Raw genomic sequence first — 230686 nt, forward strand, 5'->3', positions numbered from 1 at the left:
CAGATACCATTTAAAGTTGGATAATAATCGTCAAAAATTGGTCGCTAGAATTTTTGGAGGAGTCGGTCAACCTCTAGGAACCACTGAGTCACTCCCTTTTGTAAAACAATATTTTTCTGGAGGTCCTTATAGTGTAAGAGCTTTTAGAATTCGCTCGTTAGGACCAGGAACCTATTCTCCAGAGGATGGATCTAACTCTTTTTTCGATCAATCTGGAGATATTAAATTGGAAGCCAATTTGGAATATAGGTTTCCTATAACTGAATTTCTTAACGGTGCCTTTTTTGCAGATGCAGGAAACGTATGGCTTATGCAGGAGAATGAAGCTATCCCAGGAGGAAGGTTTTCTTCAAGTTTTATGAATGAGTTGGGAGCTGGAATAGGCTTTGGGTTAAGAGTAGACATCCAAGGCTTTGTAATAAGGCTAGATTTAGCCTCTCCAATAAAAGAACCCTCTACATCTTGGAATTTTGAGTCTTCAAGCCCCGTTCTCAATTTTGCTATAGGATACCCTTTTTAAAAAACTAAAGTTAATACTGTTCCTGATCGCTAGGAAACTTTGCAGCCTTTACATCGCTGTTATACTGTTGGATAGCGTCTGTCATTACCGTATTTAAATCGGCATAGCGACGTAAGAATCGAGGGTTGAATTCTTTATTCATCCCCAGCATATCATGAAGAACGAGAACCTGGCCATCTACTCCAGCTCCAGCACCAATGCCTATAACAGGGACTTGAACACTTTTAGCAACTTCTTCAGCTAACTTGGCAGGAACTTTTTCAAGAACTATCGCAAAACAACCTATTTTTTCAAGCATTAAAGCATCTTCTTTTAGTTGTTGCGCCTCATATTCTTCTTTAGCTCTAACGGTATAAGCACCAAATTTATAAATAGATTGAGGTGTTAATCCAAGATGTCCCATCACAGGAACCCCAGCTTTTAAAATGCGTTTTATGGAATCTTTTATTTCACCACCTCCTTCCATCTTGACAGCATGGGCTCCACTTTCCTTCATAATTCTTATGGAGGAACGCAAAGCCTCTCTAGGATCACCTTGATAACTTCCAAAAGGAAGGTCTACGACTACCAAAGCTCTTTTAACTCCGCGAATTACTCCAGAAGCATGATAGATCATTTGGTCTAAGGTTATTGGTAAAGTAGTCTCATGACCAGCCATCACATTAGAAGCAGAATCACCCACCAAAATTACATCGATTCCTGCCTGATCCACAATTTGGGCCATGGTAAAATCATAAGAAGTCAACATAGAAATTTTCTCAGCATTCGCTTTCATTTCTATTAAGGACTTTACAGTAATTCTCTTATATTGTTTCTTGGCTACTGACATAATTTTCATTTTATTTGAACAGCTAAATTAGTTATTTTTAACCTCACGCTCAAACGATTTCTTAACTTGGTTTAAAACCTTTTACCTATGAATTATATTCTCTTTGACGATCATCTTCATCAACAGTTTTTACCCTTAACTTATACTAGACCAATATCAGAGCTTCGTTTGGGAATTCATACCCTTAAAGAAAAATGGGAACACCACTTAAAGGCCTCAACTTCTTATAAAACAGAAGCCTATTTGGCCTCAAAATACACTGAACATATAGAGGATGAAAACGTGTATATAAACTCTCGATATTTGCCTTCAGTTGCATTGTTAGCGGCTATTAAAAATCTTAAATTAGGTGAAGCTTTAAAGCACGAAGACATCGTTATAGCCTATTTATTGAAGAAAGAGGGGAGTATTGATCTGTCTACTTTTATAGGCGTCCAAGCCGATTTTGATGTAGATTGTATTCAAACTGTTACGGACCTGTTTTCAAAAAACCATGCTGCAATACACTCAGATTTCAAATTAGTGACTGAAGGGAGAACGTCACAGCCTATCCCGGATACGGTGACCTGCTTTAACAAAGAACAAATTTTTATAGAAGAAGGAGCAAAGCTTTACAATGGAACATTAAACGCAACCGAAGGTCCAATTTACATCGGTAAAAACGCAGAAGTAATGGAGAATTCAGCCATTAGAGGACCGTTTGCACTTTGTGAACATTCCACTATAAAAATGGGAGCAAAAATTTATACAGGAACTACTGTGGGTCCACATTCCAAAGTAGGAGGGGAGGTGAGTAATTCTATGATTCTAGGCTATTCTAACAAAGGCCATGATGGATTTTTGGGCAATTCTGTTATTGGTGAATGGTGCAACCTCGGCGCGGATACCAACACATCCAACCTCAAAAATAATTATACGACTATTAAATTATGGGATTACCAAAATTCTAGGTTTAAAGACACTGGACTTCAGTTTTGTGGATTGATTATGGGAGACCATTCTAAGTGTAGTATCAATATGATGTTTAATACAGGAACTTGTGTTGGCGTGAGTGCCAATATTTTTGGATCTGGATTTCCACGTAATTTTATACCTAGTTTTAGTTGGGGCGGAAGTCAGGGGACTATGACATATAAATTGGAGAAGGTGTTTGAAGTTGCAGAACTAGTGATGCAGAGACGCAGCATACAATTGTCTGAAGTAGATAAAGGTATACTAAAGCATATTTTTATGTCTACTAAAGTACATAGAAGAGATTAGTTTAGTTATTTTCTGGATAAATGAAGATTTTCTTAAACTGACAATTTGGGTATAGGATGGGTTTTACTATTGATGATAAGCACCGATCAATAGTAAATGAATAAAAAAATAAAATCATTTTTAAGATTAAAGTATTCTAAAATTTTAGTAGATGCTGTAAAGGATTTCACGTCTAATGAGTCTATGAATTTTGCAGCAGGAACAGCTTTTTATACCAATTTAGTTTTTAAATGTTATATCAAAAATTTGAATTATACTACGACGTAGCTCAGCGCAGGTTTTTTAATTAGTTGAGGAAAAAAATACAAGCAAAGCAGTAGTTGTGGTTCTATTTTATGACCATTAATAAGTGAAAAAAAAACTGATTTTACCGGGCATTATAGGTTTAACTTGGTATTCTGTAGCAGAACAAATAGGCAAAGGGGTATTGCTAAAGCTCAGGCTGTAAAAGTTAAAGAAATAGACGTTGAAGATTAATTTTTAAAATCTTTCCCTAAACTTTTGGTTATCAAAAAATTGCTGTATTTTTGCAAGCCTTTTCAGTGCAATACAGGAAACATTTAAAAGGTTGATTTTAAACAATTTAATCTCTTCTGCGAGTTTGCTTGAGTTTCTTGGACAAACAGAATACAAATTTTTAATCAGCATATGGCTGAAGATAAACAAACTAACGAGCAACAATCTGTTGCAGATTCAGATGAGCAAACCCAAAACGTAGCTCCTTCTGAACAACAAGAAAATCCAAAACAATTTCTTGAAGATTTCAATTGGCATAAATACGAAGAAGGTATTGATGAGGTTGATGACGAGCAATTGATGGAATTCGAAAAATTGGTTGAGGAAAACTTCGTAGACACTTTACACAATGAAGTTGTTGATGGAACAGTCGTCCACTTAACCGATCAAGATGCTATTATTGATATCAATGCAAAAAGTGAAGGTGTAATTTCTCTTAATGAGTTCCGTTACAATCCAGATCTTAAAATTGGTGACAAAGTAGATGTTCTTATCGATATTAAAGAAGATGCAGAAGGTCAACTTATTCTGTCTCACAGAAAAGCGAGAGTTATTCGTGCTTGGGAGCGTGTTAATAAAGCTCAAGAAGACGGTACTATCGTAAATGGTTTAGTCAAATGTAGAACTAAAGGTGGAATGATTGTCGATGTTTTTGGCATCGAAGCTTTTTTACCAGGTTCTCAAATTGATGTTAAGCCTATTCGTGATTATGACGCTTATGTAGGAAAGAGCATGGAATTCAAGGTGGTTAAGATTAACCATGAATTCAAAAATGTTGTTGTTTCTCACAAAGCGCTTATCGAAGCGGATATTGAAGAGCAGAAGAAAGAAATCATCGGTCAATTAGAAAAAGGACAAGTACTAGAAGGTGTTGTGAAAAACATCACTTCTTATGGAGTCTTTGTTGATCTTGGTGGTGTTGATGGATTGGTCCACATTACAGACTTATCATGGTCTAGAATTAATCATCCAAACGAGGTGGTTGAACTTGATCAAAAATTAAACGTTGTTATTCTTGATTTTGATGAAGATAAAACAAGAATTCAATTAGGTTTAAAACAATTACACAAACATCCATGGGATGCCCTTGATGAAGGTCTGAAAATAGGTGATGTTGTAAATGGAACTGTAACTGTAATCGCAGATTATGGTGCATTTATCGAAGTTGAAGAAGGTGTTGAAGGTTTAATCCACGTTTCAGAAATGTCTTGGAGTACTCACTTAAGATCAGCTCAAGATTTCGTTAAAGTTGGTGACAAAGTAGAAGCTAAAATCCTTACTCTAGATAGAGAAGACAGAAAAATGTCATTGGGTATCAAGCAACTAACGCCAGATCCATGGACAGATATTACTACTAAATATCCTGTAGGTTCTAAGCATGTTGGACAAGTAAGAAACTTCACAAACTTTGGAGTTTTTGTTGAACTTGAAGAAGGAATTGATGGGTTAATTTATATTTCTGACTTGTCTTGGACTAAGAAAATTAAGCATCCATCAGAATTCTGTAAAGTTGGAGATCAACTTAATGTTGTTGTCTTAGAATTAGATGTTGATGGACGTAAATTGAGTTTAGGACATAAACAAACCGAAACTAATCCTTGGGATAAATATTCTGATGAGTTTGCAGTAGGGTCTAAACATACAGCATCTGTTACAGATCTTGTAGATAAAGGGGCTACAGTAGATTTTAACGAAGATGTGACCGCATTTGTACCGCAACGTTACCTCGAGAAAGAAGATGGAACGAAACTGGCCAAAGGCGAAGCTGCAGAATTTATCGTAATTGAATTCAATAAAGAATTCAAACGTGTTGTAGCATCCCATACATCAGTCTTTAAGGAAGAAGAAGCTCAGATTGTGAAGAAGGCTGCTAAGAAGTCTGAAGATGAATCTAAGAAAACTACTTTCGGAGATGCTAATGCTGAATTACAAGCATTAAAAGATAGAATGGAAAACAAATAGTTTTAAGTTTGTTACATACTTAATTAAGCCTGCTCTTTTCGAGCAGGCTTTTTTTTTTGCTTAGGGTTAAATTTTTTTAAATTTAAATCTAACTTTTACCATTTTCTTTATATTACATAAAAACAGAATTATGTCCGATTTAAACACATCATCTTTAGAAAAGTCAATGGCAATTAAACTATCCTACAGCGATTATGGCAAAGGGCAGCCTGTTATCCTTATCCATGGTTGGCCATTAAACCAAAAGATGTGGGAATACCAGGTTGAAGCTCTAGTCCATTCTGGCTATAGAGTCATAACTTACGATCGAAGAGGCTTTGGCGAGAGCTCTAAGCCTTGGGAGAAGTACGATTATGATTCTCTTGCTAAAGACTTAAAGGATTTGATAGAAACGCTTAAACTTAAAGACAGTATACTCGTCGGGTTTTCTATGGGTGGAGGAGAAGTTGCCAGGTATATTGGTAATTATGGCACTTCATCTATCGCCAAAGCTATCCTTGTTTCTTCTGTAACACCATTTATGATGGATACTGAAGATAATAAAGGTGTCGATAGCTCTGTCTTTGAAGGAATGAAAGAAGGAATATCTAAAGATAGACCTCAATTCTTTAAAGATTTTGGTAAAAATTTCTATAATTACGAAACCTTTAAAGGGGATAGAATAAGCGAAGCAATGCTGGATTTTACTTGGAATTTAGCTATGCAAGGTTCACGAAAAGCTACTTTGGATTGCGTAGATAGTTTTGGTAAAACAGATTTTAGAGAAGATTGTAAGAAATTTGATGTGCCCACCTTAATTGTTCATGGAGATGCAGATCAAATAGTTCCTATCGAAGTTTCTGCTAAAAAAGCTAAAAGTCTGATTTTTAATGCTCAGCTAAAGGTTATAAAAGAAGCACCACATGGACTTGTAATTACTCATCATTCTGAGTTCAATTCAATTCTGCTCAATTTTCTTAAAGGAGAGTAAATTTAATTTGGTATCACAAAAAGATCGATAAAATGCCGCACTATTAGCGGCATTTTTTATGAATTAAAATTTGAAATTTAACTTCAGACTTAGGTTTTACCAACTCATGTAAAAACATAAAGATTCCTCGTCGAAGCAAAAAGGCTTCTCTGTCGGAGTGACAAAACGCTGCCTGCCGTTCTGAAGGAGCTTTTCGCAACTGAAGAATCTCCCTTTATCGAAAACACAAAGATTCCTCGTCGAAGCAAAAAAGCTTCTCTGTCGGAATGATAAAAAGATTCCTCTTCGAAGCAAAAATAGCATCTCTGTCGGAATGACAACATGCTGTCTGTCATTCTGAAGGAGCTTTTGGCGACTGAAGAATCTCACTTTATCGAAAGCATAAAGATTCCTCGTCGAAGCAAAGGGGCTTCTCTGTCGGAATGACAAATAGATTCCTCGTCAAAGCAAAAGAGCTTCTCTGTCGGAATGACAAAACGCTGCATGTCATTCTGAAGGAGCTTTTGGCGACTGAAGAATCTCTCTATCGAAAATGCAAAGATTCCTCGTCGAAGCAAAAAACTTCTCTGTCGGAATGACAAGGAGATTCCTCGTCGAAGTAAAAGGGGCTTCTCTGTCGGAATGACATCGCGCTGCCTGTCATTCTGAATGAGCTTTTGGCGACTGAAGAATCTCTTCCTGTCGAAAACACAAAGATTCCTCGTCGAAGCAAAAATGCTTCTCTGTCGGAATGACAAGGAGATTCCTCGTCGAAGCAAAAGGGGCTTCTCTGTCGGAATGACAACACGCTGCTTGTCATTCTGAATGAGCTTTTGGCGACTGAAGAATCTCATTCTATCAAAAACAAAAAGATTCCTCGTCGAAGCAAAAAACTTCTCTGTCGGAATGACAAGGAGATTCCTCGTCGAAGCAAAAAAGCTTCTCTGTCGGAATGAGAACACGCTACCTGTCATTCTGAAGAAGCTTTTTGCGACTGAAGAATCTTTCTCTTTCGAAAACACAAATGTTTCTTGTCGGAATGACAACACGTAACTTGTCATTCTGAAGGAGCTTTTCGCGACTGAAGAATCTCTTTTTATCGAAAACACAAAGATTCCTCGTCGAAGCAAAATGGGCTTCTCTGTCGGAATGACAAGGAGATTCCTCGTCGAAGCAAAAGGGCTTCTCTGTCAGAATGACAAAACGCTGCATGTCATTCTGAAGGAGCTTTTGGCGACTGAAGAATCTTTCTCCATCGAAAACACAAAGATTCCTCGTCGAAGCAAAAAGGCTTCTCTGTCGGAATGACAAGGAGATTCCTCGTCGAAGTAAAAGGGGCTTCTCTGTCGGAATGACAAGGAGATTCCTCGTCGAAGCAAAAAGAGCTTCTCAGTCGAAATGACAAATAGATTCCTCGTCGAAGCAAAAAGAGCTTCTCTGTCGGAATGACAAGGAGATTCCTCGTCGAAGCAAAAAGGCTTCTCTGTCGGAATGACAAGGAGATTCCTCGTCGAAGAAAAAAGGCTTCTCTGTCGGAATGACAAGGAGATTCCTCGTCGAAGTAAAAGGGGCTTCTCTGTCGGAATGACAAGGAGATTCCTTGTCGAAGCAAAAAAAAGCTTCACTGTCGGAATGACAAAACGCAGCTGTCATTCTGAAGAAGGCTTTTGACGACTGAAGAATCTTTCTTTATCGAAAATATAAATGTTTCTTGTCGGAATGACAAATAGATTCCTTGTCGAAGCAAAAAAGCTTCTCTGTCGGAATGACAAGGAGATTCCTCGTCGAAGCAAAAGGGCTTCTCTTTCGGAATGACAAAGAGATTCTTTGTCGAAGCAAAAAGAGCTTCTCTGTCGGAATGACAAAGAAATCACTTGTTTTTTTAGCGCTCAGATTTAGGTTTTAGCAACTCCGGAAATCTAACTTTGAAATTAGTATACCTCGGTACGGATACATTCCTTATATAAGGGTTATTAGGATTGTTTATTTTATAATCTTGATGGTATTTTTCTCCCATCCAAAATTTTTCAAAAGCCATAACCTCAGCGGCTATTGGTTTGTTATATTCTTTGGAAAGAGATTCGATTTTAGTGTCGATAATCGCTTTTTGATCCTCGTTTTTATAGAAAATAATAGAACGGTATTGCGATCCAATGTCAGGGCCTTGTCCATTTTGCTGTGTCACATTTTGAGATCCAAAATACACATCTACAAGAGTTTTAAAGGATACCATTTTTGGATCATAAATAACTTCTATAGCTTCAGCATGACCAGTTCTACCTGTATTGCTAGACTCGTAGGTTGGGTTTTTAGTATTCCCTCCAGAATATCCAGAAAACACCTCCTCTACACCATTTACGCTCTCATAAATGGTTTCTACACACCAAAAGCAACCACTTGCAAAGTAAGCTCTATCAAAAGTATCATCAGAAAAACTTTCTGAAGTCAGTTTACTTGTCGTTTGAGAATTCTGAGCTTTTCCACAGCTCACAAATAGAATGGAAAGAAGAATTAAACTATAAAATGATTTCATTTTTTTTGATTCAAAAATAGGGTTTATAACTAGGATTGTTTTTAAGGTCTCGTTAAATTTTGACATAAAAAAAGCCCAAGATATACTTGGGCTTTTTGATATAAGGTAAGTTTTAAATTACGACAATTTTGTAAACATCTTTTGCATTTTCTCCTCTTCTTCTCTAGCCAATTCCTGATCTACAAGAATTCTTCCACTGTGTTCATCGATAATTACTTTACGTCTAGCAGCAATTTCAACTTGAACTTGTGGTGGGATGGTAAAGAAAGAACCACCAGAGGCCCCTCTTTGTATGGTCACAACGGCCATACCGTTTTTGACATTTTTTCGAATTCTAGTATAGGCTTTTACCAAGCGCTCTTCGATGTCTTTCTTAAACTTATCTGATTTTAATGCAAGAGCATCTTCTTCTTTTTCAGTTTCCTTTAAGATATTGTCTAACTCAGATTTTTTGTGGTCTAAGTGATTTTGTCTTTCTGATAATTTTTCTTTAGCGTCTTGAATCACAACTGTTTTATGTTCTATTTGAGCATAAAATTCTTTGATGTGTTTTTGAGCCAATTCAATTTCTAATTCTTGAAATTCAACTTCTTTAGTCAATGCATCAAACTCCCGGTTGTTTCTTACGTTGTCCTGCTGTCCTTTGTATTTTTTGATCATAGCTTCAGCTTCTACGATGGACAGTTTTCTATCTTTTATTTTTTCTTCTGTAATCTCAAGATCAGATTCTAACTTTTCAATCCTTTTTGTAAGTCCAGCAACTTCATCTTCCAAATCTTCAACTTCAAGAGGTAATTCTCCTCGCATATTTCTAATCTCGTCAATACGTGAGTCTATTAACTGTAAATCATATAAAGCTCTCAATTTCTGCTCTACTGTAACCTCTTTTTTCTTAGCCATAATCAAAAATATTGAATCGGGTTGGTATTATTATTTGATAAAACGAGTGCAAAATTAAGAAATTTTTCCGTAAGATAAGCATGTATTAATTCTTTTGTAAACTGCTCGCTTTCATAATGCCCAATATCTGCTAAAATGATGCTATTTTCAGCTTTGTAGAAGTCATGATATTTTAAATCTGCGGTGATGTAAAGGTCTGCTTTCGCCGCTTTAGCTTGATCAATAGCAAAAGCTCCGCTGCCCCCTAAAACCGCAACGCGTTTTATGTCTTTAGAAATGAACTGGGAATGACGTATGCTTGTGGTCTTGAATACAGACTTCACATGCCTTAGAGCTTCCTCGGCAGTTTTAGCTATTTCAAATTCGCCTATCATACCTATCCCTCTCTGTTGATCTACGTTTTCTAAAGTTTCAATTTCATGGGCGACTTCTTCATAAGGATGACTCTTAAAAAGAGCTTTTAAGAGAGAAGATTCAAGATGAGATGAAAACATCATATTAATTTGGACTTCTTCTTCAAATTGTGTGACTCCAGGTGTTCCAATTGTCGGGTTGGAATCTTCATTTCCATTAAAAGTACCAGTCCCGTTTATATTAAAACTGCAGTAATTGTAATTTCCTATATTACCTCCGCCAGCGTCAAATAAGGCATGTCTTACGACTTCTGCATTTGCTTTTGGGACATAGGTGGTAAGCTTTTTGATTGTTTTGGATTTTGGAATTAAGATCGAAGTGTTTATCAATCCAAGTTTTTCACACATCATGCCATTCACCCCGTTATAAACATTGTCTAAAGCGGTATGCATGGCATATATAGCGATATCATTTTTTATAGCTTTGTGGACTACACGCTCTACATAGTTTTTACGGTTCAATTTCTTTAAGCCAGAAAAAATAATAGGATGAAAACTAATAATCAAGTTGCATTTTTTTTCAATAGCTTCATCAACTATAGTTTCAAGCGTGTCTAGAGTGACTAAAACACCGGTCACCACTGTAGTGAACTCTCCTATAAGTAGGCCTGTATTATCAAAATCTTCAGCATAGTAAGAAGGGGCTAGTTCTTCTATAGCATTCGTAAAATCTTTTACAATCATATGAAATTTATTTAATGTCTAAATTTAAAAATTATAATTTTGCAATCATGAAATACTTTAGATATTTCCTTTTTCCATTATCTGTCCTTTACGGCTGTATTTTATCTGTTCGTAATTTTTTATTTAATTATAGTTTTTTAAAGTCGAAGTCTTATTCGGTTCCTGTTATCTGCGTGGGAAACCTAAATACAGGAGGCACAGGGAAAACGCCAATGATTGAGCTCTTGGTAAGGATCTTAGGTGAAGATTATAGCTTAGCAACCTTAAGTCGAGGGTATAAGAGGACTACTAAGGGATTTATAGAGGTTAACGCTAATCATTCTTCATTGGACGTTGGTGACGAGCCTTTGCAATTTAAAAAAAACTTTCCAGACTTAAAGGTTGCCGTTGATGGTGATCGGCAGAGAGGAATTTCCAATTTGCTAAGCGTTTACCCAAGCCTGGATATGATTCTTCTGGATGATGCTTTTCAACATAGAAAAGTCAAACCAGACTTTTCTATACTCCTCACCACTTATAAGGATCTTTACGTGAGAGATTTTGTACTTCCCACAGGAAATTTAAGAGAGTTTCAAACGGGTGCAAAACGAGCGGACATGATCATAGTCACCAAGTGTCCAAAGGATTTAAGTAAAACAGAGCAAAAAGATATTGCTTTGCAATTGAGGCCTAAGCCTTATCAAAAGTTGTTATTCTCTTCGATTTTCTATTCTGAATTTGTAACGAATACACTTCAAAAAATAGATGTCAATAGTTTTAATAATTTCACCCTTGTTACCGGTATTGCTAATCCAAGCCCTTTAGTTCGTCATTTAAAAGCTTTGGATAAAGAGTTTAGCCATGAAAAATCCCCAGACCATCATGAATTTTCTGCTGCGGAAATACAAAGACTTCAAAAGTTACCTTTACTATTGACAACCCAAAAAGACTATATGAGGTTAAAAACGGAGTTCTCACCTGAGAAATTATTCTATCTACCAATTGAATCTCGTATCCTAGATGATCCAGATTCACTGAAATTAAATATAGAAAAGCAACTCTTTGAAAATTTGGAATAGATAGTTACAAACATTTCGAATATTTGCTTGTTTAATAGATTCTTTTATTTAAATTTGCAATCTGAATTAATTTAGTAAAGACGATACGATGAGAAAAGGAATACATCCAGAAAATTATAGATTAGTAGCGTTTAAAGATATGTCCAATGATGATGTGTTTTTAACAAAATCCACAGCTCAAACTAAAGAAACTCTTGAAGTTGATGGGGAAGAATATCCTCTTATAAAACTTGAAATTTCAAGGTCATCACACCCCTTCTATACTGGCAAAACAAAACTTGTTGATAGTGCGGGTCGTATTGATAAGTTTAAAAGCAAATACAAGAAGTTCAAAAAAGAAGATAAAAAGGCGTAGCTCTTTTTTAGTATATAATAAAAACTTTCAATGCAAATTGGAGGTTTTTTTTGTTTTTAAATTCTAATGACAATGAAGTAAAAAAAAAGCCTCAAGAATTTATTTCTTGAGGCTTTTTTTAATAAATCACACCAAATTAAATTTATAATGTCATGTGAATAAATTGATGAAAATCAGACATAAAAACGATTTATTGCAACATTATAGGTTTAACTTGATGTTAAAAGTTCCAATTCAATTATTTAGTATCAATAATTGAATTTAATGTCGAACTTGGTCTCATTTGTTTGGCGACTAAATCTTCATCTGGAAAGTAATATCCGTTGATATCGTTTTTCTGACCTTGAGCTTTTAGTAACTCATCATTGATTTTAGATTCGTTTTCCTCCAAGAAATTAGCCACCTTTTCAAATTCAGATTTCAAATCTGCATCATCACTTTGATCAGCAAGCTCTTTTGCCCAGTATAAAGCTAAATAGAAATGTGTTCCTCTATTGTCTATTTCATTGACTTTTCGAGAGGGAGATTTATCATTTTTCAAGTATTGACTATTTGCTTTATTCAATGTTTTGGCAATAACTTTTGCCTTTGCATTATTGGTTCTGTCTGCAATATCTTCAATAGAGACTGCAAGAGCTAAAAATTCTCCTAAAGAGTCCCATCTTAAATGGCCTTCTTTTAAAAATTGTTGGACATGTTTTGGGGCAGATCCACCAGCGCCAGTTTCATACAATCCTCCACCAGCAAGTAATGGAACAATAGAAAGCATCTTTGCACTTGTGCCCAATTCTAGAATAGGGAAGAGATCTGTTAGGTAATCTCTAAGAACGTTACCCGTTACAGAGATAGTGTCTTTACAATCTTTTACTCTCTCTAGCGTGTATTGCATCGCTTCTTCTGGACTCATGATTTGCACATCCAAACCAGTTAAATCAAGGTCTTTTAAATACGTATTAACCTTAGTGATAAGATTTGCATCATGAGCTCTATTTTCATCCAACCAAAAAACAGCAGGATTCCCTGTTTTTTTAGCTCTTTTAACTGCTAAGCCTACCCAATCTTTAATAGGTAGATCTTTGGTTTGACACATTCTCCAAATGTCACCTTCTTTAACATCATGAGTCGTTAAAGCTTTATGGTTACGGTCTAAAACCTCTACACGTCCCTCTTTAGGTATGATAAACGTTTTGTCATGAGATCCATATTCTTCCGCCTTTTTGGCCATTAATCCAACATTGGAAACATTACCCATGGTAGTCACATCAAAAGCTCCATGTTTTTGACAGAAATCAATCACTTGTTGATATATTCCAGCATAGCTTCTGTCTGGTATAACAGCTTTCATGTCTTGAGTTTGATCATGCTTATTCCACATCTTACCCCCAGCTTTTATAGCGGCGGGCATAGAAGCATCAATAATAACATTACTTGGGACATGCAAGTTGGTGATACCTTTTGAAGAGTCTACCATCGCTAAATCCGCTTTACTAGCATATACGTCTTCAAGCTCTTTGATAATGGTTTTAGCTTTTTCTTCTGGAAGTTTAGAGATTTTAGTATAAACATCTCCCAACCCATTGGTGGGGTCTACACCAATTTGATCAAATTCTGATTTGTATTTATCGAAAATTTCTTTAAAATAAACGGTTACAGCATGACCAAAAATTACAGGATCTGAAACTTTCATCATGGTTGCTTTCAAGTGTACAGAAAACAAAACATCCTTTTCTTTGGCGTCCTTAATTTCTTCATCCAGAAATTCACGAAGGGCCTTTTTACTCATGACAGAAGAATCTATAACTTCTTTATCCTCAAGTTTTGTGCTGTCCTTCAAGACAGTTTGGTTGCCATTAGCATCTGTATGAACAATTTTCACATCATCTTCTGAGGTAAGAACAACAGACTTTTCACTTCCATAAAAATCTCCATCTTTCATTGTTGAAACATGGGTTTTAGACTCTTTGCTCCATTCATTCAATTTATGAGGATGATCTTGAGCATACTCCTTTACTGGACCAGCCACTCTTCTGTCTGAATTACCTTCCCTTAAGATAGGATTGACAGCACTTCCCAAGACTTTTGCAAATCTATTTTTTACATCTTTTTCCTTGTCGTTTTGTGGATCTTCAGGATAGCTAGGAATTTTATAGCCTTTGTCTTGTAGTTCTTTAATAGCTTCGGTTAGTTGTGGAACAGAAGCGCTTATGTTTGGAAGCTTAATGATGTTTGCTTCTGGAGTTTTGGCCAACTTTCCAAGATAAGTTAAGCTATCATCAACTTTTTGCTCTTCAGTTAAGTAATCACTGAAACTAGTCAAAATTCTTGCTGCCAGAGAGATGTCCTTGGACAGTATATTTATACCGGCGCTTTCTGTAAATCGCCTTATAATTGGTAAAAAAGAGTAGGTGGCTAGAGCTGGTGCTTCATCTGTTTTTGTATAGATGATTTTTGTACTATATTCTTCCATGAATTATAATTTATATTTAGAAATTGTTTAACCCTCAAATATAAAGATTTGAAATCTAAAAACCTTGCTGAGAGGGTTATAAGGCTGTTAAAAACTAAAAAAACCTTCTATTGAATTCAATAGAAGGTTTTTTTAAAGATCGAAAAAATAAACTAGTTGGTTCTTTTTTCTTTAATTCTTGCTTTTTTACCAGTAAGGTTTCTGAAATAATAAATTCTAGCGCGTCTGACACTACCTCTTTTATTAATTTCAATTTTTTGAATAGCAGGCATGTTAATTGGAAAAATCTTCTCAACTCCTACAGTTCCACTCATCTTACGAATAGTGAAGGTTTTTGATACTCCAGGTCCTTTAATCTGAATAACGACTCCTTTATAAAACTGAGTACGTGTTTTTTGACCTTCCTTAATTTCGTAGTATACTGTAATAGTATCACCAGCAGAAAATTCTGGAAAATCTTTCTTTTCGACAAATTCGTCTTGTACAAATTTTACTAAATCCATTGTATTGGGTTTTAATATAACCTAAACCAACATTCACGCATTTCGTCAGAGGTTGAATTAGCGATTGCAAAAATACATAAAAAATCGTTTTATGCAAATCTAAATTTAATCTTCCTTCAATAAGTCTGGTCTGAGCTCTTTGGTTCTTTCTAGGGCTTTTTCATCTCTCCATTCGTCGACTTTTCTTTGGTGTCCGCTTAATAAAATCTTTGGAACTTCTAATCCTTTGTAGGTTGAAGGTCTTGTATAAATGGGCGGAGATAGCAAATCATCTTGAAAAGCATCGGTTAGAGCAGAGGTTTCGTTTCCAAGTACACCAGGGATAAGTCTTATGATGCTATCACACAAGACTGCTGCTGCCAACTCTCCTCCAGAAAGGACATAGTCACCAATAGAGATTTCTCTTGTGATAAAGAGCTCCCTTACGCGTTGGTCTACTCCTTTATAATGGCCGCAAAGCATTATTAAGTTGCCTTTTAGGGAGAGCGTATTTGCCATGGCTTGGTTTAAGACTTCTCCATCTGGGGTGAGGTAAATGACTTCATCATAATCTCTTTCACCTTTCAATTTAGAAATGCATTTGTCGATAGGCTCCACCATCATCACCATTCCTGCACCGCCACCATATTGGTAATCGTCAATCTGTTTATAACTGAGAGTGGTATAATCTCTAAGATTATGAATATGGATTTCTACTAGTTTTTTTTCAATGGATCTCTTTAGGATAGAAGCCTCAAATGGGCTCTTTAGTAAATCCGGAACTACAGTAATAATATCTATTCGCATTTCTTAAACTTTTTTGAGTTTGTAGCTCAATGTTATACAGGCGACCAAAAGTAAAAGGAAAAACCAAAATTGATAGGCTAGTCCAAAATGTTTTGCAATAAGGCCGAATGAAGCAGCTACTATGGTAAATAATCCAATTAATGTGTTTGCAACAGAAACATATGTTGGCCGCTCTTTTTCTGGGGCATAGTCTATAATGTACGTTTTTCTGCTCAATCTTGCTCCAGAATAAGCAACGCCATTAATAAATAAGACTGGCATAAAATAGTAAAAATTGAGGGTTTCATTATCAAAATAAACAAAAACCAGCGCATATAAAATACTCAATATAGACAAGCTAGCTGAAATTCTCATAAGCTGTAAACTAGATCTATCTGCCAATCTCCCCCAAATAGGACTACTTACTATTTGTGCTAGACTACCAATGACAATGATATAGCCTAAATAGTTCCAGTTTCCTTTGCTTACATCTTTTGCAAGCAGGATAAAAAATGGGTCTAATAGAGGAATTGCCATTAACAATGCTCTGGTAATGATGAAATTCCTGTACGATGAATCTTTCTTTAATAGGGAAACTCCAGTTTTTATTTCTTCTAAAGGGGTTCTTCCTCCCTCTGTAGACCCCGGTTGTTCTTTAATAGCTGAAAATAAAATTGAGGCAAAAATCCAAAGTACGGCAGCACAAGCAAATAGGCCAACGTATAGCCACTTGCTATCTTCTCCTTTTAGAAAAAATACTAAAGAGCCTCCAGCAATAAGAGCTAGAGACCCTCCAAATGTAGATCTATAACTCAACATTTGACCTCTTTCTCCTTTGGGGACAGTTTTTCCAGTGACGTCTTTGAAGCTTACAGAGCCAACTCCTGAAGCTATACTAAATAGAAGTAATAAGAAGACAATAGCATAACTTACGAAGGTCTGGTTATCGATAAAGGCAAGTAAGATTGCTGAAACAAGTAAACATAAGCCTTGAGTAAATCCAGCAGCAACCCAATACGGTTTTCGTTTTTGTTTTTCTCTTATCTTTCCGCTCACAAAAAGCTGTGGCAAAAGAGATCCTATGTCTTTTATAGGGACCAACATACCGATAAGAAAAAGTGGTGCTCCAAGAAAACTCAATATCCAAGGTAGAGTAAGCCCTGGGCTTATTAATTTTTCTGCAAATTTAGTAAGGCTACCATTAAAAATATTTAATATGAAGTTTTTTGGAAGATGTGTGCATTGGTCGTCCGGAATGGATTCGCAAATTCTAGCATCGGTATCCTCAGTCAAAAATTCATAAAAATCTTCGGTCTTGGCCATTATTTTTGATTGCCCTTACTCAATTTCTGAACTTTATTTTTTTCGTCTTGAAGTTCTCTTCCCAATTTCTGTTGCTTTTCTAAAGAGATGCGTTTATAACTTTCATGGTCTGCATCTAGATTTTTTAAATTCTGCTTAGCTTCTTTGGTAAGAAGATTACTCCTGTTGTATTTAAAAATAAATAAGAATAACAAAATAATGAGAACAGCCATGATAGACCACGTTATCGTTTTATAATTTGATTTTGTTAAAGGCATCTCTAAAAATACAATTTCATCTTTTTCGTTTTGAAGACCAGACAATTCTTTATTCAGGCCAGATACTTCTGTGATTAAACTTTGAATTTGTTTGTCTTGAGATTGAATACTGTCTTTTAGACTAGAGATATCTGTTTTCAATAAATCAAAAGCAGTAAAAACTTTCTTAATTGCAGCATTGATTTCAACTTTTTCTACAACCTTGTATTGCTGGTAATTATTAGACTTATCTACTAAAGTTTCAAGATTTTTTATTGCTGAAGGCTGCTGGTCTTGTTCTTTATTCTCTTTGTTTTGAGAAAAAGATAGGCTTGTGCAAAAAAAAGCAATAGCTAAAAGGTATAAGGGTTTCATACTAATTTAATTTTGAAGCAAAAGTATTTAAAATGCATCTAATAAAATCAATATCAAAAATAAAAATCCTTGAAGTTCAAGGATTTTTATGGGAAACTAATAATAGGTGAATCGCCTGACTTCAGAAATGTATTTTGCCAATCGTATGACTTGATGGCTATATCCAAATTCATTGTCATACCAAATATAAAGAACTACAGAATTGGTGTTCTCATCTACAATGCTCGCATGACTATCGAAGATAGCTGGGGCAGAAACTCCAATAATGTCCGAAGAGACGAGTTCATTATCTATAGAATATTTGATTTGTTCTACGAGTTCACCATTAAGAGCGTATTCCTTTATTTTAGAATTTAGCTCCTCTTTAGTGACTTTGTTCTTTAAATTTAAATTCAATATAGCTAAAGAACCGTTGGGCACTGGAACTCGTATTGCATTAGAGGTTAGTTTACCCTCCAATTGAGGAAGGGCTTTAGCAACTGCTTTTCCCGCTCCAGTTTCTGTGATTACCATGTTAAGAGCTGCTGCTCGGCCCCTTCTGTACTTGCTGTGCATGTTATCCACCAAGTTTTGATCATTGGTGTAAGCATGAATAGTTTCTAGATGACCATGTTCCAAACCAAAACTATCTTCTATGGCTTTCAAGATGGGAGTAATGGCATTTGTAGTACAAGAGGCCGCAGAATAGATAGAATGTTCTTTGGGGTCATACTCCTTATGGTTGACGCCATGAACGATATTAGGAATTCCTTTGGCTGGAGCGGTTAATAAAACTTTTGAAACTCCTTTAGAAGTCAAATGCCTTTCTAAAGCGTCCTTATCTCGAAAAGCACCAGTGTTGTCAATGACTAAAGCGTCTTGAATACCATAGGCTGTATAGTCTATATCTTCTGGTTGCTGAGCAGAAATTATTTTTACCGTAGTATCATTAATTATAAGGGAAGAATTTTCTAGGTCTACACGGACAGTTCCATTAAAATCGGCGTGAACAGAGTCGTTTCTTAATAATGAAGCTCTTTTCTCTAAAACGTCCTGAGTGATTTCTCCTCGGGTAACGATAGCTCTTAGCCTTAATTGATTTCCTTTACCAGTTTTGGCCATCAGTTCACGAGCTACCAGACGTCCTATTCTTCCGAAACCGTAAAGCACAACATCTTTGGGTGTGATCGCATTAAAATTTTGAGAGTTTTTCAGTTTATTGGAAAGAAAACTCATCACATCCTGATCTTCGTTTTCATTTTGAAGATATTCAAAAGTCAGTTTTCCAATGTCTAATTTGGAGGGGGGGAGATGAAGGTTTTTTATCCCCTCTGTGATTTCTGTAGAATCGAAAATAGAAATAGGCTTATTGACAAATGCACCAGCGTATTCGTGGAGCTTTAAAATTTCTCCAACATTTTTATTGATAAGAGAATTTTTAAATAAAACGAGTTCGATGGACTTTTCATACCATAAGTCGTTAACAATACTAATAAACTTTACAGAAGCGCGTCTTCGGTCTGCTTGAAAAGAAAGTTCCTTTTCGTATACTTGTGATGGAGTCATTGGAAGAATTGATTTTTAAAGTTTCGACAAAAGTATAGATTTCAATCGTTTTCGTTAACTGTTTTTAAGAAAAAAAAGCACATTTTTTAAAGTTTTTTGTCAAACTTTATTCTCTTTAAAATTTGAGTAAAAAACTTAACTTAAAGTTTGAATTATACGTATTGAAAATCAGAAAATTCAAAATACTTTTGCAAGATTTAAAATTGAACTTAATTCGTTACTAATGACTGAATTGATAGCCTTTGGGATTCTCTCGTTCACTACTTTTTTTACCATCATAAACCCTTTGGGTGTGATGCCCATATTTATGACGATGACTTCTGAATTGGATAAAGAAAGTCGAAAAGCTACAGCCAAAAAAGCAATATTAGCCTCTTTTGTTACCGTTATTATATTTGCATTTACGGGTCAGATCCTTTTTAAATTTTTCGGAATATCGGTGAACAGTTTTAGAGTAGTAGGAGGGATTATTTTTCTCTTGATGGGGATGGATATGTTGCAGGCTAGACTTGGTAAAGTGAAAGTTCAAGAGTCGGAGATTAAAACCTATGTTAACGATATTTCTATTACTCCCTTGGCTATCCCAATGATATGCGGTCCGGGAGCTATTACCAATGCCATTGTGATGATGGAGGATGCTAAAACGGTAGAAATGCAAGCAGTGTTAATTGGAGCTATTATTGTAGTTCTTGGTATTACGCTAGCTATCCTCTTGAGTGCGGGCAAAATTATAAAACTATTAGGGCAAACAGGAAATAATGTACTGATGCGTTTAATGGGCCTTATCGTTATGGTGATCGCTATAGAATTCTTTTTGAGCGGGTTTAAACCTATCTTTCAGGAAATTATTTCTGGACAATGAGCTAATAAGCGATTTTTACTAAAATACCATTTGCATCTGTATGGTTTTCATCTTCAATAAACCTTAGGTTGTTTGTTTCACTTTTTGAATTTGAGAGGCAAAGAACCATGGCATCGAGTATATCGTCTGGTTTTACTTTCGATTTTGGATACGTAGATGTGATAGAGTGATAGAGCTCTTCGAGTTCAGGAGCCAAGCTTATCAGAAGTTGAAAACGCTCTTGAAATCCTTCTTTAGTAGACTTTTTGGAGCTGATCACCTTAGATCCGTTTAAGTATTTGAAATCAATTTCAGGATGGCTTTCATAAATTTCTAAGGCGTTTGATTTCTCCTTAAAAAATTGATCGATTTCTTTTATTTTTTTGGAAATATTATGGCTTTGAATAGAGATGCTCTTTCCTAAAACCCTTTTGTTGATTTCACGAGCCTCGTCATAATTTTTGGCATAAACAGCTTCTCGGCAGGCCGGTGTAAAAATCGTAGACGCTCTTTTTTCCAATTGCTTTCGCATAGAACTTTCCACCGTTCTACAGAAATTTTCAGAAGATAAACCGATGGGAATATCTATAAATACACGTTTTAGATCGGAGTGTAAAGCGATCAATTCTGAAAATTGAGTGACGGCCAAACTAGAAAATTTGTTTTGGTCTTGTAAAATCACAATCCAGCCCAATGGACAGGAATCTATACCAGCTATTTTCATTTTTTAAAAAGGCTTCAGATGATTAATACCAAATTAAATTTATAATGTCGTATAAATAAATTGAATTATTTTTTGATTGATTGAAATAAAAAATAATTAGCATAGCCTTAGTTATGGTAATTATTTTTGATAAAAAGCAGGCGAAAAAGAAACGATTTATTGCTACATTATAGGTTTAATTTGGTATGATATGTAAAACAAAGTTACAGCTATTGAAATTAACGTTTACTCAAGACGGGGCTTTAAATCAAGAATAGCTAGAAGCTTCCTGTCTTCAAACTTGAGATTGACGTTAACAAAATCAGAATAAAAAAACCGATATATTTCTATACCGGTTAGTTTGGTCCTTATGGAAGGTTTAAATATGTAAAGCCCTATTACCTGTCGCGGCAAGCGCTGCTTCTTTTACAGCTTCTGCATAGGTTGGGTGAGCGTGACTCATCCTGGCTATATCTTCTGCACTAGCTCGGAATTCCATAGCTGTTACCGCTTCTGCGATAAGATCGGCTACTCTGGCGCCAACCATATGTACTCCGAGAACTTCGTCTGTCTCTTTATCTGAAAAAATCTTTACAAACCCGTCTACATCGCCACTAGCTCTAGATCTTCCTAGCGCACGCATCGGGAATTTACCAGTGTTATACTTGATGTTATCTTCAATGAGTTGTTCTTCGTTTTTACCGACAGAAGCTACTTCTGGCCAAGTGTAAACCACATTTGGAATAAGGTTATAGTTGATATGAGGTTTCTGACCTGAGATGACTTCAGCGACGAATGTACCTTCTTCCTCAGCTTTATGAGCAAGCATAAGGCCATCAATGACATCTCCTATGGCATAAATGTTATCTGCCGTCGTTTGTAATTTCTCATTCACTTTCACCTTACCATTTTCATTGATTTCAATACCAGCTTTATCGGCATTTAGACCGTCAGTAAAAGGTCGTCTTCCAACAGAAACTAGGCAGTAGTCTCCTTTAAATTCTACTTCTTTACCATTTTTATCATCAGCCTTCACCGTGATTTCATCTCCGTTGCGCTCGACGGATTTCACTTTATGCGAAAGCATAAATTTAGCTTTTTGTTTTTTCATGGCTTTCATCAATTCCTTGCTTTGATCTTTGTCCATGCCAGGTATGATGCGATCCATATACTCTAAGACAGTAACTTCTGCCCCTAGTCTTTTATAGACTTGTCCTAGCTCAAGACCAATCACTCCACCACCAATCATAATGAGGTGTTTTGGAATTTCTTTCAAGGAAAGAGCTTCTGTAGAGGTGATAATTCGTTCTTTATCAATATTGATAAAAGGTAAGCTAGAAGGCTTACTTCCTGTAGCAATAATGGTGTTTTTAGCTTCAATTACAGTCTCGTTGCCTTCACCATCAGTAATGATGATGTGTGTTTTGTCTTTAAAAGATCCAATACCTTGGTAAGACTCTATGTTATTTTTTTCCATCAGAAAATCAATTCCTTTGGTGGTTTGATCCACAACACCAGACTTGCGTTTCATCATATTTCCCAGATTAACCTTGACCTCTCCAGAAATATCTATCCCGTGTTCTTCAAAGTTTTTTATGGCGTCCTCGTAGTGATGTGAAGAATCTAGCAAAGCTTTAGAGGGTATACAGCCTACATTAAGGCAAGTTCCACCTTTGGTTGCATATTTTTCAATAATGACGGTTTTCATGCCTAATTGTGCACAGCGAATGGCTGCTACATAGCCTCCAGGTCCAGAGCCGATTACGGCTACATCGTATGTATTCATATTACGAATTTTAGTTTCAAAATAAAGTATTACAAATTTACACCTTCTTCATTAAAGGACAATTACTAGGCTAGAAAACCTTGTTAAATTATTGATAGTGATTTTGTTTTTGATAGCTTGACGCAAATTAGAAACACATTAAGAAAACGAGACTAGAAAAATAAACAACCTATTGAAAACAAGGCTATTGATTATCTAATGTTGATAAAACTCTACTTTTTTATTGTGAAATAAGTCACAAAATTGTAACATTACGTTCATTTTAAATTCTAAACATGAGTGAAGCTTCAAACGATACTGAAGAAATTCAGTCCAATTCCAAGATAAGATTAAGTATTTGGCAAGCCCTTATTCCAATTATAGCATTAATAGGTATGCTTGCTTATAATGTATTTATATATGGAGATGATTCCTTAGGAGGTTCTAATCAGTTCATTTTATTGATGGGTGGAGCCGTCGCCGCTATCGTTGGTGTTGTTAAAGGGGTTAAGTTTGAGGTGATGATAGAGGATGTGGCTAAGAATATTAAGGCGACTGCCGAGCCTATTCTTATTTTATTAATGGTTGGATCACTTGCAGGGACTTGGCTGCTAAGTGGTATTATTCCAACAATGATTTACTATGGATTACAAATCCTAAACCCTACTATATTCTTGGCAGCTACCGTAGTAATTTGCTCCGTGATCTCGATTGCAACAGGGAGTAGTTGGACGACTTCGGCGACCGTTGGGATTGCCTTAATTGGTATAGCTGAAGCGCTTGGAGTATCTGTCGCCATGACTGCTGGGGCTGTCCTCTCTGGCGGATATTTTGGCGATAAGCTATCTCCCATGAGTGATACGACAAATTTGGCTCCTGCCATGGCGGGTACAGATTTGTTTACTCACATTAGGTATATGACTTTAACTACAGTTCCTACAATAATAGTTACCCTTATTGCTTTCATTATTATAGGTCTTAATTTAGACACCTCTGGACAAACCAATCCTGAAGAAATTTTGGGTTCTATTGACGCTTCTTTTAATATTACTCCTTGGCTGTTTGTAGTTCCCGTCATAGTGATTGCTTTAATTATAAAAAAAACACCTCCACTTATTGCATTGCTTTTAGGAACATTATTAGCTGCTGGAGCTGCACTTATTTTTCAGCCAGATCTCGTTCAAATGATTGGAGGAGGGGAGACCTTGAACTTTGAAACCGCCTATAGAGGAATTATAAACGCAATTACTGTGGAAATTACCATCCCTTCAGAAAACGAATCTTTACAAGACTTATTTTCTGCTGGAGGAATGGCTGGCATGCTAGGGACTATTTGGTTGATTATCTGCGCTATGGTATTTGGTGGAATTATGGATGCAATTGGAGCTTTGGAAAGGATAAGTGAAGCCCTCTTGAATTTATTTACATCTATTTTTGGTTTGTTTTTTAGTACGGTTACTAGTTGTTTAGTTTTGAATTTAACCGCCTCTGATCAGTATTTGGCGATTGTTGTCCCTGGGAAAATGTTTGCCAAAGCTTATGAGAAAAAAGGGCTAGCCCCTGAAAACTTAAGCCGAACTTTAGAAGATTCTGGAACTGTGACTTCTGTTTTAATTCCTTGGAATACCTGTGGAGCATATCACAGTGGAGTACTTGGAGTTCCTGTAGCGGATTATTTCTTTTATGCGATTTTTAACTATTTGAGCCCATTTGTCACTCTAATTTTTGCAGCTTTCAACATTAAGATTAAACAATTGACGAAAAAGTAAACTATGAAATTAGATATATTAGCAATAGGAGCACATCCAGACGATATAGAGTTGAGTTGCTCTGGTACCTTAGCCAAAGAAGTTGAAAAAGGAAAAAAGGTTGGGATATTAGACCTTACTCGCGGCGAACTTGGAACTCGTGGAACTGCAGAAACACGCGACCAAGAAGCTAAAGATGCTGCTGGAATTCTTGGAGTAAGGATGAGGAAAAACCTAGAATTCAGTGATGGTTTTTTTTCAAATAATACGGCTCACCAATTAGAAATTATCAAAATTTTGCGCAAGTATAGACCTGAAGTTATCCTATGTAATGCTATACATGATAGACATATAGATCATGGGAAAGGAAGCAGGCTTGTGAGTGATGCCTGTTTTTTAAGTGGCCTAAAAAAGATTGAAACGGTTTATGAAGGAAACTTTCAAAAGGAATGGAGGCCAAAACATATTTATCATTATATACAGTGGTACGATATAGAGCCAGATTTTGTTGTAGATATTTCTGGTTTTATGGAGAAGAAGCTAGAGAGTGTGAAAGCTTACAAAACTCAATTTTTTGATCAAGGTAGCAACGAACCAAACACTCCAATTTCAAGCTCTAATTTCATTGACAGTGTGACTTACAGAGCTAGGAATTTAGGTCGAATCATAGGTACCGAACATGGAGAAGGGTTCACCGTTGAACGCTATCCAGCAGTTGACTCAATTTTAGATCTTATCTAGATAAATTTAAACCAAAAACGAATCACCCAAAAGTCGATAGATCGGCTTTTGGGTTTTTTATTTATAGATAATTTCATAATAATATCTTGCTAATTTGATATATTTATGCAAAATTAATATATATGGATTTTTGCCCTCAATGTCAATCTGATGAAATAGTGAAAAGTGGTATTGTAAATGACCGTCAACGCTATAAATGTAAATCATGCAATTACTTTTTTACTGTTAATAAATTAGGAAAAAAAATTGATCAGTATTATGTTACTAAAGCGCTTCAGCTTTATTTAGAGGGGCTCACTTATCGTGAAATTGAACGTATTTTAGGAATTTCTCATGTGAGTGTGATGAACTGGGTTAAGAAGTATAATATTCAAAAAGTTCAGAATTTAGATTTTCATCCTACATACAAAATTTTAAGTCAAAGCGAACTTGGAAATTACTTTTCTCTACCAGAGAATACAAAGGGATCTGGTGTTATTGTCACAGAGCTTGGAGACAAATTCATGATCATAAAATGGGAGCGATTTAAAGAATAGCTATACCAGTTACCAAAAATATATATTTAATTTTAATTAACAGATTTATTATTTGAAGTTCGTGTCAAGTTATTAGCAATAAAAGGTTTAAAAAATTAAAAACTTGACACATAATGAGACATTATATTACACTCTTCGTATTGTTAGCCTTAGTTTTTAGCAACAGTGCATTCTCTCAAGGCTCACCTAATTATAAGGGAGGCTTTAAAATTAAGTTTGACGATAGCGATAATAAGTATGTTAGAATTTTAACTTGGGTTCAAACGCAAGCTAATTTTTCAGACTCTCGTCCAGACGACCAAGCCGATGTTTCTTTTCAATTAAGACGTGCACGATTACTCGTTTATGGTCAAATAACAAAAGACTTCCTAATTCTAACTCACATTGGTATTAATAGCCTGAATGCTCAGAATATGGATCCTCTAGGAGCCGATGGTGCTCCTCAAGTTTTTATGCATGATGCTTGGGCACAATACGATATTTCAGATCAGATCACTGTTGGAGGAGGACTTCATTATTGGAACGGTTTGTCGAGATTGAACTCTCAAAGTACTTTGAATTTGATGACATTAGATAACAATAGGTCATCTTGGGCTACTTTAGGACTTACAGACCAGTTTGCCAGGCATGTTGGTGTATTTGCTAAAGGTAATTTTGGAAAGCTTCAATATAACGTTGCAATCAATGAAGCAATTGTAAATGGTCTAGACACCAATCCTTTATCTGATACTAATGCGGTTTACCAAGGTGCTAATATTCTGGGGACTGCTGAAGCTGGAAAAACGTACACAGGTTATTTTGCATATAATTTCCTCAATCTGGAATCCAACTTCCTCCCCTATAAAGTAGGGACTTACTTAGGCACTGAGCGTATTTTTAATGTAGGTGCTGGGTTTTTCCATCATCCAAATGGTGCCATCATACTTAAAGAAAATCAATCTGTTGGTGAAAATGTGACCCTTTTTGCTGCAGATTTATTTTATGATGCACCCATAGGAGAAAATGGAGCTTCTTTAACAAGTTATGCCGTTTTTCAATCCAATGACTATGGGACAAATTATTTTTTAGGACCCTATTCTTCCGGCGAAATGCTTTACGGGCACTTTGGCTATCTTTTGTCAAGTACAAAATCTACAACTCGTTTTCAACCCTACGTTTCCTATAACTACACTTTTATAGATGCTTCAGATCAGGATAGAACTAGTTTAGGATTGGGGATAAACGCCTATCTCAATGGTCATAATTCAAAATTAACTTTAGAGTACAAATCAGAATCATTCGGAACTATAAACCAGAACACCCTTAGCCTTCAGGCTATGATATACTTATAACTATGGATAAACAAACTGACAACAAACAGAAACACGCCTCCGCTTATTGGAGAGAAAACCTCAAATATCTTGCTATACTACTCCCCATTTGGTTTTTTGTATCCTATGGAGCAGGTATAATTTTTAAAGACTGGCTAGACCAATTTCAGATTGGAGGCTTCAATGTTGGCTTTTGGTTCGCACAACAAGGATCTATCTACGTATTCATCATATTGATATTTGTATACGTAAGGTTAATGAACAAATTAGATAAAAAATACGGATACGATAAATAAATAAACTATGGATTCTCAATTACTTACTTATATTTTTGTTGGCGTTTCATTTGCTCTATACATCGGAATAGCGATTTGGAGCAGAGCTGGATCAACTAAAGAGTTTTATGTTGCTGGTGGAGGGGTTTCACCTTTAGCAAATGGTATGGCTACAGCTGCAGATTGGATGTCTGCGGCATCTTTCATATCGATGGCTGGTATTATCTCATTCATGGGGTACGATGGTTCGGTTTTTTTGATGGGCTGGACAGGTGGCTTTGTTTTATTAGCACTATTGCTAGCTCCTTATTTGAGAAAATTTGGAAAATTCACAGTACCTGATTTTATAGGAGACCGTTACTATTCAAAAACAGCTCGATCTGTTGCCGTTATTTGTGCATTGATTGTTTCTTTTACCTATATCGCTGGCCAAATGCGGGGAGTAGGTGTTGTCTTCTCAAGATTTTTGGAAGTAGAAATTGAAACAGGAGTTATCATTGGGATGATTATAGTCCTTTTTTACGCTGTTTTAGGAGGTATGAAAGGGATTACTTACACTCAAGTCGCTCAATATTGTGTTTTGATTTTTGCTTTTTTGGTTCCTGCAATTTTTATCTCCTTTCAAGCGACAGGAAATCCTATTCCAATGTTTGGGATGGGAGATACGCTTACTAGTCAACCAGACACTTTCATGCTAGACAAGCTAGATGGTTTAAGTGAGGAACTTGGTTTTAGTGCTTATACTGAAGGGTCTAAAGATTTAATAGATGTTATTGCAATTACTCTTGCCTTAATGGTAGGTACTGCTGGTTTACCTCATGTTATCGTAAGATTCTTTACCGTTAAACGGGTTAAAGATGCAAGAAAATCTGCAGGATATGCATTGCTGTTTATTGGTATTTTATACATTACAGCCCCCGCTGTTGCTTCTTTTGGAAAACTTAATTTAATAGAAACAGTAAGCGAGAAAAAGTATTCCGAAATGCCAAAATGGTTTACGACTTGGGAAAACTTGGGTTTACTCGCTTGGATAGATAAGGATTCCGATGGTAAAATTCAATATTTAGGGGTTGCTAAAGATGGGGGTAATGCCTTAACAGGAATTCCGATATTTTCAGAAAATGAAAGAGGTAAAAATGGAGAACGTTTAGTTGAAAACCCTTCAAGCAACAAAAATGAGCTTTATGTAGATCGCGATATAATGGTTCTAGCTAATCCAGAAATAGCAGATTTACCAAACTGGGTAATCGCTCTTGTGGCGGCGGGCTGTTTGGCTGCTGCATTATCCACTGCTGCTGGACTTTTATTGGTGATCTCCTCTTCCGTTTCTCATGATCTTATCAAGAAAATGATCAAACCAGATATCTCTGATAAAGGAGAATTAGTCGCTGCGCGTTTAGCAGCTGTAGCAGCTGTAGTTGTAGCAGGTTATTTTGGTATAAATCCACCAGGTTTTGTGGCAGCAGTTGTTGCTCTGGCCTTTGGCTTGGCCGCAGCCTCTTTTTTTCCAGCCATAATTTTAGGCATATTTTATAAGCGAATGAATAAAGAGGGTGCAATAGCAGGTATGGTAGTAGGAATCTGTCTGATGTTATTTTATATGTTGAAATTCAAATTTGACTTTTTTGGAGGAGGTACCTCAGAAGATTGGTGGTTTGGTATTTCTCCGGAGGGCTTTGGATCTGTTGCTATGTTCGTTAACTTCTTTGTTTCGATAGTGATAAGTAAGTTTACACCAGAACCTCCACTTGAAGTTCAAGAAATGGTTGAAAGTGTAAGAATACCAGCTGGAGTAGAAGAAGCTTCAGATCATTAGGTTTTAGATTAATTCTCAAGAGAAAGTTAATAGAAGCTCATTCTCTTGAGAATTTTATTTAAATTATGTCCCAATTTAGAGTCAATGAAAAAGAGACATCAACAGAAACTTATTTTTTTAAGCTTGAGTTTAATTGTGCTCATTAATATACCGTTTGTCCTCGCTTATAATTCTGATGTTTCGGTTTTTGGATTTCCTTTATTCTACTTTTTCATTTTTATGATTTGGTTGATAAGTGTTGTCATCTCATTTTCAATCCTTAAAAAATATTCAGATTAATGAGTAAAACTGGACTCATAGCTCTCATATTTACTTATTTAGGAATTTTGTTTCTCATTGCTTTTTTTGCTGAAAAAAATAAAGGGTCAAAGTTAGTTTCACATCCAGCTATTTACGGACTTTCACTTGCGGTTTATTGTTCTGCTTGGACTTATTATGGTAGTGTTGGGATGGCTGCAACGTCTGGAATAGAATTTCTTACTATATACCTTGGTCCGGTCATAGCCGCCCCATTATGGATTGTAGTACTCAAGAAAATTATACAACTATCCAAAGCTTATAAGATCTCTAGTATTGCAGATTTTATATCTCTACGGTATGGAAATAGCCGGTCACTGGGTGCTCTGGTTACTTTAGTTTGTCTTGCGAGTATAATTCCTTATATTTCTTTACAGCTCAAAGCGATTTCTGAAACTTTCGAAATTGTTTCTACCTCGACAATAGGGATTGAAGGGACATCTGTTATCACAGATTCTACTTTTTATATCGCTCTCATTTTAGCAGTTTTTGCTTCATTCTTTGGAACTTTATCTCTAGATGCTTCTAAAAACAGAACAGGGGTTATGTTTTCTGTCGCTGCTGAATCTATTCTGAAACTTACATTTTTCTTAGTCGTAGGTATTTATGTTACCTTCTATGTATTTGATGGGACTGTAGACCTTTATAAACAAGCTAATTTGGACTTAAATCTGAATAAGCTTAGCACCATAAATGGTTTAAACGGAGGTATAAACTGGTACTTTAGTATTGCACTTTCCTTTTTAGCAATTTTTCTATTGCCTCGACAGTTTCAGACTTCAGTGGTAGAATTCAACAACCGCAAGCAACTTAAAATAGCCATTTGGTTGTTTCCTTTATACTTATTGCTTTTCAATGTTTTTGTAATTTTTATAGCTTGGGGTGGTTTGTTGATTCTAGGAAATGAAGCTAACGCAGATTATTTTACGCTTCTTATTCCCTTGCATTTTGGTGATAAGTGGCTTGCCGTTTTAGTCTTCTTAGGGGGACTTTCAGCCGTGATTTCTATGGTCGTGGTTTCCACAGTTGCGTTGTCTACCATGTTGAGTAACAACCTCATTATACCCTATGGTTTTTTAAAAAGATTTACCAATAATAAGTCCTTGAACAATGAGAAAACCATTAAAAACATAAGGCGGCTTTGTGTTTTTAGCTCAATAATCCTTGCTTATTTACTTTATTCGATGTTCAATCCACAGATATCTCTATTTTCGATTGGGCTCATTTCATTTTTAACTATAGCCCAGCTAGCTCCAAGTTTTTTTATAGGAATGTTCTGGAATAGGGGCTCTGCTTTAGGATCCAAAGTTGGAATCTTACTTGGAATGAGTGTCGTCGTTTTTACCTATTTGCTGCCTTTTTTTACTGAAAATATTTTGAATAATAATAAATTTGTAGAGGAGGGGTTCTTAGGGATAGGAGTTTTAAAGCCTTACGCTCTTTTCGGAATCGAACTACTGAACCCTGTAAATCATTCTTTATACTGGAGTCTACTTCTGAATACAGGAGTTTATCTAGTGTTGTCTGTCATCAGAAAAGGTAATTATAGAGAACGCAATTATGGTGAGATGTTCGTGAATAGTGAAGAAGTCATTCAACTTAAAGAGAATGCTTTTGTTTGGAAAGGAGAGGCCTACGTGAAGGATATTCATAATATTTTAATTCGTTTTCTTGGGCAAGAAAAAGCTGACAAGGCCTTAAGAGTCTTTAGAAAGAGATACCGTGTAAATCCAGAAGAAAAGTTGGCAGATGCAAGATTTATAAACTTTTCAGAACGTCTGCTCACCGGAGCAGTAGGTAGTGCTTCAGCCAAAATATTGATTTCTAATGTAGCAAAGGAAAAGCCAGTCTCATTGGTCGAAGTGCTCAATATACTTGAAGAAAATAAAGAAACCATTTCTGTAAATAAATCTCTGGAAGAACAATCTCAAAAATTGATAAAGTTAACTTCAGATTTAAAATTGGCCAATGAAGAACTTAAAATTCAAGATCAATTGAAGGATGACTTTTTAGATACGGTTGCGCATGAGCTCAAAACACCAATTACCTCTATAAAAGCCAGCTCAGAAGTTCTATCAGATAACGATGACATGCCGATGGAGCTTCAGCAAAGATTTTTGGCTAATATCATTCAAGACACGGAGCGTTTGAATGTGCTGATTAATGATATTTTAGATTTAGAAAAAATGGCCTCAGGGAGAGATATGTTAACCTTAAAATTCCATCGTCTTGACGAATGCGTTCAAGAGGCTATACATGGAATAAGTAGTATTGCTCAAAGGCAGAATATCGATGTCAGATTTCAACCTGATTCAAATGTAGTATTGGAATTTGACTACAGCAAAATCTTGCAAGTTTTTACTAATTTGCTTTCTAATGCTTTAAAATTTGTCCCTGACAATAAGGGAGTTATTGAAGTTTTTCTAGAGCACAATTCAGAAGAAATAGTGTGTATAATAAAAGATAATGGGAAAGGAATTCCAGAAGGGGATAAACACTTAATTTTCAAGAAGTTTTACCAGTCTAAAAATCAAACTTTCAAAAAGCCAACAGGAAGTGGTTTTGGACTAGCCATATGCCAGCAAATTGTGGAGATGCATGGAGGAGAAATTTATGCAAATCCAAAGCTAAAGACAGGTGCAGAAATTATAATCAAACTACCAAAATCCAAGTCATGAAAAAGATACTACTAGTAGATGATGAACCCAACATCATTATGGCGTTGGAGTATACTTTGAGAAAGAATAACTATAATATCTTTATTGCAAGAGATGGAGAAGAAGCTATTTTGCTTTCAGAGAAGCTACAACCCGATCTCATTATTCTGGATATCATGATGCCTAAGGTGGATGGTTATGAAGTTTTAGAGTATTTGAGACAACACGAAACCTTAAAATATACAACTCAAACTATTATTATAAGTGCTAAACAAAAAGAAACCGATGTCCAGAAGGCTTTAAGTCTTGGAGCAAAAGAATATATCAAAAAGCCATTTTCAATGAAAAAGCTTTTGAACACAGTCACTGATTTATTAACACCAAACCAATAAAATATAGCATTATGGATTATAAAGAAGTATATCTAAAAAGCATTGAACACCCAGAAGAATTCTGGCTGGAAGAGTCTAAAAAAATAAAGTGGTTTAAAGCTCCAACCAAAGCCTTTGAGCAGACTTCAGAAGGGATTTACAATTGGTTTCCAGATGGAGAGACCAACTTGAGTTATTTATGTTTAGACCAGCACGTTGAAGATGGATATGGTGATGAGATAGCTCTTATATATGATTCTGCAGTAAGGCAGAAGCAAGTCAAGTATACCTACAGCGAAGTTTTAGAAAAAGTATCTAAACTTGCCGGTGGACTAAAAGAATTGGGTGTTGAAAAGGGAGACCGGGTCATCATTTATATGCCTATGATTTCTCACTCTTTATTCAGTATGCTGGCATGTGCTAGGATAGGAGCTATACACTCTGTAGTTTTTGGAGGTTTTGCTCCAGATGAATTGGCGATAAGAATAGATGATGCGAAACCAAAAGTTATTATAACTGCCACTTCAGGTATAGAAGTCGATAGACTTATTGCCTATAAACCAATGCTAGATGAGGCGATTGAAAAGGCAAAGCATAAAGTTGAAAAAGTAATCGTCTTCAACAGGAAATTAGGTGTCGAATTTGAGGAAAAACCTTACGATATAGATTACTTAGAATTGATGGAAAAGGCTAAGCCAGTAAATGCAGTAGCTTTAAAATCTCAAGACCCCTCCTATATTCTATACACATCTGGAACTACTGGTTCACCAAAAGGAGTGGTAAGAGACATTGGTGGTTATGCTGTTGGTCTTAAATTTTCAATGGAAAATATCTATGGCACCAAACCAGGAGACACCTTTTGGGCTGCTTCGGATGTAGGGTGGGTCGTAGGACACAGTTATATAGTCTATGCCCCGATGATTCAAAGAAATACGACTATCATTTATGAAGGTAAACCTGTAAAAACACCAGATGCTGGCGCTTTTTGGAGAGTGATAGAAGATCACAAAGTGAATGTTATGTTTACAGCACCCACTGCGTTTAGAGCTATCAAAAAGGAAGATCCACATGGTGAATTTATAAAAAAATATGACATCTCTTCTTTGAAATATCAGTTTTTAGCAGGAGAGCGATGCGATGAAACCACCTTGAAATGGGCACAGAATCACCTAAAAATTCCTGTAATCGACCATTGGTGGCAAACAGAATCGGGATGGCCTAATGTTGCCAATTTTATGGGAATGGATGCTTTACCAATTAAGCTGGGTTCCTCGGGCAAGCCTGTTCCAGGATATGATCTTGTCATACTTTCTGAAGAAGGCGAGGTCTTACCAGCTAATACAGAAGGTTACATCTGTTCTAAACTACCACTTCCTCCTGGATTTATGCAAACGCTTTGGGATAATCACGAGCGTTATAAAAATGGCTATTTGAGTAAGTTTCCTGGGTATTATTTTTCTGGGGATGGCGGTTTTATAGACGAAGAGGGTTACGTATTTATAACTGGAAGAATTGATGATGTTATCAATGTTTCTGGTCATCGTCTTTCTACTGCTTCTCTCGAGGAAGTGGTGTCTCAACACCCTTCTGTTGCTGAATGTGCAGTAGTTGCCCTACAAGATGCCCTTAAAGGTGAAGTCCCTTTAGCTATTGTCGTTCCAATATTGGGCGATGAAGATTATGAATCTTACAAAATGCAAACTGAAATCGTGCAACTGGTAAGGGATAAAATTGGACCTATTGCAGCATTAAAAAATGTAGTCATCGTTAAACGACTTCCGAAAACAAGAAGTGGTAAAACCTTAAGAAGAACACTTAAAAAATTGGTGGCTGGAGAACCCTACAAACTCCCATCTACTATCGAGGATCCGATGGTAATAAGTGAGATTATAGAGATTTTTGATCAACAAAAAATCGGTGCATTTAGTTTTAATAAAAATCAAGTTACACAATCTCTAAAAGCGCTTACCACTAGTTATTATAACATCGATTCTTTAGCAAAATATATCGATGTCTACAGGATTTCTCAAAATGATCCAGAGAATTTCTGGAATACCATTGCAGAAAGAAACTTTGTATGGAGAAAAAAATGGGATTCCGTATTAAAATGGAATCGCGAAAAAGCAGAGGTAAGTTGGTTTGAAGGAGCTCAACTCAATATTACCGAAAATGCTATAGATAGGCATTTAAAGACTAGGGGGAATAAAACGGCGATTATTTGGGAACCTAACAATCCAGATGAAGAAGCTCTTCATATCACTTATAATGAGTTGTCTAAGCGCGTCAATAAAATGGCGAATGTGTTGAAAAGAAATGGTGTCCTAAAAGGAGATCGCGTATGCATTTATTTACCTATGATTCCAGAGTTGGCTATTTCAACCTTGGCTTGTGCTAGGATTGGAGCAGTTCACTCTGTTGTATTTGCAGGATTTTCAGCGTCTGCACTCTCTTCAAGAATTAACGATTCAGATTGTAAGATGGTCATCACTTCCGATGGGTCATACCGCGGTTCTAAAACTATTGATCTAAAAGGTATTGTAGATGAAGCTTTGGAAAGCACGCCTTCAGTAGAATGTGTTTTGGTAGCTAAGCGAACGTTTTCTAAAATTGAGATGACAGAAAATCGAGATGTCTGGCTTCATGAAGAATTGAAAAAAGTAGATGATAAATGTGAAGTAGAAATCATGGATGCTGAAGATATGCTTTTCATACTCTATACTTCAGGTTCTACGGGAACTCCAAAAGGGATGGTACATACGACAGCTGGATATATGGTATATACTGCGTTTTCATTTAAAAATGTTTTCCAATACAAAGAAAATGATGTGTACTGGTGTACAGCAGATATAGGGTGGATTACTGGCCATTCTTATATTGTTTATGGTCCCCTTCTTAATGGAGCAACAACCTTGATGTTTGAAGGTGTTCCGTCTTATCCAGATTTTGGAAGATTCTGGGATATCATAGATAAATATAAAGTGAATCAATTTTACACCGCTCCTACAGCAATTAGAGCATTGGCTAAGCAGGACATTAAGTTTGTTAATCAATACGATTTATCATCCCTGAAAGTTTTAGGAAGTGTAGGAGAGCCTATTAATGAAGAAGCTTGGAATTGGTACAATGAAAATATTGGCAAAAAGAAGTGCCCCATCGTAGATACGTGGTGGCAAACTGAAACAGGAGGTATTATGATTTCTCCAATTCCTTTTGTAACTCCAACTAAGCCTACTTATGCCACGCTTCCTCTACCAGGTATACAGCCTTCTTTAATGGATGAAAAAGGAAATGAAATTAAAGGGAATAGCAGTTCTGGACGACTTTGTATTAAGCATCCTTGGCCAAGTATGGCAAGAACTGTTTATGGAGATCATCAACGGTATATCGACACTTATTTTTCAGCTTATGAAAATATTTATTTCACTGGAGATGGGGCTCTCAGAGATGAGGTGGGTTACTACCGTATAACAGGTAGAGTAGACGATGTCATCATAGTGTCTGGTCATAATTTAGGAACTGCACCAATAGAAGATGCTATCAATGAGCATCCAGCAGTTGCAGAGTCTGCTATTGTGGGATTTCCTCACCAAGTGAAGGGAAATGCTTTAGCTGGGTTTATCATTTTGAAAAACGATGGAGAATCCAGAAATAGGGAAAATTTAAGCAAAGAAATCAATCAATTAATTTCAAGTAAAATAGGCCCTATAGCCAAGTTGGATCGTGTTCATTTTGTTTCTGGTTTACCTAAAACTCGAAGTGGAAAGATCATGAGAAGAATTATGAGAAAGGTATCTTGCAACGAAGCAGATCAAATAGGAGACGTCTCAACGTTGCTTGATCCTACAATTGTTGATGAGATAAAAGAAAAGGTAGCCCCTTTTTTATACGAATAAGGGGTTGAAATTCGATTTAAGCTGATTTAATGAAACTCATAACCTGTTCACTTAAAGGGAATTGATTCGGTGATGAGTTTCATTTTTTTATTTTTTTTGTTATTTATTGAAATCCTTTTGTAGAATGCAATATTATATTAAATTTGCAGTGTCTTAAAAGACAACTGGTGGATGTAGCTCAGTTGGTTAGAGCACTGGTTTGTGGTATCAGGGGTCGTGGGTTCGAGCCCCATCTTCCACCCAAAAAAGTCCTATCGTTTTCGATAGGACTTTTTTATTTAGGTGCTTTTATCTCATGATTTTTGAAGGAAAGACGACTGCGCTTTCATGACCATTTTTTCCAATCGCTGCTACTCCAAAGTAAAAATTATCGATAATAATTCCTTTTAGAGTCACTTCATTCACATTTTCAACATATCTAAAATGATCCCACGTAGGAGAAGTTGTCATTCTCCAGTAAATCTTATAGCCTTTAATATCTTTAGCATCTCTCTGTTTCCATGCAAGTTTTACAGAGGGTTCTACAATACCACCGATCTCTACCTCGGTTGGGGCAGGAGGAGCCCATGCTAAACTAGCCATAGAGATAGCATTTACAGCCGTTAATTTTTTATGATAGTCAAAATTGACATGGTCGATGACATCGCCATATTCAATACCATCTTCTGTTCGAATATCTTGATGCTGCCGATTATAATTTTCATGAGCTTCCATGATCCGTATCCCTGGGAAACCTAAATCATTAAAAGGTTTATGGTGACCTCCACGACCAAAACGGTCTAACCTGTATACCATCATAGGATTCATTTCTGGCATATAGGTTTGCGTTGTTTTATGAACATATCTAGCAAGTTGTCTAGAACTTCCATCTACTTCTCCACCATAAAAACGCTTCATTTGTCTCTCCCTGTCAGTTTCAGTTGGATTGTAAGCTTCACTAAAGATCCTAAACGTGCGGTTGTCGATAACTCCATCCAAACCTTCAATATTTCCTATCATATCGTTATTGAGGACTCCAATGATATTCCATTCATTTTCCTTAGCATAGTTAGCCAAAAACTGTCCGCCATACAAACCTTGTTCTTCTCCACTCAAGCCGACGTAAACAATACTATGGTCAAACTCATATTGACTTAGAACTCGGGCAGCTTCCATAGCCCCGGCAATTCCAGTAGCATTGTCATTGGCTCCTGGAGCGTCTGTTTTAAAATCTTGAGTGTCTGACGCTCTAGAATCGATATCACCGCTCATAATAATGTATGAATTTGGATATTTCTTTCCTTTTTGAACTGCTACGACATTAACTATTTCTGCAGTTTTAGGTATTCGATTTCCCATTTCTGGCGTAACGGTTTCACTTTGATAGAAAACAGTAAGGCAATCACCACAGTTTTTTGAAATACGTTCGAACTCTCCTTTGATCCATCGTCTAGCTGCACCAATACCACGAGTATCGCTTTCTGTTTCACTAAAGGTGTTTCGGGTTCCGAAATCAACTAGGTTTTGAACGTTGTATTCAAGTTTTTCAGCTGATACTTCATCCACAATATCATAAATTCTAGTATCTACTTGGCCGTAAAACAGACTTGCAAATCCTAAAAAGGCAATCGTAATAACTTTTCTCATTGTATTTATTTTAAAATTCAATTTACCATAATTTTAGAGGAATAAAAATTTTAAGAGCCAAGGCGGTTTGTTATCTTTGCGCCTCTATAAATATAAAGTATGAAGATTTCTTTCAATTGGTTAAAACAATTCATCAATACAAAATGGTCTGCAGAAGAGACTGAAGTTTTACTTACAGATTTAGGTCTTGAAGTAGAAGGCATTGAAGCATTTGAATCTATAAAAGGTAGGCTAGAAGGTATCCTTGTGGGTCGTGTAGAATCTTGTGAATCCCATCCTAATGCTGACCGGCTGAAGTTAACTAAAGTCAATATTGGTACAGATACATTACTAACTATTGTTTGCGGAGCTCCAAATGTTGCTGAAGGTCAATTAGTTCCTGTTGCAACCATTGGTACTACTTTATATGATGATAAAGGCCAACCCTGGACTATTAAGAAAGGCAAGATAAGAGGAGAAGTAAGTGAAGGTATGATTTGTGCCGAAGATGAAATAGGCCTTGGTGGAAGTCACGATGGAATAATGGTGTTGGAAGATGCATTAATACCTGGAACACCCCTAAATGAAGTATTTCCGGTTGAAACTGATGAGGTTTTTGAAATTGGTTTAACACCCAACAGAGCAGACGCTATGTCTCATTGGGGAGTAGCAAGAGATTTAAGAGCTGGATTAATTCAAAATGAAATCAACTTACCTATTGACACCCCTTCTGTGAGTAGTTTTCATGTTGAAAACAGAAGCAACAGAGTGTCTATAGAAGTGAAAAAACCCAAATTGGCCCCAAGATATTGTGGAGTTACTGTTTCGGGTATTGAGGTAAAGGAATCACCAGACTGGTTAAAAAATAAACTAAAAGCTATAGGAATAAATCCTAAAAACACTATTGTAGATGCCACAAATTATGTGATGCATGAGTTAGGACAACCTCTGCATGCTTTTGATTTAGACAAAATTAAAGATCGAAAAATTCAAGTTAAAACTTTAAAGAGTGGGACTAAGTTTACCACTTTAGACGGGATAGAAAGAGAACTTCATGAGGACGACTTAATGATTTGTGACTCACAAAAACCACTTTGTATAGCTGGGGTTTTCGGGGGTCTAGAATCTGGGGTTACAAAAAACACGTCTAGCATATTTCTAGAAAGTGCTTACTTTAATGCTGTAAGCATTCGTAAAACTGCTAAAAGGCACGGTCTCAATACAGACGCTTCTTTTAGATACGAAAGAGGTATAGATCCTAATATTACAGAATTCGCTCTTAAAAGAGCGGTTTTATTAATTCAAGAAATTTCAGGAGGTCATGTCACTAGTGATGTAGATGATTTTTATCCTAAGAAAATTGAAGATTTTCAAGTGTTTCTAACTTTTGATAAAATAAATCATTTGATAGGACAGGAAATTGATTCTGGGGTCATTAAAACAATTCTCACCTCTCTGGACATCAAGGTAAACAATGTTTCGGAAAGTGGATTGGGACTTACTATCCCCGCTTATAGAGTAGATGTGCGAAGGGAAGTGGATGTTATTGAGGAGATTTTGAGAGTATATGGGTATAATAATATTGAATCTGATAGCAAGTTCAATGTTTCTGTTGCCAACTCATCTCCTTACGACGACTATAAAGTCCAAAATAAAATAGCAGACCAACTCGTGTCCCAAGGTTTCTATGAAACGATGGCTAATTCTTTGACGACCAAATCCTACGTAGATTTAATCGACGACCTTAAGGAAGAACATAATGTAAATATTCTCAACGCTTTAAGTTCCGATCTTGGCGTTATGAGACAATCTATGCTATGTTCTGGCTTGGAATCTCTAAGCTATAATATCAATAGAAAAAGTACCGATTTAAAATTCTTTGAATTTGGTAAAACCTACCACAAATTCAACTCAGATTATAAGGAGCTTAAGCACTTGTCTTTATTTCTGACTGGTTTTAAATCTTCTAAGACTTGGATTAGACCTCAAGAAACGACTAGCTTTTTTGAACTCAAAGGAATCTTAGCAAGTATTTTCGAAAAACTTGGTATTACAGATCTTTCCTTTCAGACTGTAGAATCTTCATTGTTTTCAGAAGGTCTTATGGGTAAAATAAAAGCTCAAACCATTGTTGAATTTGGAAGAGTAACCCCTCATATTTTAAAATCTTTTGATATTGATCAAGAAGTTTTATATGCAGATGTTCACTGGGATGCCGTCTTAGAGGTCATTCAAAATCATCAATTAAAAATAAAAGACATACCTAAGTATCCTTCTACTCAAAGGGATTTTGCATTACTTTTAGATAAATCGGTGAAATTTGATGATCTTAAAACATCAGCCTTCAAAACAGATAAGACTATTCTTAAGGAGGTAGATTTATTCGACGTTTATGAAGGAGACAAGTTACCTGAAGAAAAAAAGAGCTATGCGCTTAGGTTTAAATTTATAGATGAAGAGAAAACACTTACCGATAAGCAGGTGGATAAAGTCATGACTAAACTCCAAAATCGATTTGAAACTGAATTCGGCGCTAGTTTAAGATAACTTGACTTTAGACGATATTTAAAATTAATAACGGTTTTATATCGAGACGTTTTCTATTTTTAACGAAAATTAAATTCAAATGGATTTACAAGACGACTTTGTAAAGCGAATGATTGAAGATTTTGTACCAATCCATAAATTCTTAGGTTTACAAGTGTTGGATATCAAGAAAGATTACGTCAAAGTAAGAGTTCCTTTTAGAGCTGAAGTGGTTGGAGACATAAGATCCAACCGATGGCATGGAGGTATTATTACGACGGTTATGGATTCAGTAGGTGGGATTGTAGGAGGAACTCATCTAAGCTCTATAAAGGATAAGATGGCCACCATAGATATAAGAGTTGATTTTTTAAGTCCTGTTCATGGCAAAGCCATAATTGTAGAAGGAAAGACTTTGAGGTTAGGATCTAGAATTTTTGTTGCTAACATGAAATGTTGGCTAGAGGAAGACCCTAATAAGGAGGTTTTAGCAGAAGGAAGAGGAGTCTATAATTTCATACGTTTACAAAAAGGCTGATTCTTGATTGAATATATACTTATTACATGTTAAAATTTAGAGATGCAATTGTTTGAACTCAACTTAGTTATTACATTTATAACCAACGATGTAAATGATATATGATGTTTCCAAGAACAAACCTTAAAGATCAACTCGATAGAGTAAAATTTAAAAAGACTTCCAATGAAAATATTTTAAAGGAAGTTGAATCAATTTTCAGCAATGTTGATGCTGAAAACACTATTATTTTGAATAAAATAGCCTCTGGTGACGATATAAATTTCAATAATTTTAATACCGACAAGCTAGAGTCAAGTAAAATTTACCATATTAACCAGATTGAACAAATTTGTATCAATTACAGATTGAGGTTTTTAGATTCTAAATATTTCAAAGGCAAATTGCCATACGAAGCTATCTCTAAAATTAAAACTTTAGAAGAAGAGCATGAGACAGATTTAAAGGGTTTTAAGATTATGGCGCCTTCAAAATTGTTTAAACTTGAAAATGCAGATGATCCTTTATTATTTGCGCCCATTGGAAATGATTATTATTATTTAATCCATAAATGGGGAAACGATTTAAGTCCATTTCGTCGTATAATGATGTGGCCTTTTAAAACTTTCGAAAACTTTATATTTTTCGCTTTGTTTTCAGCCTTGGTCTGTACATTCTTAGTTCCTAGTGGTTTCTTTATGGATGAAGATAACCTTACAACTGAGTTTATATTGCTTTATTTGTTTATGTTTAAATGGATAGGTGGGGTTTCTATTTTCTACGGTTTTTCAAAAGGCAAAAATTTTAACACTGCAATTTGGAGAAGTAAATATTATAATGCTTAAAATTGCAGTATGATTATTTTACAATTTATAAAATATCAATTATCACCCGCAATGTTTTGCGGGTTTCTTCTTAAGTCCTACAAAATGAGACTTAAAACAATTCTGTTTTCCAAAAAACCACAACGTAAACACTGCAAGATTTCAAAGAAATGCACTTTGAAGTCTATGATAGCAGGGTAATTTCAATTCAACTTATATCTACTATCTAGATCCGATTAAATTAATTTTAACCGCAAAACCCTTATATATTTAAATTTTACTACAAATGACACATGCAAATCTTTTAGAAGTCACCCAACAGTTTGGGAGTCCTGTTTACGTTTATGATTCAGAAACGATAATAAATCAATATAAACGCCTGACAGAAGCATTCAAAAAAGTAAAACATTTGCGTTTACATTATGCAGTTAAAGCCCTTTCAAATTTAAGTATTCTCCGTTTGTTCAATCAGTTGGGAAGTGGTTTAGATACAGTCTCTATACAAGAAGTGAAGCTTGGTATAGCCGCTGGGGTAAATCCTAAAAAAATTATATTTACTCCCAATGGCGTTTCTATAGGAGAATTGGAAGAAGCTGTAGGTTTGGGAGTTCAAATTAACATAGATAATTTGCTTATTTTAGAGCAATTTGGAACAAAACATCCAAAAGTTCCTGTTTGTATTAGAATAAACCCACATGTCATGGCTGGTGGAAACACCAATATTTCTGTAGGTCATATAGATTCTAAATTTGGTATTTCTATACATCAAATGCCTCATGTATTACGTATTGTTGAAAATACAGGAATGACTATCAATGGCATTCACATGCATACTGGTAGTGATATTTTGGATATTGGGGTTTTTCTTTATGCAGCTGAAATTTTATTTGATGTTGCCGCTAAATTTCAGAATCTTGAATTCTTAGATTTTGGAAGTGGATTTAAAGTTCCTTACCATGAGGGAGATATCGAAACAGACGTAGAAGAATTAGGCACAAAATTGACAAAACGTTTCAACGAATTTTGTAAATCCTACGGTAAAGATTTAACCTTAGCCTTTGAGCCAGGTAAATTTTTGGTAAGTGAAGCTGGTTTCTTTTTGGCCAAAGTTAATGTTGTTAAGCAAACAACCTCTACAGTGTTTGCTCAGATTGATTCTGGTTTCAATCATTTAGTTCGGCCTATGTTTTATGGTTCTAACCATGATATTATAAATATATCCCACCCAAAGCGCAATAAAAGATTTTATTCAGTTGTCGGTTACATTTGCGAAACTGACACCTTTGCCAATAATAAAATGATTACTGAAATAAGCGAAGGTGATATTCTAGCTTTTAAAAACGCTGGTGCCTATTGTTACTCGATGGCGAGTAACTATAATTCTAGATTTAGACCCCCAGAGGTTTTATGGCATAAAGGTAAAGCTCACCTGATTAGGCAGCGAGAAACCTTTGATGATATCGTAAGAAACCAATTGGAAGTAGCACTTTAAAGAGATTTTATTTTATTAACACATGAGAAAAAGGTAGAGATTTAAACTCTATCTTTTCTTATTTTCGAAATTCTCTAAACCTTGTATCAACCAGCTAAGATAGGCCTTGGAGGAAGATTCATAAGCAATCGTTTTATTTAAAACGTCTAGTTTTGGAGATAATAAAACATAATAAGGTTGAGAGTTGTTCTTAAAATTAAGCGTTTGAAAGGTGGCCCATTTATCTCCAATGGTTCTTATTTTTTTAACAGTGCCATTCTTTCTTTCAAAGTTGAATTGGTCATCATCACTGAGTTTAGCTTTGTCGTCTACGTAAAGGGAAATCAGTATATAGTCGTTTTTGATAGTTTCGTAAACTTCGGGAACACTCCAGACTTGTTCTTCCATCTTCCTACAATTTACACAGGCCCAGCCTGTAAAGTCAAGTAAAATAGGCTTATTCTCTTCCTGAGCAACTTTTAAGCCTTCATCAAAACTTTTATAGGCTTTTAGCCCTAGTGGTCCATCAGTATCTTTTTCATAGACGCTATAAAAGAGTGGAGGAGGGAACCCACTGATTAATTTCAGATTGGCAGAAGGTGAATTGGTTAACCCCGGAATTAGATAAACAACAAAAGCTAATGTAAGGATACCTGCAAATAATCTGCCTTTGCCCAATCTTTGTATAGGGCCATCGTGAGGAAACTTTAGTTTTCCAAACAAATACAACACCAAGCCAATACCTATAAGAATCCAAATCCCTATAAAAACTTCTCTTCTTAAAATTCCCCAATGTTGTACGAGGTCTGCATTGGATAAAAACTTAAAAGCAAGTCCCAATTCTAGAAACCCAAGAACAACTTTTACAGTATTCAGCCAGCCACCGCTCTTTGGTAACGAATTAAGCCAATTGGGAAATAAGGCGAATAGAGCAAAAGGAAGGGCGAGCGCCAAGCCAAAACCTCCCATACCAAACGTGAGCATAGTAGCTCCACCATCTGAAGATAGAGAACCTCCCAACAAGGATCCTAAAATAGGGCCCGTACACGAAAAGGAAACTAAAGCTAAGGTGAGTGCCATAAAAAATATTCCTACAACACCTCCAACACTTGTTGCTTTCTGGTCTAGGCGGCTACTCCAAGAATTGGGAAGTGTAATCTCATAATAACCAAAAAAGGAAAAGGCAAAAATCATAAAAATGACAAAAAATGTCACATTCAAGTAGGGGTTGGTTGAAATATTATTTAAAATTTCAGGATTTACAGAATCGAGAAGATGAAAAGGAATACTCAATAGTAGATAAATCAAAAAAATAAAAGCTCCATATAATATAGCATTGATCAATCCTAACTTTTTGGTTTTTGCTCCTTTGGTAAAAAAGGAAACAGTGAGCGGAATCATAGGAAATACACAAGGAGTGAGCAAAGCTATAAGTCCACCAACAAAGCCTAGAAGAAATATGGTAAGATTGGAGTCATCGGGTTCATCTGAATTCAGTTTATAATCGCTTTTGCCTAAAAGATTTAATTTTAAGGCTTCGGCATTAACTTTATCCTTTTCTTTTACCTCTATGGATTTGGTCTCAGCGAGTTGTAAAATAGAATTTTGCACCTTAAAATTAAAACGTTGCTGATCTTGCGGCAAACACATTACATCATTACAGATCATAAAAAGGATCTCCAGATTTAGAGTTGCAGTTTCAGCTTTAATCCTGAAATCTTGTTCAAAAACAGCCCTGTCTTTAAAGTAGGTGAGATTGGTTTCAAAGATTTCGTCAAATTTTGTAATGCCTTGAGGCTCTTGTATAGATCCTAACTTTTCAAGTTTGTCGGCATCATATTCAAAATTAAATTCAGTAGGGATAGGGCCATTTTCATCTTCCCCGAGTTCTTTTTGAGATGGTAAATGCCAAGTTGGGTCCATAGTCGCTACTACCGAAACCGTATAAACACTATCTGAAGTTTTTTTAACAGAAGCCTTCCACTTTGAAGGGTTTTCGGTAGCCACTTCTAATGATAAACCAAATTGAGCCCATGTGGTTGAGCTGATGAACAAAGCCAAGGCTAAATACGAAATCTTTTTAATCATTCTTTAAGTTCGATTTTAAGGATGTTTTGAGTGTTTTTTTCTACTTTATATCTGTGATCTGTTCGCAAATTTAGTACCCAAATAATATCACCATTATAATTACAAAGGACAAGTTGAGAGGATTTATCTACAGGACTTATTTTTTCATCTTTAAGAAAATCACTCAGTTTTTTCTTTCCTTTCATTCCAAACGGATAAAAATAGTCTCCATTTTGAATTGGTCTTAGACTTAAGGGAAACTTAAGTTTTGACTTATCAAAATAAGCAAATTGTTTCCCTGTTTCTTCCAATTTTTTGTGGTCTTGAAACTCGAGTTTTGAGTTGATTATACGCACAACTTTGTCGCTTTCTTCAATAGTAATGGGTTTAATTTCCTCTGTATATAATGCTGCTACAGTTAATTTATTTCTGTCTTTTACAAGTTGATGTGTAGGAGATTTTACGATTTTTCCAGTTTGTGCATCCAATAAATGATAGACATCTTCCCATTGTGTAAATCCAAAACCCTCTAGCAACTGATATAAAATTCCACGTGGATTGGGATGCGTTTTTAGTTTTTCTATATCAATATTAAAGCGGTTAGCTTCTTCACTTACCAAGCTTTGGTGAAGTGAAGCCGTATAGTCTTTAATTAAGTGTTCGGTTTGTTTCAATTTTTCGAGAGTAGATTCAAAACTCTCAAGGAATTGAGAGTTTAATTCCAGTAATGAGGGAACAATTTTATGTCTAATTTCATTTCTCAGGTATTTTGTAGATGCATTACTCTGGTCCTCTCTCCAGTATATGTTATGTTTTATGGCATACTCTTTTAGCTCAGCTTTAGAGAATTTTAAAAGCGGTCTTAGAATGTGGCTATTTCGTTGTGGAATACCTGTTAGCCCTTTTAAACCTGTACTTCTACTTAGATTGATGATGAACGTTTCTAGATCATCATTTAAATGGTGTGCGGTAAGTAGATAGTTATGGGAAGTAGTTTCAATCAATTCCTGAAACCAATCGTATCGTAATTTTCTAGCGGTAAGTTGAATAGAGGATTTACTTTCTTTGGCAATGCTTTCTGTTTGAAAAGTCTTAATAAAAAATTCACATTTTAAGCTAATCGATAGATTTTCTACAAATTCTTCGTCCCTAGTGCTATCTAATCCTCTAAGTTGAAAATTACAGTGTGATAAACCAAAATCTAAATGTAAAGAGTTACACAAATGCGCAAGAACCACACTGTCTAAACCACCGCTTATCGCAATGAGAAAAGGAGTAGTGAGAAGTTCTGGAAATTCAGATTGAATATGGGATTTAAATCGATCTTGCATGACATAAAAACTTTAAAATTAAGCTTTATTAGTCTACTTTTCAGAAACAGCGGAGGCATTAACAGCATATTGTAATGCTTTGCCTTTCAACAAACACTCTTCGTATTCCTGTTCTGGATTGGCCAAGCTTGTGATGGCACTGCCTACCATATAAGAAAGGTATTTCTTTTCAGAATTATACAGCAAAGTTCTTATAACGACATTAAAATCGAAGTCACCTTTGGGAGTGATATAACCAATGGCACCACTATAGAGTCCCCGTTTGGTAGATTCATTATGCTCTGCTATTTCCATAGCAGATAGTTTAGGGGCTCCTGTCATACTTCCCATTGGAAATAAAGATTTTAGGATTTCCGCTGTAGAAAATTCTGGCTTTACTTGGGAACTTAGTGTAGACATCATTTGGTGGACTTGCTCATAAGAATAGACTTTACACAATTCTTCAACCTTAACTGAAGCTTTTTGAGCTGTTTTGGACAAGTCATTTCTGACTAAGTCAACAATCATCACGTTTTCTGAAATCTCTTTGGGATCGATTTTAAGTTGAGCTTTCAACTCTTCATCTTCTTCACGTGTGTTTCCTCTTCGAGCTGTTCCTTTGATAGGTTGCGAAATCAATTGTTGATTTTCTTTCATCAAAAAACGCTCAGGACTGGCTCCCATCGCATAGTAATTTTCCAATTTAAGATAGCTTGAAAACGGGGCTTTAGAAATAGAATTTAAACTTTGAAAAGTCTTTACAGGATCAATATTTGAGTTTTCAGCATAGAACTCTTGACAAAAATTCACCTCATAAATATCTCCTCTTTGAATGTGTTTTAAAATGGATTTAGCCTTTTCGATATAGTCCACTTTGTTCCATCTCGGTGTAAACACAATAGGGTCTAAATAGTTCTCTTCAACTGAGTCAAAATTTAAGATAGATTGTAGATCTGCCTCTATCTCATCATCGACAAGTTTGAGATAATGAGCTTCTATAGTTTCTCCTTTTAAAATCCAGATTTTCTTAGGCTGAATGAAATACAATTCTGGAAAGTTGAGTTGATCTTGATTCTGAGAAGTCAGATGTTCAGTATCATTCTTCAAGTCATAACTCATATAACCAAATAACCAATCTTGAGTAGTGTGTTGGTATTCGTATAGCCTTAAGAAGGCTTCATTGTCATCAGATTTAATGGCAGTGAAGGCTTCAACTGCCATTAAAGCCTCAAAATTTTGATGCTCTTGCTGATTTTGATTAGAGTCCAGATAGATAGCTTCTTCAAACTGATTTCCCCAAAGCATCAATTTGTTTTTAAAATCTTGTGGGATGGATATATGAAAGGTCTTTAGTGTTCTCAAGCTGGGTTTAAATCGTTTTCAAAGTTAGATACAGAATCCTTTAAGGCCTTAGCAAAGTCTGCACTTAAGCCAGATTCACTAAAATTATTTTGAAAGGACGGTAAGCTAAAATGATCTACAATAACTCCACCGAATTTTTCAAAGTTATTTTTTGTGTAGTCCAAAGAAAATTTAGCACCTCCTTGTCCAGGGGATGTCCCTATTAACAATATTTTTTTGTCTTTGAGATACTTAGGATCTGTTCTCGACAGCCAATCTGTTATGTTTTTAAAAAAAGAAGACATTGTTCCGTTGTGTTCGTTAACAGACACAATAAGAGCAGAGGCGGCATCAATTTCAACTTTTAAAGATTTAATATCATCTGGGATACCAGAAGATTTCTCAATGTCTTCTGAAAAAATGGGAATAGACAGCTTTTTTAAATCGATATAATCGACACTCTCTTTTACCAAAGAGTTTAGTGTGTATTGAAGTAATTGATCGTTGATTGAGGTGGACGAATTCGAGCCTGTAAAAGCTATAACTTTACTCATAATATTTTTTTTTGTAAAAGTACATATAAAAGAAAAATCCACTATTTCATTTTCAAAAATAGTAGATTCTATAAGTTTTGTTTAAAAGTTAATTAAGATAAATCAAGCATCGTCTCAAAGATGGATTCTTTTGCATTAAACTTAAAATAAAATCTTTAAGTTCTATAAGTTCATAAGGCAGTAAACGCTCTGTTGCCTTTTTAAGTTCTCTACAAAACAAATTCGTATCAAAACTCACTTTTTTTAAGACCTCTTTGGTGTATTCAAACATGGCTCTTGGCATGGTAATATGTTTAAAAGTTAAGTAGATTTATATCATATAATTTTATTTATTTAAATATAATATTTTTTGAAATAGCATATCTTAAAATTTAAATCTAAAAATGTTATTTAATATATAAATTTTATTTTTTTCGTAGGGTCCATAGGAATTTGAATTCAGAAACAATATCCCCATTTTCATTTTTAGCGATAGAAGTCATCCAGAATTTTTGTCCCTCAGGTTCAGTGGCACATTTATCTACACTACTTCTTACCAAATCACCATCTAAACAGGTAAATTCTATTCTTCCAGTTGCTTTTTTATGAAAAGCTGATGTGTTTTCTGCGACTAGCATAGAAATTTTAAGGTTACTTTCATTAATCTCTTTCATCACAATTGCTCCTGTACTTAATTCTGCTGCCATGGCTTGTACTGCAAAATACATGCTTCTAAAGGGATTTTGATTAATCCATTTGTGAGTGGCAGTTGTTACACAAGAGGTATCATCAATATGTTTTAATCGCACGCCACAAAACCATGCAGATGGTAATTTGGTGAGTAAGAATAAATTGATTTTAGAGGGAGTAAGTTTCATTTTATAAATTTTACACTCTACAATTTACCTAAATTAATTTCCTTATCATGATTTATCATCTTTTTATTTCTGACTTCGTTGTATTTTTTTTTAATCTTTCAATGTGCTAAAAATGAAGGTATTGAATAAGATATTTTTCAACTAATTTCACTTTTAAATTTTCCTAAAAGTTAAAATAAAGTTAATATATAATACTCTGTATAGCATAGTAGTGTTTAAAAGATATATCTTTGTCCTATACTTTTATATTTATGATCAAATGAAGATAGAAAACACAAAAGCTCAAATGCGAAAGGGAGTTTTGGAATATTGCATCTTATCGGTGTTAAGTCATAACGATGCCTATGTTGCAGAAATTCTAGACACTTTGAAGTCCGCAAAACTGTTAGTAGTTGAGGGAACAATTTATCCACTACTAACTCGATTAAAAAATGCCAATTTATTATCTTATAGGTGGGAAGAATCCACAGGAGGACCACCGAGAAAATATTATGGATTGACAGAAGATGGAAAGGAATTCTTAGACGAACTCTCAACCACATGGAATGAACTTAACTACGCAGTGATAACAATTACTTCTAAAAAAAACACGGACAATGAATAAAACAATAAACATCAACTTAGCAAATGTGTTTTTTCATATCGATGAAGACGCCTTTAAAAAACTCGATAGCTATCTAAAAGCAATTGAGCGCTATTTATCTAAAGAACAAAGTAAGGATGAAATTTTGCAAGATATAGAAGCTCGTATTGCAGAGTTATTTACAGAGTCAACGGCTCAAGTTAATCAGGTGATTACAATGTCTCAAGTAAATGCCATGATTGGTATAATGGGAGAACCAGAAGCTTATATGATGGAAGATGATGAAGAACCTTCTTCATCTGCGTCACCAAAATTTAAAGCATCTAGAAAACTTTATAGAGATCTAGAACGGAAATATGTTGGAGGAGTTTCCGCAGGTCTCAACCATTATTTAGGAATCAACACACTTTTAATTAGACTTTTTTGGGTGATTTCTGCTTTCTTTTCAGTCGGAGGTACAGTCGCTATTTATGTGATTATTTGGATATTGATTCCAGCCGCTAGGACTACGGCTCAAAAGCTGGATATGCAAGGAGAACCTGTGAATTTGTCCAATATAGAGCGTAAAGTGAAAGAAGGATATTCCAAATTTGCTGATAAGGTTGGAGATATCGATTACGAGAAATATGGACAACAGACCAAATCCGGACTGACTAAATTTCTAGATGGCTTAGGCGAAGTTTTGAGAGCTTTAGGGGTTTTCTTATCTAAATTTTTGGGAATCGTTCTTCTGCTCATCTCAGGGCCTGTTCTTATTGGTTTGTTGATTTTTTTATTCAGTTTTGGAACCATATCCGTATTTGAATTGGGAGATTTTTCACAAATAGAAATTTTTGTTCTGGGCATTCCCAATTGGATTCAAATTGTTTTGTTCTTTTTAGTAGCTGCTATTCCCTTTTTCTATTTGCTTATTCTAAGTTTGAAATTGATTTTTTCTAATCTAAAATCAATTGGTAAAGCAGCTCATATCACCTTAATTGGTATTTGGGTCTTATCCGTAATAGTCATCACAACATTAAGTGTGAAAAAGCAACTAGATGTGAGTTATGATGCTGAAGTTATAGAGGTTATTGATTTAGACATCTCATCTGGTGATACCTTGCAAATAAGAATGAATCCTAATCTTATGTTTTCTGAAATTTTAAATCAAAGCAAAAAATCTAAGATTGTCAAAGATGAATTTGATAATGAACGCTTATTTAATTCAAATATTCACGTGAATTTTAAATCGACTTCCGATGATGAATTAAAATTAAGGTTAACCAAAAAAAGTTATGCTTCAAGCAAAGCTAGAGCTAGAGAAGGAGCCTCTTTCATCGATTATAAATACAATCTGGAGGATAATGTTCTAAAACTTGATAGTTATTTACTTTCCAATCCTGAACCGACGGAGCGGAACGCAAAAGTAGAAGTAACTATCTATATTCCAGAAAATCATGTCATTTACCTAGATGAAAATTTAAATAATTTTAATAACCGTAGAAATCTCGATCGATCCAAGTACAATCATTATCTAAACTATAAAAATGATGATTGGGAATGTCTAGATTGTATCACTACAGCAGATACTCTTTCAACTCAAAACTAAATCACTATGAAAACTATTTCCATTTTATTTTTCGCTGTTTCTTGCTTATGCATGACAAGCTGTAAATTCAACATTAATTACCCAGGCGGAATTGAAGGCGAAGGGGATGTGATCTCAGAACGCTTCGATCTGAAAAGCTTTAACAATCTAGAATTAGAGCGTGGTTGGGAAGTTATCATCATTCCTTCTTCAACTAATTATATGCTAGTTGAAGCTAATGAAAACCTTTTTGAGGCTCTCGAATTTGAGACCGATTCAGGAACACTTAAGATAGGAGCTTCTAAGTCTATTGGAAAAGCAGAGGCTAAACTCATTACACTTTATTTTTCTGAAAATCTAGAACGATTGGAAGTTTCCAGTGGAGTTAAGCTGACATCTATAGATGACTTAATATTTAAGAATTTAATAATGGAATTATCCAGCGGATCCAATGTCGATTTATCTCTAGAATTGAAGAGTCTCAACTTGCAAACATCAAGTGGGTCTGAGGCATCCCTTAACTTAAACTCAGACGACTTATCGGTACAAAGTTCTAGTGGTTCTACGGTTTCCATAGAAGCTAATTCCATTACGACAACGGCGAGTGCTTCTTCGGGTTCTTCGATAACCTTAAGAGGAGAAACTAACCAATTGGATGTAAATTCATCCAGTGGGTCTCGTATAAATTCCAAAAATTTTGAAGCGAATAGCATTGTAGCTAAGGCAAGTTCAGGTGCTAACATTTCTATTTATCCTCTAGAACGATTGGAGGCGAATAGCAGCAGTGGAGGGTCTATTTCTTATTACAACACACCTTCTGAAAATCTCATCGTTAACGAATCCAATTCAGGGGGAAGTATAAAATTAAAGCGATAAATAGTCATTTAAAAACAACATATTATGGTAACCATTTTAAAATTTATTATAATTCTAGTCCTTAATTATCTAGATTATATTTAATCCTTCTCATAGTTTTCATTAAAGGCTGAAGGTAGCAATTGAGGGATAAATTTAATAATAATCGGTAATAGAACACCACCACCTGGAAGAGCAAAAATAGCTAAAGACGGGATGCTTTTAAAGATATCATAAAGCTGAGCCTTAACTTTTACTTTTTCTTCAGAACTGAGTTCTCTTTTAGTAGATTGTGAGATTAAATAAACCAGTTCTTTACTTTGCATGATTTCCTTGGATAATCGATTCTTGTTGCGAGAAAGTAACAATTTGACCGCCTTTTGATTGTTCTTATAGAAATGATTTAAAGGATTACTGAAATGGAAATAAGCAATATTTTTTTTGTGGATAAATACAAATTCAAAGAGAAACTCTACCGCTGTCTCTATATGATGATCTTTTAAATTTAATTGAGGCCCAAGTTTAGATAAAAAACTCAATTCATCAACTTCAACTTTTTCATCGCTATAGATAGCCATACACGTTAGATCAAGTAAATACAAACTTCCAATATGATCTAATGTTTGACTGTATTGGATGTCCTCAATCTGCTTTGTGTCTTTTTCAGTTTGGAAATTATACCTTAAGGAACTTTGTAATAATTTCAGGATAAGAGTATCGTAAGAGGTCTGAGAGACTTTTTGACCTAAGGCAAGATAAACCGTAGACATAATGAGATACTCTAGAGATTTCGCATACTCACTTGGGGGTGTTGAACCAATTAAGGTTTTGTTATACGTTAATACATCAGTAAATATCAATGCGTTAGTGATAATATGACTGAAATTTTTCTGAATTAATCCCTCGTTGGTTTGAACTCTTTTGTGAATAAATTGTTCCAGTTTTTGTTCAGGTTTAGATTTTAACTTGAAGATAGATCTTAAATAATTTCTTTGCGAATAGATGGATTCATAAAACCCCGTTATTCTAATGATAATTTCATTTGAGGGTTCATCACCAAAAGCCTTGTGGTCAATATAAACCAGCGCCACAAAAAGATTAATTTTTGCAAGTTCTTGCTGAGTATACTTGAGCTTACTATTTAAAGGGATTAAAGCAGTCTGACTAGAACCATAAATAAATCCAGATCTTCTTAGAGCTTCATAAAAGCAATCTGGATCTAGCGAAAGTAAATCGCTTTCCGCAATGCTATGTAAGCATTTAGTAAGCCAACCTGATGCAGAAGGATTCATGTGACAAAGGAACTATAAATTGATATTTAATCGTAGACTTTAAGTAAAAAAGAGTCCAATTGGACTCTTTTAAATTAATTAATATTTTAGTGTCATACTTTAATTGGAGTAAATTTTATTGTAAAGATCCATATATCTTTCTTTTATAACTCTTCTTTTCAGTTTCATAGTAGGAGTAAGGTGTTCTTTTTCGATGCTCCAAACATCAGGCGTAAGTTCAAATCTTTTGATCTTCTCCCAGTTTCCAAATTTCTGATTGTAAAAGTCAATTTCTTCCTGTATTCTGTCAATTAATTCTTGGTGTGTTACCATTTCTGACAATGTACTGCCAAGATGAAGATTTTTACGTTCTCCCCATTCTTTTGCAAACTCTTCATTCAATTGTATAAGAGCAGCAGGCATTTTTTGACCTTCACCAACGACCATAATTTGTTCGATAAATCGAGATTGTTTCATCACATTTTCGATAATCTGTGGCGCAACATATTTACCACCAGAGGTCTTAAACATTTCCTTCTTACGATCGGTGATTTTTAAGAATCCTTGTCTATCTACTTCACCTATATCTCCAGTATGGAAAAAACCATTATTTATGACTTCGTCTGTTTTCTTTTTGTCTTTATAATAGCCCATCATGACTTGAGGACCTTTAACTAGAATTTCACCATCTTTTGCAATTTTAACTTCAGTTTCTGGGAGGGGAAGACCTACCGTACCAATTTTGAAACCACCATTTCTCATATCGTTAACAGCAACGACAGGTGAAGTTTCAGTCAATCCATATCCTTCCATAACACTCATTCCAGCAGCATTGAAGACTCTGGCTAGACGCGGTTGTAAAGCTGCACTCCCAGAAGCAATAACTTTTAGGTTTCCACCTAAGGCTTCTTGCCATTTGACAAAAATTAATTTCCTGGCTAGTTTGAGGCGCGTTTCGTACCACCAGCCATTAGCACCATAGGGTTGATATTGTAAGCCTAGTTCAACGGCCCAGAAAAAAAGGTTTTTCTTTATCCCCGTAAGATCGGTTCCTTTAGCGATAATCTTATCGTATACTTTCTCCAAAAGTCTTGGCACAGCAGACATTACATCTGGTTTAATTTCTTTTAGATTATCACTTATAGTTTCAATTGATTCGGCAAAGTAAACACTCACACCGCTAAATTGATACATATACTGAAGCATTCTCTCGTAAATATGGCAAACTGGTAAAAAACTTAAGGCTTTTGCAGTTCCCAAGTCTAAAGGCAGACGGGTTGAGCTATGGAGGGCATTGCTAGCAATATTTTTGTGAGAAAGCATTACACCTTTTGGCCGACCTGTGGTTCCCGACGTATATATTAAAGTTGCTAAATCGTTTTCGGTCACTTTGTCCATAAGAGATTGAACTTCAGATTGATTACTTTCGTCGGTTCCAAGTTCCAAAACCTCAGACCAATTTTTAGCGCCATCAACGTCATCAAAAGTATAAACTTCTTTTAAGGATTTTACTTGTCCTTTTATGGCCATAACCTTGTCATACACCTCTTTATCGGAGACAAAGCAAAATTTAGATTCACTATGATTTAAAACATAAGCATAGTCTTCTTGACAAATAGTGGGATATATAGGCACATCTTGAGCACCAAGTTGCATTATTCCAATATCCATGATATTCCACTCTGTTCTGTTGTTGGTAGAAATAAGGGCTATTTTATCATTGGGTTGCACACCAAGTCTCAGTAAACCTCGGCTTATTTTATTGAGTTGAGCAACATACTCTTTTGAAGAAGTAGATTTCCATTCGCCATTGTATTTCGTAACAAGAGCATCTTCTAGATTAAATTTTTCTAATTGATAGTATGGGAAATCAAATAAACGTTTAAGTGATGACATATTTTTATATTTAAGGCAATGCAAAATAGAAATTTTTTAAATCAAATTCTATTAAATTCTTCTTTTAAACCAACTAAAATTTAGAATTCTCTAATAAATTATATAATGTATTGATAATGAGCAAGTTTAATATTTTCGTTTTAATCATTTTCATATTAAAAGCTTAAAACTGCATCATCACCTCTATAATCGGCACCACCTTCCAAACGACCAGTTGGAAGCCTTAAGATGGCATCTCCCTTTCCTAGAATCTGAATTGGTGTATAGCCTTTTAGCCGTGAAGAGTCCAATAATTTAGATTGAAATTCTTTGGTTTTAAAGACTAATTCGTCTGGCAACTATTTAATATGAAATTAGGGCGCGTTAATCGCCCCTTGTATAGTGATGTCAAATTAATGAACATTTAAGATGGTTTGTGGACTACCTAGAAAATTTGTGACTATTTCATTAAGCTACTTTTTCAATAATTTCTCTCAATTTTATTTTCACTTGTATAGGTGAGAGATATCTTATGCCAAATTATATGTCTAATTTGGTATTAAACTAGAAAATAATTTTTCGGTATCATACCAATGAATATAATCTTCAAAAGACTCTTGTAATTGATTATTTGATGTAAACCTAAATCGATATAGCCGTTCGCATTTAAGTGTCTTAAAAAAGCTTTCAGCTATGCCAGTGTCACAAAAATCAACCTTTCTACCGATACTTTTAGTTATTTTAAGATTAAAGTTGTTGAGGTTTGTCATTTTGTTTGAAGCATACTGGACACCTCATTAAAAAAAGCCTTGATAGGCGGAATATCAACTATTTGACGGGATTGTTCTTTCTGTGGAGAAAAGTTTTTAAAGCGCTTCCACAAGAAGTACAATAATCGGGTACTAATTCTATATTCTGTTCGGGATGAGTTGTCATCTCTAAAGTTTTTCTTTTTTCATCTTTTCTGAATGCTTACTTTTCGATCAGATGATTTGCGTAAACTTTGATTGGGTCTAGGATGGGTTTTCATCCTTTGAAGGGGCATAGAGCTTTTGCGACTGTTTTTTGGATTTTCATAGGTAAATAATTTATCCTTTAACTGTCTATTCTCTTTTAACAGTAGCTGATTTTGCTTCATGATACCTCGGTTCTCTTTAATTAATCTTTGATTCTCTTGGATCAATGCTTAGTTCTAATTTGCCAAGCCTTCAAGTTCATTTACCCGTCTAGCGAGAGAAATAAACGTTGCATACAACTCTCGATATGTTGGTTTTATTGACAAAAATAGTATTATTTAGGGTGGTTACAATACAGCTAAAATAGCAGTGTAAAAAACCACAAGTTATCAAGAAAACAAAAGAAGTTGTGAACTGATATGGATAAAATCAATGTTTTTCCAATTTAAAAAAGAACAGAAGCAAGATCTTGTTAATAAGACAATTGAAAATGTTAATAACCTAAGGACTTCATAAAATAACCTCCAGAAACTTGGTACTGATTAGTTACAAAAAGTTTTATAAAATTATTTATTGTTTTTTATTCTCGCCTTCATGGTCTTTCACGACTTCTTCATCGCGATACTTACAACATTCGTGTACAGAATTGTATTGTTCCTCTGTCGCTTTAATTTCTTTTGTGTCGTGACCAACTGCTGCTAGACATTCAGAAATTGTTGTTACATTGGTTTTACGTTCGTCAAAAATGAGTTTTAACTCATGTGTATCTATACTCCAAACGGCAGATTTAACCCCTTTGGTTCTAATAGCTGCTTTTTCAATACGCTCTTTACACATGCCGCAAATTCCGTCTACTTCCATAGAAACGCGTGCATTTTTGTTTTGTGAGAATGCAAACATTCCAAAACTTAATAGTACTAGTACAATTACTTTTTTCATTTTATTCTGAATTTATTTTAGGATTTCATTTAGTGAAATTCTGTTTTATGGTTATTTTATTTTTCTGTCTTTTCAAGCGAAATCGAGACCTAAAATAGTTCTAGACTGCGCTCAAACAAGCAGATATTTTAATTATTAATTATAAGATTTCTGCTTTTGCAGAAATTGGTCACTTTATTTTATAACGTAACCCTGCATAATACAAGCTTCCAAAAATTGGACCATATACAAAGTTACTGTCAAAATTTGAACCAAATGGATTGTCTGCACTAAGTATTGGGTTTGGCTGACGCACATTGGTTACATTTTCTCCACCTAAATATATTTCAAATTTTGGTGAAAATACCTTAGTGACTTGTAAATTTAACGTTCCAATGGTTGGCGAAAAATCATCTAACTGAAATTGTGGCGTGCTTAAATCTGTACTCGGAAAGCGCTGTGCACTTATCCAATTGTATGTCGCATCAAACTTCCACTGTGTTCCTTTATCCGTTCGATGCGTTTCATACCCCGCATTTGCGAACAACCGGTGTTTTGGTACTAAGGGTTTTTCTAAACGACCACTGTTGAAATCAGTTTGAATATCGTAGTATTTGTAAGCCAATCGTAAATCGAAACCTTCAAACGTATTGTGATTAAATTCAAACTGAAAACTATTCGCAAAACTTTGCCCTTCAAGATTATAAAAATTAATTTCAAAAGGATTTTCCCAATCTACAACCACTTGATTTTGAAAATCGGTTCGGTAAAAATCAAACGTGACGTCAGCATCTCTTCCAAATAAATTAAAACCTTGAAGATAACTCACACCATAATTCCAGGCTATTTCTGGGTCTAATCCGTAAATATTTCCTCCGTCGTTTAGAATATTAATCTGTCTTGAACTTGCAAACAAATTCATATTTTCAGCAAAAATATTAGCACTTCGTTTACCGCGACCTATGGATGCTCTAAATGCAGATTTTCCCCAAGGCGTGTATCGTGCATGTAACCTAGGTGTTACAAAAAGACCTAGTTTATTGTTTTGATCAACACGAACACCAGCGGTCATTGTGAGTTTATCTAAATCGTCATAAGCATATTCAAAAAAACCACCAAAAGAGTTCTCTATACGTTCAAAATTCTGAGTTTTTACAAGCTCTTCAAACTGATCATACGTAAAACTTAAACCTGTTTTTATTTTGTGACGCGAGTCGGAAATAATAGTGTTATACATCACATTAGAGTAAAAGCTATTGTGCTGAATGTCATAAATATTTAACCCAAAATAAGAGTCTTGTTTATGGTGGCTAAACGCCGTTTGAAAGCCGATACTTTGATACGGAATTTCAGGATTTACGTAACCTAGCTTGGTACTAACTTCAAAACGTTCGGTATTAATTTGGCTTCCCCAATTGTTTGTGGTTAGTTTATCTGTATCAGGATTAAAGGCGACTTGTCCAGCTTGTTTTTCGTCATTAAGATATCTCAAATTTATAAAACTTACAACACCTTTTTCTAAGTTGGTATATTGCCAGCGGTTCATTACATTAATTTGATTGTAAAGTGGCATATCTAAAAAGCCATCATCATTAACATCGTGTTTTTGTTGTTGTGTATTGCCATGTAAATACAACCCAGTACTCCATTTATCAGATACCTTGGTATTAAAATGTGTATTTAATTCTACCCGTTCATTTGTGGCGGCGTACAGATTTACAAAAATCCTATCATCCGTAGTGGGTTTAACCATCTCCACATTAATTTGGCCTGCAATGCTTTCAAAACCATTAACAACACTACCGGTTCCTTTTGTTATCTGAATGCTCTCCACCCACGTACCGGGAATAAAACTCAATCCAAAAGCTTGTGACGCACCACGAATTGCAGGTATATTTTCAGTAGCAATTAAAATATAGGGTGTGGTTAAACCTAGCATTTTAATTTGTCGCGTTCCTGTAACAGCATCTGCAAAATTAACATCAATAGAGGGATTTGTTTCGAAACTCTCTGCCAAATTACAACATGCTGCCTTTAGCAATTCCGTACTTGTAACCGTAAAGGTGTTTGTAGCTTGAATATAAGATTTTACAGTGGCTTGTTTTCTAGATGTCAGAATAACGGCATCTAAATCATTACTAACTTGCAGAATATGGTCGATGTACCTGTTTTCTGTTACGGAAATAGTGTCCGTTTTAAAGCCAATATAACTGATTACTAATTTACTATACGAAAATTTGTAAGGCAATGAAAATGTACCATCTTCACCAGTAATAACGCCAACCGATGAATCTAACCAATACACACTCGCGCCTGGCAAAGGCAGTTCTTTCCCTATACTTGTTTCTAAAACACTACCTTTTAGTTGTTCTTGTGCAGTTACTATTAGCGACAAAAACATAAAACTTAATATTAAATATTTTTTCATTTATTTGATTTATAGGTATGACTATTGGCACATAAATGTGTGCTTCTTTCTTAACTAAGGGTCGTTATTAAATCAAATAAGGTAAGTTTCATCTAACACCTGAATGTCTTCGATGAGTACAGGTGGGAAATAATCTTTATGCGGAACAAGCAAGGTTGTAAAATCCGCAAAAAGACGGATGTAGGAATAGGTATAAGCAAATAAAACGTTTTGTTGAATTGTTTCTAAATCTTCAAATGACTTTAAGGTAACTTCAGAAAGTCCCTCAATCACATCAATTTCATCTTTGCAACAATTTATTTTTACGATATCAGAATGCTTCTGTTTAGAAAATTCTGCATCTCCACATTTTTCACTCTCAGAAAATATAGCCACATCAATTAAAACATCTCCACAAAAATGCTTCTCTATCGTTAATGATAATGTCGAAAACAGCACCAAAAGTGATAACGCAATAGAAATGGTTTTATGTATGTACGTAAATTTCACAATACAAAGTTACAAAAATTCTTAATTTGTGAAAATAGTATTATTCAACTATTAATGATATAAATTATGGTAAGAAAATCCGAATTCAATACCGATTAATTGTTGTTGTGAGAAAAGAATAATACGAACTAATTTTAGGTTGATCAGTAAATAAACCTTTTATTCCTGAGGCTACATTTTCTTATTCCAACGCTGTTGGGTTCTTGCACTAATGTTTAAATAATCTTTAATACCAAATTAGACCTATAATGACGCAATAAATCGTTTTACCGAAATGAATTCGGCACAGGCTTTTTTCGCCTGCTTTTCGTCAAAAATAGTTACCGTAGCTAAGGCTATGCTAGTTAATTTTTATTTCAATCACTCAAAAAACCTGTGCTGAGCTACGTCGTAGTATAATTCAATTTATTCATACGGCATTATAAATATAATTTGGCATAAGTTCGTTTCTAGTTTTAAAACGCTTGGTAAGGATAGATCCTAGCCGGATTATTCGTTTCTCAAGCCTATGACTCTATTGCTTTTTTCGAAGTGATTTTAATTCAAACACATTTTCTATTATCTATAATTCATAAATTTTTGCCCTTAATAATCAACAAAAATAACGACTTCAACTATTTTAATTGGTATTAGAGTTTTAAGACCAAGTTTGTAAACTTCCTCTCGAGCAGAAACCACGATTGCAGAATCTGCTGAATTTATTTTTTAAGCTTAGGTCCCTGAGTTTTTAAAATTCGGCAAGCTACGGATAAGCTTAAAACATCTAAACATCTAAACAGCTTAAGAAGCTAAATGATGCTGCTGAAGATATCTCCATTGTTTTTAATCGCCAATATGATCCTTTACAATAAGTAAAGGGATTTTAAGATCTCTATTAAATAAATCTTCCGTAATGCTACCTAAACTCAGGTTTGAAAAAGTATTGGAACCTTTGTCGGCGACCATTAACAAATCAACATCATTTTTATAAGCTTCATTTTTTAATTTAGAAGCAATATTAGCTTCTCGCCCCAATATTTTATATTGTTTGATTTCTCCAGAGTAATTCATTTTATTGAGAAATTGATCAAACTTCTTATCTACGTAGCGACTCAGTTTAGGCTCTATTTTAGAGTCTGAGACGTAGGGAGAAAAATGAATGGGCAAACTATACACATGGACGGCTTCCAAACTAAAATTTTGTTTTGATTGGATATACTCAGCAAAAGAAAAGCATTTTTTTGAAGCACTAGAAAAATCTGTACCAATCCATACTTTTTTCAATTTTGTTTTCATGGTGGAAGGAACCCACAAAAATTCACATTTTATAGTCCTAAGTAATTTAAACCCGAGAGTACCAGACCCGTTTTTATTATTCTTATTCCCTAAAATAAGCAAGTCGATACTATATTTATTTACGATATAGCTCATTAAGGATTCTGTGTAAGGATCATCAGAAATCAGTACTTCCCACTCCACTTTTGCCGTAAAGTTTGCTTCTATCATGTCTTTGAGTTCCTCTGTAATAATACTTTCTAGATCTACATTTTCGATTTCTTTTTCAAGGACTTCAGAAATTTCGTATCGCTTAATATTATGAACAAAATACACTTTTTTAACGTCGGTTAATTCAGTAAAAAAAGAACTGTAGGCGATTAATTGTTCGTCAATATCAGATAAGTCTAAACCGACTAGCACTTTATTTAATGTCCTCATATTGATTCATTTTTATTGCGTTTTTTAATAATTTTTCTTACAATTTCTTCATAATCTTCTTTCTGTACAACCTCTTTGTAGCGTTCGTGTTTTTTGACTTCATCTTTCAATCCTTTGTACAAGGAATAGCACATGACAAGAAGAATGATGGCGAAAGGCAATCCAGAAGCAATTGCTGCAGTTTGAAGCGCCCCGAGTCCTCCACCTATGAGCAAGACTGCTGCAACAGCTCCTTCGGTAATCGCCCAAAAGATCCGTTGTCCTACAGGGGCGTCAATTTTACCACCAGAGGTAAGGTTATCTATCACTAGAGATCCTGAATCTGAAGAGGTTATAAAAAAGCCCATAATCAAAATAATAGCAACTATATTAAGACCCATGGTGAAGGGAAAGTCCTCAAAAAAGACAAATAAAGCTGTAGCTACATCATTATCTACCGCCACAGAAACTGCATCATTACCATTCATAACCATATCTAATGCAGAACTTCCAAAAGCTGTAACCCAAAAAAATGTAATCAAGGTAGGAACTATTAAAACTCCAAGGATAAATTCTTTAATCGTTCTCCCTTTGGAAATTCTGGCAATAAAAGTTCCAACAAAAGGAGACCATGATATCCACCAACCCCAATAAAAAATCGTCCAATTATTTTGCCAATCTCCTCCCGTAAAACTTTCATTCCAAAGTGAAATTTCTACTACACTGCTAAAATAATTCCCTAAATTTTCTAAATAACTTTCAAAAATAAAAAGGGTAGGACCTAAGATCAAAACTAAAACCAATAGTAAAACTGCTATCCTGATATTCCACTCACTTAAGACCTTAACCCCTTTGTCAACTCCAAGCACCACCGAAATTGTAGCTATTAAGGTAATACCTGCAATAAGTAATACTTGGGTTGTCGTTCCGCTGCTTAATCCGAAGACCTGTTCTAAGCCTGCTGCTACTTGTTGTACTCCAAACCCAAGTGAAGTCGCCAGACCAAACAAAGTAGCCAAGACTGCAAAAACATCAATAATATCCCCAATAACTCCGTAGATTTTATCACCCAAAAAAGGATAAAAAACACTTCTTATCGTTAGTGGTAAGCCTCTAGAATAAGTGAAAAAAGCTAAGGCTAAACCTACTAAAGCATAAATAGCCCAAGGGTGAAATCCCCAGTGTAGAAAACTAAAATTCATAGCTTCCTTAGCTGCTGCAATCGTATCTGCATCAGCATTGGGTGGTGCACCAAAATGGGTTACAGGCTCAGCGACACTCCAAAATAAAAGACCTATTCCCATACCAGCGCTAAACAGCATTGAGAACCAGGATACGGTCTTAAACTCTGGTTCAGCATCCTTTCCTCCAAGCCTTATCTTACCAAACTTGCTGAAGGCTAAATAAGTAACAAAAATCAGGATAAAATTTACGCTAAACACAAATAACCAGCCGCCATACTCTGCCACTTGGTTTTGAACAGTGCTGAAAAACTCTTCAGTTGATTCCTTATAAATGAGAGTTAGAGCAATTCCTATGGTGATCAAAATTATGGAAGAAAAAAAAACGGGACCGTTGACCTCAAGTCCAAAAATGGATTTCTTTTCATCACTTCTAGTAACTTTTTCTGGCATAACTTTTATTTTAATCCTTCTTTGAAGGTTTTATTTTTCGAGGGCTTTTCTCGAATTTTTATAACTAATTTCTTAATCCCCACCTCATTGGTTTGCACTAGAGGTTTTTTATTTTTGAATTATCTGGATTTGTTATCCGTTAAAAAGTAATATCCAAAATTTATATTGAATCTTGCTTCCCAGCCTAAGTTTGGTTTTCCTTGGCCTAATTCGTTAGTAAAATCTCCACCAAACCAAGAATGGTTATATCCTGCGGCATAATCTACATAAATAAATACATCCCCAGCGCTCACTAGCATGCCAGTCACATTCATAGCTGAGTTTTTGAACCCCTGAGCACGCTTATCCATATACCCAAAATCATTATAAAATTTCAGGTTGCTAATGGGGCCAATATCAACGGGGAGATCATATGAAACAGCAGCGGTATACATCTCAAAATCTGAAGCTACGTCATAAGGAAATCCATAAGCTCCCATGCGAACAATATCTCTGCTTTGTCCATCAGCATTCATGGGATTGTGACCCACTGTAAGCAGTTCTGTCTTTAAATTCCAGCGTTTATAAGATACCTCATGATGGAGCCCTAAAGCATGATGGTCTCCAGTTTCTTTAGTCTCAATGTTATACAAGCCACCATACTGAGCAGAAAAACCGATGCGATGCTTAAACTCCTCACCAGTTTTGTAGATAAATTTTCCGTTAAATTGATTGATCTCTTTATTTTTACCCACGATATCATATGCATACCGATTGGAACTTACTTCATTGGAGCCCCCTAAATCGAACAACTCAGAGTTTTTGAAAAAAGCTAGCTGGTATTCAAATTTATCTCCTATGTTCATATATTTTATTCCCATATCATGGCCGTCTTCTAGACCTACATAATAGGTCAAATTAAAAAACCAATTATTGGAGTTATAAGTTTGAATCCCAAAGGGAACTTGAGTTAAGCCAATTTGAATATCTTCTTGTTCGCTTAACGAATATCCCATCCAACCTTGTTTTAAAAAACCTCCCCCAAAGGAATCAGAATATTCTCGGTACTCAACATTAAGATACACATCTTTGTATCTTGCTTCTGCATTTATTCGAAAAATATCATAGATAAAGTCACCACCAATATCTTTTTGGTCAGAATTCCAGGAACTGTATAAATAATTATAACGTAAGGCTCCGCCAATATTTACTATAGGTTTATCTTGGCTATAAGTAAGAAAGGGAATCCAAATAAGGAGTAATATTTTAGTCATATTTTGGTTTCTGGTTGTGAAAAGACAAAATCCAAAATGTAATTTGGGATTTTATTAAACTTCTTTTCACCTTTTAAATGATTTCATCAACCTCGAATGGATTGAAATGCGAAGAGATAACAACAAGTTGTTCTCATGTATAAGTTGATTTTTTTCTGAAAATCGGACTCATAGCCATGTTGTTTCTCGTTTTTGCAAACTGTTAACAAGGTGAAAAAATCTAATTTCATCACTATGTTAATTAAAAAATGCAATCTAAGAATTAAAAACTGAAAGGCTCTATAAATCTAAAAATTATCATAAAACATGAATACGCTAGTGTCTTTTGCCTTTCCAAGTTCCCCCATATTTATAATGCGTTTCAGTCTGTTTTTTTTCAACACAAGTTTTGCAAGCGAATAGCCATGCTTTTCCCTTTTTGATCTGAATTCTATACAAGACTCCAAAATCGAGACCACAAATAGCACAAGTCTTCGTTTTCAAAACAAGTTTAAATTATCGGGTGAGCTTTTGTATGATCTCTTTGTGTTGAGGGAATAGCTGTTGAAGTTCTTGTGGTTCTGCTAGGTTGAAGTCGTCAAAATCGAACCCTGGAGCGACTGTACACCCTACTAAAGCAAAGCTATCTTCAGTTTTGATTTCCGCGGCAAACCAGTGCTGAGCGGGAACTACAAACTGAGGGGTTTCTTTTTGACTAAAGTCGTTTCCAATGCTTACTTGAGAATAGTTACCTTCAGGTGAAACTATATGAAGTGTGATGGTTTTCCCTAAATAAAAATGCCAAGCTTCATCTTGATTTACTTTATGAAAAGCTGAGAATTCATCTGAGGTGAGCATAAAATAGATGCATGTACTTGCATGTCTGCCAGAAGTAAATTCAGAAGGTAAAGCAGATTCAGGAAGTAGGGTTTCACTTCTATAAGTCTCTTTAAAATAGCCTCCTTCAGGATGTTTTTCGAGCTGTAGTTTATCGATGAGTTCTTCTTTTCTAAGCATGTTTTAGTGTTTATTTAACCAGTATTTTGCATTTTGAAAGGCTTCAATCCATGGTGAAACCTCATCTTTTCTATCTTTTGGATAATGGGCCCAGTTCCATGAAAAAGTGGAACGTTCTAAATGAGGCATCATTACAAGATGTCGTCCTGAATCGTCACATAACATAGCAGCATTGTAATCTGAACCATTTGGGTTACAAGGAAATTCTTCTCTGAAGTATTTTGCAGGAATGGAATATTTAGATTCTTCTAAGGGTAAGTGAAATTTACCCTCACCATGTGCTGCCCAGATTCCTAAAGTAGAACCTTCAAGGCTTTTTAGCATAATGCTATTGCTATCAGCAATATCGACCGCGGTAAATCTACATTCAAATTTTCCAGAGTCATTATGAAGCATTTTAGGTTTTTCCTTATGGTGAGGAGTAATGAGTCCTAGTTCTATGAACAGTTGGCAACCATTACAAACTCCTATAGATAAAGTGTCTTCTCTATCGAAGAAATTACGCAGAGCCAAATTAGCATTTTCATTGTATTTAAAAGTGCCTGCCCACCCTTTAGCACTGCCTAAAACATCAGAATTGGAAAAACCGCCTACCGCTGCTATAAACTGAACATCTTCAAGGGTTTCCTCACCAGACATTAAATCTGTCATGTGAATGTCTTTCACATCGAATCCAGCTAAGTGCAGGGCTCTAGCCATTTCTCGTTCACTGTTAGATCCCTTTTCTCTTATAATAGCTGCTTTAACTCGTTGGCCTTTTACAGCTTTTAGTGTTCCATCAAAATGCTCTGGAAACTTAAATTTTAAAGCATTATGTTTAAAATTATCGTGACGTTCTTTGGCTTTTTTCTCACCACTTTGGTGCTTGTCGAATTCATAAGAGGTTTGCATCCAATGCGTTCTGTACATATCGATATCAAATTCTAAATTTTGATCTTTATGAGAAATCTTGAGTGCCCCAGAGGCATTAACTTCCCCTAAATATAAAGGCTCAATACCAAGTTCTTTAAACTCATTTGTGATCTCGTCATTGACTTGAAAGACAATACCAGAATTTTCTGAGAACAGAATTTTAAAAATATCTTGTTCTTTAAACTTTGAAAGCTGGATATCAGCTCCAAGATCATTGTCTGCAAAACACAATTCAAGCAGCGTTGTTATCAAACCACCAGAAGAAATATCATGTCCACTCGCTATTTTATGATGTTTAATTAAGGTTTGAACAGCATTAAACTTCTTTTTAAACTCATCATCCTTATGAATCCCAGGTGCTTTAATTCCTAATTTACCTAAGGTTTGAGCAAAAGCAGAACCTCCTAATTGCAAGCTATGCTGAGATAAATCTAAATAGTAAATAGAACCACTATTTTTCTGAAACATAGGTTCCACAACATTTGTAACGTCATTACAATTTGCTGCGGCAGATATAATAACGGTGCCAGGGGAAAGCACCTCTTTATCTTTGTAGCGTTGCTTCATCGATAAGGAATCTTTTCCGGTAGGGACATTGATTCCTAAATTAATGGCAAATTCTGAAACGGCCTCTACAGCATCATACAATCTCGCATCTTCACCAGGATTATGACATGGCCACATCCAGTTGGCAGATAATGACACTGAAGTGAGATTGTCTTTTAGGGGAGCCCAAATAAGGTTCGTGAGGGCTTCAGCAATAGAATTTTTGGCACCAGCAACAGGATCAATAAGTCCAGAAATGGGGGAGTGACCAATAGAACTGGCAACCCCCTCTTTGCCGTTGTAATCTAAAGCCACCACTCCACAGTTGTTGAGAGGAACTTGAAGCGGGCCAAGGGTTTGCTGCACGGCAACTCGTCCAGTCACACAGCGATCTACTTTATTCACTAGCCAGTCTTTACAAGCTATAGATTCCAGCTGAAGCAGTTTTTCTACGTAGCTGTAAATATGGTCTGGATTATAGGTTATGTCACTATACTCTCTATGTACTCTTTGATCTTTCATGAAGGTCTTTGGAGAACTTCCAAACATATCTTCAAGCTTAAGATCTAGAGGTTTTTCTTGAGTTTTAGAATTCTTAAAAACAAATTGATGATCGTTAGTGACCTTCCCAACTCTGTACATTGGCGACCGTTCACGCAAGGCAACTTTTTCTAAAAACTTAGAATCTTCTTCACTAATGACAAGTCCCATGCGTTCTTGGGATTCGTTACCAATAATCTCTTTTGCGGAAAGCGTTGTGTCTCCTACAGGAAGTTTGTTGATATCGATATGGCCTCCTGTGTCTTCTACCAATTCGCTTAAGCAGTTTAAATGTCCACCAGCGCCATGATCGTGAATGGAACGAATAGGATTATGATCTAGCTCCACCATGGCTCTAATAGCATTGGCTGCTCTTTTTTGCATTTCAGGATTAGACCGTTGTACAGCATTTAATTCAATATTACTGTTAAATTTACCAGTGTCCGAAGAAGATACCGCAGCACCTCCCATTCCAATTCTATAGTTGTCTCCACCAAGAATAACAATATCATCATTTTCTTGAGGCAATTCTTTTATAGCCTGATTGGCCTTGCCGTATCCGACACCTCCAGCTAGCATAACGACTTTATCGTAAGCTAAAAGTCTGTTGTGTTCTTCGTGTTCAAAGGTGAAAAGAGAACCATTGATGAGGGGCTGCCCAAACTTATTACCAAAATCTGAAGCCCCATTGGAGGCTTTAATCAAGATATCAAGCGGACTTTGATACAGCCAGTCTCTTTCAGCACTTACTTTTTCCCAGGGTTTATCATCTTTTAATCTTGGATAAGCAGTCATATACACGGCAGATCCAGAAAGAGGCAAAGATCCTTTTCCTCCAGCTAGCCTGTCTCGTATCTCACCACCGCTTCCCGTTGCTGCCCCGTTGAAAGGTTCAACAGTAGTTGGAAAATTATGAGTTTCAGCTTTTAAGGAAATGACAGAACTGAAAGTTGAGTTTTTATATTCTGAAGCTATGTCTGGTCTTTGCGGAGCGAATTGCTCAACGTGAGGCCCTTCGATAAAAGCGACATTGTCTTTGTAGGCAGAAACGATTGTATTGGGATGCGTTTCAGAAGTTTTTCTAATCAGTGTAAAGAGGGATTCTTTTTGCTCTTCTCCATCAATAATAAAAGTACCATTGAAAATTTTATGACGACAATGTTCCGAGTTGACTTGAGAAAAACCGAAAACTTCAGCATCGGTAAGACGACGATTCAATTTTTTGGATAACTTTTCTAAATAATAGACCTCCTCGCCATTAAGCGCTAAACCTTCCTTTTGATTGTAAGCGGCGATGTCCTCAATTTCTAAAACTGGTTCTGGTTCTATATGGATTGTAAACAGATTTTGATCCAATACACTATACTTTTGAAAAAGCATTTTATCAAAACGCGTTTCCTCAGAAGTTACTTCATGAAATTCTTCAATCCTTGAAATTCCTTCAATTCCCATGTTTTGAGTAATTTCTACTGCATTGGTACTCCATGGAGTGACCATAACTTGTCTAGGCCCTATATATTGACCCTCCAAATGTTTTTTATCAACAAACTGAGCATCGCCGAAGACCCATTTTAGTTTTTTGATAGTTTCGTAATCTGGTCGTTTATCTATGGAAACAGCGAAGCGATGCGTCGATTCAGCCTTGAAGAAGATTATCATTTCTTGATGAATTAAAGATGTGTTTTGACGCCCTCAAAATTACGATAAATATGTGAGTATTTTTAGAATTTGATTAAGTTTGACCTAAGTGTAGAATTACAGATTTCTAGATCGCTAAAAATTAATTTTAAAATTGAATTCTTGAGAAACACCATCCTAAAGTTACTGGCTATTTTTTTCCCAATTCAATTGCTTTTTATTTATATCCTTAAGGGATTTCCCGATTTGGTAGAAACCTATTACAGCCAGTCTTTTTTTGTTTATATCTCCCAATTACAACACTTTTTAACGTCATGGATTCCTTTTTCTATCGGCGACCTATTTTATTCAGCTATGGTATTAATCATTCTGGGATGGCTTATTAAGCTTATAAGGCGAAAAACTAAAAGTCTAAAGACGATGCTGCTAGAAGCTTTTGCATTTGTCTCCTTAATCTATTTTTTATTTCACGTATTTTGGGGGTTTAATTATTATAGGCTTCCGCTTCATGACTCTTTAGGAATTTCTACGGAATATAACAAAGCAGACTTATTGGAATACATTTGCGATCTCATTCAACAAACCAATACTCTACACTCTCAATTGGTGAGTGAGGACAGTTTGAAGGTTGACTATGATTTTACACAAAAAGAAGTTCAAGATCTGGTATTTAAGGCTTACCAAAATACAGATAATACCGATCTAAAAATTTCTTATCGCATAGAAAACCTAAAGCCTTCTTTGTTTTCGTTGCCGCTTTCCTACGCAGGATTTAGTGGATATGTGAATCCATTTACGAATGAAGCTCAGTACAATTATAAGATTCCTACGTATAAATTTCCAACAACGATGGCTCACGAGATCGGACATCAGTTGGGCTTTTCTAAGGAAAATGAGGCTAATTTTATAGCCTCAATAATTACTATGGAAGACAGCAATAAATTTTTACGTTACTCAGGTTTAACTTTTGCTTTAAAGTACAGTCTTAACGATATGTATAAAAAAGACCCAGTCTTATCAGGGGTTCTAATCTCTGATTTGCATCCTGGTATTCTCAAAAACTACCAAGAAGTTCAAAACTTTTGGGAAGCTTATTCAGGTCCAGTAGAGTTAATTATGGAAAAAATATATGGCAATTATTTAAAAGTCAATAACCAGCCCCAAGGCATAGAAAGTTATAGCTATGTTGTCGCGTTACTGGTTAATTATTATAAACAACAATCTCATTAACCATAAAATTTAATCTCAATGAAACAAAATGTCTTCTTATTATTTTGCTTATTTAGTTTGAGTCTTTTTGCTCAGGATTATTTTCCTGACAATAAGGCTGTAAAAACTAGATCCAGCAATTATATCGCCTTGGAATCTGCGATTATTCATATTTCTCCAACAGAGACTATCGAAAATGCAACTCTTCTGATCAAGGATGGAAAAATTGTAGAGGCTGGTAAAAATGTAAAATTACCTCAGAATACAGTTAAAATTGACGCCAATGGAAAACACATCTATCCGTCATTTGTTGAAGTCTACTCAGATTTTGGAATCAAGGATATCCAAAAAGCGCCAAGTTCTAGTCAGCCACAATATGAGCCTAATAGAAAAGGATACTATTGGAATGATCATGTAAGACCAGAGCAATCTGCAAAATCTCATTTTAAATTTGACGAAAAAACTGCTGCAACTATGCGTAAAGCTGGTTTTGGAGCAGTAAATACGCATGTTACTGATGGATTCATAAGAGGAAATGGTGCTTTAATGGCATTAGTGGAGGGTGATAACTTCAACAGTAACCTGCTGAATGAGAATTCAGGTATGTATTATGAATTTAGCAAAAGCAAACAGTCTAGACAAGCTTACCCAAGTTCTATAATGGGATATACTGCTTTATTGAGACAATTTTATCATGATAGCAAAGCTTATCAAAACAAAATTATAGAAGAGAAAGATCTTGCTATTGAAGCGTATCTTGCTAAGAAAAGTCTACCCCAATTATTTTCTGTAGACGATTATCTGGATGCTTTACGGGCCGATAAGATTGGAGATCAATTTGGAGTGCAATACACCATCATTGGATCTGGAGATGAATATAAAAGAGTAGAAACCATAAAAGCGACCAACGCTCATTTTGTGCTGCCTTTAAAATTTCCAGATGCTTTCAATGTTGAAGATCCTTTCCTAAGAGATTATCTCTCTTTGGGGGAGATGAAACACTGGCAGTATGCTCCAGTGAATGCTAAAATCCTTTCAGAAAATGGAATAGACATATCATTTACAACTAAGGGTCTAAAATCACCAGAAGATTTACTTAAAAATCTAAAAAAGTCAGTTGACTTGGGCTTGGATAAAACCATAGCTTTTGCAGCTTTAACCACTCAACCTGCAAAAGTTATCGGTGCTTCAGACCTTTTAGGAACTTTGGAGAAGGGTAAAATTGCCAATTTTATTATCACGTCTCATGAATTATTTGAAGATGAATTTAAAATTCATGAAAACTGGGTTCAAGGTCACCGCCATAGTTACGAGCCTTTGGATGTTGTGGATATTTCAGGCAACTATGATTTGGTTTTTAATGGTGAAACTTTCGATATGGCCATCAAAAACAAATCTGGAAAATTCTCTGTTGAAGTTGTAAAAGATACTTTAAAATTAGGAACTAAACTCAATTATGAAGAGGACTGGATGACTCTAATTTTGAATGATACTGACAAATCAAAAGAAGAGTATGCTATTTTATCTTCAAAAATAGAGCCTTTTCAATCTAGTTTCAGTGGTAAAGTTATTTTAGCAAATGGGGATACAACAGGTTTTAAAGCAACGCAAAAAACAGAGGAATCTTCAGAAAATTCAGAAAAGAAGGATGAAGAGGAGGAAGAAGAAAGCATGGAAATGCTATCGATGTCTTATCCTAATCTGGCTTATGGAAGAGATGAAGCCTCTACAGAATCAGAGCGTTTACTGATTAAAAACGCCACAGTGATTACTGGAGAATCTGAAGGAACGCTGGAAAATACAGACGTTTTACTCAAGGACGGAAAAATCGATAAAATTGGTAAAGACTTGAGTGATAGAGGTGCAAAAGTTATTGATGGAACTGGTAAGTTTTTAACGGCAGGAATAATAGATGAGCATTCTCATATCGCGGGAACTTCCATAAATGAAGGAGGGCATAATTCCTCTGCAGAAGTCACTATGGAAGATGCCGTAGATCCTGATGATATAAGTATTTATAGAGCAATTGCAGGTGGAGTCACCAGTATACAATTGTTACATGGATCTGCAAATCCAATTGGTGGACGTTCTGCTATTTTAAAATTGAAATGGGGAGAGAACGCAGAAGATCTTATTTATAACAATTCACCAAAATATATAAAATTTGCCCTTGGGGAAAATGTAAAACAATCCAACTGGGGTGGTAACTCAAGATTTCCACAAACTAGAATGGGGGTGGAGCAAGTGTTTAGAGATTACTTCTCTAGAGCTAAAGCTTATGGCGAGAAAAAAGCTACAGGTGAGCCTTATCGATACGATGATGAAATGGAAACTCTACTTGAAATTATCAATGGAGAGCGATTTATCAGTTGCCATTCTTATGTTCAAAGTGAAATCAATATGCTGATGAAAGTAGCCGAAGAATTTGATTTTAAGGTCAACACATTTACCCATATCTTGGAAGGTTATAAGGTGGCCGATATCATGAGAGAACATGGAGCAGGTGCTTCTACCTTCAGCGATTGGTGGGCTTACAAATACGAAGTAAAAGATGCAATCCCCTTCAATGCCTCTATCATGCACAACCAAGGTGTTACTGTAGCCATAAATAGTGATGATGGCGAAATGATAAGACGCTTAAATCAAGAAGCGGCTAAAAGCATGAAATATGGTGGAGTGTCTGCTGAAGACGCCTGGAAATTTGTCACGCTTAATCCTGCAAAACTTCTTCATCTAGACGATAGAGTAGGAAGTATAAAAGAAGGAAAAGATGCAGATGTTGTCCTTTGGAATGCAGATCCTCTTTCCATTTACGCGAAACCTGAAAAAACGATTATAGAAGGGGTTGTGTATTTTGATATCGAAAAAGATAAAGTGATGCGCGATCAAATTCAGAAGGAAAGACAATTCTTAATCCATAAAATGATGAAAGCTAAAAATAAAGGTTTAAAAACTCAGCCTATTCAAAAGAAAGAGAAAGCCTTTTTACACTGCGATAGTTTAGACGATATTAACCACATACACGAATAAGATGAAATATATACATATACTATTAAGCTGTGTCGTTGCACTGGCCTCTACACAATTTATAAATGCTCAACAAACCCCAGCCCCACAGCAAACTGAAACTATTTCGATAGTGGGAGCGACCGCTCATATTGGTAATACGGATGTCGTTGAAAATTCTGTAGTGGTTTTTGAAGATGGAAAAATAACTTATGTCGGCACAGATACCTCACAAGCAAAAGGGAAAACCATCGATGCTAATGGGAAACATGTCTATCCTGGCTTTATAGCTCCCAATGCTACTTTAGGCCTTGTAGAGATTGATGCTGTTGCCGCTACGGACGATAAAGATGAAATGGGTAAAATGTTACCTCACGTTAGAAGTTTAATCGCCTACAACGCTGAAAGTCAAGTCGTAGAAAGTATGCGTCCCAACGGTGTGTTGATGGGCCAGATTACACCACAAGGTGGGCGTATTTCTGGAACTTCTTCTATTGTTCAATTTGACGCTTGGAATTGGGAAGATGCGGTTATTAAAGAAAATGATGCTATTCACTTAAATTGGCCTAATGGGTTTAGCAGAAGTGGAAGTTGGTATGATACGGATAGAGTTTGGGAGAAAAATAAAGAGTACACCCAAGAAATAGATGAAGTGGTGGCTTACTTTAAAAATGCTGAAGCCTATGTTCCTGGCTCTAAAGAAAAAGACTTGGAATTTGAGGCCATGGACGGATTGTTTGACGGTTCAAAAGGTTTATTTATCCATGTGGATGGCGAAAAGGAAATCAAAGATGTGATTAGCTTTAAAAGAAAAATGGATCTAAACAGAGTGACTATTGTTGGTGGATATCACGCTTATAAAGTAGCTGCCGATTTAAAAGCTAATGGTATTTCTGTATTGATACAACGGACACATCTCAATCCAAATTTTGAAGATGATGATTATGATTTACCCTATAAATTGCCGAAATTACTTAGTGATGCTGGCGTTTTAGTAGCCTTGGAAGGAAGTGGGCGTATGGAACGTATGAATTCTCGAAACCTACCATTTTATGCAGGAACTGCTGCTGCATTTGGAGTGGATAAGGAATTGGCATTACAGATGATCACCCTTAATACAGCAAAAATTCTTGGCATGGAAGATCAAATTGGTTCTCTTGAAGTGGGAAAAGATGCTACCCTTTTTATCAGTGAAGGCGATGCCCTCGATATGCGAGGAAATATTTTAACCAAAGCTTTTATACAAGGAAGGGATATAAGTTTAGAGACTCATCAAACGGAATTGTACAAAAGGTATTCAAAAAAATACGAAGACTAGTTTTTAAAAGTTTATCATAAAAGAAGCTGCCCTGAATAGGCAGCTTTTTTTTATGATAAACTTTTGGCTTCGACGAGGAATCTCAATGTCATTCCGACGGAGAAGCTCTTTTTGCTTCGACGAGGAATCTTTTTGTTTTCGAAAGGGGTAGATTCTTCAGTCGCGAAAAGCTCTTTCAGAATGACAGCAGCATCTTTTCATTCCGACAATAAGAGGAATCTCAATGTCATTCCGACAGAGAAGCTCTTTTGCTTTGACGAGGAATCTATGTGCTTTCGAAAGGGACAGATTCTTCAGTCGCAAAAAGCTCCTTCAGAATGACAGTGGCGTCTTGTCATTCCGACAGAGAAGTTTTTTGGCTTTGACGAGGAATCTCAATGTCATTCCGACAGAGAAGTTTTTTTGCTTCGACGAGGAATCTTTTTGTTTTCGAAAGGGATAGATTCTTCAGTCGCCTATCGGCTCCTTCAGAATGACAGCGGCGTTTTGTCATTCCGACAGAGAGGCTCTTTTTGCCTTGACGAGGAATCTTTTTGTTTTCGACAGGGATAGATTCTTCAGTCGCCTATCGGCTCCTTCAGAATGACAGCTGCGTTTTGTCATTCCGACAGAGAAGTTTTTTTGCTTCGACGAGGAATCTCAATGTCATTCCGACAGAGAGGCTGTTTTTGCCTTGACGAGGAATCTCAATGTCATTCCGACAGAGAAGCTTTTTGCTTCGACGAGGAATCTTTAGTTTTTCGACAGGGATAGATTCTTCAGTCGCCGAAAAGGCTTCTTCAGAATGACATCAGCGTCTTGTCACTCCGACAGAGAAGCTTTTTGCTTCGCCGAGGAATCTCAGTGTCATTCCGACAGAGAAGCCCTTTTGCTTTGACGAGGAATCTTTTTGTTTTCGAAATGGATAGATTCTTCAGTCCCCGAAAAGGCTCCTTCAGAATGACATCAGCGTCTTTTCATTCCTACGATAAGAGGAATCTCAATGTCATTCCGACAGAGAAGCCTTTTGCTTCGCCGAGGAATCTCAGTGTCATTCCGACAGAGAGGCTCTTTTTGCCTTGACGAGGAATCTTTTTGTTTTCGACAGGGATAGATTCTTCAGTCGCGAAAAGCTCCTTCAGAATGACAGTGGCTAAATATCTTTTCAAGAGAAAGGCTTTTTTTATGTATGAAATTCAAATTTTAGCAAAATATATTATATTCGTATTATGGACGCAAAAACCCTACAAACACCCATCGAATACTTAAAAGGTGTTGGGCCCAATAGAGCAGATTTATTGAAAACTGAACTGCATATCCATAGTTTTCAAAATTTACTTGAGTTTTTCCCATTTAGATATATAGATAAGTCTCGCTTTTATAAAATATCTGAGTTGCAGGATAATTCTGCTGAAGTTCAAATTATCGGAAAGATAACAGGGGTGCGGACTCTTCCTATGAAACAGGGTAAGCGGGTGGTTGCAAACTTTCAAGATGATACTGGCAGTATAGAGTTGGTTTGGTTTCGAGGTCACAAATGGATTTTGGAAAACGTGAATACGAATGCGCCTTATGTCATTTTTGGTAAATTGAATAATTTCAATGGTAGTTTTTCGATGCCACATCCTGAAATTGAAGAGTTGGAAAAAGCCAAAACAAAGTCTAACGTTAAAATGTATCCGGTATATCCTTCTACTGAAAAATTAAGCAAAAGAGGGATTTCCAATCGTATGATAAGCACCTTGATGTTTGGGTTGCTTGAACAATCAGGTAATTTTAGCGAAACCTTACCCTCTTCGATCATAGCGGATCTAAAGTTAATATCGAAGACAGAAGCCATGATTAATGTCCATTTTCCTCAATCTTCAGAGCTTTTGGCAAAAGCGCAATTCCGACTCAAGTTTGAAGAGTTTTTCTACATCCAATTGCAGTTACTTAGAAAAAATGCGGTTCATAAATCAAAAATTAAAGGCTTTAGGTTTAAGCAAGTGGGTGAGTATTTCAATGCGTTTTATAACACTGTTCTTCCATTTGAACTTACTGGTGCTCAAAAGCGAGTACTGAAAGAAATACGCAAAGATCTAGGAAGTAATGCTCAGATGAATCGCTTATTACAGGGTGATGTAGGCTCAGGAAAAACCATAGTGGCTCTTATGAGTATGTTGATAGCTATAGATAATGGATTTCAGGCCTGTTTGATGGCACCAACCGAAATTCTGGCTTCACAACATTATGAGGGCATTTCAGAATTATGTGAACCTATAGGCGTTCAAGTGGAGATCTTGACAGGTTCCACCAAGAAGAAGGATAGAAAAGTATTACATGAACGCCTTCAAAATGGCGAATTGCATATTTTAATCGGTACCCATGCGCTTATTGAAGATACCGTAAAATTCAAAAACATCGGTCTAGCCGTTATCGATGAGCAGCACAGATTTGGAGTTGCACAGCGTGCTAAACTATGGAAGAAAAATACGTTACCTCCTCACGTACTAGTAATGACAGCCACACCTATTCCTAGGACTTTGGCTATGAGTCTGTATGGCGATTTAGACATATCTGTGATCGATGAATTGCCGCCAGGAAGGAAACCCATCAAAACCGTACATCGCTTCGATAGCAATCGCTTAAAGGTTTTCAAATTTATAAAAGATGAAGTCCATAAAGGTCGCCAAGTGTATATCGTTTATCCACTAATTGAAGAATCTGCCAACTTTGACTATAAAGATCTAATGGACGGCTATGCAAGTATAGAACGCGAATTTCCAAAACCCAAGTATCAAATTTCAATTGTTCATGGCAAGATGAAGCCTCAAGACAAAGCTTACGAGATGGAACGCTTCGTTAAAGGAAAAACACAGATCATGGTCGCCACCACTGTTATAGAAGTTGGCGTTAACGTCCCTAATGCCAGTTTGATGATTATAGAAAGTGCTGAGCGTTTTGGCTTATCACAGTTACACCAATTGAGAGGTCGAGTAGGGCGAGGGGCAGAGCAGAGCTATTGTGTTCTCATCACAGGGAAAAAATTAAGTGCTGATGGGAAAACTCGGATGGAAACCCTGACGGGAACCAACGACGGATTTGAAATCGCTGAGGTAGATTTAAAATTGAGAGGCCCTGGTAATCTGATGGGAACCCAGCAAAGCGGCGTTCTCGAATTAAAAATTGCTGACTTGGTTAAGGATAATCAGATTTTAAAAATTGCTCGGAGCTATGCCCACCATGTTATCAAGGCCGATCCTAATTTCAAATTAGAGGAGCACCACATGATCAATGTGGCCTTCAGAGCCCTATTTAATGATAAGACGATTTGGAATTATATAAGTTAGAGTTTGTCCTCGTCGAGGAATCTCTTTGTCATTCCGACAGAGAAGCTCTTTTGCTTTGCCGGGGAATCTCAATGTCATTCCGACAGAGAAGCTCTTTTTTGCTTCGTCGAGGAATCTCAATGTCATTCCGACAGAGAAGTTCTTTTGCTTTGACGAGGAATCTTAATGTCATTCCGACAGAGAAGTTTTTGTCTTCGACGAGGAATCTATGTACTTTCGATAAAAAGAGATTATTCAGTCGCTGAAAAAGGCTCCTTCAGAATGACAGTAATGTGTTGTCATTCCGACAGAGAAGTCCTTTTGCTTCGACGAGGAATCTATGTGCTTTCGATAGCTAAGATTCTTCAGTCGCTGAAAAGGCTCCTTCAGAATGACATCAGCGTCTTGTCATTCCGACAGAGAAGTTCTTTTGCTTCGACGAGGAATCTTAATGTCATTCCGACAGAGAAGTTTTTGTCTTCGACGAGGAATCTATGTACTTTCGATAAAAAGAGATTATTCAGTCGCTGAAAAAGGCTCCTTCAGAATGACAGTAACGTGTTGTCATTCCGACAGAGAAGTCCTTTTGCTTCGACGAGGAATCTCAATATCATTCCGACAGAGAAGTTTTGTCTTCGACGAGGAATCTATGTACTTTCGATAAAAAGAGATTATTCAGTCGCTGAAAAGGCTCCTTCAGAATGACAGCAGCGTCTTGTCATTCCGTCAGAGAAGTTTTTTGCTTCGACGAGGAATCTATGTGCTTTCGATAAAAAGAGATTCTTCAGTCGCTGAAAAGGCTCCTTCAGAATGACAGCAGCGTCTTGTCATTCCGTCAGAGAAGTTTTTTGCTTCGACGAGGAATCTATGTGTTTTCGACAGCTAAGATTCTTCAGTCACCAAAAAGGCTCTTTCAGAATGACAACAGCGTCTTGTCATTCCGATGATAAGAGGAATCTCAATGTCATTCCGACAGAGAAGCTTTTTTGCTTCGACGAGGAATCTATGTGCTTTCGACAGTTAAGATTCTTCAGTTGCGAAAAGCTCCTTCAGAATGACAGCAGCATCTTGTCATTCCGACAATAAGAGGAATCTCAATGTCATTCCGACAGAGAAGTTTTTGTTTTCGACGAGGAATCTATGTACTTTCGATAAAAAGAGATTATTCAGTCGCTGAAAAAGGTTCCTTCAGAATGACAGGGAGTAGCCTGAGATACCTTCTTCAGAATGAACTGTGATTAAAACAAGCTTTTGATTGATGATTTTTGTTATATATTAACGCTATTTTTAATAATTTCTCACACAAAGTTTTTCCTTAAAAAATATTTCAATATCAAATTTTACTTTCCAATACAGAAATTAGCGAATATATTCCCAAGCAATTCATCATTGGTGACTTCTCCTGTAATCTCTCCAAAATGGTATAAAGCCTGTCTTATATCTATCGCAAGTAAGTCTGTGGTTAAGTTCTCATTAAGTCCTTCTTGAACTTTATTGATCTCTTCCAAAGCCAATAACAAAGCATTGTAATGTCTTGAGTTGGTCACAATGGTATCATTATTCCTTAACGCTCCATCATCTACAAAGCTGAGTAATCGAGTTTGGATTTCTTCTATGCCCGTTTTATCCTTGGCTGAAATAAAAAGTAGATCCTCAAATTCTTTGGTTAATAAATCTTTATTCTCTGGGGAAAGCAGGTCGGCTTTATTTGCCAGTAGGAGGAAAGAACGTTCTGGAAAGTCGGTTTCCAACTGATGTATATCTGCTTTAATGCGTTTCCATTCGGTTGTTCTTAACTTTTGCTGGTCATCAAAAAGTTTGGGGCTGTCTATCAACTTAATAATGACTTGGGACTGTTTAATTTTTTCGAAGGTTCGCTGTATACCCAGTCCTTCAATAGTGTCTTGTGTTTCACGAATGCCAGCGGTATCTATAAATCTAAAACCTATACCTCCCATAGAAATCTCATCTTCTATGGTATCTCGAGTAGTACCAGCAATTTCACTTACAATTGCTCGTTCTTCATTGAGCAAGGCATTCAATAAAGTAGATTTGCCCACATTAGGTTCACCAACAATAGCAACTGGGATACCATTTTTAATGACGTTTCCCACAGCAAATGAATCGATAAGCCGTGATAAAACTTTCTGTATTTTTAGGACCAAAGCTTGAAATTGCTCGCGGTTGGCAAATTCAACATCTTCTTCAGAAAAATCGAGCTCAAGTTCCATTAAAGAAGCAAAATCTAAGAGTTCTTGTCGGAGTTCTTGAATTTGGTTTGTAAATCCACCACGCATTTGTTGCATAGCTAGCTGGTGACTTGCAGCATTATCGCTAGAGACCAAATCGGCCACTGCTTCAGCCTGACTCAAGTCCATTTTACCATTTAAGAAGGCTCTTAATGTAAATTCTCCAGGCTGCGCGGTTCGGCATCCTTTTTTAATTAATAATTGAATGATTTCCTTTTGAATAAAAGAGCTCCCGTGACAAGAAATTTCAACAGTGGGTTCACCAGTATATGACTTATAACCTCTAAAAACGCTCACTAAAACTTCATCTAATATGCGTTGCCCGTCTTGGATAGTCCCCAGTTGCAACGTATGACTTTTTTGGTCTAAGATGGAAATTCCACTTTTAGCTTCAAATAGAGGAGAGCATAACTCCAAGGCTTCGTTTCCGCTCACACGAATCACTGCTATAGCCCCATTTCCAGAAGCAGTTGCTAGAGCAATTATGGTATCATTATTTATCATGATGCAAATCTACAGTCTGTTTCTTTAATAAACATATAATTTGATTTAGAATTAAGACCTTGATGATTTGTATCTTAAGATTTACTTGTTAAAATTTGTAACGAATTTGAAAAGAAGCAGTCTTATACTAAAACAATGATCCATGGAAGCATATCAAGACCCATTATTAAGAGAGGATAGACAACTCTTATTGTTTACACACCTTTCGCAATTACTCAACCTCATTACAGGTTTTGGTGGATTTATTGTTCCTTTAGTGATTTGGCTGACCCAAAAAGATAAGGTAGAGCATATGGACCAGCAAGGGAAAGATATCTTAAATTTTCAGTTGACAATGATTATTTTGAGCCTCATATCTATTCCACTTATGTTCATCATAATTGGATTTATTACTATAGCCATTGTTGCCTTGCTAACTATAATTTTTCCTATCATAAATGCTATAAAAGCAAATAATGGTGAACCGACGTATTACCCTTTTAGCATTAAGTTTTTCAATTAATAGAACTGTCATAAATAAGTCTTCGTAAATACAAAATTTCTCTGTATTAAAAAAATAGGTTTTTGTTTGTTTGAATAACAAAAGCCTCCAATTTGGAGGCTTTTGTTATTTTATAAAATGATGGAATTAATTATTGATTCCCTAGCATAACTGGCATGACAAGCATGGTGATGTGTTCGCCTTCTTCCAAGCCATCTACCGGAGTTAAAATTCCAGCTCTGTTTGGTAAACTCATTTTTATTTTGATATCCTCCGAATTTAAGTTATTCAACATTTCTGTTAGAAACTTAGAATTAAATCCAATCGTTAAGTCATCTCCTTGGTAATCACAAGTTAAGCGCTCTTCTGCTTTATTAGAATAATCTAGATCTTCTGCAGAAATATTTAATTCTGCTCCTGCTATTTTTAAGCGGATTTGATGAGTGGTTTTATTAGAGAAAATCGAAACTCTTCTCACAGAACTTAAAAATAAAGAGCGATCTATAGTTAACGTGTTTGGGTTTTCCTGTGGGATGACGGCTTCATAATTGGGATATTTGCCATCAACCAATCGACAGGTTAACTCTAAATTTTCAAAACTGAATTTTGCATTAGATTCATTAAATTCTATTTGAACATCCTCTTCACTCCCTAAAAGTACACCTTTCAAAAGGTTTAAAGGTTTCTTAGGCATGATAAACTCGGCTGGCTTGTCTGCTTTTATATCTGTTCTAGAATATTTTACAAGCTTATGAGCATCTGTACCTACAAAAATTAAAGCTTCTGGTGTAAATCTGAAAAAGACACCGTTCATCACTGGTCTTAAATCATCATTTCCTGTAGCAAAAATAGTTTTGTTAATAGCTGTCGCTAAAATATCACCAACCAAAATAGTTTGACTAGGATCCTCAATACTCACAGGAGAAGGAAAGTCTTCTGCATTCGCATAGGCTAAAGCATACTTTCCTTGTTCAGAACTTATTTCAATAGTATGATTGTCCAGTTTGTGAAAGGTTAGTGGCTGTTCTGGAAACGATTTAAGCGTATCTAGCAATAACCTAGCAGGAACAGCAATTTTACCTTGGTCACTAGATTCTACATCTAAGGCAGAACACATAGTGGTTTCTAGATCTGAAGCTGATATCTTTAGGGAATTATGATCCAATTCGAATAAGAAATTATCCAAAATAGGCATCGTATTATTGTTGTTGATCACACCTCCAAGAGTCTGAAGGTTTTTCAACATATATGTACTAGAGATAATAAATTTCATATGGCTCGATTAAATAGTCAATGCAAATATATTTTTTTCTGATGAATAATCCCTGTTTATATAAGTTACAACTTACATTTTCTAGGGTAAACTATCTGTAACGAGTTCTTCTTTAAATTCCCACTGGCTTAAACCTCCTTTTAAGTCGTAAACTTTTTTAAATCCTGCTTTCTTTAAAATAGTGGAACATTCTTCAGATTGTCTTCCAGTTTTACAATAGACCGCCACAGGTTTTGATTTATCAAGTTGGCTTATTTTATGAGCAAAATCATTATCATAAATAAGATTTTGTGCACCTTTAAGATGCCCTTCCCTAAATTCCTTTAAAGATCTAACATCAATCAATTGTATAGTATCCATTTCCATTAACTTTTTCATTTCTTCAGAAGATACCAATGTAGGACTAGATTCATATGGAGATTGACATGAGGAAGCGAAAAGAAAAATAACAGCTAAAAGTGTGAGAAATTTCATGCTATTTTTTCAAATTACCTGTCCAATCCAATATTCCACCTTGTAAATTATAAGCATTTTCTACACCAGCTTTTTCCATGATTTGGCAAGCCATTTCACTCCGTCTTCCAGATCTGCAATAGACATAGTAGTCCTTGTCTTTCTCAAGTTTTTCGACCTCTGCCATAAACTTACTAGAGTCTTGGATATTCAGTAAGCGAGCTCCTTCAATATAACCGTCGTCAAATTCATCTGGAGTTCTTACATCAATTATTTCTGAATTGGAAGAGGCTTTAAGACCTTCATACCATTTTTTTTCATTTAAATTTTCCATGATTAAATTTTATCTTAAGTTGTAAAAATACATTATTCCTAACAGCTAATGTGACTACAGCTTAAAATCGTTTAAAATTTACACTCATAAAATTTATTGGTAATTTAACAAAGAATTAATTTTTTCCTTTCATGAGGAGTCTTACATTTGTATGTACAAATATTGTTACAACATGATTATCGAAAAAGAGTTGAAAATTTCAAAAGAGCCACCAGAATCTAAGCGAGCCTTACTTAATCTTCTTTTTACAGGAAGCTGGGTAACTGATGAAATCACTTTTGCTTTAAAACCATTTGATATCTCTACACAACAATTTAATGTCTTAAGAATATTAAAAGGTATGAAAGGCAAGCCAAGTTCTCTTCAAACTATTCAAGATAGAATGATTAATAAAATGAGTAATACCACTCGTCTAGTAGATAAATTAATAAAAAAAGGTTTCGTAGAAAGAGAGCAATGCGAAACAAACCGGCGAAAAGTAGACATAACGATTACTTCTCAAGGGATTGAAAACTTAAGTATTATTAATACTGCGGTCGATAATGCTGAGATGAATATTATAGACAATTTGTCTTCTAAAGAATTAAGAAATCTGAACTTATTATTAAACAAACTAAGAAATTAATATATGAATAAATACATTGAGAATTTACATTGGCGGTATGCTACAAAAAATTTTAATCCCGAAAAACAAGTGTCTAAAGACGATTTGGAAACCTTGTTAGAAGCTATTCGTTTGTCTGCATCTTCTTATGGATTACAACCTTATGAGGTGATGGTGATAGAAGATCCTAAAGTTAGGGCTAAGTTAAAACCAGCAGCATTTGGTCAACCTCAAATTACGGATTCTTCCTGTTTGTTGGTTTTTGCTTTTAACACCAATGTTGATGAACACTATCTTGAAGAGTTTATTAAAAATAATAGCGAAACTAGAAATAAACCAGTAGAAGACTTTCAGGATCTAAAAGAAATGATTCAAAATTCTGTGTTGACATTTACTGAAGAGGCTAAACACAACTGGGCATCTCGCCAGGTTTACATCGCCTTGGGAAATTTGCTTTCTGCGGCTGCAGACCTTAAAATAGATGTTTGCCCAATGGAAGGATTTAATTCAGCTGAATTTGATGAACTATTGGATCTAAAATCCAAAAACCTTAAATCAGTTACTTTAGCAACTGTTGGTTATAGAAGTGAAACCGATCAGTTGAAAGATGCTTTAAAAGTAAGAAAATCTAAAGAAGAATTATTTACTAGAATTTAATATTAACACAAACCCTAAATTTAAAATTATGAAAATGAATGTTTTAAAAGGCGCTTTAGCCACAACAATTATCTTAGGCTTGGTCGCTTTTACCAACACGGTTGAAAAGAAACAAGTGGATGTCAAAGAAAGTACTATCCTATGGGAGGGAGAAAAATTAACGGGTTCTCACTCGGGAACTATCAATTTGAAAGACGGTTTTTTCTTGATGGAGGATGGAAAATTAATCGGTGGTGAATTTACTGCTGATATGACCTCTATTGACGTTACTGACTTAGAAGGAGACAGTAGAGAAAAACTGATGGGACATCTTAAATCAGATGATTTTTTTGGTGTAGAAACTCATGAAACTGCAAAATTTGTCATTACGACAGTAGCCAAAAAAGGCGATGTATATGGTGTTTCAGGAGATCTTACTATTAAAGGAAATAATAATCCAATCGCGTTTGATTTAACTATGACTGAAAATTCAGCAACTACAAATCTTACTATTGATAGAACTAAATACAACGTGAGATATGGTTCAGGAACCTTCTTTGACAACTTAGGTGACAAAACTATTTATGATGAGTTTAATCTTGCGATCAACTTAAAGTTTTAATATTGATTAATTTTGTTTTGATTAAGTCAAACCTGCCAGAGATGGCAGGTTTTTTTATGCAAAATTATTTTCAAAACTCTCTAAGAAAAACAAACGGTGGGTATCTCACTTTTGAACATCAAATTGGTATAATACCAAATTATATTTATAATGCCGTATGAATAAATTGAATTATACTACGACGTAGCTCAGCACAAGTTTTTTGATTGATTGAAATCAAAAAATAACTAGCATAGCCTTAGCTACGGTAATTATTTTTGATGAAAAGCAGGCGAAAAAAAAACGATTTATTGCGTCATTATAGGTCTAATTTGGTACAAATTCATTTCTCCGATGTTTTAAACTTAACTTGACTTAGTCCTTGTTGAAGTGGTCCCACGTTATTTTTAGTCCTTCTTCTACATTAAATTTAGGCTCATATCCTATTAATTCTTTTGCTTTATTTATATCAGCTAAAGAATCTTTTACATCGCCTTGTCTTGGTGGACCATAGATTGCTTTTAAAGAACTACCAGACGCTTTTTCTAAAGCCGACCAAAGCAGATTTAAGCTGATGCGGTCGCCACAAGCTACATTGTAAACTTCATTGGTTGCTTTCTTATCTGCAAAGGAGGCTTTTATGTTGGCTTGTACTGCATTTTCTACAAACGTAAAATCTCTGGTTTGCTCACCATCACCGTTCATGGTTGGTGAATTTTGGTCTTTTAACGATTGCATAAATAAAGGAATGACAGCAGCATAGGCGCCTTCTGGACTTTGTTTAGGTCCGAAAACGTTGAAATACCGGAGGCCAATAACTTCAAGTCCGTAGGTTTTAGCAAACACATCGGCATATAGTTCATTGACATATTTGGTCACAGCATAAGGGGACAAAGGCTTACCTATAGTGTTTTCAACTTTGGGTAAAGTAGGACTATCGCCGTAAGTTGAGCTTGAAGCCGCATAAACAAAACGTTTTACAGTTTTAGAATTTTTACAAGCGACCAGCATATTTAAAAATCCAGAGACATTCACAGAGTTACTTAAAATGGGATCATCTATAGATCTCGGTACAGATCCTAAAGCAGCTTGATGAAGAACTATATCGATATCTTCAACAGCTTGCTCACAATCCTCAATTTTTCTGATATCACCTTCTAAAAATTCAAAGTTAGATTCTGATTCAAATTCTTTGATGTTGGTTCTGTAGCCATTAGATAAATTGTCTAAAACTCGGACGTGTTTTGCTCCAAATTTCAATAGGTATTCAACGATATTAGAACCTATAAATCCAGCTCCCCCAGTCACTAAAAATCGAAACTTAGATAAATCTTGTGTATGGTATTCTGTTTTGTACATCATAATCGGCCGTCAATTTTATCGGTTGGTAAAAAAGATTTCACATCAAAAATAACTGCATTTTCATTTTTTAAAGCCTCAAAATCTAAGTTTAAAAACTCATTGTGAGATACAGCTAAGATTATAGTGTCATAGGTTAATTTGAGATCTTCACACCTCAATAAGTCAATATCAAATAAAGTCTTCACCTCTTGTTTATCAGCCCAAGGGTCACAAACGTCTACATCCATATTGTATTTTTTCAATTCTTCTATCACGTCAATTGCTTTGGTATTACGAGTATCTGGGCAGTTCTCCTTAAAGGTGACGCCTAATACTAAAGCCTTTCCGTTTTTTATTTTTGTTTCTTTATTGAGCATTAATTTTATAACCTCACTGGCTACATATTTCCCCATCCCATCGTTTATTCGACGACCAGATAAAATAATTTCAGGATTATAGCCTACTTCCAAAGCCTTTTGAGCTAGATAATATGGATCTACACCTATACAATGTCCACCTACTAAACCAGGAGAAAACTTTATAAAGTTCCATTTGGTCGCTGCAGCCTCTAGCACATCGTTAGTATCTATATCCAGTAGTCTAAAAATTTTCGACAATTCGTTTACAAAAGCAATATTGATGTCTCTTTGCGAATTTTCAATCACTTTGGCAGCTTCCGCTACTTTTATGCTAGTGGCTAAATGAGTTCCTGCTGTAATAATCGAAGCATATAAATCGTCTACTCTTTTTGCAATTTCTGGAGTAGACCCTGAGGTGACCTTCAGTATAGTAGTAATTGTATGTTCTTTATCTCCTGGATTAATTCTTTCAGGAGAATAGCCTGCAAAAAAGTCTTTGTTGAAGGTCTTACCAGAAAATTGTTCCAAAACAGGAACGCAGACTTCCTCCGTTACTCCCGGATATACTGTAGACTCATAAATAACAATATCACCATCTTTAAGAATGCCCCCAATGGTTTCGCTGGCTTTTATTAAAGGGGTTAAAACTGGTTGCCTGTTTTTGTCTGTTGGAGTGGGCACAGTTACAATAAATATGGTCGCTTCTTTCATGTCATTCGACTCTGTAGACAACTTCATGACAGGAGAATCGTTGTTAGTTAGCGCCTCCTTTAAATCCTTATCTGAAACTTCTAAGGTATGATCGGTGCCGCTATTTAATTCATCTACTCGAGATTGATTTATATCAAAACCCACCACAGGATATTTTTTAGCAAAAGCCACAGCTAGGGGGAGTCCTACATATCCTAAGCCAATAATTGCAATTTTTGGATAACTCATAATTAGTTTTTTATCAATAATTTAAATATATTTAGTAATTCTTAATTTAGCCTTTTATTGTAAGTTTTTCATTTCAAAATAATCGTTTTTGCTTTTTCCACACTTATGCTTACTCTGAATGTAACGGTTTACGAGGTGTGAGTTTTCAACCTTATTTCACCATGTCTGTCTTCAAGGAATCTATCAAAATAAATTACTTCTTCTGGGGTTTCCATCGATTTTTCTGAATTACCAATAGGGTGAAACATACTTGCTGATTCTTGGTTCAAAGCTTTTACTCTTACATTTAACAAATCGCTAATTCCCACTCTATAAGATCTTTGTGTTTTTTGAAAAGAAATCAAATTATCTACTTGATTATTTTTGTCTTCAGCTAAGTAGGTTAATCGCTTCATGCTAATACAAGACATAAGTGATAATAAGTAAGACAGTTAGTAAAGGATTGAATTTCATTCAATGGTCAATTATTAATGGCAAATATAGTTTTTGATTTATAAACTGAAACCTAATATCTTATTTTATATGTGATCAATATATTGAAATCGGATCTAGTGTATATTATGAGCATAATTTTCTGGTAAATTTTGTCTTTTTGATTTTATACTCTTCATCTATTTCCGAAAAATTGTTTTGTAAAAATAAAATATTTAACATTTGTAATTTTAGTTTATGCATAATTATTTTCTGGTAGATTATAGGGTTTCATCTTGTTTTTGATATCACATTTCTTTCTCTATTTTTGTATTCCCTAACACTCTTAAGATAACTTTTTTCAGACATGATCAAGCAAAAAAAAACCAATCTCAAGAGCTCCATGACAGGAGAAAAAATGCAGTTGCTAACAGTTTTGGCGTGTTTAATACAGCTACTGCTAAACATGCAAAGGGTGCAATTATTACAGATGTAGACGGTAATGAATTGATGGATTTTGCTGGGGGTATTTTGAATCATTTAGAATTGTAGAAAAAGCAGGACTAGCTTGTATTCATTTCGCACTTTATGAAGTGAATAATTACAAACATTTCTTTTGAAGTTTCTAAAGACCTGGAACATAATCGGTTATACCATCTCTTTTTGGAGATCTGGGTCACACGACTTTTTTATTTCCAATAGAGAAGATTATCTGGAGGATGTAGATGAAATTGAAGATGAGAAAGAAGTGAAAATAATAAAGCATATTTGCTGTCGATGAACGGCTAATGGAGCTTGTGTGACCACACACGGAACCAACTAGCGCCACAAATGTTGGAGCTAGTTGGTTTCAAACAATTAACATCTTATGAAGTAAGCTGGTGTGGTAACGAAATCTATTCTGATGCGTTTACTCTAGAATTAAGGAAAAAGGCAGTAGAATTATTTATTCAACTTTTTGGAAACCATTTGAGAGAGGAAGGCTATAAGGGTTATTTCGAGCTTTGTTTTCTTATAGATTAAAACAACGGCTAAATTTATTTTGGAGAATTCAATACCAGAGTGACTGAAGTAAGCTCAATTATTAACCATGCTATTTTTTACTTGCTGATGCCCCTCTTTTTGTTTCTTATAGTTTAGAGTGGATGAATATGTATAATACCTTGGATATTGAAAAACTGAACAAGCATTGGGCAAAACAATAAAATATAGAACGTTCCTTATTTCTAAAAAATCTTTTAAAAGAAGAGGGTCTTTCAGCTTCTGGTTTAGTAATTTTTTTATTTGAAAACCATTATATAATGAATTTTAAGAAGGGTTTGGTACTTTATTTACAGCTGGATACCTATCAAAACAGGTCAAATAGATCTATACTGGCGCGGTAAAAAAAGGAATCAAAGTTTTGATTTTTTCCAAGAATATAAGGACTATATTTAGTTTCTACAACTTAAAAAACGTAGTAAATTTTTGCTTTACCGTTTCAAGGTTTTACATCTAATAAGGTCACTTATTCAAAACCTTCTATAAAATGAATAGACTCCAGAAGAGATAACTGAGCATTTTTTATCTGAAGTTTGTTCAATTGTAGAATATGATTCTTGGAAGACAACATTTAAGTTTGAGAAAAATTTAATTTTAATGAAGATCACAAATCGCATGTACCAATGATATTTAAAAGCACCAACCCCTATAACGATGAAGAAGTAGGAGAATATTCAGCTCTTACTTCAGAAGAATTAAATCAAAAATTAAGTGATTCTAGTTCAGCATTTAAAGAATGGAGTCAAAAACCCTTATCATATAGAATGAAGCTCATTAAAAAAGCAGGTGATGTTTTAAGAGATAATAGGGATGAATATGCTCAAATGATAACTTTAGAAATGGGTAAACCAATATCAGAAGCAAAATCAGAAATTGAAAAATGTGCTTGGGTCTGCCATTATTATGCAGAACATGCCCAAGAATTCCTTTCTGATGAACATATAAAAACTGAGGCTTCAACCAGTTTTGTGCGTCATGATCCTATGGGAACTATTTTTGCCGTTATGCCTTGGAATTTTCCATTTTGGCAAGTTTTTAGATTTGCAGCACCTACCTTAACTTCAGGGAACACAGGTCTATTGAAACATGCTTCCAATGTGTTTGGGTGTGCTCAAAAAATAGAAGGCGTTTTTACAAAGGCTGGATTTCCAAAAGGAGTATTTCAAAGCTTAATTGTAGGTCATGATGTCACCGAAAAAATAATATCTCACGATGGGGTAGGAGCAATCACTTTAACCGGTAGTGAGAAAGCAGGTTCAGCAGTTGCTCAAATCGCAGGTAAACACCTTAAAAAAAGTTTGCTAGAGCTAGGGGGGAGTAATTCTTTTATTGTCCTAGAGGATGCCGATCTAGATTTGGCAGTTAAAACAGCTGTTAAGGCTAGAATGCTTAATAGTGGTCAAAGCTGCATTGCCGCTAAACGTTTTATTATTCAAGACTGCGTTTATGAGGAATTTGTATTGAAATTCACTGAAGCAGCGCGTCGACTAAAAGTTGGAGATCCAATTTTAGACGATACACAAGTTGGGCCTTTGGCTAGAAAAGATCTGGCGGATGAACTACAACGACAAGTTAAGGAATCCATAAAACAAGGTGCAAAATTACTACTAGGCGGACATCAAAATAAGTGTTTTCATGAACCGACCGTACTTGGCCAAGTCACTCGTGACATGCCAGCTTTTAGGGAAGAAACTTTTGGACCCTTGGCAGCCATGATAAAAGTAAAAACAATAGAAGAGGCTTTTGAGTTGTCTGAAGAGTCTCAATTTGGACTTGGCGTCAGTTTGTTTACAAAAGATACTTTAAAGGCGCAAGAGTATGTTAGTAAGGTAAGCGATGCTGCACTGTTCATTAACGAATTGGTAAAATCTGACCCAAGGTTACCTTTTGGTGGGACCAAAAAGTCAGGATATGGAAGAGAACTAGCAAAAGATGGAATGATGGAATTCATTAACCGGAAAGTGGTTTATGTCAAATAATAGTTAAACTAATTTGGCTTTTAAGTGTCGTGAAAGAATTTAAATTATTTTTTGCTCGCATGATTAAAAAAAGCTGAAAGAGGATATCAGCTACTCCTTTTTAGCTTTTTAATTTTGAGATAGTTTTTATATTTCTAACTCGTTAACCCTGGGATGTCAGGCATTCCTTCTTTAGCAACAGCAGAAACCTCAGTATCATTTACATCACTAGCTTTTTGGATGGCTTTGTTAAGTGTTAAGATTAAATAATCTTCAAGCTGTTTTTTATCTTTTAATAGTTCATCATCTATTTCAATAGATTTTAGTTCTCTATTGGCAGTAATAGTTACCTTCAATAAGTCATCATTGCTCTTTTCTGCAAGCATGACGGTATCTAGTCGCTTTTTAGTTTGCTCTAATTTTGCTTGGGTTTCTTTGATTTTATTCATCATACCCATCATATCTCCAAACATAATTTTAATTTAAAAGTAAAAAACAAATTCAGTATATTGTATCATTATTAAACGTTGTGAAAGATTAATAAAAAATTTCAGACTTATGAAACACTTCCTCCCATTTCTAGCTCTAAGCTTTATATTTGTTGCATCTTGTAAAAAAGATAATTCCGACATATTGAAAACAGATACAAAAGCTCCTACTGCTGAAAAGCAACCAAAAACTCTTTCTATTCATAATGATGATAGAGTTGATAATTATTATTGGATGAATGATAGAGAAGACCCTAAAATCATTGACTATCTTAATTCAGAAAATGACTATTACCAAGAATCTACTGCACATACCAAAGCTTTTCAAACCGATCTCTTTGAAGAGATGAAAGCAAGAATTAAGGAAGATGATTCTTCTGTACCTTACAAATTGAACGGGTATTGGTATCAAGTTCGTTATGAGACAGGTAAAGATTACCCTATTTATACCCGAAGGAAAGGATCTTTGGAAGCCGAAGAAGAAATCATGTTCGACTGTAATAAAATGGCGGAAGACCATGCTTACTTTAGTCTAGGGGGTATAAGTATAAGTCCAGATAATAAATATGCCTCTTTTGGAATAGATACGGTGAGTCGAAGAAAATATACGATCCAAATTAAAAACTTAGAGACAGGTGAATTATTTCCAGAAAAGATTGAAATGACTACAGGGGGATCTACTTGGGCTAATGATAATAAAACTCTTTTTTACACTAGAAAAGAAGAGCAAACATTAAGATCTAATCAGATTTTTAAACATAAGCTTGATAATTCTGCAGAAGACGATGTCATTATTTTTGAAGAAGGCGATGAGACCTTTAATGTGTACGTCTACAAAACAAAATCTAGAGATTACATTATCATTGGGTCATCTAGTACGATGTCTGATGAATATCAAATTCTCAATGCTAACACACCAGACGCTGACTTTAAATTGTTTTCTGAAAGGAGAAGGGGTTTAGAGTATGATTTAGCTCATTATAAAGATGATTTTTTCATCCTCACCAATAAGGATGAAGCTCAAAACTTTAAACTGATGAAAACCTCTATTGGGTCAACGTCAGAATCTGATTGGGAAGAAGTAATACCTCACCGAAAGGATATTTTGCTTGAAGGAGTTGATATTTTTAATAATTTCTTGGTAACCAGTGAGCGTTATAATGGTTTGAGTAGAATTCATGTACAAAGTTGGAATGAAAGCGATGATTATTATTTGCCCTTTACAAGTGAAACTTACTCAGCAATTACGACGACTAATGTTGATTTTGATACCAATAAGTTGAGATACTCCTTTAATTCTCTAACGACGCCAGCGTCGGTTATTGAATTTGATATGGTCGATAAAACTGAAAAAGTTCTTAAAGAACAACAAGTTCAAGATCCGAGTTTTGATAAGGATAATTATATGTCGGAGAGAATTTGGGCAACTGCAAAAGATGGTACAGAAATCCCCGTCTCTTTAGTGTATAAAAAAGGTATTAAAAGAGATGGAAATAATCCCCTTCTTCAATATGGATATGGAAGTTATGGAGCGACAATGGATCCTTACTTTTCCACAACTAGACTTTCCCTCTTAGATAGAGGCTTTATTTACGCCATTGCTCATGTGAGAGGTGGCGAATATTTAGGAAGAGATTGGTATGAGAAAGGGAAGCTTTTTCACAAGAAAAATACATTTACAGACTTTATTGACGTATCTGAGTATCTAATAGACCAGAAGTACACTTTACCAGAGCATTTATATGCTATGGGAGGATCTGCAGGCGGACTTCTAATGGGAGCAGTTATCAATATGTCTCCAGAACTTTATAACGGAGTCATAGCGGCAGTGCCTTTCGTAGATGTCGTTACCACAATGCTAGATGAGAGCATTCCTTTAACAACTGGTGAATATGATGAGTGGGGAAATCCTAATGAAGAAGAGTATTATAAGTACATTAAGACCTACTCACCTTATGATAATGTTGAAGCTAAAGAATATCCAAACATGTTAGTGACTACAGGGCTTTACGATTCTCAAGTGCAATATTGGGAACCTGCCAAATGGGTGGCAAAATTAAGAGAACTTAAAACCGATCAAAACAAATTGTATTTAGATACGAATATGGATGCAGGACACGGTGGAGCCTCTGGCCGATTTGAGGCTTTAAGAGAACTTTCTAAAGATTTTGCTTTTTTACTTGATTTGGAGCAAATTTCAAAGTAATCGAAAAAAAAATTCGTAATTTGGCGCTTATCGTTTATTTTAAAAACATTATTTACGTGAAAAGACGTTGGCTTTATGCATAAAAAATTGAATGTTCACGATAACTTGCTATCAATGGTAGGTTGTACACCACTAATAAGACTTAATAATATTACTCAACATTTTAAAGGAGAATTTTTAGCTAAATATGAAGCTCAAAATCCAGGATTATCCTCTAAAGACAGAATAGCACATTACATCATTGAAAAAGCTGAAAAAAACGGTGATATAAAGCCTGGAGATACCATTATAGAAACTACATCAGGCAATACTGGTTTTAGTATTGCAATGATTGCTGCTATAAAAGGATATAAGTGCATTCTTGCAGTGAGCTCCAAATCTTCCAAGGATAAAATATCCCTTTTGAAAACAATGGGAGCAGATGTAACTGTTTGTCCTTCGAATGTGGCCCCAGAAGATCCGAGATCTTATTACGAAGTAGCTAAGCGAATTTATAATGAGACACCAGGTTCTATTTATATCAATCAATACTTTAATGATTTGAATATTGATGCCCATTATTTAACTACAGGTCCAGAGATATGGGAACAAACACAAGGAAAAATAACTCATCTTGTAGCTTGTAGCGGTACAGGAGGAACCATTTCTGGAACTGCAAGGTATCTGAAAGAGCAAAATCCAGATATTAAAATTCTAGGTATAGATGCCTTTGGATCCGTTCTACAGAAATATCATGAGACGGGAAAATTTGATAAAAGTGAAATTTATCCTTACAAAATTGAAGGTTTAGGAAAAAACTTGATTCCAAGTGCTACAGATTTTGATGTTATTGATAAATTCACAAAAGTAACCGACGAGGACAGTGCTTATATGGCAAGAGATATAGCCAAAACTGAAGGCATGTTTGTTGGTTATACAAGTGGTGCAGTGATGCAAGGCATAAAACAATTGGCTGCAGAAAACGAATTTAATTCCGAAAGTAAAGTCGTTGCTATTTTTCCAGATCATGGATCGCGGTATATGAGTAAAGTTTTTTCTGATGATTGGATGAAATCTCAAGGATTTACCAATTACCCTGGATTAGAAGATGAACAAAACCAAAGCAATTTGAAAAAAGTCCACATCACAAACATCAATTAGTTGAGATGAGGTAAATTTAAAAAATAAATATATAGAGAGCTTATGAAAGATTTATTTGCAAAAATTTATAGAGATAAAGGTCCTTTAGGTAAATGGGCAGATCAAGCTGAAGGTTATTTTGTTTTTCCAAAATTGGAAGGGCAAATCAGCAATAGAATGCAGTTCCAGGGTAGAGAAGTTATCACTTGGAGCATCAATGATTACTTAGGGCTAGCTAATAATCCAGAAGTGAGAAAAACGGATGAAGAAGCTGTAAAAAAATGGGGTAGTGCCTACCCAATGGGTGCTAGAATGATGAGTGGACACACAAGTCTTCACGAACAACTTCAAGAAGAATTGGCAGATTTCGTAAGTAAAGAATCTGCATATGTACTCAATTTTGGTTACCAAGGCATTTTATCAACAATAGACGCCCTAGTTAGTAAAGATGACGTTATAGTTTACGATGTAGATGCTCATGCCTGTATTATTGATGGTGTCCGTTTACATATTGGTAAGCGATTTACCTACAAGCATAACGATTTAGACAGTATAGAGCTAAACCTAGCTAGAGCTGAAAAGATAGCAGAGCAAACTGGAGGAGGCGTTCTTCTTATTTCTGAAGGGGTTTTTGGAATGAGAGGTGAACAAGGTAAGCTTAAAGAAATTGTTGAGTTAAAGAAAAAGTATAATTTTAGATTACTTGTTGATGATGCTCACGGTTTTGGAACTTTAGGTAAAACAGGAGCTGGAGCTGGAGAGGAGCAAGGTGTTCAAGATGACATAGATGTTTATTTTGCAACCTTTGCAAAATCAATGGCCAGTACAGGAGCCTTTATTGCTGCAGATAAAGAAATCATCGATTATTTAAAATATAACTTAAGATCACAGATGTTTGCTAAATCTTTGCAGATGTCCTTAGTAGAAGGTGCACTTAAACGTTTAGAATTGATGCGTAATTCGACTGCTTTCAAAGATAAACTTTGGGAAAACGTCAATGCGCTTCAGAATGGTTTAAAAGAAAATGGATTTGATATTGGTACAACCACAAGTTGTGTTACACCAGTTTATCTGAAGGGAAGTATTCCCGAAGCGATGGCACTAGTAAAAGATCTTCGTGAGAATCACGGGATCTTCTGTTCAATAGTCGTGTATCCAGTAATTCCAAAAGGTTTAATTCTTTTAAGGATGATACCCACAGCAACACATACTATGGAAGATATAGAGTTAACTCTAACAGCTTTTTCCGCGATAAGAGAGCGCTTAGAAAATGGAACTTACAAAAAGTTATCGCAAGCCATAATGGAAGAAATGGATAAATAATCAAAACATATGTTTAGTCCTAAATAATTGATACAGATTATTAAAGGATTAAATTTATAACTTAAGGCTTAACGATGCCAGCATCGTTAAGCCTTTTTTGATTTGTAATGTTTTCTTTTGAGTTTGTTTTGTTTGTGAATTTCTACAGGTGTTAGCATGTGGTTTGATAAATGTTGTCTAAAATTATTGTAGGTGCTCACTGCGCTTTTGATGAGCTGTTTCTTTAAATCTATGATCTTAATATTTCTGGCAATTCCAAACTCTTGCATGAGTATACCATTGATTCTTTCTGCAATGGCATTCTCATAAGGATCGTATTTTTCAGTCATACTTGCTTTAATATTATTATCCCTAAGCAGTGCTTGATAATCATTTGAACAGTATCTGTAAACATTTCTTTCCAGTTTACTTTAGAAATAGATAGCGTATCACTTTCTAGCTGGTCTGTTCTATACTTTATAGGGTCGATCTCTTCTTCTGGTCTTTCGTAATCTTTAGCTACAAAACAAAACAGGACTGGACTGTAGCTAAACAACAAATAACAAGTATGGATTTGATAATCTATTTCATAATCTATTTCATAATCTATTTCATAATCTATTTTGAGTCTTTAGAATTAAGTTGATTTTGTTCTGCACGAGCTCGGCTTGATGGACTTACTTTTTCTTGTAACCATTGGAAAATCACAAAAAGGACAGGGATAACAATAATACCTATCACAGTTCCAACAAGTAATCCACCTGCTGCTGCAGTTTCAATTGAATTGCGATGATTATCTGTGCAAAAGTGGTTTAGATTATAGTCTTATGAGATTTGGTTCACTCACGGATGAAAACGGCAAAGGCAAGATTGAACTCGGTTCCAAGTTGAGCAAAAGCGGTAGTATTTCAGGATATGATGTTTCCAAAACAGGCGTTGCCGTTCTGGAAAGCGGAATAGGCAAAAAGTTAATTTTTGTAATTTTGGAAGGTGACATTCTTATTAAAAAGTGGTTCAAACAATTTTGTAAGATAGCTTATTAATCTCTAGATGAGTGACAATAGCACTGACACTTCCTCTTTTATCAAAGTATGCGATGAAAGGGGAAGTGTGCAATTATTTATTTCGGCATAAAATAGGATTGCTTTTTTATTTAACAATTTATTAACTTCGTTTAGTTCGGTTAATTCCGAACTAAAAATACCTTTGCGTAGAATTTTACTATAAATAGATTTTTTATGATCAGTATTCAGAACAAAATAATTATAAAATGAAAGAAAATATCTGTAAGGAAAAAATGGCTTTAGTCGAAAAACTAGGAGTTCATTTAGAAAACACAGAACAGCTGGCACCCGTTGCAGCTCGTATACTATCCTACATTATTCTTACTGGTAAAAAAGGAACCACTTTTGAAGATATGGTATCCACTCTTTGTGCTAGTAAAAGTACTATTTCTAATCACCTTAGTCATTTACAGGATTTAAAAGAAATTCAGTACTACACAAAAACAGGGGATCGTAAAAAATATTTTATTATAAATAAGGATACCATCATTCAACATGTCGATAAAATGATAAATGTTTGGAAAGAACTACGTGAATTACACTCGGAAATAAAAAACTATAAAGAGGACCAAAACAAACACAAAATCGAAAATGAAAAAGAAAAATTCGATTTAAGTTTTCATAATGATTATATAAAATTTATCGATGGGGCTTCTGCTTCTATCGAGGAATTAAGACTAAAAATAACAGACAATCAATTCGATATTTAAACTAAGAAAAAAAATGAAACATAAAAAAATAGTAAGGTTACTCGCTCTAAGTGTATTTCTAATCATTTTAAGTTGTGGTAACAAAGAAGAAAATTCAGCAGCAGCACAAGAAGCGGCACCTGCAACTTTTCCTGTAACACAGATACAACTTAAAACAGTGACAGGATATCAAGAATACCCAACAAGTATAGAAGGCGTGGTCAATAGTGATGTAAGAGCTAAAACGTCTGGATACATTCAAAACGTATTAGTAGATGAAGGTCAAAAAGTAATTAAAGGTCAAATATTATTTGAATTAGAAACACAATCTTTAAGTCAAGATGCTGGTGCAGCAAAAGCACGAATTAATGTAGCACAAGTAGAGGTAGAAAAATTAATTCCGCTTGTAGAAAAAAACATTATCAGTTCTATTCAATTAGAAACGGCCAAAGCTAATTTAGCTCAAGCAAAAGCTAATTATAGTGGTGTTGTTGCAAATATAGACTACGCAACTATTAAAAGTCCTATAGATGGTTATGTTGGAGCTATTAATTTCAGAGAAGGTGCTTTAATTAGTCCAAGTGATGCCACACCTCTAACAAAAGTGAGTGAAATTAGTAAAGTATATGCCTTTTTTAGTTTTAACGAAGCACAATATATAGACCATTTACAAAGATCCGAAGGAAAAAGCAAAGCAGAACGTATTGAAAACGCACCAGATGTAAGCTTAGTTTTACCTAATGGAAAGATTTATTCTGAAACTGGACGTATTCAAACTAGTACAGGTCAAATCAATCAAAACACAGGGACTATAAAAATAAGAGCAGCTTTTAACAATCCAAACGAAATTTTAACGAATGGAAATAGTGGTAAAATTAGAATTCCTATAGACTATAAAGACGCTATTGTTGTGCCTCAAGCAGCAACGTTTGAGCAACAAAAGGATATCTTAATTTACACATTAGATAAAGATAATAAGGCGAAACCTACTTTAATAAAAGTACAAGGCACGGTTGGTCATTTATATGTTATAGAATCTGGACTTAAAGAAGGTGATAAGATTATTATTTCTGGAGTTGGTAAACTAAGAACTGGAACCCCAATTTCACCACAAGAAACATCTTTTGAAAACGCTATTAAACCAATAACTACCTCTTTTAAAAATTAGTAACTAACAACTATACTTGTCATGTTAAAAACATTTATTGAGAGACCTGTTCTTTCAACCGTAATATCTATCATCATAGTGATGCTTGGAGTTTTAAGTATCACAAATTTACCTGTAGAGGAATACCCAGATATCGCACCGCCGACTATTAAGGTATTAGCGTCTTACCCAGGAGCCAATGCAGAAACTGTATTAGAGAGTGTAATTATCCCTATTGAAGAACAAATTAATGGTGTAGAAGGTATGACCTATATTACATCAACAGCATCTAACAATGGTACCGCTGAAATTACTGTTTACTTTGATCAAAATACTGATGCAGATATCGCTGCAGTTAATGTTCAAAACCGTGTTGGTAGAGCAAATCCATTGTTACCACAAGAGGTAAGACAAACTGGTGTTACTACTCAAAAGCAGGAAACAAGTGCATTAATGTTCTTATCTATGTATACAGATAGTGAAGATTATGACGCTACTTTTATTCAAAACTATTTAAAAATAAATGTCATACCTGCTATGCAACGTGTGAAAGGTGTTGGTGATGTTAGTGTCTTTTCACAACAAGACTACGCTATGCGTGTGTGGTTAAAACCAGAAAAACTAGCCGCATACAATTTAATCCCATCAGACATTACAGCGGCTTTACAAGAACAGAATTTAGAGGCAGCAGCAGGTTCTTTAGGACAAAATAATGGTGAAGCGTTTTCTTATATTTTAACCTATAGTGGACGTTTTAAAGAAGCAAAACAGTACGGAGATATTGTCATCAAAGCTTTAGGTGACGGAGAGTTTTTACGTCTAAATGACGTGGCGACTATAGAACTTGATGCACAGTCTTATTCTTCGAATGCAGAAAGTTTAGGAAAACCCGCTGTGTTTATGGGTATTTTTCAAACCAAAGGTTCTAACGCCCAAGAAATTATTGAAGATATTAAAACCACTTTAGAAACGGTTGAAAAAAATTTACCAGAAGGATTACATATTTTTGTGCCTTATGATACTAGTTTATTTTTAAACGCTTCGATTGATAAAGTAGTTACAACCTTACTTGAAGCCTTTTTACTAGTATTCCTAGTCGTATTTATCTTCTTACAAGATTTACGTTCTACTTTAATTCCTGCAATTGCCGTCCCCGTTTCTATTATTGGTACTTTCTTTTTCTTGAATGTTTTTGGGTATTCTATTAACTTATTAACGCTATTCGCATTAGTTCTTGCTATTGGTATTGTCGTTGATGATGCCATAGTCGTCGTTGAAGCCGTCCATTCGAAATTGGATGAAGGTGAAAAAAATCCAAAAAAAGCAACGCTAAAAGCAATGAACGAGATTTCTGGGGCTATTATATCTATCACATTAGTCATGGCTGCGGTATTTATTCCCGTCACTTTTATAACAGGTCCAACAGGGGTCTTTTATGAGCAATTTGGAGTTACGTTAATTATTGCAATTCTTATTTCGGCTGTAAATGCCTTAACATTAAGTCCGGCGTTGTGTGCTTTGTTGTTAAAAGCACACAAAGATGATGAAGTGCTCAAGGGTAAAAATCCATTACAACGTTTTTACACATTATTTAATAGAGGATTTAATGCTACCTTAAGTAGATATGGCCAATCTCTTCATGTCTTATACAAAAGAAAATGGATATCAGCAGTATTATTACTAATCGTAATAGTAGGAATTTTTTGGGCCTCAAAAACGACACCTACTGGTTTTGTACCCGATGAAGATAGAGGAATTATATTTGCAAATATAGAATTACCTCCAGGAGCTTCTTTAGATAGAACAAATGCAGTAACTAAAGATTTATACGCAAAAACGAGGGAAATCTCAGGAGTCGATGGTGTATCTTTTGTAAAAGGAAGTAGCTTAATTAGTGGAGATGGTAGTAACTATGCCATGGGATTTTTAAAACTTGAAGATTGGAGTGACCGTAAAGACGCTTCATTATCGTCAAAAGCGATCATAGGGAAACTATTTGGTATTGCTTCAACCATACCAGAAGCAAATATTATTTTCTTTGCACCACCAAGTATTAGAGGATTTGGGAACTCTGCTGGCTTCGAAGTGAACTTATTGGATAAGTTTGGAGGGGAATTTAGTGATTTGGATAAAGCAAATCAAGAGTTTAGTATGGCGTTGATGAAGCATCCAGAAATTCAATATGCACAATCCTCTTTTAATACCAATTATCCACAATATGAAATGGATATAAATGTCCCTTTAGCAAAAGAAAAAGGGGTGCCTATTAATAGTATTTTCTCAACGTTGCAGGGATATATTGGAGGGGTTTATGCATCAGATTTCTCAAGATTTGGAAAACAATTCAGAGTTTATATTCAATCCTTACCAGAAGATAGAGCAGATGTTGACGATTTAAACAGTATGTATGTTAGAACCGATTCGGGAGAAATGGCACCAATCACCGAGTTTTTAAGTCTTAAGCGCGTGTATGGTCCACAATCTGTAACACGATTTAACTTATTCAACTCAACAACCATTACAGGGGCAACCAACCCAGGGTTCAGTACTGGTGATGCCATTAGAATTATTGAAGAAGAGGCTAAAAATCTTCCGAGTAATTACACTATTGCGTATTCAGGTCTAACACGTGAAGAGGTAAATGCAGGAAGCCAAACGACGTTTATCTTTGTCTTGAGTATTCTGTTTGTTTACTTTTTATTAAGTGCTCAGTATGAAAGTTACTTGTTGCCATTTGCAGTTATATTATCGCTTCCATTTGGGGTTTTTGGTGCCTATATAAGCACGAAATTTTTTGGATTGGAAAATAATATCTATTTCCAAATTGCCTTAATAATGCTTATTGGATTACTCGCTAAAAATGCGATTTTAATAGTGGAATTTGCCATACAAAGACGTGAAAACGGGGAAAGTATTGTTGAAGCCGCTATAAATGGAGCAAAAGCACGTTTACGTCCGATTTTAATGACCTCGTTTGCCTTTATTTTAGGATTAATGCCATTGGTGTTAGCCACAGGTGTAGGTGCTGAAGGAAACAACTCTATTGGCACAGGTGCCGCAGGAGGAATGCTTATAGGAACACTTTTAGGAGTCTTTGTAATTCCTATATTATTTATCTTATTTCAGTGGTTACAAGAAAAAGTATCAAGTAAACCAGCAACACAAACTATTGAAGAATAAAAACTATGAAATTTACAAATAAATATAAATTTTTCAGCAAAGCTATTCTCGTTTTATTGATCTCGCTAACATTACAAAGTTGTTTTGTAGCTAAAGATTATGAAAGACCAGAATTAGTAGAAACAGAAAACTTGTTCAGAACAGATAATTTGCCAACAGATAGTGTATCTATTGCAGATGTATCTTGGAAAACATTATTCACAGACCAATTTCTTCAACATTATGTTGAAGAAGGTTTGCGAAATAATATGGATGTTCGCATTGCAATTCAGCAAATGATAGCTGCGGAAGCTTATGCAAAACAAGGAAAAGCAGGTTATTTACCATCGGTTGGTATAGGTGCAAATGCTACGTATCAAGAACTATCTGAAAATAGTCAATTTGGGTCTTTATTTAACGAAGCAATAGATCAGTACGATGTTACTGCGAATTTATCTTGGGAAGCAGATATTTGGGGAAAAATAAGAAGTAATAAAAGGGCAACACAGGCGGCTTACTTACAAAGTGTCTCAGGACATCAAGCCGTAAAAACACAGTTAATTTCTAGTATTGTAAATACCTACTACAATTTATTAGCATTAGATGCACAATTGGAAGTCACGAAAGAAACCATTACAACCAGAGAAAGTAGTGTAGAAACTATTAAAGCGTTAAAAGATGCAGGTCAAGTTACGCTTGTTGCAGTGGACCAAAACGTAGCACAATATAATAATGCTAAAGCTTTACAAGTAGATATTGAAATTGCTATTTTTAAAACAGAAAACACACTCAGTATTTTATTGGGGAAAGCTCCACAACATTTTGAAAGAAGCAGTTTAGATAAACAAAAAATAGAACAAGATATAACACTTGGTGTGCCAGCAACATTACTTAGTAACAGACCAGATGTTATGGCTGCGGAGTATAGTTTAATTCAGTCTTTTGAGCTAACTAATGTGGCTATAAGCAACTTTTATCCGTCGTTAACATTAACAGCTTCCGGAGGTTTTCAGAGTTTAGAATTGGATAATTTGCTGAGTGTAAATTCATTATTTGCAAATATTCTAGGAGGCTTAACACAGCCACTTTTTAATCAGAGAAGATTAAAAACGCAAAAAGAAGTTACTCTAGCACAACAAGAGCAATCCTTACTTCTATTTAAGAGAACGTTGTTAGTTGCAGGAGGTGAAGTGTCCAACGCTTTATTTTCCTATAAATCTGAAACTAAAAAATTCGAATTTAGAAAGAATGAAGTAGAAGCCTTACGCGCAGCCGAATCCAATTCTGAAGCCTTACTTAAAAACGGTTATGCGAACTATTTAGATTTATTAACAGCAAGAGAGAGTGCTTTAACAGCGGAGCTTAATATTATAGATAGTAAACTACAGCAATTAGTAGCTATCGTAGATTTGTACGAAGCACTTGGTGGTGGATGGAGATAATATTTTATAGGTTAACATCTATTAATAACTCAAGTTTCGCCCCCGTTATTTACAGGGTTTAATTGGAAAAAATAGCATAAAAACCAAGGGGAACCCTTGGTTTTTATGCTATTTTTAAGTTACCAAACACAAAGTACAAAACATGCTACAACACTAAGATATTGCAAAAGTTCAAGAAATAAGAGGGAAGTTTAATAAGGTTTAGCTTAATTCACACTACTTACGGGCACATCTGAATATTTTAGGCTTCAGTAGAATAAAAAAACAATTCAGTTGGTGCAAAAAGGCGGGTTTTTCATTTGAGGATTTGATCGCTACGCTCTTGATTTTGCCCCTTATTGGAATTTTTTTTTATAGAGGTAGCTACTTAAATACATATTAATTTGGATTGATATAATTTCGGTTTTTGCATCATTCTAGAAACAAGGTTATGAAAGATGGTTTTCTTACTTCTAGACCTATTCAATCGATAACAAAATTCATCAAAATATCCACTAATATGGAAAGAACTTACATATGAATAGGTAGTTCTAATCCATGATTTGATTTGATGAATCATAGTGTGTAATATTTTGAAGTTTTTCCCAGAATTACTAGGTATCTGTTCGATATTATATTCTTTAGCTATAGGTCTATATCCGCGCCACAAATCCGTGTTGATACTTGCCGTTTTTGAGATATGCTTATCAAATATTGGACGTAATTCTTTAGCAGAAAAGTCATTTATTTGATTCACGTACATTCTTTTCACTTTTCCATTTTCTGTTAATTCAAGGGCTACTACAGCTTTTTATTTCTTGGTATTATAGCTTCTCCCAACCTTACCATCTTCTTTTCCACCTACCACAAATTCGTCTACCTCAACGCGATTCATCATTGGAAAGTTCTCACTAGACTTCATAGCATCACGAACCTTGTACATGAACATTCGGGCAGTATAAGGTGTAACTCCTACTCGTTTTGCCAAATAACTTGCTGATAAACTACGAGTAGTCGTTGCCATTTCAAAACAGATGATAAAAGCCTTATCTAATCCAAATTTTACTTTATGAAAAAGCGTGTTTGCAGATGCTGATTCTGTATGACTACATTTATTACAGGTACGATCATAATTGGAACGAATTTGACAAGCACTATGACTACATTTTACACATTTGAAACCATTTTCCCATTTTATTTCTGATAGGTATTCCTTACAAGAAAGCACAGAATTGAACCGAACATAAAACTCTTGGGCATTTTGCCCTTCAAAATTAATCATACAACTCTTATTTTATTCACATATAAGATACAAAAAACTATGAAACTAAATAGCTACCTCTATCAATTTATTCATACGGCATTATAAATATAATTTGGTATTACAACTGACAAAGATCCAGAACTTAATAAATGTGGAAAAGATTCATACTATCGAATCTTGGCAAATCAAAAAATCAATTGGAGAGCTTTTTTGGCTCAGTTTGTAAAGCAATATTTATTGAAAGATGAACTCTTCACGCCCTCAGCAGACCCTACAAGATGCTTGATCTTTGATGATACTGATCTTTCAAAAACAGGAAAGACTATTGAAGGAGTCTCAAAGATCTACAACCATGTGTCAAAAACCTACTATTTAGGTTTCAAGCTACTTGTGGCTGGGTATTGGAATGGAAGTGTTTCTATCCCCATTGATTTTAGTCTGCACCGTGAGAGCAAAACATCAAGATTAAAATATGGTCTAACCGCAAAGCAGCGTAAGGCTCAAAAGAAGACACCAAGATGTAGTAAAACAGTTGCGGCAAAGAGGTATAGGGAACTCAATAAAAAGAAAACAGACCTAGTAGTGCAAATGTTTTCCAGGGTTGTAAAGCGTAAAATTCCTGTAGACTATATTTTAATAGATACCTGGTTTACAAGTGTGGGATTACTTAAAAAGTTACGAAGTATTTGCAGTTCGACCCCTATTATTGGGATGTACAAATACAATAGTAAAATTGAAGTCAGATCAAAGGTCAAAACTTTAGCACAACTTAAAAAACAGAAAGCAAAGCCCAAGCGCTGTCGTAAATTCAATTACTACTACCATCATTACATAGCTGAAATTGATGGGCTCAAGGTTGCTCTCTTTATTTCAAAGCGTGGGAAGTACGGCAAATGGCACACCTTAATAACCACTGATACATCACTCAAATTTGTAAAAGCAATTGAAGTATATAGTATTCGATGGTCAATTGAAGTCTTTTTTAAAGAAGCCAAGCAGCTCTTTGGCCTTGGAAAGTGTCAGTCTACCAATTTTGATGTCCAGATTGCACAAATAACAATTGCAATGACCCAATATCTGCTTACAAGTATTCGGTACAGAATGGAGGCTTATGAAACCATAGGCGGATTATTTAAAGATTTAAAACAGGATTATATTGAAAATAAGCTGAATATCAGAATATTGGCAGTTGTCAACTTAATTTTAACCAATTTGGAAAAACTAGTAGAATCAATTGATATTGAACTTATTACATCCAAAATAATAGAGGATATTGAGAGTTATGGGTTTCTAAAAAATACTCATATCTTTAATCATCAAGGTGTTAAGTGAAATTGATTAGGTGCGAAACTTGAGTTCACACTAAAATTAATTTTCATTTTGTTGACTATTTTGACAAAAAAGAATATAGTATTAAACCCAGCGATATATTAGCCAATAATGATTAATTAGAATTAACAAAAAATTATAGTGTGAATCAGTATTGTTTAAGGTTTTTGAAATATTTTTGAACAAAATAAAACATAAAATATGAAAAAATTAATTTTAAGTTTAAGTGTAATTGCAATGATTGCATTTACTTCTTGTAAGAACAGCGAAACTGAAGAAAAAGAAGTAGCAGAACAAGAAGAGGTTGCAGTTGAAACTGAAACATCTACTGAAGGTATGATGGAAGAGCCGCAAACTATTGTAGAAATTGCAGTTGGAAATGAAAATTTCAGTACGTTAGTTGTTGCTTTAAAAGCTGCAGGTCTTGTAGAAACTTTAAGTAGTGAAGGTCCATTTACAGTTTTTGCACCTACCAATGATGCTTTTGGAAAATTACCAGAAGGAACAGTTCCTACTTTAGTTATGCCAGAGAATAAAGAAAAATTAGCTGGAATCTTAACTTATCATGTAGTTTCTGGTGAATTTATGGCAGCTGATGTTGTTAACGCTATTACTGAAAACGATGGAAGTTTTACGATTCCAACAGTACAAGGTGAAGAATTAGTTGCAACTTTAGAAGGTGAAAGTGTAATTTTAACTGATGCTAATGGTAATAAATCTACTGTAGTTATTGCTGATGTTGATGCTTCTAATGGTGTCATACATGCTATTGATTCAGTTGTGATGCCTAAGTCATAATACAATACAACCACAATAATTTATTATACAAAACCTCTCAGCAATGAGGGGTTTTTTAAATATTAGACGTTGAGATTAAAACTTTTCTGGAGTCAGTTTTTAATGCTTTCAGCTAAATAGAGGTCATATCTTAGTTTTGTTTAAAATAAAAACTCCAAAAGGCTATAATTTTTAAAACTGATTTTATTCATATTAAACCTTTAATATCGCAATAAATCGTTTTACCGATACGAATTCGGTACAAGCTTTTTTCGCCTACTTTTTACCAAAAACAATTACCGCAACTAAGGTTATGTTAACTATTTTTAACCTCAATCAATCAAAAAACCTGTGCTGAGCTACGTCGTAGTATAATCCAATTTATGTATACAACATTATAAATTTAATTTAGTACTATTAGTTGATTTTATAGAAGCTATGGAATAGTCTAAGTCATTAGATCAAGAGTATTATAGCAACGCAAACTAAATATTTAAAATCCAAATTGGATGTATGTTGTGTTTATTCAAAGTGAGAGCTTAATACATCTGCAAGGTTTCTAATAAACTTATAAATTATAGTTGACATCAGAACTATTTTGCGATTAGAACTTGTTTGTTAACAAACGAGGATGTTTTACATATACCAATGTCAATTCTGTATTGTTTATATTCCAAAAGAGATATGTTCATTTCTTAATCTTTTTGAATAACTGCAGTTATTGTGCTTTCGTCCTTAAATTAGTTTGTGAAAAATCTTCTTTTTTAAAATTATTATCTACCATCTATTGGATTTGTAGAGGATAACGAAATAGTGAAGAGAGCATGTCAACCCGAATTGAAAGAAGAAACGGGTTTATAAAGACGAATACACACTTTTTAATCTATCGATTATTTTGATAATCTTAAAAGAGATTCCAGTAGTAGAATCCTTTTTTTAATTTTTGGAGAAATTTAGAAAGACCTTCGAGAGTAGAAGGTAATGACGATGCCAAAAATCTGAATGGATATGTCTCGAAAAATATCTAATTTTGCCTTCGATCATTTTGATAGTATTCAAAAATAAAAACACAAAATTTAAATTATAAAATTTAAGCCTATGCGATTTCATACCAGAAAGTGGATAAAACCTGAAGACCTTAACCCTAACGGAACTTTATTTGGCGGAAAACTTTTAGCCTGGATAGATGAGGAGGCTGCTTTATATTCTATCATACAATTGGAAAACCAAAACACGGTAACCAAGTACATGAGCGAAATTGATTTTAAAAGTTCTGCGACTCAAGGTGATATTATTGAAATTGGCATTGAAGTGGTGAAATTCGGAAACGCTTCTCTTGCTCTCAAATGTGAGGTTAGGAATAAAATGACTAGGCAAACCATTATAAAAATCGATAAAATAGTAATGGTAAGTCTCGATAAAGAGGGGAATACGAAGCCCCATGGAAAAATAAAAGTTGAATTTGTAAAAGACAGATTAGGAGATAGCTGATTTAGGATTTTGGAAGATACCTTCGTTCAACAACGAATGGTCCAAAGGGTAAAATTGAGCTTAAGAATACAATAAAAAGTGTCTTTACAGACCAGTTGAGTTTTTTGAACATCCAGAACCCACCAAGCAAATAAAGGATGAATAGTATACCATGAGCCATACCGATAATCCTTACGTATTCTGGTATTTCCCAGATATATTTTAGGGGCATAGCGATGAATAATAGCACTAAAAAGGAAATGGCTTCTAAGGTGCTTATCCATCTAAAAATTTGAATGCTGAGATTATCTGTGGTCATAACTATTTTTTTTTGTAAAAATAATAGTTTCAAAATCCTTAAACTCGAATTTTTTGTAATTTGCACTTCAATTTTAATAAAATTAACTAATGAAAATTCTAGTGACTGGTGGATTGGGTTTTATAGGTTCACATACCGTTGTAGCCCTCCAAAATAAAGGATATGAAGTTATAGTAATAGATAATTTATCTAACTCTTCTTTGAAAGTTATAGAGGGGATTACAAATATCACTTCAATAACACCAGATTTTTATAAACTGGATCTAAGGGATAAATTAGATGTCAATGAGTTTTTTAAATCTCATCAAGATATTAGTGGAGTTATTCATTTTGCTGCTTCTAAAGCAGTAGGGGAGAGTGTTAAAAACCCTCTTTTATATTATGAAAATAATTTAGCAGCACTTACGTATTTGTTGCAGAACATTGTAAAACTTCCCCATCAAAACATTATTTTCAGTTCTTCTTGTACTGTTTATGGTGAAGCAGACCAATTGCCGATTTCTGAAGATGCTTCCATTAAATCAGCTATTTCTCCCTATGGTAATACCAAACAAATCGGGGAGGAAATTATTTTAGATACGTGTAAAGCCTTTGGTAAACTCAAAGCGATTTCCTTGAGGTACTTCAATCCTATAGGAGCTCATCCTTCAGCAGAAATAGGGGAATTACCTCTAGGAACCCCTCAAAATCTCGTTCCTTACATCACTCAGACAGCTATAGGCATGCGAGATCATTTATCTGTTTTTGGCGACGACTATCCCACAAATGATGGAACTTGCATAAGAGATTATATTCATGTGATGGACCTTGCTGAAGCTCATGTGGTTGCTTTAGAACGATTGATGTCTTCAAAAACCGACACTAATTTTGAAATTTTTAATCTTGGAACGGGCATAGGCTCCTCTGTGCTTGAAGTCGTCAATGCTTTTGAAAACGCTTCCGGAGAAAAGTTGAACTATTCCATAGTAGATAGACGCGCTGGAGATGTTGTTGCAGCTTATGCCGATACAGAAAAAGCAAACAAAATAATGGGGTGGAAAGCTAAACGATCACTTGAACAGGCTTTAAAAGATGCTTGGGCTTGGGAAAAGAGTCTGACTGAAAAATAAAGAGTATTGCAATGATATAATTTAGGCTATGAAGATTTTAGGGGCTTCCCAATTGGCAGAACTTGACCAACTTAGTATTGATCGACAAAATATAAGCTCATGGGATTTGATGGAACGTGCTTCAAGATTGGTTTTTATGCGTTTAAAATCAATTTTACCTAAATCTCTTTGCAAAGTTTATATTCTAGCCGGTCCTGGTAACAATGGTGGTGATGGCTTAGCTATTGCTAATTTTCTGACTTTAGAGGGAGTCGATGTTGAAGTTATTTTAGTCAACTTTACAGAAAAAAGATCTGAAGATAATCAGCGTAATTTACATCGATTAAAAGACGCTAAGGTTAAAATTATAGACTTCAATACAGCTAGCAAATTATCTAAAATGACTTCCGAAGATGTTGTTATAGATGCTATTTTTGGTGTTGGTCTAAATCGATCGATGCCCGATTTTGTTCAAGATTTAATTCAGTATATCAATTCAATGTCGCCGTTGTCTATCTCTATAGATGTTCCTAGTGGGATGTTTTTGGATAGAATTCCCACTGCAAACGAGCAGGTCTTTCAATCTGACTTTACGTATACATTTCAAACTCCAAAATTATCTCTTTTTCTACCTGATTATGCAAATTCGGTAGGGCATCTAGACATAATCGATATTGGTCTTGACAAAGAGTTTTTAAATTCCTTATCCTCCAACTTGACTTATGTAGATTCAAAAGCGGCTAAAAAGCTCTACCGCTTAAGGTCTAGGTTTTCACATAAAGGAACATATGGCCATGCCGTTTTGGTAGGGGGTAGCCATCTTATGTTGGGAAGTATTATTTTGGCAGCAAAATCATGTATGCGATCTGGAGTAGGAAAAACAAGTGTTATGATGCCTAATAAAGCTCATCTAACGATGATTCAACATCAACCAGAAGTCATGTTGATTGAAAACTCTTCATCAAATTTTATTTCTTATCAATCTTTAGAGTTTAAACCTGATTCTGTTGGTATTGGAGTTGGAATAGGAACATCAACCGAAGCTTTTGAAGCTTTAAAAAGTTGGTTGGTAAATTCAAAATCACCATTGGTTATAGATGCAGATGCCTTAAATTTAATAGCCAAGCATAAAAGCTTGTTGGATTTCATTCCGAAGAAATCTATCCTCACGCCACATCCTGGAGAGTTGAAACGACTAATAGGCGAATGGAAAGATGACTTTGATAAGCTTAAAAAAATCAAGTCTTTTTCTAAGAAATTAAATGTAATTGTATTAGCCAAAGAGGCTTATAGTCTTTGTGTTTATAAAGATCAAATTCATGTAAATTCTACGGGTAATTCCGGGATGGCGACAGCAGGAAGTGGAGATGTTCTCACAGGATTGATCACAGGACTATTAGCTCAAAAGTATTCCAGTATGGAATCTGCAATTTTAGGAATGTTCCTTCATGGTCTTGCAGGAGATCTAGCATTGAAGTTGATGTCTGAGGAAAGTTTAATCGCTTCAGACTTGATAGACCAACTTGGTCACTCCTTCTTAAATCTTAAAAACTAAACAAGACTTAAAATTTAATAAATGTTATCTTTGAAATCAAAGATAATAACATGCAGAATACCCACTATATCGATACTTGCGTTTTAAGTTTATTTCAAATTGAAACTATTATTGATAATAAGTACAAATTAGCCTTAAGTGAAGAAGCTGTCTTCAAAATCAATAAAGCTCGTCACTATCTCAATGCTAAGCAGAAAGAAAATACAGCTCCAATTTATGGTGTAAACACTGGCTTTGGATCGCTTTGTAACATCAAAATAGATGATGATAAGTTAACGTCTTTACAAGAAAATCTAGTCATGTCCCACGCCTGCGGTACGGGTGATAGGGTGAAGGATGAAATAGTGCAATTGATGCTACTTCTTAAGATACAATCTTTGAGTTACGGATATTCTGGTGTAACTGTTGACCTTGTTCAAAGGCTTATAGATTTTTTTAATGAAGGAGTTTATCCCCTTATCTATGAGCAAGGATCCCTTGGAGCATCGGGAGACTTAGCTCCATTGGCTCATATTTCATTACCATTAATAGGAAAAGGTGAAGTTTCTATAAATGGTGAAGTCTCGGCTTCCTCTAAACTAGAACACCATTTCGGTTGGAAACCTTTAGTTCTTCAGTCTAAAGAGGGTTTAGCTTTGCTTAACGGGACTCAATTTATGAGTGCTCACCTTTTGTATAATATTTTGAAAACGAATAAATTACTGAAGTGGGCAGACACTATTGCTTCTATTTCTATAGATGCTTTCGACTGTAATATGTCACCATATGACGATTTGGTTCATCAGTTAAGACCTCATAAAGGACAGATAGAAACAGCGAGTAACATTCGCAGGATTTTAAAGGATAGTGAAATTGCTAAAAATTATAAGCAAAATGTGCAGGATCCGTATTCATTTCGTTGTGTACCACAAGTCCACGGTGCTAGTCGAGATGCCCTTCGCTATGTTGAACAAACTCTTTTAACCGAAATTAATAGTGTAACAGACAATCCTAACGTTTTTGTAGAGGACGATAAAATCATTTCTGGAGGTAATTTTCACGGTCAACCCATGGCAATATCCGCCGATTTTATGGCTATAGCCATGAGTGAAATTGGTAATATTTCAGAAAGACGTATTTATCAATTGGTTTCTGGTCAAAGAGGCTTGCCTACTTTCCTTATAAACTCTCCTGGTCTCAATAGTGGTTTTATGATTCCACAATATACAGCGGCAAGCATTGCTAGCCAGAACAAGCAGTTGTGCACACCTGCAAGCGTAGATTCTATTGTTTCATCAAATGGCCAAGAAGATCACGTAAGTATGGGGGCAAATGCTGTAACCAAACTTTCAAAAGTGGTAGATAACGTCGAACGTATTTTGGCTATAGAATTATTTAATGCTTCACAAGCTATCTATTTTAGGGCTCCTTTACCTAGTTCTCCGGTCGTGATGGAATTGTTGTCTCATTTTAGAAGCAAAGTACCCATCGTTAGAGAAGATAAAATTATGTCTACCGAAATTCAAGAAGCAATACTCTTCTTAAGAAATCATAAAATATAAACTAAGCTCTAGCTTAACCTTAAGTTTGTATCGAATTTTAAACTGACTTTTACGCTAAATAAAAATATTACTTTTTCTAGCAGCTGTTCTTAAACTTGTTGTTTCGCCTTGCGCTAAAAAGTAATTTTCCAATTTCAAAAGTTGCACCTGCAGCAGACGTAAATGCTAAAGTAAAAAGAGATCTAACGGAAACTTCAAAATTGATCTTAAAGTTGAAAACTCGATCTCTCCGGATCGCTTAAATCCTCTAAGGGAAATTATGTGGTTTTGATTGAAACAGAATGAGGGACTCGTAACTTATGACAACTCAACATGTCTGGTGGAATGTTCTCATCAACAAGGAAGAGCTTTTCGAGTACAACTTCAGCTTTTCAATCTAAATGGATATTGACATCTGATGGAAATGTACCTACTAACGATGAACTGAGTATTTATGCCAAATTAAATTTATGATGTCGTATAAATTAAATTATACTACGACGTAGCTCAGTACAGGTTTTTTGCTTAGCTGAGGAAAAAAAATATAAGCATAGCGGTAGTTACGGTTCTATTTTATGACGATTAATAAGTGAAAAAGAAACTGATTTTATACGACATTTGAATGCCTAATTGGTATAAGTTATTATTGAGTTTGAAATTTAAGAAAAAGTACAAATTAAAAGAGCCACGCTGAAAAGCCTGGCTCTTTTAATATAGTATAATTGAAAGTTCTTTACTTCTCTAAAGTAATAGTTCGTGTAACGGTATTAAATGGACCAGGAATAGGTTTAAGATCTTTATCGACTAATGTCAATTGTATTTTATTCTCTCCCATTGGTAGTCCTTCAATAACTTGTGGTTTCCATTCTGTTAACAAAAATTCTTCTCCATCGTTAATAACAGCTTTTACTTTGTTGCCATCAGGACTTATTTTAGTTCCAACTAAAAAGAAGTCTAAAAGTACTTTTTCAGTATCCTTTCCAGAGTAAGTTCCCTTTGGTCTGCTATAAAACATATGTTCAGCAGAAAAATCAACATCCATTTGTTGATCTTCAGAAGGATCACCAGCTCTTATTTTCTTAACAATAAAAGAGGTTGGATTTTTTACAGCTTCGTGGTAAGATCTTGACAAAAAAGCTAATAACACATGATCACCTTCTTCTATATCTTTACTAAAATCACTTTCGTAATGGGCAGAATAAGGTCCATTGTCAAGGATAAAATGAATATGTTGACCCTTACCAGAATTTGCTAATCCATTTTTTCCCGCATTAGCAGTTTGTGTACCTAGCTCGTAATTTTCTACTGCAAAATTAAAATCCACAGATCCTGCAGGCACCTCTATAACATCCCCTCTTGGGTGAGTTAACGTAGCTTCAGTATACTCTGGAGACCCCTCCAAAGGTGTTAGAGTTACAATTGAGTCTGTAACACCAACAGCTTTCACCTCTTCTTTTTTATCGTCTTTATTCTTAGTTTCGTTACAACCAACAAGCACAAGTAGGCTTAAGGTTAATGTTAACAAACTTATCTTTTTCATAATTATTATATTTAAATTAATCGTAAATGTACAGCTTAAAGCAAAGCTACTCAAAATCAGGGATTACCTTAACACAAGTTTTACGATATGAGTTCAGAAGATATTTGGACGTCAGAGTGTAACGTCTTATGAATTGGGCATCTATCTCCAATCTCAACCAATCGTTTCACTTGGGATTCATCTAAATTTCCTAAAATTTCAATTTTCTTGGTTATAACATCTTGTTGGATTGTATTTCCTTCTTTCTGCTCTACTTTCTTTTTCTCGTGGTCGACGTGAACTTTAACTTCCTGCAAATCCCATTTTTTATGTTTTGCAAAAACATGAAGTGTCATAGCAGTGCATTCTGCAAGTGCAGCTGTTAAGAAATCGTAAGGGGTGGGACCATAATTATTACCGCCATAGTCTATAGGTTCATCTCCAATATAGCCGTAGTCACCAATTTTTAAATGCGTGGTAAACTTATTTTTTAACTTTAAGATAGCAGACGATTGACTTTTAGATTTTAAAGCTGGGTTGTCTTCTTCCTGAAGACTTAAATAGGCTGCTGCCCAATTTCCTATTAAATTACCTATATAACGAGCATCGATATTTTCGTTTAAGAGATGATCTGCTTGATTAAGACTTATAAAACTTTTAGGATGATGTGCCCATTGGTAGAGTTCTTCAGCATTTTTAATGCTTACAATTTTATCTAACGGAGAATGCATCACTAACAGCGGCTTTTTCAAATCGCTTAAGAAATCTTTGGTACCATTAGCCTTAATATCTTCTAAAAATTGCTTTTTAATCGTAAAATCTCTACCGCCTATATTTACTAAAGCTTCATTGTTCTTTTCAATTTCCTTAACACTGCTTTTAATTAAATTTTCAACGTGAGAGGGTTGAGATGGACTTGCTATAGTTACAATAGCTTTAATGTTTTGGAGTTTTTTAGCTGCAAATAGAGCAGCAGTACCCCCTAAAGAGTGACCTATCAAGAGCGAAGGAGCCGTATAATTTTCTTCCAGAAATTGAGAAGCCTGAATCAAGTCTTCTACGTCATGAGAAAAATTAGTATTGGCAAAGTCTCCTTCACTCTGCCCTAAGCCAGTAAAGTCGAAGCTTAAAACACCAATCCCTAAATTAGTAAGAGCTAATGAGATTTGTTTTATGACCTTCAGGTTTTTTCCACAGGTAAAACAATGTGCAAAAATAGCGTAAACCTTGGGATCCTGTGTTTTTGGTAAGACCAATTGACCTTTGAGCTCTTCTCCTTTATTATTTTTAAAAGTAACTTTCTGAGGCTTCATATATTTTATCTTAGAATTATTTTTTGAATAAGTTCTCTCCCTAAACTTTCATTCAATCGTTTAATAATTTTAGCTTTTCCGTAACTTAGTTCTTCCCTTAGAGTAGAAGACGATAAGTGAACCGTGAGAATGTTGTTCTTAAAACGAATAGTGTCCGTATAATTTTTCATAGCTGGACCTAGTTCATTCATCCATGCTTTTTCGACATCGACCTTATCCAATCCAGGATTCAATTTGTGTTTTTGTTTAAAAATGTCCATTAAATCTTTCATAGACTGTTCTTCATTAGCTCTTTTATTCTTCATCATCAAGGTTAATTTTCGAATTTTTATGTCGCTTGTAAGTGTATGTGAAATCCTCATCATTTTTCACTACAAACTTATCTTTTTCAATGCTCAATAGTGTTTCAGTCCAAGTGTTGTATTGATTTTCGTAAATCAAGACTAGACTATCACCTGCGTCGTGAATTGTAAAGTTTTCACGATTTTGAGAGGATTTATAATTGCCCAGAAAACTCGGTTGCATTTTTTTTCTAAATCCTTCAGTGTTTTCTACTTGGATATAATCCACCATTAGATTTATCTTATACGATTTTGTTTCGTATGGGGTCTCGGCCTTCTCAATTTCCCAAAAGCCATTGAGATAATGAACGTCTTCTAAGGAGGGTTTTGTGTTGCAAGAGATCATACAACAAAAGCATACTATTAATAGACTAAACTTCATATTCAAGATTTATCATTTTATAGTGATCGGTATTCTTTTTTACAACATTTTCAGTTCTTTCAGGGTGGGTGTCACTTATACACATTTGTCCAAGTTCTGTATCGGTCACCATTTTTACTATTTTAGAAACACGATCTTCATCTAATTTATCGAATATATCATCTAAAAGCAAAATTGGTTTTACACCATAATGAGATTTTAAAAAATCATACTGAGCAAACTTTAAAGCGATAAGGTAAGATTTTTGCTGACCTTGAGATCCAAATTTCTTAACAGAATGGGATTTAATTTTAAAAATCAAATCATCTTTATGGGTTCCGAAATTCGAAAATTGACGTTGCAAATCTGTTTTTAAGCCAAACTTAAGTACTTCCTTAAAGGACTCTCCATTGTTAAATTGGCTTTTGTAGGTTAAACTGATGTCTTCTCTAGAGTTGCTAATTTCCTGATACCTTTTCTTTAGGATAGGCTTGAACTCCTTGATGAATTGTTGACGTTTTTCGAAAATGATTTCGCCAAATTCAATGATTTGGTCATCGTAAACTTCCAAACTGGTTTCATCAAACGTTCTATTGACAGCAAAATACTTAAGCAGTGCATTTCTTTGAGATACAATTTTGTTGTACTTCAGTAGAGTATTTAGGTATAATTTGTCGCCTTGAGCAATGACACCATCCATAAATTTTCTTCGGGTTTCGCTTCCCTCAAGAATAAGGTCACGATCTGTTGGGGATATAATCACCAAAGGAATAGTACCTATATGATCGCTTATTTTTTCATATTCCTTTCCGTTGCGCTTTATTAATTTCCCCTGGCCTCTTTTAAAAGAAGTGATAATTCTCTCTTCCTTCTCTCCATTTAAAAATTCTCCTTCAAGCATAAAAAACTCTTCTTCATGCTTAATATTTTGGCTTGTTACTGGGTTGAAGTAACTTTTCCCAAAGGCTAAATGATAAATAGCGTCTAAAACATTTGTTTTACCAATGCCATTTTTACCGACAAAGCAATTAATTTTAGAATCAAATTCTAATGTCAATTGTTCAAAGTTTTTATAGTTGATAAGAGATAGTTTTTTGATAATCATAAGATCAAGTCAAGTTCTAGCAGCTTTAATTCGTTGTAATTTTTCTTTTGAATTCACTAAATGTTCAGATGTAAAAATATCAAATAAATAGTGTATTCTATATGGATAAAAATTATATTTTTGCCACCTGAACTAAACACAATTATGGCAACATATAGAAAAAGAGGTTACAAACCAAAGAACAAGGCTGAACGCGAAAATCAGATTGAAAGTGAATCGACAACTGCTGAAGTATTTAATACTTTAGATGAGGGCGCTAGTAGTACTGAAGAGTTTTTATCCAAATACCAAAAACCAATCTTTGGGGTAATTATAGCTGTAGCTATAGTGATATTCGCCATTATCGGGTATCAGAAATTTATTCAGGATCCTAATGAAGTAGAAGCTGCAAATGAGATGAATCAAGCTCAGCAATTTTTCGACTCTGCAATTGAAGCTTCAGGAACAGAACAAGACTCTCTATTTAAGAGATCTTTAAAAGGGGGTAACGGTAAATTTGGATTTGAAGACATTTCTTCTAATTATAGCGGTACTAAATCTGGTGAGCTATCCAATTACTATGCGGGAATCTCTCATCTTAACATTGGTAACTATCAAGAAGCAATTGAATATTTGGATAAATTTAAGGCTGAAGATGAAATCTTGACGCCTATTGCCAAAGGATCTATTGGTGATGCTTTCTTGCAGCTAGACCAACCAGAAGAAGCTCTAGATTATTTCGTTGCTGCTGCAAACCTTCGCACTAATGACTTTACAACTCCTAAGTTTTTGATGAAAGCTGCGGTCACTGCAATTAGCCTTAAAGATGGTGAAAAAGCAGAAAAATACCTCAATCGTATCAAGGATGAATATCCTAACTCTATTGAAGCTAAAAATGCTGATATTTATTTAGGACAAGCAGAAGCTCTGTAATATGGCAACTTCAGAAAAAAATCTTTCTGTTTACGATAAGGAATCCTTACCGAACTGTAAGGACATGAAAATAGGCTTTGTAGTATCGGAATGGAATGAAGATATCACTCAAAATCTTTTTCAAGGTGGATTTGATGCTCTTATAGATGTTGGAGTTCTTAAGGACAACATCGTAAGGTGGAATGTTCCTGGTAGTTTTGAACTTCCTTACGGCTGTAAAAAAATGCAAGAAAGTTTCGATATGCTCGATGCTATTGTTGCTGTTGGGAACGTTATTCAGGGTGAAACTAAGCACTTTGATTTTGTCTGCCAAGGATTGACCCAAGGGATCATGGATCTCAATTTGAAAGGTGACATCCCCGTCATTTTTTGTGTATTGACAGATAATACGAGAGCTCAATCTGAAGCTCGATCTGGAGGAGTTCATGGCAATAAAGGCACGGAAGCTGCAATTGCTGCTATCAAAATGGCTCAACTGAGAAAAGATGCAAAATTTTATAAAGCTTAGCGGTTTTTTCTTTAGACTTAAATTAAGTTTTTAAGTCTAAAGAATTCATTGATTTTCTCTAATTTTGTGATTCTAGATAAATAACATGTTTAAACTTAACTCTCTTAAATTAAGAAAGAATTCAAGGTATAACTATACCCCACGTTATTACAAGGGAAAAGATACCGGTAATCCTTATAAGTTTGATTCTAAGTTTTCCAAATACAAAGAGACCCATAATTCTATAGACTTCGGTTCTCATTGGGCTGAAGCTCGTGAGAACTCAAGGAATAGAGGAAACAGAGGGGTAAATCGGACCGTGATTTTGATAGTCTTAATCCTTACATTCATATTTTTGTGGATCATAGATTTTGATCTTTCAATTTTTTCTTCCCAGTAATCCATGAGCAATATTATCCAGTTATTACCAGACCATGTTGCGAATCAAATCGCAGCAGGAGAAGTAGTACAACGTCCAGCATCGGTTGTTAAAGAACTTATGGAAAACGCTGTAGATGCTAATGCTACTTTAGTGTCTTTAATTATTAAAGAAGGAGGGAAGACACTCATCCAAGTTGTAGATAATGGTTCGGGAATGACCGATACTGATGCTCGTTTATCGTTCGAACGTCATGCCACCTCAAAAATTAAAGCGGCTGAAGATTTATTCCATTTGCATACTAAAGGCTTTAGGGGAGAAGCTTTAGCTTCAATAGCTGCAGTTTCTCATGTTGATATGAAAACTAAAACAGAAGTCGAAGAGGTTGGAACTCATCTTATGGTTGAAGGTAGCCATATTACTCAACAGGAACCTTGTGTTACCCCTATAGGGACTTCTATTTCTGTCAAAAATCTTTTTTTTAATATTCCTGCGCGACGTAACTTTTTAAAATCTGCAAGTGTAGAACATAAACACGTCATCGATGAATTCCAAAGGGTTGCCCTAGTTCATCCGTCTGTTGCTTTTAAATTTATTCATAACGATAGTGAATTGTTTAATTTACCAGTAGCAAATTTCAGACATCGTATTGTTGGAGTGATGGGGTCTAAAATGAATGAAAAATTAGTTCCCGTTAAAGAAGAAACTGATTTGATTCAACTTTATGGTTTTGTAGGTAAGCCTGAATTTGCAAAGAAATCACGTGGAGAACAGTTTTTCTTTGTTAACGACAGATTTATAAAGCATCCTTATTTACACCATGCGGTCTCTAGTGCTTTTGAAGGTTTATTAAAAGATAAGGCTTATCCAACCTACTTCCTCTATTTACAGGTAAATCCAGAGTCTATAGATATAAATATTCATCCTACAAAAACAGAAGTTAAATTCGATAATGAGCACGCTATTTATTCAATTTTGAGAAGTAGTGTAAAGCATAGTCTTGGTCAATTCAACGTATCGCCAGTCTTGGACTTCAATAAGGATGCAAGTATGGAAACAGGCTATGATCAACATAAGCTTGGAGCTAAAATTCCTTCTGTTGTAGTCGATCGGAACTTTAATCCTTTTGAAGCTGAATATAAATTTAGCTCAACATTTAAGTTGCCATCTTCAAAACGCAATACACCCAATCCTAGTTGGGAAGCGCTTTATACAAATCTTGAAGGGCAGGATGATGATTTATTGAATATCGAGGTAGATAGTGAACAAGTCTCTGGCTCGTTGTTTCAAGGAGAACACACTCAGCATAAATCGTCTGGGACGTTTCAATTTCAAAGAAAATATATCATTACTTCAACTAAATCTGAAATGCTTATTATAGATCAACATAGAGCGCACTTCAGAATTTTGTACGAAGAGCTTCTAAGGAACATTACAGCCAAGCCAGCCTTAAGTCAGCAGTTGTTATTTCCATTAAAACTTCAGCTAGACACCAATGAGATAAGTGTTTTTAAAACCTTAAAAGAGTCTTTAACCAATGCCGGGTTTTCAATTTCGGAAATCGGAGAAGACTTTGTGAAAATAAATGGAATTCCTAATCGTTTACCCGAGAGCGAAACTTCGATTTTACTAGATCAACTCTTGTCAGATTTCGAGAGTGATATTCCAGATTCCGGATTTGATCAAACAGATAGGTTGGCCAAATCCTTGGCTCAAAGCATGGCTATTAAAAATGGAGCTGTTTTGCATAAAGAAGAGCAAACAGAACTTGTAAATCTGTTATTTTCTTGCAAAGAACCAATGCTAACTCCTTTAAATCGCTTAGTTTTCGTGAAACAATCAGCATCAGACTTCGATAAAAAATTTATGTAAATGGGAAGGATTACCGACACTGTAAAAGTCTTATTAATAGCCAATATTTTATTCTTCTTTGGAGCCAATTATTTAGGTGATTATGCCTATAAAATTTTTGCACTTTGGTTTCCCGAAAACCCAAATTTTGGAATTTGGCAAATCATTACGCATATGTTTATGCATGGCAGTTTTTCTCATATTCTTTTTAATATGTTTGCTTTGTATATGTTTGGAAGTTTATTGGAGGAATACTTAGGTCAGAGTAAATTCATATTTATCTATTTCTCAGCTGGACTTGGAGCGGCAGGTCTTCAGATATTATTTAGTTATATTGGTTTTAATGAAGCTTATCAAGCCTATATTGAAGCAAATGTAAGTCCAGACGAGATTTCTAAAATATTTGAAAGCGTGAGATCCACAGGAGAATATAGAGTATATCCGTCTATACCGAAAGAACTTAGCAACCAGCTTTTCAGTAATTATTTGACTCCCATGGTTGGTGCTTCTGGAGCTATTTTTGGAATTTTAGCAGCCTTTGCTGTTGTTTACCCTAACTTACCTTTATTTATAATTTTTATCCCTATTCCTATTAAGGCAAAATATTTAATAGGTGGATACTTTTTGATGAATTTGTTTTCTGCTGTTACAGGTGTTACCTTGCTAGGCCCCTCTAATACTGCTTATTGGGCTCATATTGGAGGTGCGGTTATCGGGTTTATTACTATGTGGTACTGGAAAAAGAATTCATTTGACACTAATAGATGGAACTAATATGGATTGGAAGCAAAAATTAAAATATAAGTACAATACAGCTGATACTTTAGAAAAACTGATAGGATTGAATGTCCTTCTGTTTATACTCACATTTGTGTTTAGAACTCTTGGGTTTTTATTTAAAATCCCCACTGATTTTTTTATAGAATGGCTAGTATTTCCTAAAGACCTTCTAGAGTATGCCTATAAACCTTGGACGATAATCACTTATGCCTTCATGCATTCGGGGATATTTCATGTTTTATCTAATATGTTGATTCTTTATTTTTCTGGTAAATTTTTTCTTACTTATTTTTCAGGTAGGCGAATGCTGAATCTCTATTTATTAGGAGCTATTTGTGGAGCTCTAGTCTACGCTTTAAGTTATAACCTCTTACCTGCTTTTAGCGGTACTGGGCGTTCCTATCTTATCGGTGCTTCTGCATCTGTTATGGCTACGCTTGTAGCGACAGCAACTCAGGCTCCCAACTTACAAGTGCGACTTTTTTTTCTGGGCAATTTAAAATTATGGTGGATAGCCGCTTTTTTAGTAGTTTTAGATGTGGTTCAGATCCCTTTATCAAACCCGGGAGGACATCTGGCTCATTTAGGTGGAGCTTTTATTGGATACCTTTATATTGTTCAACTTAAAAAGGGTAACGATATTGGGGCTTGGTTACAAAGTACTACAAACTGGTTAGCAGAATTGTTTGTGCCCAAAGCGAGAAAGAGCAACATGAAAACGGTTCATAAAACATCTGCAAATAAATCGGATAAAAATTCTTCAAACCGTTCAGAAAAGCAAGTAAAAATTGATATAATTCTTGATAAAATAAGTAAAAGCGGATATGATAGTCTCTCTAAAGTAGAGAAAGATTTTCTATTTAAAGCTGGCAAAGACATGTAATTGTCATGAAGTCACCACTCAGTTTTTTTCAAAAGGTAGGTTTTGCTTTGAATGTATTTTTTGCAATCTGTTTGCTTATAGCTTATATTCTCCCCTTTGTACCACCAAAATTCTCAGCCTTTTTATCTATTTTGAATTTGGGCTTGCCCGTATTTATACTTATCAATATTGGCTTTGCATTTTATTGGCTATTAAAACTTAAACTACACTTTATTGTATCGGCCTTATTAGTAGTGGGAGGTTATTCGTATTTCAGCAAAATCATTGTTTTTAATGATAACTCATCAGTAGAGATTAAGAATTCTCTAAAAGTTATGAGTTATAATGTCAGACTTTTTAACTTATACAACTGGATCGAAAAAACTGAGGTTGGTGAAAAAATTTCAGATTTTATAAAAGTTGAGACTCCGGATATTGTTGCTTTTCAAGATTATTATAAAGCAAATGATTTAGATATGAGTTCTTATCCTTATGTGTTTGAAAAGTATAAATCCAAATCCTCTAATGTTGGGATTGCTATTTTTAGCAAATATAAAATTATCCATAGAGGTTCTGTAGATTTTCCAAACACTCATAATAATGCCATTTACGCAGACATTGTTGTGAAAAAGGATACTCTTCGGGTTTATGCTGTCCATTTAGAGTCTTTAAAGATTATTCCTGATGTCCTAGAATTGCGAAAAGAAGACCGCCAACAATTGATTAATAGAGTAGGGAAGTCTTTTGTAAAGCAACAGGAACAAGCAATTTTGCTGTCGAAAAGCTTTTCTTCTACAAGCCTTCCGAAAATCGTTTGTATGGATATGAATAACACAGCATTTTCTTACGTGGCTAGTCAGTTATTAAAACACAATTTAAAAGATGCTTTTGTGGAGTCTGGATATGGGCTAGGAAAAACATTCGATTTCGATTTTTTACCCTTTCGTATAGATGTTATTTTTAATGAAAAGAGTCTTAAAAATGCTAACTTCAAAAATTACAGCCTTAAACTTTCAGACCATTATCCAATAATGGCTAGTTTTAATCTTTCTGAATAAAGGTTTGTGAGTCTAGATATCCTAATGCTGAAGGACCCGTATTGAACAATAAATCCAATATACTCAAATTAGGGATATACCTATATTTAACTTGAAAAACTTGAATGTACTCTTCAAGATTTGCTACTGATTTTCGCTTTGAATTGACTAAATGTCTTTGGTCATTATAACCGTCTGGTTCTAGTTCAAATTCTTCAGTAATTTTAAAACTAAAATCTAGCTGTAAGCACTCAAAAACTATTTTTGTTGCCATCAAATTGAAATCCATTAAAAAATTAGCTTTTTTTTCAAATAAAGGTGCAAACTCATCTTCATAAAATTCAAAGAAAGGAGACGTTTTATAGGCTGCTTCCAAAGATTTCCAGTGAAGGGGTTGCCATTTGAAGGCATTTTCTATCCTGATGTCTTTGTACTTTTGATGTTGATCTGTCTTGTTTTCTCTGTGTTTTACGGGGATATTTAACAAGAGTTCTCCATTAGCCCCATAGATGTATTGCCGTGTTCTATAGGTCTGTTTCTGATAATTATCCTCCTTTTCGAAAACGAAAGAATCTGCTTGCACTAGTGATGCATACATGTCGATAGGACCAAAGTAGCAAGGATGTAGTAGTATAGGTTTCAACTTTTATTTTTTCTTTTTAATAAAGTAATTATACCCTATTATTAAAACAATACCAATAAGGAAGTACACAAGATAGGAAGTGGGTTTTCCTTCGCCACCTACCGTTGTAAATAGACGTTCCCATCTTATTTTGTCTACTAAATTACTTGCATTACCGTCTAGACTCATCCAAATAAAAACTGGCTTGCCAACCACATGATTTTGTGGTACATATCCCCAATACCTACTGTCTTCACTATTATGGCGATTGTCTCCCATCATCCAATAGTAATCTTGTTTAAAGGTATATTCTTCTACAGGTTTTCCATTAAGATAAACTTGAGTGCCTTTCACCTCCAATTTCTGTTCGATTCCCATTTCTTCCCCCTCATAAACTTCAATGATTCTTCTGTACAATGAAAAGCTTTCCAAATCCAGTTGTACTGTTCGACCAGATTCAGGAATATAAATAGGGCCAAAATTATCTTTATTCCAATCTACTTTTCCATTGTTTGGAAAAATACCAGAATCAGCTTTTCCTTTTGGGGAAATAATGCGTTGAACCGATTTTACATTGGGATGATTTTTAAATTTTGCTAAATTATCTTCAGTAATCGCATTAACCTGATACAGGTCTCTCTCTCTGTCAATCCATTGCAGCCCATCTGTAATGCCATATATTTCGACCAGACTTCTCATGTTGAAGCCTTGACCTTTACCTTGTACTAAATATGAATATTGTGGTTTAGCTCTTTCTGAAAGTTGTAGAGGGGTATTATTAACCAAAATTTTACCGTCTATAATTTCTAGCGAATCCCCAGCGACACCTACCGCTCTCTTTACATAGTTAGACTTCTTATCTATAGGCTTGTCGTAATGTTTGCCGGAATCGTCTCTAAACATTCTTACGGTATCTACAGGCCAGTTGAAGACTACAATATCGTTACGCTGAACATTTTGAAAACCTGGCAATCTCATATAAGGTAATTGGGGGGCCTTGGTATATGATTTTACACCAGCCAAAGGAATGGTATCATGAACCATAGGAAATGAAATCGCTGTCTGTGGAACTCTTGCACCATAATGAAATTTACTTACAAACAGAAAATCACCAACTAGCAAAGTTTTTTCTAATGAGGAGGTTGGTATGGTAAAGGGTTGCATAATATAAGTATGAACTATGGTTGCAGCCACAATAGCAAAAAGGATTGCACTTACAAAATCTCCCGATTTTGACTTCGCTTTTAAACTTCTATCCTCAATGTAAGTATGTGAGGTAAAATAGTTTATATAATAGGTATAAAGTCCAAGAGTTAAGATCTGAAGAATGGTGTCTGTGGTCTTGTTTTTACCAAAGCTTCTAGCAGTTTCTATCCAAATAACCGGAAACATAATTAGGTTAACAATTGGAACGAATAGAAGAAAAACCCACCACCATGGTCTATTTATGATTTTGAAAAGCACAATTGCGTTGTAAACGGGGATAGCAGCTTCCCACCAATGTCTACCAGCACTTTGGTATAATTTCCAGGTGCCTAAAAAGTGTAGGACTTGTATAAATAAAATAAAAAGTAATAAATCAAAAAATGACATAATGAATAGCGTTAAGTTGTAGAGTTGAGTTGAAGGACATCCTTCATAGAATATACCCCGTCGTTTTGTTTAAATATCCATTCTGCTGCGACCACTGCCCCATGAGCAAAGCCTTCTCTGGATTTTGCGTTATGAGAAATGGTTATGGTATCAATATCAGAATTATAAGTCACATCATGAAAACCAAAAACTCCCGCTTTTCTTTCAGCCTCGATTGGGATTAAATTTTTTGAATCTTCTGGTGGATAAGACCAATTTGTATACTCGGTTTCTTTTATAATATGATCAGCAAGACTAATGGCGGTACCGCTAGGGGCGTCTTTCTTTTCCAAATGGTGAACTTCCCTTAGCTTAACATCATACTCTTTCAATCCAGACATCATTTTAGCAAGTTGAGAATTCAATTCAAAAAAAACATTTACTCCTATACTAAAGTTGGAGGCATACAAAAACTTACCAGCCTGTAACTTACAAAGTTTAACCGCATCCTCAAATCGATTTAGCCACCCTGTAGTTCCAGACACTATGGCTATGTTATTTTCCAAACAAGTTGTTATATTAAAATAAGCGGCTTCAGGTGTACTAAAGTCTATAGCAATTTCTGCTTGTTTTAAGCGGTCTATGTCTATATCATCTGAGGTCTTATAAACAATATCGTGACCTCTGGAGGTCGCGATATTCTCTACGGTTTTACCCATTTTACCATAGCCAAGTATAGCGAGTTTCATTTAATTCAATTTAAAATTCAAAGTTAGACCATAGTCGATATTTCCACTCATGAAATTAGGCTCAAAATTTGGTCTAAGCGTAAGATCTTTAGAAACATCAAACTGCTTTAAGTGCGCATCTACGTTTGCGTCTACAATATTGAATAAATAAAAAGCTACAGTTGCCAAAATAGCAAATTCTTTGTTCTGTCTAAATTGCTTCTGAGCGTTAATCAAACCATCATTCTCAAGAATATTTTGAAATTCATCATCTTGAAAACCAGCTAATCTTCGTTTATAGGCATCTCTGTAGCGTTGGTACTCCGTGTCATTTTGAAGCACTAAATATAGACTTGTTCCTATGCCAGCATAGACCAAAGGAATTTTCCAATAACTGCCATTATAAGCTTGTCCCAATCCCGGCAAAATAGCTGAGTAAAAAGCTGATCTAGCGGGGGCTAAAGGATCGTATAGATCCAATTTGAAAGCGTTTTTGGTAGAAGTCATTGTGGTTTCAACTGTCAAACTATCTTGTTCTTGACTAAAGGAACACGAACACCAACCTAAGAAAAATATGGAAGTGAAAAAAAATTTACGAATCACCTTGTATTAATTTTTTGATTCTTTGGAAATCCTCATCTGAAGAGAAGGGAACAATAAGTTTTCCATTTCCTTTTTTGTTGACTTTAAGTTCGACTTTAGCGCCAAAGTAGGAAGAGATTTGTTTTAAGGATTTTGACTTTTTTTCATCAACCCTCAGCTCTTCAGAGGAAGGCTTAGAAGTGTCTTTGTTTTGTTGCATGTGTCTCACCAAGTTTTCTGTATCTCTTACAGAAAGCTTATTTTTAAGAATACGCTCGTAAACCTGAAGCTGAATATCAGTATTGGTAATGTTTATAAGTGCTCTACCATGGCCCATACTCAAAAAACCGTCCCTCATTCCTGTTTGAATGATAGGGTCTAACTTTAAAAGGCGGAGGTAATTTGCAATTGTAGATCTATTTTTACCAACTCTATCGCTCAATTCTTCCTGAGTTAAATCAATGTCATCCATCAATCTTTGGTAAGACAAAGCGATTTCTATTGGATCGAGGTCTTGGCGTTGTATATTTTCTACCAAGGCCATTTCTAAAGACTCTCTGTCATTCGCTATCCTTATGTAGGATGGAATAGTCTCTAGGCCAAGCATTTTGGAAGCTCGGTAACGGCGTTCTCCAGAAACTAGCTGGTACTTGTTAAATTCAAGTTTTCTAACCGTAATGGGCTGGATCACACCAAGTTCTCTAATGGAAGAGGCTAATTCTTTTAAAGTATCTTCACTAAAACTCGTTCTAGGTTGAAATGGATTTACCTCAATAGCCCCAAGGCTTAATTCCACTATACTACCTACAACCTTATCTGCATTCTTATCTTCTGTAGATTTAATATCATTATCTGGGTCGTTCAATAATGCCGATAAACCTCTACCGAGAGCTTTTTTCTTTGTCGTTTTCGCCATTGATTTCTAATTTGACTTCTTAATAATTTCTTCAGCTAAACTTAAATAATTACTGGCTCCTTTACTGGTTGCATCGTATTTAATAATGCTTTCACCATAACTAGGAGCTTCGCTTAAACGCACATTCCTTTGGATGATTGTTTCAAAAACCATATCATTAAAGTGTTTTTTCACTTCTTCCACCACTTGGTTGGATAAACGCAGTCTAGAATCATACATAGTCAGTAACAAGCCTTCAATGCTTAACTGATCGTTATGAATTTTTTGCACACTTTTAATAGTATTAAGCAATTTACCTAAACCTTCTAAAGCAAAATATTCACATTGAATAGGAATTAATACCGAATCTGAAGCAGTCAATGCATTTAATGTTAATAAGCCTAAAGAAGGAGCACAATCGATAAGAATATAATCAAATTTAGACTTAATAGGTAGCAAAGCTTCTTTAAGCATGTATTCTCTTCGCTCAACATCTACAAGCTCAAGTTCAATGGCAACCAAATCAATGTGAGAAGGAATCAACTCCAAGTTTGGTGAATCAGTGTCCATAATGGCTTCTTCTGCTTTTTTGGTATGTTCTAAAATTTGGTAAGTTCCTATTTCTACTGTTTCAATATCAATGCCGAGTCCAGAGGTAGCGTTGGCTTGAGGATCTGCATCGATCAATAGTACTTTTTTTTCCAAAACACCTAATGCAGCAGCTAGATTTACAGCTGTTGTAGTCTTACCTACACCGCCTTTTTGGTTTGCAATTGAAATTATCTTTCCCATAAAGTTTTTCGAATTTTCTGATGTAAAATTACAATTAATTGTAGCATGTCAACTTGCTCCAATTAATTATTATAACGATAGAAAGTTAGCAGTTATTTCTTTTTTTGAGAGCGAATCATTGCTTCTAATTGGTCCCACATCTCAGGTGTCACCATTTCCAAAAGATTAAATTGACCAGCGCCTTTTAGCCACTCACCACCATCAATGGTGATCACTTCTCCATTAAGGTAATGTGCAAAATCTGAAACTAAATAAGCGGCAAGATTAGCTAATTCTTGATGATCACCAACACGTTTAAGCGGTACTTTTTTAGCAAGATCAAATTTTTCTTTAAGATCTCCTGGTAATAATCTATCCCACGCCCCTTTAGTAGGGAATGGTCCTGGAGCAATCGCATTAAATCGAATTCCATATTTAGCCCATTCCACAGCCAATGATCTCGTCATGGCCAATACACCTGCTTTCGCAGTGGCGCTTGGGACAACATAACCAGACCCTGTCCAGGCGTAAGTGGTCACTATATTAAGGACTGTTTTATTAGTTTGTTTTTTATCTATCCAATATTTACCTAAGGCAAGCGTACAATTTTTACTGCCCTTCAAAACAATATCAATGATAGTATCAAAGGCGTTTGTAGACAATCGTTCTGTTGGAGAAATGAAATTTCCCGCAGCATTATTTAAAAGAATATCAACTTCACCAAAAGTGGTATGCGCTTGTTCTATCATATTCTCAACTTCATCATAGAGCCTCACATCACATTGAACAGGTAAACACTTACCGCCAGTTTCTTCTTCTAGAGTTTTTGCACTAGTCTTAAGTTTTTCTAAGTTTCTGCTGGTGATGACAACATTAGCTCCAAGCTCTAGAAAATAACGGGTCATAGACATACCCAGTCCGCTTCCACCTCCAGTTACTATAATTGTTTTGCCTTCTAAGGCATCATCTCGTAACATTTTCTTTTTAAAATCCATCAAATATTTTTTATCAATTTACGAATTAAATCATCAAATTCAGTTTTTCCAATACTGCTTTCGGTTAAAATTCTAAGAATACTATCCAAAATAAAATAAAACCAAGTGCAAAGGTACTTAAAGCTACTTTTTTTAATTCAGGATCTAAGGTTTTAGGATCCGTATAGTGGTATATCTTCCTAAGATGAATTGCTAAAGGAACGAAGGCTAGCAAAGGTAGTAATATTAAATAGTAACTAGAATAGGAGTCTAGATTAAGAAAAATTACCATACATATGAAAGCCACAAGAATCAATGAGAAATGATAAATTTTTGCAAATTTTTTCCCGCCTTTAACTACTAGAGTCATTTTTTTTGAATTGCGGTCACTCAATTCATCTCGCATATTGTTCAAATTCAAAACTGCGCTACTCAATAAACCTATGCTAATTGCTGGTAAAAATAGCCAAACGTCTAATTGTTTTGTCATCAGAAAATTAGACCCTAAAACACTTACGATTCCAAAAAAAAGAAAGACAAATATATCTCCTAAACCTTTATACCCATAAGCAGAATCGCCAACCGTGTACTTAATAGCGGCAATAATTGCAGAAACTCCTAAGCCAACAAATAGCAAACTCAGTAAAAAGTTTTCTTTTCCGAAACTAGTATAAATTAAGCTCAAGGCTAGTATGGCTGTTATAATTGCTGTTAAAATGATACCCTTCTTCATCTCCTTAGCAGAAATGGCTCCGCTTTGTAAAGCTCTCACAGGGCCAATTCGTTCATCGTTGTCGGTTCCTTTAATTCCATCGCCATAATCATTTGCGAAATTCGATAAAATTTGTAACCCCAAAGTTGTTGCAATGGCTAACCAGAAAATATATGTATCAAATTGATTGGACGGCAAAGCAAGAGAAGTCCCTACCAAAATTCCAGATATGGATAGTGGTAAGGTTCGTAATCTAGCTGCTGAAATCCAAGCTGCTGTTTTACTCATGTTTAAATTCCTGTATAATTGGAAGGCGTAATGGCTTTAAGTTCAGCCTTAATAATTCCAGATACGTCAAGTGTATCAATGAAAGATAAAATGCTTTTTTCGTCAATTTTAGAATGAGTTCTAGTCAATCCTTTTAGAGCTTCATAGGGATTTTCGAAACCTTCGCGTCTTAAAATCGTTTGTATAGCTTCCGCCACAACCGCCCAGTTGGCATTCAAATCTGCTTGTATTTTATCTGGATTTAAAACTAATTTATCGAGTCCTTTTCCTGTGGATTGAAGTGCAATAAGCATATGACCTAGAGGTACCCCCAAATTTCTTAAAACTGTACTGTCTGTCAGGTCTCTTTGAAGTCTACTTATAGGTAGTTTTGCAGAGAGATGCTCTAGTAGAGCATTGGCAATACCTAAATTACCTTCAGAATTTTCAAAATCAATTGGGTTTACTTTGTGAGGCATTGCTGAAGATCCAATCTCACCTTTTTTTATCTTTTGTTTGAAGTAATCCATTGAAACATAGCTCCAAATATCCTTATTCAGATCTAGTAAAATAGTATTAATTCGTTTCATAGCGTCAAAAGAGGAAGCCATGTTATCGTAATGTTCTATTTGAGTTGTTGGAAATGAATGTTTTAACTTAAGACGTCTTTCTACGAAATCTTTTCCAAAAGCTTTCCAATCAATATTTGGATAAGCTACTTTATGCGCATTAAAATTACCTGTAGCTCCGCCAAATTTGGCAGACGATGGAATAGTTTTCAGTTGATTTAACTGTTCTTGAAGTCTCACTTCAAATACTTCAAACTCTTTGCCGAGTCGAGTAGGGGAGGCGGGTTGACCATGAGTTCTTGCCAGCATAGGGATATCTTTCCACTCTTTTGCTTTTGTTTTAATTTTTTCTAAAATATCTTCCAATTGTGGAATATATACGTCCTGAACAGCCTCTAGCAAGGTTAAGGGGATAGCTGTATTGTTGATGTCCTGAGAGGTTAATCCAAAGTGAATAAATTCTTTAGAGGCTTTTAAATCTAAATTATCCATTCGATCTTTGATAAAATATTCTACAGCTTTTACGTCATGGTTGGTAATGCTTTCAATGGACTTAATTTTTTGAGCATCTTCTATACTGAAGTCTACATAAATTGCTCTTAATTTTGGATATAGGGAAGAATCAAAGCTTTTTAGCTGTGGAAGTGGTAGTTCACATAGCGCTATAAAATACTCTATTTCTACCCTTACTCTATATTTTATTAAAGCATGTTCGCTAAAGTACTTTCGGAGAGATTCAGTTTTGTTGGCATACCGGCCATCTATTGGGGAAATTGCATCAAGCGAATTCATGTAATATTATTTTATTTCGCTAGCAAATATAAGCTTTCATAATCATATTTTTATGGAATATAGGCTTACTTTTTATGGCTTTTCAAGTTATAGAATTCGAGTGTATGCTATTTAAGCTAAAAGCTTTCGAACCAATTTATCTACTCCTGTGGTTGCTTTTTCAGCGTATATATGTACATCAGTTGATTCTGATATGGAGGGATTGGGATCTATAAAATAAATAGGGGTAGAGGAGGGAGCGAAATCGATAAGTCCAGCGGCTGGATAAACCTGCATGGAGGTTCCAATAATGATAAGGAGATCAGTTTGTTTTAAAATGTCAATTGCTTTTTCCATCATTGGTACGGCTTCTCCAAACCAAACCACATGTGGTCTTAATTGGTGATGGTGTTCACAAAAATCTCCAAGATTTAAATCCTTCTTCCAATTATAAATAAGATGATGGTCAAAGGTGCTTCTGACTTTCATAAGTTCACCATGAAGATGAGTTACTTGGGAACTTCCAGCACGTTCATGAAGATCATCTACATTTTGAGTAATGATATCTACCTTAAATTTCGTTTCAAGATCTACTAAACGCTGATGTGCTAAATTGGGTTGAACAGCTAGTAATTGCTGCCTCCTTTTATTATAAAAGTCTAAGACTAAACTAGGGTTTTTTTCAAAGGCTTGTGGTGTAGCAACTTGCATAACATCATGACCTTCCCAGAGTCCGTCGTGGTCTCTAAAAGTCTTTACACCACTTTCTGCACTTATACCTGCTCCAGTAAGTATGCTGATGTGTTTCAAATTATTATCTATTAATGGCTCTGTATTCCTCGAAACAATTGCTTACAGCATCAAGCACTTGCAAATCGTTTGCAGTGGTAATAAAGTCTCGAGAATAATTGCATTTTTCCAAAACTTGATCTATGTCGTCTCTACTGATTTGTAAAACTGCGGAAAGGGTTTCACGGTCAAATTTATCTTGAAGGATATCCTTTATACTTTCGTTCATTTTCATTTTTCGTAAACGTCGCATTTGCTTTTCTTTACTGCTAAATGTTTTGTAGAGTAAATCTGCAGGATTGGAAATAGATTGAAGTACTTTAGAAATAGCGCTTTTTTGGTAGTTGCCGCCTTCGTATGCATAATCTAAACCTGAAATACTGTATCTATAATTATCGTAGATAGGAATATTTCTGGCATCGATCTCCAAATAACCAGTCAATTGGATTTCTTGAAGTTTTACTTCCTGAAGTGCGATTGCAGATTCTGTCATCTTGATTTTTACATCACCAAACTTAACCCAATCTTCAGTAATTTTTACTTGAATAGATCTAAAACCTAAATAAGAAAGATAAATCGTATCACTAATATGAGCTTTCACATTAAATTGACCATCTTTATTAGTAATAGACCCTCTTACCGTATTGATATTTACAATATTTACGTTTTCCAAAGGTTTATCATTGGCAGCATTCATCACAATACCTGTTATGGTTTGAAGCTCTTTTTCTTGGCTACAAACTAAAGTGGTGAAAGTGATAATCACCAATAAACTTAAAATAGTTTTGAATCTCATACTCATAAAAATAGTCATTTTGAAGCGATTAGACAGCTTCAAAATGACTTTTTTAGACCCTAAATTTAGTTCTTTTTTCGTCTTCTTTCAAAAGAACTCTTAACGTTTGATCCTCCTGGTTTTTTACCTTTAAAATCGGAAGAATTATTCTTGTCAAATCGTTTTCTAGGTTTGCGATCTCGTGACTTATCGCCACCTTTTCTACCACCGCCACCACCGCCGCTCTTTTGATCTTTGGTGATCTCAACATTTACATGTCTACCTTTTAACATAAAGCTTTCAAAAACGCCCTCCACTTTTTCAACATCATCTGTCGCAACATTGAAGAATGAAAAGGTGTTTTTAACATCAACCTTAGCAACTCCATCACGATCTAGTTCCAACTGATCCTTTAGGAAGTCCTTCATCGACATCCAGTCGAAACCATCTTTCTCACCAATATTTATGAAAAATCGAGTTTCATCTCCGTAATCTTTTCCTGAGGAATAAGACTCATCAGCAGAGTGTTGAACTACTTTTGGAGCATTCTTATAATAATTATGAAATCTTGAGAATTCAACAGAAAAGAATTTTTTAATAATATCTTCCTTGCTTAGTTCTTCAAATTCAGCTTCTAGATTTGGGATAAAAGGATCTATTGCATGATTGATCTCAGTCTTTTTAATCTCGTCTGCCAAATGAAATAATTGACGTTTACAGATCTCATCTCCAGAAGGTAATTCCTCTTGAGTGAATTTCTGTCCGATCATTCTTTCAACTTGCTTAATCTTTCTCACTTCACTTTTAGTGACAATGACTAAAGATTTACCTTCTTTACCAGCACGACCAGTTCTTCCACTTCGGTGAGTGTAAATTTCAATTTCGTCAGGGAGTTGGTAATTGATCACGTGTGTGATATCGTCTACATCAATTCCACGAGCAGCAACATCTGTTGCTACTAACATTTGGATTTGCTTTCTTCTAAAACTGTTCATTACCATATCTCTTTGAGCCTGGCTCAAATCTCCATGTAAAGCAGAAGCGCTGTACCCATCTTCTATGAGTTTTTCAGCCACTTTTTGAGCGTCTCTTTTGGTTCTACAAAAGACAACAGCATAGATGTCTGGATTGGCATCAACCACACGTTTTACCGCGCTATAACGATCTCTACCACCCACGATAAAATACTCGTGACTTACAGATTTTGTAGAGATATTTTTCTGGCCAACAGTGATCTCCTTTGGATTTTTCATGAATTTTTTAGCGATAATCGATACCTCTTTTGGCATCGTTGCACTAAATAACCATGTGTTTTTTTGATCGGAAGAATGGGACAGAATTTCTTTTATATCTTCAAAGAAACCCATGTTCAACATTTCATCCGCCTCATCCAAGATACATATACTGATATTTGAAATATCAATAATGTTTCTCTGGATCATATCTTTCATACGTCCAGGAGTCGCTACAATAATTTGTGCCCCTTTTTTAATTTGTCTGGCTTGATCAGTGATGCTCGCGCCTCCATATACAGCAACAGTACTTAGGTTTTGGTAGTATTTTGAATACTGTTTTAGCTCGTTGGTGATTTGCATACACAATTCACGAGTTGGAGACAAAATTAAACCTTGTGTTTTTTTGGAATTGAGGTCAATGTTCTGAATGAGAGGAAAACCGAATGCGGCTGTTTTTCCTGTACCTGTCTGGGCAAGTGCAACCATATCGGTTGACTCTTCGAGTAAAACAGGAATTGTTTGTTCCTGTACTTCACTCGGGGACTCAAATCCTAAATCTTCGATTGCTCTCAAGATTTCAGGGCTTAAGCCTAATGATTCAAATGTAGTCATATATATTTTAAAAATAAATGCAAAGGTATGTATTCCTATATTGGTAATGCCAATTTATTGTATTTATTTTATGCTTTCAAAAATTCTATAAGCTGTTGGAAGGCTAAACTCCTATGACTTATTTTATTTTTCTGATCCGATTGCATTTCAGCAAAAGTTTGTTTGTACCCTTTAGGTTTAAAAATAGGATCGTACCCAAATCCATGGTTTCCAGACTCTTCTTTCGTAATTTCTCCTTCACAAATCCCTGTAAATTGGTGTTCTACCCCTTGGTTTTTATAGTAAATAACTGTTTTAAACCTTGCCGATCTGTCTTTAAATTGTTCTAGATCCTCAAGGAGTTTTCTTTTGTTGGCGTCATCGTTTTTATCTTCTCCAGCATAGCGAGCCGATTTTATCCCAGGTTTACCGCCCAAGGCTTCCACTTCCAATCCTGTATCATCTGCAAAACAGGGATAATTGTATTTCTTCACAATTGCCTCAACTTTAATTTTTGCATTAGCTTCCATGGTACTTCCATATTCTTCAATGTCTTCCACATATCCTATATCGATTAGTGATTTAAGCTGAATGTGCTCAGGTAACAAGGCTTGAATTTCTTTTACCTTGTTTGGATTATGTGTAGCGAAAATAAGTGTCATTTATAAAAGTCCTTTTGCTTTGATTTCTAAATATTTGTTGATAGTGTTTACAGATAGATCTTTAGGTTTTGTCAAGATGGCTTGTATGCCATTTTTTTCCAATTCCTTTACCATAAGCTTTTTGTTGTAAACGAATTCTTGAGCAATTGTTTTATCGTAAATCTCACTCACTTTGCTTGTTTTAAGTGAAGCCATATCCTCCAATTCAGTATTTTGAAAGAAAATAACCACCAAAAGGTGAGATTTGGCAATAGCTCTAAGGTAGGGCATTTGTCGTTTTAAACTGGTAATATGCTCAAAGTTTGTGTACAACATCAATAAACTACGCTGCGCAATCGTTCGTTTACAATTGGCATAGAGTCGATTAAAGTCAGAAACCGAAAAACCAGTATTTATTCCATATAAGGTTTCCAAAAGTGTATTTAAATGTGTTTTTTTGGAATTGGCAGGAACATAGTTACGTACTGTTTCTGCAAAAGTAAGCATCCCTACTTTGTCGTTTTTCTTTAGGACGATATTACTGAAGGCAAGTGAAGAATTTATCGCATAATCCAATAAAGATAAACCTTCAAAGGGCATTTTCATCACACGGCCAACATCAATGATGTTATATATGGGCTGTGATTTTTCATCTTGATATTGGTTTACCATCAAACGTCTATGCTTGGCTGTGGCCTTCCAATTGATCGTGCGAATATCGTCGCCTGTCACATAGTTTTTAATTTGCTCAAACTCCATGGTATGACCAATCTTCCTGATCTTTTTCATCCCATATTGGCTCATTTTCTGATCGATAGCCATAAAATCTAATGCTCTCATCTGCATAAAGGAAGGGTATACTTTTACCAAAGATTCATTTTCAAACCTAAAGCGCCTTTTGACTAACCTTAACTTTGTACTCACATAGCAGTTGAGAAAACCAAATCTATATTCACCCCTTTGAACTGGTGTTAAGGTATAAGAGAATTTATCTTTTGAGTCTGCCTGTACAGTCCAAGATTTTAAGAAATCTCTCTTTTGAAATTGTTCCGGAATTTCATCTATAATATCCGTGTGGATTGTAAATGGATAAAGATTGGTAAGTCGAATACGGACAGGATTGGCATCGCTATTCGAAAATTTATGAGCGACTTCCCGAGAAGCATAAAAACCATTTCTTCGGTAAAGTCTGTAAAGATCTATAGCGAAGACAATACTAAATACTACTATAAGTATAGTGCTAATGGTGAAGAGGCTATGAAACCAAAACGAAAGCAAATACAGCCCCGAAAAACCATAAAGGATTTTGAAGAAAGTTTGACCGAAATAAAGAGATGAAAAAAATTGACGCACTATCTAGGGATTTCTATAGTATTTTGGATTAAATCAATGACTTGCTCTGGTGTAGTCCCTTCCATTTCTTTTTCTGGAGACAGAATAATTCTATGGTTTAATACCGGTTTAAGGCTGGACTTTACATCTTCGGGGGTTACAAAATCTCTACCTTGTATAGCGGCAAATGCCTTTGCTGCTTTCAATATAGATAATGAAGCTCTAGGAGAACCTCCTAAGATGAGATGGGGATGAGATCTAGTTTGTAAGACAATTTCTGCCACATAATCGAAGATTTTATCCTCTACAATAATATCGTGTATTTGATCTCTGAATTTTAAGAGTGTTTCAACATCCATGACGGCTTTGACCTCATCCATGGGTGACTTTGACTTGCGTAAATGATGAGATTTGAGAATTTTCACTTCTTCTTCTAAGTTTGGATAGTCGATTTTTAACTTGAATAAAAAGCGATCCAGTTGAGCTTCAGGCAAAGCGTAAGTACCTTCTTGATCTATAGGGTTTTGTGTAGCTATTACCATAAATGGTGGTCGCATTTTGTACTCAACGCCATCCATAGTAATCTGTTTTTCTTCCATTACCTCAAACAAAGCGGCTTGCGTCTTAGCAGGAGATCGGTTAATTTCATCAATCAAGACAATATTAGAAAAAATAGGGCCTTTTTTAAACTCAAAATCAGAGTTATCAGTTTTTAATACAGAAGTACCTAAAACATCACTAGGCATTAAATCTGGCGTAAATTGAATTCTGCTAAAACCGGTATGAATGGATTTAGCAAACAATTTGGACGTTATAGTTTTGGCAATCCCTGGCACACCTTCAATGAGAACATGGCCATCGGTTAGTAAGCCTACAATGAGTAATTTTATAAAATCTTCTTGACCTATAATAACTTTAGCCAGTTCACCTCTTATGGCTTCAACTGAATTTTTTAATTCATCTAAGGGTATTCTATTATTGAATTCTAGTGGGTTTTCTTCTTGCATAATTTAATAGTTAAAATGGGATATTTTCTGATCCAAATTTATGAGTTCTTTTTCACTAATGGTTTCTGAGGTATTTATAAATTCAATATATTTAAATAATTCCTCTAAGTCTTCATAATTCTGATTTGTTTTTTGCGACAGATCTTTTAGAAACCTAGCATCCACCTTTTGAGTTGATAGTCCATAACGATTTCTGATTTTATCTAGAAACGACTGAATTTGTTTTTGGGCGATAGCTTTATGGTCTTTTTTATCTAAATACATACCAGCAATGGTTTGTGCAAATTCCCGAGATTTATTTTCGACTAAAGCTATAATTGGGATAGGTCTTTGTTTTCTTTTACCACCAAATAAAATAAATAAAATCGAGGATATGATAATTAAATAGTAGGCCGTTTTCAAATAGATATTGGAGAGTAAATAATATAAAGGATTTGTTATTTTTTCCTTGCCTGCCTTATAGTAATTATCCCAAAGAATAGGTTCATCAAAATCAATATAATTTAAGATTCTTGCTGTATAATCACTATTGGATCCATCTACCATAAAATAGTTGGTAAAGGTTTGGGGAGCTAGGTGACATAGAAAATAGCCATCACCCCAGCTCACCTTTATAAAATTGATATGACGAGCATTCTCATCTTCACTTTCTTTTAATGTGGATTGAGCTAATCCTAGAGATTGAGTTTTTGCTGAATCTATTTCAGAAAAGTAAAGATATTCAAATGCCTTTCTGGACTTTTTGGCCGATTCTAATTGAAGGTGTTCTTCTACTAAATTGAAGCTTGGCTGATATTCTATTTGAGAATTGCTCAAGTAAAAACTTATGTCAACACCTAAAGTATCCAAAAGGGATTTAGGAATTCCCTGAGAGGCTATAAAAGCTGTATTTCCATGATCCACCCATTCCAAAAGTTGATCGATTTCTTCTTTGGTAAAATTGATATATTCGTTCAAGAAAAAATAAGTACCCTTTTGTTGAACGCTATCTTGAAAGCTCTCAAAGGGAGATTTTTCGACATGTTGAATATCGGTGTCTAAAGAAGATAAGCTTTTGTAAAAGACCTCTGTTCCTAAAGCTCTATTGTCTGTATGCACATAACTGGGAAACCAATCTACAGGTTTTTCGGTGGTAGCATCAAGGACAATGATTAAAATGATAACTCCAATTAATCCGATGATTAAGCCTTTGTTGCGTTTATCCATCAGCTTTTAGATTTTTAAGGTTGATGATTAAATTTTCAGATCGGGATTTGATTTTTTTGAAATCAGATACATTCAATTCAAAGTCTCCATACCAGACAAATTCATATAATCGAGACAGATAGTTAAAGTCTGTTTTGATTATATCTTGAGTGATTTCAGATTTATAATCAGAATTGGTTTTTTGAAATTGATAGTCAATTATTTTTTTCTCCCTTAAATGTTTCAAGGTATTTAGAAATAAATAGCGAGAAGCTAACCTGTAATTTTCATTCTGCTCGGCTTCTTCCACCAAACTCAATAGGTCTTTTTGTCTTAAAAGCTGTTCCTCTTCAGATAAGTTGACCAGGTTTTGATGTTGAGCACTTGTTTTTTGTCTAGAACTATAGTATTTGCTAAACAACCAAATAATGAGCACACCAATACCTATAATAACGAGAATTTTTAAAATTAAAGCCACGTAATTCCAAAGGTTTCCCTCTTCTATACCAGACAGCAACCAATTCAAAAATTTATTCCACTGTAAGTTTAGCCAATTTTTAAATTTATCCCATGCTGAAGGCTCAACGATCGTTTTGAAGTAATTATAATTATCATCAGTCTTATAGGACTCTATAATACTTTTATCAAATTCGATAGGTGTAGTATCGAGTTGAAGGCTTTCTTTCTGTAAAATAGGTGCAGAGTATAGTGCAGGAGGTAAGCCTCCTAACTTCAAAAAGAGGAGTAAAAACACGAATAGTCTAATGGCTTTTGTTTTAATTTCCAATGCCGTCTATATCTTCTAGAGTACCAGTTTTGTTGTGGATCTCATTCAAATTAAAATAAATTAAAGCCAGTGAAATAAGAGTGATTAATCCTAAGATATATTGAGCAATGGAAGCGAATATATACAAGCTAAGGTATAGCCAATTATTTCCTAAGCCTAGAACCCCAGTTGTATCACCACCTTCTTCAAGTGACGTAAATGTTTCTACAGCACTTAATATGACTACTGGAAGTTGAAATATTCCGCCTATAACTGATACTAATATACTTATGACTAAAATGGTTGCAAAAGTAATCCACCAATTTTGTTTTATGAGTTGAAAACATTCAGAAAATGCATCAGAAAAGGATTTCTCTTGAAAGACGATTATCGAAAAAATTAAGGATAAAGGCACCACTAAATATACGCCTGGTAGAAAGCATAATAAAAAACCAATAAAGCAAAGGATACCAAAGACGAATAAACTAAGAAGGGTTTGACCAAAGAAACGTCCAATATTTAAACTCACCTCCTCATCCTTGATCTCTCCTTTATTATCGACATAGCTTTTGATAATACTATTGATCGTAGTTAAGCTCATTGCTGTGTAAGCTATGGAAGTTAAAAAAACGAGAAGTAAGGAAAATCCAGTATTCTGAAACGTATTGAGTAAAAAGGCTTCGGCGCCATTTTCTAAAAGCAAATTGGCAGAGTTCAATGAAGTATACTGATAATAGGTGCCAGTCGCAACTGCAAGGAGTAATAGCCATCCCACGTGTTTTAAATATAACCTGAAAATAGTTTTATACTCTTGCCTTATGAACTTAAAAGTATCTGAGATAATGGCACCAAGATCTCGTTGTTTTTTAAAGAGGATGTAATTGTTCAGCATGTTTTTTATAAATTATGTGTGGTAAAAAGACGTAATAATAGAGAATAAGAGCTAAAGACGATATAATAATTAATATAGCCAACCAATCTGGCATGCCAGTTAAACGGGTAACAAAACCTTCTAAAAATCCAGCTATGATGAAAAAGGGTATCGTGCTTATAACAATTTTGAGCCCAGCTTTTACTCCTTGAATAAAAGATTGGAGTCTTGTGTAGGTTTTTGGAAATAGGAGACTCTTTCCCATAACTAGGCCAGCGCAGGCAGCAACGATAATAACAGAAATTTCTATAGTGCCGTGAATCCAGATGGTTCTTGCAGATTCCCATAGCAAGCCTTGGTCATAAAAAAAATACTGAAAAGATCCAAGCATAATTGCATTTTGTAAGATGATGTAGACGGTACCTAACCCAGCAAAAATACCCGCAATAAATGCATAAAGAGCCACTTTTATATTATTTATAGTAATGCCAAGAAACATATCTGTTTCGTTGGATTTTTTGTACACTGCCATAGGGTCCCCGTTTTGGATATTATCGATAGTGGAGTTGACATAGGCATCTCCCAGAATTAATCTCACAAAGGCATCGTCGGAGGATGCAGAATAAGCTCCTATAGCGGTAAAACTCGCAAAAAGAATAAAAGCGAGTAAAAGCATCGAGCGGTGCTTGTGAAAAAAAAGTGGAAATTCTTTAAAGTAAAATTGAAATATTTTGTTCTTGGATTCCTTTTTGGTTTTATAAATCTTCTGATGAGCTCCTACAGAAAGCTCGTTGAGATAAGCTAAAGTTTCACTGTTAGCGTAAAAAGTTTGGGCGTAATTTAGATCTTCGTTCAGTTCCACGTAGAGTTGAGATATCTCATCTGGTAAAATATGAATATTATTTACTAGAACTCTTTCGAATTTTAACCATTTGTCTTTATTTTGCTTAACAAAAGCGGCCTCACGCATCTTTATTAAATTTATTCAAAGAAACGCAATTCATGAGTCATTTTCAAATAGAAACTGCACAAAATGTGAAGATTCAACAAAATGTAGCTACAGTCTGGGATAGGATTCTAGCTTACATCATAGATTTTACTATTATCCTAGCTTATGTATTTGCTACTATCGCTGTGATGAGTGGGCTAAACGTCTCTCCTTTTGAGGGTTTTGCCACCTCTCTTGTCATCGGTTTGCCTCCGTTTCTATATCATTTATTGATGGAAACTTTTCTAAATGGACAAAGCGTAGGTAAAGCATCCATGCATTTGCGAGTAGTCAACCTAGATGGCTCAAAGCCTCAATTTTCTGGATATTTAATTCGTTGGTTATTTAGGATTATAGACATAAGCTTGGTGAGTGGTGCTATTGCGGTTTTGGTTATTTTGCTAAATGGTAAAGGACAACGGCTTGGCGATCTTGCTGCGAAAACAGCAGTGATTTCTGAACGAAGGAAAACAGGCTTTGATAAGATGTTGAATTTCGAAATTGAAGAGTCTTACACTCCCCGCTATCCACAAGCAGCCTCGATGACAGACAAAGATGTGAGGAAAATTAAAGCTGTTTTTGATAAAGCTCATAGAAAATCCGATCACTTTATCATTATAAAACTCAGTGACAAAGTAGCCTCTCAATTGAACATTAAACTAGACCAATCTCCACAAACATTTATACAAACCCTGTTAAAGGATTATCACTATTATAGTACTCGCTAATGGATTACATTTTAATTTTAGACATTTTAGGAGTTATCGCTTTTTCTATATCGGGTGTATTGTCCTCGTTAAGAAAGCGAATGGATGCTTTTGGTATTTTGATTATTGCTTTTGTGACTTCGGTAGGAGGGGGAACTTTAAGGGATGTTCTACTAGGTCTTCCAGTCATGTGGATGCAAGATATGACTTACGTGTATGTGATTATAGTGACAACAGTTCTGGCTGTGATTTTTAGAAAAAAATTATCTTATTTAAGAAAATCACTTTTTCTTTTCGATACTTTGGGAATAGGTTTATATACGGTTGTAGGGGTCGAAAAAGGTATTTCTCAGGAGCTACCTGCAATCATTTGTGTAGCCTTAGGCACGATGAGTGCTTGCTTTGGTGGAGTTATTCGGGATATTTTATGTAACGATATTCCCCAGATTTTCAGAAGGGAAATTTATGCAACTGCCTGTATTTTAGGTGGATTGAGCTATTTTGTTTTTCTAAAACTCAACTTCCCAGAGAGCCTGATTTTTTTCATTTCAGGATTGGTCGTTATTATTGTTAGACTCTCTGCGGTGATCTTTAAAATATCTCTGCCTTCTGTCTACAAAAAAGATGAGGATATTAGGGATTACTGGTAAGTTTACCGAATCACTTTCATGTCTAGGCCTACGTTGGTGAGTGGCCATTCGCTTCCATCGGTTTCCATATCGTCTATTTTTTCTATCACTTCCATGCCTTTTATTACTCTCCCAAAGACCGTATGATCTTGGTCTAGATGATAAGCGCCATCAAGTTTTGTGACAATAAAAAATTCAAAAGGAGAAGAGGCATTACTTATATTTTGCTCCGCATATTTTGCAGCGGATAAAGTACCATAATCGTGTTTATGCCGACTTATAAATTCATTGGGTATTAAAAAATTGCCTAAAGCATTTCTAAAGTCGTATGTGCCCATTCTATCGCTATTTCCACCTTGTATCACGAAATTATTAGCGACTCTATGAAAAACAGTGGTGTCAAAATATCCAACTTTAACCAGTCTTATAAAATTCGCTCTGTGTAAAATAGGCTCAGCATAAAGCTCTACAGTAAAGGATCCCTTATCGGTGATCACCTCAACAATAGTTTCAGGATTGTCTTCGGCGTAGGCCTTTAGAAATGGTATTAATTCTTCTTGTGTTATTGTTTTGATTTTTGATAAATCTCGATCACTTTGTCCATTAGAGGGAATATTGACTTCAACTTTCTTTTCAGTCATTTTTTTCTCAAGGCTGCTTTGTATAGTTGAATTATCTTTGTTTTCTTTACAAGATGTAAAAACGAATACTATACTTAGAATTAAAAATGGAATTTTCATCATTAGAATATTTAATCACAAAATTAAAGAAAATAGAGCTTCCTGGCGAATCTTTTCATTACCAACTCGCGCCTTTATTTCGTCAAAAAGAATTGGAAACCTTAAGTGAGAAACGAAAAAACGCCAATTATGCTGGGGTAATTTCGCTATTATACCCTAAAAATGGTGAAATACATATGGCTTTCATCTTGAGGAAAACTTACAAAGGGGTGCATTCAAATCAGATTGGATTTCCTGGTGGGCGCTATGAAGAGGTTGATTTGAATCTTGAACGAACAGCCTTAAGAGAAACGGAAGAAGAAATTGGAGTAGAGGCAAACAAGATTAAATTGATAAAGCCACTTACACAGCTTTATATACCACCTTCCAATTTTTTGGTTTATCCATTTCTGGGCTATGTTGATTTTGAACCAAGTTTCGTTTTACAGGAAAGTGAAGTGGAAAATATGATAGAAATCCCTCTGTCCATTTGTTTAGATAAAAACAATTTGAATACAGAAATCATTCAAGCTTCTTACGCTAAAAATGTAGAAGTACCTGCTTTCAATTTTAACGGTAATGTGGTTTGGGGAGCTACTGCTATGATTTTAAGTGAAATAAGAGAACTCTTTTCTAGGATAGCATAAGCCTATAAAACCGTATATTTGAAAATTAATTTTTTTGAGATATGGGCTTATTAAAGAAAAATCCTTTTGGACATTATCTGTTTTTAAAAAAGTGGATAATAAGGATTATGGGTGGAATGACCCATCAACGTTATCGAGGTTTCAATGATCTCCAAATAGAAGGATCTTCCATTTTAAAAAATTTGCCCGATAGAAATGTCTTGTTTGTATCCAACCACCAAACTTACTTCGCAGATGTGGTTGCTATGTATCATGTGTTTAATGCTTCCTTAAGCGGAAGAGATGACAGTATTAAAAACGTAGGCTATTTATGGGATCCTAAGTTGAATATTTACTACGTCGCAGCTGCTGAAACAATGAAGAAAGGTTTCTTGCCAAAAATTCTAGCCTATGCAGGATCCATAAGTATAGATAGAACTTGGAGAGCTGATGGGCAAAATGTAAATCGCCAAGTAAAAATGAGCGATATTTCTGATATAGGAAGAGCTTTAGATGATGGTTGGGTCATCACCTTTCCTCAAGGCACGACGAAACCCTGGAAACCAATAAGAAAAGGAACAGCCTTCATCATAAAAAAATACAAACCTATTGTTATACCTATAGTTATAGATGGCTTTAGACGTTCTTTCGATAAAAAAGGAATCCGTATCAAAAAGAGAAATATTCTTCAATCTATGGTCATTAAAGAGCCACTAGATATAGATTATGATACTGAAGGAGTGGATAGCATTATAGAAAAAATTGAATATGCTATAGAGCAACATCCCTCGTTCCTTAAGGTGATTCCAGAAAGTGAAATTGAAGCTCACGAGTCGCTAAACGAGAAGCGTCGCTATAGCGCCGATACCAATAAAGATAAAGATTTGTAGTTAAAACTAGTTTAAACCCAAACTTTGTTTTTGTTTTCAGTATCTCCAAAACTCTACTTATATAAAATAATACTTATGAAAACTTTGCGATACACTAATTAACGATGAGATGGATGCCATTGGTTTAGGAACCTGGAAATCTGAACCCAGTGCTGTCAAAAAAGCTGTCAAACACGCCTTAAAAATCGGTTATAGGCATATCGATTGTGCAGCAGTTTATGGAAACGAAAAGGAAGTGGGCGAAGCTCTAAAAGAGGTTTTCGATGAAGGGACTATTTCCAGACCTGAGGTTTGGATTACTTCAAAATTATGGAATACCAACCACAAAGAAGAAGATGTAAAACCAGCTTTGGAACGCACATTGAAAGATCTTCAACTAGATTATATCGATTTGTATTTAATTCATTGGCCAGTAGCTTTTAGACCTGGATTAGAAGGCTTCCCTTCTTCAGATGATGATTTTCTATCCCTAGAGGAAGTTCCTATAAAAGAAACTTGGGAAGCTATGGTTCAACTAAAAAATCAAAGTCTTATAAAACATATTGGTGTATCCAATTTCAGCAAAAAGAAATTAGAAGAGTTAATGTCCAACTCAGAGGTGATTCCAGAAATGAATCAAATTGAATTACATCCTTATCTACATCAAGACGATCTCGTAAATTTTTGCCATAAACAGGGTATTAACGTTACGGCATTTTCACCTTTGGGCAGCCAAGATAGAATCGAAGCCATGAAAGCAGACAATGAACCTTCTCTATTGGAAAATAAAGTGGTCACTGCCATCGCCAAAAAGCATGATGCTTCTCCTGCACAAATACTTATCCAGTTTCACCTTGAAAGAAATGTAGCTACTATCCCTAAATCCACCAATAAAGAAAGAATTCAAGAAAACTTAGATAGTCAAAAGCTTAATTTAGATGAAGATGACATGAAGGGTCTAAAATCTATTGATAATCATTACCGATACGTCAATGGGAAATTTTTCGAAACTTCAGATGGAAAGTATTTCAATATTTACGATGAGTAACATATACCAAATTATCATCTAAATGACGTATAAAATCAGTTTCTTTTTCACTTACTAATCGTCATAAAATAGAACCATAACTATGCTTATATTTTTTTCCTCAACTAAGTAAAAAACCTATGCTGAGCTACGTCGTAGTATATTTCAAATTTTTAATACAGCATTTAAAAACTAAATTGGTATAAAATAATAACCCCTGAAAATGCAAGTGTATTTTCAGGGGTTATTATTTTTCATCTTAAGCTAAATCAAGTCGATTACCAACCGTGTACCGAAGTTCCAGATTGAAATGACTCTAGTATTTTTGCCTCAAAATCAAGTAAGTCCGACCACTTTTGATTCACTTCGGCTTCATCATGGTATTGCCTTGCAAACTTCAAAAACATAGTATAGTGCCCTGCTTCACTTATCATTAATTTTCTATAAAAGCGCCTTAGCTTTTCATCGCTTAACTCTTCAGACAAGAGGCGGAAACGTTCACAGCTTCTAGCTTCAATAAGTGCAGCATAAAGTAAACGATGTGCCAATTGCGTTTGTCGGCTTCCTCCTTTAGGGAAAAAAGTGATAACTTTAGCTACATAAGCGTCCTTACGATCTCGTCCCAAAGTTACATTTCGTTCTTTCAAAAGATCGTGAACCATTTTAAAGTGACTCATTTCCTCCTGGACCAATCCAGTCATCGCTGTGATTAACTCGGTATACTCAGGGAAGGAAACAATTAATGAAATAGCCGTAGATGCTGCTTTTTGCTCGCAATAGGCATGGTCTATCAAGATGTCATCAATATTTTTTTCAGCAATATTTGCCCATCGTGGATCTGTTGGTAATTTTAGTCCTAGCATAATTATTAGATATCTAAATCAAACGTTTTTCTTAGTAATTCTAAATTTGGATTTTTCTCATTCAATTTTTCAAATTTCTCTCGCGGTGTATACACATACTTCTTTTCAGACTTATGATTTATAGTAATATCGAGACTGATTTGAGTATTCTTTAGTCTGTCTTTCAAAAAATTCATTAAATCGCCTTGGTCTTGGAGCAAATTCAACTTCATAGACTCATTGGGCAACTGTACTTTTATCTGTTTTCCCTCCAATATAGGCTCATCTGTAGACATCACCGATGACACGATTTTACTTCCTCTTTGGTTTAGAATTTCAATATAATCTTTCCATGCTTTCTTCAAGTCGACCTCCGTAAAATGCCCAGTGAGTTCAGTATTTTCAGGCTTATTCTTCTTAAGCTGTTCCTTTAATTTTTTCTTTTCCTGAATGCTCTTTATGGAAAGGCTATTCACTTTTTTTGGCCTATCCTCAAGTTTGGGAGTCAGTTTTTCTGCCTTTCTCTCAATTTCAACAGGTACATCTTCTTTTTTTTCTTCTGAATTTGCTCCCGTTGATGTGTTGTCCTCGACAGCAGAAACTTTAGATTCCAAGGTCTTGGTTGGTGCGTCTGGGGTTTTAGGCTTCTCTGAATGTTTATCTGCAGATTTAAGATGACGATCTTTTGAAGCATTTTGGACACTGGGCTTATCATTTATTTCAACTTCAGAAGTCTTGGAATAGTGTCCGGCTTGCTCTTGAACCTGTTGAGGGCTTAAGATCTGGTGTTCAGTCTTTTTTTTTTGAGACGAGTCTGGGTCGGTTAATGAAGCCAGTTTCATCAAGCACAATTCAACGTGCAAACGTTGGTTTTGACTCAACTTGTAATTAAAGTCACAGGTATTGGCTAAGTCGATACCTTCCTGTAGAAAGGAATACGAAGTCGCTTGCGACTGCTCAAAGTATTTTGTTTTTGAACGCTCTCCAACCTCGAGAAGCTCTATAGTTTTTGAATACTTAGATACCATTAAATCTCTAAAGTGAGAGGCCAATCCCGCAATAAAATGTTGTCCATCAAATCCCTTGGAAAGGATATGGTTAAAATAAACCAGAACTTCAGGGATATTATTTTCTAAAAGTAAATCTGTTGTTTTAAAGAACGTGTCATAATCTAAAACATTTAGGTTTTCGGTAACAGCCTCCGTAGTAAGATTTTTACCGCTAAAACTCACAACTCTGTCGTAAGTAGAAAGAGCATCTCGCATGGCTCCATCTGCTTTTTGAGCGATGATATGAAGCGCATCCTCATCGGCTATAACGCCTTCTTTTTCAGCAATTTTAGCTAAATGTTCTTTGATGTCCCCAACGGTGATTCGTTTAAAGTCAAAAATTTGACAACGCGATAATATGGTGGGGATAATTTTATGCTTCTCTGTTGTTGCTAAAATAAAAATAGCATGTTTTGGAGGCTCTTCCAACGTTTTTAAAAAGGCATTAAAGGCTTGTTGAGAAAGCATGTGTACCTCATCTATAATATAAACTTTATATTTTCCAGTTTGAGGTGGAATTCTAACTTGGTCGGTTAGATTCCTGATGTCGTCTACAGAATTATTGGAAGCGGCATCCAATTCAAAAATATTGAAAGCGAAGTCCGTATTTTCATTGTCTGTGGCTTCTTGATTGATTTTCTTGGCCAAAATACGAGCACAAGACGTCTTTCCCACACCCCTTGGGCCAGTAAACAATAGGGCTTGAGCCAAATGATCGTTATTGATTGCATTAAGAAGTGTGTTGGTGATTGCTTTCTGACCTACAACATCTTCAAAAGTTTCGGGTCTGTATTTTCTAGCAGAGACAATAAAATGTTCCATGATACAAATATAGTTTTCTGAAATTTATACTGCAAAGCTAGTTTGAATTTAATTTGGAATATAAACTTTGATAGTCTTAAAAGCCTATTCAATGTTATCATCAGCTATTTTATCTTCTTCAGGACTAGCTTCAAGTTCCTCTTGTTGAGTTTCAACTTTTTTATTTAGGTCCATTTTGATGTAAATAGGAAAATAATCGAACTCCATTTCAGGTAAGACTTGCATTTTGGTGAGGCTAAACTCTTCGCTATGAAAAAGTGATCCAATTGCAATCTTAAAAATTTATATGGCGCATGAAAACTACTGTAGGGACCCCGACCTCCTCTTGAATTTAATAATCCACTTATTTTTCTAAATAATAATGGACTCACAGACCAAGCTAAATCCTTCAAATCCTCAAAAACAATAACAGGATTTTTCATTTTTTTTACACGATCTGTAGCTAAAATTTATTTTGAAGCTCAGTTGGTCGATGTTTTGTATCAGTTTACTCTGCTGTATGAGTTTTACCTTAATTGAAAATTACCTTATAAAGGAATTAATGTTATGACTTTATTGAAAACTAAATCTGGCTTGAAAGTGGGTTATGTTGTAGATGCTCGCCTGGGTTCTTAATTTATTCCTCAATAATTTAATGACTTTCTGTGATTGGTATCTTTACTTTCAAATAAACACAAACTCTAGAAATCTAATTTTAAGCTGTCAATAAGTGTATTCATTTATAAAACGGTTAAATTTAAAATCAATGACTATTTTATGAAACTATTTTGATGCGAAAACCAAAGTAGATTTAAACTTTACTTCAGCGAGAGATAAGTATCATAAATGTGATAATTGTTTTTAAATATTTTGAAATAAAAAATGGTGTCACCATTATCTTAGCAGAAAGGCACGCTTTATATTTTTTTAGAGTAAGTCAAATAAAAAAGGAGCAACGCCAGTTGCTCCTTTTTTATATTTTAAGAACTCGAATTCATTATGCAAACAATACTGATTTAACATTTACAAATTCTTTGAGTCCAAAGCCCCCGTGTTCTCTTCCATAACCTGACTCTTTAACACCTCCAAATGGCATATTAGGTTTTGCAATTCCAAAGGAATTAATAAATACCATTCCCGTATCAAAATGCTTTTGAGCCAATTCTTTAGCCTTATTTTCATCTTTGGAAAAAATTCCTCCTCCAAGACCATATTTGCTATCATTAGCAATTCTCATCGCATCATCGGTATCTTTTGCTTTTATAAGAGAAGCTACAGGTCCAAACAGCTCATCATCATAAGCGGGTTGTCCAGGCTTTAAGTTGTCTAGAATAGTGGCAGGATAATAGTATCCTTCGCCCTCTGGAATTTTACCACCACATAGTATTTTCGCCCCTTTTTCAACACTTTTCTCGACCTGCTCATGTAATTCATCTCTAAGATCCTTTCTGGCCATAGGTCCAAGTTCACTGTTTTCTTGTGTAGGATCTCCGAGTTTGATATTCTTCATCTGCTCTATAAAAGCATCTCTAAATTTGTCATATACCGCCTCTACAACGATAAATCTTTTTGCTGCAACACAGGTTTCTCCATTATTATAAAGTCTTCCGATAACGCAGGTTTTAACTGCTAGTTCAATATCAGCATCTTCTAATACGATATAAGCATCGTTACTACCAAGTTCCAATACAGTCTTTTTTAAAGCTTTGCCAGATTTTTCACCAATGATTCTCCCTGCTCTTGGGCTTCCGGTTAAAGTAACACCACGCACATAATCATTTTCGATTACTGCATCACTTTGATCGTGAGAGATCAATAATACTTTAAATAAATTTTCAGGTAATCCTGCTTCCAAATATATCTTTTCTATTAGCAATGCACTTCCAGTAACGTTTTCAGCATGTTTTAATAGGACTCCGTTACCTGCCATAAGATTAGCAATAGAATATCTCACTACTTGGTAAGCAGGGAAATTCCATGGCTGTATTCCGTAAATTACTCCACTTGGAGAATAAGTAATAAATCCTTTGCCACCTTCCGGTAATGCTCTTTCCTCATCTTTAAGACTCTCTGGGCCATTTTCGGATGTATAATCACATATTGCTGAACAAAGATCGACCTCTTGTTTTCCTTGCTTTTCTAATTTCCCCATCTCCTGAGTCATTAATTTGGCAAGTTCGTCTTTATGTTCGGCTAATTTTACCTATATTTTTAATGATTTTTGCTCGATCTTCCGTTGGCATCATTTTCCAGTCTAAAAAGGCTTCATGACAAGTGTCTACAGCATTATTCATTTCACTATCAGACATTAGATCATAGTGTTTGATATTTTTACCCGTTGCAGGGTTTATAGTTTTAAGCTTAAAATCCTTCGACATAGTATTTTATTTAATAATTTATTAGTTTTATCAATATAGTTTATATCTATAGAATTCATCGTAATAGGGCGTTAAATCCTTAGTGCTCATGCCCCATTAATAATTAAAGTTTTAATAAAATAGCTCACGAAGTCATTATATTTCAGATAAACTTTTAACAATTTTTTCAAATCGGCAAGTTATTTTCTTGATAATCTTACTAATTTTTACTGCTAAATAGAAATCGAAAGGCAGCTAACGTCTTTTTTGAAATTTGAAATTAATATGATTGGCATTGCTTCTTGTGAATAGAGAAGGGCCAAAAATGAAATTGAAAGCATGTTCTAATCCAAGAGAATATATGCCATATTAAAGAAATTTATAGTCCACAAAAATTTATAGATTTTGACTTCATAATTTCATAAGTGCTTTCTTATTTTAGCTTAAGAGTCATGCTATAATGAAGAATTTTATGTGTAAACTAAAATTTAATGATCTCTTAAAATACCAAATCTGGTCTGCAAATTAAATAAGTCAACTATTTTCATAAGATTTCTAACTTACTCTTTAATAATTTTATGGGTCTCGGCTGTTTGACGACCTCTTTTTTTAAAAATACAGTGCAGGGAATTAGTTTTATACAATGAAAGATAATAGCTGGTGTCACCATACCCATACATCTCAATATAGAATCAAATTGAAGTAAAACAGCAAGAAAACAAACCCAAAAGGCTCAAAGCTAAACTTTGGGAAAATCAAATAACCTTATCACCCAATGCTCTATCTTGATGAGGGTTATAAATGAGAATAAACACACTAGGACGTAGTAAATAATAATGGTGGTGAACATAATTGCTACTTATCGTTTTTAGCAATAATCCATACAGCATGCATAATCCCTGGAACAAAGCCTAAAAGTGTTAATAAAATATTCAGCCAAAAGGCCCCTCGAATCCCAACGGTTAAAAATACACCTAGTGGAGGCAAAATGATCGCAAATAGGATTCTAAGGAGACTCATGTAAATATATTTTATAATTTAACTAAGGTATTTTTTTAAGAATTCTAATTTAACCTAATAAGTTAATTTAGTTATTCATTTATACTAAAAATTTGAAGATAAGGTTTTTATAAATGCTATAAGTGCAGATTTTTCTTCATCAGATAATCTCAGATTTCTTAGAACAGTAGAGGTTTTTGGTAAAGTTCCTTTATGCTCTTTTAAAACCTTTTTTTGAATTGGTGAAGGATTACCCAAATTATAGTAATCTATGATTTCTGTTAAAGTCAAAAAATTACCATTGTGCATCCAAGGACCAGTTTCATTGACTTCTCTTAGACTTGGGGTTCTAAATTTACCCATATCTAAGCTATCCTTTGTTTTTTCAAATAATCCTAAATCTTGATGGCTGGAGCCAAAAAGAGATTGACCATCATTATGAAATTGGTTGTCACTGAAAAGAGGAGTATTGTGACAACTTATACAATTAGCTTTAGTTCTATAAATATGTAAGCCTAAAACTTCTTCATCTGTAAACAGATTAGTTTCACCATTTATAAACTTATCGAATTTACTGAATCCACTTGTTTTAGTTCTTTCAAAAGTAGCAATAGCTTTAGAAATGAGTTCTGCAGTAATGTGCTTGGTACCAAAAGCATTTTCAAATTTTTCGATATACCCAGAGGCATTTTTTATGTTTTCTACAGCTAGATCTAAGGACAAATTCATTTCTCTAGGGTCTTCTATAGGAAATTTCACTTGTTCTTCTAGGGTTTCTACTCTGCCATCCCAAAATAATTTTTTTACATAGGCGGTATTTAAGATACTCATAGAATTTCTGTTTCCTTCCAATCCATTGTGACCTTTAGATTTTCGATTGGGATCTGCCCAGGCGTGAGAGGGATCATGGCAAGATGCACATGCTATTTGTCCACTTTGGGATAAGCGTTTTTCAAAAAAAAGTTGTTCACCAAGTTCAGCCTTTTCCTTGGAGTAAGGATTCGACTCTGGAAATTCTACTTCAAGTAAGGTTCCAAGGTCTTGGAATTTATTTTCATCGATACTAGGATCCAATACGGGTTCTGGCCATAGAGTCTGGTCTCCACTGCCATATAACTTTCTTAACTCGTCATAGTCATTATAACTTGCACTTTCATTTTTATCATTGGCTTTAAAAGCTAAGACTATAAAAATTAAACCTGCAAGTATTAAAAATGAATAAATGTGTTTAATTTTCAATGTCATAAAATTACTTGTGTTCCGCACTCAAAGCCATTTAGAGGCTCTGGATCTTCGCCTACATTTTCATTATAAATATAAAGAAATTTTTCAACGCTTGGGTTACCGCTAATCTGAGTTTCGTCGGTGATAAAAGTTAAAAAAATCTCCCAGCGGTCGTTTTCACTATCATAAGTATAAGTTCCATTTCCACATACAGGTATATTGATAGTTTCTCCATTCACTAAAAACTCTAAATTTTGAATGCTCAACTTCACACTCCCTCCAAATTCATTTTCTGGAAAAAATTCTAAAGATTCCATTTGTGAGAAAGCTGGGGAAAGGACTGATGCTCCATCATAAAAACGTCTTAAGTTGAAGGGGTTGGTACCTATTATATCCCCGTTTGGATTTCTAATGATATTTCTAAAGCCTATTTTGTACTTGTGAAAGCCTGTGCCATTATCAAATTCACTGCCAGATTCAACTTCTACAGGTCTAGTAAAACTCTGGAAATTTTGCCACTGACATTCATTATCAGTTTCATCAAAAGCCCAAGCTTTACCAAAAGTTCTGTAAAAACGATTGGAAACATTATAAAACGATGCTGCAGGATCTCCAGATCGTATAGGCACTTCACCAGATTTGAAAAATTGAATGAGGTTTTGTCCTTGTCGAGTAAAGTTTATGTCCTCTATATCTTGCAGTCTTATATTTAAACTGGAAGGAATATTTTCGAAATTTTCTAGAATTTCAATTGAATACCTCAATTTTTTACTAGGAGTTTCAAGAGTTTGAATTTCAAGATTAAAGTCGAAATTGAAAGTCACTTCATCAGAGCAAGAATTTTGAACAAAATCACTATCAAGCCAGTTTAAGTTATTGACATTTTCTGAATTCACTATTTGATCGAATTCAATATCGATAAAGTAATTTTCATCCTGAACCCCTTCAATTTCTACACTAGAAGTATCAAATTGATAGGTGACTGGCTCAAAATTGACTAGGCTAAGACTGAATCTATCTAGTGGATTTAAAGTATTTGGATATCCAATGTTAATACTTGAATCCGATATCGAATTTATCTGGAAATCAATTGAAGCATTGCTTAAGTTTTGTAATCTTTTATTTGGGACAATATAAATGGTGTCTGAAAGCTGATTTTGATCAAATTGAAGTTTACCACTTGTCGTAAAAATTGAAAAGTTAGACTCATCTACATTATTGTATTCAGTTTTGAAGACGACTTCAATATTTGTAATTGAGTTTGGAGTAGTTAAAACTAAAGGAAGTTTGATAGTGTCGCGTTTTGAGAGAGTAAAACCAGAGCGTTCCTCTTGGTTATTTCCGAAATTTGGAAATTGTAGAGGTTCGTTATTAGAATCAGTCTGAAAACTAAATCTTATAAATGAGACGTCTAACCTTGCTTCAGACCCAGGTTTATCATTTTCACAAGATAACATAAGTCCACAAATTAATGTTAAGAATACAAATTTGAGAGTAAAACTAATATCCTTCATTTTGAATCATGTTTTGATTTATAAGTATAGAACTCTCAGGGATAGGCAATACAAATCTTGGGTTTGGATAACTAAGCGTACAAGCTGAAATTGTGCACCCATCATTTCGAACTATATTTTTGTTATTTCTAGCCAAATCAAAAAACAGATGACCCTCAAAGGCAAGTTCTCTTCTTCGTTCTACTAAAATTTCATTTACAAGTTCATCTCCATTTGAAAATAAGAGCTCAGCATCAGGATTGGCTCTCAATTTTATTCGATTAAGGTTGTTTAAAGCTAAATCTTGCTGCCCAGTCTTAGCATAAGCTTCAGCTAGATTCAAATAGATTTCGGAAAGTCTAATGACTATTGCACCATCCTGTTCTGTAAATTTCTGAGTAAAGTTGAAGGGTAAATCTTGGAGACCAGACGATGTTTCGGTAGGTATAAAATAAGTTTTGAGTAGGCTATTTGTCCCCCTTATATCATTCTCGGCATAAAGAGACGATAAATCTCTAGAGGTTGCGTAGCGTTTATTTTCTAGAATACTTCCTTCTGAATTTGTGATGACTTGAAAATAAGTGGAAACTGAGGATCTAACTGACCCATCATCTAAGCTCCTAGGAGGAACAAGTTCTAATAAGGCCTCGGATATAGGGAGAAAGCTGAGCCATTCTTCAAGCAATACATCTCTAGAGGTAAGTTCTGGACCTTCAGCAATAACTTGATCGGAATAGACAATTACATTTTCCCATTGTCCCATGTAAAGGTAAAGTCTGGATAACAAAGCCTTAACGTTTAGAGAATTCATATAATAAACCAAGGGTTCATTCGGGTTTTCAGATGCGTTTTCAAAAAACTCTATAGCTTGAAGATAATCTGCTTCTGCTAAAGCATAAGCTTCTGAAACAGAGAGCCGACTTGGAAAATCCACACCAATATCTATGGGTTCTGTATTATAAATAATTCCCAAATGTTCAGCATTCAATGTAAAATTATAGGGTTGTGAGTAAAGTCTAAGAAGGTCGGCATGGAGGTAGGCTCTCATAGCTAAAGACTGCGCTCTTATAATATTTTTATCGGCTTCACTACCATCTACATCATCTATTCTAGCTAAAATTAGATTGACAGCGTTTATAATTTGGTAAGAATTTAAGTAAACAAATTTAAAATTACTATCATCTTCGACTTCTTCAAAACGATATGTCCTTTCAAAAAGTGGATCAATTGAGACTAATCTTTGCGTATTAGGAGCAAACTTCACATTTCCAGCTAGAGCATCAGCGTATACAAACTTGAGACTAGATCTCAACTCTTCAAACTTTGTATATGCCCCTTCTAAAGCTTGGTAGTGACCTTCGAGGGTTGAGAGTTGTTCGTTGAACGAAATTTGTTCTACGGGTTCTCTATCCAAAAAATCATCACACGAGGTTAGAATTAACACTAAACAAATAAGGCTATATTTTTTCATATTCCTAAATTTATTCCTGCTGTTATTGTTCTCATTTCAGGATAAACAAAACGCAATTCTGCAATCCCATTATGTCCTTCACTGCTTCCGTTTTTATACCAATATCCTATGTTGTCTGCATTTATAAATATATTGGCATTTGAAATATTCAAGATCTCTAAGAATTTAGGACCAATTTTATAATTGAGGCTAAAATTTTGAAATTTGATGTGAGTATTGTCGTAGACGTATTTTGTAGAATTACTAACGATAGGTTGTCCAGGTGATGGTTTAGAATTTCTAGCAATGTCTCCAGGTTCTTGCCAATAATTTAACAAATTTACGATCATATTACGGTTTGGTAATAGTTGGTCTGTAGATTCAAAATTTCTATTTACAAGAATATCTCCACCAATATTATACACGAACCTAGCTGTTAGACTCCACTGATTAAAAAATTGAAAATTGGCTTGTAATCCGCCGTAGACTTCGGGCAATCGATCACCTATAACCTCCCAATGACTTGAGTCAAAATTTTGGCTAACATAATTGCCTGAAAAGATTTGACCATCCACACGATATAAATCTTGACCATTTGCTGGATCTACACCAATCCATTGATAACCCCATATTGCACTAGTGCTTTCACCAACTCTCAAAGCTGAGGCCCGTTGAGAAGCAGAAAACTCTGAGCTTAAATTTTCTATATTCAGGACAGTATTTCGATTTCTAGACAAATTAAAATTTAGATTGAATTTGAATTGGTCTTTATCTATAATCTCAGAAGACAAGGAGAACTCAATCCCTTTGTTTTCCATACTACCAGTATTGGCTTGAACATTAATAAATCCGCTTTCGGGGACTGCATTAGTAGATGATATAATATTGGTTATTTTATCTCTATAGAAATCTACACTAAATTTAAATCTGCTCAAAAGATTGAAGTCGATACCCATATTGAATTTGATATTGCGTTCCCATCCTAGATCTGGATTAGGAGCAGTAGAAGGAAACGTGGCTGAGCCAAAGTTGTAACCTCCAGCAATTGATTGTACATTGGTATTATATAGTCCTCTAGCACTAAAACTTCCTATTCTTGAGTTTCCAGAAGACCCATAACTGATGCGGTACTTTAAGAAATATACGGCATCAATTTTAAAAAAATCCTCTTTGCTTAATATCCAACTTAATCCCACAGCACCATTATATGCGGCGTTAATATCTCCTCCAAAAGCAGAGCTTTTATCTTCCCTAAAGCTAGTCGTTATAAAGTATTTTTTTAAAAAGTCATAATTGAGCTGAGTAAAAAGAGAAGTCCTCGCATTTTCTGAGGTGAAAGAATTGAAGACGACCTCATTTGCTTCTTCCAAACTGTTATCCCTATTTTGCAAAATGTATCCCCTCCCAAAAAAGCGTTCAGCTTTAATACTTTCCTCTCTGACTTCTGTTCCCAGTATGCCATCAATAGAGTGATCTCCAAATTGCTTATTGTAGCTTAAAACAGCGTTGAATTGGTAAGATTCTACGCTTCTATTTTGAATCAGTTTTCTTCCCCAGTTTGGGAATGTTACTTCATCTACTTCAAAGGTTCCAGAAAATCGACCACTAGAATTATTACCTGAAAAAAAATTATCTTGTTCTTTATCTGTAAGATCGGCTCCTACAATTGTAGAAATCGACCAATTTTCATCAACATCATACTTAAGGTTAAGTGTGGTTAATAATCCAATAGTTTTTGATGTAGCCTTATTTTGATTTAATACTGCAAGAGGATTACCTATAGATCCTTCACCTATAATATTAAATTCACCATTTTCATCTCTTGGAGATATATTAGGTCGCAAGGGAAAACTAAAAAGAGTATTTGGATTATTTTTAATAACATAGGAAGGAATAAATCTCAAATTGGCTTCTAGTTTTTCGTTAGAATAGCTGAAGCTAACCGACCCTCTTATGTTTTCATATTGATTATTTATTTGCACTTCATCATTATTTAAATAAGATACATTGGCTCTATACCCCAATTGCCCTGTAGATCCTTCAAAATTGAGCTGAGATCTTGTAAAGGTCCCGGTTTCGTTAGTTAGGTCAAACCAGTTGGTGTTTACACTATTAGATCCAGCCAGAGCACTCGCATTGCTTGGACTTTCACCACTATTAATATAATAATCTGTTAGTATGGAATGGTATTGTGGACCATTCAAATAAATAATAGGGTTGATAGGCGTGGAGAAGCCTGCTTGTTGTGAAAAGTTAATTGAAAAATCAGTTTTCCCTGCCTTTTTTGTGGTGATTAAGATTACCCCATTTGCCCCATCGGCTCCGTATATACTTACAGCAGAGGCATCCTTAAGTATAGAAATGCTTTTTATATCTTCTGGAGGGATCTTGGCAAGTGGATTTAAAAACTGTTCGCTAAACCGACCTCCACCATCAAATAGATTATCATCAAATCCATTTTCTTCAGATAGGATTACTCCATCTACAATAATAAGCGGCTGAGCAGATGCATTTAATAGATTACCATTGAGAGGCGTAAATGTGCCTTGACCCCTTATATTAATTCGTGTTGAAGTTCCTAGTTGTGAATTCCCTTCTATTTGCACTCCAGGTGCAAGGCCATCTATCATTTTATCGATAGTCTCAAAACTTTGATTAACATTAAGATCCCTTTCATTGATTTGAGAAATACTCGCGACTGCTTCCTCCTTTAGCTTCGTTGTGCCATAAGAAGTTGTGATAATAACTTCATCTAGATGGTCTGTTTCAGGCTGAAGATAAATTGTAAAATAATTTTGGCTTTCTAATGCTATAGTTATAGTTTTAAAACCTAAATAGTTAAAAACTAGCTTTTGACCACTAATTGGCTTTTTTTTTACGGTATAAAAAAATCTGCCACCTAAATTGGTTACTGCTCCAGCATTGGTGCCTTTTATGATGATGTTAACACCAGGAAGAGGAATACTATCCTTGGCATTATAAACTATACCAGAAATATCCCTTCCGTTTTGTGAAAGGGATATCCAATTGATACTTAATAAAATGCAGAGAGAAATTAAGCGTAAATTCATCAATTAGTTTGAAATGATTTTAAAACTTTTCTGCTTTTGATCTATAGTAACATTCAAAATTAAAGTGCCCTTAAATGATGAAAGATTTATGGAATTGTTTTCTATAACACCATTATCAATAAGTTGTCCTTTTAGATTGTATAGATTGTATTCTACTCCATTAAGGTTATTGGTAAATCTAACAAGATCTTGAGTTGGGTTTGGATATAATTTCAACTCAGCAAATGGATTTTCAGATTGTATAGAAAGTGTATTAGGATCGAAAGAAAACAACTCATTTCCTGTAATACCTTCCTCATTGGCTCTAAAGAAAATTCTATTGTCAAAAATTTCTAGCTCGGAAACATCAATAAAGGTTTCATTAAGTTGTTCTACGTTTGTACCGTTGGTTCTCCATAAATGGGTTTCAGAATCAGTTTCATCTTCTGCAGAATAATAGATGAAACCATCAAATACGATATAGTCACCTGGATCATGATTCATATTTTCTCCAGTATTGTTGCTCAATTGTATAACTAGTTCGTTTTGTGGATTGTATTTCCAAAGTTGATCTCCACTTCCAGCATCTCCTTCAAAATATAAATCTCCATTCCAAGCAAAAAAAGCTCTCGTATTATCTATTCCAGCATTTGCGATACTTTCAATTAATACAGTTCCTTCGTTACTACCATTAGTTTTCCAAACTTGAGATTCTGCTTCAAAATATACATCTCCGTCTAGTTTTATAAATTCACTTATGCTAGAGCTCCCAGTACCTTCATCGATATCCTTAATAAGACTAAATTCTGATGAGTCTAAATCGTAAAAGAATAATTCTATGCCTACATCTAAATTATCAGATGCCATATATAACAAAAATCCATTATTGTAATCTATAAAATTGCCTCCAACGACAGATTCTGATCCAGACCCTGAAACTTCACCACCAGTCGTTCCATCATACTCTATAAATTTGTTTGGAGTAAAATTGGAATCAAAACCAACAAAATAAATTTTTCCATAAGCTACTATTGGGTTAAAAAGACCTGAGAATTGATTAGGGTATAAACCCTCACTGTTGGCAGATGTTCCATTATAAGAAAATAAATCTACTCCACCTTTGTTAGTATCAAAAGCTGTAAAAAACAATTTATTATTGTAAACTACTAAATTATTCGGTGAGCTACTTCCTTCAGGTCTCAGATCTGTAATGAGTGAAGCGCTACCATCTGTTGTAAATCTGAATAATTCTCTTCCACTCCCTCCGTTGTCTGAATCTCCATTAGTTGCTCTAAATATCAATTCATCATTAAAATTTGTAAGATTTGTAGGACCGGAGTTTTCAATCCCAGAATTGATGTCTGCCTCAAGAATTACTTGAGCTCTTAGACCAATTGAAATGATCATTAACATTGATAATAAGTAAATGTGTTTCATTGTATAATTTTTTGCAAACATAGTTATTTATATTAAGTCTAAATAAACTTAAGCGTTTTTTTTTGAAATTATGTCATTAAAATTTAATTTCTAAAATCTATAGCCTAGTACATAGTTGGGATTGGTATAATACTTATCGATTATAAGATTATGAGTGCCGAGTTGTTTAAACGCATTTTTAACGTAAAATTTAATTGTTTTGTATTTTCAATTCAAACGTATAGTTATATATGAATTATATTATTTTTCATAAGTTTTCTTATTAATCTTGATCCATAAAATAGCTCTAAAAGGCGGAGACACTCAACAAGAAGAAGCCTTAGATCCTCTAAATACTCAGGAATTTAAGATGAAACCTGAGCTAGAAGCCCCTGTGAGGTGGAAGCTACCAAAAGGGTATGATAAGAATTAATGGAGCCAAAATAACGCTAATCACAAAACGCAAAAGAAGCTTCTTTTGCGTTTTGTGATTTCTTTTTATAAAAACTTATAACAATTTCAACATCACGAAATTGGGATTGGAATATTGGTCACTTATTTTGAAGTTATGAGTGCCAATGATTTTAAAATCATTTTTTTTATAAAACTTAAGTCCATTCTCATTTTCAGTCCATACGAATATCCAAAAGGCTTTTTGTTGATGTGTTCTAGCAATTTTTATATCGTGTTTTAGAAACTCTTTGCCAAGTCCAAGGCCGTAAAATCTTTTAAAAGATAAAGCCTTTCAAATTTAGCTATTGGCGAGATATCGGTAAGAGGATGAGGTTTGTTTACTGTTAATTTGGAATAACCAGCTAGTTGGTTGTCAAAAAGTATTTTATGGAAGTAGATATTGAAGTTATTAAGAGCTTTTAATAAAGTTTGGGTGTTGAACTGATAATAAACATAGTTTTGAATATCAGTTTCAGTGGCGCTATGTCCATGGGATTCTTAAAATGTCTTTTGGCTTAACTCTGCGAGTGATTCAACTTCAGAGGAACTAAAAGGTTTAATACTTATCTGCATCTTTTGATTTTTTGCAAATAAAAGCAATAGCACCAATTTAACGTCATAATAAAAGTTGAATTATCATTGAACATCGAGTCAATTAAAAATAAAATCAGAATAATGACATATCATCACCTTAGAGATGCTACTTCTGTTATCGAAACAGAAACTGAGCATATCTATCGTGCGTTTAGCGGAGTGGGAAGTATAGAATCATTTACTTTTAAACACTTTCCGCCTCTTATGAATTCTTTAGTCGCTTTACCAGATCAAGCCTCAGACGTATTAGTTAAAACCACGAAGGCCTTGATTACTCACCAACAAAGAGACCACTTGGATGAAGCTGGAATCGATTTCTTAAAAGAAAGACAAATCCCTATAACTTGCAGTAAGTTGGATGTGGATGCTCTAAAGTCCAAAGGTTTACATGTTGTCCAGGAATTGGAGCATAACAAAGCCGTTTCTTTTTCAGACTTTTGGAGGTTTGTAATGTCATAACCATTTAAAAAACCAAATCTTATCCACAAATTAAATAAGTCAACCATTTTCATAAGATTTATAACTTATTCTTTAATGATTTTATAGGTCTCGGTTGTTTGAGGTCCTCTTCTTTGTAAGAAGTATATCCCCGGCGACCAATTTGAGGTGTCGATACTTGTGCTTTGAGAGTAGAGGACAAAATTATTAATAAGTTGACCTAGAAGATTATATATAAAGACTTCTTAACCGATAGCCTGCTTTGGAGAATGGATAGTGGTTTGATTTTGAGCAGGGTTTGGAGAAAAAGTTTATTACTGATCAGAAATAGATGATGTGAGTAATAGTTGGAGCTGCGATTTAAAATCCGAATAATAAATCAAATTACTTTTTATAAAAAAATCAATATTAAAAGTTATGATGCCCATTAAGATCAGATTGTTTTTTGAGCAAGGTGGTTGCTTAAATACATTAGACACTAAGAAAAATTCAATCTAATAATTAGACCTATTTGAGATGCCAAATGTTAAATAGGAGACACCTATGAGGAAAAACCAGAAAGGATATGTTCAGCAATCGCATGTTTTAATAAAATTTAGAAAATGAAATCGAGACTCTATTTTTACAATTTTGCGACCAGATTATGATAAGGAGTAATCATACAGAACTATTCAAAGGATTTTAAAAAAGAGTATTAGTGAAAATAATAGATATGACAGAAGTAACATAATAAATACATCATAAAATTAACAAAAATTATTTTTTAAAGATTATTTATGTTAATAATTTTAACTACGTTAGTTTAAATTATCTAGGATATTCTAGAAATTAACAAGTAAATTAAAGTTCTAAAAATGAAAAAAATTACATTTTTACTAACACTTCTAGTGTTTGCATTTGGCTTTAGTCAATCTCCTAGTCCAACTAATACGGACAATAATGGATATGTTCCAACAAAGGGACAGGCTGTGAGTCAATCTGAATCTATTATTTTCGGAGATGTTAACATGCTGGAAAGCGCTTCTCTTGGTAGTTGTATTACAGAAAATTTTGAAACATATAATCTCCCTAGTGGGTTAGCGGCTATCTTGACCGATGTTTCAATGCTACTGTTGTAAATGGTCAAGGACCAGGTCTTGTAGAAGATGGTTGTGTTTATATATCGCCGAACGGTCCAATCCAATGGAATGGTGAAGGTTATTTTGGTCAGGCAGATCAAAATATCAATTCCAACAGTCTCGATGGTGTACTTATAATGCGATATGATCTAACAGTAGATGCTATTGACTTTAACTTGAGTGCATATGATGGTTTTCCAGAATCTGTTACAATAGACATCTTTAATGATAGCGGTGTCTCACTAGGGACACTAGGACCAATAGATGTGCCAGTAAGCACACAAGTTCCAGTTTCTATAGCTGCTACGGGTATCAAATCAATAAGAATTATGGGAATCAATGGTGGCCCAACTGGTTTTAGCCCTCTTATTAATGACCACGTGTTTTGTCCTGATGGTAGCGTCCCTACCAATGACCTTTGTACAGACGCAGTTGCAGTTGTTTGTAATGATACTTTTACAGGTAATACTTCTGTTGCCACAGATACAGGTGGAAACTCTACACCAGATGTTTGGTACTCATATGCTGGAACTGTTGCAGGACAAGTTGTTACTTTTTCATTGTGTGGTGGAACAGGCTTTGATTCTGTTTTAAGAGTATTTGATGCGTGTGATGGTGCAGAAATAGATGTGAATGATGATTTTTGTGAAGCCCAATCTCAACTTACATTAACATCTGATGGTTTTTCTACATACTTAATTATGGTAGAAGGTTCTGGTAGTGCTAGTGGTGAATTTAGCTTAACTGTTTCATGTGATCCAGATAACCCAGCTGAAAACGATTCATGTGATGGTGCAATTCCAATTACGTGTAGTGAAACTGTATTAGGAGACACATCATCTTCTACAGACACAGGTGGAAACATTGCACCAGATGTTTGGTATTCATTTACCGGCGATGGTGTAGAACGACCTATTACTTTGTCATTATGTGGTGATGGAACAGACTTTGATTCTGTTTTAAGAGTATTTGATGCGTGTGACGGTACAGAAATAAATGTGAATGATGATTTTTGTGGAGAACAATCTGAACTTACATTTTTATCTGACGGTACTTCTACATACTTGATTATGGTAGAAGGTTCCGGTAGTGTTACTACTGGTGGTGCATTTAGCTTATCTGTTTCATGTACACCAGATAACGATCTTTGTGAAGATGCAGTCCCATTAGTATGTGGCGAGACTTATAGTGGCAGTTCTTTATATGCTACAAACACAGGTGGAGAACCTTCATCAGACGTTTGGTATTCATATACTGGATCTGGAATTATGGAAGATGTCACTGTGTCTATAAGTGAAGGCAACACCCAGGGCGAACGCATTAAAAAAAGTTTAAGTTAATTGGGTAAAAATGAGTGTTAATCACTTAAAATTCATCATATTATTTGTTGTTTTTTAGTTTAAAATATTGTATATTATATTGATAACCAATACTTTATACATTTTGAAAACTACCCAAAAGCTAAAGACCATATTTGGTCAAATACCCGACTTTAGACGTTCTCACAAGCAACTTTACGATTTAGAAAGCATCCTTCTCATCGGGATTATTTCAGTGATTTGTGGAGCAGATTCATGGAATGAAATGGAAAACTACGCCAACTCAAAAGAAGAATTTCTTCGTAGCTTCCTTGATTTGCCTAATGGTATCCCCTCGCACGACACATTTAATCGCGTTTTTTCTAATATTGACAGTAATCAATTTGAAAAATGCTTTATACAATGGGTTAGTGCTCTTGCACAACTACAGCCCAGAGAAATCATTGCTATAGATGGTAAAACAATTAGAGGTGCTAAAGCTGGTGGTAAAAAATCCCCAGTACACATGGTTAGTGCTTGGGCAAATGACAATAATTTGGTTTTAGGACAAGTGAAAGTTTCCCAGAAGTCAAATGAGATCACTGCCATTCCAAAATTATTAAAAGTCTTATCCATAGAAAATACTATTGTAACTATTGATGCTATGGGATGTCAAACTAAAATAGCTAAGGCCATCGTTAAAAAAAATGCAGACTATATCTTGGCTGTAAAAGAGAATCAACCTCAGTTACTAGAGCATATTGAAGATGAATTTAGATTTGGAAAAACTATGGAATCAAACCTTAGCCAAGAACTAGACCATGGCAGAATAGAAACCAGGACGTGCAGTGTAATCAGCAACTTTAAGTTTATTTTAAAAAACAATAACTGGGAAAACCTAACAAGTGTTATAAAAATAGAAAGCAAACGTGAGTTTAAAAACTCACAAAAGCCTGCACAACACGCTATACGATATTATATTTCAAGTATAAAGGCTAGCTCCCAAGATTTTCAAAAAGCCATTCGTTCTCATTGGTCTATAGAAAATAAGTTACACTGGACTTTAGATGTTGCTTTTTCAGAAGATGCTTCTAGAAAAAGAACAGGTAACTCCACTCAAAATTTCTCCATACTCAATAAAATTGCATTAAATTTATTGAAAAATGAAAAATCATTAAAAACAGGGGTGAAGAGCAGAAGACTTCAAGCGGGATGGGACAATCACTATCTGATAAAAGTGCTGAATCTAATGAAAGTTTAATGCGTTTGCCCTGAGGCAACACCTCTTTTCTTGAAGGATTTAGAATGTTTGACAGTTGCGGCGGTTTTGAAACCCTAGCAATTCAGTTTACACCTTCAATAACATTTACATCTGACGGGACTTCAACCTATTTTATTATGATTGAAGGTATAGGGAATCAATCTGGGGATTTCAACTTAGAGGTGACGTGTGAAGTTGCTTTTCCAGACAATAACGAATGTGTTGATGCAACCCCACTCGTATGTCGTGAAGCTGTAACTGGAGATACGTCACAAGCAACGAACTCTGGCGGTAATTCTTCACCAGATGTTTGGTACTCATTTACAGGTCTAGAAGGCATAACGCAGGAGGTTACTGCATCATTATGTGGGAGTAGTTTTGATACCGTACTCCGTGTATTTGATGCATGTGACGGAAATGAAATTACCCTAAATGATGACTCGTGTGGAGCGCAATCTGAACTCACATTTACGTCTGATGGAACATCGACATACCTTATTCTAGTAGAAGGCTCAGGCTCTAATGCTGGTGAGTTCACTTTAGAGTTAAGCTGTAGCCCAGACGATCCAATAAATTATGACAATTGTCTTGATGCAGTTGATATCAACTGTGGTGATACTTTTGTAGGTGAAACAATAACGGCAACAGACTCTAACACCAGTTTTGGAGGAGATGTATTTTTCTCTTTTACAGGTGAAGGTGTTATGCAGGAGATTACGGTTTCATTATGTAACGATATTACAGACTTTGATACAGAACTTTTAATTCTTGATGAATGTGGTGGAAACATAATTGCTGAAAATGATGACTTTTGTGGAGACCAATCTCAACTTACATTTACATCTGATGGAACTTCTAGATATATCATTATGGTTGATGGAGGCTTTTTTGCTTCTGGTAATTTTAGCTTAAGCATTTCTTGTAGTCCAGGTGATCCAGGATCAAACGACAATTGTGAAGATGCAGCACCTGTTGGTTGTGGAAATAATGTAATTTTAGGTGACACTTCTATAGGGACTGATACAGGAGGAAATGCTGCTCCAGACCTTTGGTATTCATTTACTGGAAATGGAAATGACCAAGATGTAACTTTATCACTATGTGATGGCGGAACAGACTTTGATTCAGTGATCAAAGTATTTGATGAGTGTGGCGGTACTGAAATTGCAGTGAATGATGACGCATGTGGATTACAATCTGAACTTACATTTACATCTGAAGGGACTTCAACATACCTTATTATGATAGAAGGTTCTGGTTCTAGTGCAGGTGCATTTAGCTTAGCAGTAAGCTCTATTGCTTGCCCTGTTCCCTGTGAAAATCCAATCCTTGAGATTAATCAAGATGCTGGAGATGCATGTTTGGCTTTTCTTTTTCAAGCAGATGTTATACAGTCTTATCAGCCTGTTGAGGCCATAAGCTCTGGAGCAGGTTTCCAGTTTTTAAGTGCGCCAACCGCTGGCACAAATTTAACATTAACACTATATGATGCTCTTCCTAGTGATGGAGGTGTTGCTTTAACTAGTGGAACTGCTGTTGCTGATGGAACGGCTGTATGGTTAGATGTATCATGGACTGTAGCTTCTGTTGTTCCTGGAGACACCTACTTTATTGGACTAACGGGAACAGCTGGCCAATGTGTAAGTGGATCAACTAGTGATTTGTATCCAGGCGGGAACTTTTTTGTTGGTGGTAATCCTTCTCCAGATGCAGACCTTATATTTAGAACCTACAGTTGTAAGGCCCTCGATGCTATAGCAAACGACGATTGTTCAGATGCTATTCCGGTTGATTGTGGCGTAACTGTTACAGGAAGCACATTAGATGCCACCGATTCTGGAGGAAATGCTGCTCCAGACCTTTGGTATTCATTTACTGGAAATGGAAATGACCAAGATGTAACTTTATCACTATGTGATGGCGGAACAGACTTTGATTCAGTAATTAGAGTATTTGATGAGTGTGGCGGTACTGAAATTGCAGCGAATGATGACGCATGTGGATTACAATCCGAACTTACATTTACATCTGAGGGGGCTTCAACATACCTCATTATGATAGAAGGTTCTGGTTCTAGTGCGGGTGCATTTAGCTTAGCAGTAAGCTGTGTTGTTCTTGGAGATTCCTGTGACGATTCATCGCTTGAGATCAATCAAGATTTCGGAGACGCTTGTATAGCTAATATTAGTCAAGGAGCTATTACACAGTCTTATCAGCCTTTTGAAGCAGAGAGTTCTGGTGCAGGTTTCCAGTTTACAAATCCGCCAACCGCTGGTACAAATTTAACATTAACACTATACGATGCTCTTCCAAGTAATGCAGGCGTTGCTTTAGCTAGTGGAACCGCAGTTGCTGACGGAACGGCAGTATGGTTAGATGTATTCTGGCCTATAACTGATGTTGTTCTTGGAGATACTTACTTTATTGGAGTAACGGGATCAGCTAACCAATGTTTAAATGGAGTACTTAGCGATGTTTATTCAGGCGGGAAGGCTTTTGTTGGAGGGAATACTTTTCCAAATTTCGACTTTACATTTAGAACGTACAGTTGTAACTCCACCGGAGGTGTAGTCAATGACGATTGTACGGATGCTATCGCGGTTGATTGTGGTGAAACTGTTACAGGAAACACAACAGACGCTACTGATTCTAGAGGAGAACCTAGTGGAGACGTATTTTATAGCTTTACGGGAACAGGAATTCAAGAGGAAGTAACACTGTCGCTTTGTGATGGAGGCACCGACTACGATTCTATTTTATACGTATTTGATGATAGTTGCGGGTCTTTAAACGAGATTGCATTTAACGATGACTTTTGTGGCACGCGGTCTGAAGTAACATTTATCTCCGATGGAACAACTACTTACACTATTATGGTAGAAGGTTTTGAATCTAACACAGGAGATTTCTCAATGTCTGTTTCTTGCGGAAATTTAGGAATTGATGATATTGATTTTTCTCAATTTAATTATTATCCGAATCCTGTAAACGAGACTATCAACTTTAGTTCTCAAGTAAATATCGATAGCATCACTATCTATAACATTCTTGGGCAACAAGTAGTGGCTCAATCAGTAAATGCTATTTCTGGCCAATTGAATGTTTCTAACTTACGAACTGGAATTTACTTTATGAAAGTATCAGTTGGTTCTAAATCAAAAACATATAAAGTGATCAAGAGATAATAATCTATTAAAATATAATAAATTAAAGTTAGTATATAATTAGATGTTAAAGCCGTTCCTGTTTTATAGGTGCGGCTTTTTCTATTGGGATGAATCTAGGCACTTGTATCAAGAAAGGAAAGACTAATACCAAATTAGACCTATAAAGGGATCAAACACTATTTTAGGGGAGCAGTCCCGATTAAGCAAATAATTTAGTTAATCTATATAGAAAGAATTTCACATCTCTAACGCCTCTAAACTGAGCTCTGAACTCTTTAATTTTCGCATTAAAAGATTCTGCTGAAGCCGTTAGTGCTTCTATTATTCATTTGCCTAAATTGTTATAAAAAAATGATTTATTTCACTCTTTTTTTGTGAAGAAAATATTTGGTGATATTAGTGAGTTGCGACTCATGTAGTTCGAATCTCTTTGCCTCTGCAAATACCAAAACCCAAACGAAGCTTAGACCTTGTTTGGGTTTTGGTATTTGCAGGCTGTCTCGAGGTAGGACAGTGGCCACGGTAAACTTGATAATTTAGTTATTTTGAGATTCTGATTTTATAGCTCTAGAGCCTTAGCTAACTACTCCTTACAATCATTTGAAGGAGTCAGTAACGCTAGACTTTTTCCTTTGGGAAGAGCGTACACAACCTCGACACATTTATTAATATCACTTAAATATCTGCTGTATGTAACTCGAAATTTGAACTCAACAGCCCTATCTCCTTTTGGTCTGTCTCCACCAATAAACACATCCATTAGTACACTAGTACCTGGAAAAACAGTTAGACTAGTTTTCTCAACAGCTTCAGAACTATCATGCATGTTTAAAGCTGTATATTCTGTAATACTTATTGGTACAGAACTGTAATTTTTGGCTCTTATTTCTACCTTACCTGATAATGCAACTTCATCAAAACCTCTGAAATTATCTACAGTTAAGTAAAGGATTGGCTCTTTTTCAATTTCTGTCAATCCTACAAGTCGGTTGTTGATTTCGATTTGCTTCTGACCTATCCATACAGCCATGATTCCAGTAAATAAAACCACCAGCACTCCAACAACACTAATACCAATCTGCCATTTCTCAAAATCTGTCATAAATTTTATAAATTATCTCGAGCTAGATCGAGGATGATGCGGAGAGTGATCCACTTATTAAATGTATTAATGCGAATCAAGAGTTAAACAATAGTGTTATAAATGCTGCTGCCAGTCGACCATAAACATGTAGATTTAAGCCTTTAGTAGATCTTACTTTGCTAGCTTTTTGTATGTCTGATTTTTCAATAAGCCAACTAAATAGCGCTTCAATTGGTTGTCTAATTTTGGATACAGCTCTTGAATATAAATCGTTTGCAGCGCGATCAAACTTTTTTAAAACATCGGGCATTCCTTTTACAGCCTTCACTGGTGTTAACATTTCCGAATTAAAATTAGCATACATATCTGTGAAAAAACTTTTAGATTGATATATTTTATCCCCAAAAAACGTTCGATTTTCTTTTTCTGACCAAGCTTCTTTAAATAGCGCAAAGTCGTTTACAGAAGCCGCAGTAAATATAATTTGTTCTGGATGTGGTAATTTAGTTGGGTTACAAAACCCTAAAGCATGCAATTTCATTCCATAATAATACATGCTTTTTGTGGAGCAAAATCCTTTATCTGTAATATCGGGTGCAACTTTACCCGAGCGTTTTCCAGAGCAAGTGACAATAGGCATTGAATCTAATACGCTAAATTTTGTCGAACATTCCTTTGGTGTAAATTCGGTTAAAATCATCCCTACAAGAGTATTCATAACATTAGAAAGCCTATTTATTCTGCGGTTAAAAGCTTGATAGCTAACTAAATCTGGAAACCAACTCAATAAATACTCACTTGCAAATTGATGTATTTTATTCATTTTAAAAATCCCTTGATGCTCCATTACAAATAGATAAATCGTGACGATTTCTTGATCTGTAAGTTTTGGAGTATTATTATTGCTAAAACGCATAGATTCGAATTGTAGCTGTTCATCAAACTTTTTACATACATAATCATATAATTTTACTAACTTATAATCCTTGTTATTGTTCTTTGTATTCAAAATAATCTCGTTGAAATTGACTATTAAGATACTGAAAATCAATAACTTAAACAAGTTTAAGAGGCTGATTTTCAACTAATTAAACTTGTTTTTTATCTTTATTTCAAACCTTGATTCGCATTGTTATTAAAAATATAGGTTAATCCTTGTGCTAAATTGTATGCTTTTTCAATGGTTGGGTATAATATAAATAGAACCTCAGCTCTTTCTCTCTGTTCTAGAGTCCATTTTGTTTTGGATTTGAATAATAAATATCTGCTTCTAGCGAGTAGTTGTTTATGCGTATCTCCATTGCTCGGAAGTTCTTACTTATATGTATTTCCTTTCTCCAGAGCCTTTATTATATCGCTATTTTTCTGCTCTAATATCTCCTACCTTAATCTTATACGCTCTTCTTGTACTGCTTCTGAGGCTAATTTTTGGACATGAAATCTATCAGCAACTATTTATGTTTTAGGAAAACATTTTTTAGCAATTAAATTCATGCTACCTGCCATATCAACTGTAACTTCTTCTACCACATTTCGTCTCTCTAGAGGGATCTTATGGAGTATATTAATGACATCAATGGTTATAGTTCCTTTTACAATAGGAATTATACTCGCTTTTTTACCCTGAGCATTCTTGTTGTTTAAGATGGTGTATAGCTCACCTTTAGATAAGGGGGTTTCGTCTAGACTTAAATAGGTGCCGATATTCTTGGCGAAGAGTAGCCAATCTTATGCATGTTCTAATCCAAGAGAATAGAAACATAGTATAGAAATTTATAGTTCACGAAAATTTATAGATTTTGATTCTACAATTTCAGAACTACTTACTTATTCTAACTAAGATTCATCCTCTAATTTAGAATTTTTTATAAAAGCTATAATGTCACAACCATTTAAAAAGCCAAATCTCGTCCACAAATTAAATAAGTCAACCATTTTCATAAGATGTCTAACTTATTCTTTAATGATTTTATAGGTCTCGGTTGTTTGAGGTCCTCTTCTTTGTAAGAAGTATATCCCCGGTGACCAATTTGAGGTGTCAATACTTGTGTTTTGAGAGCGGAGAACAAAATTATTAATAAGTTGACCTAGAAGATTATATATAAAGACCTCTTGTCCGAGAGCCTCCTTTGGAGAATGGATAGTGGTTTGATTTTGAGCAGGGTTTGGAAAGACGTTTAGTTTCACTTCTGAGTTAACTTCACTAATCCCTAAGTTACTTTCTTGGTATATCCTTACATAATCTATTTCCATAGTGCTTTGCGTAAAGTTAGGATCTATAATGGATTGGATTGCCGTGTTTAATAAAATGTATTGATCCTCATCAAAAGGCCAAGTCTCGTCGTTTTGTACATCAGGCTGATAAGTATAATGCACATTTCCGTCTACACTGAACACCATGCGGTCTGGATACCAGTCTAGAACGTAATTATGAAAAGCTGTTGAAGCCGTTTGAATAATTTGACCTCCAAAATTAGATGTGTTTCCAAAGCTAGAAGGGGTGTGTAATGCACTTGAGATATAATTCTGGTTATCGCCCCAATGCTCCATAATATCAATTTCCCCACAGGCAGGCCATGGGGTGGTTCCAAAGCCTTCGTTATCCCAATATCCACCAGTCTCCTGGATATTTTGACCCAGTAGCCAGATAGCAGGCCAAGTACCAACACCTGTAGGTAATTTCGCTCTCACTTCAACCCGTCCGTAGGTAAAAGCAAATTTGGAGTTGAGTCGGGCAGAAGTATACTCTTTAGTCACTCCTTGGTCTGTAAAGGTTTCATTTTTAGCAACCAAGTTTAAGTTGTCATTTTCAACAAACGTATTCTCAATTCTATCTGTATAATGCTGTATTTCTCCATTGAACCAAGAGTCACCTTGAGGTAATTTAGTTTGATGGAACCATTTATTTGTATTTATGGCACCGTCTGTATCAAACTCATCAGACCATACTAATTCGTCGTAGACAGGATCATTTGGATTTCCAGGTTCATCTTCACTATCTCTGCCTTCAAAATAAAAATCATCTATAAAGGCAATTACTTGGTCGGTATTGTTTTCTCCATTAAGTTGAAGCACCACTCGATTGAAATCGGTCCTCATTAATGGATCTGGAGAATTAGAGTCCAAATTGATAAATTCATCTTGAGAAAAACTGAAACTTACAGTTTGCCATTGATCCAATTCTAATGTTTTTATAATTTCACTTTGGGTGGACCATGGAGTTGACTGATTTCTATTTTGAAGTTTCAAAGAAATTTGATTGGTTTGATTTCCTGTTAGTTCTGAGGAGAGAACATAAAGTTTTAAGCTAAATGTTGAATTCTGGTCTAAAAGGATAGCAGAAGAACTATCAAACCCAATATTTGCAAACAGTCCGCCTGCATCTTCATATTTCAATACTGCTTCAGAAGGGTTGGAGGAATCTATAAATGGATTACTAAAGTTTATATCCATCAAAGCTTCGTCTTCATACCATGTGGATATGGTCGAATTCCCTTCAAAATCATCTTCTAAAATCTGTGAAAATCCTGTAAAACTTGTGAATAATAGCAATGAGGAAAGTAAAACTTTAAGCATGTTTTTTTTATTACAATATATTCATTTGCGTAGTATTAATAAAACATGTAATGTTAAACTTAATAAACTTAATAAACTTAATAAACTTAATAAACTTAATAAACTTGATTTAACAAAAAAAAATATTTGAAAGTTACTCATAGTTTTTATAAATTTAATGTCAACTATTATCACAAACTATGAAAAATAAATTATTAGTGCTGTGCACCCTTTTGCCTTTAATAGGCTTTAGTCAATTGGATTTAAACTACCAACTACCACACAAAAACATACTTGAACTTGCAGATGCCCCTATGCCACCATCTATGAGTATAAATCCCAATGGGAGTAAGGCTTTGCTTATTTACAGGAATCAATACCAAACTATTGTAGATCTAGCTGAAGATGAGTTAAGATTGGCTGGTTTAAGAATAAATCCTAAAACAAATATCTCAAGTCGTACCCGTTTTTATGTGGATTTAAAATTATTTGATCCAAGTAAGAAAAAAGAATTTGAGATTCAAGATTTGCCTTCCAATCTTAAGATTTCAAATATCAATTGGTCTCCAAACTACAATTATATAGCATTCACAACTACTCTACCTACAGGAAATGAATTATGGGTCATCGATTATAAAAAGAAATCTGCTAGTCGGTTGACTTCTGCTGTGGTTAATGGAAATTTGGGAACTACATTGGCATGGTTGCCAGACGAATCTGGTATTTTGGTTAAGACTTTACCAAAAAAGCGGCAAAACCTCATTGATGCTGATAATAAAGTTCCAACGGGACCTACAGTTTCCGTTAATGAAGCAGGTGTTGAGGCTCAAAACCGAACCTATCAGGATCTTTTAAAGAATAAAGTTGATGAATTTAATTTTGAAGTTTTGGCAACTTCAGAAATTCATAAAGTAGATTTAGAAGGCAACCAAAGTCTTTGGAAAACAGCGGCGATGTATGGAAGTATGTCTATTTCTCCAGATGGTAATTATGTGATGGTTTCAGAAATTAAAAAGCCATTTTCTTATATAGTTACTTACGGTAGATTTCCAACTTCACACACAATTTATACGGCAGATGGTGACTTAGCTCACCTTATTGCAGATATCCCCCTTATGGAAGAAATGCCCAAAGGATTTATGTCTACCAGAACAGGCCCTAGAAATATGTCTTGGAGAGATGACCAACCAGCAACCCTAGTTTGGGTAGAAGCTTTAGACGGTGGAGATGCCGATACCGAAGTAGAGTTTAGAGATGAAGTGTATCAATTAAAAGCCCCTTTTACTGCTAAAAAAGAGGATTTAGCCAAAACTAAATTGCGTTTTTCTGGAATAACTTGGGGAGATAAAACTACCGCTGTTTTAAGTGAATATTGGTGGAATACGAGAACCTTGAGAACGAGTATTTTTAATCCCTCCAATTCAGAAGTGGAGTCTGTCCTTTTTAACGAAAGAAATTATCAAAATACCTACGATGATCCAGGGAGTTTTGTAACCACAAAAAATAAATTGAATCAATCTGTCTTGCAGATCTTGAACGGAAAACTAACGCTTACTGGACAGGGGTATTCCGAAGAAGGAAAATTTCCTTTTGTAGATGAATATGATTTGAAATCTAAAACCAGTAAACGCCTTTTCCAAGTTAAAGAGTCTGACTATTTAGAGTCTTTTGTGAATATGATCGATGCTAAAAAAGGCTTGATTCTAACTAGATTAGAAAGTAGTAATGAGTTTCCAAATTACTACTTTAGAAATTATAAAACCGGAAGTCTAGAGCAAATTTCCAACTTCGAAAATCCATTTAAGGCCATACAAAATGTAGATAAAGAAGTTATTACTTACAAGCGTGATGATGGTCTTGAGCTTTCTGCTACCTTGTATCTTCCAGTAGGCTATGATAAAGAGAAGAAGGAAAAAATGCCAATGTTGATGTGGGCTTATCCACGGGAGTATAAGGATAAAAATAGTGCTTCTCAAGTGACCTCTAGTAGCAAAGAATTTACTTATCCATACTATGGCTCCCCAATTTATTGGGTCAACAGAGGTTATGTCGTTTTGGACGATGCTGCTTTTCCTATCATTGGAGAAGGGGAGGAGCAACCCAATGACAGCTTCAAAACTCAATTGGTCGCCAATGCCAAAGCAGCTATCGACGCTGTGGATGAGCTAGGATATATCGACAGAAATAAAGTAGCTGTTGGAGGGCATAGTTATGGTGCGTTCATGACCGCCAATTTATTATCACATTCAGATCTTTTTGCGGCAGGTATCGCTCGTAGTGGAGCTTACAACCGTACGTTAACCCCCTTTGGTTTCCAGTCTGAAGAACGCAATTAATGGGAATCACCCGAGGTTTATAACACGATGTCTCCTTTTATGAATGCGCACAAGATGAAAACACCCTTATTGCTTATTCATGGACAAGCCGATAATAATTCAGGAACCTATCCTATGCAAAGTGAGCGCTATTTCAACGCCTTAAAAGGGCTTGGTGCTCCCGCAAGATTGGTTATGTTACCAAAAGAAAGTCACGGCTATGCTGCGAAAGAAAGTATCATGCATATGTTATGGGAGCAAGATCAATGGCTAGAAAAATATGTTAAAAACAGAGAACTGGAGGAATAAAATTTCTTCTGAATTTGCTTATAGAAAAGACTAGAAGTTATCTTCTAGTCTTTTCTATTTCAGGATAATCTCAAGCCTTCAGAATGACACTTGCGAAATATCATTCCGACGTTCGTTAGGAGAAATCTCCTTGTCATTCCGACAGAGAAGCCCTTTTGCTTCGACGAGGAATCTTTTTGTCTTTAGGGAGAGATTCTTCATTCGCGAAAAGCTCCTTTAGAATGACAGTAGCGTGTTGTCATTCCGACAGAGAAGTTTTTTACTTTGATGAGGAATCTTCTTGTCATTCCGACAAAGAAGTTTTTTACTTCGACGAGGAATCTTCTTGTTTTTAGGTAGGGAGATTCTTCAGTCGCGAAAAGCTCCTTCAGAATGACAGTAGTGAAATGTCAATAAAGCCAACATATCAAGAGTTGTATGCGACGTTTACTTCTCGCGCTAGACGAGTAAATGAACTTGAAGGCTTGGCAAATCAGGACAAAGAATTGATCCAAGAGAATCAAGAATTAATTAAAGAGAACCGAGGTATCATAAAGCAAAATCAGCTACTGTTAAAAGAGAATAGACAGTTAAAGGATAAATTATTTACCTACGAAAATCCAAAAAACAGTCGCAACAGCTCTATGCCTCATTCAAAGGATGAAAACCATCCTAAACCAAATCAAAGTTTGCGCAAATCATCTGATCGAAAAGTAGGCGGTCAAAAAGGACGAAAAGGTAAAACTTTAGAGATGACAGCTCATCCCGATGAGATTATAGAATTATACCAATTTAGTTTTTAAATGTTGCATTAAAAATTTGAATTATACTACGACGTAGCTCAGCACAGGTTTTTTACTTAGTTGAGGAAAAAAAATAAGCATAGCAATAGTTACGGTTTTATTTTATGACAATTAGTAAATGAAAAAGAAACTGATTTTATACAACATTTGAATGCTAAATTGGTATTAGTTACGAAGAATTAAACTACGGGTATTTTTTCTTCTCTTTTAAGAAACACGGGGGCTATTGAAAATGGCAAACTGGAAAAGGATTTCGGCAAACTTTTAATTTCTTCTGAAAATATTGAAGTTGGATTCAAGTTGATTTGGGATACCTTTATTTTTATAAATAAGTGGCTTATCATTGTTGATGTTCAGTGGCTTACATGTAAAAAAATCGAATATTTTTCAGTAAACTATAGAAGCATTCTGGTTTAGCATAGAAACTGCCGAAAGTTTTGATCAGGCGGCAGAACTAAAGATTTGGATCTCCGGGGGAACAAACGCTTTCTGTGACAAAGAAATTCAACAAAAGTGTCGACATATATGAAGTTCAGAAGGTATTGGCATAATTTACACTATAAATCCTTCTCCCGGAACTGCTTAAAAAGTAGTTCCGACCTCTCCGAATGAGAGGTGAAGGAAATCTCTGAGTCGTCGTGGAATTTATAATTGGAAATAACAGTCGGAGTTAATCGGGCTGTTATTGTATTAGGTTTCTTTGAAACTTGTGGATTAGATATCAGTGTTGTGTAAAATTTTATCGGTGAAATTTATCCCCCTTAAGATTGTATGTTTTCTTGTGAATATGTACATTTCAACTGCAAGGATATTTTCACCCAAATAGGTAGAAACAATGGAAAGGGAAAATACTGTGAAGAATTGTTTTTATTGACTTTTTCCACTTTTTTATTAACAATTACTTCCAGATTTAAGGTTTAATATTACTTTGCAGCCTTATCAATTTGAAATACCAATAAATTAAAATTTAAATGAAGATTCTTTATTACAACGACCTTGACTTTTCCAAAGTAAAGAAACAATTTGAAAAAACATTGGGCTTTCTCCGCAATGGGGATTTCAAATCGGCGGAGATAAAAAAAATGCAGCCCACACCCTATTACAGGTCAAAACTTGATGTTGAAAACCGTTTGCTTTTTAAATTTGCGTCTTATGAAGGTAAAACCTATATACTTTTACTGGAAGTGATCCTCAACCATGAATACGAGAAATCACGTTTTTTGAGGGGAGCTGAAGTGGATGAAGGAAAAATCAAAGCATTGCCATCAATAAAGGAAGTACAGCAGGAAGATATCCTTTCCCTTAGCTATATCAATTCCAAAGCTACCAGTTTCAACCTGTTGGATAAAGCTATCTCTTTTGATGAAAGTCAGGAGATTATTTTTCACAAGCGCCCCCCCGTTATCATTATTGGGTCGGCCGGAAGTGGAAAAACAGCACTTACATTGGAAAAGATCAAGATGCTCAAAGGAAAGATTCTATATATTACTCTTTCGCCCTATCTCATAGAAAATTCAGCAAAACTCTATTATTCGTACGAATATGATAATGATAAACAGGAAGTGGAATTCCTGTCCTTCCATGATTTCATCCAAAGCACCCGTGTTACACAAGGAAGGGAAATAGATTACAAAACATTCGAAAATTGGTTCAACAAGTTCCGTAACATCGCAAAGATCAAAGATTCACATAAGCTTTACGAGGAATTCAAAGGAGTGCTCACGGGGCTCAATGTAGAAAAGGAATTCCTGAGCAGGCAGGAATATGAAGCATTGGGCGTAAAACAATCTGTATTTCTCGCCGGCGAAAGATCAGAAGTATATTCTTTTTTTGAAAAATACCTGCAATTCCTGAAAGAAAGCAATTTGTACGACATCAACATAATTTCACACCAATGGTTGCCTTTGGTCAAACCTATCTATGATTTTATCATCGTGGATGAAGTACAGGACTTTACCACGGTGCAGTTGCACCTTATCTTAAAATCCCTGAAAAAACCTGAGAATTTTATTCTTTGTGGAGATTCCAATCAAATTGTCCATCCAAATTTTTTCTCCTGGTCAAGTGTCAAGTCTTATTTGTTTAAAAGTGAGCTGAAGGGCAAGGAAATCAATATCCTCAAAACAAATTACCGAAATGCTCCTGCCGTTACTGACCTAGCCAACAAACTACTTAAAATCAAAACCAGCAGGTTTGGTTCCATTGACAAGGAGAGTGCTTACCTAGTCAATTCCATTAGCAAAAAAAATGGGGAAGTGGTGTTTTTGCAAAGCAACGATAAGGTTAAAGCTGATCTGAACCAAAATACCAAAGGCTCCACAAAATTTGCGGTCATTGTGATGCGGAATGAAGACAAAGCAGAAGCTAGGAAAATATTCAAAACCCCCTTGCTATTTTCCATTCATGAAGCAAAGGGTCTGGAATACGACAATATTATCCTGATGAATTTTATCAGTAACAACCATAGGGAGTTCCGTGAAATTACGGATGGTGTGGATCCTTCCGATATTAGCGATGCGCAAGGCATCAAATTTTCCCGCGGGAAGGACAAGACGGACAAATCCCTTGATGTCTATAAATTTTACATCAACTCCCTTTATGTCGCGATTACCCGTGCAGTAGAGAACCTATACTTGCTGGAGGCATCTCCCAAACATGAGATCCTTAAGCTCCTTGACCTGGTTGAAACACGGGACAAAGTAGGGGTCAAGGAGCAAAAATCTTCCCTAGATGATTGGAAGCAGGAAGCAAACAAACTGGAAAAGCAGGGCAAAAAAGAACAGGCAGATGAAATTCGACAAAATCTCTTAAAGGTCCAGTCAACGCCCTGGGAGCCTCTTCTCAAAGAAAATATACAGCAATTAAAAATAGAAGCATTAGACCCGAATAGTTATAATAAAAAAGCAAAAGATCTTCTTTTCCATTATTCTCTGGTCTATAACGATAGCGATGCCATTGATGAGTTGGTAGCCCATAAATACAGGCGTGCTGAGAGCCCAGAAAAAGAAAGGAATTCCCTTTTCCGAAAATACTATTCGCATTATAAAACTGATAACATCAAAATGTTGACTGTAAATATCAATAAGTACGGTATCAACTATAGGGATCAGTTCAACCTCACTCCTTTACTGGCGGCTGTTTATTCAGGCTCGGTGAAACTGATCAGGTTTTTACAGAAAAATGGGGCAGACAGTTCTGTTTTGGATAATGAAGGAAAAAATGCCCTGCAAGTCGCTTTAAACAAATCTCATTTTTCGAGAGGATATGCTGGAAATGAACTGGGCAGCATCTACAAACATATCCTTACAGATAGTATTAAGGTAAAGGTGGATAGCAGGATGATCAAAATCGACAACCACAAGATAGAATATTTTTTGCTCAATTATATGATTGCCCTACAATCTGTACTTATCAAAAACAAGAGTTGGGCAAAAGGGGTGAAAATGGCTGACTTTATAAGCACTGTGTACAATTATCCAGAAACCGTATTACCGCATTTTAGGAAGCAAAGGGCTTATTTAAATCAGGCCATTGCCCGTAATGAAATAGATGCCAGAGAAGACATCAGTAAAAAGTTGTTTTTAAGAGTCTCCAGGGGATTCTATGTCTTAAATCCTGAACTGGAGATTTTAATAAAGGAAGATTGGGTGAACATTTACGATTTAATGGGGGCAGAAAAAGTGGAGAAATTTGACGAGAAAGAATACATACGGCTTGAGCGGGAAAAAATATTTAAAGGATTTCCTAAGGTGCGCAATACGGTTAAACCAAAAGGGATGAAGTAAAAAAGCCTTATTTTAAAAATGATTTAATAATGGATTGGAAACGAATATTGGATGTTTTAACAACAGAGGATAAAGTGCTGTTTTTAGAGGAACTGCTTGAAAAAAATGAACCGGTACGCTCGCAATTTTTATCCCGGTTTAGGAGGGAATCTTTTAGTGATCCCTCATTGACCAGAGCGTCGCTTTTAAGGCTTTTTGAAGAAGAGAAAGCTGGGATTCTTAACGAGCTTGAAAGACTTAATTTTGTGGATTTTGATTGGGACAACTATATCCCACGGCACAGCGGTTATATTCCCGAATATGAGGCCTGTGAGTATATGGCGGAAGATATGGTAACAAAAATGTTCGATAAATATCGAGAAAAGATTTTGGTTTTCATCCGACAAGGAAAAGTTGCTGAAGGAGCCATGCTTTTAGCATCCGTTTATCAGTCTTGTACCGAAGCTTATTATGAAGAAAATTACGCTTTCGATGATACCGAAGAAGAATTCTTAAGACTGTTACAGCCCACCTATGAAGAGGTGCTGCAAGAGGTCAAATCTGTAATTACCAACGATAACCAAATCCTTGTATTTTTTGATGCCCTATTCACTCAATATTTGGGCTTTGGGGACGATCTAAAGTATTTTGAAGCTTTATTGAAATCATTGGTACAAAATGAAAAAATGGCTGGTGAAGTGGAGGAACTGCTGAAAAAATACAAGGTTGGGGAAGAATTTTTACCACAGCTTTTACTCCAGATATATGAACTTTTGGGCACCCGGGAAAACTGGCTGGATCATGCCCATCGCTATTTTAGGCAAGATAAGGAGCTGGCCGAGAAATTAATGTTTCATTACCTCAAAGAGGACAACAAGAATTTCCTAAACACTGCTGGAGAAGTTTTTACTGCTTTCCCACATACCTTTGACCGTTTTATACTTGAAAACCTAGATATAAAGAAAGAAAGGGGGTATTACAAAATGGTGTTGCTCAGGATCACCGAGCATGAAAAGGATATCCACGCCTATAAAACATTGAAAGAATTGCTTTCTTTAGAAGAAAAAGAAGTTTTTTTTGAAAGGATATGGGACAAGGTTTTTTTGACAAGGATTTTTAAACTGGAAAACTACTACGGCCGGATCCTCGATTTGGTAAATGCCAATCGCGACTCTTGGGAGTTGAATGAAATGATCCTGCCAATTATCCCTGTTTACCCCAAGGATTGTTTTGAGATTTTGGAAAACAAAATTTCTCAATCGCTAGCCAGTGAGCGAGGAAGAAATTCTTATAAGAGGATTTTAAAATGGATGGAACTCCTCCGAAAAATACCTGGGGAATCAGAAAAAACCAATGGGATCATCCTGAACGCGTATCATCATAAACCCAATTTGCCGGCATTAAAAGATGAAATGAGAAAAGCTGGCCTGCCACGTCAATCTTAGGCTTCACTCTGAGACTAGTGCTAAAATAATTTATCCAGCGTAGGAAATTGACGTATTTTAATGATCTATAGAAAGTAAAAGAGTTAAAAAGGAAATAAAGTCTGGAGGATGAAAAAATTAGTTAATACCTAAGAATAAAATCTGCGGGAGAAAGCCAGAACTTTAGATAACGAGGAACGGCGAATTGTCATTCCGACAATAAGAGAAATCTCAATGTCATTCCGACAGAGAAGTTTTCTACTTCGACGAGGAATCCTTTTATTTCAACATGGAATTTTTATGTTTTCGATAGGGAGAGATTCTTCAGTCGCTGAAAAAGCTCCTTCAGAATGACAGTAGTGAAATGTCATACCGACGATAGGAGGAATCTCAATGTCATTCCGACAAAGAAGTTTTTTACGTCGACGAGGAATCTTTTTATTTGAACACGAAATTTTTACGTTTTCGCTAGGGAGAGATTCTTCAGTCGCCGAAAAGGCTCTTTCAGAATGACAGCGGCGTATTGTCATTTCGACAAAGAAGTTTTTTACTTCGACGAGGTTTTTTTTTATTTGAACACGAAATTTTCATGTTTTCGATAGGAAGAGATTCTTCAGTCGCCGAAAAGCTCCATCAGAATGACAGCGGCGGATTGTCATTCCGACGATAGGAGAAATCTCAATGTCATTCCGACAGAGAAGTTTTTTACTTTGACGAGGAATCTTCTTGTTTGAATACGAATCTTTGTGTTTTCGATAGGGAGAGATTCTTCAGTCGCGAAAAGCTCCTTCAGAATGACAGTAGCGAAATGTCATTCCGACAGAGAAGTTTTTTTCTTCGACGAGGAATCTTCTTGTATTTCAACATGGATTTTTTACGTTTTAGATAGGGAGAGATTCTTCAGTCGCCGAAAAGCTCCTTTAGAATGACAGTAGCGTGTTGTCATTCCGACAGAGAAGTTTTTTACTTCGACGAGGAGTCTTCTTGTTTTTATGTAGGGAGATTCTTCAGTCGCGAAAAGGCTCTTTCAGAATGACAGTAATGAAAGGTCATACCGACGATAGGAGGAATCTCAATGTCATTTCGACAAAGAAGTTTTTTACTTCGACGAGGAATCTTTGTGTTTTCGATAGGGAGAGATTCTTCAGTCGCGAAAAGGCTCTTTCAGAATGACAGTAATGAAAGGTCATACCGACGATAGGAGGAATCTCAATGTCATTTCGACAAAGAAGTTTTTTACTTCGACGAGGAATCTTTGTGTTTTCGATAGGGAGAGATTCTTCAGTCGCGAAAAGCTTCTTCAGAATGACACTTGCGAAATGTCATTTCGACAAAGAAGTTTTTTACTTCGACGAGGAATCTTTTTATTTGAACACGGATTTTTTACATTTTCGATAGGGAGAGATTCTTCAGTCGCTGAAAAGCTCCTTCAGAATGACAGTGGCGTGTTGTCATTCTGGCAATAGGAGAAATCTCAATGTCATTCCGACAGAGAAGTTTTTTACTTCGACGAGGAATCTTTTTTTTATTTCAACACGAATTTTTATGTTTTTGATAAGGAGAGATTCTTCAGTCGCGAAAAGGCTCTTTCAGAATGACAGTAATGAAAGGTCATACCGACGATAGGAGGAATCTCAATGTCATTCCGACAAAGAAGTTTTTTACTTCGACGAGGAATCTTCTTTTTATTTCAACACAGAATTTTTATGTTTTCGATAGGGAGAGATTCTTTAGTCGTGAAAAGCTCCTTCAGAATGACAGCAGTAAATTGTCATTCCGGCGATAGGAGAAATCTCAATGTCATTCCGACAAAGAAGTTTTTTACGTCGACGAGGAATCTTTTTATTTGAACACGAAATTTTTACGTTTTCGCTAGGGAGAGATTCTTCAGTCGCCGAAAAGCTCCTTCAGAATGACACTTGCGAAATGTCATTCCGACAAAGAAGTTTTTTACGTCGACGAGGAATCTTCTTGTCATTCCGACAAAGAAGTTTTTTACTTCGACGCGGAATCTTTGTGTTTTCGATATGGAGAGATTCTTCAGTCGCCGAAAAGGCTCTTTCAGAATGACACTTGCGAAATGTCATTCCGACAAAGAAGTTTTTTACTTCGACGAGGAATCTTCTTGTTTTTAGGTAGGGAGATTCTTTAGTCGCTGAAAAGCTCCTTCAGAATGACACATGCGTATTGTCATACCGACGATAGGAGGAATTTGTTTGTTTTTGCCAAAATCTTAATTTTTCACACCGACTTCAGTTAGATCTTACAATCCCAGACGGATGTTGAGGTGAACTTTCTCACTTAAGCTGGATATCGTTAAAAGTTTAAGCTAACGCAACCAAAATCCCGCTTGCGGAAATAAAAGCTCTTATTAATACTTTCTAGCAATTGCTTTTCTATGAACTTAAGCTGTATTTTCAAGTCCTAGATTGAACACTTATTTAACATATAATTTGCTAATTTAATCTTTAGTTAACAAATTTATGGCCATTTTATAGTAAATTATTTAACATTCTAAAACCAAAAGCATATGAAAATTAAAAAATTACTGATTGTATTTATTTTATTATTAGGGGTGACTTCCCTTTTTTCACAAAATGGGATGGGGAAAAAAGCTATGTTAAATGAAGATGGGACTATTTCAGTTTCAGAAGTTGAAATTCCTCAAAGCAGAGTATCTAATATAGAGGTAGAACTCCTTTTCACTTTTGGAAGGCCTGCGAGTCCAATAGTAAAAAATTCTAGAGGTGTGACTTTAGCAGATTTAAATGGTGATGGAACAGATGAGGTTATATATGGTATTAATACAACACTATTTGCAATAAGCGGTGACGGATCTATTCTATTTGAAAAAGAAGTAGAAGGCCTTATTTTACTTCCGCCTTCTATTGCAGATTTAGATGGCGATGGCTCTCCAGAAATCATAGTCAATACAGGTTATCCAACTACTGTTGGAAGGGTGTATGTAATTGATAATAATGGAGATGATTTGCCTGGCTGGCCTATTACTTTTAATGATAAGTGGATGATTAATGCTCCTGCCATTGCAGATCTAGATGGTGATGGAACTTTAGATATTATTACAGGCGAACGCTTTGGGAGCTCACAAGGTTTTGTACATGCTTTAAATATAGATGGTACTGAAATTAACGAAAATTGGCCTGTTGAAGTTCCTGCAACTCCTGCATTTACTCCTTCCATTGGTGATATAGATAATGATGGCAGTAATGATGTTGTGATTGCTGCATCTTCAGCAGGAATGTACGCTTTCAACAGTCAAGGAGTTATTTTAGATGGGTTTCCTTTACTGGACGCTGCTGTTCGATACAGTTATCAATCTCCCATGTTAGTTGATCTAGATGGCGATGAGACCTTAGAAATTGTTGGTGCTAACCATGGAGATAGCCCAGGCTTTTATGTGTTGAATCACGATGCAACTTATTTTCCAGGTTGGCCAATTGCTACCAATGGGTGGATCTATTCTACCCCTACTGTTGTAGACCTTGATGGCGATGAAACTTATGAGATTTTTATGGCAGATAGAAATACGAGTAGTGATGAAACAGACTTACCTACTATCTATGGTTTAACTCCAAGCGGTGGTAATCTTTCTTTTTTCCCTATTGAAAAATATGGAGGTAATGAAGGGGTATTAACCATAGGAGATGTAAATGATGATGGCGTTTGGGATATTATTTTTTCGAGTACAATGACTGATGCTGAGGGATTTGGATACATACATGCGTATTCAACAGATGGAAGTGGAGAAATAGAAGGTTTTCCATTGCGTCCTGAAGGATTTACTTTCTTGAATGGAGCTGTTCTAGGTGATATTGATAATGATGGAATGATGGATCTTACAGCAAACTCAAATACACTTACATTTGGCGGTGGTGTAGATATGTCTTACGTAAGCACGTATAACTTAAACATTCCTTTTGATAAAAGTAAAATATTGAGCAATGGTTACAAATGCGAATCAAGAGTTAAACAATAGTGTTATAAATGCTGCTGCCAGTCGACCATAAACATGTAGATTTAAGCCTTTAGTAGATCTTACTTTGCTAGCTTTTTGTATGTCTGATTTTTCAATAAGCCAACTAAATAGCGCTTCAATTGGTTGTCTAATTTTGGATACAGCTCTTGAATATAAATCGTTTGCAGCGCGATCAAACTTTTTTAAAACATCAGGCATTCCTTTTACAGCCTTCACTGGTGTTAACATTTCCGAATTAAAATTAGTATACATATCTGTGAAAAAACTTTTAGATTGATATATTTTATCCCCAAAAAACGTTCGATTTTCTTTTTCTGACCAAGCTTCTTTAAATAGCGCAAAGTCGTTTACAGAAGCCGCAGTAAATATAATTTGTTCTGGATGTGGTAATTTAGTTGGGTTACAAAATCCTAAAGCATGCAGTTTCATTCCATAATAATACATGCTTTTTGTGGAGCAAAATCCTTTATCTGTAATCTCGGGTGCAACTTTACCCGAGCGTTTTCCAGAGCAAGTGACAATAGGCATTGAATCTAATACGCTAAATTTTGTCGAACATTCCTTTGGTGTAAATTCGGTTAAAAGCATCCCTACAAGAGTATTCATAACATTAGAAAGCCTATTTATTCTGCGGTTAAAAGCTTGATAGCTACCTAAATCTGGAAACCAACTCAATAAATACTCACTTGCAAATTGATGTATTTTATTCATTTTAAAAATCCCTTGATGCTCCATTACAAATAGATAAATCGTGACGATTTCTTGATCTGTAAGTTTTGGAGTATTATTATTGCTAAAACGCATCGAATCGAATTGTAGCTGTTCATCAAACTTTTCACATACATAATCATATAATTTTACTAACTTATAATCCTTGTTATTGCTCTTTGTATTCAAAATAATCTCGTTGAAATTGACTATTAAGATACTGAAAATCAATAACTTAAACAAGTTTAAGAGGTTGTTTTTCAACTAATTAAACTTGTTTTTTATCTTTATTTCAAACCTTGATTCGCATTACAAAGGAAGTAATACTCGTGATGGACTTATTAAGGAAGAAGTTTTAAGTGTAAATGAATTCTTTGGAAATAAAAAATTAAATATTTTCCCAAATCCTGCAAGAACACATTTTAAAGTAAGACTAGATACCAATGATGAGCTGCAGAACTTAAGTTTATATAACAACTTAGGGCAATTGGTGTTATCCACCACAGAATCCTTTGTAGACACCACAACATTAGCTAGTGGTTTATACGTTGTTCAAGTGATAACTAATGAAGGGAAAAGAACATCTAAGGTAGTTATAGAATAAACGTATCAGAAGTTCATAAAAAAGACTTGTAAAAACTTACAGGTCTTTTTTATGAACTAGATTTTAAAAAGTTATTTATCGAGTACCAGAAGGTATCACGCTGATTTCAGTTAGATGTTACAATCCCAGACGGATGTTGAGGTGAACTTTTTCACTTAAGCTGGATATCGTAAAAGTTTAAGCTAACGCAACCAAAATCCCGCTTGCGGAAATTAAACCTCTTATTAATATGTTGTGACAATAACTTTTTTGTGAATTTAAACTTAAGCTGTATTTTTAAGTCCTAGAATTAAATTAAAAACTATATGAAATATTTAAAGTTTGGTTTCATCTTATTCTTGCTGTGCTCTGTATCTAGTGTGATGGCTCAATATGATGTCAAAGCCAATTACGACAAGCAAGAAGTAGATATCAAAATGCGTGATGGTTTAAAACTGCATACCACTATTTACACACCAAAGGACACGTCAAAATCTTATCCGATCTTGATGCAACGGACGCCTTATAGCTCTCGACCTTATGGCGAAAACCAGTATAGAAAACAAATAGGTCCCAATAAATTCCTTATGGAACAGGGAAATATTATTGTGTACCAAGATGTGCGTGGTCGCTGGATGAGTGAAGGTAAGTATGATAATATGCGCGGCTTTATCCCAAAGAAAAAGCGCAAAGAAACAGATGAGGCCTCAGATACGTATGATACCATCGACTGGCTTGTGAAGAATGTTGACAATACTAATGGAAATGTGGGGACTTGGGGAATTTCTTACCCTGGGCACTATGCTGCCATGTCGGTACTTTCTGATCATCCTGCCTTAAAAGCAGCTTCGCCACAAGCGCCGATTGGCGATTTTTACTTTGATGACTTTCATCACAATGGGGCTTATTTATTGAGCTATTGGGTGGCTACGGCAGTGTTTGGTTATGATAAAGAGGGACCAACTACAGAATCTTGGTACCCCATTCCAGATATTGGTACTAAGGACGCCTATCAATTCTTTTTGGATATTGGTCCCTTGTCTAACCTCGATAAGTATTATGGAGAAGACAATGTGTTTTGGCAACAGTTAAAAGATCATCCAGACTATGATGAGTTTTGGCAAGAACGCGGTCTTGTGCAGCATATGAAGGATGTAAAACCTGCTGTCTTAACGGTTGGTGGTTTGTTTGATGCGGAAGACCTTTATGGTCCGTTTGAAATCTATAAAAGCTTAGAAGAAAATAGCGATAATTTTAATGCTGTTGTTTTTGGACCTTGGAGTCATGGCGACTGGGCTAGACTTAGGGAGAGACAAGCGGTTGGCAATATGTATTTTGGAGATGATTTGTCTGAAAACTTTCAGGTCAATTATGAAACCAAATTCTTTAATCATTTTCTAAAAGATGAAGGGGAGTTTAATGCTGCTGAAGCGACTATGTATGATACTGGAGCAATGCAGTGGGATGAATACGAGATGTGGCCTCCAGAAAATGCGATAGCTACTGACTTTTACTTGGGTGACAACCAAAACTTAAGTAAGGAAGCTAATCCAAGTTTTGAAAATAAATTTGTGAGTGATATCAATAAGCCCGTCCCTTTTACTGAAGATATTAAGGTAACTTTTACACCAAGAAAGTTCATGACAGACGACCAACGTTTTGCCGCTCGTCGTCCAGATGTGATGGTTTATGAAACCGAAGTGCTGGAAGAAGATATGAAACTTTCTGGTGAAATTTTAGCAGCTCTTGAGGTAGCAACCACGGGAACAGCTTCAGACTGGATTGTAAAAATCATCGATGTATATCCTGCCGATGCTGAAGATTCTGAAGAAATGCAAGACCACTTGAAGATGAGTAATTACCATATGATGGTAAGAAGTGAAGTCTTTAGAGGTCGTTATAGAGAAAGCTTTTCGGAGCCTAAGCCTTTTGTACCAAATCAAAAAACTAGTGTAGATTTCCAGATACAAGATGTTAATCACACATTTAAGAAAGGGCACAAGTTGCACATACAAGTGCAGAGCACCATGTTTCCTTATATCGATAGAAATCCACAGAAGTATGTAGACAATATCTTTGAAGCTACAGAGGACGATTTTGAAACGCATACCCATACTATTTATGGAGATTCAAAAATTGTTCTTCCTGTAGTGAAGTAATATAGCTATGGCTTACTATAAAAAAGACCTCGAGTGAATGCTCGAGGTCTTTTTGGCTAAAACTAAAACACATAAAATTAGTTGATTATCAATTTTTTGGTCTCAGAGTTTTGTTGATTTCTATATGTTATAAAATATAATCCTGGGCTTAGATTTTCAATTCCAAATCTATGATTTGCATTGAAGCTACCCTTATAGTCTTTGATTAGCCTTCCATTCATATCATAAACCTGAACAGCATCAACTTCATTTGAAATTGAAAAGTAATTGGTTGCTGGATTTGGATATACCGTATAATTTAAGGCAGAAACCTCATTTGTACTTAAAGAGGGCTGGTTATTGAAATAGATCTTAAATTCACCAGGAGCTAGAGTAAGGTTCATAGACGTATTACTAACTTCTAAACTAGTTTCAGTGACCACATCATACCAAGTTCCAGCTTCTTGGAAAAAGGGTTGAGTAGTAAGTGAAGTCACTCCAAAGTTTCCAACAATAATGACGTACTTAGGTTCGCTACCAGTGGCATTATCATCTACCAAGTAAATTTTCTTCTCAAAGTCGTCAGCGACTTCCAAAGTAAAATTATCAGTTTTGAAAATGGGTTCATTTCGTTTTAAAGCGATTAGTTTAGACCAAACGTCATAAACGTCTGTTCTGTCAGAATTGTTGAGGTAATCCCAACGTATTGGCTTAGGCCCAGTTCTACAGTCATTATTTATAGTTCCGTCTTCACAATAATTGATACTAAATTCATAGCCCAATTCTCCAAATTGCCAGATCATTTTGGGCCCAGGAATGGTAAAATAGAAGGCCCCTGCAAGTTCTAGTCTATCCAAAGCTGTATGGAGTTCTGTGATGTCATAAGCACCATTACCATTTCCAAATTCTAGATTTTTATACATCAATCTTTCCTCATCATGACTTTCCATATAACTCACGTTGGATGGAGTAGACCAGTCTCTATTTTGATAGGAAACATTGCTGAAATTCGAATCTTCATAGCCCATCGTGGATTGATTATAATTGTAATTGCTGTTTCCCCAGACCATCATGCCAGGTTCACTAGCATTGCCTGTAGCTCTGTGGTTAATGAGTTGAGTTTCTTCAGAATTGGGAGCAAAATGTTCTAAAATAACATAAGTGTCTTCATTATAACTTCTAATGTCATCGTACATTCTATTTAAAAGATTAATTCTAGATTGATCGAAGCCACCACCATCACCAACAGTGTTGGTAAAGCCTTTGGTAAAGTCGAATCTGTAACCATCGATATTGTACTCTTCTAACCAAAATCTATTGATTTGATCCATATAGTCTTGAGTAGCTAGTGATTCGTGATTGATATCATTAAAAAACTGAAACGCCGTATTAGGGTCATTTTCATTAAAAATAGGATTGTCTGAAGTCACTTGGCCATTGTAACAGCCACCACAATCGTTGTACATTCTATAATAAGGATGTTGCCCAGTCGCATGGTTGAAAACGACATCCAATAAAACAGCAATTCCTTTTTGATGACAAGCGTCTACAAAAGCTTTAAAATCATCTGGTGAACCGTAATATTTATCCAAAGCCATGTGTAAAGCTGGATTGTATCCCCAACTGAGATTTCCGTCAAACTCATTCACAGGCATAAGTTCGATGGCATTGATGCCTAAGTCTTGCAGGTAATCTAATCTATTAATGACAGATTGAAAGCTATGGTCTTCATCAAAATCTCTGATAAGCATTTCGTAAATGACCAGATCTTCTTGAGCTGGTGGAGTAAAATTCTCTATTTGCCAATCGTAATCTGGTTGATTCAATTTTACCCAGCTTACCAATTCTGAAGTGGCTCCTTGTGGATAACTTGGAATATTTGGAAATGTAGAATTTTCAAGAAACTGGTCGTTGAACGGGTCTAAAACAACTTTGGAATAAGGATCTGCTACGACCAATTCAGCTTCTATACTGTATTGAAATAAGAAATCGGCATTGGGAGCGCTGAAGTTATTCATGGTAATCCAATGTTGATTAGTAACATTATCAAAATTCAGCAAATAGGTGTTATCAATAGTCCAGTTGTTAGAGTTGAAGTTACCAATAAGATGAACAAATTCCTTTTCGGGAGCAAACAAGACTAAAGTGATTTCATTTGGATTCGAACTGTCATAATTAATACCGTTTTGAGCACCTGTTGGAACAGGAGCAATAGTCACATTTGGAGTTAACACAGCATTAAAATTAAATTCAAATGCCTGACCAGAATTAGGGTCTGTGGCTGTTAAGACAAAGTTTGAATCTCCGGTCACAGTCAAATTATTAGCATATGAAGTGATTCCGTTTTGAGTATCAATAACACTTCCGTTTGATGTTAATTCAAAATTAGCATCAAGACTTGCTGAGGCCTCTATATTTAAAATATCTCCAGAATCGAGTAGAGTAGTGGTCTCTGTTGGACTGTTTAAGGTAACTTGAAAACTTCCAACAGGAATTAAGTTATCTTGAGTCTTTTTATCTCCAGTCCCATCTTTAGCTTTCACTAACATGCCTAACTGACCAATATCGGTAGCATTGTAAAAAGTAGTTGGAGTGAAGGTGAAAGAATAGGTGCCAGCTCCATTATCTGTCATTTTTTGAGTTTCATTGGAATTCCCCCAAGTACCATTGGTGGGAGAGTTGTTACCAGAATCGCCATTGGTATCTATATACCAAGCCCAAAAGTAAACCTCTGTAACGCCCCATATTGAGGGGTCTACATTGGAGACAGTAATTGTAATTTCTTCATCCTGATCGAAGGTAGGAGGAGAGACGCTAAAGACCCCCTCTTGTTGTTGTGCGAATCCTACGATAGAGCATAGTAAGGCTGTAATAAGTAATAGTTGTTTCATAGTATGAGGATATAAAAAAGGCTATCCTTTTGAGATAGCCTTTAGAGTAATAGATGTGTTATTGAAGTGAAATTAGCATGTAATTTCCTGTAAGGTCATTAAACCAAACTTCGTAAGTTCCTGCACTAGAAGGAATATTTGGACCTCCTAAAGAACCAAATCCAGAAAATTCTGTATTGCTTCCCCAGTTAGCGACGTCCCAATCGTCTTCAGCTCTAAACTTCACTTCTCCATCAAAAAGTTCAATTTCAGAGATGTACCAGACATGAGGGTCAAAAGTAGATTGAGTCATGTTGATGTCTTGACTCCAACCCTCATCGCTTCCAGTTGTTCCAAATCCAATAATTCCAATACTTGCATAAGCCTCTGAACTTGCTTCATCAAAAGCTACCAAAGAAGAGATTTTATTTTCTGTATCCACTTCTAGGGTATAGTATCCTTCACCATCAGTAATTTGGAAAGGTCCTGGATCTCCACCAAGATCTTCACTGGTCTCAAATGAACCATCTTGAAGACCCCACTGTGGCTGCCAAGCCCCTCTGTTTTCAATTAGTTTAAATTCATTAGTATCTCCACCTAAAAATTTACCTGTATAGGTAAAGACATTTTCGTTTTCGGGATCTCTTACTAATGGAAAATTGTTGTTATCATTATTCCAATCTGCGGCTGTCGCATTACCTACAAAATATAGATTAGGAAATACGGGAAGTGGTTCTGGTCCACCTGTAGCAATTAAAGTCACAGTAAGTGTAGTCACTTCTGAAAGAGTTTCAGGAGAGTTTTCAGCATTTTCAGAACCAATTAAAGCTCTAACTCGAAAGTATAAATCGCCAGTATCTGGGTTTTCTGTCGCTTCATCATTGTCTAAACCAGCGGCTTCTGCTAGGCTTAACAACTGTGCTACTGTAATAGAAGCTTGGAGGTTTGACGTTTCGGCTAAAAGTTCAGGAGCCGTAAATTCAAAATCAGCTGAACCATCCAGTTGATAAGTTATTGGGGTAGGGATTCCAAAATCTGGAGATTCCCAGGTAAAGCGTTCTGCATTATTTTGAGCGGTTTGTTCACTCAATAAATATTCTCCCAAAAAGTCGTTGGTAAACGAAATTTGGTCTGGAGGTGTCTGAGCAGTGAACTGAATTTCATCATCTTCACTACAAGCATTAAACGCTACTATTGCGAAAAACACCATTATTAATTTTAAAATGTTCTTGTTCATGATTTTTAGTATTTAATATTAATAACCTGGATTTTGTGTTAAATTTTGATTGGTCGCTAAACTAGCTGAAGGAATAGGGTATATCGCTCTAAAACTGTCGATTGAAGTTCCTGCTGATGGACCACCTTTAAACATCCAAACATATTGATTTCCAGTGTATAAGCCGAAACGTATAAGATCTTGTCTTCTATGGCTTTCCCAGTACAATTCTCTAGCACGCTCGTCGATAAGAAAATTGAGATCGAGTTGAGCAGAAACAATATTTCCCGAAGTGTCTCCAAAGGCTCTCTCTCTTAGTGAGTTAACATAATTAAGAGCTGTATTTAGATCTCCGCCACCACCTCTTAGATGTGCTTCTGCGTACATCAGATAGGCATCTGCAAGCCTAAACATAGGAAAATCTGCATCAGTAAAGGTTCTATCAGAACCAAAACCACCTGTAGATGTTCTATTGGAATATTTGGTAGTAATATAACCCGTATTAGGATCAGTAACGACAAGAGAAATAGGTCTGTCTTCAGTAATAATTAAATTTCTTGCATCATTTTCAAAAAGTGGATTTAGAGTAAATTTCTCAGAAAATTGTGGTCTGAGTCTAAATAATCCTCCAAAGCCACCTGGATTTACGCCTAATTCTTCACCATTTTGTTCTTGAGCTCCCACCTGGCCTTGGATTATGATTGTTGTTCCTCCATAATTTTGAGTAGCTTGTCCATCATTGGCGATAGGAAAGATAATTTCATTCTGAGCACCATTACTGTTGTTATCTGCTAAAAAGTTAAATTGATAATCATTTACCAATTGATAACCAGAATTGATGACAGCTTCAGATCTTGATAAAGCCTCTGTATATCTAGGGGTCCCTGTATACACTTCAGCATTCAAGTAGATTTTAGCCAAAATCATATGAACAACTCCTTGATCAATCCGTCCATATTCTCCAGAGTTTCCAGCAGGAAGATCTTCTAAAGAGTTTAGCAATAAACCTTCTACTAAATCAAATAGCTCTGGTCTGCTCAACTCTTCCCCTTGAGTAAAGCCAGCTTCTGTGGTTTCATCATAGAACGGTGCTTTTCCAAACATATCCATAAGGTGATAATAAGATAAAGCTTTTAATACTTTAACTTCAGCTCTATAGGTTTGTATATCTCCAAGAGAACCAATTCCTCTAGATTGTAGCAACTCATCTGTAGATTGTCTTAAGAATTCATTAGAGAGTGATACAGAAAACATAGCTCTAGAATAGACACCTCTTAATAAGACGTTTTCTGGAGAAGCAGAATTTCGCTGCACTCCTCTAATTCCTGGATCATTTTCAAAAGTGAAAATAGTTTCATCTGTAGAAAGATTTTGCAGATTAAATAAACCCCTCATATATTGTCCAGTACCAGCATCTAGTCCTCCTATATTACTTCCTCCTGGACCAGTTAGGGAAGACAAAGAAAGGTTGGCATATACCCCAGCCAGAGATTGTTTATAAGCTTCTGCGGAAGTGAATATTTGGTCTCCTAAGGTGATGTTGGGATCTCTGATCTCCACATCCAAATCAGATTCACAAGACGAGAACAAAAATGCTCCAAGTAGTGTGAATAGTATGTAGTGTTTAATTTTCATAATTGAATTATTTAAAAATTATAATTAACGCCAAGTAAGTAAGTTCTTCCTCTTGGATAGATTGTGTTATCGATACCACTGATGTTTAATTCAGGATCTACTCCAGAATAATCTGTGATCACAAAGGCATTTTGTAAGCCCATCCAGAATCTTAAACTTGTCGATTCTCTATTAAAACCTCGGAGTGTATAGCCTAAAGTAATGTTATCCATTCTTAAGAAAGACGCGTCTTCTACAAAGAAATCTGATAAGATAACATCTGGGGTTCTTGCAAATCCTGTTTCTAAAACTTGTACAGGTAAGTTATTAGGAGATACTAAATTAAGATTACCCAGTTGAGCTCTTGAGGAATTAACGTTGTTGTAAATATCATTTCCAAAACTAGCTCTTAGGTTAAAATTGAAATCGAAGTTCTTGTAAGTGAAGTTGGATTGGAAACCCATCAATACATCTGCTTGGCCATTTCCAGACACATAGCGATCCCTATCATCAACTGTACCGTCTCCATTTAAATCTGCATAGGCTCCTTCTATGGGTTGCCCAGCTTGATCATATAATTGAGCATAGGTGAAAAAAGAATTTGGCCATGCTCCCTCTCTTTGAACTTGTATTGTATTCCCAGTACCTCCAGTGATTCCCCCTACAAAAATGTCTTGTCCAAAAGCAAGATTTGTAATCTCTCTGTCGATAGCGGTAAAGTTGTAGTTCACATTCCAGTTTAGGTCATCTCTTCGAATCACATTATAATCGAGGTTAACTTCAATACCTTTTGATACAAATTCACCGATATTTTGAAAGCCTTGGTTGGAGAAGTTTGCACCGTCTGGTACAGGAACATTCGACAAGAGATCATCTGCAGTTCTTTCAAAAACATCTACAGAACCAGACAGCCTATTGTTAAATAATTCAAAGTCTACCCCTAAGTTGATTTCGGTTAAGATTTCCCATCGTATATCTGGATTGGTATAAAGTGGTTGAAAGGGTACAATTGTATTTCCGAAATTATACTGTTGGTTAGATAAACCTGTTTGGTAACGTCTCAGGTAATCTGAGGTAGAAGGGACTTCTTGTTGACCTAATTGCCCCCAACCAGCTCTTACCTTTAGACTGTTAATCAAGTTGCTATCTTCCAAGAAATCCTCTTCAGTTAATATCCAAGCACCTGAGACTGAAGGGAAATATTCAAACCTATTCTCTGGAGAGAATTTTGAAACCCCATCTCGTCTAATAGACGCATTCACAAAATATTTATCCTGAAAGCTAAAGTTTGCTCTACCAAAATAACCAATTAGAACAACGTCATCTGCAACTGTGGTTCTGGGTTCTTGTGCGTTTGGGTCTAAAATTTCGTTGGTAGTAAAACGTTCAGATTCAAATTTTTGATAAGAATAACCTGCCGTTAATTTTAAACCGAAATCGTTAAAGTCATTTTCATAAATAAAGTAAGAATCGGCAGATGTATTAGTTCTAGTTTGTTCATAGCGAGATTCGTTACCGATAAATTCTCCTTGTTCTGCATTCACTCCTAAAGCACTCGTTCCAGGTCTGGTTAAAGAGCCACCACTATCTGTCCTGTCATAACCAAGGTTGGTAACAAGCCTTAATTCTGGCAAAAAGTGAAACTTATAGTCTAGATTTAAATTACCAAATAAGCGATCGGCATTACTTATATTTCTAGTTTGAAGCAATTGCGAGACTGGATTCCTTGGGACATTTGAGGCTGCAGAGCCATCATTGTCTAAAAACTCAAAGAAACCACCATAGGGAGACCCAGGTGATCTTACTGGTTGAGTAGGATCAAAAGTTATAGCGTTGCCTTCAACACCATCTGCAAATCTATTGTCTTCATTGCTATAGTTGGCATTTAAACCTACTTTAAGATGGTCGTCAAAAAGTCTTGGATTTAAAGATAAAGAGGCTGTGGTTCTATCAAACTTAGAGGTTTGTCTTAAACCTTGCTGGTCTGAACGATTTAAGGATAATCTAGAAGGAATTTTCCCGAATAAGGCTCCACGAGCACTTAAGTTTATATCAGAAGATTTTGCATCTCTGTATATTTCATTCTGCCAATTGGTATTGGCACTACCTAATTCTCCAAGTCGGCCTGGAAAATTCTCAGCTATTAAAGTTCTAAATTGACCTGCACTTAACACATCCACAGTATTGTCTATAGTAGTAATGTTTTGCTGAACATCTAAAGAGACACTGAGTTCACCCCTCCCTTTTTTGGTGTTGATGATAATGACACCGTTTGATGCTCGGATACCATAAATAGCAGCTGCAGAAGCATCTTTTAATACAGAAAAGGATTCAATATCATTTGGGTTAATGGTAGAAAGGATAGACCGTGTTCCATCTGCAACAGAATTATCTAAAGGCAAACCATCCAAAACAATTAAAGGAGAATTATTAGCATTGAAAGAAGACCCTCCACGGATTCTAATTTCAGATCCAGATCCTGGACCACCGCCTTTAGTGACAGACAAACCAGGGACTCTACCCTGTATAAGACTCTCTGAAGTGACAATATTTCCTTTGTTGAAATCTTTTTCTGTAACAGAAGCCACAGAACCTGAGATAGATTTCACCGTTTGATTTCCGTAGCCCACGACGACAACTTCGCTTAGGGCTTCGGCATCTTCAACCATAGACACCTCTATAGAAGTGTTCTTTCCATTAAAGACAATATTTTTAGTTCTAAAACCTACATAGCTAAAGGATAGCGTTTCACCGTTTTCTAAAACGATTGAGTAATTTCCATCAAAATCGGTCGTTGTTCCCTTATTAGTATTTTTAACAGCGATGTTTACTCCAGGTATTGGCATACCCGAATTATCGACAACGGTCCCACTTACTGTGGATTGTGCAAAAATACTGATAGGCAAAAGCATTAGCAGCAGACCTAAAAGTTTAATTGTTCGCATAGAGTATTGTTTTGTGTTATTAATGAGTTATATTTTTACTTCCGATGTTAAAACTATATAAACTATGTTCAATAGCCTTAAAAACCTTACAGCTACAACGTTTTCGTGTTGATAACTTTTTATTTTTAGTAAAATTTGAGGCCATTTTTGATAGAATATCTTATTTTGAGTCAGAATTATTGTAAAATCGTAAAATGAAACAAAAACCAACACTCAAAGTCATCGCTAAAGAACTAGATGTTTCTGTATCCACCGTGTCTAAAGCCTTAAGAGATAGTAAAGAAATTGGGGAGGAGACCAAAAAGAAAGTAAAGGCATTTGCTAAGCTTTATAATTATAGGCCCAACAATATTGCCTTAAGTCTAAAAAATAAAAAGACCAAAACACTTGGAGTTATTATTCCTGAAATCGTTCATCATTTTTTTACCACCGTAATTTCTGGTATAGAGCATTATGCCAATGATAAGGGATACAACGTTATTGTTGGTTTATCCAATGAATCTTTTAAGAAAGAAGTGATTAACCTAGAGATGCTAGCCAACGGGAGTATAGATGGTTTCATTATTTCTGTAGCCAAAGAAACCCTTTCATTTAAAGATTTTCACCATTTTTCAGAAACTATAGACCAAGGTATTCCTATCGTCATGTTCGATCGTGTTATTGATGATATTGAATGTGATAAAGTTATTGTAGATGATGTCAAAACCTCAGAAAAAGCAGTTCAAAAACTTATTGATGGTGGATGTAAGAACATAGGAATTATAAGTACAAAAGACTATGTGAATGTAGGCAGACTTAGAACTGAAGGCTATAAAAACACACTAAATGCAAATCATATTAAAATTCAAAATAGCCGTATTTTAAAAATAGACGATAAATTCAATTCAGATGATAATCTTGAATTTTTAGAGGAACAAATCTATACTTATTTTGAAGAAAATGAAGTTGATGGACTTTTTACGGTCAATGAGCTTTACGCGATTACAGCGATGAAGGTTGCAAGGCAGAAGGGTTTGACTATTCCTGATGATTTACAAGTAATTGGTTTTACAGACGGTGTACTGTCTAGACATGCATTTCCTAGCCTAACAACAATAAGCCAGCATGGCTTTGAAATGGGAGAAGAGTCGGCAAAATTACTCATCGATAGGCTGGAAAACCCCAATGAAGAGGAAGAACTCTTTAAGACCATCGTCGTTAAAACTGATATCATCGATAGGGAAACTACAAAATTGCGTAACCCAAAAAAATAAATATATTTGCAGTTCAACAAAGCTATATTTTTACTTCCATAAGATGAGCTTTGTTAAATTATAAGGCTTATCGTTTTAACTTAAATTAGACGATATGCAAAAGCGAAAGCTTAGTTTTTGGGAAATCTGGAACATGAGTTTCGGTTTCTTAGGAATACAATTTGGATTTGCCCTTCAAAATGCTAATACTTCTCGCATTTTTGAAACTCTCGGGGCCGACGTAGAAGACATTCCCATTTTATGGATTGCTGCCCCAGTTACTGGCTTGGTCGTGCAACCTATTGTAGGTTATTTCAGTGATAAGACTTGGACCAGATTGGGTCGCCGTAAGCCATACTTTTTAGTTGGAGCACTACTAGCCTCCATCGCTTTATTTTTAATGCCAAATTCTCCAGAATTATGGATAGCTGCAGGAATGTTGTGGATCATGGATGCGTCCATCAATATCTCCATGGAACCCTTTCGAGCTTTTGTAGGTGATAATTTACCAGAAGAACAGCGCACATTAGGCTTCGCTATGCAGAGTTTCTTTATTGGAATAGGTGCCGTTGTAGGTTCTGCTTTACCTTATGTTTTAACCAATTGGATGGGGATCGATAATACAGCACCAGCTGGAGAGATTCCAGATTCTGTAAAATGGTCCTTTTATGTAGGAGGTGTGGTCTTTTTTCTCGCTGTCCTTTGGACGGTTTTATTTTCAAAAGAATATTCTCCAGAAGAGATGGAAGCCTTTGAAAAAGAAAGTGCTGCTATCACAATAGAACCCAAAACTGAACAAGAAATTCGTAAGAATATAACGACCCAGCAGAAATCTGGTTCGATCATGATTCTGGTGGGTGCCATTGTTTCGTATGTAATTTATGCCAATGCACTCACCAAGGAACTTTATATCTTATTTATAGGACTTATCATTGTTGGAGTTTTATTTCTCATCGTTTCCGAATTAAGAAAAAAAAGCGTGAGAAATGGCTTTACGATCATCGTTTCAGACTTGTTGAACATGCCTAAAACGATGAAACAATTGGCCTGGGTTCAATTCTTTTCATGGTTTGCCTTATTCTCTATGTGGATCTATACCACTCAAGCCGTCACAGGTCATGTGTTTGATACACGAGACACCACTTCAAAAATTTACAATGATGCCGCCGACTGGGTTACGGTGATGTTTACTGTATACAACGGTGTTGCAGCTATCGTAGCTTTTGCTTTACCTGTTCTTGCAAAGAAAACGAGTAATAAATTCACCCATATGTTGGCTCTTATTTTGGGAGGTCTTGGTTTAATTTCTATTTATTTTATGACGACCAAAACAGGGCTAATTATTAGCATGGTAGGAGTTGGAATAGCCTGGGCTTCTATACTTTCCATACCTTACGCGATGCTCTCTGGCTCTTTACCGTCTTCCAAAATGGGCTATTATATGGGAGTTTTTAATTTTTTTATTGTGATTCCACAAATAGTAGCCTCTACGATTTTAGGCTTTATCGTCTCCAACCTGTTTGAAAACCAACCTGTATATGCCCTAATTATAGGAGGTGTTTCTATGATTGCAGCAGGATTATTTACCCTAAAAGTAACTACAAATTCAAGAATAGACATAAATCACAACAATGACTAAAGCATTTATATTCGATCTCGATGGGGTCATCGTAGACACTGCGAAATTTCATTATTTAACATGGAAAAACTTAGCGGACTCTCTAGGTATTCCTTTTTCTGAAGAGAAGAATGAACAGTTAAAAGGGGTTTCCAGAGCAAAATCCCTTGAGAAAATTTTAGAATGGGGTCACAAAATTCTTCCTAAAGCTGAATTTGAATCTCTTATGTTTAAAAAAAATGAAGAGTACTTGTCATTTGTCAATCAAATGACTGAAAAGGATATACTTCCTGGAGTTATGAAAACTCTAGACTACCTTAGGTCTAATGGTTATGCTATAGCCTTAGGATCTGCTAGTAAAAACGCTAGGCTAATCCTATCTAAAGTTGGTCTTGAGGCTTATTTTGAAGAGATTATTGACGGAAACGAAGTCACTAAAGCCAAACCCGATCCCGAAGTTTTTCTAAAAGGAATCGATGCCCTTGGAGGTACTCCCAAATATGCTATTGTCTTTGAAGATTCTTTAGCAGGAATTGAAGCTGCAAACACAGCATGTATGACTAGTGTTGGCATAGGTGATAAATCTATTTTAAAAGAGGCAGATTTCAATTTTCAAGACTTCATTGAAATCGATAAATCTGTAATTGAAACGTTGATTAAATTCAAGAAATAAATTATTAAACGACTAAAGTTATGAATCAAGATTATATCACACCAGACCAATGGTCGATTAAAGAAGACGGATTTGAAATTGATAACGTTCAATCTTCAGAGAGCTTATTTAGTATAGGAAATGGCTCGATGGGACAACGTGCCAATTTTGAAGAAACTTATACAGGGCCAAGCTTTCAGGGAAGCTATATTGGAGGCGTCTATTATCCAGATAAAACTAGAGTTGGCTGGTGGAAAAACGGATATCCAGAGTATTTCTCTAAAGTGCTAAATGCACCCAACTGGATAGGAATTAATGTGATGGTCAATGATGAAACCCTTGATTTGTTTAGCTGTAAAAAGATAGATAAATTTAGTCGTGAACTCAATATGAAAGAAGGCTGGCTTGGCAGAAGTTTTGAAGCAACACTTCAGAACGACACCATTGTAAAAGTAAATGTCAAGCGGTTTTTGAGTTTGGAGCATGAAGAATTGGGTGCCATAAAGTATGATATTACTCCTTTAAATACAAAGGCGAAAATCACTTATCAACCTTATTTAGATTCTGGGATTACAAACCAAGATACCAATTGGGATGATCAGTTTTGGCAAACCACTTATAAAGAAGTTGACCAAAACCAGGGGTTTATAAGATCTCATACGCTTAAAACCTTTTATGAGGTTTGTTCTTTTATGGAATCTAAGGTATTTCTTAATAGTAAAGAACTAAGCACTCAGGGGGAATCTCTTCAAAAAGAGATGGAGGTTTCCATTTCATTTTCAGAGTATGTGGCCAAGGGGAGCACATTCAGCATTCATAAATTTGCAGGCTATACGACCTCTTTAAATCATGATAAAACAGAACTTATTTCTGCAGCAAAATCCATCTTGAAAATGGCGGCTGATAAGGGTTTTGATACTTTGCTTCAATCTCAAAAAGAAGCTTGGGATAAAATTTGGCAAATGAGTGATATTACAATTGAGGGGGATGTGAAAGCCCAGCAGGGGATTAGGTTTAATATTTTTCAACTTAACCAAACCTACACGGGGACAGATCATAGATTGAACATTGGTCCAAAAGGATTTACTGGAGAAAAATACGGTGGAAGCACTTACTGGGATACCGAAGCCTATTGTATACCTTTCTATATGGCTACCAAAGATCAACATGTCGCTAGAAACTTATTGAAATACAGATATAACCACTTAGGTAAAGCCATTGAAAATGCAGAAAAACTCGGTTTTTCAAATGGTGCTGCTTTATATCCTATGGTCACTATGGATGGAGAGGAGTCTCATAACGAATGGGAAATTACCTTCGAAGAAATACATCGAAATGGTGCTATTGCTTATGCGATTTTTAATTACCACCGCTTTACAGATGATTATTCCTATATCCAAGAAATGGGTCTGGAAGTTTTAATAGCCATTGCTAGATTTTGGCATCAGCGATCTACGTTTTCTAAGCCTAAGGATAAGTATGTTATTTTGGGGGTTACAGGGCCTAATGAATATGAAAATAATGTCAATAACAACTGGTACACCAACTATATAGCAAAATGGTGTATTGAGTATGCAGTAGAGAATATTAGAAAAGTCGAAAAGGAATTTAAAGACGATTATGGAAGGATTTTCCAGAAAACGGGATTAACGACTACCGAAGTTGATGACATGCTTAAAGTAGCAGAAAACATGTATTTCCCCTATTCAGAAGAACATGGCGTTTATTTACAGCAGGAAGGATTCTTAGACAAAGAGATGGTGAAAGTTGATGATTTGGATAAGAATCTGCGTCCTATCAATCAAAATTGGTCCTGGGATAGAATTTTACGTTCACCATATATCAAACAAGCAGATACGTTGCAAGGATTTTACTTTTTCGAACATCATTTCAAGACAGAAGACCTCGAAAAGCATTTTGATTTCTATGAGCCATTTACAGTTCATGAATCTTCGCTTTCTCCATGTGTTCATAGTATTCAAGCTGCACTCTTAGGAAGAATGGAACAAGCTTATTCGTTTTATCTAAGAACATCGCGTTTGGATCTAGATGATTATAACAAAGAAGTGAAAGAAGGATGTCATATCACGAGTATGGCAGGCACATGGATGAGTATTGTAGAGGGTTTTGGCGGTATGCGTGTCAAAAATGATCAGCTTCACTTTTCTCCAAAAATCCCTAAAGAATGGAGGTCGTATTCTTTCAAAGTAAATTTTAGAAATCACATTTTAAAAGTCAATGTGAGTCATGATAGAACAGAATTCACTTTAGAGAAAGGGGAAGCTCTAGCTGTAGACCTAGACGGAAAAACAATCGAAGTAGCTTAACTTAAAAAACAAATGATTATGAAAAGTACAATTGCTTTAATCGCGGTCTTGTTAGTATCATTGTCCTCTACGGGACAAGAACTCAATTCGCCAAACTCAGACTTGACAATGAGTTTTGAGCTTTTAACTGATGGAACACCTACCTATACCTTGCACTATAAAAACAAGGAAGTTATTGCCCAGAGCAAGCTAGGCCTGGAGCTAGTCAATGAGAGTATGTCTTTGAGGAACGGTTTTAAAGTTTCAAATATCGAGACTAATTCATTTGATGAGACTTGGACACCAGTTTGGGGAGAGCAAGCCGAAATCAGAAATCATTATAATGAGTTGGCCATCACTTTGGAGCAACCAGAAAAAGATAGACATATTATTATCCGTTTTCGGTTATATAACGAAGGTTTGGGCTTGAGGTATGAATTTCCTCAACAAGATAACCTGGTGTATTTTGTGATTAAAGAAGAACATACCGAATTTGCCATGACGGGAGATCACACGGCGTTTTGGATTCCTGGTGATTACGATTCTCAAGAATACGATTACACCACCTCTAAACTTTCAGAAATTAGCATCAGGTTTGATGAAGCACTTACGGGTAATGCATCACAAGAGCAGTTTGCTAAAACAGGAGTACAAACGTCGTTAATGATGAAAACCAAAGACGGTCTTTATCTCAATTTACATGAAGCGGCACTTAAAGAATATTCCCTCATGAACCTTAATTTGGATGAATCTTCAATGATATTCAAATCTTGGTTGACTCCAGATGCTGTAGGAAATAAAGGTTACATGCAAGCTCCAGCAGTTTCTCCATGGAGAACTATAATAGTGAGTGATGATGCAACAGATATTTTGGCGTCCAATATGACTCTGAATTTAAATGAACCTAACCAGCTGGAAGATACCTCTTGGATAAAGCCAATAAAGTATATGGGCGTTTGGTGGGAAATGATCACAGGAAAAAGCAGTTGGAATTATACCGATGAACTACCTTCTGTAAAACTAGGAGAAACAGATTATCTTAAAACTAAGCCTAATGGAAAGCATGCTGCTAATACTGATAATGTAAAAAGATACATCGACTTTGCCTCAAAGCATGGTTTTGATGCACTGCTTGTGGAGGGCTGGAATGAAGGTTGGGAAGATTGGTTTGGAAAGTCTAAAGACTATGTTTTCGACTTCGTAACGCCATATCCAGATTTTGATGTCGAATTGATTCAAGAGTATGCCGCTTCCAAAAATATTGAAATGATGATGCACCATGAAACGTCTGGAGCTGTACGTAATTACGAGCGTCATCTCGATACAGCTTATCAATTCATGAATACATATGGCTATACTTCTGTAAAGAGTGGTTACGTTGGGGATATTATTCCAAGAGGCGAACACCACTATGGTCAATGGGCCATTAATCACTTTTTATATGCTGTGAAAAAGGCTGCAGATTATAAGATCATGGTAAATGCTCACGAAGCCGTGAGGCCAACAGGATTGAGAAGAACTTATCCTAATTTAATTGGAAACGAATCTGCAAGAGGGACAGAATTTCAAGCCTTCGGTGGCTCAAACCCCAATCATGTTACAATTTTGCCTTTCACAAGATTAATAGGAGGTCCTATGGATTATACCCCAGGAATTTTTGAAATGGACATCAGCAAATTAAACCCTGATAATAATTCACATGTCAATGCAACTATTGCCAACCAATTGGCTTTATATGTTACAATGTATAGTCCATTGCAAATGGCTGCAGATTTACCAGAAAACTACAATCGTTTTTTGGATGTTTTTCAATTCATAAAGGACGTGGCTTTAGACTGGGACGAAAGCCATTATCTGGAAGCAGAACCAGGCGAATATATCACCGTAGCCAGAAAGGCTAAAGGTGAAAACAACTGGTTTGTTGGAAATGTAAATGGAGTTACTCCTAGGTCAACTCAATTGAAGTTGGATTTCCTAGAGAAAGGGAAAACTTATGAAGCAATCATTTATGCCGATGCTAAAGATGCACATTATAAAACAAACCCACAGGCCTATAAAATTTCTAAAAAGAAAGTGACTTATCAATCTACTCTGAAATTGAATTCTGCACCTGGTGGTGGTTTTGCGATTAGTATAATGGAACACTAAATTTTAGATATGAAACATAGGAATTTTTTAAAACCACAAGTATTTGCTTTGGGATGTTTTTTTCTTCTGAATTTGTTTTCAGTGGAATTCAATGCACAAGATTTAAAAATTGAACCTCCTAATTGGTGGATTGGCATGCAAACAAATGATTTGCAACTTTTGGTTCATGCAAAGCATATCTCAACCTATCAGCCTGAGTTGAATTACGCCGGAGTTGAATTGATAAAGGTTCATAAGGCAGATAGCCCAAATTACTTATTTTTAGATGTAACTATTTCAGAAGAAGCAAAAGCGGGAACGTTCACTATCAACTTCAAAAGAAAAGGGGAAAAGAACTTGAAGTTCATTTACGAGTTAAAGCAAAGAGAAAAATCAGCAGAAGAGTATGTAGGTTTTAACCACACAGATGCAGTGTATTTAATCACACCAGATCGTTTTGCAAATGGCGATCCTAGTAATGATGTTGTAAAAGGGCTTAAAGAAGCTAAAATGAATCGCGATAATAACTATGCAAGACATGGTGGAGATCTACAAGGAATTATAGATCATCTGGATTATATTTCGGGAATGGGATTTACCAGTATTTGGTCTAGCCCGTTGTTAACAAACGATATGAACTCCTCTTCTTATCATGGTTATGCGATCACCGATTTTTATGAAGTAGATCCCCGATTTGGAACTTTAGATTTATATAAAGAGTTATCTCAAAAAGCCTCTGAACAAGGAGTTGGTCTTATCATGGATATGATTGCCAACCACTGTGGAAGTGAACATTGGTGGATGAAAGATTTACCCTTCAAGGATTGGCTCAACTATCAGGAACTTTATGAATCTGGTCAAAACATACCAAACTCCAATCATCGGAGATCAATCAATCAAGATCTATATGCCTCAGAATTGGATTCTAAAATTATGCACGAAGGTTGGTTTGTACCAACTATGCCCGATTTGAATCAGCGGAATCCATTTTTAGCAACCTACATCATTCAAAATAGTATTTGGTGGGTTGAAACTTTAGGTTTACACGGGATTCGTCAAGACACCTATCCGTATCCAAATAAAGCCTTTATGTCCAATTGGGCAGGAGCTATTATGGAAGAGTATCCCAATTTCAATATAGTTGGAGAGGAATGGACGACAGACCAACTACTCGTAGGATATTGGCAGGATGGAGCAAAAAATAAAGACGGATACAAGTCCAATTTAAGATCTACAATGGATTTTCCTATGCAGATGAAAATCGTGCAGGCCTTAAATGATGATAGCAAGGGTTGGGGGAGCGGTTTGATGAAAATTTATGAAGGTTTAGCTAACGACTTTTACTATGCAGAGCCTAAGGATATTATGATTTTCGCAGATAACCATGATATGGATAGAATTTTCACTCAGTTACAGGAAGACATTGATAAGACCAAAATGGCGTTGGGGCTTATGTTAATTCTACCTAGAACACCTCAAATCTATTATGGCACTGAAATTTTAATGGAGAATTCAGAAAAGCCCGGTGATCATGGGTTAATAAGAACTGATTTTCCTGGCGGCTGGGCCGGAGATGAAGTGAATGCGTTTACGGGTCAAAACCTTAGTAGCGAAAAAGCAGCCTTTCAATTGTTTTTAAAAAACATATTGAATTTCAGAAAAAATTCAGAAGCTATTTTAGAGGGGGAAATGGTTCATTTTGCACCTTCCAATGGTATTTATCCACTATTCAGAATTCATGAAAATGAAGTGGTGGCGGTATTTCTAAATACCAACGAAAGTAAAACTATTATAGACTTAAATGTATTTGAGGAGTTAGATCTTCAGGATACTTTATTTCAAGATATTTTGGGTGAAACTGATTTTACCTGGAAAAAAGAACTTCAGTTAAAACCTGGGTTTTCTGTTTTTAGTGCAAAGCTGTAAGAAGGCTTTATTAAATTCAGAATAAAAGAAAAATACTTTTACATCGCTAAATAAAACTATCAAATTAAAACCCGATAAAATGAAGATAATCCAATACGTAAGCTTAGTGATATTGTCAACATTAGTGCTAGCTTCTTGTCAGCAAAAAAAAGAGGAAGAGTCTAAGGCTTTAGAGCCAATTTCTAATGAAATTCTAGAATCTTCTGTGATTTATGAAGCTAATATTCGTCAATATTCACCTGAAGGAACCTTCGAAGCTTTTACAAAAGATATTCCCCAGCTTAAAGAATTGGGCGTAAAGGTAATTTGGCTAATGCCTATTTATCCTATCTCTATGAAAAACAGGAAAGCTACTGCAGATTTATCGATTGAAGATATTGAGGATCCTGAAGAAAAGGAAAAGTACTTAGGGAGTTATTATGCAATTTCAGATTATACCGCAGTTAATCCTGATTTCGGGACATTAGATGATTTTGATAAGTTGGTAGACACTGCTCATGAAAACGGTATGTACGTTATCCTCGATTGGGTGGCAAACCATACAGGCTGGAACCATGAATGGATAGAAAAACACCCAGACTATTATCATAAAGATAAAGAGGGGAATGTCACCGACCCTATTAACCCAGATACAGGTGAATCTTGGGGATGGACAGATGTTGCTCACCTGAATTATGAAAGCGATTCGCTTTGGATAGCGATGAAGGATGAAATGTTATACTGGGTAAAAGAAAAAAACATCGATGGTTTTAGATGTGATGTAGCTGGTAATGTCACTACAGATTTTTGGAATTATGTCGTTCCAGAGTTAAAGAAAGAAAAGCCAGTATTTATGTTAGCTGAAAGTGAAGATAAAGAGTTGTTTTACGAAGCTTTTGATATGGGTTATAATTGGGAAGGTCATCATATTATAAACGAAATTGCTCAAGGTAAAATGTCAGTGAAAAATTGGGATGAATACATGGCCAAAATTGATACTACTTATCAGGATGATGATTATTTGATGAATTTTATAACTAACCATGACGAGAATTCCTGGAATGGTACCGTTAAGGAACGATTGGGAGAGGCTTCAGAAACTATGTTAGCGCTTACCTATGCCTTGCCGGGCATGCCTTTAATATACAGTGGACAAGAATATGGTATGAATCATAGGTTAAAGTTTTTTGAGAAAGACACAATACCCAAAACTAAAGGAGAAACCTGGAAGACCTTAGAAAAGCTAGGCGCTTTAAAAAACAATCGAAAAGTTCTGCATGGAGCTAAGAATGGAGCTTCTTATAAGCGACTATCGACTTCAAACGATGAGCATATTCTGGCTTTCCAAAGAGAAAAGAATGGCGATACATTTATATTTATAGCTAACTTTTCGGACAAGAAGCAAGAGTTTATGATTTCAGTTTCTGGAGATTTTGTAGATTATGAATTATTTGATGAGGTAAGTTTAAAAACTGATGAAATTCACAATTTTGAGGCTTGGGAACACAAAATTTTATTATCTAAGTAAAAATTGACTATTTTTTATAAAATTTTAATAATGTTTATCTTTCGAAATCGTTTTAGTAGATAACTTAATTAGTGAGAATCTTATATTTAAAATATATTTGGAAAAAATGAGTAAGAAATTAACTAAAATAGCTGTTTTAACATCCGGCGGTGATTCCCCTGGGATGAATGCAGCAATAAGAGCAGTTGTAAGAAATGCTGCTTATTGTGATCTCAAATGTGACGGTGTTTACAGAGGTTACCAAGGCTTAATTGAAAATGAATTTATCGAATTAGGTCCAAGGGATGTCAAAAACACTATTAATAGAGGGGGTACTTTTCTAAAGTCCGCTCGTTCAAAAGGCTTTATGACCAAAGAAGGTCGGCAAAAAGCCTACGATAACTTAATGGCTAGAGATGTAGATGCTCTTGTGGTTATAGGGGGTGATGGAACATTTACAGGGGCTTCTATTTTTAGTAAGGAATTCGATATTCCTATTATTGGTATTCCTGGAACCATAGATAACGACATCAATGGAACCGACTATACTATAGGCTATGATACAGCGCTTAATACAGTTGTCGAAGCCATAGATAAAATTCGAGATACAGCAAGTTCTCACGATCGCTTATTTTTGGTAGAAGTTATGGGCAGAGATGCTGGCGATATCGCTTTAAATAGTGGGATAGGTGCAGGTGCTGAAGAAATTCTAATTCCTGAGGAAAACATGGGCATAGAGCGTCTGTTGGAATCTCTTGATAAAAGCCGTAAAACGGGTAAAACGTCTAGCATTATAGTCGTCTCTGAAGGAGACCAAATTGGTAAAAATATTACTGAGGTGGCAAATTCTATCCAAACTAGGCTTCCAGATTATGAAGTAAAAGTAACTGTACTTGGTCATATCCAACGGGGAGGTTCTCCAAGTTGCTCCGATAGGGTTCTTGCCAGTAGATTAGGAGTAGGAGCTGTTGATGCATTGCTGGAAGGATATTCTAATATTATGGTTGGCATAGAACACAAAAAGATAGTTTACGTTCCCTTTGATACGGCCATTAATATTAAAAAAGTATTAGATAAAGATTTGATAAGAGTTGCAGATATTGTATCCTCTTAAATATATATTAAACCTTAAAATTCAATAATTATGACAAAAATAGGTATTAACGGTTTCGGCCGTATTGGTAGAATTGCTTTTCGCATAGCGATGGATAATAAAGATGTAGAAATTGTAGGAATAAACGATTTACTTGATGTCGATCATTTGGCTTATATGCTTAAATACGATTCTGTTCACGGAAGATTCAACAAATCTGTAGACGTTAAAGATGGACATTTAGTTGTAGATGGAAAAACAGTTAGAATTACAGCTGAAAGAGATCCAAAACAATTAAAATGGGATGCTGTTGGTGCAGAAGTTATTGTAGAATGTACAGGAATCTTTAATGATAAAGCTTCAGCTTCTGCTCACATTGTTGCAGGTGCTAAGAAGGTAGTCATTTCTGCTCCGACCAAAGATACTCCTATGTTTGTAATGGGAGTGAATCATAAGGACGCAAAAGCAGAAGATACAGTTGTGTCTAACGCGTCTTGTACAACGAATTGTTTAGCTCCTTTGGCAAAAGTAATCAATGACAATTTCGGAATTGTAGAGGGCCTAATGACGACAGTTCACGCAGCAACCTCAACACAGTTTGTAGTAGATTCTCCATCTGCCAAAAATTACCGTGTTGGTAGAAGTGCCATGAATAACATTATTCCTACAAGTACTGGTGCCGCTGTAGCAGTGACTAAAGTTATACCTGAATTAAAAGGTAAACTAACAGGAATGGCTTTTAGAGTTCCAACAGCAGATGTTTCTGTAGTCGACTTAACGGTTAGAACAGAAAAATCAGTCTCGTATGAAGAGGTAAAAGCTGCAATGAAAAAGGCTTCTGAAGGAGACTTGAAAGGAATCTTAACCTATACAGAAGACGAAGTTGTATCTCAAGATTTCGTATCTCATTCGGGTATATGTAACTTCGATGCGAATGCTGGTATTGCACTTAATGATAATTTCTTTAAGCTCATTGCTTGGTACGATAATGAATGGGGATTCTCTGCAAAAATGCTTGATTTAGCAGTTCATATTGCAAAAGTTTAATTTTTAATTAATCACAAAAGCTTGAATAGGTTACTGTTCAAGCTTTTTTAATATATAAGACTATGATACTTATTGCTGATGGTGGGTCTACAAAGTGTGATTGGATTTTATTGGATGATGAAGGAGAAGTTGTAACCAAAACTAGAACTAAAGGATTAAATCCTGCTGTTTTTAAACCCGATATTTTAAAGTCTCGCTTACAAGAAAATGATGCACTAAAGCAAATTATTCCTAAAGTGAGCAGAGTTGATTTTTACGGAGCAGGTTGTGGCACTCCGACACCCATAAAAAACTTAAAGGGAATTTTAGAAGACTACTTTAATAATGCTGAGGTGAATGTTGAAGAGGACATGGTTGCTGCTGCATTAGCGGCGACTACAGAGCGCGGTATCGTCTGTATATTAGGAACTGGATCTAATTCTTGTTTTTTTGATGGTAAAAAAGTCCACATGGAAGTGGAGTCACTTGGTTATGTCTTGATGGATGAGGCCAGCGGTAACTATTTTGGTAAACGTTTAATACGCGACTACTATTATAAGACCATGGGAAAAGATATGAGTAAAGAGTTTGCTAAACGTTATGATCTCTCAGCAGACTCTATAAAACGAAATGTATACAAAGAAGATAACCCCAATACGTATTTAGCCTCTTTTGCTGAATTTATTTTTACTGCACAAGAACGAAATGGGTATTTTTATAAATTGATTTATGAAGGGATGGAAAAGTTTATTGAGCGCAGAGTGATGTGTTATAAACAAGCTCAAAATGTCCCTATCCATTTTATAGGTTCAATTGCTTTCTTTTCTGAGGATATTATTCGTGATGTTGCTAAACGTTACCATTTAAACATTGGAAACGTCATCAGAAGACCTATCGATGGTCTTATATCTCATTATAAAAAAAATGTTCTAAAAGTTAAATAAATGCCACTACACACAAAGTCTCCTTTAGATTCAAAACACTGGAAAGCTTTAGAGACTCTTTCAAAAAAAGACTATGATTTGAAGCCACTATTCGCTTCAAACTCTAATAGATTCAAAGATTTCTCTATTCATTCTGATGATTTTCTAGTGGATTATTCCAAAAACTTACTCGATAAAGAAGTTTTAGATCACTTAATACACTTAGCAAAAGAGGCGGGTTTGGATGAGGCTATCAATAGTTATTTTGAAGGAGACCTCATCAATCAAACCGAAGGCAGAGCTGTATTACACACAGCTTTAAGAGCCTCTAAAAACAACTCGGCTAAAGTTGAGGGTAAAGATGTTTATGGAGATGTACAAGAGGTATTGTCCAAAATTAAAGATTTTGCAGACCAGGTAAATTCTGGTGAACGCGTATCTTTTAGTGGAGATAAATTTACAGATGTTGTCAATATTGGTATCGGTGGTTCAGACTTAGGCCCACAGATGATTGTAGATGCTTTAGCCTACTACCAAAAGGATATAAAACCTCACTTTGTTTCCAATGTTGATGGAGATCACGTGATGGAAACCATAAAAGGTTTAAATCCCAAAACAACACTTTTTCTTATTGTTTCTAAATCCTTTACTACACAAGAAACTTTGACGAATGCTAATACTCTAAGAGACTGGTTTTTAAAGTCAGCCTCCCTACAAGATGTTAAGCATAATTTTGTAGCTGTTTCTACCAATATAAAAGCAGTAGAAAACTTTGGAATAGATAAAGACAATATTTTCCCGATGTACGATTGGGTTGGCGGAAGATTTTCTCTATGGAGTGCTGCGGGTCTATCGATAGCAGTTAGTCTTGGTTCAAAACATTTTCAAGAGCTTTTGGAGGGTGCCGAAGAGATGGATCACCATTTCAAGACCACAGATTTCAAGACTAATATTCCAGTTATTCTTGCTTTACTTGGTATCTGGTACAATAACTTTTTGAAAGCTGAAAGTGAAGCTGTTATTCCGTACACCCAATACTTACAAAAACTAGCTTCTTATCTTCAACAAGCTTCTATGGAAAGCAATGGTAAAAGCGTGGATAGAACTGGACAGAAAACGACTTATCAAACGGGTACACTTGTTTGGGGTGAACCAGGAACAAACTCACAACACGCGTTTTTTCAGTTAATTCATCAAGGAACCAAGTTGATTCCTTCAGATTTTATTGGATATAAAATTCCATTGCATGGTAACAAAGAACATCATGATATATTGATGGCCAATTATTTTGCCCAAACAGAAGCATTGATGATTGGAAAATCTAAAGAAGAAGTTACAAAAGAGCTTCAAGACTTAGGTATGAAAGAAAAGGATATTCAAAAGCTACTCCCTTTTAAGGTTTTTGAAGGTAATAAGCCTACGACTTCAATTTTAATGGATAAGTTAACTCCAAAGTCATTAGGTAAATTGGTAGCGATGTATGAACATAAAATCTTTGTTCAAGGTGTTATTTGGAATATATTCAGTTATGACCAGTGGGGAGTGGAACTTGGCAAACAACTAGCCAAAAACACGTTGAAAGATATCCAGTCTTCGACTATAGAAGGCTCCCATGATGCTTCTACTAATGCTTTATTAAAGCACTTTAAGGCTTAGGTTGTTCTTTATAAGTTTTAACTAAACCCGAAATGCTTGCATTTCGGGTTTTTTATGTAAGATAATTTGGGAATATATATTTAAATACTTAAAAATCAGAGCAATCGCACGATATGTTTTTAAAAAAGCATATTTTTAGTAAGCTAACTTTTAATCTATGTATTATGCTAGTTAAAGTCTTTGGAAGTTCGGTTTTTGGAGTAGATGCTGAAATAATTACCGTTGAGATTAATATGGAAAAGGGGATAGGCTATCATCTCGTTGGCCTTCCGGATAATGCTATTCGCGAAAGTAGTTTTAGAATTCAGGCGGCACTCAAGAATACAGGCTTTAAGTTTCCAGGGAAGAAAATCATTGTTAATATGGCGCCAGCAGACATGCGAAAAGAAGGATCTGCTTATGATCTAACTTTGGCTTTAGGAATTCTTTCTGCTTCCAATCAAATTAAATCTGAGGAGATTGGCAATTATATCATTATGGGAGAATTGTCTCTAGATGGGAGTTTACAGCCCATCAGAGGAGCTTTGCCTATTGCTATAAAAGCAAAACAAGAAGGCTTCAAGGGTTTTATTCTACCAAAACAGAACGCCAAAGAGGCTGCTATTGTAGATGATCTGAAGGTGTATGGTGTCGAAAGCATAAGTGAAGTCATTAATTTCTTTGACAAAGACGAACCCTTAGAGCCAACAAAAATAAATACAAAAGAAATCTTTTATAATAACCTAGCTCATCCAGAATATGACTTTGCAGATGTTAAGGGCCAAGAATCCATAAAGCGGTGTATGGAAATTGCAGCAGCTGGAGGACACAATATCATTATGGTAGGGCCACCAGGCTCTGGTAAAACCATGCTGGCAAAACGCTTACCTAGTATTCTCCCACCAATGAGTTTGCAAGAAGCTCTTGAAACGACCAAAATACACTCCGTAGTAGGTCGTGTAAAAGAAAATGTAGGCCTTATGGCAGAACGGCCTTTTAGAAGTCCACATCATACGATATCTGACGTAGCTTTAGTTGGTGGCGGAGCTTATCCTCAACCTGGTGAAATTTCTTTAGCACATAATGGCATTTTATTTTTGGATGAGCTCCCTGAGTTCAAAAGAACAGTTTTGGAAGTGATGCGCCAACCTTTAGAAGATCGCGAAGTCACCATTTCTAGAGCAAAATTCACGGTTACCTATCCCTCTAGTTTTATGCTTGTCGCGAGTATGAACCCAAGTCCAAGTGGTTATTTCAACGATCCAGATGCTCCGGTGACCTCTTCGCCAGCAGAAATGCAACGCTATCTTGGGAAAATTAGTGGCCCCCTTTTAGACAGAATAGATATTCATATAGAAGTGACTCCGGTTCCTTTTGAAAAGCTTAGCGATGAACGCAGAGGGGAAAGCAGCGTCGATATTCGTGATCGAGTGACAAAAGCAAGGGAGTCCCAAACGGAACGTTTTAAGGATTCTGAATCGGTGCATTATAACGCTCAAATGAGTGTGAAACACATTAAAACCTTTTGTAAACTTGAAGAATCCTCTAAAGCACTTTTAAAAGCGGCGATGGAAAAGCTTAACCTTTCTGCTCGGGCATACGACAGGATTTTGAAAGTAGCGAGAACCATAGCCGATCTAGAAGGTTCGGCGGATGTTACAGGAACACATATTTCTGAGGCGATACAGTATAGGAGCTTAGATCGTGATGGGTGGTTGGGTTAAATTTTTCTTAGGGCCTTAAATTTAAAACTCTATTTTTGGGATATTTTAAAGAATAACCACAGCTCAAAGTGGTTTTTTCGTTGGGCTGTAGTTGTATTTCCCATGTAATATACCCTGTTTTAGAATCGTATTCTGCTTTGTTATAAATTATGCCAATTTAAACCTATAATGTCAGAAAAAATCGTTTATTTTTCGCTTGCTTTTTATCAAAATAATTACTGCAACAATAGTTATTTTAATTCTTCCAATTTATTTTTAGCATTTATATTATTAGGGTCTAACACTAAAATCTTTTCATAGCATTTTTTTGCTTGTTCAATATTCCCAAAAACCTTGTGTGATTCAGCCAAACTATCCCAAGCATTTAATGATAGAGGATGGTTTTTTGTATTTCATTCATTTATTAGATATGTTTTTGTCACATCATCTTTTTTGATAAATAATAATTCACTTTCATTTTGAATATAATATTTATTCTCATTTTGAAATATTAATTCTCCTTTTACTTTTTCTCCATTTGAGAGTTCCAAGGAAATCTCATACTCTTTTGCTCCGCCAAAATTTGTTGGTATGTTAGGATGTATGTAAATACTGTATACAAACATACTATATACAATTAAGAAACCACCTGCTAAGTATTTGAAAAATTTCTCTACCACATTGTCATAATCAAAATGGTTTTCAGTGAAAAGCGATTTAGTCGGTTCAAATTCTTTTTCATTATTTTTCGCCAATTCTATTTTAGTTTGAACACTTTTGAATGAAAGAAAAATCCCAATAGTCAAGTACAAAAAAGTTGATTGAGATTTTGCGAATTGTTTAAATTCGGAAAAGTAATTATATGTATAAAAAAATGTTACAATGGTAACAAGGATTAATAACCATTTGAAAAAGGGAAAGCTTATTCGATGTACTAAAGTGTTTCTTTCTTTCTTTGAAAAAATTGCGTCAGACATATAAATAAAAAGGAACATTACTGGGACTCCAATCGATAAAGAGGATAGTATAATGTATTCTTTATCTTCAAGTAATTGGCTGTTAATATTAAGTTGGAAAAAAAGTCCTGAAACTATAATGAAATACTTGACTAATAGATGGAAGACTATTATAAAATATGGATGTTTCTTTAGATTCGAAATGTCTAATTTGAATTGAAAAATAATGAAGTATATAGATAAATAAATAATAAAGGTTATTCCTGTGAGGATATTTCGTGGTTGAAGTAAATTGAAATCAACAATGTCAAATTCCAATAAATACATATTGTTGATTAATATCCCAATACCAGTCAAGGCAATTGAAATAATTGATAATTTACCAATAATGGAATTCAGAAAACTTGAATTTTTTTTACTTGAACTTACTCTTTCTGTCATTTGTAATGTTTGGCTACTTTGTTGTCCGATATTAATTGATGTGATTGAGCATTTAAGTTTTAAATAAGCCAAAACAAAGCAATTAATTTTTTATAATGTTGTAATCAGTTTTTTTACATTCCTATCATTTTCTTTCCTAATTCCGTTATCAATTCCTTTGCTAAGTCAAAAAACACCTTCTTTATAATTGGCAGTCCATCTTTTCTACATAAGGCCCAGAATTTTGATAATTTTTTGACAACTTGATTTTTGGAAAGTTCTGTAAGATGTTCTTTTAAATTATTTGCTTCTTCTTTTGTTTCGGTTAAATCAATTTCAGGGTTTTCTTCTTCATACTTTTCTAAATACTTTATAGAAGAGTCTAAATATTTATCAATTAGAATTTGTCTTTTTAAATCAAAAGGTTTTTCATCAGCACCGTCTTCAATAATTTTATATTCTTGGAAAAATTCTTTCGTGTAATTCGTAGTAATTGGATCGTTGTCAAAATATTCAGTTTCATTAAACTGCTTTAACACATTTGACCAATTCTTAATTTGTTGATTTAAATCTGCATATTTATAAGTTCCTTCTCGTTTTTCTAAATTATTAGCAGATGTTGGTTTAAATTTTACATTATAATAAAATCCATTTTGATCTTGTGCATAAGAATTAATTTGAAAATAAAAGTCTGATTCGGAATCAACATCTTCATATCGAATGTAGCCTTTTTCAGGTTTTACAAGTTTTGATTCAGAAGGAACATTTTTCTTGTAAGTGTTTAATTGGCGAAGTATTTCTAAAGGATATTTCTTTTTCATTCAGGTATCAGTTCAGTTTTATATATTGTTCAATCAATTTATGTGTCTGCAAGTACCTTCTATTTCTGGATAAATCGTTTTATTATTCATTCCTAAAATATCTAACTTCAAGAGCATAGTTAATTTTTCGGATGCTGGAATTTCAATTAATGAAATTTTGTTTCCAAATTCTTTTTCCGAATCCAATTTTTTAAATTTATTGTCATTTAATGAATGAGCTGTAAACCAACCGTTTTGAGCAATAATCCTTTCATTGTTTAAGATCGGTCTAAAGATTTTAGACGAGCTTATTTCGTAAGGTGAGTGATTCTTATGAACATCAAGCATGTTTTCATCCGATTGCTTTAATATATAAACATATCCGGTGGATTCTTTACTTTCATTACAAGCAAACCATAATGAAACTAATGGGTTGGTGCTCCAATCGAGTAATTGTGTTGCAAGACCAAAATGTTGTGCGTAAACTAATAATTCCCAATCATTAAGATTTCCTGATTGTGTTAATTTATCTCCTCTTCTTTTAAGTTCATCAATCAATGATTTTTCCTTTCTTATAATATAAGTATTATCCATCTTCATAAAAATTTTGGAATCAAGGGATGATTTTTAGTTTGTCCTCTAAAGAGTAAAGACTCTGGAGCATTACTAACAATATCAACTTCATTTTTTTCATTTACTTTCAATGAACCATCATCATTATACGAAATCATAATACTATCACTTCTTCCAAGTGATAGAACTTCCTCTATAAATTTTTCAAATGTTTCGGTAATAACTTTGTGCATATTTCGATTTTTCATTAATTCTGAGTAACGTTTTGTTCACACCTTGTTTTTACTAGTATTCAGGCAAGCTTAATGTCACTCATTCTTGCATCTAAATTAGCAATTTGTTTTTGAAGTTCTATGACCTTTCTCTCTCTTTTTTGGTCAAGATGTTCATAAACAATAGGAGGATTGAATTGTTGATTTTTATAGAGCATATTCCGAAGTATAGGGGCTAATTTTCTTGCAGTAGCAGAAATAGCTACAGTCGCGGAACCACCAAAGGATTACAAGAAAATTATAAAGGATAAACTGGAATACAAAAATTAAAAAGCGGTTCTAAAAAGATAATTAGCAGAGTAATACCAATTTAGTTTTTAAATGTTGCATTAAAAATTTGAATTATACTACGACGTAGCTCAGTACAGATTTTTTACTTAGTTGAGGAAAAAAAATATAAGCATAGCGATAGTTACGGTTCTATTTTATGACGATTAATAAGTGAAAAATAAACTGATTTTATCCAACATTTAAACGCCAAATTGGTATTAGTAGCTGTTTCTTATTCTATTTTTGAATCCCAAACCAATTCGATCATTTTATAAAAATCGTTTTGGTTAAATGTGTATTTTTTTTCTGTATCCACTCTATGAACTAAAACTACTTTCGAAGAAGGATATATTCCCAACATATGCACATTGGTGCCTGTATGGTAAAAAGATGAACTTTTCCTAAACTCATTTTTCATAAGAACAGACCACAGCATTCCATAACCAATTCCATATCCTGGATTTGTTACAGAATAGGCTTTTGTACTTACTTCAATCCAAGATTTTTGAATTATCTGCTTTCCTTTCCAATTACCATTGTTAAGATATAGTTGTCCGAATTTAGCCATATCTCTAGCTGAAAGCCTAAAATGATAAGCTGGGTAATTTGATTTGCTCTTTTCATATTGATAAAAACCATCTACGTTAGGAATACTTGCATTTTCATCTTCACCATCAATTTGGGAATATTCACCTAAATAGTCATCCATACCAATTGGATCTGCAATTTCAGTTTTAAAAAGTTCAAACACACTTTTTCCTGCTGCTTGTTCTAGGATAGCTCCTAAAACGTTAAAATCCCAATTATTATAAAAATAGTTTTCATTAGGTATAAATTCGTCTCTTTCGGGTCTGTTTGAAACCATTCCACTAGAGTTTGCGGCAGCATCGTGATAAACTCCTGACCTTGCTTTCAACAAATCAATAATTCTAGCTGATTTTTCGTTTTCTGAAAGACTGGGTATAATATCATCAATATTCAAATCTTGTAATGTTGCCGTAGTATCAATTATTCCTTTCTCAACATAAATCCCATAAAGTGCACTTATAAGTGGTTTTCTTATTGAGTGAATTGTATGTTTATAATTCGTCTTTCCCCATTCAAAAATGATTTTACCATCAACTAATAAGATTAGTGATGAAGAACCTGCACTAGCTAGAAACTTCGAAAGTGAGTCAAGCTTTACAGCGGAAAAACCTAAACTTTGCGGAGTTGTATATTCAAAATTCTGTTCGTCTTGTGCAAAAGCTGAACATGTTAAAGAGGTAATAAATGTAATGGAAATTAATATTCGTATTTGGGTATTCATTTTTCGAGGCTCTTTAATTGATACTAACGGTTAGTAATCGAGTAGACAAGGGGAATTTCACCCCAAGCCTCTCACAGAACCGTGCTTGAAAGTCTCCCCTCACACGGCTCTTGTTGTACAAATCTAAGCGATAATGTTTATCTGAGAAAAGTTCCAATGGTAAAACAAAGTAGGAAATTGCTTTCTTACCGTTGCCAACCATTTGTACCCTTTCCTAATACTGGTTTTATAACGCTTATACCTTTTCCTTGCCCACCAAACTAATCGTTTACTTAGTAATCGAAAGACTTTTGTAAGTTCATACATCTTAAATTTACCATAGTAACGCACCCATCCCCTAATCATTGGATTAAGATATTGTGCCACTCCTACAATGCTTTTAAACGTAAGTTTATTTACCTTGAGTTCTTCGAGCTTGTCTGCGATTCGTTTTCTTGAACTAATACTTATAGCACAATCATAACCTAAAAATAGCTTTCTCTTTTTCTTAGAATAAGCTGTTCTTGGTTGAAAAGAGTATCCCAAAAAATCAAATCTGACCATTGGGTGATTTTCTTTTCTTCTGTAATCTCGGCAATAGACAATTTTTGTCTTTTGTGGATGTAATTCTAATCCTACCGATTCCATTCTTTGATGTACTAATTGCAGTATTTGTTCCGCATGAGCTTTTGTATTACAGTGTAATATCACATCATCGGCATAACGAGTGAAAACTACATTTTTGTCTACCTTTTCCAACCATGTATCAAAAGCGTAATGCAGAAAAAGATTTGCCAGTAAGGGACTGATTACTCCGCCTTGTGGCGTTCCTTTTCCTTTCCTTTGGGTCAGCTTTCCAGACTTTGTAACAACGGGTGCTTCCAGCCATCGTGTGATGTAGAGTTTAACCCAATTTTCAGGTACATGTTTCTCTACTGCAAGCATCAGTTTGTTATGGTCTATATTGTCAAAGAAACCTTTGATGTCTAAGTCAATTACCCAATTTTTTTTCCAACAATTTAATCTAACTTTTGATAATGCCTGATGGGCACTTCTTTTTGGTCGATAGCCGTAAGAATTTGGACTGAATACTAACTCTAATCTTGGTTCAAAAAACATTTTAACCACCATTTGCCCTACTCTGTCACTAATAGTGGGTATACCCAATTTACGGATTGTACCGTCTTTCTTTGATATCTCTACTTCTTTGACAGGTGGGGGGAAATAACTCCCTGATGCCATCCGATTCCAAAGTTTGTAAAGGTGTTTCCTGCGGTTGGCATCAAATTCTTGCATACCAATAGCATCTATTCCCGCACTTCCTTTGTTGGAACGCACTTTTTGATAAGCCTCCCAAACCATTAGGCGACTTATCGGTATTGATTTTGTTTCATTCCATAAATTCATCCTCACATTTTGTAAGTTGATTCGTAAAATGCAACTGTACAACTTAACCCCTTTGCTCCAGTTTCATTACAAAACCTTCTTCACTACTACGGATTAATCTGCCTCTGCTTATAACTTCGGTATTCTATCTCTCGATTGTTTCGATTGTATATTTCCCTTTGACTTGTAGCGAATCCTAATGCGGTAGCCTTACACAAGTCTATCATTCATAAGCAGTTTCCCAAGTTCCGTAAATAAGCCTGAATAAAGTTCTTGCCATCTGAATGACGCCAGTCTTACAGAAAATAAATAGGTTATCTCTGTAATTAATAGTATCAATACTATTACTTTTCACTCCGTATCATACTTCGTAGCTTTTGACTGGAGGTTCCTACTTCTCGACACCTCTTCAATGGTTCACTTTAGTTCAACTCCTTTATTCGTACCTGCTAATCTCCAGGACTAGATTCTCCTAAACGCTCAATACCAAGACTATTAATCAAAGCACCTTTAGGTGGTTTAAAGCCATCGCCTATACAACGACTCTGATGGATCTACCATCATCTTATCTACAGCATGCAGCCAGTTTAATGCCTTGGCTGATTCTTGGCACACTATGGCAAGTAGGGCAGTAGAAAGCGATAAACTTTCAAGTTTGCACTGAGCCAAAACGTTGTATTTTGTTTTTAATTTATTCATTCTTAAAAGCCAAATCAACGATTTGGCGGTGTTTGTAAATAGCACTGAACTTTCGTAAACCACCGAACGCCCTATTTGCTATATACAGTGTTAGCAGCTGCCTTTTTACTTTTCTCGATTTTCATAAAAATATTCACCAAGTTCAACAATTTTCATTTCTGTAGAGTCTTTCGCCTGATTCCTGAATTCGACTAAAAGCTTTTTGCCATTCTCATTATCAAATGCCTTTAGAGTTTCGTAAGCGTCTGCCCGAAAAATTTTCAATTCTGAAGTGTCAAAAAGAATATTTCCCATCAGTTCAGTCGCAGGTTGATAGTCAATTTTTTGAAGTCCAAGAATTGCATATCGTCTGAACTTCATTTCCTTGTCTTCAATTACCTCCATCAGTATTGGTCCAATTTGATAACCTGCTTCTTCAATCGGTCTGACAATATATCCTTCGGCAACTGATTGGTTATGAAAGACAGAGTAGTAATGGAAAGCACATTTTTTGTCGATTATTTGTCCAACAGTAAAGTGATAAGTTAGGGTTAATGCGAATACAAGTCCCGCTGTTTTGAATTTCCGTTTTCTTAGTCGGAGAAGTCCGAATACAAAGAGGTTCGCTGTTAATAACCAAAAAATTGTCTTGTAGAAGAATACAGAAGTCAATGCAATGTCGAGCATTAGCAAATCCTTTCCTTTTGGGTTCCAAGCGTAATTGTCTGTCCAAGTCCACATTTTCCATAATCCAATTACCAACAAAGTGGTAATCAGATAGGGCAATATTTTCTTGGTGAATGTCTTCATTTTAGGTTGCTGCTAACGTGTTTGTATATGGTTTGTTGCGTGTTTTAAGCAACTAATTTAGTAAATAATTACCGACCAAGAAAGTCCGCGAGGACTTTCGCAAATAGGCAAAAAGCCAGCAATAAATTATATACGGTGTTGCCCACAGTATTTTACTCAGTCAGAAATTTGATCGTATAATTAATTACAAAATCAGAAATAAATGATTTTATAAATTCATCATCGTTAGATTCATCGTTTTCTTTTAATTCCGCATATAATTTTTTGTATTCTTCTGTTTTTTCAAACATTTCGAATTGACGTTTTTTAAACTTTACAAACTCCTTATTTTTATATTTTCGAGCTTCATTAAAATTGCCTTTCTCAATTTCGAGAAGCCAATATTTACTATATGTAGATGCATAACCCATATGAACATATTCAACAATTTTTCCGTGTGGTAATATCAGAATTCCAGTGTACCAATCTATTTTAGCTTTCTCTTTATTTGGAAAAACTTGCTTAAATGCAGAAATCCATTTTGTATCATAATCATCTTCTGAATCCTCATCAGAAACTTCAATTTTAATATCAGTCAAGAATAATTGTTCGTCAATAATTTCAAAGTATGCTACGTATCCACGCCATAAGGCAGTTGACATCATTCCGCTTTGAGGTCGTTTGTCAGGGAATTTTTCAAAATATGGTTCGAGTGGGTTTGAATTCAGATTGTATTCAGTTCCTTTGAATGTAATTTTGTCAGGATATTGAGCAGTAACTATACTTTCAGCTTTTACAATTCCAATTGTAAGCACAATTAATATTAATGATAGCGTTTTTTTCATATTGTGGGCAACATCCGTATAAACCCCATTCAAATCTTCATTATAGGGTATATATCTATTTAGGACGTTGTTTTATTTTCATCTAAACTAACACTTTCATACATAGTATCCAATGGGCTTTTATTCATCGCTAAAACTCGAGTATAAATTTCTGCCGCCTTGAAGCTATTATGACCTAAAGCAGACAGGATATGTCTTAAGCTTGTTTCCCATTCCATAGGGGTGTGGAAAAACTATGACGTAAAGTGTGTGGGGTGCTCCAAGGCTTACCGGTGGTGCTTTTAAAGCTTTGCGATACATACTTTGATCTTTAGTTACTTTCGTTATTTTTAGTCATAAATTAATTATGCCTTGGTCACCTAAATTAGTTAAAACAGACTTTAAAAAACTACTTTTTTAATCATTTAAAGGTATTTAACCGTTAAGAACGGATAGACTTAAGTTATGTCCTTGCCGAGATGTTGTGAAAAATAAATGCAAACTTTGCTTAGTAGCCTATCGACTTATGATTGTTGTAAGATTATCAAAAAAACTACACTAACACTCTCCACTAAAGAGTTTATACGGCGTTTTCAACTTCATATTTTTCCCAAAGGCTTTACTCGAATAAGGCATTATGGATTTTTGAGCAGCAGTTGGAAAAAAGAGAAGTTGCCGCTATTACAACTGCAATTAAGAGATAAAAACTTGGCACACATATTAACCTTTGCCACTCAAGAGAAGTCCTTACATCGCTGTTGTCCGAGTTGTAAAAAGGAAACCTTGATCACTCTTTTTACCTTTGATAGTCGTGGTCCTCCAAAGGATTACAAACAAATTATAAAGGATAAACTGGAATACAAAAATTAAAAAACAGCATTAGCAGAGTACTGACTAAACTGAAGGAAAATGATAAAAAACAACAGATTTTAACACCAAAAAAAAGTGACCTCCCTAAAAGGTACCTTATTTATATAAGCAACTGAATAAAAAGGGATGCAAAGCACTCTAAAAACAACCTTCTCCTTTTGTAAGGTTCTTGCCAACTCATCGAATCCCCCTTACCAACAATTCTGAATCAGTCAACTAATCATATAGCTGAGTCCACTGAGCTTGCCTGTTGTGCCTTGTCAGGAAGGTCTGTCGAAGTGTTGACCTATCGGCACACCATATGCTTAGTTATTACCTGCTGTTCTTTTATTCGCTTAATGCATCTATAATTTTCAATTTTAATTCTTCATTAAAATCATCTTCTATTACTATTGAGCTAATTATCTCTTGTAATAATTCCTTGTCAATCTTATTGTCTGCAACATATACTGCAATATTTTCCATTTCTATAATGAATTTATCAATACAGTATTCAATTCCATTGACTTCGAGTAAATATGCACCTAGTGCAATTGAGGTTCTTTTATTTCCATCATTAAAAGCGTGAAATTTATTTACGGCAAATACAAGATGAGTTAGTTTTTCTTCGAATTCAGGATAGTAAAGGTCGTTTTGTATATGTTCTAAAACACTCTCAATTTTCCCGATTTCTATAATTCCAGAATTTCCTCCAGAATTTTCTATTATAAAGTCATGAGTCCGAATTGCGTGTTGAATATCAAAATAAATATATGTTTCCATTATCTATCTTTTAATCTTTTGAACACATCAATATTATTTAGAATTCTGTCTTCTAAATCCAAACTTTTTTCTCCTAAAAATTTGTCAAATTCCTCCGTTGTTAGATGTGTGATATAATTTTTTAGCTTTTCATGTAATGCATCTCTAAATGCCATATCTCTGCTAGCCATCAAACCTCTTACTTTTTCTCTTAGCGGTTCGTAAATAGAATTAGTTAGATTTTCAAATTGGTCGAATAAGGTATTTGTTTCAGATAGGCGTAATTTTCTATTTGCTTTCTCAGAATGGGTTTTTAAAAAATCAGAAAACCCATTTTCATAACTTGAGACAAGGTCTAACACTTCAGAATACATTGTAGACCTTACACTTTCTTTATCCTTTAATTTAAGTATTTGACGATATTCTTTTGCATCTTCTTTGAAGATACTTTTATAAACTTTATTTGTTAGTTGGGCGTATTTGAATTTATTTGGTTCTACATAATTATCCAAAGCATTAATTAATTCTTGTCTATAATTATGCTCTTTTATTGCGCTGGATAAAAATTCTTCTTCTCTTTGATTTATGTACTTTGTATTGCCTCCAAGTTTTTGATTTATAGCGTCTATTACGATATCTAAAATAAAAGCTCTTAATAATTTAGCTTTCTCACTTTCCGTTAAAAGCATGCCTATATTTAAAAAAGCTCGGAATGTAAATACACCAAGAGAAGGTGCTTTTTGAAGTGATTTATCTATGTTAGCGACATTCGTGTCGTTGACATAAGCTACTTTGAACTCTTTCAAGCGGTTAAACTTTAATACTTCATAACCAGATTCCTCAAATTCAGACTTATTTTTTTCTATATATCTATCAACAGTTCTCTCATCAATTTCAAAGAATTCCGCCACTTGCTTTTTAGTAAATCGATACTTACTTTCGAACATTATTCCTGGAAAAGAAATTTCATTATAAATAATTTCTAAAGCATAATTATTATTGAGAATATTTCTTCTATGTAAGTTAGATGTTGTTAAATCTTTGTTCATTTTGTAAAGTTACGATTTTTCTTTTTTTCGTAATGTTGGGTAACGTGTTTGTGGTCGAGTAGACAAGGGGAATTTCACCCCAAGCCTCTCACAGAACCGTGCTTGAAAGTCTCCCCTCACACGGCTCTTCTAATTTAGTATACAAATATAAGCTCATCCTTTTTCAAGTTGGCAAATTGTAAATTAAAATTATCTCATCCCTTTGCTCCAGTTCCATTACACAACCTTCAACACTACTACGAATGAGTCCGCCTCTGCTTACAACTTTGGTATTCTATCTCTCGATTGTTTCGATTGAATATTTCCCTTTGACTTGTAGCGAATCCTAATACGGTAGCCTTACACAAGTCTATCATCCATAAGCAGATTCCCAAGTTCCATAATTAAGCCCAAGTAAAGTTCTTGCCACCTGAATGACGCCAGCCTTACAGAAAATAAATAGGTTATCTCTGTAATTAATGTTATTGCTAACATTACTTTTCACTCCGTATCATACTCCGTAGCTTTTGACTGAAAATAGCAACTTCTCGACACCTCGTCAGTGGTTTACTTTCGTTCAACTCCATTACTCACACCTGCTAATCTCTAGGACTAGATTCTCCTAAACGCTCAATACCAAGACTATTAATCAAAGCACCTTTAGGTGGTTTAAAGCCATCGCCTATACAACGACTCTGATGGATCTACCATCATCTTATCTACAGCATGCAGCCAGTTTAATGCCATGGCTGATTCTTGGCACACTATGGCAAGTAGGGCAGTAGAAAGCGATAAACTTTCAAGTTTGCACTGAGCCAAAGCGTTGTATTTTGTTTTTAATTTATTCATTCTTAAAAGCCAAATTAAAAATTTGGCGGTGTTTGTAAATATCACTGAACTTTCGTTAGACTTTGATCGCCCTATTTGCTATATACAATGTTATAGCCTTTTTTAATTTTTCTCTGTATTTATTTTGTCCACCAGAACCAGGAAAATCAATTAATTCTGAGTTTGAAATGTTGATGTTATTCTCTTTTAAAAACTCAAAGTTTGCTCTGAAAACTGTGGCGGAAATAAGAACAATAATTGTTTCAGATGTTAATAATTTTGTAATACGTTTCAATAAGTTTTCTTGCCCCTCTTTTATTAACTTAATTTTTTTAGGCGAGCTATATTTTTCTTCAAATGGTTCGTTTAATGAGTCAATTAGATAGAATCCGTCATTTTTAAATTTCTCTAAAAATGTCTTTTTAATTGAACGAATTTCTTTAGTTGTAATGCCTAATACAGATTCAGGATATATAACTTTCATTGTTTCTAAAAAGAGACTGTCTTGTTCTTTAACATTTTCGAAATAAAAGAATCTATTAGAATTCGATTTTGGTGGTGTTTCAGAAATTAGTAGATATTTAATCTTTTTCGGTTTATATTTTATTCTTGCCTGTTCGATTGTCATAACGCAGATTTTATTTTTGAAATAACATCTTCAAAATCATAGTTTTCAAAAACGTAGATTAAGTCACATCCGTTGTCTTTGCAAAGTTTTTGTTTTTTCTTATCTAATCTTTGTTGTTTTTTAAATGATTCTTCTCCTCCAAAAAAGTCAACGGGTTTTTGATGCTGAACTCCTTGATACTCTATTCCTATATTTTTGTTTGGAAAATATATATCGAGATGCTGTCTTTTTAGCCAAAGCGGTTTTCCGTGATGGACTACTTTTTCATTTTGAAATTCGTTATGGATTTTATAATATAATTCGGTCTCACTAATCCAGCCTTCTCCTACAAGTGGTAAATTCTTTTCACTACGAACTGTATTTTCAGATTCTCGAATAATTTCTTTGAATTTGTTATGCAATGCAACTGATACTATGTAAGGAATTGTATCTCTTTTGAAATACGGTGTTGTCAACGGTGCTCCTGCAAATAAGTAATGATGATATTGTTTTGGATAAGGATATTTTGAATTTTGAGTTTTTTTGTACTCACTGTACCACATTTGGTAATCAGATTCATTTGTATAGTATTCTTTTAATTCCTCAAAATCCTCTTCGGTTATATTTCCATAGTCAAATTGTTTAAGAAAATATTCGGTGTAATTTATTTTGTTTTCGAAATGAAAATCTTTTAAGAAAATACTAATTAATTCAGTGACCTGTTCAATATTTTCGTTGCCAAATTTTGTTAAACCACTTTGGGAGCCTAAAATTTGAAGGATTTCTTCTCCACGGATGTCTGTTTCTGTACAATTACCTCTTACATAAATAATGTCTTCAATACTCCCACATTTTCCTTCTTTTAGATAAA

At 35.2% G+C, this 230686-nt stretch carries 181 protein-coding genes, 1 tRNA gene and 13 pseudogenes (2 of these 195 only partly in view); 90 read left to right on the top strand and 105 right to left on the bottom strand.

Translation table 11 applies throughout. From position 1 onward, the window contains the following. Nucleotides 1-520: the final stretch of a translocation and assembly module lipoprotein TamL gene (tamL, locus tag P700755_RS15170; RefSeq protein WP_015025520.1), read on the top strand. 1757 nt of this gene lie to the left of the window's left edge; only the last 520 of its 2277 coding nucleotides appear in the window; its start codon lies off the left edge, out of view; the stop codon is at nucleotides 518-520. 10 nt (nucleotides 521-530) lie between these two features. Here tamL and panB read toward each other — a convergent pair whose 3' ends face one another. Further along, on the bottom strand, nucleotides 531-1349 hold the full coding sequence (gene panB / locus P700755_RS15175) for a 3-methyl-2-oxobutanoate hydroxymethyltransferase (protein WP_015025521.1): 819 nt from the start codon (nucleotides 1347-1349) through the stop codon (nucleotides 531-533). Nucleotides 1350-1436: 87 nt separating this feature from the next. Between panB and P700755_RS15180 the strand changes: the two genes are divergently transcribed. From P700755_RS15180 to P700755_RS15190, 4 genes are all read left to right on the top strand, one after another. Continuing rightward, nucleotides 1437-2609 carry a GlmU family protein gene (locus P700755_RS15180; RefSeq protein ID WP_015025522.1) on the top strand — a complete coding sequence of 391 codons (1173 nt, stop codon included), beginning with the start codon at nucleotides 1437-1439 and terminating at the stop codon, nucleotides 2607-2609. Between the two features lie 96 nt (nucleotides 2610-2705). After that, nucleotides 2706-2876, top strand: a complete 171-nt coding sequence (locus P700755_RS20110) for a hypothetical protein (protein ID WP_015025523.1) — start codon at nucleotides 2706-2708, stop codon at nucleotides 2874-2876. A 381-nt stretch (nucleotides 2877-3257) separates the two neighbouring features. Then, a complete protein-coding gene (gene rpsA / locus P700755_RS15185) occupies nucleotides 3258-5087 on the top strand; it encodes a 30S ribosomal protein S1 (protein WP_015025525.1) in 1830 nt (609 codons plus the stop codon). Nucleotides 5088-5217: 130 nt separating this feature from the next. Next, a complete protein-coding gene (locus P700755_RS15190; protein WP_015025526.1) occupies nucleotides 5218-6057 on the top strand; it encodes an alpha/beta fold hydrolase in 840 nt (279 codons plus the stop codon). A 1861-nt stretch (nucleotides 6058-7918) separates the two neighbouring features. Here the strand turns inward: P700755_RS15190 and msrA are convergent. From msrA to P700755_RS15205, 3 genes are all read right to left on the bottom strand, one after another. After that, the gene (gene msrA / locus P700755_RS15195; RefSeq protein WP_041758898.1) at nucleotides 7919-8569 is read right to left on the bottom strand and encodes a peptide-methionine (S)-S-oxide reductase MsrA; all 651 of its coding nucleotides are present in this window, start codon (nucleotides 8567-8569) and stop codon (nucleotides 7919-7921) included. A gap of 117 nt (nucleotides 8570-8686) precedes the next feature. Next, a complete protein-coding gene (locus P700755_RS15200) occupies nucleotides 8687-9469 on the bottom strand; it encodes a zinc ribbon domain-containing protein (RefSeq protein WP_015025528.1) in 783 nt (260 codons plus the stop codon). A gap of 2 nt (nucleotides 9470-9471) precedes the next feature. After that, nucleotides 9472-10566 (bottom strand): Nif3-like dinuclear metal center hexameric protein, encoded by a 1095-nt coding sequence (locus tag P700755_RS15205; RefSeq protein WP_015025529.1) that lies wholly within the window; start codon nucleotides 10564-10566, stop codon nucleotides 9472-9474. 47 nt (nucleotides 10567-10613) lie between these two features. Here P700755_RS15205 and lpxK point away from each other — a divergent pair, with 47 nt between their 5' ends. Both lpxK and P700755_RS15215 read left to right on the top strand, forming a co-directional pair. Next, nucleotides 10614-11624: a tetraacyldisaccharide 4'-kinase gene (gene lpxK / locus P700755_RS15210; protein ID WP_041758900.1), complete on the top strand. Its 1011-nt coding sequence runs from the start codon at nucleotides 10614-10616 to the stop codon at nucleotides 11622-11624. 88 nt (nucleotides 11625-11712) lie between these two features. Further along, on the top strand, nucleotides 11713-11979 hold the full coding sequence (locus tag P700755_RS15215; RefSeq protein WP_015025531.1) for a type B 50S ribosomal protein L31: 267 nt from the start codon (nucleotides 11713-11715) through the stop codon (nucleotides 11977-11979). A gap of 238 nt (nucleotides 11980-12217) precedes the next feature. On the opposite strand, the gene P700755_RS15220 is transcribed toward P700755_RS15215, so the two are convergent. The 6 genes from P700755_RS15220 to P700755_RS15245 form a co-directional block, all read right to left on the bottom strand. Next, nucleotides 12218-14446 carry an NADP-dependent isocitrate dehydrogenase gene (locus tag P700755_RS15220; protein WP_015025532.1) on the bottom strand — a complete coding sequence of 743 codons (2229 nt, stop codon included), beginning with the start codon at nucleotides 14444-14446 and terminating at the stop codon, nucleotides 12218-12220. A gap of 152 nt (nucleotides 14447-14598) precedes the next feature. Then, nucleotides 14599-14949: a 50S ribosomal protein L19 gene (gene rplS, locus P700755_RS15225; RefSeq protein WP_015025533.1), complete on the bottom strand. Its 351-nt coding sequence runs from the start codon at nucleotides 14947-14949 to the stop codon at nucleotides 14599-14601. 105 nt (nucleotides 14950-15054) lie between these two features. After that, on the bottom strand, nucleotides 15055-15735 hold the full coding sequence (gene trmD, locus P700755_RS15230; protein ID WP_015025534.1) for a tRNA (guanosine(37)-N1)-methyltransferase TrmD: 681 nt from the start codon (nucleotides 15733-15735) through the stop codon (nucleotides 15055-15057). Nucleotides 15736-15738: 3 nt separating this feature from the next. After that, nucleotides 15739-17037, bottom strand: coding sequence for an MFS transporter (locus tag P700755_RS15235; RefSeq protein ID WP_015025535.1), 1299 nt, complete (start codon nucleotides 17035-17037; stop codon nucleotides 15739-15741). Next, nucleotides 17037-17648: a hypothetical protein gene (locus tag P700755_RS15240; protein ID WP_015025536.1), complete on the bottom strand. Its 612-nt coding sequence runs from the start codon at nucleotides 17646-17648 to the stop codon at nucleotides 17037-17039. The genes P700755_RS15235 and P700755_RS15240 overlap by 1 nt, the downstream gene beginning before the upstream one ends. Nucleotides 17649-17744: 96 nt before the next feature. Then, nucleotides 17745-19193, bottom strand: a complete 1449-nt coding sequence (locus tag P700755_RS15245) for a glyceraldehyde-3-phosphate dehydrogenase (protein ID WP_015025537.1) — start codon at nucleotides 19191-19193, stop codon at nucleotides 17745-17747. Nucleotides 19194-19416: 223 nt separating this feature from the next. Here P700755_RS15245 and P700755_RS15250 point away from each other — a divergent pair, with 223 nt between their 5' ends. Continuing rightward, complete coding sequence (locus P700755_RS15250; RefSeq protein WP_015025538.1) at nucleotides 19417-20055, top strand: MarC family protein; 639 nt, start codon at nucleotides 19417-19419, stop codon at nucleotides 20053-20055. Between the two features lies 1 nt (nucleotide 20056). Here the strand turns inward: P700755_RS15250 and P700755_RS15255 are convergent, their stop codons facing one another. Together P700755_RS15255 and lpdA are read right to left on the bottom strand one after the other, a co-directional pair. Continuing rightward, on the bottom strand, nucleotides 20057-20758 hold the full coding sequence (locus P700755_RS15255) for a DUF429 domain-containing protein (RefSeq protein ID WP_015025539.1): 702 nt from the start codon (nucleotides 20756-20758) through the stop codon (nucleotides 20057-20059). Nucleotides 20759-21116: 358 nt separating this feature from the next. After that, a complete protein-coding gene (gene lpdA / locus P700755_RS15260) occupies nucleotides 21117-22523 on the bottom strand; it encodes a dihydrolipoyl dehydrogenase (protein ID WP_015025540.1) in 1407 nt (468 codons plus the stop codon). Nucleotides 22524-22798: 275 nt separating this feature from the next. Between lpdA and nhaC the strand changes: the two genes are divergently transcribed. The 10 genes from nhaC (at nucleotide 22799) to P700755_RS15315 (ending at nucleotide 36388) form a co-directional block, all read left to right on the top strand. Continuing rightward, entirely contained in the window at nucleotides 22799-24271 is a 1473-nt protein-coding gene (gene nhaC, locus P700755_RS15265; protein ID WP_015025541.1) for a Na+/H+ antiporter NhaC, read from the top strand. Nucleotides 24272-24274: 3 nt separating this feature from the next. After that, nucleotides 24275-24991 carry a bacillithiol biosynthesis deacetylase BshB1 gene (gene bshB1 / locus P700755_RS15270; protein WP_015025542.1) on the top strand — a complete coding sequence of 239 codons (717 nt, stop codon included), beginning with the start codon at nucleotides 24275-24277 and terminating at the stop codon, nucleotides 24989-24991. Between the two features lie 122 nt (nucleotides 24992-25113). Continuing rightward, the gene (locus P700755_RS15275; protein WP_015025543.1) at nucleotides 25114-25527 is read left to right on the top strand and encodes a transposase-like zinc-binding domain-containing protein; all 414 of its coding nucleotides are present in this window, start codon (nucleotides 25114-25116) and stop codon (nucleotides 25525-25527) included. 113 nt (nucleotides 25528-25640) lie between these two features. Beyond that, nucleotides 25641-26858, top strand: a complete 1218-nt coding sequence (locus tag P700755_RS15280; protein ID WP_015025544.1) for a hypothetical protein — start codon at nucleotides 25641-25643, stop codon at nucleotides 26856-26858. A gap of 2 nt (nucleotides 26859-26860) precedes the next feature. Continuing rightward, nucleotides 26861-27133, top strand: coding sequence for a DUF4212 domain-containing protein (locus P700755_RS15285; RefSeq protein WP_015025545.1), 273 nt, complete (start codon nucleotides 26861-26863; stop codon nucleotides 27131-27133). A gap of 7 nt (nucleotides 27134-27140) precedes the next feature. Further along, nucleotides 27141-28928, top strand: coding sequence for a sodium:solute symporter family protein (locus tag P700755_RS15290; RefSeq protein ID WP_015025546.1), 1788 nt, complete (start codon nucleotides 27141-27143; stop codon nucleotides 28926-28928). Between the two features lie 278 nt (nucleotides 28929-29206). Further along, on the top strand, nucleotides 29207-31903 hold the full coding sequence (locus tag P700755_RS15300; protein ID WP_015025548.1) for a sensor histidine kinase: 2697 nt from the start codon (nucleotides 29207-29209) through the stop codon (nucleotides 31901-31903). Beyond that, complete coding sequence (locus tag P700755_RS15305) at nucleotides 31900-32274, top strand: response regulator transcription factor (protein WP_015025549.1); 375 nt, start codon at nucleotides 31900-31902, stop codon at nucleotides 32272-32274. Before P700755_RS15300 ends, P700755_RS15305 begins: the two co-directional genes overlap by 4 nt. A gap of 11 nt (nucleotides 32275-32285) precedes the next feature. Next, nucleotides 32286-36146, top strand: a complete 3861-nt coding sequence (acs, locus tag P700755_RS19500) for an acetate--CoA ligase (protein WP_015025550.1) — start codon at nucleotides 32286-32288, stop codon at nucleotides 36144-36146. Between the two features lie 166 nt (nucleotides 36147-36312). Continuing rightward, nucleotides 36313-36388 (top strand) — tRNA-His (locus tag P700755_RS15315). 46 nt (nucleotides 36389-36434) lie between these two features. Here P700755_RS15315 and P700755_RS15320 read toward each other — a convergent pair. After that, nucleotides 36435-37772 carry a M28 family metallopeptidase gene (locus P700755_RS15320; RefSeq protein WP_015025551.1) on the bottom strand — a complete coding sequence of 446 codons (1338 nt, stop codon included), beginning with the start codon at nucleotides 37770-37772 and terminating at the stop codon, nucleotides 36435-36437. A 99-nt stretch (nucleotides 37773-37871) separates the two neighbouring features. Between P700755_RS15320 and pheT the strand changes: the two genes are divergently transcribed. From pheT to lysA, 4 genes are all read left to right on the top strand, one after another. Then, on the top strand, nucleotides 37872-40298 hold the full coding sequence (gene pheT / locus P700755_RS15325) for a phenylalanine--tRNA ligase subunit beta (RefSeq protein ID WP_015025552.1): 2427 nt from the start codon (nucleotides 37872-37874) through the stop codon (nucleotides 40296-40298). Between the two features lie 79 nt (nucleotides 40299-40377). After that, entirely contained in the window at nucleotides 40378-40815 is a 438-nt protein-coding gene (locus tag P700755_RS15330; RefSeq protein ID WP_015025553.1) for a PaaI family thioesterase, read from the top strand. 101 nt (nucleotides 40816-40916) lie between these two features. Then, nucleotides 40917-41639, top strand: a complete 723-nt coding sequence (locus tag P700755_RS15335) for a hypothetical protein (protein ID WP_015025554.1) — start codon at nucleotides 40917-40919, stop codon at nucleotides 41637-41639. A gap of 265 nt (nucleotides 41640-41904) precedes the next feature. Continuing rightward, nucleotides 41905-43110 carry a diaminopimelate decarboxylase gene (gene lysA / locus P700755_RS15340; RefSeq protein WP_015025555.1) on the top strand — a complete coding sequence of 402 codons (1206 nt, stop codon included), beginning with the start codon at nucleotides 41905-41907 and terminating at the stop codon, nucleotides 43108-43110. A 48-nt stretch (nucleotides 43111-43158) separates the two neighbouring features. Here the strand turns inward: lysA and P700755_RS15345 are convergent, their stop codons facing one another. The 6 genes from P700755_RS15345 to P700755_RS15370 form a co-directional block, all read right to left on the bottom strand. Further along, on the bottom strand, nucleotides 43159-45177 hold the full coding sequence (locus tag P700755_RS15345; RefSeq protein ID WP_015025556.1) for a protein-disulfide reductase DsbD family protein: 2019 nt from the start codon (nucleotides 45175-45177) through the stop codon (nucleotides 43159-43161). Next, nucleotides 45174-46487, bottom strand: a complete 1314-nt coding sequence (gene tilS, locus P700755_RS15350) for a tRNA lysidine(34) synthetase TilS (protein ID WP_015025557.1) — start codon at nucleotides 46485-46487, stop codon at nucleotides 45174-45176. The genes P700755_RS15345 and tilS overlap by 4 nt, the downstream gene beginning before the upstream one ends. A 33-nt stretch (nucleotides 46488-46520) precedes the next feature. Next, nucleotides 46521-47828 carry an anthranilate synthase component I family protein gene (locus tag P700755_RS15355; protein ID WP_015025558.1) on the bottom strand — a complete coding sequence of 436 codons (1308 nt, stop codon included), beginning with the start codon at nucleotides 47826-47828 and terminating at the stop codon, nucleotides 46521-46523. Next, nucleotides 47825-48361 carry an NADPH-dependent FMN reductase gene (locus tag P700755_RS15360; RefSeq protein WP_015025559.1) on the bottom strand — a complete coding sequence of 179 codons (537 nt, stop codon included), beginning with the start codon at nucleotides 48359-48361 and terminating at the stop codon, nucleotides 47825-47827. Before P700755_RS15360 ends, P700755_RS15355 begins: the two co-directional genes overlap by 4 nt. Nucleotides 48362-48449: 88 nt before the next feature. Further along, nucleotides 48450-48644, bottom strand: coding sequence for a hypothetical protein (locus tag P700755_RS15365; RefSeq protein WP_015025560.1), 195 nt, complete (start codon nucleotides 48642-48644; stop codon nucleotides 48450-48452). 121 nt (nucleotides 48645-48765) lie between these two features. Next, complete coding sequence (locus tag P700755_RS15370) at nucleotides 48766-49218, bottom strand: DUF4442 domain-containing protein (RefSeq protein WP_015025561.1); 453 nt, start codon at nucleotides 49216-49218, stop codon at nucleotides 48766-48768. 259 nt (nucleotides 49219-49477) lie between these two features. Here P700755_RS15370 and P700755_RS15375 point away from each other — a divergent pair, with 259 nt between their 5' ends. The 3 genes from P700755_RS15375 to P700755_RS15385 are packed head-to-tail and all read left to right on the top strand — an operon-like array spanning nucleotide 49478 to nucleotide 52244. Then, complete coding sequence (locus P700755_RS15375; RefSeq protein WP_015025562.1) at nucleotides 49478-49822, top strand: PadR family transcriptional regulator; 345 nt, start codon at nucleotides 49478-49480, stop codon at nucleotides 49820-49822. Next, entirely contained in the window at nucleotides 49815-51389 is a 1575-nt protein-coding gene (locus tag P700755_RS15380) for a PspC domain-containing protein (protein WP_015025563.1), read from the top strand. Before P700755_RS15375 ends, P700755_RS15380 begins: the two co-directional genes overlap by 8 nt. Before the next feature lie 6 nt (nucleotides 51390-51395). Then, nucleotides 51396-52244 (top strand): GIN domain-containing protein, encoded by an 849-nt coding sequence (locus P700755_RS15385; protein WP_015025564.1) that lies wholly within the window; start codon nucleotides 51396-51398, stop codon nucleotides 52242-52244. Between the two features lie 80 nt (nucleotides 52245-52324). Here the strand turns inward: P700755_RS15385 and P700755_RS15390 are convergent, their stop codons facing one another. From P700755_RS15390 to purL, 13 genes and pseudogenes are all read right to left on the bottom strand, one after another. After that, the gene (locus P700755_RS15390) at nucleotides 52325-53515 is read right to left on the bottom strand and encodes an LETM1-related biofilm-associated protein (protein ID WP_015025565.1); all 1191 of its coding nucleotides are present in this window, start codon (nucleotides 53513-53515) and stop codon (nucleotides 52325-52327) included. Nucleotides 53516-53614: 99 nt separating this feature from the next. Continuing rightward, on the bottom strand, nucleotides 53615-55390 hold the full coding sequence (locus P700755_RS15395; protein ID WP_015025566.1) for an AMP-dependent synthetase/ligase: 1776 nt from the start codon (nucleotides 55388-55390) through the stop codon (nucleotides 53615-53617). A 155-nt stretch (nucleotides 55391-55545) separates the two neighbouring features. Beyond that, the gene (locus P700755_RS15400; protein WP_041758432.1) at nucleotides 55546-55728 is read right to left on the bottom strand and encodes a hypothetical protein; all 183 of its coding nucleotides are present in this window, start codon (nucleotides 55726-55728) and stop codon (nucleotides 55546-55548) included. Between the two features lie 189 nt (nucleotides 55729-55917). Beyond that, nucleotides 55918-56163 (bottom strand): annotated as a pseudogene (locus P700755_RS21385) (IS3 family transposase); the annotation flags it as partial. Then, nucleotides 56163-56651, bottom strand: a pseudogene (locus tag P700755_RS20115) (IS66-like element ISPto7 family transposase); the annotation flags it as partial. The pseudogenes P700755_RS20115 and P700755_RS21385, both read right to left, overlap by 1 nt. Before the next feature lie 244 nt (nucleotides 56652-56895). After that, nucleotides 56896-57264 (bottom strand): heavy-metal-associated domain-containing protein, encoded by a 369-nt coding sequence (locus P700755_RS15415; RefSeq protein WP_041758436.1) that lies wholly within the window; start codon nucleotides 57262-57264, stop codon nucleotides 56896-56898. 169 nt (nucleotides 57265-57433) lie between these two features. After that, entirely contained in the window at nucleotides 57434-59671 is a 2238-nt protein-coding gene (locus tag P700755_RS15420; protein WP_015025568.1) for a TonB-dependent receptor, read from the bottom strand. A 72-nt stretch (nucleotides 59672-59743) separates the two neighbouring features. Further along, on the bottom strand, nucleotides 59744-60160 hold the full coding sequence (locus tag P700755_RS15425; protein WP_015025569.1) for an HYC_CC_PP family protein: 417 nt from the start codon (nucleotides 60158-60160) through the stop codon (nucleotides 59744-59746). 822 nt (nucleotides 60161-60982) lie between these two features. Further along, complete coding sequence (locus tag P700755_RS15430) at nucleotides 60983-61855, bottom strand: universal stress protein (protein ID WP_015025570.1); 873 nt, start codon at nucleotides 61853-61855, stop codon at nucleotides 60983-60985. Next, nucleotides 61852-63468, bottom strand: coding sequence for a BCCT family transporter (locus P700755_RS15435; RefSeq protein ID WP_015025571.1), 1617 nt, complete (start codon nucleotides 63466-63468; stop codon nucleotides 61852-61854). The genes P700755_RS15430 and P700755_RS15435 overlap by 4 nt, the downstream gene beginning before the upstream one ends. A 119-nt stretch (nucleotides 63469-63587) precedes the next feature. Continuing rightward, nucleotides 63588-64721, bottom strand: a complete 1134-nt coding sequence (locus tag P700755_RS15440) for a hypothetical protein (RefSeq protein ID WP_015025572.1) — start codon at nucleotides 64719-64721, stop codon at nucleotides 63588-63590. Between the two features lie 495 nt (nucleotides 64722-65216). Then, nucleotides 65217-65717, bottom strand: coding sequence for a cupin domain-containing protein (locus tag P700755_RS15445; protein ID WP_015025574.1), 501 nt, complete (start codon nucleotides 65715-65717; stop codon nucleotides 65217-65219). Between the two features lie 3 nt (nucleotides 65718-65720). After that, the gene (gene purL / locus P700755_RS15450) at nucleotides 65721-69374 is read right to left on the bottom strand and encodes a phosphoribosylformylglycinamidine synthase (RefSeq protein ID WP_015025575.1); all 3654 of its coding nucleotides are present in this window, start codon (nucleotides 69372-69374) and stop codon (nucleotides 65721-65723) included. Between the two features lie 141 nt (nucleotides 69375-69515). Between purL and P700755_RS15455 the strand changes: the two genes are divergently transcribed. The 4 genes from P700755_RS15455 (at nucleotide 69516) to recG (ending at nucleotide 78197) form a co-directional block, all read left to right on the top strand. Next, nucleotides 69516-70583 (top strand): DUF3810 domain-containing protein, encoded by a 1068-nt coding sequence (locus tag P700755_RS15455; RefSeq protein WP_015025576.1) that lies wholly within the window; start codon nucleotides 69516-69518, stop codon nucleotides 70581-70583. 18 nt (nucleotides 70584-70601) lie between these two features. After that, entirely contained in the window at nucleotides 70602-73592 is a 2991-nt protein-coding gene (locus P700755_RS15460) for an amidohydrolase family protein (RefSeq protein ID WP_015025577.1), read from the top strand. Nucleotide 73593: 1 nt separating this feature from the next. Next, nucleotides 73594-74886 carry an amidohydrolase family protein gene (locus tag P700755_RS15465; RefSeq protein ID WP_015025578.1) on the top strand — a complete coding sequence of 431 codons (1293 nt, stop codon included), beginning with the start codon at nucleotides 73594-73596 and terminating at the stop codon, nucleotides 74884-74886. A 1208-nt stretch (nucleotides 74887-76094) separates the two neighbouring features. Next, the gene (gene recG / locus P700755_RS15475) at nucleotides 76095-78197 is read left to right on the top strand and encodes an ATP-dependent DNA helicase RecG (RefSeq protein ID WP_015025579.1); all 2103 of its coding nucleotides are present in this window, start codon (nucleotides 76095-76097) and stop codon (nucleotides 78195-78197) included. Nucleotides 78198-79516: 1319 nt separating this feature from the next. Here recG and mnmE read toward each other — a convergent pair. Continuing rightward, complete coding sequence (mnmE, locus tag P700755_RS15480) at nucleotides 79517-80929, bottom strand: tRNA uridine-5-carboxymethylaminomethyl(34) synthesis GTPase MnmE (protein ID WP_015025580.1); 1413 nt, start codon at nucleotides 80927-80929, stop codon at nucleotides 79517-79519. A 142-nt stretch (nucleotides 80930-81071) separates the two neighbouring features. On the opposite strand from mnmE, the gene P700755_RS15485 reads away from it, so the two are divergent. Continuing rightward, nucleotides 81072-81431, top strand: coding sequence for a DUF4870 domain-containing protein (locus tag P700755_RS15485; RefSeq protein ID WP_015025581.1), 360 nt, complete (start codon nucleotides 81072-81074; stop codon nucleotides 81429-81431). Nucleotides 81432-81561: 130 nt separating this feature from the next. Here the strand turns inward: P700755_RS15485 and dnaN are convergent, their stop codons facing one another. The 3 genes from dnaN to P700755_RS15500 form a co-directional block, all read right to left on the bottom strand. Continuing rightward, on the bottom strand, nucleotides 81562-82683 hold the full coding sequence (gene dnaN / locus P700755_RS15490) for a DNA polymerase III subunit beta (RefSeq protein WP_015025582.1): 1122 nt from the start codon (nucleotides 82681-82683) through the stop codon (nucleotides 81562-81564). An 81-nt stretch (nucleotides 82684-82764) separates the two neighbouring features. After that, nucleotides 82765-83157, bottom strand: coding sequence for a rhodanese-like domain-containing protein (locus P700755_RS15495; RefSeq protein WP_015025583.1), 393 nt, complete (start codon nucleotides 83155-83157; stop codon nucleotides 82765-82767). A 1-nt stretch (nucleotide 83158) separates the two neighbouring features. Then, nucleotides 83159-83470: a rhodanese-like domain-containing protein gene (locus tag P700755_RS15500; protein WP_015025584.1), complete on the bottom strand. Its 312-nt coding sequence runs from the start codon at nucleotides 83468-83470 to the stop codon at nucleotides 83159-83161. A gap of 172 nt (nucleotides 83471-83642) precedes the next feature. On the opposite strand from P700755_RS15500, the gene P700755_RS15505 reads away from it, so the two are divergent. Genes P700755_RS15505 through P700755_RS15515 form a run of 3 tightly spaced genes read left to right on the top strand, consistent with a single transcriptional unit; the run spans nucleotide 83643 to nucleotide 85332 of the window. Beyond that, nucleotides 83643-84095 carry a MarR family winged helix-turn-helix transcriptional regulator gene (locus tag P700755_RS15505; protein WP_015025585.1) on the top strand — a complete coding sequence of 151 codons (453 nt, stop codon included), beginning with the start codon at nucleotides 83643-83645 and terminating at the stop codon, nucleotides 84093-84095. Nucleotides 84096-84098: 3 nt separating this feature from the next. Further along, nucleotides 84099-84731 carry an NAD(P)H-dependent oxidoreductase gene (locus tag P700755_RS15510; RefSeq protein ID WP_015025586.1) on the top strand — a complete coding sequence of 211 codons (633 nt, stop codon included), beginning with the start codon at nucleotides 84099-84101 and terminating at the stop codon, nucleotides 84729-84731. A 28-nt stretch (nucleotides 84732-84759) separates the two neighbouring features. Continuing rightward, a complete protein-coding gene (locus P700755_RS15515; RefSeq protein ID WP_041758439.1) occupies nucleotides 84760-85332 on the top strand; it encodes a YceI family protein in 573 nt (190 codons plus the stop codon). A 354-nt stretch (nucleotides 85333-85686) separates the two neighbouring features. On the opposite strand, the gene P700755_RS15520 is transcribed toward P700755_RS15515, so the two are convergent. The 3 genes from P700755_RS15520 to P700755_RS15530 all read right to left on the bottom strand — a co-directional run bounded on the left by P700755_RS15520 (nucleotide 85687) and on the right by P700755_RS15530 (nucleotide 88360). Next, nucleotides 85687-86670, bottom strand: a complete 984-nt coding sequence (locus P700755_RS15520; RefSeq protein WP_041758440.1) for an SDR family oxidoreductase — start codon at nucleotides 86668-86670, stop codon at nucleotides 85687-85689. Further along, a complete protein-coding gene (locus P700755_RS15525; protein ID WP_015025590.1) occupies nucleotides 86670-87950 on the bottom strand; it encodes a nucleotide sugar dehydrogenase in 1281 nt (426 codons plus the stop codon). The genes P700755_RS15520 and P700755_RS15525 overlap by 1 nt, the downstream gene beginning before the upstream one ends. A gap of 128 nt (nucleotides 87951-88078) precedes the next feature. Then, nucleotides 88079-88360 carry a hypothetical protein gene (locus tag P700755_RS15530; RefSeq protein ID WP_157609316.1) on the bottom strand — a complete coding sequence of 94 codons (282 nt, stop codon included), beginning with the start codon at nucleotides 88358-88360 and terminating at the stop codon, nucleotides 88079-88081. 617 nt (nucleotides 88361-88977) lie between these two features. On the opposite strand from P700755_RS15530, the gene P700755_RS20120 reads away from it, so the two are divergent. From P700755_RS20120 to P700755_RS15540, 3 genes are all read left to right on the top strand, one after another. Beyond that, the gene (locus P700755_RS20120) at nucleotides 88978-89142 is read left to right on the top strand and encodes a hypothetical protein (RefSeq protein ID WP_157609317.1); all 165 of its coding nucleotides are present in this window, start codon (nucleotides 88978-88980) and stop codon (nucleotides 89140-89142) included. A 50-nt stretch (nucleotides 89143-89192) separates the two neighbouring features. Further along, nucleotides 89193-89384: a hypothetical protein gene (locus tag P700755_RS20320; RefSeq protein ID WP_041758441.1), complete on the top strand. Its 192-nt coding sequence runs from the start codon at nucleotides 89193-89195 to the stop codon at nucleotides 89382-89384. A 641-nt stretch (nucleotides 89385-90025) separates the two neighbouring features. After that, nucleotides 90026-91381 carry an NAD-dependent succinate-semialdehyde dehydrogenase gene (locus tag P700755_RS15540; protein ID WP_015025591.1) on the top strand — a complete coding sequence of 452 codons (1356 nt, stop codon included), beginning with the start codon at nucleotides 90026-90028 and terminating at the stop codon, nucleotides 91379-91381. A 134-nt stretch (nucleotides 91382-91515) separates the two neighbouring features. Here P700755_RS15540 and P700755_RS15545 read toward each other — a convergent pair whose 3' ends face one another. Then, nucleotides 91516-91833, bottom strand: a complete 318-nt coding sequence (locus P700755_RS15545) for a YbaB/EbfC family nucleoid-associated protein (RefSeq protein WP_015025592.1) — start codon at nucleotides 91831-91833, stop codon at nucleotides 91516-91518. 85 nt (nucleotides 91834-91918) lie between these two features. Between P700755_RS15545 and P700755_RS15550 the strand changes: the two genes are divergently transcribed. From P700755_RS15550 to capB, 3 genes are all read left to right on the top strand, one after another. After that, nucleotides 91919-94054: a S9 family peptidase gene (locus tag P700755_RS15550; protein WP_015025593.1), complete on the top strand. Its 2136-nt coding sequence runs from the start codon at nucleotides 91919-91921 to the stop codon at nucleotides 94052-94054. Between the two features lie 75 nt (nucleotides 94055-94129). Next, a complete protein-coding gene (gene capA / locus P700755_RS15555) occupies nucleotides 94130-95194 on the top strand; it encodes a cysteate synthase (protein WP_015025594.1) in 1065 nt (354 codons plus the stop codon). Between the two features lie 42 nt (nucleotides 95195-95236). After that, nucleotides 95237-96496 (top strand): cysteate-C-fatty acyltransferase, encoded by a 1260-nt coding sequence (gene capB / locus P700755_RS15560; protein WP_015025595.1) that lies wholly within the window; start codon nucleotides 95237-95239, stop codon nucleotides 96494-96496. Between the two features lie 86 nt (nucleotides 96497-96582). Here capB and P700755_RS15565 read toward each other — a convergent pair whose 3' ends face one another. Together P700755_RS15565 and P700755_RS15570 are read right to left on the bottom strand one after the other, a co-directional pair. Then, nucleotides 96583-96825, bottom strand: coding sequence for an integrase core domain-containing protein (locus tag P700755_RS15565; RefSeq protein WP_157609318.1), 243 nt, complete (start codon nucleotides 96823-96825; stop codon nucleotides 96583-96585). Next, nucleotides 96822-97031, bottom strand: coding sequence for a hypothetical protein (locus P700755_RS15570; RefSeq protein WP_211206086.1), 210 nt, complete (start codon nucleotides 97029-97031; stop codon nucleotides 96822-96824). Before P700755_RS15570 ends, P700755_RS15565 begins: the two co-directional genes overlap by 4 nt. 271 nt (nucleotides 97032-97302) lie before the next feature. Here P700755_RS15570 and P700755_RS15575 point away from each other — a divergent pair, with 271 nt between their 5' ends. The 6 genes and pseudogenes from P700755_RS15575 to P700755_RS20125 all read left to right on the top strand — a co-directional run. Further along, complete coding sequence (locus tag P700755_RS15575) at nucleotides 97303-97518, top strand: hypothetical protein (protein WP_051007983.1); 216 nt, start codon at nucleotides 97303-97305, stop codon at nucleotides 97516-97518. Between the two features lie 227 nt (nucleotides 97519-97745). Further along, nucleotides 97746-98249 carry a GbsR/MarR family transcriptional regulator gene (locus tag P700755_RS15580; protein ID WP_015025596.1) on the top strand — a complete coding sequence of 168 codons (504 nt, stop codon included), beginning with the start codon at nucleotides 97746-97748 and terminating at the stop codon, nucleotides 98247-98249. A 13-nt stretch (nucleotides 98250-98262) separates the two neighbouring features. Further along, on the top strand, nucleotides 98263-99396 hold the full coding sequence (locus P700755_RS15585; protein ID WP_015025597.1) for an efflux RND transporter periplasmic adaptor subunit: 1134 nt from the start codon (nucleotides 98263-98265) through the stop codon (nucleotides 99394-99396). A 21-nt stretch (nucleotides 99397-99417) separates the two neighbouring features. Continuing rightward, on the top strand, nucleotides 99418-102555 hold the full coding sequence (locus tag P700755_RS15590) for an efflux RND transporter permease subunit (RefSeq protein WP_015025598.1): 3138 nt from the start codon (nucleotides 99418-99420) through the stop codon (nucleotides 102553-102555). A 5-nt stretch (nucleotides 102556-102560) separates the two neighbouring features. Beyond that, a complete protein-coding gene (locus P700755_RS15595) occupies nucleotides 102561-103976 on the top strand; it encodes an efflux transporter outer membrane subunit (RefSeq protein WP_015025599.1) in 1416 nt (471 codons plus the stop codon). A 160-nt stretch (nucleotides 103977-104136) separates the two neighbouring features. Then, nucleotides 104137-104322, top strand: a pseudogene (locus P700755_RS20125) (IS4 family transposase); the annotation flags it as partial. Nucleotides 104323-104343: 21 nt separating this feature from the next. On the opposite strand, the pseudogene P700755_RS15600 reads toward P700755_RS20125, so the two are convergent. After that, a pseudogene (locus tag P700755_RS15600) lies at nucleotides 104344-105237 on the bottom strand (IS1595-like element ISPto10 family transposase). A 93-nt stretch (nucleotides 105238-105330) separates the two neighbouring features. On the opposite strand from P700755_RS15600, the pseudogene P700755_RS15605 reads away from it, so the two are divergent. The 3 genes and pseudogenes from P700755_RS15605 to P700755_RS15615 form a co-directional block, all read left to right on the top strand. Continuing rightward, nucleotides 105331-106551: pseudogene (locus P700755_RS15605) on the top strand (IS4-like element ISPto3 family transposase); the annotation flags it as partial. A gap of 198 nt (nucleotides 106552-106749) precedes the next feature. Continuing rightward, nucleotides 106750-107346: a fasciclin domain-containing protein gene (locus tag P700755_RS15610; RefSeq protein WP_015025601.1), complete on the top strand. Its 597-nt coding sequence runs from the start codon at nucleotides 106750-106752 to the stop codon at nucleotides 107344-107346. 1077 nt (nucleotides 107347-108423) lie between these two features. Then, entirely contained in the window at nucleotides 108424-108816 is a 393-nt protein-coding gene (locus P700755_RS15615; RefSeq protein WP_015025602.1) for an acyl-CoA thioesterase, read from the top strand. 1 nt (nucleotide 108817) lies between these two features. Here the strand turns inward: P700755_RS15615 and P700755_RS15620 are convergent, their stop codons facing one another. Beyond that, complete coding sequence (locus tag P700755_RS15620; protein WP_015025603.1) at nucleotides 108818-109114, bottom strand: DUF3817 domain-containing protein; 297 nt, start codon at nucleotides 109112-109114, stop codon at nucleotides 108818-108820. A gap of 89 nt (nucleotides 109115-109203) precedes the next feature. Between P700755_RS15620 and galE the strand changes: the two genes are divergently transcribed. From galE to hutH, 3 genes are read left to right on the top strand one after another with little or no spacing between them, the layout of a single operon-like run. Continuing rightward, nucleotides 109204-110223, top strand: a complete 1020-nt coding sequence (gene galE, locus P700755_RS15625; protein ID WP_015025604.1) for a UDP-glucose 4-epimerase GalE — start codon at nucleotides 109204-109206, stop codon at nucleotides 110221-110223. A 28-nt stretch (nucleotides 110224-110251) separates the two neighbouring features. Then, nucleotides 110252-111757 carry a bifunctional ADP-dependent NAD(P)H-hydrate dehydratase/NAD(P)H-hydrate epimerase gene (locus P700755_RS15630; protein ID WP_015025605.1) on the top strand — a complete coding sequence of 502 codons (1506 nt, stop codon included), beginning with the start codon at nucleotides 110252-110254 and terminating at the stop codon, nucleotides 111755-111757. Between the two features lie 50 nt (nucleotides 111758-111807). Further along, complete coding sequence (gene hutH / locus P700755_RS15635) at nucleotides 111808-113298, top strand: histidine ammonia-lyase (protein WP_015025606.1); 1491 nt, start codon at nucleotides 111808-111810, stop codon at nucleotides 113296-113298. Nucleotides 113299-114010: 712 nt separating this feature from the next. On the opposite strand, the gene P700755_RS15640 is transcribed toward hutH, so the two are convergent. From P700755_RS15640 to recF, 5 genes are all read right to left on the bottom strand, one after another. Then, entirely contained in the window at nucleotides 114011-114817 is an 807-nt protein-coding gene (locus P700755_RS15640; RefSeq protein ID WP_015025608.1) for a hypothetical protein, read from the bottom strand. Nucleotides 114818-114897: 80 nt separating this feature from the next. After that, the gene (locus P700755_RS15645; protein WP_015025609.1) at nucleotides 114898-116109 is read right to left on the bottom strand and encodes a bifunctional alpha/beta hydrolase/OsmC family protein; all 1212 of its coding nucleotides are present in this window, start codon (nucleotides 116107-116109) and stop codon (nucleotides 114898-114900) included. Nucleotides 116110-116114: 5 nt separating this feature from the next. Then, entirely contained in the window at nucleotides 116115-116414 is a 300-nt protein-coding gene (locus P700755_RS15650) for a DciA family protein (RefSeq protein ID WP_015025610.1), read from the bottom strand. Beyond that, a complete protein-coding gene (locus P700755_RS15655; protein WP_015025611.1) occupies nucleotides 116404-116832 on the bottom strand; it encodes a hypothetical protein in 429 nt (142 codons plus the stop codon). Before P700755_RS15655 ends, P700755_RS15650 begins: the two co-directional genes overlap by 11 nt. Beyond that, a complete protein-coding gene (recF, locus tag P700755_RS15660; RefSeq protein WP_015025612.1) occupies nucleotides 116822-117916 on the bottom strand; it encodes a DNA replication/repair protein RecF in 1095 nt (364 codons plus the stop codon). Before recF ends, P700755_RS15655 begins: the two co-directional genes overlap by 11 nt. Before the next feature lie 144 nt (nucleotides 117917-118060). On the opposite strand from recF, the gene P700755_RS15665 reads away from it, so the two are divergent. From P700755_RS15665 to P700755_RS15695, 7 genes are all read left to right on the top strand, one after another. Next, nucleotides 118061-118828, top strand: coding sequence for a tetratricopeptide repeat protein (locus P700755_RS15665; RefSeq protein ID WP_015025613.1), 768 nt, complete (start codon nucleotides 118061-118063; stop codon nucleotides 118826-118828). 1 nt (nucleotide 118829) lies between these two features. Continuing rightward, nucleotides 118830-119336, top strand: coding sequence for a 6,7-dimethyl-8-ribityllumazine synthase (gene ribH, locus P700755_RS15670; protein WP_015025614.1), 507 nt, complete (start codon nucleotides 118830-118832; stop codon nucleotides 119334-119336). Nucleotides 119337-119421: 85 nt separating this feature from the next. Then, on the top strand, nucleotides 119422-119715 hold the full coding sequence (locus P700755_RS20885; protein ID WP_015025615.1) for a hypothetical protein: 294 nt from the start codon (nucleotides 119422-119424) through the stop codon (nucleotides 119713-119715). Between the two features lie 3 nt (nucleotides 119716-119718). Further along, a complete protein-coding gene (mutL, locus tag P700755_RS15680) occupies nucleotides 119719-121566 on the top strand; it encodes a DNA mismatch repair endonuclease MutL (protein WP_015025616.1) in 1848 nt (615 codons plus the stop codon). Then, nucleotides 121567-122319, top strand: a complete 753-nt coding sequence (locus P700755_RS15685; protein WP_015025617.1) for a rhomboid family intramembrane serine protease — start codon at nucleotides 121567-121569, stop codon at nucleotides 122317-122319. It begins immediately after the preceding gene. A gap of 1 nt (nucleotide 122320) precedes the next feature. Continuing rightward, nucleotides 122321-123208 carry a rhomboid family intramembrane serine protease gene (locus P700755_RS15690; RefSeq protein ID WP_015025618.1) on the top strand — a complete coding sequence of 296 codons (888 nt, stop codon included), beginning with the start codon at nucleotides 122321-122323 and terminating at the stop codon, nucleotides 123206-123208. A gap of 5 nt (nucleotides 123209-123213) precedes the next feature. Then, nucleotides 123214-124245, top strand: a complete 1032-nt coding sequence (locus tag P700755_RS15695) for an endonuclease/exonuclease/phosphatase family protein (RefSeq protein WP_015025619.1) — start codon at nucleotides 123214-123216, stop codon at nucleotides 124243-124245. Here the strand turns inward: P700755_RS15695 and P700755_RS15700 are convergent. The 19 genes from P700755_RS15700 to P700755_RS15790 form a co-directional block, all read right to left on the bottom strand. Beyond that, nucleotides 124229-124867 carry a WbqC family protein gene (locus P700755_RS15700; RefSeq protein ID WP_015025620.1) on the bottom strand — a complete coding sequence of 213 codons (639 nt, stop codon included), beginning with the start codon at nucleotides 124865-124867 and terminating at the stop codon, nucleotides 124229-124231. The two genes, P700755_RS15695 and P700755_RS15700, sit on opposite strands and share 17 nt — an antisense overlap. 3 nt (nucleotides 124868-124870) lie before the next feature. Next, nucleotides 124871-126439, bottom strand: a complete 1569-nt coding sequence (gene lepB, locus P700755_RS15705; RefSeq protein WP_015025621.1) for a signal peptidase I — start codon at nucleotides 126437-126439, stop codon at nucleotides 124871-124873. 11 nt (nucleotides 126440-126450) lie between these two features. Then, the gene (dapB, locus tag P700755_RS15710; RefSeq protein WP_015025622.1) at nucleotides 126451-127167 is read right to left on the bottom strand and encodes a 4-hydroxy-tetrahydrodipicolinate reductase; all 717 of its coding nucleotides are present in this window, start codon (nucleotides 127165-127167) and stop codon (nucleotides 126451-126453) included. Continuing rightward, the gene (locus tag P700755_RS15715) at nucleotides 127168-127749 is read right to left on the bottom strand and encodes a DUF5683 domain-containing protein (protein ID WP_015025623.1); all 582 of its coding nucleotides are present in this window, start codon (nucleotides 127747-127749) and stop codon (nucleotides 127168-127170) included. Next, a complete protein-coding gene (locus tag P700755_RS15720) occupies nucleotides 127739-128644 on the bottom strand; it encodes a ParB/RepB/Spo0J family partition protein (RefSeq protein ID WP_015025624.1) in 906 nt (301 codons plus the stop codon). Before P700755_RS15720 ends, P700755_RS15715 begins: the two co-directional genes overlap by 11 nt. Before the next feature lie 6 nt (nucleotides 128645-128650). After that, entirely contained in the window at nucleotides 128651-129415 is a 765-nt protein-coding gene (locus tag P700755_RS15725; RefSeq protein ID WP_015025625.1) for a ParA family protein, read from the bottom strand. Nucleotides 129416-129507: 92 nt separating this feature from the next. Beyond that, nucleotides 129508-130389, bottom strand: coding sequence for an SDR family oxidoreductase (locus P700755_RS15730; protein WP_015025626.1), 882 nt, complete (start codon nucleotides 130387-130389; stop codon nucleotides 129508-129510). A 64-nt stretch (nucleotides 130390-130453) separates the two neighbouring features. After that, nucleotides 130454-131368 (bottom strand): 1,4-dihydroxy-2-naphthoate octaprenyltransferase, encoded by a 915-nt coding sequence (gene menA / locus P700755_RS15735; protein ID WP_015025627.1) that lies wholly within the window; start codon nucleotides 131366-131368, stop codon nucleotides 130454-130456. 2 nt (nucleotides 131369-131370) lie between these two features. Next, nucleotides 131371-132708, bottom strand: a complete 1338-nt coding sequence (purB, locus tag P700755_RS15740) for an adenylosuccinate lyase (protein ID WP_015025628.1) — start codon at nucleotides 132706-132708, stop codon at nucleotides 131371-131373. 111 nt (nucleotides 132709-132819) lie between these two features. Next, nucleotides 132820-133497 (bottom strand): SIR2 family NAD-dependent protein deacylase, encoded by a 678-nt coding sequence (locus P700755_RS15745; RefSeq protein WP_015025629.1) that lies wholly within the window; start codon nucleotides 133495-133497, stop codon nucleotides 132820-132822. A 4-nt stretch (nucleotides 133498-133501) separates the two neighbouring features. Then, nucleotides 133502-134278 carry a carboxypeptidase-like regulatory domain-containing protein gene (locus tag P700755_RS15750; protein ID WP_015025630.1) on the bottom strand — a complete coding sequence of 259 codons (777 nt, stop codon included), beginning with the start codon at nucleotides 134276-134278 and terminating at the stop codon, nucleotides 133502-133504. 59 nt (nucleotides 134279-134337) lie between these two features. Next, entirely contained in the window at nucleotides 134338-136098 is a 1761-nt protein-coding gene (locus P700755_RS15755; protein ID WP_015025631.1) for a DEAD/DEAH box helicase, read from the bottom strand. Nucleotides 136099-136166: 68 nt separating this feature from the next. Further along, nucleotides 136167-136739 carry an RdgB/HAM1 family non-canonical purine NTP pyrophosphatase gene (gene rdgB / locus P700755_RS15760; RefSeq protein WP_015025632.1) on the bottom strand — a complete coding sequence of 191 codons (573 nt, stop codon included), beginning with the start codon at nucleotides 136737-136739 and terminating at the stop codon, nucleotides 136167-136169. Then, nucleotides 136740-138071, bottom strand: a complete 1332-nt coding sequence (locus P700755_RS15765) for a DUF58 domain-containing protein (protein ID WP_015025633.1) — start codon at nucleotides 138069-138071, stop codon at nucleotides 136740-136742. After that, nucleotides 138071-139057, bottom strand: a complete 987-nt coding sequence (locus P700755_RS15770; protein WP_015025634.1) for an AAA family ATPase — start codon at nucleotides 139055-139057, stop codon at nucleotides 138071-138073. The genes P700755_RS15765 and P700755_RS15770 overlap by 1 nt, the downstream gene beginning before the upstream one ends. A gap of 3 nt (nucleotides 139058-139060) precedes the next feature. After that, nucleotides 139061-140263 carry a DUF4350 domain-containing protein gene (locus tag P700755_RS15775; protein WP_015025635.1) on the bottom strand — a complete coding sequence of 401 codons (1203 nt, stop codon included), beginning with the start codon at nucleotides 140261-140263 and terminating at the stop codon, nucleotides 139061-139063. Continuing rightward, nucleotides 140256-141029, bottom strand: coding sequence for a hypothetical protein (locus P700755_RS15780; protein WP_015025636.1), 774 nt, complete (start codon nucleotides 141027-141029; stop codon nucleotides 140256-140258). The genes P700755_RS15775 and P700755_RS15780 overlap by 8 nt, the downstream gene beginning before the upstream one ends. After that, nucleotides 141019-141900 carry a hypothetical protein gene (locus P700755_RS15785; RefSeq protein ID WP_015025637.1) on the bottom strand — a complete coding sequence of 294 codons (882 nt, stop codon included), beginning with the start codon at nucleotides 141898-141900 and terminating at the stop codon, nucleotides 141019-141021. Before P700755_RS15785 ends, P700755_RS15780 begins: the two co-directional genes overlap by 11 nt. Then, complete coding sequence (locus tag P700755_RS15790) at nucleotides 141875-142849, bottom strand: stage II sporulation protein M (RefSeq protein ID WP_015025638.1); 975 nt, start codon at nucleotides 142847-142849, stop codon at nucleotides 141875-141877. The genes P700755_RS15785 and P700755_RS15790 overlap by 26 nt, the downstream gene beginning before the upstream one ends. Before the next feature lie 32 nt (nucleotides 142850-142881). Here P700755_RS15790 and P700755_RS15795 point away from each other — a divergent pair, with 32 nt between their 5' ends. Together P700755_RS15795 and P700755_RS15800 are read left to right on the top strand one after the other, a co-directional pair. After that, the gene (locus P700755_RS15795) at nucleotides 142882-143595 is read left to right on the top strand and encodes an RDD family protein (RefSeq protein WP_015025639.1); all 714 of its coding nucleotides are present in this window, start codon (nucleotides 142882-142884) and stop codon (nucleotides 143593-143595) included. Then, nucleotides 143595-144224: a trimeric intracellular cation channel family protein gene (locus P700755_RS15800; protein ID WP_015025640.1), complete on the top strand. Its 630-nt coding sequence runs from the start codon at nucleotides 143595-143597 to the stop codon at nucleotides 144222-144224. The genes P700755_RS15795 and P700755_RS15800 overlap by 1 nt, the downstream gene beginning before the upstream one ends. A 2-nt stretch (nucleotides 144225-144226) precedes the next feature. Here P700755_RS15800 and P700755_RS15805 read toward each other — a convergent pair whose 3' ends face one another. Beyond that, nucleotides 144227-144943, bottom strand: coding sequence for a peptidylprolyl isomerase (locus tag P700755_RS15805; RefSeq protein ID WP_015025641.1), 717 nt, complete (start codon nucleotides 144941-144943; stop codon nucleotides 144227-144229). Between P700755_RS15805 and P700755_RS15810 the strand changes: the two genes are divergently transcribed. The 3 genes from P700755_RS15810 to P700755_RS15820 all read left to right on the top strand — a co-directional run bounded on the left by P700755_RS15810 (nucleotide 144931) and on the right by P700755_RS15820 (nucleotide 147465). Next, nucleotides 144931-145569, top strand: a complete 639-nt coding sequence (locus P700755_RS15810; RefSeq protein ID WP_015025642.1) for an NUDIX hydrolase — start codon at nucleotides 144931-144933, stop codon at nucleotides 145567-145569. The genes P700755_RS15805 and P700755_RS15810 overlap by 13 nt on opposite strands. A gap of 41 nt (nucleotides 145570-145610) precedes the next feature. Then, on the top strand, nucleotides 145611-146438 hold the full coding sequence (locus tag P700755_RS15815) for a lysophospholipid acyltransferase family protein (RefSeq protein ID WP_015025643.1): 828 nt from the start codon (nucleotides 145611-145613) through the stop codon (nucleotides 146436-146438). 109 nt (nucleotides 146439-146547) lie between these two features. Next, nucleotides 146548-147465, top strand: coding sequence for an aldo/keto reductase (locus P700755_RS15820; protein WP_015025644.1), 918 nt, complete (start codon nucleotides 146548-146550; stop codon nucleotides 147463-147465). Nucleotides 147466-147722: 257 nt separating this feature from the next. Here the strand turns inward: P700755_RS15820 and P700755_RS15825 are convergent, their stop codons facing one another. From P700755_RS15825 to P700755_RS15865, 10 genes and pseudogenes are all read right to left on the bottom strand, one after another. Then, entirely contained in the window at nucleotides 147723-148307 is a 585-nt protein-coding gene (locus P700755_RS15825; protein WP_015025645.1) for a MiaE family protein, read from the bottom strand. A 5-nt stretch (nucleotides 148308-148312) separates the two neighbouring features. Then, nucleotides 148313-150157, bottom strand: coding sequence for a DNA polymerase III subunit gamma/tau (locus tag P700755_RS15830; protein ID WP_015025646.1), 1845 nt, complete (start codon nucleotides 150155-150157; stop codon nucleotides 148313-148315). A gap of 84 nt (nucleotides 150158-150241) precedes the next feature. Beyond that, nucleotides 150242-150382: a hypothetical protein gene (locus P700755_RS20130; protein WP_157609319.1), complete on the bottom strand. Its 141-nt coding sequence runs from the start codon at nucleotides 150380-150382 to the stop codon at nucleotides 150242-150244. A gap of 751 nt (nucleotides 150383-151133) precedes the next feature. Beyond that, nucleotides 151134-152514, bottom strand: a pseudogene (locus P700755_RS15835) (NAD-dependent succinate-semialdehyde dehydrogenase). Between the two features lie 834 nt (nucleotides 152515-153348). Next, nucleotides 153349-153513 (bottom strand): YqaE/Pmp3 family membrane protein, encoded by a 165-nt coding sequence (locus P700755_RS19515; protein ID WP_015025648.1) that lies wholly within the window; start codon nucleotides 153511-153513, stop codon nucleotides 153349-153351. Nucleotides 153514-153597: 84 nt separating this feature from the next. Beyond that, a complete protein-coding gene (locus tag P700755_RS15845) occupies nucleotides 153598-154737 on the bottom strand; it encodes a cytochrome-c peroxidase (protein WP_015025649.1) in 1140 nt (379 codons plus the stop codon). Further along, nucleotides 154734-156230 (bottom strand): hypothetical protein, encoded by a 1497-nt coding sequence (locus P700755_RS15850; protein WP_015025650.1) that lies wholly within the window; start codon nucleotides 156228-156230, stop codon nucleotides 154734-154736. The genes P700755_RS15845 and P700755_RS15850 overlap by 4 nt, the downstream gene beginning before the upstream one ends. Continuing rightward, a complete protein-coding gene (locus tag P700755_RS15855) occupies nucleotides 156217-157680 on the bottom strand; it encodes a RagB/SusD family nutrient uptake outer membrane protein (RefSeq protein ID WP_015025651.1) in 1464 nt (487 codons plus the stop codon). Before P700755_RS15855 ends, P700755_RS15850 begins: the two co-directional genes overlap by 14 nt. Next, nucleotides 157677-160730, bottom strand: a complete 3054-nt coding sequence (locus P700755_RS15860; RefSeq protein WP_015025652.1) for a SusC/RagA family TonB-linked outer membrane protein — start codon at nucleotides 160728-160730, stop codon at nucleotides 157677-157679. Before P700755_RS15860 ends, P700755_RS15855 begins: the two co-directional genes overlap by 4 nt. Before the next feature lie 3 nt (nucleotides 160731-160733). Further along, entirely contained in the window at nucleotides 160734-162146 is a 1413-nt protein-coding gene (locus tag P700755_RS15865; protein ID WP_157609321.1) for a T9SS type A sorting domain-containing protein, read from the bottom strand. 268 nt (nucleotides 162147-162414) lie between these two features. Between P700755_RS15865 and P700755_RS20135 the strand changes: the two genes are divergently transcribed. Both P700755_RS20135 and P700755_RS15870 read left to right on the top strand, forming a co-directional pair. Then, on the top strand, nucleotides 162415-162558 hold the full coding sequence (locus P700755_RS20135; protein WP_157609322.1) for a hypothetical protein: 144 nt from the start codon (nucleotides 162415-162417) through the stop codon (nucleotides 162556-162558). Between the two features lie 695 nt (nucleotides 162559-163253). Beyond that, nucleotides 163254-163631 (top strand): MBL fold metallo-hydrolase, encoded by a 378-nt coding sequence (locus tag P700755_RS15870; RefSeq protein ID WP_245535956.1) that lies wholly within the window; start codon nucleotides 163254-163256, stop codon nucleotides 163629-163631. A gap of 65 nt (nucleotides 163632-163696) precedes the next feature. Here P700755_RS15870 and P700755_RS21050 read toward each other — a convergent pair whose 3' ends face one another. Continuing rightward, nucleotides 163697-163846 (bottom strand): T9SS type A sorting domain-containing protein, encoded by a 150-nt coding sequence (locus tag P700755_RS21050; protein ID WP_083858549.1) that lies wholly within the window; start codon nucleotides 163844-163846, stop codon nucleotides 163697-163699. Between the two features lie 618 nt (nucleotides 163847-164464). Between P700755_RS21050 and P700755_RS15875 the strand changes: the two genes are divergently transcribed. From P700755_RS15875 to P700755_RS15890, 4 genes are all read left to right on the top strand, one after another. Then, nucleotides 164465-164728 (top strand): hypothetical protein, encoded by a 264-nt coding sequence (locus P700755_RS15875; protein ID WP_041758447.1) that lies wholly within the window; start codon nucleotides 164465-164467, stop codon nucleotides 164726-164728. Nucleotides 164729-164865: 137 nt separating this feature from the next. Further along, nucleotides 164866-166068: a hypothetical protein gene (locus P700755_RS15880; RefSeq protein WP_041758448.1), complete on the top strand. Its 1203-nt coding sequence runs from the start codon at nucleotides 164866-164868 to the stop codon at nucleotides 166066-166068. A gap of 103 nt (nucleotides 166069-166171) precedes the next feature. Beyond that, a complete protein-coding gene (locus P700755_RS15885; protein ID WP_076611591.1) occupies nucleotides 166172-167287 on the top strand; it encodes an ISAs1-like element ISPto5 family transposase in 1116 nt (371 codons plus the stop codon). A 44-nt stretch (nucleotides 167288-167331) separates the two neighbouring features. Further along, nucleotides 167332-170472, top strand: coding sequence for a T9SS type A sorting domain-containing protein (locus P700755_RS15890; RefSeq protein ID WP_015025654.1), 3141 nt, complete (start codon nucleotides 167332-167334; stop codon nucleotides 170470-170472). A gap of 181 nt (nucleotides 170473-170653) precedes the next feature. On the opposite strand, the pseudogene P700755_RS21130 reads toward P700755_RS15890, so the two are convergent. From P700755_RS21130 to P700755_RS15905, 6 genes and pseudogenes are all read right to left on the bottom strand, one after another. After that, nucleotides 170654-170777 (bottom strand): annotated as a pseudogene (locus P700755_RS21130) (transposase); the annotation flags it as partial. Nucleotides 170778-171037: 260 nt separating this feature from the next. After that, nucleotides 171038-171556: a hypothetical protein gene (locus tag P700755_RS15895; RefSeq protein WP_015025655.1), complete on the bottom strand. Its 519-nt coding sequence runs from the start codon at nucleotides 171554-171556 to the stop codon at nucleotides 171038-171040. 76 nt (nucleotides 171557-171632) lie between these two features. Next, entirely contained in the window at nucleotides 171633-172547 is a 915-nt protein-coding gene (locus tag P700755_RS15900) for a transposase (protein ID WP_041758913.1), read from the bottom strand. Between the two features lie 98 nt (nucleotides 172548-172645). Beyond that, nucleotides 172646-172819, bottom strand: a pseudogene (locus tag P700755_RS21390) (transposase); the annotation flags it as partial. A gap of 174 nt (nucleotides 172820-172993) precedes the next feature. Then, on the bottom strand, nucleotides 172994-173242 hold the full coding sequence (locus tag P700755_RS20895) for a transposase (RefSeq protein ID WP_342626361.1): 249 nt from the start codon (nucleotides 173240-173242) through the stop codon (nucleotides 172994-172996). Between the two features lie 249 nt (nucleotides 173243-173491). Then, nucleotides 173492-175114 carry a family 16 glycosylhydrolase gene (locus P700755_RS15905; protein WP_015025658.1) on the bottom strand — a complete coding sequence of 541 codons (1623 nt, stop codon included), beginning with the start codon at nucleotides 175112-175114 and terminating at the stop codon, nucleotides 173492-173494. Between the two features lie 179 nt (nucleotides 175115-175293). Between P700755_RS15905 and P700755_RS15910 the strand changes: the two are divergent. The 6 genes and pseudogenes from P700755_RS15910 (at nucleotide 175294) to P700755_RS15930 (ending at nucleotide 187684) form a co-directional block, all read left to right on the top strand. Then, nucleotides 175294-177717, top strand: a pseudogene (locus tag P700755_RS15910) (alpha/beta hydrolase family protein). A gap of 386 nt (nucleotides 177718-178103) precedes the next feature. Then, nucleotides 178104-178481, top strand: a pseudogene (locus tag P700755_RS18860) (DUF6444 domain-containing protein); the annotation flags it as partial. A gap of 210 nt (nucleotides 178482-178691) precedes the next feature. Beyond that, nucleotides 178692-179050, top strand: a pseudogene (locus P700755_RS19545) (PH domain-containing protein). A 420-nt stretch (nucleotides 179051-179470) separates the two neighbouring features. Further along, nucleotides 179471-182284: a UvrD-helicase domain-containing protein gene (locus P700755_RS15920; protein WP_015025661.1), complete on the top strand. Its 2814-nt coding sequence runs from the start codon at nucleotides 179471-179473 to the stop codon at nucleotides 182282-182284. Between the two features lie 29 nt (nucleotides 182285-182313). Then, entirely contained in the window at nucleotides 182314-183708 is a 1395-nt protein-coding gene (locus P700755_RS15925) for a hypothetical protein (protein WP_015025662.1), read from the top strand. Nucleotides 183709-186217: 2509 nt separating this feature from the next. Continuing rightward, entirely contained in the window at nucleotides 186218-187684 is a 1467-nt protein-coding gene (locus P700755_RS15930; protein ID WP_015025663.1) for an FG-GAP repeat domain-containing protein, read from the top strand. Here P700755_RS15930 and P700755_RS15935 read toward each other — a convergent pair. After that, nucleotides 187667-188581, bottom strand: a complete 915-nt coding sequence (locus tag P700755_RS15935; protein WP_041758921.1) for a transposase — start codon at nucleotides 188579-188581, stop codon at nucleotides 187667-187669. The genes P700755_RS15930 and P700755_RS15935 overlap by 18 nt on opposite strands. 85 nt (nucleotides 188582-188666) lie before the next feature. Here P700755_RS15935 and P700755_RS15940 point away from each other — a divergent pair, with 85 nt between their 5' ends. Together P700755_RS15940 and P700755_RS15945 are read left to right on the top strand one after the other, a co-directional pair. Next, nucleotides 188667-188996, top strand: a complete 330-nt coding sequence (locus tag P700755_RS15940) for a T9SS type A sorting domain-containing protein (RefSeq protein WP_041758450.1) — start codon at nucleotides 188667-188669, stop codon at nucleotides 188994-188996. Between the two features lie 305 nt (nucleotides 188997-189301). Next, nucleotides 189302-191134, top strand: coding sequence for a CocE/NonD family hydrolase (locus P700755_RS15945; protein ID WP_015025665.1), 1833 nt, complete (start codon nucleotides 189302-189304; stop codon nucleotides 191132-191134). 77 nt (nucleotides 191135-191211) lie between these two features. On the opposite strand, the gene P700755_RS15950 is transcribed toward P700755_RS15945, so the two are convergent. From P700755_RS15950 to P700755_RS15965, 4 genes are read right to left on the bottom strand one after another with little or no spacing between them, the layout of a single operon-like run. Then, nucleotides 191212-194004, bottom strand: coding sequence for an alpha-amylase family glycosyl hydrolase (locus P700755_RS15950; protein ID WP_015025666.1), 2793 nt, complete (start codon nucleotides 194002-194004; stop codon nucleotides 191212-191214). 58 nt (nucleotides 194005-194062) lie between these two features. Beyond that, a complete protein-coding gene (locus tag P700755_RS15955; protein ID WP_015025667.1) occupies nucleotides 194063-195220 on the bottom strand; it encodes a SusE domain-containing protein in 1158 nt (385 codons plus the stop codon). Nucleotides 195221-195238: 18 nt separating this feature from the next. Beyond that, nucleotides 195239-196834, bottom strand: coding sequence for a RagB/SusD family nutrient uptake outer membrane protein (locus P700755_RS15960; protein ID WP_015025668.1), 1596 nt, complete (start codon nucleotides 196832-196834; stop codon nucleotides 195239-195241). Between the two features lie 11 nt (nucleotides 196835-196845). Then, entirely contained in the window at nucleotides 196846-199758 is a 2913-nt protein-coding gene (locus P700755_RS15965; RefSeq protein ID WP_015025669.1) for a SusC/RagA family TonB-linked outer membrane protein, read from the bottom strand. Between the two features lie 194 nt (nucleotides 199759-199952). On the opposite strand from P700755_RS15965, the gene P700755_RS15970 reads away from it, so the two are divergent. The 12 genes from P700755_RS15970 (at nucleotide 199953) to P700755_RS16025 (ending at nucleotide 217506) form a co-directional block, all read left to right on the top strand. After that, entirely contained in the window at nucleotides 199953-201011 is a 1059-nt protein-coding gene (locus P700755_RS15970; RefSeq protein WP_015025670.1) for a LacI family DNA-binding transcriptional regulator, read from the top strand. Between the two features lie 94 nt (nucleotides 201012-201105). Then, nucleotides 201106-202629 carry an MFS transporter gene (locus P700755_RS15975; RefSeq protein ID WP_015025671.1) on the top strand — a complete coding sequence of 508 codons (1524 nt, stop codon included), beginning with the start codon at nucleotides 201106-201108 and terminating at the stop codon, nucleotides 202627-202629. Next, complete coding sequence (gene pgmB, locus P700755_RS15980) at nucleotides 202622-203281, top strand: beta-phosphoglucomutase (protein ID WP_015025672.1); 660 nt, start codon at nucleotides 202622-202624, stop codon at nucleotides 203279-203281. The genes P700755_RS15975 and pgmB overlap by 8 nt, the downstream gene beginning before the upstream one ends. A 20-nt stretch (nucleotides 203282-203301) precedes the next feature. Further along, entirely contained in the window at nucleotides 203302-205587 is a 2286-nt protein-coding gene (locus P700755_RS15985; protein ID WP_015025673.1) for a glycoside hydrolase family 65 protein, read from the top strand. An 18-nt stretch (nucleotides 205588-205605) separates the two neighbouring features. Then, nucleotides 205606-207714, top strand: a complete 2109-nt coding sequence (locus P700755_RS15990; RefSeq protein ID WP_015025674.1) for a glycoside hydrolase family 97 protein — start codon at nucleotides 205606-205608, stop codon at nucleotides 207712-207714. Between the two features lie 9 nt (nucleotides 207715-207723). Then, entirely contained in the window at nucleotides 207724-209619 is a 1896-nt protein-coding gene (locus P700755_RS15995; protein ID WP_015025675.1) for a glycoside hydrolase family 13 protein, read from the top strand. Between the two features lie 79 nt (nucleotides 209620-209698). Further along, nucleotides 209699-211126, top strand: coding sequence for an alpha-amylase family glycosyl hydrolase (locus P700755_RS16000; protein WP_015025676.1), 1428 nt, complete (start codon nucleotides 209699-209701; stop codon nucleotides 211124-211126). A gap of 106 nt (nucleotides 211127-211232) precedes the next feature. Next, nucleotides 211233-212219 (top strand): 6-phosphofructokinase, encoded by a 987-nt coding sequence (pfkA, locus tag P700755_RS16005; protein ID WP_015025677.1) that lies wholly within the window; start codon nucleotides 211233-211235, stop codon nucleotides 212217-212219. Between the two features lie 30 nt (nucleotides 212220-212249). Then, entirely contained in the window at nucleotides 212250-213245 is a 996-nt protein-coding gene (gap, locus tag P700755_RS16010) for a type I glyceraldehyde-3-phosphate dehydrogenase (protein ID WP_015025678.1), read from the top strand. Nucleotides 213246-213307: 62 nt separating this feature from the next. Next, on the top strand, nucleotides 213308-214168 hold the full coding sequence (locus P700755_RS16015) for a BadF/BadG/BcrA/BcrD ATPase family protein (protein WP_015025679.1): 861 nt from the start codon (nucleotides 213308-213310) through the stop codon (nucleotides 214166-214168). Next, a complete protein-coding gene (pgi, locus tag P700755_RS16020) occupies nucleotides 214169-215803 on the top strand; it encodes a glucose-6-phosphate isomerase (RefSeq protein ID WP_015025680.1) in 1635 nt (544 codons plus the stop codon). A 164-nt stretch (nucleotides 215804-215967) separates the two neighbouring features. Next, the gene (locus tag P700755_RS16025; protein ID WP_015025681.1) at nucleotides 215968-217506 is read left to right on the top strand and encodes a YifB family Mg chelatase-like AAA ATPase; all 1539 of its coding nucleotides are present in this window, start codon (nucleotides 215968-215970) and stop codon (nucleotides 217504-217506) included. A 230-nt stretch (nucleotides 217507-217736) separates the two neighbouring features. Here P700755_RS16025 and P700755_RS21135 read toward each other — a convergent pair. The 10 genes and pseudogenes from P700755_RS21135 to P700755_RS16075 form a co-directional block, all read right to left on the bottom strand. Continuing rightward, a pseudogene (locus P700755_RS21135) lies at nucleotides 217737-217859 on the bottom strand (hypothetical protein); the annotation flags it as partial. 39 nt (nucleotides 217860-217898) lie between these two features. Next, nucleotides 217899-218882: a hypothetical protein gene (locus tag P700755_RS16030; protein WP_041758452.1), complete on the bottom strand. Its 984-nt coding sequence runs from the start codon at nucleotides 218880-218882 to the stop codon at nucleotides 217899-217901. 113 nt (nucleotides 218883-218995) lie between these two features. Beyond that, the gene (locus tag P700755_RS16035) at nucleotides 218996-219682 is read right to left on the bottom strand and encodes a hypothetical protein (RefSeq protein WP_015025683.1); all 687 of its coding nucleotides are present in this window, start codon (nucleotides 219680-219682) and stop codon (nucleotides 218996-218998) included. Between the two features lie 33 nt (nucleotides 219683-219715). Beyond that, on the bottom strand, nucleotides 219716-220255 hold the full coding sequence (locus P700755_RS16040; protein ID WP_041758453.1) for an FRG domain-containing protein: 540 nt from the start codon (nucleotides 220253-220255) through the stop codon (nucleotides 219716-219718). Nucleotides 220256-220257: 2 nt separating this feature from the next. Then, entirely contained in the window at nucleotides 220258-220467 is a 210-nt protein-coding gene (locus P700755_RS16045; protein WP_041758455.1) for a hypothetical protein, read from the bottom strand. A gap of 541 nt (nucleotides 220468-221008) precedes the next feature. Continuing rightward, nucleotides 221009-222085 carry a serine hydrolase domain-containing protein gene (locus P700755_RS16050; protein WP_015025686.1) on the bottom strand — a complete coding sequence of 359 codons (1077 nt, stop codon included), beginning with the start codon at nucleotides 222083-222085 and terminating at the stop codon, nucleotides 221009-221011. Nucleotides 222086-222208: 123 nt separating this feature from the next. After that, nucleotides 222209-223471, bottom strand: coding sequence for a group II intron reverse transcriptase/maturase (gene ltrA / locus P700755_RS16055; protein ID WP_015025687.1), 1263 nt, complete (start codon nucleotides 223469-223471; stop codon nucleotides 222209-222211). 783 nt (nucleotides 223472-224254) lie between these two features. Next, a complete protein-coding gene (locus tag P700755_RS16065) occupies nucleotides 224255-224938 on the bottom strand; it encodes a hypothetical protein (protein ID WP_015025689.1) in 684 nt (227 codons plus the stop codon). A 152-nt stretch (nucleotides 224939-225090) separates the two neighbouring features. Further along, entirely contained in the window at nucleotides 225091-225762 is a 672-nt protein-coding gene (locus P700755_RS16070) for a hypothetical protein (RefSeq protein WP_245535957.1), read from the bottom strand. 59 nt (nucleotides 225763-225821) lie between these two features. Next, complete coding sequence (locus tag P700755_RS16075; protein ID WP_041758460.1) at nucleotides 225822-225980, bottom strand: hypothetical protein; 159 nt, start codon at nucleotides 225978-225980, stop codon at nucleotides 225822-225824. A 307-nt stretch (nucleotides 225981-226287) separates the two neighbouring features. On the opposite strand from P700755_RS16075, the pseudogene P700755_RS16080 reads away from it, so the two are divergent. Next, a pseudogene (locus tag P700755_RS16080) lies at nucleotides 226288-226611 on the top strand (transposase); the annotation flags it as partial. Between the two features lie 327 nt (nucleotides 226612-226938). Here the strand turns inward: P700755_RS16080 and P700755_RS16085 are convergent. The 4 genes from P700755_RS16085 to P700755_RS16105 all read right to left on the bottom strand — a co-directional run. Further along, complete coding sequence (locus P700755_RS16085; RefSeq protein ID WP_015025691.1) at nucleotides 226939-227373, bottom strand: type II toxin-antitoxin system death-on-curing family toxin; 435 nt, start codon at nucleotides 227371-227373, stop codon at nucleotides 226939-226941. After that, nucleotides 227373-228401, bottom strand: a complete 1029-nt coding sequence (locus tag P700755_RS16090; RefSeq protein ID WP_015025692.1) for a hypothetical protein — start codon at nucleotides 228399-228401, stop codon at nucleotides 227373-227375. The genes P700755_RS16085 and P700755_RS16090 overlap by 1 nt, the downstream gene beginning before the upstream one ends. An 883-nt stretch (nucleotides 228402-229284) precedes the next feature. Beyond that, nucleotides 229285-229836 (bottom strand): hypothetical protein, encoded by a 552-nt coding sequence (locus tag P700755_RS16100; RefSeq protein ID WP_015025694.1) that lies wholly within the window; start codon nucleotides 229834-229836, stop codon nucleotides 229285-229287. Beyond that, nucleotides 229833-230686 carry the 3' portion of a PDDEXK family nuclease gene (locus P700755_RS16105; RefSeq protein WP_041758465.1) on the bottom strand. Its footprint extends 316 nt past the window's final position, so only the last 854 of its 1170 coding nucleotides appear in the window; its start codon lies beyond the right edge, outside the window; it ends in the stop codon at nucleotides 229833-229835. The genes P700755_RS16100 and P700755_RS16105 overlap by 4 nt, the downstream gene beginning before the upstream one ends.

This window comes from Psychroflexus torquis ATCC 700755, assembly GCF_000153485.2.
GTDB lineage: Bacteria > Bacteroidota > Bacteroidia > Flavobacteriales > Flavobacteriaceae > Psychroflexus > Psychroflexus torquis.

Bases quoted from the DNA above. Each gene is read 5' to 3' on its own strand.
- panB (WP_015025521.1), bottom strand. From the start codon at position 1,349: ATGTCAGTAGCCAAGAAACAATATAAGAGAATTACTGTAAAGTCCTTA.
- P700755_RS15180 (WP_015025522.1), top strand. From the start codon at position 1,437: ATGAATTATATTCTCTTTGACGATCATCTTCATCAACAGTTTTTACCC.
- P700755_RS20110 (WP_015025523.1), top strand. From the start codon at position 2,706: ATGAATAAAAAAATAAAATCATTTTTAAGATTAAAGTATTCTAAAATT.
- rpsA (WP_015025525.1), top strand. From the start codon at position 3,258: ATGGCTGAAGATAAACAAACTAACGAGCAACAATCTGTTGCAGATTCA.
- P700755_RS15190 (WP_015025526.1), top strand. From the start codon at position 5,218: ATGTCCGATTTAAACACATCATCTTTAGAAAAGTCAATGGCAATTAAA.
- msrA (WP_041758898.1), bottom strand. From the start codon at position 8,569: ATGAAATCATTTTATAGTTTAATTCTTCTTTCCATTCTATTTGTGAGC.
- P700755_RS15200 (WP_015025528.1), bottom strand. From the start codon at position 9,469: ATGGCTAAGAAAAAAGAGGTTACAGTAGAGCAGAAATTGAGAGCTTTA.
- P700755_RS15205 (WP_015025529.1), bottom strand. From the start codon at position 10,566: ATGATTGTAAAAGATTTTACGAATGCTATAGAAGAACTAGCCCCTTCT.
- lpxK (WP_041758900.1), top strand. From the start codon at position 10,614: ATGAAATACTTTAGATATTTCCTTTTTCCATTATCTGTCCTTTACGGC.
- P700755_RS15215 (WP_015025531.1), top strand. From the start codon at position 11,713: ATGAGAAAAGGAATACATCCAGAAAATTATAGATTAGTAGCGTTTAAA.
- P700755_RS15220 (WP_015025532.1), bottom strand. From the start codon at position 14,446: ATGGAAGAATATAGTACAAAAATCATCTATACAAAAACAGATGAAGCA.
- rplS (WP_015025533.1), bottom strand. From the start codon at position 14,949: ATGGATTTAGTAAAATTTGTACAAGACGAATTTGTCGAAAAGAAAGAT.
- trmD (WP_015025534.1), bottom strand. From the start codon at position 15,735: ATGCGAATAGATATTATTACTGTAGTTCCGGATTTACTAAAGAGCCCA.
- P700755_RS15235 (WP_015025535.1), bottom strand. From the start codon at position 17,037: ATGGCCAAGACCGAAGATTTTTATGAATTTTTGACTGAGGATACCGAT.
- P700755_RS15240 (WP_015025536.1), bottom strand. From the start codon at position 17,648: ATGAAACCCTTATACCTTTTAGCTATTGCTTTTTTTTGCACAAGCCTA.
- P700755_RS15245 (WP_015025537.1), bottom strand. From the start codon at position 19,193: ATGACTCCATCACAAGTATACGAAAAGGAACTTTCTTTTCAAGCAGAC.
- P700755_RS15250 (WP_015025538.1), top strand. From the start codon at position 19,417: ATGACTGAATTGATAGCCTTTGGGATTCTCTCGTTCACTACTTTTTTT.
- P700755_RS15255 (WP_015025539.1), bottom strand. From the start codon at position 20,758: ATGAAAATAGCTGGTATAGATTCCTGTCCATTGGGCTGGATTGTGATT.
- lpdA (WP_015025540.1), bottom strand. From the start codon at position 22,523: ATGAATACATACGATGTAGCCGTAATCGGCTCTGGACCTGGAGGCTAT.
- nhaC (WP_015025541.1), top strand. From the start codon at position 22,799: ATGAGTGAAGCTTCAAACGATACTGAAGAAATTCAGTCCAATTCCAAG.
- bshB1 (WP_015025542.1), top strand. From the start codon at position 24,275: ATGAAATTAGATATATTAGCAATAGGAGCACATCCAGACGATATAGAG.
- P700755_RS15275 (WP_015025543.1), top strand. From the start codon at position 25,114: ATGGATTTTTGCCCTCAATGTCAATCTGATGAAATAGTGAAAAGTGGT.
- P700755_RS15280 (WP_015025544.1), top strand. From the start codon at position 25,641: ATGAGACATTATATTACACTCTTCGTATTGTTAGCCTTAGTTTTTAGC.
- P700755_RS15285 (WP_015025545.1), top strand. From the start codon at position 26,861: ATGGATAAACAAACTGACAACAAACAGAAACACGCCTCCGCTTATTGG.
- P700755_RS15290 (WP_015025546.1), top strand. From the start codon at position 27,141: ATGGATTCTCAATTACTTACTTATATTTTTGTTGGCGTTTCATTTGCT.
- P700755_RS15300 (WP_015025548.1), top strand. From the start codon at position 29,207: ATGAGTAAAACTGGACTCATAGCTCTCATATTTACTTATTTAGGAATT.
- P700755_RS15305 (WP_015025549.1), top strand. From the start codon at position 31,900: ATGAAAAAGATACTACTAGTAGATGATGAACCCAACATCATTATGGCG.
- acs (WP_015025550.1), top strand. From the start codon at position 32,286: ATGGATTATAAAGAAGTATATCTAAAAAGCATTGAACACCCAGAAGAA.
- P700755_RS15320 (WP_015025551.1), bottom strand. From the start codon at position 37,772: ATGAGAAAAGTTATTACGATTGCCTTTTTAGGATTTGCAAGTCTGTTT.
- pheT (WP_015025552.1), top strand. From the start codon at position 37,872: ATGAAGATTTCTTTCAATTGGTTAAAACAATTCATCAATACAAAATGG.
- P700755_RS15330 (WP_015025553.1), top strand. From the start codon at position 40,378: ATGGATTTACAAGACGACTTTGTAAAGCGAATGATTGAAGATTTTGTA.
- P700755_RS15335 (WP_015025554.1), top strand. From the start codon at position 40,917: ATGATGTTTCCAAGAACAAACCTTAAAGATCAACTCGATAGAGTAAAA.
- lysA (WP_015025555.1), top strand. From the start codon at position 41,905: ATGACACATGCAAATCTTTTAGAAGTCACCCAACAGTTTGGGAGTCCT.
- P700755_RS15345 (WP_015025556.1), bottom strand. From the start codon at position 45,177: ATGATTAAAAAGATTTCGTATTTAGCCTTGGCTTTGTTCATCAGCTCA.
- tilS (WP_015025557.1), bottom strand. From the start codon at position 46,487: ATGCAAGATCGATTTAAATCCCATATTCAATCTGAATTTCCAGAACTT.
- P700755_RS15360 (WP_015025559.1), bottom strand. From the start codon at position 48,361: ATGAGTAAAGTTATAGCTTTTACAGGCTCGAATTCGTCCACCTCAATC.
- P700755_RS15365 (WP_015025560.1), bottom strand. From the start codon at position 48,644: ATGCCAAGAGCCATGTTTGAATACACCAAAGAGGTCTTAAAAAAAGTG.
- P700755_RS15370 (WP_015025561.1), bottom strand. From the start codon at position 49,218: ATGAAACTTACTCCCTCTAAAATCAATTTATTCTTACTCACCAAATTA.
- P700755_RS15375 (WP_015025562.1), top strand. From the start codon at position 49,478: ATGAAGATAGAAAACACAAAAGCTCAAATGCGAAAGGGAGTTTTGGAA.
- P700755_RS15380 (WP_015025563.1), top strand. From the start codon at position 49,815: ATGAATAAAACAATAAACATCAACTTAGCAAATGTGTTTTTTCATATC.
- P700755_RS15385 (WP_015025564.1), top strand. From the start codon at position 51,396: ATGAAAACTATTTCCATTTTATTTTTCGCTGTTTCTTGCTTATGCATG.
- P700755_RS15390 (WP_015025565.1), bottom strand. From the start codon at position 53,515: ATGAATCCTTCTGCATCAGGTTGGCTTACTAAATGCTTACATAGCATT.
- P700755_RS15395 (WP_015025566.1), bottom strand. From the start codon at position 55,390: ATGTCATCACTTAAACGTTTATTTGATTTCCCATACTATCAATTAGAA.
- P700755_RS15415 (WP_041758436.1), bottom strand. From the start codon at position 57,264: ATGAAAAAAGTAATTGTACTAGTACTATTAAGTTTTGGAATGTTTGCA.
- P700755_RS15420 (WP_015025568.1), bottom strand. From the start codon at position 59,671: ATGAAAAAATATTTAATATTAAGTTTTATGTTTTTGTCGCTAATAGTA.
- P700755_RS15430 (WP_015025570.1), bottom strand. From the start codon at position 61,855: ATGAGGACATTAAATAAAGTGCTAGTCGGTTTAGACTTATCTGATATT.
- P700755_RS15435 (WP_015025571.1), bottom strand. From the start codon at position 63,468: ATGCCAGAAAAAGTTACTAGAAGTGATGAAAAGAAATCCATTTTTGGA.
- P700755_RS15440 (WP_015025572.1), bottom strand. From the start codon at position 64,721: ATGACTAAAATATTACTCCTTATTTGGATTCCCTTTCTTACTTATAGC.
- P700755_RS15445 (WP_015025574.1), bottom strand. From the start codon at position 65,717: ATGCTTAGAAAAGAAGAACTCATCGATAAACTACAGCTCGAAAAACAT.
- purL (WP_015025575.1), bottom strand. From the start codon at position 69,374: ATGATAATCTTCTTCAAGGCTGAATCGACGCATCGCTTCGCTGTTTCC.
- P700755_RS15460 (WP_015025577.1), top strand. From the start codon at position 70,602: ATGAAACAAAATGTCTTCTTATTATTTTGCTTATTTAGTTTGAGTCTT.
- P700755_RS15465 (WP_015025578.1), top strand. From the start codon at position 73,594: ATGAAATATATACATATACTATTAAGCTGTGTCGTTGCACTGGCCTCT.
- recG (WP_015025579.1), top strand. From the start codon at position 76,095: ATGGACGCAAAAACCCTACAAACACCCATCGAATACTTAAAAGGTGTT.
- mnmE (WP_015025580.1), bottom strand. From the start codon at position 80,929: ATGATAAATAATGATACCATAATTGCTCTAGCAACTGCTTCTGGAAAT.
- P700755_RS15485 (WP_015025581.1), top strand. From the start codon at position 81,072: ATGGAAGCATATCAAGACCCATTATTAAGAGAGGATAGACAACTCTTA.
- dnaN (WP_015025582.1), bottom strand. From the start codon at position 82,683: ATGAAATTTATTATCTCTAGTACATATATGTTGAAAAACCTTCAGACT.
- P700755_RS15495 (WP_015025583.1), bottom strand. From the start codon at position 83,157: ATGAAATTTCTCACACTTTTAGCTGTTATTTTTCTTTTCGCTTCCTCA.
- P700755_RS15500 (WP_015025584.1), bottom strand. From the start codon at position 83,470: ATGGAAAATTTAAATGAAAAAAAATGGTATGAAGGTCTTAAAGCCTCT.
- P700755_RS15505 (WP_015025585.1), top strand. From the start codon at position 83,643: ATGATTATCGAAAAAGAGTTGAAAATTTCAAAAGAGCCACCAGAATCT.
- P700755_RS15510 (WP_015025586.1), top strand. From the start codon at position 84,099: ATGAATAAATACATTGAGAATTTACATTGGCGGTATGCTACAAAAAAT.
- P700755_RS15515 (WP_041758439.1), top strand. From the start codon at position 84,760: ATGAAAATGAATGTTTTAAAAGGCGCTTTAGCCACAACAATTATCTTA.
- P700755_RS15520 (WP_041758440.1), bottom strand. From the start codon at position 86,670: ATGTACAAAACAGAATACCATACACAAGATTTATCTAAGTTTCGATTT.
- P700755_RS15525 (WP_015025590.1), bottom strand. From the start codon at position 87,950: ATGAGTTATCCAAAAATTGCAATTATTGGCTTAGGATATGTAGGACTC.
- P700755_RS15530 (WP_157609316.1), bottom strand. From the start codon at position 88,360: ATGTCTTGTATTAGCATGAAGCGATTAACCTACTTAGCTGAAGACAAA.
- P700755_RS20320 (WP_041758441.1), top strand. From the start codon at position 89,193: ATGTTGGAGCTAGTTGGTTTCAAACAATTAACATCTTATGAAGTAAGC.
- P700755_RS15540 (WP_015025591.1), top strand. From the start codon at position 90,026: ATGATATTTAAAAGCACCAACCCCTATAACGATGAAGAAGTAGGAGAA.
- P700755_RS15545 (WP_015025592.1), bottom strand. From the start codon at position 91,833: ATGTTTGGAGATATGATGGGTATGATGAATAAAATCAAAGAAACCCAA.
- P700755_RS15550 (WP_015025593.1), top strand. From the start codon at position 91,919: ATGAAACACTTCCTCCCATTTCTAGCTCTAAGCTTTATATTTGTTGCA.
- capA (WP_015025594.1), top strand. From the start codon at position 94,130: ATGCATAAAAAATTGAATGTTCACGATAACTTGCTATCAATGGTAGGT.
- capB (WP_015025595.1), top strand. From the start codon at position 95,237: ATGAAAGATTTATTTGCAAAAATTTATAGAGATAAAGGTCCTTTAGGT.
- P700755_RS15565 (WP_157609318.1), bottom strand. From the start codon at position 96,825: ATGACTGAAAAATACGATCCTTATGAGAATGCCATTGCAGAAAGAATC.
- P700755_RS15575 (WP_051007983.1), top strand. From the start codon at position 97,303: ATGAGATTTGGTTCACTCACGGATGAAAACGGCAAAGGCAAGATTGAA.
- P700755_RS15580 (WP_015025596.1), top strand. From the start codon at position 97,746: ATGAAAGAAAATATCTGTAAGGAAAAAATGGCTTTAGTCGAAAAACTA.
- P700755_RS15585 (WP_015025597.1), top strand. From the start codon at position 98,263: ATGAAACATAAAAAAATAGTAAGGTTACTCGCTCTAAGTGTATTTCTA.
- P700755_RS15590 (WP_015025598.1), top strand. From the start codon at position 99,418: ATGTTAAAAACATTTATTGAGAGACCTGTTCTTTCAACCGTAATATCT.
- P700755_RS15595 (WP_015025599.1), top strand. From the start codon at position 102,561: ATGAAATTTACAAATAAATATAAATTTTTCAGCAAAGCTATTCTCGTT.
- P700755_RS15610 (WP_015025601.1), top strand. From the start codon at position 106,750: ATGAAAAAATTAATTTTAAGTTTAAGTGTAATTGCAATGATTGCATTT.
- P700755_RS15615 (WP_015025602.1), top strand. From the start codon at position 108,424: ATGCGATTTCATACCAGAAAGTGGATAAAACCTGAAGACCTTAACCCT.
- P700755_RS15620 (WP_015025603.1), bottom strand. From the start codon at position 109,114: ATGACCACAGATAATCTCAGCATTCAAATTTTTAGATGGATAAGCACC.
- galE (WP_015025604.1), top strand. From the start codon at position 109,204: ATGAAAATTCTAGTGACTGGTGGATTGGGTTTTATAGGTTCACATACC.
- P700755_RS15630 (WP_015025605.1), top strand. From the start codon at position 110,252: ATGAAGATTTTAGGGGCTTCCCAATTGGCAGAACTTGACCAACTTAGT.
- hutH (WP_015025606.1), top strand. From the start codon at position 111,808: ATGCAGAATACCCACTATATCGATACTTGCGTTTTAAGTTTATTTCAA.
- P700755_RS15640 (WP_015025608.1), bottom strand. From the start codon at position 114,817: ATGAAAAAGATAAGTTTGTTAACATTAACCTTAAGCCTACTTGTGCTT.
- P700755_RS15645 (WP_015025609.1), bottom strand. From the start codon at position 116,109: ATGAAGCCTCAGAAAGTTACTTTTAAAAATAATAAAGGAGAAGAGCTC.
- P700755_RS15650 (WP_015025610.1), bottom strand. From the start codon at position 116,414: ATGAAGAATAAAAGAGCTAATGAAGAACAGTCTATGAAAGATTTAATG.
- P700755_RS15655 (WP_015025611.1), bottom strand. From the start codon at position 116,832: ATGAAGTTTAGTCTATTAATAGTATGCTTTTGTTGTATGATCTCTTGC.
- recF (WP_015025612.1), bottom strand. From the start codon at position 117,916: ATGATTATCAAAAAACTATCTCTTATCAACTATAAAAACTTTGAACAA.
- P700755_RS15665 (WP_015025613.1), top strand. From the start codon at position 118,061: ATGGCAACATATAGAAAAAGAGGTTACAAACCAAAGAACAAGGCTGAA.
- ribH (WP_015025614.1), top strand. From the start codon at position 118,830: ATGGCAACTTCAGAAAAAAATCTTTCTGTTTACGATAAGGAATCCTTA.
- P700755_RS20885 (WP_015025615.1), top strand. From the start codon at position 119,422: ATGTTTAAACTTAACTCTCTTAAATTAAGAAAGAATTCAAGGTATAAC.
- mutL (WP_015025616.1), top strand. From the start codon at position 119,719: ATGAGCAATATTATCCAGTTATTACCAGACCATGTTGCGAATCAAATC.
- P700755_RS15685 (WP_015025617.1), top strand. From the start codon at position 121,567: ATGGGAAGGATTACCGACACTGTAAAAGTCTTATTAATAGCCAATATT.
- P700755_RS15690 (WP_015025618.1), top strand. From the start codon at position 122,321: ATGGATTGGAAGCAAAAATTAAAATATAAGTACAATACAGCTGATACT.
- P700755_RS15695 (WP_015025619.1), top strand. From the start codon at position 123,214: ATGAAGTCACCACTCAGTTTTTTTCAAAAGGTAGGTTTTGCTTTGAAT.
- lepB (WP_015025621.1), bottom strand. From the start codon at position 126,439: ATGTCATTTTTTGATTTATTACTTTTTATTTTATTTATACAAGTCCTA.
- dapB (WP_015025622.1), bottom strand. From the start codon at position 127,167: ATGAAACTCGCTATACTTGGCTATGGTAAAATGGGTAAAACCGTAGAG.
- P700755_RS15720 (WP_015025624.1), bottom strand. From the start codon at position 128,644: ATGGCGAAAACGACAAAGAAAAAAGCTCTCGGTAGAGGTTTATCGGCA.
- P700755_RS15725 (WP_015025625.1), bottom strand. From the start codon at position 129,415: ATGGGAAAGATAATTTCAATTGCAAACCAAAAAGGCGGTGTAGGTAAG.
- P700755_RS15730 (WP_015025626.1), bottom strand. From the start codon at position 130,389: ATGGATTTTAAAAAGAAAATGTTACGAGATGATGCCTTAGAAGGCAAA.
- menA (WP_015025627.1), bottom strand. From the start codon at position 131,368: ATGAGTAAAACAGCAGCTTGGATTTCAGCAGCTAGATTACGAACCTTA.
- purB (WP_015025628.1), bottom strand. From the start codon at position 132,708: ATGAATTCGCTTGATGCAATTTCCCCAATAGATGGCCGGTATGCCAAC.
- P700755_RS15750 (WP_015025630.1), bottom strand. From the start codon at position 134,278: ATGAGTATGAGATTCAAAACTATTTTAAGTTTATTGGTGATTATCACT.
- P700755_RS15755 (WP_015025631.1), bottom strand. From the start codon at position 136,098: ATGACTACATTTGAATCATTAGGCTTAAGCCCTGAAATCTTGAGAGCA.
- rdgB (WP_015025632.1), bottom strand. From the start codon at position 136,739: ATGACACTTATTTTCGCTACACATAATCCAAACAAGGTAAAAGAAATT.
- P700755_RS15770 (WP_015025634.1), bottom strand. From the start codon at position 139,057: ATGCAAGAAGAAAACCCACTAGAATTCAATAATAGAATACCCTTAGAT.
- P700755_RS15775 (WP_015025635.1), bottom strand. From the start codon at position 140,263: ATGGATAAACGCAACAAAGGCTTAATCATCGGATTAATTGGAGTTATC.
- P700755_RS15785 (WP_015025637.1), bottom strand. From the start codon at position 141,900: ATGCTGAACAATTACATCCTCTTTAAAAAACAACGAGATCTTGGTGCC.
- P700755_RS15790 (WP_015025638.1), bottom strand. From the start codon at position 142,849: ATGCGTGAGGCCGCTTTTGTTAAGCAAAATAAAGACAAATGGTTAAAA.
- P700755_RS15795 (WP_015025639.1), top strand. From the start codon at position 142,882: ATGAGTCATTTTCAAATAGAAACTGCACAAAATGTGAAGATTCAACAA.
- P700755_RS15800 (WP_015025640.1), top strand. From the start codon at position 143,595: ATGGATTACATTTTAATTTTAGACATTTTAGGAGTTATCGCTTTTTCT.
- P700755_RS15810 (WP_015025642.1), top strand. From the start codon at position 144,931: ATGGAATTTTCATCATTAGAATATTTAATCACAAAATTAAAGAAAATA.
- P700755_RS15805 (WP_015025641.1), bottom strand. From the start codon at position 144,943: ATGAAAATTCCATTTTTAATTCTAAGTATAGTATTCGTTTTTACATCT.
- P700755_RS15815 (WP_015025643.1), top strand. From the start codon at position 145,611: ATGGGCTTATTAAAGAAAAATCCTTTTGGACATTATCTGTTTTTAAAA.
- P700755_RS15820 (WP_015025644.1), top strand. From the start codon at position 146,548: ATGGATGCCATTGGTTTAGGAACCTGGAAATCTGAACCCAGTGCTGTC.
- P700755_RS15825 (WP_015025645.1), bottom strand. From the start codon at position 148,307: ATGCTAGGACTAAAATTACCAACAGATCCACGATGGGCAAATATTGCT.
- P700755_RS15830 (WP_015025646.1), bottom strand. From the start codon at position 150,157: ATGGAACATTTTATTGTCTCTGCTAGAAAATACAGACCCGAAACTTTT.
- P700755_RS20130 (WP_157609319.1), bottom strand. From the start codon at position 150,382: ATGCAAGTCTTACCTGAAATGGAGTTCGATTATTTTCCTATTTACATC.
- P700755_RS19515 (WP_015025648.1), bottom strand. From the start codon at position 153,513: ATGAGTCTCCTTAGAATCCTATTTGCGATCATTTTGCCTCCACTAGGT.
- P700755_RS15845 (WP_015025649.1), bottom strand. From the start codon at position 154,737: ATGACATTGAAAATTAAACACATTTATTCATTTTTAATACTTGCAGGT.
- P700755_RS15850 (WP_015025650.1), bottom strand. From the start codon at position 156,230: ATGAAGGATATTAGTTTTACTCTCAAATTTGTATTCTTAACATTAATT.
- P700755_RS15855 (WP_015025651.1), bottom strand. From the start codon at position 157,680: ATGAAAAAATATAGCCTTATTTGTTTAGTGTTAATTCTAACCTCGTGT.
- P700755_RS15860 (WP_015025652.1), bottom strand. From the start codon at position 160,730: ATGAATTTACGCTTAATTTCTCTCTGCATTTTATTAAGTATCAATTGG.
- P700755_RS15865 (WP_157609321.1), bottom strand. From the start codon at position 162,146: ATGAAACACATTTACTTATTATCAATGTTAATGATCATTTCAATTGGT.
- P700755_RS15870 (WP_245535956.1), top strand. From the start codon at position 163,254: ATGACATATCATCACCTTAGAGATGCTACTTCTGTTATCGAAACAGAA.
- P700755_RS15875 (WP_041758447.1), top strand. From the start codon at position 164,465: ATGAAAAAAATTACATTTTTACTAACACTTCTAGTGTTTGCATTTGGC.
- P700755_RS15880 (WP_041758448.1), top strand. From the start codon at position 164,866: ATGCGATATGATCTAACAGTAGATGCTATTGACTTTAACTTGAGTGCA.
- P700755_RS15890 (WP_015025654.1), top strand. From the start codon at position 167,332: ATGTTTGACAGTTGCGGCGGTTTTGAAACCCTAGCAATTCAGTTTACA.
- P700755_RS15895 (WP_015025655.1), bottom strand. From the start codon at position 171,556: ATGACAGATTTTGAGAAATGGCAGATTGGTATTAGTGTTGTTGGAGTG.
- P700755_RS15905 (WP_015025658.1), bottom strand. From the start codon at position 175,114: ATGCTTAAAGTTTTACTTTCCTCATTGCTATTATTCACAAGTTTTACA.
- P700755_RS15920 (WP_015025661.1), top strand. From the start codon at position 179,471: ATGAAGATTCTTTATTACAACGACCTTGACTTTTCCAAAGTAAAGAAA.
- P700755_RS15925 (WP_015025662.1), top strand. From the start codon at position 182,314: ATGGATTGGAAACGAATATTGGATGTTTTAACAACAGAGGATAAAGTG.
- P700755_RS15930 (WP_015025663.1), top strand. From the start codon at position 186,218: ATGAAAATTAAAAAATTACTGATTGTATTTATTTTATTATTAGGGGTG.
- P700755_RS15945 (WP_015025665.1), top strand. From the start codon at position 189,302: ATGAAATATTTAAAGTTTGGTTTCATCTTATTCTTGCTGTGCTCTGTA.
- P700755_RS15950 (WP_015025666.1), bottom strand. From the start codon at position 194,004: ATGAAACAACTATTACTTATTACAGCCTTACTATGCTCTATCGTAGGA.
- P700755_RS15955 (WP_015025667.1), bottom strand. From the start codon at position 195,220: ATGAACAAGAACATTTTAAAATTAATAATGGTGTTTTTCGCAATAGTA.
- P700755_RS15960 (WP_015025668.1), bottom strand. From the start codon at position 196,834: ATGAAAATTAAACACTACATACTATTCACACTACTTGGAGCATTTTTG.
- P700755_RS15965 (WP_015025669.1), bottom strand. From the start codon at position 199,758: ATGCGAACAATTAAACTTTTAGGTCTGCTGCTAATGCTTTTGCCTATC.
- P700755_RS15970 (WP_015025670.1), top strand. From the start codon at position 199,953: ATGAAACAAAAACCAACACTCAAAGTCATCGCTAAAGAACTAGATGTT.
- P700755_RS15975 (WP_015025671.1), top strand. From the start codon at position 201,106: ATGCAAAAGCGAAAGCTTAGTTTTTGGGAAATCTGGAACATGAGTTTC.
- pgmB (WP_015025672.1), top strand. From the start codon at position 202,622: ATGACTAAAGCATTTATATTCGATCTCGATGGGGTCATCGTAGACACT.
- P700755_RS15985 (WP_015025673.1), top strand. From the start codon at position 203,302: ATGAATCAAGATTATATCACACCAGACCAATGGTCGATTAAAGAAGAC.
- P700755_RS15990 (WP_015025674.1), top strand. From the start codon at position 205,606: ATGAAAAGTACAATTGCTTTAATCGCGGTCTTGTTAGTATCATTGTCC.
- P700755_RS15995 (WP_015025675.1), top strand. From the start codon at position 207,724: ATGAAACATAGGAATTTTTTAAAACCACAAGTATTTGCTTTGGGATGT.
- P700755_RS16000 (WP_015025676.1), top strand. From the start codon at position 209,699: ATGAAGATAATCCAATACGTAAGCTTAGTGATATTGTCAACATTAGTG.
- pfkA (WP_015025677.1), top strand. From the start codon at position 211,233: ATGAGTAAGAAATTAACTAAAATAGCTGTTTTAACATCCGGCGGTGAT.
- gap (WP_015025678.1), top strand. From the start codon at position 212,250: ATGACAAAAATAGGTATTAACGGTTTCGGCCGTATTGGTAGAATTGCT.
- P700755_RS16015 (WP_015025679.1), top strand. From the start codon at position 213,308: ATGATACTTATTGCTGATGGTGGGTCTACAAAGTGTGATTGGATTTTA.
- pgi (WP_015025680.1), top strand. From the start codon at position 214,169: ATGCCACTACACACAAAGTCTCCTTTAGATTCAAAACACTGGAAAGCT.
- P700755_RS16025 (WP_015025681.1), top strand. From the start codon at position 215,968: ATGCTAGTTAAAGTCTTTGGAAGTTCGGTTTTTGGAGTAGATGCTGAA.
- P700755_RS16030 (WP_041758452.1), bottom strand. From the start codon at position 218,882: ATGACAGAAAGAGTAAGTTCAAGTAAAAAAAATTCAAGTTTTCTGAAT.
- P700755_RS16035 (WP_015025683.1), bottom strand. From the start codon at position 219,682: ATGAAAAAGAAATATCCTTTAGAAATACTTCGCCAATTAAACACTTAC.
- P700755_RS16040 (WP_041758453.1), bottom strand. From the start codon at position 220,255: ATGGATAATACTTATATTATAAGAAAGGAAAAATCATTGATTGATGAA.
- P700755_RS16045 (WP_041758455.1), bottom strand. From the start codon at position 220,467: ATGCACAAAGTTATTACCGAAACATTTGAAAAATTTATAGAGGAAGTT.
- P700755_RS16050 (WP_015025686.1), bottom strand. From the start codon at position 222,085: ATGAATACCCAAATACGAATATTAATTTCCATTACATTTATTACCTCT.
- ltrA (WP_015025687.1), bottom strand. From the start codon at position 223,471: ATGAATTTATGGAATGAAACAAAATCAATACCGATAAGTCGCCTAATG.
- P700755_RS16065 (WP_015025689.1), bottom strand. From the start codon at position 224,938: ATGAAGACATTCACCAAGAAAATATTGCCCTATCTGATTACCACTTTG.
- P700755_RS16070 (WP_245535957.1), bottom strand. From the start codon at position 225,762: ATGAAAAAAACGCTATCATTAATATTAATTGTGCTTACAATTGGAATT.
- P700755_RS16075 (WP_041758460.1), bottom strand. From the start codon at position 225,980: ATGGAATGGGAAACAAGCTTAAGACATATCCTGTCTGCTTTAGGTCAT.
- P700755_RS16085 (WP_015025691.1), bottom strand. From the start codon at position 227,373: ATGGAAACATATATTTATTTTGATATTCAACACGCAATTCGGACTCAT.
- P700755_RS16090 (WP_015025692.1), bottom strand. From the start codon at position 228,401: ATGAACAAAGATTTAACAACATCTAACTTACATAGAAGAAATATTCTC.
- P700755_RS16100 (WP_015025694.1), bottom strand. From the start codon at position 229,836: ATGACAATCGAACAGGCAAGAATAAAATATAAACCGAAAAAGATTAAA.